Annotated in this window: 188 protein-coding genes, 1 tRNA gene and 1 pseudogene; 78 read left to right on the forward strand and 112 right to left on the reverse strand. The window is 74.5% G+C overall.

From position 1 onward, the window contains the following. The 4 genes from ACA511_RS34870 to ACA511_RS34885 form a co-directional block, all read right to left on the reverse strand. Positions 1-295: FGGY family carbohydrate kinase (locus ACA511_RS34870; protein WP_375028972.1), on the reverse strand; the 295-nt coding region annotated here is incomplete at its 3' end. Between the two features lie 34 nt (positions 296-329). Further along, a complete protein-coding gene (locus ACA511_RS34875; RefSeq protein ID WP_375028973.1) occupies positions 330-1,166 on the reverse strand; it encodes an MIP/aquaporin family protein in 837 nt (278 codons plus the stop codon). Positions 1,167-1,350: 184 nt separating this feature from the next. Next, positions 1,351-3,045 carry a thiamine pyrophosphate-binding protein gene (locus ACA511_RS34880; protein ID WP_375028974.1) on the reverse strand — a complete coding sequence of 565 codons (1,695 nt, stop codon included), beginning with the start codon at positions 3,043-3,045 and terminating at the stop codon, positions 1,351-1,353. Then, a complete protein-coding gene (locus ACA511_RS34885; RefSeq protein WP_375028975.1) occupies positions 3,042-3,815 on the reverse strand; it encodes a cyclase family protein in 774 nt (257 codons plus the stop codon). The genes ACA511_RS34880 and ACA511_RS34885 overlap by 4 nt, the downstream gene beginning before the upstream one ends. A 218-nt stretch (positions 3,816-4,033) precedes the next feature. On the opposite strand from ACA511_RS34885, the gene ACA511_RS34890 reads away from it, so the two are divergent. Together ACA511_RS34890 and ACA511_RS34895 are read left to right on the forward strand one after the other, a co-directional pair. After that, positions 4,034-5,161 carry a serine hydrolase domain-containing protein gene (locus ACA511_RS34890; RefSeq protein ID WP_375028976.1) on the forward strand — a complete coding sequence of 376 codons (1,128 nt, stop codon included), beginning with the start codon at positions 4,034-4,036 and terminating at the stop codon, positions 5,159-5,161. A gap of 117 nt (positions 5,162-5,278) precedes the next feature. Continuing rightward, positions 5,279-6,127 carry a siderophore-interacting protein gene (locus tag ACA511_RS34895; protein ID WP_375028977.1) on the forward strand — a complete coding sequence of 283 codons (849 nt, stop codon included), beginning with the start codon at positions 5,279-5,281 and terminating at the stop codon, positions 6,125-6,127. Here ACA511_RS34895 and ACA511_RS34900 read toward each other — a convergent pair. Then, positions 6,124-7,482, reverse strand: coding sequence for an ABC1 kinase family protein (locus ACA511_RS34900; RefSeq protein ID WP_375028978.1), 1,359 nt, complete (start codon positions 7,480-7,482; stop codon positions 6,124-6,126). The genes ACA511_RS34895 and ACA511_RS34900 overlap by 4 nt on opposite strands. A gap of 91 nt (positions 7,483-7,573) precedes the next feature. Further along, positions 7,574-8,212 carry a QsdR family transcriptional regulator gene (locus ACA511_RS34905; RefSeq protein WP_375028979.1) on the reverse strand — a complete coding sequence of 213 codons (639 nt, stop codon included), beginning with the start codon at positions 8,210-8,212 and terminating at the stop codon, positions 7,574-7,576. Between the two features lie 93 nt (positions 8,213-8,305). On the opposite strand from ACA511_RS34905, the gene ACA511_RS34910 reads away from it, so the two are divergent. Continuing rightward, the gene (locus tag ACA511_RS34910; protein ID WP_375028980.1) at positions 8,306-9,139 is read left to right on the forward strand and encodes a cyanophycinase; all 834 of its coding nucleotides are present in this window, start codon (positions 8,306-8,308) and stop codon (positions 9,137-9,139) included. 2 nt (positions 9,140-9,141) lie between these two features. Next, positions 9,142-11,781 (forward strand): cyanophycin synthetase, encoded by a 2,640-nt coding sequence (gene cphA, locus ACA511_RS34915; protein ID WP_375028981.1) that lies wholly within the window; start codon positions 9,142-9,144, stop codon positions 11,779-11,781. Here cphA and ACA511_RS34920 read toward each other — a convergent pair. The 12 genes from ACA511_RS34920 to ACA511_RS34975 form a co-directional block, all read right to left on the reverse strand. Next, the gene (locus tag ACA511_RS34920; protein WP_375028982.1) at positions 11,778-12,623 is read right to left on the reverse strand and encodes a phosphatase PAP2 family protein; all 846 of its coding nucleotides are present in this window, start codon (positions 12,621-12,623) and stop codon (positions 11,778-11,780) included. The genes cphA and ACA511_RS34920 overlap by 4 nt on opposite strands. Positions 12,624-12,685: 62 nt before the next feature. Then, positions 12,686-13,375: an MMPL family transporter gene (locus ACA511_RS34925; protein WP_375028983.1), complete on the reverse strand. Its 690-nt coding sequence runs from the start codon at positions 13,373-13,375 to the stop codon at positions 12,686-12,688. A 129-nt stretch (positions 13,376-13,504) separates the two neighbouring features. Further along, a complete protein-coding gene (locus ACA511_RS34930) occupies positions 13,505-14,662 on the reverse strand; it encodes a 4-hydroxybenzoate 3-monooxygenase (RefSeq protein WP_375028984.1) in 1,158 nt (385 codons plus the stop codon). A 52-nt stretch (positions 14,663-14,714) separates the two neighbouring features. Beyond that, positions 14,715-15,515, reverse strand: a complete 801-nt coding sequence (locus ACA511_RS34935; protein WP_375028985.1) for an IclR family transcriptional regulator — start codon at positions 15,513-15,515, stop codon at positions 14,715-14,717. Between the two features lie 15 nt (positions 15,516-15,530). Then, positions 15,531-15,950 (reverse strand): 4-carboxymuconolactone decarboxylase, encoded by a 420-nt coding sequence (pcaC, locus tag ACA511_RS34940; RefSeq protein WP_375028986.1) that lies wholly within the window; start codon positions 15,948-15,950, stop codon positions 15,531-15,533. Between the two features lie 41 nt (positions 15,951-15,991). Next, entirely contained in the window at positions 15,992-16,762 is a 771-nt protein-coding gene (pcaD, locus tag ACA511_RS34945; RefSeq protein WP_375028987.1) for a 3-oxoadipate enol-lactonase, read from the reverse strand. Beyond that, the gene (gene pcaB / locus ACA511_RS34950) at positions 16,759-17,946 is read right to left on the reverse strand and encodes a 3-carboxy-cis,cis-muconate cycloisomerase (protein WP_375028988.1); all 1,188 of its coding nucleotides are present in this window, start codon (positions 17,944-17,946) and stop codon (positions 16,759-16,761) included. The genes pcaD and pcaB overlap by 4 nt, the downstream gene beginning before the upstream one ends. Then, on the reverse strand, positions 17,936-18,499 hold the full coding sequence (gene pcaG / locus ACA511_RS34955) for a protocatechuate 3,4-dioxygenase subunit alpha (RefSeq protein ID WP_375028989.1): 564 nt from the start codon (positions 18,497-18,499) through the stop codon (positions 17,936-17,938). The genes pcaB and pcaG overlap by 11 nt, the downstream gene beginning before the upstream one ends. Continuing rightward, positions 18,499-19,164, reverse strand: a complete 666-nt coding sequence (pcaH, locus tag ACA511_RS34960; protein ID WP_375028990.1) for a protocatechuate 3,4-dioxygenase subunit beta — start codon at positions 19,162-19,164, stop codon at positions 18,499-18,501. The genes pcaG and pcaH overlap by 1 nt, the downstream gene beginning before the upstream one ends. 164 nt (positions 19,165-19,328) lie before the next feature. Then, positions 19,329-20,306: a sigma-70 family RNA polymerase sigma factor gene (locus tag ACA511_RS34965; RefSeq protein ID WP_375028991.1), complete on the reverse strand. Its 978-nt coding sequence runs from the start codon at positions 20,304-20,306 to the stop codon at positions 19,329-19,331. A 138-nt stretch (positions 20,307-20,444) separates the two neighbouring features. Then, positions 20,445-21,512, reverse strand: coding sequence for a zinc-dependent alcohol dehydrogenase family protein (locus tag ACA511_RS34970; protein WP_375028992.1), 1,068 nt, complete (start codon positions 21,510-21,512; stop codon positions 20,445-20,447). Between the two features lie 13 nt (positions 21,513-21,525). After that, entirely contained in the window at positions 21,526-22,023 is a 498-nt protein-coding gene (locus tag ACA511_RS34975; RefSeq protein ID WP_375028993.1) for an XdhC family protein, read from the reverse strand. A gap of 155 nt (positions 22,024-22,178) precedes the next feature. Here ACA511_RS34975 and ACA511_RS34980 point away from each other — a divergent pair, with 155 nt between their 5' ends. The 3 genes from ACA511_RS34980 to ACA511_RS34990 are packed head-to-tail and all read left to right on the forward strand — an operon-like array spanning position 22,179 to position 24,258. Next, on the forward strand, positions 22,179-22,733 hold the full coding sequence (locus ACA511_RS34980) for a universal stress protein (RefSeq protein WP_375028994.1): 555 nt from the start codon (positions 22,179-22,181) through the stop codon (positions 22,731-22,733). Positions 22,734-22,777: 44 nt separating this feature from the next. Then, complete coding sequence (locus ACA511_RS34985; protein WP_375028995.1) at positions 22,778-23,422, forward strand: adenylate kinase family protein; 645 nt, start codon at positions 22,778-22,780, stop codon at positions 23,420-23,422. Continuing rightward, positions 23,419-24,258, forward strand: a complete 840-nt coding sequence (locus tag ACA511_RS34990) for a 1-aminocyclopropane-1-carboxylate deaminase/D-cysteine desulfhydrase (RefSeq protein ID WP_375028996.1) — start codon at positions 23,419-23,421, stop codon at positions 24,256-24,258. Before ACA511_RS34985 ends, ACA511_RS34990 begins: the two co-directional genes overlap by 4 nt. 76 nt (positions 24,259-24,334) lie before the next feature. On the opposite strand, the gene ACA511_RS34995 is transcribed toward ACA511_RS34990, so the two are convergent. The 4 genes from ACA511_RS34995 to ACA511_RS35010 form a co-directional block, all read right to left on the reverse strand. Then, positions 24,335-25,408 carry an acyl-CoA dehydrogenase family protein gene (locus tag ACA511_RS34995; RefSeq protein WP_375028997.1) on the reverse strand — a complete coding sequence of 358 codons (1,074 nt, stop codon included), beginning with the start codon at positions 25,406-25,408 and terminating at the stop codon, positions 24,335-24,337. Further along, the gene (locus tag ACA511_RS35000) at positions 25,405-26,598 is read right to left on the reverse strand and encodes an acyl-CoA dehydrogenase family protein (RefSeq protein WP_375028998.1); all 1,194 of its coding nucleotides are present in this window, start codon (positions 26,596-26,598) and stop codon (positions 25,405-25,407) included. The genes ACA511_RS34995 and ACA511_RS35000 overlap by 4 nt, the downstream gene beginning before the upstream one ends. Before the next feature lie 108 nt (positions 26,599-26,706). Continuing rightward, the gene (locus tag ACA511_RS35005; protein WP_375028999.1) at positions 26,707-27,162 is read right to left on the reverse strand and encodes a nuclear transport factor 2 family protein; all 456 of its coding nucleotides are present in this window, start codon (positions 27,160-27,162) and stop codon (positions 26,707-26,709) included. After that, positions 27,159-27,557: a nuclear transport factor 2 family protein gene (locus tag ACA511_RS35010; RefSeq protein ID WP_375029000.1), complete on the reverse strand. Its 399-nt coding sequence runs from the start codon at positions 27,555-27,557 to the stop codon at positions 27,159-27,161. The genes ACA511_RS35005 and ACA511_RS35010 overlap by 4 nt, the downstream gene beginning before the upstream one ends. An 80-nt stretch (positions 27,558-27,637) precedes the next feature. Between ACA511_RS35010 and ACA511_RS35015 the strand changes: the two genes are divergently transcribed. Next, a complete protein-coding gene (locus ACA511_RS35015) occupies positions 27,638-28,231 on the forward strand; it encodes a TetR/AcrR family transcriptional regulator (protein ID WP_375029001.1) in 594 nt (197 codons plus the stop codon). 61 nt (positions 28,232-28,292) lie between these two features. On the opposite strand, the gene ACA511_RS35020 is transcribed toward ACA511_RS35015, so the two are convergent. Then, positions 28,293-30,323: a HelD family protein gene (locus ACA511_RS35020; protein ID WP_375029002.1), complete on the reverse strand. Its 2,031-nt coding sequence runs from the start codon at positions 30,321-30,323 to the stop codon at positions 28,293-28,295. A gap of 121 nt (positions 30,324-30,444) precedes the next feature. Between ACA511_RS35020 and ACA511_RS35025 the strand changes: the two genes are divergently transcribed. Beyond that, on the forward strand, positions 30,445-31,251 hold the full coding sequence (locus tag ACA511_RS35025) for an SDR family NAD(P)-dependent oxidoreductase (protein ID WP_375029003.1): 807 nt from the start codon (positions 30,445-30,447) through the stop codon (positions 31,249-31,251). 71 nt (positions 31,252-31,322) lie between these two features. Then, a complete protein-coding gene (locus ACA511_RS35030) occupies positions 31,323-32,195 on the forward strand; it encodes an ATP-binding cassette domain-containing protein (RefSeq protein WP_375029004.1) in 873 nt (290 codons plus the stop codon). Here ACA511_RS35030 and ACA511_RS35035 read toward each other — a convergent pair. Next, the gene (locus tag ACA511_RS35035) at positions 32,128-35,343 is read right to left on the reverse strand and encodes a carboxyl transferase domain-containing protein (protein ID WP_375029005.1); all 3,216 of its coding nucleotides are present in this window, start codon (positions 35,341-35,343) and stop codon (positions 32,128-32,130) included. The two genes, ACA511_RS35030 and ACA511_RS35035, sit on opposite strands and share 68 nt — an antisense overlap. Positions 35,344-35,502: 159 nt before the next feature. On the opposite strand from ACA511_RS35035, the gene ACA511_RS35040 reads away from it, so the two are divergent. Beyond that, the gene (locus tag ACA511_RS35040; protein ID WP_375029006.1) at positions 35,503-36,093 is read left to right on the forward strand and encodes a TetR family transcriptional regulator; all 591 of its coding nucleotides are present in this window, start codon (positions 35,503-35,505) and stop codon (positions 36,091-36,093) included. Positions 36,094-36,245: 152 nt separating this feature from the next. Then, a complete protein-coding gene (locus ACA511_RS35045) occupies positions 36,246-37,766 on the forward strand; it encodes an RtcB family protein (RefSeq protein WP_375029007.1) in 1,521 nt (506 codons plus the stop codon). A gap of 3 nt (positions 37,767-37,769) precedes the next feature. On the opposite strand, the gene ACA511_RS35050 is transcribed toward ACA511_RS35045, so the two are convergent. Then, positions 37,770-39,203 (reverse strand): aldehyde dehydrogenase family protein, encoded by a 1,434-nt coding sequence (locus ACA511_RS35050; protein WP_375029008.1) that lies wholly within the window; start codon positions 39,201-39,203, stop codon positions 37,770-37,772. Between the two features lie 133 nt (positions 39,204-39,336). Between ACA511_RS35050 and ACA511_RS35055 the strand changes: the two genes are divergently transcribed. Next, positions 39,337-40,518, forward strand: a complete 1,182-nt coding sequence (locus ACA511_RS35055; RefSeq protein WP_375029009.1) for an acyl-CoA dehydrogenase family protein — start codon at positions 39,337-39,339, stop codon at positions 40,516-40,518. A 112-nt stretch (positions 40,519-40,630) separates the two neighbouring features. Here ACA511_RS35055 and ACA511_RS35060 read toward each other — a convergent pair whose 3' ends face one another. From ACA511_RS35060 to ACA511_RS35070, 3 genes are read right to left on the reverse strand one after another with little or no spacing between them, the layout of a single operon-like run. Beyond that, positions 40,631-41,419 (reverse strand): enoyl-CoA hydratase/isomerase family protein, encoded by a 789-nt coding sequence (locus ACA511_RS35060; RefSeq protein ID WP_375029010.1) that lies wholly within the window; start codon positions 41,417-41,419, stop codon positions 40,631-40,633. Continuing rightward, on the reverse strand, positions 41,392-42,411 hold the full coding sequence (locus ACA511_RS35065) for an alpha/beta hydrolase (protein ID WP_375029011.1): 1,020 nt from the start codon (positions 42,409-42,411) through the stop codon (positions 41,392-41,394). The genes ACA511_RS35060 and ACA511_RS35065 overlap by 28 nt, the downstream gene beginning before the upstream one ends. A 40-nt stretch (positions 42,412-42,451) precedes the next feature. After that, entirely contained in the window at positions 42,452-43,201 is a 750-nt protein-coding gene (locus ACA511_RS35070) for a gamma-glutamyl-gamma-aminobutyrate hydrolase family protein (protein WP_375029012.1), read from the reverse strand. Between the two features lie 540 nt (positions 43,202-43,741). On the opposite strand from ACA511_RS35070, the gene ACA511_RS35075 reads away from it, so the two are divergent. Continuing rightward, on the forward strand, positions 43,742-44,944 hold the full coding sequence (locus ACA511_RS35075; RefSeq protein ID WP_375029013.1) for a globin domain-containing protein: 1,203 nt from the start codon (positions 43,742-43,744) through the stop codon (positions 44,942-44,944). Here the strand turns inward: ACA511_RS35075 and ACA511_RS35080 are convergent. After that, positions 44,859-45,638, reverse strand: a complete 780-nt coding sequence (locus ACA511_RS35080) for a helix-turn-helix domain-containing protein (protein WP_375029178.1) — start codon at positions 45,636-45,638, stop codon at positions 44,859-44,861. The two genes, ACA511_RS35075 and ACA511_RS35080, sit on opposite strands and share 86 nt — an antisense overlap. Positions 45,639-45,769: 131 nt before the next feature. Between ACA511_RS35080 and ACA511_RS35085 the strand changes: the two genes are divergently transcribed. Further along, entirely contained in the window at positions 45,770-46,174 is a 405-nt protein-coding gene (locus ACA511_RS35085; protein ID WP_375029014.1) for a PaaI family thioesterase, read from the forward strand. Positions 46,175-46,193: 19 nt separating this feature from the next. On the opposite strand, the gene ACA511_RS35090 is transcribed toward ACA511_RS35085, so the two are convergent. Together ACA511_RS35090 and thyX are read right to left on the reverse strand one after the other, a co-directional pair. Continuing rightward, complete coding sequence (locus tag ACA511_RS35090) at positions 46,194-46,916, reverse strand: dienelactone hydrolase family protein (protein WP_375029015.1); 723 nt, start codon at positions 46,914-46,916, stop codon at positions 46,194-46,196. Positions 46,917-46,973: 57 nt separating this feature from the next. Next, positions 46,974-47,771, reverse strand: coding sequence for an FAD-dependent thymidylate synthase (gene thyX / locus ACA511_RS35095; RefSeq protein WP_375029016.1), 798 nt, complete (start codon positions 47,769-47,771; stop codon positions 46,974-46,976). Positions 47,772-47,894: 123 nt separating this feature from the next. Between thyX and ACA511_RS35100 the strand changes: the two genes are divergently transcribed. Next, positions 47,895-49,142, forward strand: coding sequence for a DUF1266 domain-containing protein (locus ACA511_RS35100; RefSeq protein ID WP_375029017.1), 1,248 nt, complete (start codon positions 47,895-47,897; stop codon positions 49,140-49,142). 10 nt (positions 49,143-49,152) lie between these two features. Here ACA511_RS35100 and add read toward each other — a convergent pair whose 3' ends face one another. Further along, the gene (gene add, locus ACA511_RS35105; protein ID WP_375029018.1) at positions 49,153-50,178 is read right to left on the reverse strand and encodes an adenosine deaminase; all 1,026 of its coding nucleotides are present in this window, start codon (positions 50,176-50,178) and stop codon (positions 49,153-49,155) included. Between the two features lie 109 nt (positions 50,179-50,287). Between add and ACA511_RS35110 the strand changes: the two genes are divergently transcribed. Then, positions 50,288-51,262: a helix-turn-helix transcriptional regulator gene (locus ACA511_RS35110; protein ID WP_375029019.1), complete on the forward strand. Its 975-nt coding sequence runs from the start codon at positions 50,288-50,290 to the stop codon at positions 51,260-51,262. A gap of 30 nt (positions 51,263-51,292) precedes the next feature. On the opposite strand, the gene ACA511_RS35115 is transcribed toward ACA511_RS35110, so the two are convergent. The 5 genes and pseudogenes from ACA511_RS35115 to ACA511_RS35135 all read right to left on the reverse strand — a co-directional run bounded on the left by ACA511_RS35115 (position 51,293) and on the right by ACA511_RS35135 (position 54,878). After that, the gene (locus ACA511_RS35115) at positions 51,293-51,697 is read right to left on the reverse strand and encodes a ChaB family protein (protein ID WP_375029020.1); all 405 of its coding nucleotides are present in this window, start codon (positions 51,695-51,697) and stop codon (positions 51,293-51,295) included. Positions 51,698-51,766: 69 nt separating this feature from the next. Then, positions 51,767-51,962, reverse strand: a pseudogene (locus ACA511_RS35120) (short-chain dehydrogenase); the annotation flags it as partial. Positions 51,963-52,034: 72 nt separating this feature from the next. Next, positions 52,035-52,181 carry a GPGG-motif small membrane protein gene (locus tag ACA511_RS35125; RefSeq protein WP_165959128.1) on the reverse strand — a complete coding sequence of 49 codons (147 nt, stop codon included), beginning with the start codon at positions 52,179-52,181 and terminating at the stop codon, positions 52,035-52,037. Positions 52,182-52,278: 97 nt separating this feature from the next. Then, a complete protein-coding gene (locus tag ACA511_RS35130; protein WP_375029021.1) occupies positions 52,279-54,498 on the reverse strand; it encodes an anthranilate synthase component I in 2,220 nt (739 codons plus the stop codon). Positions 54,499-54,677: 179 nt separating this feature from the next. Then, the gene (locus ACA511_RS35135) at positions 54,678-54,878 is read right to left on the reverse strand and encodes a hypothetical protein (RefSeq protein WP_375029022.1); all 201 of its coding nucleotides are present in this window, start codon (positions 54,876-54,878) and stop codon (positions 54,678-54,680) included. Between the two features lie 182 nt (positions 54,879-55,060). Here ACA511_RS35135 and ACA511_RS35140 point away from each other — a divergent pair, with 182 nt between their 5' ends. From ACA511_RS35140 to ACA511_RS35150, 3 genes are all read left to right on the forward strand, one after another. After that, a complete protein-coding gene (locus ACA511_RS35140) occupies positions 55,061-55,306 on the forward strand; it encodes a DUF3311 domain-containing protein (protein WP_375029023.1) in 246 nt (81 codons plus the stop codon). A gap of 18 nt (positions 55,307-55,324) precedes the next feature. Next, positions 55,325-56,920 (forward strand): monocarboxylate uptake permease MctP, encoded by a 1,596-nt coding sequence (gene mctP / locus ACA511_RS35145; RefSeq protein ID WP_375029024.1) that lies wholly within the window; start codon positions 55,325-55,327, stop codon positions 56,918-56,920. Positions 56,921-57,066: 146 nt separating this feature from the next. Next, a complete protein-coding gene (locus tag ACA511_RS35150; RefSeq protein WP_375029025.1) occupies positions 57,067-58,260 on the forward strand; it encodes an acyl-CoA dehydrogenase family protein in 1,194 nt (397 codons plus the stop codon). A 39-nt stretch (positions 58,261-58,299) separates the two neighbouring features. Here the strand turns inward: ACA511_RS35150 and ACA511_RS35155 are convergent, their stop codons facing one another. The 4 genes from ACA511_RS35155 to ACA511_RS35170 all read right to left on the reverse strand — a co-directional run bounded on the left by ACA511_RS35155 (position 58,300) and on the right by ACA511_RS35170 (position 62,994). Then, positions 58,300-58,947 carry a TetR family transcriptional regulator gene (locus tag ACA511_RS35155; protein WP_375029026.1) on the reverse strand — a complete coding sequence of 216 codons (648 nt, stop codon included), beginning with the start codon at positions 58,945-58,947 and terminating at the stop codon, positions 58,300-58,302. A 155-nt stretch (positions 58,948-59,102) separates the two neighbouring features. Then, complete coding sequence (locus ACA511_RS35160) at positions 59,103-60,332, reverse strand: acyl-CoA dehydrogenase family protein (RefSeq protein WP_375029027.1); 1,230 nt, start codon at positions 60,330-60,332, stop codon at positions 59,103-59,105. A 102-nt stretch (positions 60,333-60,434) separates the two neighbouring features. Further along, entirely contained in the window at positions 60,435-61,418 is a 984-nt protein-coding gene (locus tag ACA511_RS35165) for a glucosyl-3-phosphoglycerate synthase (protein WP_375029028.1), read from the reverse strand. A 139-nt stretch (positions 61,419-61,557) separates the two neighbouring features. Then, positions 61,558-62,994 carry a helix-turn-helix domain-containing protein gene (locus ACA511_RS35170; RefSeq protein ID WP_375029029.1) on the reverse strand — a complete coding sequence of 479 codons (1,437 nt, stop codon included), beginning with the start codon at positions 62,992-62,994 and terminating at the stop codon, positions 61,558-61,560. Positions 62,995-63,143: 149 nt separating this feature from the next. Between ACA511_RS35170 and aceA the strand changes: the two genes are divergently transcribed. The 5 genes from aceA (at position 63,144) to ACA511_RS35195 (ending at position 68,853) form a co-directional block, all read left to right on the forward strand. Further along, on the forward strand, positions 63,144-64,427 hold the full coding sequence (gene aceA / locus ACA511_RS35175; protein WP_375029030.1) for an isocitrate lyase: 1,284 nt from the start codon (positions 63,144-63,146) through the stop codon (positions 64,425-64,427). A gap of 209 nt (positions 64,428-64,636) precedes the next feature. After that, positions 64,637-66,157, forward strand: a complete 1,521-nt coding sequence (locus tag ACA511_RS35180) for a M1 family metallopeptidase (RefSeq protein ID WP_375029031.1) — start codon at positions 64,637-64,639, stop codon at positions 66,155-66,157. 104 nt (positions 66,158-66,261) lie between these two features. Further along, on the forward strand, positions 66,262-67,050 hold the full coding sequence (locus ACA511_RS35185) for an ABC transporter permease (protein ID WP_375029032.1): 789 nt from the start codon (positions 66,262-66,264) through the stop codon (positions 67,048-67,050). Beyond that, positions 67,043-67,861 carry an ABC transporter permease gene (locus ACA511_RS35190; protein ID WP_375029033.1) on the forward strand — a complete coding sequence of 273 codons (819 nt, stop codon included), beginning with the start codon at positions 67,043-67,045 and terminating at the stop codon, positions 67,859-67,861. Before ACA511_RS35185 ends, ACA511_RS35190 begins: the two co-directional genes overlap by 8 nt. A gap of 11 nt (positions 67,862-67,872) precedes the next feature. Beyond that, entirely contained in the window at positions 67,873-68,853 is a 981-nt protein-coding gene (locus ACA511_RS35195; protein ID WP_375029179.1) for an ATP-binding cassette domain-containing protein, read from the forward strand. On the opposite strand, the gene ACA511_RS35200 is transcribed toward ACA511_RS35195, so the two are convergent. Together ACA511_RS35200 and ACA511_RS35205 are read right to left on the reverse strand one after the other, a co-directional pair. After that, a complete protein-coding gene (locus ACA511_RS35200; protein WP_375029034.1) occupies positions 68,802-69,497 on the reverse strand; it encodes a response regulator in 696 nt (231 codons plus the stop codon). The two genes, ACA511_RS35195 and ACA511_RS35200, sit on opposite strands and share 52 nt — an antisense overlap. A gap of 46 nt (positions 69,498-69,543) precedes the next feature. Further along, the gene (locus ACA511_RS35205) at positions 69,544-71,172 is read right to left on the reverse strand and encodes an ATP-binding protein (RefSeq protein ID WP_375029035.1); all 1,629 of its coding nucleotides are present in this window, start codon (positions 71,170-71,172) and stop codon (positions 69,544-69,546) included. Positions 71,173-71,329: 157 nt separating this feature from the next. On the opposite strand from ACA511_RS35205, the gene ACA511_RS35210 reads away from it, so the two are divergent. Genes ACA511_RS35210 through ACA511_RS35220 form a run of 3 tightly spaced genes read left to right on the forward strand, consistent with a single transcriptional unit; the run spans position 71,330 to position 74,208 of the window. Beyond that, the gene (locus ACA511_RS35210) at positions 71,330-72,223 is read left to right on the forward strand and encodes an ABC transporter ATP-binding protein (RefSeq protein WP_375029036.1); all 894 of its coding nucleotides are present in this window, start codon (positions 71,330-71,332) and stop codon (positions 72,221-72,223) included. Beyond that, positions 72,213-73,112, forward strand: a complete 900-nt coding sequence (locus ACA511_RS35215; RefSeq protein WP_375029037.1) for an ABC transporter permease — start codon at positions 72,213-72,215, stop codon at positions 73,110-73,112. Before ACA511_RS35210 ends, ACA511_RS35215 begins: the two co-directional genes overlap by 11 nt. A 22-nt stretch (positions 73,113-73,134) precedes the next feature. Continuing rightward, entirely contained in the window at positions 73,135-74,208 is a 1,074-nt protein-coding gene (locus tag ACA511_RS35220) for an ABC transporter substrate-binding protein (RefSeq protein WP_375029038.1), read from the forward strand. Positions 74,209-74,278: 70 nt separating this feature from the next. Here ACA511_RS35220 and ACA511_RS35225 read toward each other — a convergent pair whose 3' ends face one another. Next, on the reverse strand, positions 74,279-74,779 hold the full coding sequence (locus ACA511_RS35225; protein WP_375029039.1) for a hypothetical protein: 501 nt from the start codon (positions 74,777-74,779) through the stop codon (positions 74,279-74,281). Positions 74,780-75,063: 284 nt separating this feature from the next. Here ACA511_RS35225 and ACA511_RS35230 point away from each other — a divergent pair, with 284 nt between their 5' ends. From ACA511_RS35230 to ACA511_RS35240, 3 genes are all read left to right on the forward strand, one after another. Continuing rightward, entirely contained in the window at positions 75,064-77,103 is a 2,040-nt protein-coding gene (locus tag ACA511_RS35230) for a DUF6077 domain-containing protein (RefSeq protein WP_375029040.1), read from the forward strand. A gap of 112 nt (positions 77,104-77,215) precedes the next feature. After that, a complete protein-coding gene (locus tag ACA511_RS35235; RefSeq protein ID WP_375029041.1) occupies positions 77,216-77,923 on the forward strand; it encodes a hypothetical protein in 708 nt (235 codons plus the stop codon). A 5-nt stretch (positions 77,924-77,928) separates the two neighbouring features. Further along, positions 77,929-78,444, forward strand: coding sequence for a hypothetical protein (locus ACA511_RS35240; RefSeq protein ID WP_375029042.1), 516 nt, complete (start codon positions 77,929-77,931; stop codon positions 78,442-78,444). 61 nt (positions 78,445-78,505) lie between these two features. Here the strand turns inward: ACA511_RS35240 and ACA511_RS35245 are convergent, their stop codons facing one another. Beyond that, positions 78,506-79,924 carry an alpha/beta fold hydrolase gene (locus ACA511_RS35245; RefSeq protein WP_375029043.1) on the reverse strand — a complete coding sequence of 473 codons (1,419 nt, stop codon included), beginning with the start codon at positions 79,922-79,924 and terminating at the stop codon, positions 78,506-78,508. A 157-nt stretch (positions 79,925-80,081) separates the two neighbouring features. Between ACA511_RS35245 and ACA511_RS35250 the strand changes: the two genes are divergently transcribed. The 3 genes from ACA511_RS35250 (at position 80,082) to ACA511_RS35260 (ending at position 83,342) form a co-directional block, all read left to right on the forward strand. Continuing rightward, positions 80,082-81,491: an aldehyde dehydrogenase family protein gene (locus ACA511_RS35250; RefSeq protein ID WP_375029044.1), complete on the forward strand. Its 1,410-nt coding sequence runs from the start codon at positions 80,082-80,084 to the stop codon at positions 81,489-81,491. A 189-nt stretch (positions 81,492-81,680) separates the two neighbouring features. Beyond that, a complete protein-coding gene (locus tag ACA511_RS35255) occupies positions 81,681-82,430 on the forward strand; it encodes a hypothetical protein (protein ID WP_375029045.1) in 750 nt (249 codons plus the stop codon). 60 nt (positions 82,431-82,490) lie between these two features. Next, positions 82,491-83,342 (forward strand): helix-turn-helix domain-containing protein, encoded by an 852-nt coding sequence (locus tag ACA511_RS35260; RefSeq protein WP_375029046.1) that lies wholly within the window; start codon positions 82,491-82,493, stop codon positions 83,340-83,342. Positions 83,343-83,383: 41 nt separating this feature from the next. Here the strand turns inward: ACA511_RS35260 and ACA511_RS35265 are convergent, their stop codons facing one another. From ACA511_RS35265 to ACA511_RS35275, 3 genes are read right to left on the reverse strand one after another with little or no spacing between them, the layout of a single operon-like run. Continuing rightward, on the reverse strand, positions 83,384-83,713 hold the full coding sequence (locus ACA511_RS35265) for a DMT family transporter (protein WP_375029047.1): 330 nt from the start codon (positions 83,711-83,713) through the stop codon (positions 83,384-83,386). Next, entirely contained in the window at positions 83,713-84,582 is an 870-nt protein-coding gene (locus ACA511_RS35270; RefSeq protein ID WP_375029048.1) for an LLM class flavin-dependent oxidoreductase, read from the reverse strand. The genes ACA511_RS35265 and ACA511_RS35270 overlap by 1 nt, the downstream gene beginning before the upstream one ends. Positions 84,583-84,620: 38 nt before the next feature. Next, positions 84,621-85,769 carry a helix-turn-helix domain-containing protein gene (locus tag ACA511_RS35275; RefSeq protein ID WP_375029049.1) on the reverse strand — a complete coding sequence of 383 codons (1,149 nt, stop codon included), beginning with the start codon at positions 85,767-85,769 and terminating at the stop codon, positions 84,621-84,623. A gap of 128 nt (positions 85,770-85,897) precedes the next feature. Between ACA511_RS35275 and ACA511_RS35280 the strand changes: the two genes are divergently transcribed. Beyond that, positions 85,898-86,692: a class II aldolase/adducin family protein gene (locus ACA511_RS35280; protein WP_375029050.1), complete on the forward strand. Its 795-nt coding sequence runs from the start codon at positions 85,898-85,900 to the stop codon at positions 86,690-86,692. A 35-nt stretch (positions 86,693-86,727) separates the two neighbouring features. On the opposite strand, the gene ACA511_RS35285 is transcribed toward ACA511_RS35280, so the two are convergent. Further along, positions 86,728-88,167, reverse strand: a complete 1,440-nt coding sequence (locus ACA511_RS35285) for an ATP-binding protein (RefSeq protein ID WP_375029051.1) — start codon at positions 88,165-88,167, stop codon at positions 86,728-86,730. Between the two features lie 103 nt (positions 88,168-88,270). Next, complete coding sequence (locus ACA511_RS35290) at positions 88,271-89,917, reverse strand: FAD-dependent oxidoreductase (protein ID WP_375029052.1); 1,647 nt, start codon at positions 89,915-89,917, stop codon at positions 88,271-88,273. Between the two features lie 117 nt (positions 89,918-90,034). Here ACA511_RS35290 and ACA511_RS35295 point away from each other — a divergent pair, with 117 nt between their 5' ends. Next, on the forward strand, positions 90,035-91,090 hold the full coding sequence (locus ACA511_RS35295) for a Gfo/Idh/MocA family oxidoreductase (RefSeq protein ID WP_375029053.1): 1,056 nt from the start codon (positions 90,035-90,037) through the stop codon (positions 91,088-91,090). Here ACA511_RS35295 and ACA511_RS35300 read toward each other — a convergent pair. The 9 genes from ACA511_RS35300 to ACA511_RS35340 form a co-directional block, all read right to left on the reverse strand. Next, positions 91,084-91,920: an endonuclease/exonuclease/phosphatase family protein gene (locus ACA511_RS35300; RefSeq protein ID WP_375029054.1), complete on the reverse strand. Its 837-nt coding sequence runs from the start codon at positions 91,918-91,920 to the stop codon at positions 91,084-91,086. The two genes, ACA511_RS35295 and ACA511_RS35300, sit on opposite strands and share 7 nt — an antisense overlap. A gap of 8 nt (positions 91,921-91,928) precedes the next feature. Then, positions 91,929-92,948, reverse strand: coding sequence for a hypothetical protein (locus tag ACA511_RS35305; protein ID WP_375029055.1), 1,020 nt, complete (start codon positions 92,946-92,948; stop codon positions 91,929-91,931). Positions 92,949-93,184: 236 nt separating this feature from the next. Further along, complete coding sequence (locus tag ACA511_RS35310; RefSeq protein WP_375029056.1) at positions 93,185-93,625, reverse strand: HNH endonuclease; 441 nt, start codon at positions 93,623-93,625, stop codon at positions 93,185-93,187. A gap of 27 nt (positions 93,626-93,652) precedes the next feature. Continuing rightward, a tRNA-OTHER gene (locus ACA511_RS35315) sits at positions 93,653-93,767 on the reverse strand. 379 nt (positions 93,768-94,146) lie between these two features. Then, positions 94,147-95,064 carry a hypothetical protein gene (locus ACA511_RS35320; protein ID WP_375029057.1) on the reverse strand — a complete coding sequence of 306 codons (918 nt, stop codon included), beginning with the start codon at positions 95,062-95,064 and terminating at the stop codon, positions 94,147-94,149. A gap of 188 nt (positions 95,065-95,252) precedes the next feature. Then, positions 95,253-96,227 (reverse strand): GNAT family N-acetyltransferase, encoded by a 975-nt coding sequence (locus ACA511_RS35325; protein ID WP_375029058.1) that lies wholly within the window; start codon positions 96,225-96,227, stop codon positions 95,253-95,255. 56 nt (positions 96,228-96,283) lie between these two features. After that, positions 96,284-97,267: a methylmalonyl Co-A mutase-associated GTPase MeaB gene (gene meaB / locus ACA511_RS35330; RefSeq protein WP_375029059.1), complete on the reverse strand. Its 984-nt coding sequence runs from the start codon at positions 97,265-97,267 to the stop codon at positions 96,284-96,286. Further along, complete coding sequence (scpA, locus tag ACA511_RS35335; RefSeq protein WP_375029060.1) at positions 97,264-99,462, reverse strand: methylmalonyl-CoA mutase; 2,199 nt, start codon at positions 99,460-99,462, stop codon at positions 97,264-97,266. The genes meaB and scpA overlap by 4 nt, the downstream gene beginning before the upstream one ends. Then, positions 99,459-101,282 carry a methylmalonyl-CoA mutase family protein gene (locus tag ACA511_RS35340; RefSeq protein WP_375029061.1) on the reverse strand — a complete coding sequence of 608 codons (1,824 nt, stop codon included), beginning with the start codon at positions 101,280-101,282 and terminating at the stop codon, positions 99,459-99,461. Before ACA511_RS35340 ends, scpA begins: the two co-directional genes overlap by 4 nt. Before the next feature lie 113 nt (positions 101,283-101,395). Here ACA511_RS35340 and ACA511_RS35345 point away from each other — a divergent pair, with 113 nt between their 5' ends. The 10 genes from ACA511_RS35345 (at position 101,396) to ACA511_RS35390 (ending at position 110,907) form a co-directional block, all read left to right on the forward strand. Continuing rightward, the gene (locus ACA511_RS35345) at positions 101,396-102,574 is read left to right on the forward strand and encodes an acyl-CoA dehydrogenase family protein (protein WP_375029062.1); all 1,179 of its coding nucleotides are present in this window, start codon (positions 101,396-101,398) and stop codon (positions 102,572-102,574) included. A gap of 124 nt (positions 102,575-102,698) precedes the next feature. Further along, positions 102,699-102,908, forward strand: a complete 210-nt coding sequence (locus tag ACA511_RS35350) for an HGxxPAAW family protein (RefSeq protein ID WP_375029063.1) — start codon at positions 102,699-102,701, stop codon at positions 102,906-102,908. An 8-nt stretch (positions 102,909-102,916) separates the two neighbouring features. Continuing rightward, complete coding sequence (locus ACA511_RS35355) at positions 102,917-103,105, forward strand: hypothetical protein (protein ID WP_375029064.1); 189 nt, start codon at positions 102,917-102,919, stop codon at positions 103,103-103,105. A gap of 369 nt (positions 103,106-103,474) precedes the next feature. Next, positions 103,475-104,563, forward strand: coding sequence for a glutamate--cysteine ligase (locus ACA511_RS35360; RefSeq protein ID WP_375029065.1), 1,089 nt, complete (start codon positions 103,475-103,477; stop codon positions 104,561-104,563). 207 nt (positions 104,564-104,770) lie between these two features. Further along, the gene (locus tag ACA511_RS35365) at positions 104,771-105,721 is read left to right on the forward strand and encodes an anti-sigma factor RsbA family regulatory protein (RefSeq protein WP_375029066.1); all 951 of its coding nucleotides are present in this window, start codon (positions 104,771-104,773) and stop codon (positions 105,719-105,721) included. 104 nt (positions 105,722-105,825) lie between these two features. Next, positions 105,826-106,272, forward strand: coding sequence for a hypothetical protein (locus ACA511_RS35370; RefSeq protein ID WP_375029067.1), 447 nt, complete (start codon positions 105,826-105,828; stop codon positions 106,270-106,272). A gap of 91 nt (positions 106,273-106,363) precedes the next feature. After that, the gene (locus tag ACA511_RS35375) at positions 106,364-106,999 is read left to right on the forward strand and encodes a GNAT family N-acetyltransferase (protein ID WP_375029068.1); all 636 of its coding nucleotides are present in this window, start codon (positions 106,364-106,366) and stop codon (positions 106,997-106,999) included. A 319-nt stretch (positions 107,000-107,318) separates the two neighbouring features. Further along, complete coding sequence (locus ACA511_RS35380; RefSeq protein ID WP_375029069.1) at positions 107,319-108,107, forward strand: SAM-dependent methyltransferase; 789 nt, start codon at positions 107,319-107,321, stop codon at positions 108,105-108,107. Between the two features lie 212 nt (positions 108,108-108,319). After that, positions 108,320-109,624, forward strand: coding sequence for an acyltransferase family protein (locus tag ACA511_RS35385; protein ID WP_375029070.1), 1,305 nt, complete (start codon positions 108,320-108,322; stop codon positions 109,622-109,624). A 104-nt stretch (positions 109,625-109,728) separates the two neighbouring features. Then, positions 109,729-110,907, forward strand: a complete 1,179-nt coding sequence (locus tag ACA511_RS35390; protein WP_375029071.1) for a PucR family transcriptional regulator — start codon at positions 109,729-109,731, stop codon at positions 110,905-110,907. A 51-nt stretch (positions 110,908-110,958) separates the two neighbouring features. On the opposite strand, the gene ligA is transcribed toward ACA511_RS35390, so the two are convergent. The 8 genes from ligA to ACA511_RS35430 all read right to left on the reverse strand — a co-directional run bounded on the left by ligA (position 110,959) and on the right by ACA511_RS35430 (position 121,288). Further along, on the reverse strand, positions 110,959-113,043 hold the full coding sequence (ligA, locus tag ACA511_RS35395) for an NAD-dependent DNA ligase LigA (RefSeq protein WP_375029072.1): 2,085 nt from the start codon (positions 113,041-113,043) through the stop codon (positions 110,959-110,961). 181 nt (positions 113,044-113,224) lie between these two features. Beyond that, a complete protein-coding gene (locus ACA511_RS35400; RefSeq protein ID WP_375029073.1) occupies positions 113,225-114,112 on the reverse strand; it encodes a DMT family transporter in 888 nt (295 codons plus the stop codon). After that, the gene (locus ACA511_RS35405) at positions 114,112-116,238 is read right to left on the reverse strand and encodes a phosphatase PAP2 family protein (protein ID WP_375029074.1); all 2,127 of its coding nucleotides are present in this window, start codon (positions 116,236-116,238) and stop codon (positions 114,112-114,114) included. Before ACA511_RS35405 ends, ACA511_RS35400 begins: the two co-directional genes overlap by 1 nt. A gap of 269 nt (positions 116,239-116,507) precedes the next feature. Beyond that, on the reverse strand, positions 116,508-117,821 hold the full coding sequence (locus ACA511_RS35410) for an ABC transporter substrate-binding protein (protein WP_375029075.1): 1,314 nt from the start codon (positions 117,819-117,821) through the stop codon (positions 116,508-116,510). Beyond that, positions 117,742-118,926 (reverse strand): branched-chain amino acid ABC transporter permease, encoded by a 1,185-nt coding sequence (locus ACA511_RS35415; RefSeq protein ID WP_375029076.1) that lies wholly within the window; start codon positions 118,924-118,926, stop codon positions 117,742-117,744. Before ACA511_RS35415 ends, ACA511_RS35410 begins: the two co-directional genes overlap by 80 nt. Positions 118,927-118,930: 4 nt before the next feature. Beyond that, the gene (locus ACA511_RS35420) at positions 118,931-119,809 is read right to left on the reverse strand and encodes a branched-chain amino acid ABC transporter permease (protein ID WP_375029077.1); all 879 of its coding nucleotides are present in this window, start codon (positions 119,807-119,809) and stop codon (positions 118,931-118,933) included. Then, positions 119,809-120,516 carry an ABC transporter ATP-binding protein gene (locus ACA511_RS35425; RefSeq protein WP_375029078.1) on the reverse strand — a complete coding sequence of 236 codons (708 nt, stop codon included), beginning with the start codon at positions 120,514-120,516 and terminating at the stop codon, positions 119,809-119,811. The genes ACA511_RS35420 and ACA511_RS35425 overlap by 1 nt, the downstream gene beginning before the upstream one ends. Beyond that, on the reverse strand, positions 120,509-121,288 hold the full coding sequence (locus ACA511_RS35430) for an ABC transporter ATP-binding protein (protein ID WP_375029079.1): 780 nt from the start codon (positions 121,286-121,288) through the stop codon (positions 120,509-120,511). The genes ACA511_RS35425 and ACA511_RS35430 overlap by 8 nt, the downstream gene beginning before the upstream one ends. Positions 121,289-121,520: 232 nt before the next feature. Between ACA511_RS35430 and ACA511_RS35435 the strand changes: the two genes are divergently transcribed. Continuing rightward, the gene (locus ACA511_RS35435; protein WP_375029080.1) at positions 121,521-122,141 is read left to right on the forward strand and encodes a TetR/AcrR family transcriptional regulator; all 621 of its coding nucleotides are present in this window, start codon (positions 121,521-121,523) and stop codon (positions 122,139-122,141) included. 102 nt (positions 122,142-122,243) lie between these two features. On the opposite strand, the gene ACA511_RS35440 is transcribed toward ACA511_RS35435, so the two are convergent. Next, positions 122,244-123,893, reverse strand: coding sequence for a long-chain fatty acid--CoA ligase (locus tag ACA511_RS35440; RefSeq protein WP_375029081.1), 1,650 nt, complete (start codon positions 123,891-123,893; stop codon positions 122,244-122,246). Between the two features lie 376 nt (positions 123,894-124,269). After that, positions 124,270-125,301: a phosphotransferase family protein gene (locus ACA511_RS35445; protein WP_375029082.1), complete on the reverse strand. Its 1,032-nt coding sequence runs from the start codon at positions 125,299-125,301 to the stop codon at positions 124,270-124,272. Positions 125,302-125,590: 289 nt separating this feature from the next. Between ACA511_RS35445 and ACA511_RS35450 the strand changes: the two genes are divergently transcribed. From ACA511_RS35450 to ACA511_RS35465, 4 genes are all read left to right on the forward strand, one after another. Then, positions 125,591-127,273 carry an MFS transporter gene (locus ACA511_RS35450; RefSeq protein WP_375029083.1) on the forward strand — a complete coding sequence of 561 codons (1,683 nt, stop codon included), beginning with the start codon at positions 125,591-125,593 and terminating at the stop codon, positions 127,271-127,273. A gap of 133 nt (positions 127,274-127,406) precedes the next feature. Further along, positions 127,407-127,877, forward strand: a complete 471-nt coding sequence (locus ACA511_RS35455) for a MarR family winged helix-turn-helix transcriptional regulator (RefSeq protein ID WP_375029084.1) — start codon at positions 127,407-127,409, stop codon at positions 127,875-127,877. Further along, positions 127,874-129,151, forward strand: coding sequence for an MFS transporter (locus ACA511_RS35460; RefSeq protein ID WP_375029085.1), 1,278 nt, complete (start codon positions 127,874-127,876; stop codon positions 129,149-129,151). Before ACA511_RS35455 ends, ACA511_RS35460 begins: the two co-directional genes overlap by 4 nt. A 98-nt stretch (positions 129,152-129,249) precedes the next feature. After that, positions 129,250-130,113: an alpha/beta hydrolase family esterase gene (locus ACA511_RS35465; protein ID WP_375029086.1), complete on the forward strand. Its 864-nt coding sequence runs from the start codon at positions 129,250-129,252 to the stop codon at positions 130,111-130,113. A 45-nt stretch (positions 130,114-130,158) separates the two neighbouring features. On the opposite strand, the gene ACA511_RS35470 is transcribed toward ACA511_RS35465, so the two are convergent. From ACA511_RS35470 to ACA511_RS35485, 4 genes are all read right to left on the reverse strand, one after another. Further along, positions 130,159-130,356 carry an MbtH family protein gene (locus ACA511_RS35470; protein ID WP_375029087.1) on the reverse strand — a complete coding sequence of 66 codons (198 nt, stop codon included), beginning with the start codon at positions 130,354-130,356 and terminating at the stop codon, positions 130,159-130,161. A gap of 19 nt (positions 130,357-130,375) precedes the next feature. Then, positions 130,376-131,668, reverse strand: a complete 1,293-nt coding sequence (locus tag ACA511_RS35475; protein WP_375029088.1) for a lysine N(6)-hydroxylase/L-ornithine N(5)-oxygenase family protein — start codon at positions 131,666-131,668, stop codon at positions 130,376-130,378. Continuing rightward, positions 131,668-132,684 carry an iron-siderophore ABC transporter substrate-binding protein gene (locus ACA511_RS35480; RefSeq protein WP_375029089.1) on the reverse strand — a complete coding sequence of 339 codons (1,017 nt, stop codon included), beginning with the start codon at positions 132,682-132,684 and terminating at the stop codon, positions 131,668-131,670. Before ACA511_RS35480 ends, ACA511_RS35475 begins: the two co-directional genes overlap by 1 nt. Positions 132,685-132,791: 107 nt before the next feature. Next, positions 132,792-144,815, reverse strand: coding sequence for an amino acid adenylation domain-containing protein (locus tag ACA511_RS35485; protein ID WP_375029090.1), 12,024 nt, complete (start codon positions 144,813-144,815; stop codon positions 132,792-132,794). 117 nt (positions 144,816-144,932) lie between these two features. Here ACA511_RS35485 and ACA511_RS35490 point away from each other — a divergent pair, with 117 nt between their 5' ends. After that, on the forward strand, positions 144,933-146,228 hold the full coding sequence (locus tag ACA511_RS35490; RefSeq protein ID WP_375029091.1) for a salicylate synthase: 1,296 nt from the start codon (positions 144,933-144,935) through the stop codon (positions 146,226-146,228). Between the two features lie 111 nt (positions 146,229-146,339). Next, complete coding sequence (locus ACA511_RS35495) at positions 146,340-148,148, forward strand: alkyl/aryl-sulfatase (RefSeq protein WP_375029092.1); 1,809 nt, start codon at positions 146,340-146,342, stop codon at positions 148,146-148,148. Between the two features lie 289 nt (positions 148,149-148,437). On the opposite strand, the gene ACA511_RS35500 is transcribed toward ACA511_RS35495, so the two are convergent. Then, a complete protein-coding gene (locus tag ACA511_RS35500; protein ID WP_375029093.1) occupies positions 148,438-148,854 on the reverse strand; it encodes an SRPBCC domain-containing protein in 417 nt (138 codons plus the stop codon). Positions 148,855-149,367: 513 nt separating this feature from the next. On the opposite strand from ACA511_RS35500, the gene ACA511_RS35505 reads away from it, so the two are divergent. Then, positions 149,368-150,414 (forward strand): hypothetical protein, encoded by a 1,047-nt coding sequence (locus ACA511_RS35505; protein ID WP_375029094.1) that lies wholly within the window; start codon positions 149,368-149,370, stop codon positions 150,412-150,414. A gap of 63 nt (positions 150,415-150,477) precedes the next feature. Here the strand turns inward: ACA511_RS35505 and ACA511_RS35510 are convergent, their stop codons facing one another. Next, complete coding sequence (locus tag ACA511_RS35510) at positions 150,478-150,720, reverse strand: hypothetical protein (RefSeq protein WP_375029095.1); 243 nt, start codon at positions 150,718-150,720, stop codon at positions 150,478-150,480. Between the two features lie 24 nt (positions 150,721-150,744). Between ACA511_RS35510 and ACA511_RS35515 the strand changes: the two genes are divergently transcribed. After that, entirely contained in the window at positions 150,745-150,939 is a 195-nt protein-coding gene (locus ACA511_RS35515) for a DUF418 domain-containing protein (protein WP_375029096.1), read from the forward strand. 155 nt (positions 150,940-151,094) lie between these two features. Next, the gene (locus ACA511_RS35520; protein ID WP_375029097.1) at positions 151,095-152,291 is read left to right on the forward strand and encodes an RDD family protein; all 1,197 of its coding nucleotides are present in this window, start codon (positions 151,095-151,097) and stop codon (positions 152,289-152,291) included. Positions 152,292-152,473: 182 nt separating this feature from the next. Here the strand turns inward: ACA511_RS35520 and ACA511_RS35525 are convergent, their stop codons facing one another. Continuing rightward, the gene (locus ACA511_RS35525; RefSeq protein ID WP_375029098.1) at positions 152,474-154,063 is read right to left on the reverse strand and encodes a (2,3-dihydroxybenzoyl)adenylate synthase; all 1,590 of its coding nucleotides are present in this window, start codon (positions 154,061-154,063) and stop codon (positions 152,474-152,476) included. A gap of 7 nt (positions 154,064-154,070) precedes the next feature. Then, positions 154,071-154,472: an aspartate 1-decarboxylase gene (panD, locus tag ACA511_RS35530; protein ID WP_375029099.1), complete on the reverse strand. Its 402-nt coding sequence runs from the start codon at positions 154,470-154,472 to the stop codon at positions 154,071-154,073. A gap of 77 nt (positions 154,473-154,549) precedes the next feature. Between panD and entS the strand changes: the two genes are divergently transcribed. Continuing rightward, positions 154,550-155,809, forward strand: a complete 1,260-nt coding sequence (gene entS / locus ACA511_RS35535) for an enterobactin transporter EntS (protein WP_375029100.1) — start codon at positions 154,550-154,552, stop codon at positions 155,807-155,809. 20 nt (positions 155,810-155,829) lie between these two features. Here entS and ACA511_RS35540 read toward each other — a convergent pair whose 3' ends face one another. Genes ACA511_RS35540 through ACA511_RS35555 form a run of 4 tightly spaced genes read right to left on the reverse strand, consistent with a single transcriptional unit; the run spans position 155,830 to position 162,168 of the window. Further along, complete coding sequence (locus tag ACA511_RS35540; RefSeq protein WP_375029101.1) at positions 155,830-159,255, reverse strand: amino acid adenylation domain-containing protein; 3,426 nt, start codon at positions 159,253-159,255, stop codon at positions 155,830-155,832. Between the two features lie 35 nt (positions 159,256-159,290). After that, complete coding sequence (locus tag ACA511_RS35545; RefSeq protein ID WP_375029102.1) at positions 159,291-160,106, reverse strand: ABC transporter ATP-binding protein; 816 nt, start codon at positions 160,104-160,106, stop codon at positions 159,291-159,293. After that, positions 160,103-161,128: a FecCD family ABC transporter permease gene (locus ACA511_RS35550; RefSeq protein ID WP_375029103.1), complete on the reverse strand. Its 1,026-nt coding sequence runs from the start codon at positions 161,126-161,128 to the stop codon at positions 160,103-160,105. Before ACA511_RS35550 ends, ACA511_RS35545 begins: the two co-directional genes overlap by 4 nt. Continuing rightward, positions 161,125-162,168, reverse strand: coding sequence for a FecCD family ABC transporter permease (locus ACA511_RS35555; protein ID WP_375029104.1), 1,044 nt, complete (start codon positions 162,166-162,168; stop codon positions 161,125-161,127). Before ACA511_RS35555 ends, ACA511_RS35550 begins: the two co-directional genes overlap by 4 nt. 126 nt (positions 162,169-162,294) lie before the next feature. On the opposite strand from ACA511_RS35555, the gene ACA511_RS35560 reads away from it, so the two are divergent. From ACA511_RS35560 to ACA511_RS35570, 3 genes are read left to right on the forward strand one after another with little or no spacing between them, the layout of a single operon-like run. Further along, a complete protein-coding gene (locus ACA511_RS35560) occupies positions 162,295-162,963 on the forward strand; it encodes a TetR family transcriptional regulator (protein ID WP_375029105.1) in 669 nt (222 codons plus the stop codon). Continuing rightward, on the forward strand, positions 162,956-163,858 hold the full coding sequence (locus tag ACA511_RS35565; protein ID WP_375029106.1) for an ATP-binding cassette domain-containing protein: 903 nt from the start codon (positions 162,956-162,958) through the stop codon (positions 163,856-163,858). Before ACA511_RS35560 ends, ACA511_RS35565 begins: the two co-directional genes overlap by 8 nt. Then, positions 163,855-165,495: an ABC transporter permease gene (locus tag ACA511_RS35570; RefSeq protein ID WP_375029107.1), complete on the forward strand. Its 1,641-nt coding sequence runs from the start codon at positions 163,855-163,857 to the stop codon at positions 165,493-165,495. Before ACA511_RS35565 ends, ACA511_RS35570 begins: the two co-directional genes overlap by 4 nt. A 2-nt stretch (positions 165,496-165,497) precedes the next feature. On the opposite strand, the gene ACA511_RS35575 is transcribed toward ACA511_RS35570, so the two are convergent. The 9 genes from ACA511_RS35575 to ACA511_RS35615 all read right to left on the reverse strand — a co-directional run bounded on the left by ACA511_RS35575 (position 165,498) and on the right by ACA511_RS35615 (position 173,613). Then, entirely contained in the window at positions 165,498-165,650 is a 153-nt protein-coding gene (locus ACA511_RS35575; protein WP_375029108.1) for a hypothetical protein, read from the reverse strand. Next, positions 165,647-166,666, reverse strand: coding sequence for a Rieske 2Fe-2S domain-containing protein (locus tag ACA511_RS35580; RefSeq protein ID WP_375029109.1), 1,020 nt, complete (start codon positions 166,664-166,666; stop codon positions 165,647-165,649). The genes ACA511_RS35575 and ACA511_RS35580 overlap by 4 nt, the downstream gene beginning before the upstream one ends. A 92-nt stretch (positions 166,667-166,758) precedes the next feature. Continuing rightward, positions 166,759-167,565, reverse strand: a complete 807-nt coding sequence (locus ACA511_RS35585; RefSeq protein WP_375029110.1) for an IclR family transcriptional regulator — start codon at positions 167,563-167,565, stop codon at positions 166,759-166,761. After that, on the reverse strand, positions 167,562-169,067 hold the full coding sequence (locus ACA511_RS35590; RefSeq protein WP_375029111.1) for a long-chain fatty acid--CoA ligase: 1,506 nt from the start codon (positions 169,065-169,067) through the stop codon (positions 167,562-167,564). Before ACA511_RS35590 ends, ACA511_RS35585 begins: the two co-directional genes overlap by 4 nt. A gap of 5 nt (positions 169,068-169,072) precedes the next feature. After that, positions 169,073-170,113 carry a branched-chain amino acid ABC transporter permease gene (locus ACA511_RS35595; RefSeq protein ID WP_375029112.1) on the reverse strand — a complete coding sequence of 347 codons (1,041 nt, stop codon included), beginning with the start codon at positions 170,111-170,113 and terminating at the stop codon, positions 169,073-169,075. Continuing rightward, entirely contained in the window at positions 170,110-170,973 is an 864-nt protein-coding gene (locus ACA511_RS35600; protein WP_375029113.1) for a branched-chain amino acid ABC transporter permease, read from the reverse strand. The genes ACA511_RS35595 and ACA511_RS35600 overlap by 4 nt, the downstream gene beginning before the upstream one ends. After that, positions 170,970-171,668, reverse strand: a complete 699-nt coding sequence (locus ACA511_RS35605; RefSeq protein WP_375029114.1) for an ABC transporter ATP-binding protein — start codon at positions 171,666-171,668, stop codon at positions 170,970-170,972. Before ACA511_RS35605 ends, ACA511_RS35600 begins: the two co-directional genes overlap by 4 nt. Beyond that, positions 171,665-172,432 (reverse strand): ABC transporter ATP-binding protein, encoded by a 768-nt coding sequence (locus ACA511_RS35610; RefSeq protein WP_375029115.1) that lies wholly within the window; start codon positions 172,430-172,432, stop codon positions 171,665-171,667. Before ACA511_RS35610 ends, ACA511_RS35605 begins: the two co-directional genes overlap by 4 nt. Continuing rightward, positions 172,429-173,613: an ABC transporter substrate-binding protein gene (locus ACA511_RS35615; RefSeq protein ID WP_375029116.1), complete on the reverse strand. Its 1,185-nt coding sequence runs from the start codon at positions 173,611-173,613 to the stop codon at positions 172,429-172,431. The genes ACA511_RS35610 and ACA511_RS35615 overlap by 4 nt, the downstream gene beginning before the upstream one ends. A gap of 142 nt (positions 173,614-173,755) precedes the next feature. Between ACA511_RS35615 and ACA511_RS35620 the strand changes: the two genes are divergently transcribed. The 5 genes from ACA511_RS35620 (at position 173,756) to ACA511_RS35640 (ending at position 179,114) form a co-directional block, all read left to right on the forward strand. Then, the gene (locus ACA511_RS35620) at positions 173,756-174,628 is read left to right on the forward strand and encodes a PaaX family transcriptional regulator C-terminal domain-containing protein (RefSeq protein ID WP_375029117.1); all 873 of its coding nucleotides are present in this window, start codon (positions 173,756-173,758) and stop codon (positions 174,626-174,628) included. A gap of 55 nt (positions 174,629-174,683) precedes the next feature. Then, entirely contained in the window at positions 174,684-175,079 is a 396-nt protein-coding gene (locus ACA511_RS35625; protein ID WP_375029118.1) for an STAS domain-containing protein, read from the forward strand. Between the two features lie 66 nt (positions 175,080-175,145). Next, entirely contained in the window at positions 175,146-176,027 is an 882-nt protein-coding gene (locus ACA511_RS35630; RefSeq protein WP_375029119.1) for an oxygenase MpaB family protein, read from the forward strand. A 13-nt stretch (positions 176,028-176,040) separates the two neighbouring features. Next, positions 176,041-176,682, forward strand: coding sequence for a TetR/AcrR family transcriptional regulator (locus ACA511_RS35635; protein ID WP_375029120.1), 642 nt, complete (start codon positions 176,041-176,043; stop codon positions 176,680-176,682). 218 nt (positions 176,683-176,900) lie between these two features. Further along, positions 176,901-179,114, forward strand: a complete 2,214-nt coding sequence (locus ACA511_RS35640) for an NACHT domain-containing protein (RefSeq protein ID WP_375029121.1) — start codon at positions 176,901-176,903, stop codon at positions 179,112-179,114. Here ACA511_RS35640 and ACA511_RS35645 read toward each other — a convergent pair. Further along, complete coding sequence (locus tag ACA511_RS35645) at positions 179,056-179,871, reverse strand: inositol monophosphatase family protein (protein ID WP_375029122.1); 816 nt, start codon at positions 179,869-179,871, stop codon at positions 179,056-179,058. The two genes, ACA511_RS35640 and ACA511_RS35645, sit on opposite strands and share 59 nt — an antisense overlap. Before the next feature lie 67 nt (positions 179,872-179,938). Between ACA511_RS35645 and ACA511_RS35650 the strand changes: the two genes are divergently transcribed. Continuing rightward, entirely contained in the window at positions 179,939-180,532 is a 594-nt protein-coding gene (locus ACA511_RS35650; RefSeq protein WP_375029123.1) for a Maf family protein, read from the forward strand. A gap of 18 nt (positions 180,533-180,550) precedes the next feature. On the opposite strand, the gene ACA511_RS35655 is transcribed toward ACA511_RS35650, so the two are convergent. The 6 genes from ACA511_RS35655 to ACA511_RS35680 all read right to left on the reverse strand — a co-directional run bounded on the left by ACA511_RS35655 (position 180,551) and on the right by ACA511_RS35680 (position 190,333). Then, positions 180,551-182,317, reverse strand: a complete 1,767-nt coding sequence (locus tag ACA511_RS35655; RefSeq protein WP_375029124.1) for an ATP-binding protein — start codon at positions 182,315-182,317, stop codon at positions 180,551-180,553. A gap of 251 nt (positions 182,318-182,568) precedes the next feature. Continuing rightward, positions 182,569-183,243 (reverse strand): response regulator transcription factor, encoded by a 675-nt coding sequence (locus ACA511_RS35660; RefSeq protein ID WP_375029125.1) that lies wholly within the window; start codon positions 183,241-183,243, stop codon positions 182,569-182,571. Then, positions 183,234-185,036, reverse strand: a complete 1,803-nt coding sequence (locus tag ACA511_RS35665; RefSeq protein WP_375029126.1) for a sensor histidine kinase — start codon at positions 185,034-185,036, stop codon at positions 183,234-183,236. The genes ACA511_RS35660 and ACA511_RS35665 overlap by 10 nt, the downstream gene beginning before the upstream one ends. Before the next feature lie 223 nt (positions 185,037-185,259). After that, entirely contained in the window at positions 185,260-186,063 is an 804-nt protein-coding gene (locus tag ACA511_RS35670; protein ID WP_375029127.1) for an SAM-dependent methyltransferase, read from the reverse strand. Between the two features lie 192 nt (positions 186,064-186,255). Continuing rightward, the gene (locus ACA511_RS35675; protein ID WP_375029128.1) at positions 186,256-189,177 is read right to left on the reverse strand and encodes a glycoside hydrolase family 48 protein; all 2,922 of its coding nucleotides are present in this window, start codon (positions 189,175-189,177) and stop codon (positions 186,256-186,258) included. A gap of 118 nt (positions 189,178-189,295) precedes the next feature. Beyond that, positions 189,296-190,333: a LacI family DNA-binding transcriptional regulator gene (locus ACA511_RS35680; RefSeq protein ID WP_375029129.1), complete on the reverse strand. Its 1,038-nt coding sequence runs from the start codon at positions 190,331-190,333 to the stop codon at positions 189,296-189,298. Positions 190,334-190,624: 291 nt separating this feature from the next. Here ACA511_RS35680 and ACA511_RS35685 point away from each other — a divergent pair, with 291 nt between their 5' ends. Further along, the gene (locus ACA511_RS35685) at positions 190,625-192,127 is read left to right on the forward strand and encodes a cellulase family glycosylhydrolase (RefSeq protein ID WP_375029130.1); all 1,503 of its coding nucleotides are present in this window, start codon (positions 190,625-190,627) and stop codon (positions 192,125-192,127) included. Between the two features lie 44 nt (positions 192,128-192,171). Continuing rightward, a complete protein-coding gene (locus tag ACA511_RS35690) occupies positions 192,172-193,911 on the forward strand; it encodes a glycoside hydrolase family 6 protein (RefSeq protein WP_375029131.1) in 1,740 nt (579 codons plus the stop codon). A 184-nt stretch (positions 193,912-194,095) separates the two neighbouring features. Here the strand turns inward: ACA511_RS35690 and ACA511_RS35695 are convergent, their stop codons facing one another. The 4 genes from ACA511_RS35695 to ACA511_RS35710 all read right to left on the reverse strand — a co-directional run bounded on the left by ACA511_RS35695 (position 194,096) and on the right by ACA511_RS35710 (position 198,453). Then, positions 194,096-195,172 carry a lytic polysaccharide monooxygenase gene (locus tag ACA511_RS35695; RefSeq protein WP_375029132.1) on the reverse strand — a complete coding sequence of 359 codons (1,077 nt, stop codon included), beginning with the start codon at positions 195,170-195,172 and terminating at the stop codon, positions 194,096-194,098. Between the two features lie 172 nt (positions 195,173-195,344). Continuing rightward, a complete protein-coding gene (locus ACA511_RS35700) occupies positions 195,345-196,172 on the reverse strand; it encodes a carbohydrate ABC transporter permease (protein WP_375029133.1) in 828 nt (275 codons plus the stop codon). Continuing rightward, a complete protein-coding gene (locus ACA511_RS35705; protein WP_375029134.1) occupies positions 196,169-197,161 on the reverse strand; it encodes a carbohydrate ABC transporter permease in 993 nt (330 codons plus the stop codon). Before ACA511_RS35705 ends, ACA511_RS35700 begins: the two co-directional genes overlap by 4 nt. Then, positions 197,158-198,453 carry an extracellular solute-binding protein gene (locus ACA511_RS35710; protein WP_375029135.1) on the reverse strand — a complete coding sequence of 432 codons (1,296 nt, stop codon included), beginning with the start codon at positions 198,451-198,453 and terminating at the stop codon, positions 197,158-197,160. Before ACA511_RS35710 ends, ACA511_RS35705 begins: the two co-directional genes overlap by 4 nt. Before the next feature lie 270 nt (positions 198,454-198,723). On the opposite strand from ACA511_RS35710, the gene ACA511_RS35715 reads away from it, so the two are divergent. From ACA511_RS35715 to ACA511_RS35725, 3 genes are read left to right on the forward strand one after another with little or no spacing between them, the layout of a single operon-like run. Then, complete coding sequence (locus tag ACA511_RS35715) at positions 198,724-199,770, forward strand: LacI family DNA-binding transcriptional regulator (protein ID WP_375029180.1); 1,047 nt, start codon at positions 198,724-198,726, stop codon at positions 199,768-199,770. Next, a complete protein-coding gene (locus ACA511_RS35720; protein ID WP_375029136.1) occupies positions 199,767-202,100 on the forward strand; it encodes a glycoside hydrolase family 3 N-terminal domain-containing protein in 2,334 nt (777 codons plus the stop codon). The genes ACA511_RS35715 and ACA511_RS35720 overlap by 4 nt, the downstream gene beginning before the upstream one ends. Further along, positions 202,097-203,635 carry a glycoside hydrolase family 43 protein gene (locus tag ACA511_RS35725; RefSeq protein WP_375029137.1) on the forward strand — a complete coding sequence of 513 codons (1,539 nt, stop codon included), beginning with the start codon at positions 202,097-202,099 and terminating at the stop codon, positions 203,633-203,635. The genes ACA511_RS35720 and ACA511_RS35725 overlap by 4 nt, the downstream gene beginning before the upstream one ends. On the opposite strand, the gene ACA511_RS35730 is transcribed toward ACA511_RS35725, so the two are convergent. Continuing rightward, entirely contained in the window at positions 203,632-204,837 is a 1,206-nt protein-coding gene (locus tag ACA511_RS35730) for an ROK family protein (protein ID WP_375029138.1), read from the reverse strand. The genes ACA511_RS35725 and ACA511_RS35730 overlap by 4 nt on opposite strands. 88 nt (positions 204,838-204,925) lie before the next feature. On the opposite strand from ACA511_RS35730, the gene xylB reads away from it, so the two are divergent. From xylB to ACA511_RS35745, 3 genes are all read left to right on the forward strand, one after another. Then, positions 204,926-206,308: a xylulokinase gene (gene xylB / locus ACA511_RS35735; protein ID WP_375029139.1), complete on the forward strand. Its 1,383-nt coding sequence runs from the start codon at positions 204,926-204,928 to the stop codon at positions 206,306-206,308. Between the two features lie 10 nt (positions 206,309-206,318). After that, the gene (gene xylA / locus ACA511_RS35740) at positions 206,319-207,476 is read left to right on the forward strand and encodes a xylose isomerase (RefSeq protein WP_375029140.1); all 1,158 of its coding nucleotides are present in this window, start codon (positions 206,319-206,321) and stop codon (positions 207,474-207,476) included. A 284-nt stretch (positions 207,477-207,760) separates the two neighbouring features. Then, positions 207,761-207,961 carry a hypothetical protein gene (locus ACA511_RS35745; protein WP_375029141.1) on the forward strand — a complete coding sequence of 67 codons (201 nt, stop codon included), beginning with the start codon at positions 207,761-207,763 and terminating at the stop codon, positions 207,959-207,961. Here the strand turns inward: ACA511_RS35745 and ACA511_RS35750 are convergent, their stop codons facing one another. The 4 genes from ACA511_RS35750 to ACA511_RS35765 are packed head-to-tail and all read right to left on the reverse strand — an operon-like array spanning position 207,962 to position 211,486. Further along, positions 207,962-209,164 carry an ABC transporter permease gene (locus tag ACA511_RS35750; RefSeq protein WP_375029142.1) on the reverse strand — a complete coding sequence of 401 codons (1,203 nt, stop codon included), beginning with the start codon at positions 209,162-209,164 and terminating at the stop codon, positions 207,962-207,964. It lies immediately after the preceding gene. Then, positions 209,161-209,907, reverse strand: coding sequence for an ABC transporter ATP-binding protein (locus ACA511_RS35755; protein WP_375029143.1), 747 nt, complete (start codon positions 209,905-209,907; stop codon positions 209,161-209,163). The genes ACA511_RS35750 and ACA511_RS35755 overlap by 4 nt, the downstream gene beginning before the upstream one ends. After that, the gene (locus tag ACA511_RS35760) at positions 209,904-210,947 is read right to left on the reverse strand and encodes an efflux RND transporter periplasmic adaptor subunit (protein ID WP_375029144.1); all 1,044 of its coding nucleotides are present in this window, start codon (positions 210,945-210,947) and stop codon (positions 209,904-209,906) included. Before ACA511_RS35760 ends, ACA511_RS35755 begins: the two co-directional genes overlap by 4 nt. Beyond that, positions 210,947-211,486, reverse strand: a complete 540-nt coding sequence (locus tag ACA511_RS35765) for a hypothetical protein (RefSeq protein ID WP_375029145.1) — start codon at positions 211,484-211,486, stop codon at positions 210,947-210,949. The genes ACA511_RS35760 and ACA511_RS35765 overlap by 1 nt, the downstream gene beginning before the upstream one ends. 166 nt (positions 211,487-211,652) lie before the next feature. Here ACA511_RS35765 and ACA511_RS35770 point away from each other — a divergent pair, with 166 nt between their 5' ends. From ACA511_RS35770 to ACA511_RS35780, 3 genes are read left to right on the forward strand one after another with little or no spacing between them, the layout of a single operon-like run. Beyond that, the gene (locus tag ACA511_RS35770) at positions 211,653-212,309 is read left to right on the forward strand and encodes a response regulator transcription factor (RefSeq protein WP_375029146.1); all 657 of its coding nucleotides are present in this window, start codon (positions 211,653-211,655) and stop codon (positions 212,307-212,309) included. After that, positions 212,306-213,580: a sensor histidine kinase gene (locus ACA511_RS35775; protein WP_375029147.1), complete on the forward strand. Its 1,275-nt coding sequence runs from the start codon at positions 212,306-212,308 to the stop codon at positions 213,578-213,580. The genes ACA511_RS35770 and ACA511_RS35775 overlap by 4 nt, the downstream gene beginning before the upstream one ends. Positions 213,581-213,590: 10 nt before the next feature. After that, positions 213,591-214,100, forward strand: coding sequence for a DUF664 domain-containing protein (locus ACA511_RS35780; protein WP_375029148.1), 510 nt, complete (start codon positions 213,591-213,593; stop codon positions 214,098-214,100). Positions 214,101-214,157: 57 nt separating this feature from the next. On the opposite strand, the gene ACA511_RS35785 is transcribed toward ACA511_RS35780, so the two are convergent. The 6 genes from ACA511_RS35785 to ACA511_RS35810 all read right to left on the reverse strand — a co-directional run bounded on the left by ACA511_RS35785 (position 214,158) and on the right by ACA511_RS35810 (position 221,895). Further along, positions 214,158-215,876: a GAF domain-containing protein gene (locus ACA511_RS35785; RefSeq protein ID WP_375029149.1), complete on the reverse strand. Its 1,719-nt coding sequence runs from the start codon at positions 215,874-215,876 to the stop codon at positions 214,158-214,160. Positions 215,877-215,912: 36 nt separating this feature from the next. After that, entirely contained in the window at positions 215,913-217,223 is a 1,311-nt protein-coding gene (locus ACA511_RS35790; RefSeq protein ID WP_375029150.1) for a glycosyltransferase family 4 protein, read from the reverse strand. 77 nt (positions 217,224-217,300) lie between these two features. After that, on the reverse strand, positions 217,301-218,434 hold the full coding sequence (locus tag ACA511_RS35795) for an Ig-like domain-containing protein (protein ID WP_375029151.1): 1,134 nt from the start codon (positions 218,432-218,434) through the stop codon (positions 217,301-217,303). 209 nt (positions 218,435-218,643) lie between these two features. Continuing rightward, positions 218,644-219,810 carry an Ig-like domain-containing protein gene (locus tag ACA511_RS35800; protein ID WP_375029152.1) on the reverse strand — a complete coding sequence of 389 codons (1,167 nt, stop codon included), beginning with the start codon at positions 219,808-219,810 and terminating at the stop codon, positions 218,644-218,646. Positions 219,811-219,916: 106 nt separating this feature from the next. After that, positions 219,917-220,711 (reverse strand): VC0807 family protein, encoded by a 795-nt coding sequence (locus tag ACA511_RS35805; protein ID WP_375029153.1) that lies wholly within the window; start codon positions 220,709-220,711, stop codon positions 219,917-219,919. Positions 220,712-220,968: 257 nt separating this feature from the next. Further along, a complete protein-coding gene (locus ACA511_RS35810) occupies positions 220,969-221,895 on the reverse strand; it encodes a LysR family transcriptional regulator (protein ID WP_375029154.1) in 927 nt (308 codons plus the stop codon). Positions 221,896-222,050: 155 nt separating this feature from the next. On the opposite strand from ACA511_RS35810, the gene ACA511_RS35815 reads away from it, so the two are divergent. Beyond that, complete coding sequence (locus tag ACA511_RS35815; RefSeq protein WP_375029155.1) at positions 222,051-223,388, forward strand: pyridoxal phosphate-dependent aminotransferase; 1,338 nt, start codon at positions 222,051-222,053, stop codon at positions 223,386-223,388. Positions 223,389-223,415 lie beyond the last annotated feature (27 nt).

Here is a 223,415-nt window from a genome sequence, read left to right on the forward strand (position 1 = left end):
CGTTGTAGTACGGGCGGCCGGTCCGCCGGTTCCACACCACGGTCGTCTCACGCTGGTTGGTGACACCCAACGCGGCCAGATCCGAATGCCCCAGGTTCGCCTTGTTCAGCGTGCTCTGCACCACCGCGCGCGTCCGCTCCCAGATCTCGGTCGGGTTGTGCTCCACCCACCCCGCCCGCGGCAGGATCTGCTCGTGCTCCAACTGGTGACGGGCGATCTCGTTCCCGCCGTGATCGAAGACCATGAAACGGGTACTGGTCGTGCCCTGGTCGAGGGCTCCGACGAAGTCGGCCATGACTCTCCCTTTCTGCCGGCGGGGACGGGCCCCGTCAGGAAACGTCGTACTCCGGACTCGGCTCGGGGCCCTCCTCCTCGTCCGGGATGTTCCGCCCGATGAGCAGAATGTAGAGGCCCGCGCCGAGCACGCCGCCGATCAGGGGGGCGACGATGGGCACCCAGAAATAGAAGTCCCCGTACTGGTCCCGCCACGCCGTCCCGTATCCGGTGAGGTACTGGGCGAGCCGCGGGCCGAGGTCGCGGGCCGGGTTGATCGCGTACCCGGCGGCGGAGCCGAACGCCATCCCGATCGCCACCACCACGAGGCCGATGATGAGCGGCCCCATGTTGGCCAGCGGCGGCGCGTTGCGCAGGTCGGTGAGGGCGAGGACCAGGAAGAGCAGGATCGCGGTGCCGATGATCTGGTCGCGGAACGCGCCCCAGGTGTGGATCGGCAGCGACCCGTTGCCGGGCATGGTGGAGAAGACGAACTGCGTCTTGGTCGTCAGCCCCGGGTCGAACTTGTTCAGGATCTCGGTGTAGTTCCACCGGACGATCAGCGCCGCGACGAAGGCGCCGAGCGTCTGCGCGAAGCAGAACGGCAGCACCTTGCGCCAGGGGAACCCCTTGTACACGGCGAGCGCGACGGTCACGGCCGGGTTGATGTGCCCGCCGCTGATCCGCGCGGAGACGTAGACGCCCAGCGTCACCGCGATGCCCCACGCCCAGGCGATGGCGTCGTGGCCGCCGAGGCTCTGCGCCTCGCCGAGGCCGCTGCCCGCCACGACCTGGGCGACCACGCCGCAGCCGAACAGGATCAAGATCATGGTGCCGGCGAACTCCGCCGCCATCTCGCGGGCGAGTTCGGGGACCCGCGGCGGTCGCGTCATCGCTCCTCCTCCAGGACGTGTGACGTGAGGCACAACCGCCGCGAACGTAGATACGTCCAACAAGACCGGTCAACGGGTCCTTGCCGACATTGTCGGCATCACAGGCGCCCGGCGCCGTCCAGCCACGTGATCACAACGGCGGGATGGTTCCCACCGGAGGGCGGGCTACACGGCCGGACTCGGGTCAGTGGCCGCGGAACGCCTCCGCCAGCCACCAGGCGGGCCGGCCGCGGGTGACCTTGGCGTCCACGACCATCGGCCGGTCGCGCGGGCCCGCCAGCCAGTCGGCCACCGCGGCCAGGTCGTCCGGGCGCCGGACGGTCGCCGCCGCGCAGCCGAAGCCGCGGCCGATCGCGGCCAGGTCCGCCGGCGGGAACGTCACCGTGTCCAGCGGATGCCCGCCGGGCCCGAAATGGTGCACCTCCGCGCCGTACGCCTCGTCGTCGTAGACGACCACGAGCAGGCCCAGCCCGAGCCGGACGGCGGTCTCCAGCTCCGCGACCGACATCAGCGCGCCGCCGTCGCCGAGGGCGGCGACGGTGAGCCGGTCGGGGCGCGCCACCGCGGCGCCGATCGCGGTCGCGAGGCCGAGTCCGACCGCCTGGAACGCCTGGGTGAACACGAGGCCGTCGCCGTCCGGGACGTCCAGGAACATCGCGGGGTAGCCCATGAAGTTGCCCGAGTCGACGGCGACCGTGCGCTCGCGGGGCAGCATCGCGTCGAGGGCGATCGTCAGCGTACGCGGGTCGACGCGGGGACCGTCGGCGTCGTCCTTGCCGGGCGGGTGCTCCTCGTACGGGACGTCCTGCCAGCGGCCCTCGCGGGCGAGCCGCTCCGCCACCTCGGGCGTCCGGTACCCGGTGGCCGCGTGCCCGCGCGCCGCCAGTTCGGCGAGCACGGCCCGCGCGGTCTCGGCGGCGTCGCCGATCAGGCCGAGGTCGACCTGGCAGTGCGCGCCGAGGGCGCGGGCGTCCGCGTCGACCTGCACGACCGTCGCGTCCGGGCCGATGAGGGCGCCGTGCCGCGTCGTCCACATCGTCAGCGAGCAGCCCCAGCCCACGACCAGGTCGGCATGGCGGATCAGCTCCGCGGCGGCCGGGGTGGCGAACCCGCCGCTGACGTCCAGGGCGAACGGGTCGCCGGTGAACAGGCCGCGCGCGACGGCGGACGTCGCGGGCAGCGCGCCGCAGCGTCCGGCCAGCTCGCCGAGCGGCTCGCGCGCGCCGGACAGCCGGGCGCCGCGCCCGGCGATGAACACCGGCCGCCGGGCCGCCTGCAGGACGTCGGCGAACCGGGCGACCGCCGCCGGCGGCGGCACCGGCAGCGGCGGGATCCGGACCGGCAGCGGCCGGCGGCCGGCGGGGGCGGACCGGCGCTCGCCCGCGTCCGGGAGGGCGGCGCCCTGCACGTCCAGCGGCAGGCCGAGCAGCACCGTGCGGCGCTCGGCGACCGCCGTCCGGCAGGCGCGCGCCACGTCGTCGAGCGCGGTCTGCGGCGAGTGGACCCGCTCGGGGACGGCCCCGACCGCCGCGGCGACCGCCGCCTGGTCGATCCGGAAGTTGGAGCGGACCGCGGCGGCGGCCACCTCGCCCGCGACGACCAGCAGCGGAGTGCGGCTCTTGGCGGCCTCCGCCATGCCGGTGACCGCGTTGGTGAGGCCGGGCCCCTGGTGGACGCTGACGACGCCGAGGCCGCCGCCCACCCGCGCGTACGCGTCCGCCATCGTCACGGCGCCGCCCTCGTGCCGCGCGGCGACGTACCGGGCGCCGTTCGCGACGAGCGCGTTCGTCACGTGGAAGTTGCCGCTGCCGACCACCCCGAAGACGGTGCGGGCGCCGAGCCGCGCGAGAGCCTCCCCCACGGCCTCCGCGACGTTCATCGCTCGATCAGCGCGAGCACGCGGGCCGGGCTGCCCGAGCCGCCGACGATCGGCAGCGGCGAGGCGAGCAGCACGGCGCCGCGCGGGGGCAGCCGGTCGAGGTTCCGCAGCTGGGTGAGGCCGTACTTGCCCGCGCCGAGGAAGTAGGAGTGGCAGGGGAACGGCGGGTCGAACCCGTGGGCGCCGCCCGCGTCGGTGCCGACGGTCTCCACGCCGAGGCCGAGGACGGGGGTCTCCTCGGCGAGCCACCGGGCGCACTCGGCGGAGATGCCCGGCGTGTGCGGGCCGTTCCCGTCGGCGTTGAGGAAGGCTTCCTGGTCGCCGGAGTGCGCGTCCCAGCCCGTCCGGTAGAGCAGCCAGCCGCCGTCCGGGAGCGGGCCGTGCGCCTTCTCCCAGTCCCGGACGTGGTCGATCTCCAGCAGGAAGTCGGGGTCGTCCGCGACCCGCCCGGACACGTCCAGCACCACCGCGGGGGCGACGAGGCGGCCGGGCGGGACCTGCGAGACGTCCTCGCCGCCGCGGCCGGTGGCCCAGTGGACGGGCGCGTCGAAGTGGGTGCCGACGTGCTCGCCGGTCTCTATGTCGTTCCAGTACCACGCGGGACCGCGGTCGTCGTACCGGCTGATCTCCTTCAGCCGGAACGGGACGGTGTTGGCGAACGGCTCCGGCAGCTGGAGGATCGGCGTGCGCTCCGACAGCGGGGCGGTCAGGTCGACGATCTCGACCGAGCCGTCGGCGACGGCGGTGAGCAACTGGGCGAGCACGGACATCGTTCCTCCGGGCACGGGCGGCTGAGGGGGTCGCGCGGGGTCCCCCGAACGTATCGCAGATGGCCCTGTTCGGAGGGCCGCCCGGCCCGGGCCGCCGGACCGTTCGCCGATCCGCACGCCCGGCCGCGGATTTTCGTCGCCGACCGCATGGACGCGCGGCGCCGGCTCGATCACCATCGGGGGCGGAACCCCGGCCGCCCCGCCCCCACGGAGGTCCGATGCGCCGCAGACGCTGGACGCTCACCCTCGCACTCGCCACCGCCGCCGCCCTCGCCGCTCCCCCGGCGCTCGCCGCTCCCCGGGCGGCCCCGCCGCCCGCACCGCCCGCGCCGCCCGCCGCCGTCACCGGGTACGCGGCCGGATTCGACCCGCTGCTCCCCTCGTCCGACCCGGTCGAGCTGCGCGAGGCGCCCCGGGCGCTGTCGGTCGCCTACACCTACGAGGGGCGGGAGCACACGCTCGACGACTACCTCGCCCGGACGGGGACGCAGGGATTCGTCGTCCTCGACGGGCACGACATCGTCTTCGAGCGCTACGTCACGACCAACCGCGACACGCTCTTCCAATCGTGGTCGATGGCGAAGTCGTTCACCTCGGCGGCGGTCGGCGTCGCCCTCGGCGAGGGGTTCATCGACTCGATCGACGACCCCGTCACCGAGTACGTCCCCGAGCTCAAGGGCTCCGGATACGACGGCGTGTCCCTGCGGAACCTGCTGCGGATGTCGTCGGGCATCGAGTGGACGGAGACCTACGACGTCCCGTTCGTGCACGTCGCCGCCAGCCTCGGATACCCGCTGACCGAACTCGCCAAGCAGCGGAAGCGCGGCTGGGAGCCCGGGACGAGGTTCGAGTACACGAGCATGAACTCGTTCGTGCTCTCCTGGGTCGTGGCCAAGGCGACCGGGACGCCGTACCACTCCTACGTGCAGGAGAAGATCTGGGGCCCGGCGGGCATGGCGTCCACGGCCTACCTCGGCAACGACTCCAACGGCAACAGCATGGGGTACTGCTGCTACTACGCCACCGACCGCGACTTCGCGCGGTTCGGCCTCCTCTACCTGAACGGCGGGAAGGCGAACGGGCGCCAGGTCGTCCCCGCCTCGTGGGTGGCGGAGTCCACGCGCCCGTCCGCCCCCTTCAACCGCGGCTACGGCCTTCAGTGGTGGCTCGGCGACGACGGCGGCTTCTCCGCCAACGGGCTCGGCGGCCAGCTCATCTGGGTGTCGCCCCGCCACGACGTGGTCATCGTCAAGTCGACCCTCGCCACCCTCGTCGCCGGGGAGGAGACCGACGCCGCGTTCGAGGCGCTCGCGGCCGAGGTCGCCCGGACCCGCGGCGCGGGCTGACCGGGACGCCGCCGGAGCGCCGATCCGCCCCCGCCGGGCGGCGCGTCCGGAACAAAGCGGACCTCCGCGCAGGTTAGGTTTACCTAAGTACTGTGATCCGGATCATCGGAGGACCGCATGGCGACGGAACCGGCACGCAAGGGACGCGCGATCCACCGGGGGACGGTGCTGCGCACCGAGCGCCTCACACCGCACATGATCCGGGTGGTCCTCGGCGGTGCGGGGCTCTCGGAGTTCGGCGCGGGCGAATTCACCGACCACTACGTGAAGCTGCTGTTCCCGCGGCCGGGCGCCGCCTACCCCGAGCCGTTCGACATGGAGCGGGTGCGCGCCGAGCTGCCGCGCGAGCAGTGGCCGAGCACCCGCACCTACACCGTCCGCGCGTGGGACGCCGCGGCGCGCGAGCTGACGATCGACTTCGTCCACCACGGCGACAAGGGGCTCGCGGGCCCGTGGGCGGCGAACGCGCGGCCGGGCGACGAGATCCTGTTCAACGGGCCCGGCGGCGCCTACGCGCCCCGTCCCGACGCCGGCTGGCATCTGCTCGCCGGCGACGAGAGCGCCCTTCCCGCGATCGCGGCCGCCCTCGAACGCGTCCCCGGCGGCGCCGCGGCCCGCGTCTTCGTGGAGGTCGCCGGCCCCGAGGAGGAGCAGCGCCTCCCGGCGCCGGCCGGCGCCGAGATCGTCTGGCTGCACCGCGGCGCCGGGCAGGTCGGCGACCTGCTGGTCGAGGCCGTCCAGAAGCTGGACTTCCCGGACGGCGAGGTGCGCGCCTTCGTCCACGGGGAGGCGGGCTTCGTCAAGACGCTGCGCCGGCACCTCCGCGTCGAGCGCGGCATCCCGCTGGACCGGCTGTCGATCTCCGGCTACTGGCGGCGCGGCCGCGACGAGGACGGCTGGCAGTCGAGCAAGCGCGACTGGAACCGCCAGGTCGAGCAGGAGGAGGCCGCCGCGCTGCGGGGCTAGGCGGTGGCCTCGGTCTGGTCGTCCAGGGGCGGATCGTCGTCCTCGGCGAAGCCCGGCAGCCAGCGCTCGGCCTCGGCGCGGAAGGCGCCCTCGGCCTCCAGCTGGCAGAGGACGCCGCCGCAGCCGGACAGGGCGCGGCTGACGGCGAGGTACTGCGGCGGGAGGCGGAAGGCGCGGGCCAGGGCGCCGGGCCGCATGTCGGAGGCGAGGCCGAGGCCGCGGGCGGTCTGCTCGCGGAGCCATTCGCGGGAGTAGCGGAAGCGCTCCACCGCGAAGGGGGCGGCGTGCGGGGCGACGAGGGCGGCGATCTCCTCGGGGTCGACCTCGGCCTCGGGGACGAGGAAGCCCTCGTCGCAGAGGGCGTCGACGATCTCGTCGGGGTCGCCGAGGGTGCCGATGCGCAGCAGGCGGCCGATCGACCACTGGAGCTCGGCCGGGACGCGGGCGGCGCCGCCGAAGTCGAGGACGCCGAGGCGGCCGTCGTCCAGGAGGCGGAAGTTGCCCGGGTGCGGATCGATGTGGATCATCTCGCAGCGGGCCGGGCCGGAGAGCAGGAAGCGGAACAGCAGGAGCCCCGCGCGGTCGCGGGCGTCCTGGTCGCCCGCGGCGATGACCTTGGCGAGCGGGGTGCCGTCCAGCCACTCGGTGACCAGCACGTTGCCCGCCTGCGCGACGACGGCGGGGACGGCGAAGTCGGGGTCGTCCGCGTAGGCGTCGTGGAAGGCGGTCTGCGCGCGGGCCTCGTCGACGTAGTCGAGCTCCTTCTCCAGGCGGCGCTTGAGGTCGGCGATGACCGGCTTGACCTCGACGCCCGGGAACAGCGGGGTGAAGAGCCTGCTGAGCCGGGAGATCTGGTTGAAGTCGCTCATCAGCGCCCGCGCGGCGCCGGGGTACTGGACCTTGACCGCGACCGTGCGGCCGTCGTGCCAGACCGCCTTGTGGACCTGCCCGATGGACGCGGCGGCGGCCGGGCGGTCGTCGAACTCGGCGAAGTGGTCGCGCCAGTCCTCGCCGAGGCCCTCGGCGAGCACCTTGTGCGTGGTGGCGGCGGGCATCGGGGGCGCCGACTCCTGGAGCCGGGTCAGGCTGGCGCGGAACGGGCCGGCGATCTCCTCCGGCAGCCCGGCCTCGAAGATCGACAGCAGCTGGCCGACCTTCATGGCGCCGCCCTTCAGCTCGCCGAGCACGGCGAACAGCTGCTCGGCGGTGCGGCGCTGGACCTCCAGCGCGACGGCCTCGGCGGGGCGGCCGAGGGTCCGCTTGCCGAACCCGAGGGCGGTGCGCCCGGCGAACCCCAGCGGGAGGGTCGCCAGCTTGGCGGTGCGCGTCACCGCGCGGCGGGGGATGTCACTCACGGCCCGGCCGTCCCTCTTTCGACGATGCGTCCAATGGCTAAGCCTCTCATGGCGGGCGAATGCCACAAAGCAGTCATTCCTCGTCAAAGATTCAGCGTTCGGCCGGGCCGGAAGATTCCCGGCCGTTCGTCCCGGCGCCGGGCGCGCACGGGCGCAGCAGCAGCTCGACGACCACCAGGGCCTGGTCGATCTCGGGCCGGTTCCCGCCCAGGTAGTGGGCGTACATGAACGAGTCGGCGACCCGGACGATCGCCTGCGCGAGCGTCCGGGTCGGCAGCGGGACGCTCAGCGCGCCGCGGTCGATCTCCGCCTGCAGCTCACGGGTCAGCAGCTCGGTCGCGCGGTCCTCGATGGTGCCGGGCATGGTGGCCAGCCGGATGAACAGCCGCGGCTCGCGCTCGGTGAACGCCTTCAGCGGCGCCGCCTCCACGACCGCGCGCATGAAGCGCTCCAGGACGGCGAGGATCCGCGGCGCGCCGGTCCCGCCGACGCCGCGCACCGCGATGCGGTACGTCCGCTCGGTCATCTCCGCGAGGACCGTCCCGAGAAGCTGCTCGCGGCTGCCGACCCACCGGTACAGCGTGGCGCGGCCGACGCCCAGCTCGGCGGCCAGCGCCGACATGTCGATCGGCTCGCCCCGCAGGTAGTGGGCGGACGCGGCGGCGAGCGCGGCGGACGGCCCGGCCGGGGACCGGGCGGGGACGTCCGGGGGAACGGGGCTGCCGCTCATCCGCACAGCATGGCACAGCACCCGGGCCGGGTCCGGCCGCGGCTCCTCGCGATCGCGCGACTACCCGCTGTCATCAGGGGTAGTTGGCTGGATGTGAAGGACAAAAACGCGGGCGCCGGACGCAAGGGCCGGCTGCTGATCATCGGTGGGGCGGAGAACCGGACCTGCGGGTCGGGCCCGCTCGAGACGTTCGTCGAGCTGGCCGGCGCCGAGGACGCGCGGATCGTGGTCGTGACGACGGCGACGGAGGTGCCCGAGGAGGTCGCGGAGGAGTACACCGGGGTGTTCGGGCGGCTCGGCGTGCCGTCGGTGCGGGAGCTGCGGCTGCTCGGCCGGGCCGCGGCCGACGACGCGGCGACGCTGCGCGCGCTGGACGCGGCGACGGGCGTCCTGTTCAGCGGCGGCGACCAGTCGCGGATCCGGACCCTGGTCGGATCGAGGACCAACGAGCTGCTGAAACGCCGGCTGGACCAGGAGGGCCTGGTCATCGCCGGGACGAGCGCGGGAGCGACCGCCATGGGCCACTGGATGATCTTGGGCGGGCACGGCCACGAGGTCGCCGCCTCCAGCGTGAAGGTCGGGCCGGGCCTCGCCCTGCTCGACAACGTCCTGATCGACATGCACTTCAACGAGCGCGGGCGGCTGCCGCGATTGATGAGCGGCATCGCGCTGGACACCCGGCTGCTGGGCGTCGGGATAGACGAGGACACGGCGATCGTCGTGGGCGACGGCCAGTTCGAGGTCGTCGGGACGGGGGTGGTGACCGTCGTGGACGCCGGGCAGTCCACCATCGCCTACGCCGCCTCGGACGACGAGCCGATGGCGATGTTCGACGTGTCGCTGCACCTGCTGCCGGCCGGCTGCACCTTCCAGATGCACGACAAGCTGCCCGCGATCGGCAACATGCGCGGCCCGGAGGAGGAGTAGCGGTGCGGCTCGATCATGTGCGCCGCCTGAGCGGCCCGAACGTCTACCTGTCCCGTCCCGTCGCGATCGCGCGCCTCGACCTGCAGGGCCTGACCGGTCACGAGACGACCGACCATCCCGGCTTCGCCGAACGCCTGGTGGAGGCTCTGCCGGGCCTCGCCGGGCACCACTGCTCGGCGGGCCGCCCCGGCGGGCTGCTGGACGCGATGGCGCGCGGCACCTATTTCGGCCATGTCACCGAGCACGTCACGCTGGAGCTGTCCGGGCTGATCGGCCGGGAGGTGTTCTTCGGGCGCACCGTCCGCGCGGGCGGGCCCGCCGACTACGACGTGATCCTGGAGTGCCCCCGGGACGAGCCGCCCGGCGGCACGGTGGTGGAGCGGCTGATCACGCTGGCCCTGCGGACGGTGACCGGCGCACTCGCCGGGCAGGTGCCCGACGTGTCCGGCGACCTCGCCGAGGTCGCCGCCCAGCACGAGTGCGAGCGGCTCGGGGTGAGCACGGCGGCGCTCGCGCGGGCCGCGCGGGCGCGGGGCGTGCCCGTCCGCCGCGTGGACGACCTCAACCTGCTGCGGCTCGGCTACGGGCGGTACCGGCGGACGGTGTGGGCGGCGATGACCGACACCACCTCCGCGATCGGGATGGAGGTCGCGGGCGACAAGCGGCTCGCGCACCGGGTGCTCGCGGACGCTGGCCTCCCCGTCCCGGAGGGGCGGGTCGCGGCGTCGCCGGCGGCGGCCCTGGAGGCGCTGCGCGAGATCGGCGGGCCCGTCGTCGTCAAGCCGCTCGCGGGGCACCAGGGCGAGAACGTCCACATCGAGCTGACCGACCCGCCGGAGGTGGTGGCCGCGTTCGCGGCGGCGGCCGGCGACGAGGGCGAGGTCCTCGTCGAGTCCTACATCCCCGGCAACGACTACCGGGTCCTCGTGGTCGGCGGCCGGGTCGTGGCGGCGGCGGAGCTGACCGCCGCGTGCGTGACCGGCGACGGGACGGCCGCCGTCGCGGAACTGGTGGAGCGGGTCAACGCCGACCCGGCGCGCGGCGAGGGCCACGACCGGCCGCTGACCCGGCTGGTGCTCGGCCCGACGGAGCTGGCGCTGATGGCGCGGCAGGGCCACGCCCCCGACTCTGCGCCCGGCGACGGGGAGCGGGTGTGGCTGCGCCGCAACGCGAACCTGTCCACGGGCGGCACCAGCCGGGACGTGACCGGCGACGTGCACGCCGAGGTCGCCGCCATGTGCGTGCGGGCCGCCGCCGCCGTCGGCATGGACGTGTGCGGCATCGACCTGCGGCTGCCCGACATCGCCTCGCCGCCGCCCGCCGAGCGCGGCGCCGCCGGGATCCTGGAGGTCAACGCCGCGCCGGGCCTGCGGATGCACCTGGCGCCGCACGAGGGGACGGGACGGGACGTCGCCGGCGACGTCATCGACCTGATGTACCCGCCGGGGACGCCGTCGCGGATCCCGGTCGTGTCGGTGACGGGCACCAACGGCAAGACGACGACCGTCCGCATGATCGCGCACACGCTGGAGCTGGACGGCCGTCGCACCGGCATGACCAGCACCGAGGGCGTGCACGTGGGCGGGCGGCTCGTGCACGTGTCGGACGCGTCCGGCCCCCGCTCGGCGGAGATGGTGCTGGGCGACCGGTCCGTGGAGGCGGCCGTCCTGGAGACCGCGCGGGGCGGCATCGTCCGGCGCGGCCTCGGCTACGACCGGGCCGACGTCGCGATCGTCACCAACGTCACCCGCGACCACCTCGGCGTGGACGACACCGAGACCGTGGACGACCTCCTCGACATCAAGGCGCTGGTCGCCGAGGAGATCCGGCGCGGCGGGCACGTCGTCCTGAACGCCGAGGACGAGGCGTCGGCGAGCCTGGCCGCGCGTCCGGCCGTCCTGCGGCGCGAGCCGGTGCTGCGCTTCTTCGCGCTGTCGCCGGACGCGCCCGTCCTCGTGCGGCACCTGCGCGGCGGCGGCCTCGGCTACTGCGTGGCGGACGGCTGGCTGACCGAGGCGCGCGGCGACCGCCGGACCCCGATCCTGCCGGCCGCGGAGGTGGCGGGCGCGTTCGGCGGGCACGCCGCGCACGTCCTCGCGAACGCGCTGGCCGCGTCCGCCGCCGCCCGCGCCCTCGGCGTCCCCCTCGACGTGCTGGCGCGCGCGCTGCGCTCGTTCGACCCGCACACCCGCAATCCGGGCCGGGGCTGCGTGTACCAGGTCGGCGACAACCCGGTCCTGGTCGACTACGCGCACAACCCGGCGGCCGTCGCGGCGATGGGCGCGTTCGTCGAGCGGCGCTGGGGCTCCCGCGGCGTCGCCGCGGTCACGCTGCCGGGCGACCGGTCCGACGAGCTGGTCGGCGAGACGGCGCGGGCCCTCGCCGGGACGTTCGGCCGCGTCGTCGTCTACGAGGACGAGGACCTGCGCGGCCGCCGCTCCGGCGAGATGACCCGGCTGATCGTCCAGGGGCTGCGGGACGGCCGCCCGGAGGTGAGCCACCACCCGGCGGGCGACCTGAAGGGGGCGCTGGCGTCGGCGCTGGACCTCGCCGAGCCCGGCGAGCCCGTCCTGCTGCTGTACGAGAAGCTGCAGCCGGTGACCGAGCTGCTGGAGACGCTCGGCGCGGAGCCGGCCGGCTAGCCGGGCGCGGCGGGCGGCGCCCCGCCGCCGGACGCGGCGGCCGTGACGGACGCGGCGGGTGCGGCGGGCGGGCGGAGGAGCAGGGCGCTGACCGCCAGCATGGCGAGCACCACGATGCCGTCCAGCCAGTAGTGGTTGGCGGTGCCGACCACGACCGCGATCGTCACCGCCGGGTGCAGGAGCCAGAGCCAGCGCCACCGCGTCCGGGCCGTGACGATGAGGCCGAGCGCGATGACCGCCGCCCAGCCGATGTGCAGGGACGGCATGGCCGCGTACTGGTTGGCGACCGTGTCGGTCTGCGGCGGCCCGTACACCGCCGGGCCGAACCGCGCCGCGGTGTCGATGAGCCCGGTCGCGGGCAGCATCCGCGGCGGCGCCAGCGGGACGAGCAGGTGCAGGACGAGCGCGACGGCGGTCAGCGCGACCATGACCCGGCGGACCCACCGGTAGTGGACGGGCCGCCGCAGGTAGATCCAGAGCAGGAAGAGGATCGCCGCCGGGAAGTGCACGTACGCGTAGTAGCAGTTGGCCGCGCTCACCAGGAACTGGCTGTGCATCAGCCCCTGCTGGACGCCGGTCTCGGCGGGCAGGTCGAGGAGGCGCTCCAGCCGCCACACGCGGTGGGCGTTGTCGAACGCCTCCGCGACCCGCCCGCTCGCCAGCAGCCGGCCGAGCTTGTAGACGGTGAACAGCGCGATGATCAGCAGCAGCTCGCGGACGGCCCGGGGCCGGCCGCCCGGCCGGCCCGCGCCGTCCGCGTCCCGCCGCCCGGGGCGGCGGGGGAGCCGGCGCGGCCGTGCCGGTGCGCCGCCCGCCTGGGACGGTCGGTCGAGAAGGCTCACATCGCTGTCCTTCGGTTCGGGGCCGGGCGGGTCCGGTCCATGCGGGGGGCGGTCCGGGCGGGTCAGGTCCGGGCTGGAGCCGGCTCCCGCTCGCCGGCTCTCCCTTCGGCGTCGTCGAGCAGATGCCGAAGCCTCTCACCTTCCACGTCCACGTTGGGCACGGCACGCGCCAGCCACGTCGGCAGCCACCACGCGGCGCGGCCGGACAGCGCCATGACGGCGGGGACGATCGTCATGCGGACCACGAAGGCGTCGAAGGCGACCCCGGCGGCGAGCGCGAACCCCATCATCTTGATCATCGGCTCGGCGGCGGCGATGAACCCGGCGAACACCGCGATCATGATGACGGCGGCGGCGGCGACCACCCGCGCGCCGTGCCGGAACCCGGTGACGACGGCCTCGGTGGGGGACGCGCCGTGCACGTGCTCCTCGCGCATCCGGGTCACCAGGAAGACCTGGTAGTCCATGGCGAGCCCGAACACCACGCCGATCAGGAAGATCGGCATCATGCTCATGATCGGGCCGGTCTCCGCGACGCCGAGCAGCCCGGCGAGCCAGCCCCACTGGAAGACGGCGACGACCGCGCCGAACGTGGCCGCGACGGTGAGCAGGAACCCGAGCGTCGCCTTCAGCGGCACGAGCAGCGACCGGAACACCAGCAGGAGCAGGCAGCGCGACGAGCCGGCGCCTGCGGTAGGAGAACCGGCCCAGCCGGTACAGGAGCGTGGCCAAGGACTCCCCCAGTCGGTCATCGCGCAACGCGGACATCTCACCCGTGACCCGTCCACGCTAAACCGAACTTGCCCAAGCGGCAAAATTTCAGGCACTGCCAATTCGCGTGATGTGCATCTCACTGGCGCCGTCCGGGGGCCGGGGAGCCCCTAGAGGATGGGAAGGCCCGCGTAGTTCTCCGCCAGGGACGTCTTGGCCGCCTCCGACGAGGCCACATAGTCCAGGTGGGAGCGCTGGAGCCGCCGCTCGAAGTCGCTCGCGGCCGGGTCGACGTGCAGCAGCGCCGTCATCCAGTACGAGAAGTGCTCGGCGCGCCACACCCGCTTCAGGCACGCGTCGGAGTAGCCGTCCAGCAGCGTCTCCGACCCCGAGGCGTACCGCTCGGTGAGCGCCCGCGCCAGGACGATCACGTCCGACACCGCCAGGTTGAGCCCCTTCGCCCCGGTCGGCGGGACGATGTGCCCCGCGTCCCCCGCGAGGAACAGCCGGTCGTGCCGCAGCGGCTCGGCCACGAAGCTGCGCATCGGCGTGATCGACCTGTCGGTGATCGGGCCCTCGCGCAGCTTCCAGCCGTCGTCGGTGGCGAACCGCGCCGCCAGCTCGTCCCAGATCCGGGCGTCGGACCAGGCGGCGATGTCCTCGTCCGGCGGCACCTGGAGGTACAGCCGGCTGACCTGCGGCGACCGCAGGCTGTGCAGCGCGAAGCCGCGGTCGTGGTTGGCGTAGACCAGCTCCTCGGTGGACGGCGGGACGTCGGCGAGGATGCCGAGCCAGGCGAACGGGTACTCGCGCGAGAACGTCCGCAGGCCCGGCACCGCCGGGCGGCTGACGCCGTGGAACCCGTCGCAGCCCGCGATGTAGTCGCAGTCGAGGGTGCGCGTCTCGCCGCCGCTGCGGAAGGTCACGCTCGGCGCGGCGGCGTCCAGGCCCACGACCTCGGCCTCGAAGCGGACGTCGCCGCCGTCCGCGAGCCGCTTCGCGACGAGGTCCTTGACGATCTCGGTCTGCGCGTAGACGGTGACCGTCCGGCCGGTCAGCTCGGTCAGCGGGACGCGGTGCCCCGCGCCGCCGAACCGCAGCTCCAGCCCGTGGTGGACGAGGCCCTCCCGGTCGAGGCGCGCGCCCGCGCCGCTCTCGCGCAGCGCGTCGGTCGTGCCCTGCTCCAGCATCCCGGCCCGCTGCCGGTGCTCCACGTAGTCGCGGTCCCGGCGCTCCAGCACCACCGAGTCGATCCCCCGCAGGTGCAGCAGATGTGACAGCAGCAGTCCGGCGGGGCCGCCGCCGATGATCGCGACCTGGGTGCGCATCGAGCCTCCTCGTCATCGGTCACCAGCGATGCTGGCGTGCGTCGTCGCAGGTTCAGGCGCCGGCCTTCCGCTCACCGGAAAAGGCGTCGGGATCGCCGCGCCAGTGGGCGGCAACGTCCCGGGACAGGGCGCGCGCCGCCGTCGTCAGCGGCGGCAGCAGCCGGCGCAGGTCGGCGCCGCGCGTGTTCGCCACCAGCGACATGGCCGCGACCACGTCGCCCGCGCCGTCCCGCACCGGGGCGCCGACGGACGCGGCGCCGAGCGTCATCTCGTCCCGGGTGAGCGCGTAGCCGGAGCGGCGGACCTGCTCCAGGTTGCGGCGCAGCCTGGCCGGGTCGGTGATGGACCGCACCGCGTGCCGGGCCAGCCCGCCCTCCAGGACCTTCTCCCGCACCTCCGGCGGCGCGTACGCCAGCAGCACCTTGCCCACGCCGGTGGTGTGCAGCGGCAGCGTCGCGCCGACCTGCGTCACGACCGGCACCGAGCGGGTGCCGCGCAGCCGCTCGACGATCAGCACGCGGTCCTCGCGCAGGACGCCGAGCTGCACGTTGTCGTGCGTGGCCTCGTACAGGTCCTCCATGTGCGGCAGGGCCAGCTCGCGCAGCCCGGTGACGGCCGGGGCCTGGCTGCCGATCCGCCACAGCCGGGTGCCGATGCGGTACGTGCCGTCCGGCACCCGCTCCAGGAAGCCGCCGCCGACCAGCTCGCCGACGAGGCGGTGGCCGGTCGCCAGGGGCAGCCCGGAGCGGCGGCAGATCTCGCTCAGGTTCAGGCGGACGCCGCCCTGCGCGAAGGCGTTCAGGATGGCCATCACCTTGCCCGCCACGCTCACCGGCCGCGCGCGCTCCGCCATCTCACTCCAACCCGGTCACTCCGGCCCGCTCACTCCGGCCGGGTCGTCCGGCTCGTCGAGGACCCGCTGGGCGACGGCGAAGGCCGAGTTCGCGGCGGGCACCCCACAATAGATCGCCGTCTGCAGGAGCACCTCTTTGATCTCCTCGCGCGTCAGGCCGTTGCGGACCGCGGCGCGCACGTGCATCGCCAGCTCGTCCAGGTGGCCGCCGGCGACCATCGCGGTGAGCGTGATGCAGCTGCGGATCCGGCGGTCCAAGCCGGGGCGGCTCCAGATCTCGCCCCACGCGTACCGGGTGATCATGTCCTGGAAGTCGGCGGTGAAGTCGTTCTTGCGGGCCTCGGCGCGGTCGACGTGCGCGTCGCCGAGCACTTCGCGGCGCGCCCGCATGCCCTGCGCGTGCCGCTCCCCGTCGTTCATAGGCCCGTCGTTCACGGGCCCGTCGTTCACGGGCCCGTCGGTTCTGGGCTCCCCGCTCATCGGTCGTGTCCCTTCCAGGTGCGGTCGAGGTGCGCGGTGATCTCGCCGGTGACCGCGGCCGGCCGCTCCGCGTTCGCGAGGTGCCCGGCGCCCTCGATGACGGCGAGCCGGGCGCCGGGGATCCCGCCGGCCAGCCGGTCGGCGTGGCCGCGCGGCGGCGTCGGGCCGTCCTGCGCACCGGCGATCACCAGGGTCGGCGCGCGGACGCCGCCGAGCCGCCCGGTGGCGTCGAACCCGGCCAGGGCGTCGCAGCAGGCCGCGTAGCCCTCGGGGTCGGTCGCCCGGAGCATCGCCACGTACGGCTCCGCGTCCGCGAACGCGGGGGTGAACCAGCGCGCGGCCGCCGACCGGGCCACCGGGCCGACGCCCTCGCGGCGGACGAGGGCGGCCCGGTCCCGCCAGGGCCCCGGGTCGCCGAAGCGCGGGGACGTGCAGGCGAGGACCAGGCTGCCGACGCGGGCCGGGGCGCGCAGCGCGAGGGCCGTGCCGACCGCGCCGCCGAGCGACACTCCCGCGTAGGCGGCGCGCTCGATGCCGAGGCCGTCCAGCAGGGCGAGGATCCCGCCGGCGAGGTCGTCGACGGTGAACGGGCGGTCCGGCGCCGGGGCTCCGCCGTGGCCGGGCAGGTCGTAGCGCAGGACGCGCCACGAACGGGCCAGCGCGGGCAGCTGCGGCAGCCACAGGTCCATGGACGTGCCGAGCGAGGGGCCGAGGACGACGACCGGCGCGTCCCCGGGGCCGTCCAGGCGGTACTGCGGCGCCGTCATCCGCGGCTCCTGCGGTAGGCGTCGAGGGCCCGGCCGACGAGGACGGCGGCGGCGCCGGTGCCGGGGTCGCCGCCGAGCACGCCGAGCAGGTCGTCGAGGGCGGCCCGCATCCGCTCGGCGGACACCTCCAGGCCGTCCAGCAGCTCGGCGGCCGTCTCGGCGGCGCCGCCGGTGAGGCGCAGGCACTCGCGCAGCGGCTGCCACTCGGCGTGCCACTCCCCCGCCGGGCGCTCGTGCGGCGCCGCCTGCGCGGCGAGGATCACCTGGACCTGCGCCGGGACCTGCAGCGCGGCCGAGCGGACCAGGGCGGACAGCGCCGGGTTGCGCTTGTGCGGCATCGACGACGAGCCGCCCCGGCCGGCGCCCGCCGCCTCGGCGGCCTCGCCGACCTCGCTCTGCGCCAGCAGCCACACGTCGGTGGCGATCTTGCCGAGGGCGCCGGCGGTCACCGCGAGCGCCGCCGCGAGGCCGGCGACGGGCGTGCGGCGGGTGTGCCAGGGCAGCACCGGACGCGCCAGCCCGGTCTCCTCGGCGTAGGCGGCGACGAGGTCGAGGGCCCGGTCGCCGAAGGCGTCGAGGGTCCCGGCGGGGCCGCCGAGCTGGACGGGCAGCGGCACGGCGGCCAGCCCTTCCCGTGCCTCCAGGCAGCCCATCAGCCAGTTCGCGGCCTTCGCGCCGAACGTCGTCGGCAGCGCCTGCCGGCCGAGCGTGCGGGCCGCCGTCGGGGTGTCGCGGTACCGCGCGGCGAGCCCGGCCAGCGCGTCCGCCGCCCGGTCGAGATGGGCGAGGACGACGCGCCTGGTCCGGGCCGCGACGAGCATCGCGCCGGTGTCGGCGATGTCCTGGCTGGTGGCGCCCTTGTGCACGTGCTCGCCGGCGGCTCCGGCGAGGGCGCGCAGGTCGGCGGCCAGCGGCACGACGGGGTTGCCGGACCCGCGGGCCCGGCGGGCGATCGCGACGAGGTCGAACCGGCCGGCGTCGGCGGCCGCGGCCGTGATCGTCTCGGCCGCCTGCGCGGGGATGATCCCGAGGCGGGCCTGCGCGCGGGCGAGCGCCGCCTCGGCGTCCAGCATCGCGGTCAGGTACGCGAGGTCGCTCGTCGCGGCCTCCGCCTCCGTGCCCGCCCGGACCGGGGACAGCAGCCCCGCGTCCGGCGGCACCGGGTCGCGGTCGTCAGAAGGCAAGGAAGACCGTCTCCCCCTCCCCTTGCAGCCGGATGTCGAACCGGTACCCGCGCTCGCCCGCCCGCTCGGCGACGAGGGTCGCGCGGCGCTCGTCCGGGACCGCGGCGAGCAGCGGGTCGGCGGCGTGCGCGGCCGCGTCCTCGGGGAAGTAGAGCCGGGTGAGGACGGGCTTGAGCAGGCCGCGGGCGAAGACGAGCACCGCGATGTAGGGGGCGTTCTCGCCGGTCGCGCCGGGCTTGACGGTGCTGAACCAGTAGCCGCCGTCCGCGTCGGTCCCGCACCGGCCGAAGCCGGAGAAGCCGTGCCCGGCCCGGACGAGGCCGCCGGGGCCGCGCGCGGTCCGGCCGTCCGCGTCGGGCTGCCAGATCTCCAGCAGCGCGTCGGGCACGGGCTCGCCCGCGCCGTCGAGGACCCGCCCGCGCACCTGGATCGCGTCCGCCCGCCAGGGCGGCACGACCTCCGGGCCGCCGGCGTACGGCAGCGCGAAGCCGAAGAACGGGCCGACCGTCTGGGACGGCGTCGCCGCCGAGGCGGCCGGTGCGGGAGTGCTCATCAGGTCTCCGTCGGGGTGTCGCCGAGGACGATGTCCCACTCGAAGCCGAGCGCCCACTCCGGCTCGGTGAGGTCCATGTCGAACCGGGAGATCAGCTTCTCGCGGTCGCGCTCGTCCGGGATCGACTGGAAGATCGGGTCGAAGGCGAACAGCGGGTCGCCGGGGAAGTACATCTGGGTGACCAGCCGCTGGGTGAACGCGGTGCCGAACACCGAGAAGTGGATGTGCGCGGGCCGCCAGGCGTTGTGGTGGTTGCCCCAGGGGTAGGCGCCCGGCTTGATCGTGACGAACCGGTAGCGGCCGTCGCCGCCGGTGAGGCAGCGCCCGGCGCCGGTGAAGTTCGGGTCGAGCGGGGCCGGGTGGATGTCGCCGAGGTGGTCGTAGCGGCCGGCCGCGTTCGCCTGCCAGATCTCGACGAGCGCGCCGGGCACCGGCCGTCCCGCGCCGTCGAGGACCCGGCCGGTCACGGTGATCCGCTGGCCGAGGGGCTCCCCGGAGTGCTGGACGGTGAGGTCCTCGTCGAGCCGGCCGAGCTCCTGGTGGCCGAACACGGGCGAGGTCAGCTCGACGCTGTCCGGGCCGAGCTTCGGCATGACCAGCTCCTGCGACGGGGCGCGGAGCACGGTGCTCTTGTACCCCGGGTACAGGTACGGCGGGTGCGTCATGCCCGCTTCCCCCCTGCCGTCGCGCGCGGCCGCCCGGGCATCGCCGCCGAGGCCACGATCTTCTCCATACGCCTCCCCTTCCCACGTCGCGTCCCACCACCCTGGCAGGCCGCGCCGGGCGCGCCGGAGGGCGGTTTCCGTCCAGTGGAAGAGGGGGGCGCTGATCAGAGGTGTTCGGCCAGCCCGAAGAGCGGGAACAGGGTCGTGTCGAAGAACGCCGAGACGTGCGCGACGCCGTCGCCGGTGACGCTCAGCACCTGCAGCTGGTACGCGCGGTGCACGCCCTCGTCGTCGCGCATGTAGAGCCCGAACGCGGGCTGCGCGTTGGCGGCCGCCGGGACCATCCGGATGTCGCCCGGCGCGGGGCCGCACTGGGCGAGGATGAGCCGCACGACGACGTCGGCGCCGACGAACCACTCGGGGAACGGCGGCATCTCCCAGACGACGTCCTTCTTGAACAGCTCGATGAGGCCGGTGATGTCGGCGTCCTCGAACGCCTTGGCGTACCGCTCCAGCAGCTCGCGCTGGTCTGGGTCGGTCGGCTCGACGAGCTCGTCCCGCAGGGGCGTGTCCTCCTCCAGCTGGGCCCGCGCCCGCTGCAGCGCGCTGTTGACCGCGGCGGTGGAGGTGTCGAGGAGCTCGGCGACCTCGGCGGCCCGCCACTTCAGGACGTCCCGCAGGATGAGCACCACCCGCTGCTTGGCGGGCAGGTGCTGCAGCGCCGCGACGAACGCCAGCCGGGTGCTCTCCCTGGCCGCGACGATCGTGGCGGGGTCGGCGGCGTCGGCGCCGACGACGACGTCGGGCGCCGGTTCCAGCCACGGCACCTCCGGCGAGGCCACCACGGGCCGCTCCGGCTCGTCGCTCGGCGCGCCCAGCCCCGACGGCATCGGCCGCCTGCCGCGCTGGTCGATCGCGGTGAGGCACACGTTCGTGGCGATCCGGTACAGCCACGTCCGCAGCGACGAGCGCCCCTCGAAGTCGCCGTACGAGCGCCACGCGCGCAGGAAGGTCTCCTGGACCAGGTCCTCGGCGTCGTGGATCGAGCCGAGCATCCGGTAGCAGTGCGCCAGCAGCTCCCGGCGGTACGGGTCGGCGAGCTCCTGGAAGTCGCGGTCTGATTCGATGGTGCTGTTCGCCATGTGGGTCGTCACCTTCGTTCGGCGGCATCGCTCGGACGGCGCGGCCGGCCGACCGGCCTCGTCGGTCCGACCGTAGGCGACCCCACCGACAGAACGCGTGCACTCCGAATTTTACGCGCCCGCGCCCGCGTGGCGCCGCTACCTCCCGGCCGCCCGCTCCGCCCCGCGCCGCCGGTGGGGTTCGATCATGGTGATGCCGGGGCCGGTCGCCCCGGTGAGCGCGGCGGGGGCGTCGTCGAGGGTGAGGACGCGGCCGACCAGCAGGTCGGGGCGCAGCGTCCCGGCGCGGATCAGCCGCATCATCGGCGGGTAGGCGTGCGCGGCCATCCCGTGGCTGCCGGCGATCTCCAGCTCCCAGCCGATGACCCGGTCCATCGGGAGGTCGGCGCGCCCGGCGCCGGGCGGCAGCAGCCCGACCTGCACGTGCCGGCCGCGGCGGCGCAGCGACTCGATCGAGGCGCGGGCGGTCGCGGGGCTGCCGAGCGCGTCCAGGGACACGTCCGCGCCGCCGCCCGCGGCGTCGCGGACGGCCCCGGCGACGTCGTCGTGGCCGGACGCGTCGACGACGGCGGACGCCCCGCAGCGGCGCGCCAGCTCCAGGGCCTGCGGCGACACGTCGACCGCCACCACCCTGGCGCCCGCCGCCGCGGCGATCATCACGGCGGACAGGCCCAGCCCGCCGCAGCCGTGCACGGCGACCCGCTGGCCGGCGGTGACGCGGCCCCGCGCCGTGACGGCCCGGAACGCGGTGGCGAACCGGCAGCCGAGCCCGGCGGCGGTGGTGAACGACATCTCGTCCGGCAGGCCGACGAGGTTGGTGTCGGCGTTGTCGATGGCGGCGTAGTGCGCGAACGAGCCCCAGTGGGTGAAGCCCGGCTGGGTCTGGGACTCGCATACCTGCTGGTCTCCGGCGGCGCAGGACGGGCAGCGGCCGCAGGCGCAGACGAACGGCACGGTCACCCGGTCGCCGGGGCGGTGCCGGGTGACGCCGGCGCCGGTCGCCTCGATCGTCCCGGCCAGCTCGTGCCCGGGGACGTGCGGGAACGCGCGGATGCCGGGGTCGTGGCCCTGCCAGCCGTGCCAGTCGCTGCGGCAGACGCCGGTCGCCTCGACGCGGATCACCGCGCCGCCCGGCGGCACCCGCGGGTCGGGCAGGTCGCGGACGTCCATCGGAGCGGCGAAGGCGTCGTAGGCGACCGCCCGCACTAGGGCGCCCGCACTAGAACCCGAAGCCGCCGGGGCGGCCGTTGCGGTCGGCGATCAGGCCCGCGAGGGCGGCGATGGCGATCTCCGCCGGCGTCCGGGAGCCGATGTTCAGGCCGATCGGGCGGTGCACCCGGGCGATGTCGCTCGCGGGGACGCCGAGTTCGGTCAGCGCCGGGATGTGCGGGGCGGGGTGCCGCGGGTTGCCCATGACGCCGACCCACCGGACGGGCTGCGTCAGGACGTCGCGCAGGACGGGCCCGAGCTCGGGGCGGTGGTGGTCGGTGACGACGACGTCGGCGGCGCCGTCGAGGGGCGGCAGGTCGACGGCGCCCTCGCGGCCCTTGTCGGGGTCGACGAGGAACGTCCGGTACCCGAGGTCGGCGCCGTAGCGGAGCAGATGGTCGGCGACCGCGCCGGCGAACACCGCCACCAGCGTCCGCTGCTCCGCCTCGGGCGGAGCGTCGCCGTGCGCGACGGCGCAGGACGGGTCGGTCTCGTGCGGTGTGCCCATACCCGCAGTGTGCCGCGCGCGGCGGCGGCCGGTCCAGCGGCCACGCCTTTATCGCAAACCGGTCTTTCCCAAACGTGGCACTCCCCTCGCGGGGAGGGTATGCCTAAACTGCTGGCACCTGGCGGACAGCCGGCACCCGGCGCACAGGAGGGATCGTGATCGCGAGACCGGAGGGCGGCCCCCGCGTCGTCGTGGGGGTGGACGACTCCGCGGGCGCCCGCTGCGCGCTCTCCTGGGCGATCGGGGCGGCGCGGCTGCGGCGGCTGCCGCTGCTCGTCGCGCACGCGGCGCCGCTGCCGCCGCACGTGTCGGCGGCCGGGCAGCTCGGCTGCGGCATCACCGAGGCGCTGCGCGGCTCGGGCGCCGAGCTGATCGCGCGGCTGCTCGCCGAGGTGTCCGGCGGCCCGCCCGACGGGGTGGAGCTGACCGCGCTCGCGCTGGTCGGCGAGCCCGGCGCCACGCTGGTGCGGCTGGCGGGCGACGACGACATCCTGGTCGTCGGGCACGGGACGCGCGGCCTGTTCTCCCGGCTGCTGCGGCCGTCGGTGCGGCTGCACTGCGCCCGGCGGGCCCGCGCGACGCTGGTGTGCGTCCAGCAGCCCTCGTTCGAGACGCTGCTGGAGGGCCTGACCGCGCGGGACGAGTCGCCCGAGCACGCCGCGGGCTCGCGTTTCCGCAGGCTGGGCCGGCGGCTGCGGCTGCCGCTCTGATCCGGCGCGCCGCCGCCGGGCGGCGGCCCGCATAGGCTTGCCGCATGCGCAAGTACGTCATCATCGGCGCCATCGGCAGCGGCAAGGGCACGCAGTCCGGGCTGCTCGCGCGGGATCTGGACATCGTCCACATCAGCGTCGGGGACATCTTCCGCTGGCACGTCAAGAACCACACGAAGCTGGGCGCGCAGGTGCGGCGGACCATGGCGGCCGGTGAGCTGGTCGGCGACGACCTGGCCGAGAACGTCGTCCGGCAGCGCCTGGACCAGCACGACTGGAACTACGGGTTCATCGTCGACGGCTTCCCGCGCAGCCGGCGGCAGACCGAGTTCTTCCTGGAGAGCTACGACATCGACGGGGTGATCCACCTCGACCTGCCGGACGCGGAGGTCCGCCGCCGGGTGCTGGGCCGCCGGCTGTGCTCGCGGTGCGGGATGGACTACAACCTGATCGCGGACCGCCCCACCCAGGAGGGCCGCTGCGACGTGTGCGGCGGCGAGCTGGTGACCCGCGAGGACGACACCGAGGAGGCGCTCGCCGGGCGGCTGCGCGACTACCACGAGAAGACCGACCCGATCCTGGAGCTGTTCGGCCGCAAGGAGTACGTGGTCACCGTGGACGCGCGGCCGGGCATCGGGGAGGTGCAGCGGACGGTCCGCGAGCGGCTCGGGCTGCCGGCGCCGCGATGACGTCCCCGGTGGTGGAGCTGGCCGACGAGCGCGCGGCGCGGCGGGGGCTGCGGCTGTTCCTCAAGCGGGACGACCTGATCCATCCGGAGCTGCCCGGCAACAAATGGCGCAAGCTCCGGCACAACATCGGGCCGGCCCGCGCGCACGGGACGGTCCTCACCTTCGGCGGCGCCTACTCCAACCACGTCCGGGCCACCGCGGCGGCCGGGAAGATCTTCGGTTTCGCGACCATCGGGGTGATCCGCGGCGAGGAGCGTCTCCCGCTGAACGATTCGCTGGCCCGCGCCGAGCGGATGGGCATGCGCCTCGCCTACATGGACCGGACCACCTACCGGCGCAAGCACGAGCCGGACGTCGTGGACGCCTTGCGCGACCGGTGGGGCGACTTCTACCTGCTGCCGGAGGGCGGCAGCAACGCCCTGGCCGTCCAGGGCTGCGCGGAGCTCGGCGCCGAGGTGCCGGGGTTCGACGTGGTCTGCTGCCCCTGCGGGACGGGCGGGACGCTCGCCGGGCTGGCCGCGGGCCTCGCCCCGGACCAGCGGGCCCTCGGCTTCTCCGTGCTGAGGGGCGGCTTCATGGACGGCGAGGTCGAGCGGCTCCAGCGCGAGGCGTACGGCGAGCGGCGCGGGAACTGGCGCGTCGAGGACGGCTTCCATTTCGGCGGTTACGCCAGGGGGACCCCGGAGCTGGACGCGTTCGTCGAGGACTTCGCCGCCCGGCACGGGATCGTCCTCGACCGGATCTACACGGCGAAGATGATGTCCGGCGTCCTCGCGCTGGCCGAACGCGGCGCCTTCCCGGAGGGCTCGCGGATCCTCACGGTCATCACCGGCTAACGCACCGTCACCGGCCGACACGCCTTCGCAGACCGGCCGGGCGGCCCCGCCTGCGGAGGCGGGGCCGCCCGGAGGGTCAGGCCGGGGGCAGGCCGACCAGCGCCGCGAGCGCGGCCCGGTGGTGGCCGGGTGTGCCGAGCGCGATGGAGTCGGCCTTGGCGCGCTTCAGGTAGAGGTGCGCCGGGTGCTCCCAGGTGAACCCGATGCCGCCGTGCATCTGCACGCACTCCTCCGCGGCCTTGACGGCGACCGCCGAGCAGTGCGCCTGCGCGACGGCCACCGCGATCGGCGTGTCGGCGTCGCCGGCGGCCGCGCAGGAGGCGGCGTGCCGCGCCACGGCGCGGGCCTGGGTGATCGACGTCCACAGGTCTGCGAGCCGGTGCTTGAGGCCCTGGTAGGAGCCGACCGGACGGCCGAACTGGTAGCGCGTCCTCACGTAGGCGACGGTGTCGTCCAGGCAGCGTTCGGCGAGCCCGAGCTGTTCGGACGCCAGCATCGCCGCGCCGGTCAGCAGGCCGGCCCGGACGGCGTCCGCGCCCTCGGCGACCCGCCGGGCGGGCGCGCCGGACAGGGCGATGTCGGCGAGCCGCCGGGTCATGTCGAGCGAGGTCACCGGAGTGCGGCGGGCCTCGGCGGCGTCCACCGCGTACAGTCCGCCGTCCGCCGGGACGAGGAGCACGTCGGCGGCCATGCCGTCGGCGACGCTGGTGATCCCGCCCGTCAGCCTCCCGTCCGCGGCCCGCACGGCCGCCGCCGCCCCGCCGGGCGCGGTGCTGAACGGGACGGCGAGGACCGCGATCCGCTCCCCGGCGGCCAGCCCGGCGAGCAGCTCGCGCTCGCCCGCGGCCAGCAGCGCGGCGGTCACGACCACCGAGCTGGTCAGGAACGGGACGGGCGCGGCGCACCGGCCGAGCTCCTCCATCACCACGGCGGTCTCCCGCCAGGTGGCGCCCGCGCCGCCGAGGTCCTCGGGCACGGGCAGCCCCGCGCAGCCGAGCTGGACGGCGACGGCGCGCCACAGCGCCGCGTCGTAGGGCTCGTCCTGCTCCGTCCCGGCGAGGACGGACGCCCAGGGCGCCTTGTCGTCGAGCATCTCGCGGACGCCCGCCCGCAGGTCGGTCTCGATCTCGGAGTAGAGAAGGTCGCTCACTTGGGCAGGTCCTTCCACGGCACGTCCTTGTCGACGCGGATCTCGCCGGGCAGGCCGAGGACGCGCTCGGCGATGATGTTGCGCAGGATCTCGGAGGTGCCGCCCTCGATGGAGTTGCCCTTGGCGCGCAGGTAGCGGTAGCCGGGCGAGCGGCGGGTGAAGTCGACCTCGGTGGGGCGGCGCATCGTCCAGTCGTCGTAGCGCAGGCCGTCCTCGCCGAGCAGTTCCAGCTCCAGGCCGGAGACCTCCTGGTTGAGCCTGGCGAAGGCCAGCTTGGCGCCCGAGCCCTCGGGGCCGGGCTGCCCGGCGGTGAGCTGCTGGCGCAGCCGCGCGCCGGTGAGCCGGGCCGCCTCGGTCTCCACCCAGGCCCGCAGCACGGCGTCGTGCAGGCCGGGGGTGCGCAGCTCCGGCCGGTCGCGCCACAGCGCGGCGACGACGCCGATCATGCCGCTCTCGCGCGGCGCGGCGCCGCCGCCGATCGCGACCCGCTCGTTCATCAGCGTCGTGGTGGAGACCTGCCAGCCCTGGCCGACCTCGCCGAGCCGGTGCTCGTCGGGGATCCGCACGTCGGTGAGGAACACCTCGTTGAACTCGGCCTCGCCGGTGATCTGCCGCAGCGGCCGGACCTCGACGCCCGGCGCGGTCATGTCGCAGACGAAGTAGGTCATGCCGCGGTGCTTGGGGACGTCCGGGTCGGTGCGGGTGACGAGGATCGCCCAGCGCGCCTCGTGCGCCATGGACGTCCAGACCTTCTGGCCGTCGACCGTCCAGGCGTCGCCGTCGCGGACGGCGCGGGTGGCGAGCGCGGCGAGGTCGGACCCGGCGCCGGGCTCGCTGAACAGCTGGCACCACAGCTCCTCGCCGGTCCACAGGGGGCGCAGGAAGCGGCGCTTCTGCTCCATGGTGCCGAAGGCGAGGATCGTGGGCGCGGCCATGCCGAGGCCGATGCCGTTGCGCTCGGGGCGGTTGGTCGGCGCGCCGGCCTCGGCGAACGCCCGGTCCACGGCGGACTGCAGGTGCCGGGGGGCGCCGAGCCCGCCGAGCCCCTCGGGGTAGTGGACCCAGGCGAGCCCGGCGTCGAACCGGGCGCGCAGGAAGTCCAGGGGCGCCGTGGCCGAGGGGTCGTGTGCGGCGAGGAACTCGCCGACCCGCCTGCTCAGCTCGTCGGCGCCGGGCGGTGCTGTGCTCACAGGGCGAACCTCCGCGCGGGGCGGCGGGCGGCGGAGGCGCCGCCCGCACAGGGACATACCAACCGGTCGGTATGGTCCGTCCAGCCTAGGAACCGCCGGGACGGCGAGTCAACCGCCCACGCCCCGGCCCATCGCGCGGGCCAGGCCCGGATGGTCGTGGTAGTCGCGCGTCTCCACGATCAGGCCGTCCCGTATCCGCAGGACCTGGATGTTGGCGACGCGGAAGGCGCGCCCGGTCGTGGCGACGCGGCCGTCGTAGTCGAACTCGGCGACGATCACCTCCGGGTCGGCGGTGTCGTGCACCACCACGTTCCGGGCCCGCAGCGCGAGGGGGCCGCGGGCCGCGGCGCGGAAGTGCCGGTCGATCGCGGCGCGGCCGGCCAGCCGCGGCGGCGCGGGCGGGAGCGCGAACGGCTGGTCGACGACCGCGTCCTCGGCGTACAGGGCGGCGAGCTCGTGCCAGCGGCCCGCCGAGATGCCCGCGCCGAGCCGCGCGAACACCTCGCGCGGCGTCGCGCCGCCGGGGGCGGCTCCGGGACGGGGGGCGGCTCCGGGGCCCGTCACGCCATCGCCTCGTCGAACGCGCGATGGTGGGCGTAGTCGCGGGACTCGACGATGTGCCCGTCGCGGACGCGCAGGACGAAGATGTTGGGCACGACGAACTCGCGGCCCGTCTCGGTGTTGCGCCCCTCGTACTCGAACTCGGCGACGATGACCTCCGGGTCGGCGGTCTGGTGGACGACGACGTTGCGCGCCTTGATCTCCATGGGCAGGACCTCCAGTCGCGCGAAGTGCGCGCGGAGCGCCTCGCGGCCCTCCAGGCGGGAGGCGGGGTGGGCGAACGGGTGCACGACCACCGCGTCCTCCGCGTACAGGCGCGGCAGCCCCTCGGGCTGCAGCGCGGTGATCCCGTCGAGCAGCCGCTGGAAGACGGCCCGGGGGGTGGCGAACTCGGACATGGCTCTCCCCTACAATCGGAGTTCGTGCTCCGTATGAGAAAATACGGAGTAAAGACTCCACTTGTCAACGGAAGGCCGCGATGACATCACCCGCGTCCGGCAGGCCGCTGCGCGCCGACGCCCTGCGCAACCGCGCCAGGGTCCTCGCCGCGGCCGAGGAGGTCTTCGCGGTCCAGGGCACCTCGGCCTCCACCGAGGAGGTCGCGCGCAAGGCGGGCGTCGGGATCGGCACGGTGTTCCGGCACTTCCCGACCAAGGAGTCGCTGCTGGAGGCCGTGCTGGTCGCGCTGCTGGAGCGGCTGGCCCGCGACGCCGAGGACCTGCGGTCGGCCGCCGATCCGGGCGAGGCGTTCTTCGCGTTCTTCTCCCGGGTCGTGTCCCAGGCGGCGGCGAAGCAGGCCGTCACCGAGGCGCTGGCCGAGGCGGGCGTCGACGCTCGCGCGGCCACGGGAGAGGCCGGGCCCGGCCTGAAGGCGGCGCTCGGCGCCCTCCTCGAACGGGCGCAGGAGGCCGGGGCCGTCCGCGCGGACGTCGGCGCGGCCGAGGTCATGGCGCTGCTGGCCGGCATGTCGTACGCGGCCGGGCGCGCCGGAGCCCGCGAGGACGTCCTCCGCATCGCCTTCGACGGGCTGCGCCCGTGCACGTGCCCGGATCAGGCGGCGGCGCGCGGGTAGTGCGCCCGGTGGCCCTGCCGCGGCCCGGCGGTCTCGGTGAACACGCGGGCGCCCCGCCCGGCTACGACGCCACGAGTTCGGCCGGGAGATCGTCCCGGTGGAGGACGGTCAGGGACGTCACGGCGCGGGTCAGCGCCACGTACAGCCGGGCCAGGCCGCGCGCCTCGGCGGCGGCGATCGCGGCGGGCTCGGCGACGATCACATGGTCGTACTCCAGTCCCTTGGCGAGCGTCGCGGGGATGACGAGCAGCCGCGCGGCGCCGTCGGACTCGGGGCCGAGGACCTCGCTCTCCAGCCCGGCGTCCGCGAGGGCGGCCGCGTGCGCGGCCGCGGCGGCGTCCGGCACGATCAGGCCGACCGACCCCGGGCGGTCCAGCGCCGCGCGGGCGGCGGCGCAGGCGGCGGCGAGCACGTCGGGGACGCGCCGGACGTCCAGCGCGCCGGCGCCGGGGCGCAGCGAGCGCGGCCGCTCCAGGCCGGGCGCGACGTGCGGGAGCAGCCGGGCGGCGTAGTCGAGGACGGTGCCCGGGACGCGGAAGCCGAGGCTCAGCTCGGTGACCTCGCCGTCCTGCCCGAGGTGGGTGAGGACGTCCGCCCAGGAGCGGGCCGACCAGGCGGTCGTGCCCTGCGCGAGGTCGCCGAGGACGGTCGCCGAGCCCGTCCCGCAGCGGCGGCCGAGGGCCCGGAGCTGCATCGCGGAGAGGTCCTGCGCCTCGTCGACGACGAGGTGGCCGAGCGAGGCGGTCCGCTCGATGAGGCCGTTCAGCTCGTCCAGGAGGGCGCGGTCGGCGGCGGTCCACCTCGCCGAGCGGTGCGAGCGCGGCGGCCCGGGCCACCGGATCGCGGCCTGCTCGTCCTCGTCCAGGACGCCCTTGGCGGCCCGCCGCAGGAACTCGGCGTCCGACAGCAGCCGGTGCAGGACCTGCTCGGCGGTCACCTTCGGCCAGACCGCGTCGAGCACCTGCTTGACGGGCCGGCTCCGCGCGACCTGGTCCTGGACGCGGTCGTCGGGCGCCTCGCCCCGCTGCTCCATCAGCACCAGGATCCGGTGCGCGAGCCGCTGCGCGAACGCGGCGCGGCCGGCGCCGTAGCGGGTGGTCCCGCGCAGCTCAGCGGCGATCTCGCGGACCTCGTGGCCGGCGAGCCGGTAGCGGGCCGAGCCGCGGGTGACGACGAGCCCCTCCTCGGGCTTGCGGACGTGCAGCCACAGCGCCGCGCGGACGACGTCCGCCATCCGCGCGTCGCCCTTGGCGGCGGAGACCGCCGCCGGCTCCTCCCCGAGCGGCGCGCCGAGCAGGCCGTCGATCGTGGCCTGGTCGACCCGGACCTCGCCGAGCGCGGGCAGGACCGCCGAGATGTAGGCGAGGAACGCCCGGTTCGGCCCGACGATCAGCACGCCGGACCGCGACAGCCGTTCCCGGTGCGTGAACAGCAGGTAGGCGGCGCGGTGCAGGCCGACGGCCGTCTTGCCGGTGCCGGGCGCGCCCTGCACGCACACCGTGCGCGGCAGGTCCGCGCGGACGATCACGTCCTGCTCCGGCTGGATCGTGGCGACGATGTCGCGCATCGGCCCGGTGCGGGGGCGCTCGATCTCCTCGGTCAGGATGCGGGACGGCCCCTGCCCGCCGCCTCCGGGGCCGTCGAGCGGCTCGTCCTCGAACGCGGTCAGCTCGCCGGCCTGGAAGCCGAAGCGGCGCCGCAGCCGCCAGCCCATCGGGTCGGCGGGCCCGGCCTGGTAGAAGGCGCGGGACACGGGGGCGCGCCAGTCCAGCACGAGCGGGCGCCCCTCTTCGCCGTCGTGGACGTGCCGCCGCCCCACGTACATGACCGCGGGCAGGTCGGGGCCGCCCGCGGCGGCGCGGTCCATCCGGCCGAAGAACAGGGGCGTGCCGGGCCGGTCGGCGAGGGCGGCGACCCGCTGGTCGAGCAGCGACTCCAGGTACTGCTTCGACACCCAGTCGGCGGCGACGTCGGCCGACAGGTTCTCGGCGTGCTCGCGCATCCGGCGCAGCGCGGTGCGCGACTCGGCCAGGTGGGCGCGTTCGGCGGCGAGTATCTCCGTTTCGTCGGGTTCGGCGGGTGCGGCGGGCATGCGGGCAGACCTCCGGTGGCGAGAGGGCGGCAAGGGAAACCCACTACCTTACCGGCCGATGCGGGGGCCCGGCGGCGCTTCGCCTTGCCCGGCCGGGCGGGCGTGTGTGACGTTGGGCGGCATGGTGACTTTGACGGGACGGTCCGCGTTGGTCACGGGAGCCTCGTCCGGCATCGGCGCGGTCGTCGCGGAGGCGCTCGCCGCCGCCGGCGCCCGCGTCGGGCTGGTGGCGCGGCGCGGGGACAGGCTCGAACAGGTCCTCGCCCGGTGCCGCGAGCACTCCCCCGAGTCGGCGATGTGGACCGCCGACCTCGGCCGCCTCGACGCGGTGGGCGAGCTGGCCGCGGACGTGGAGCGCGCGTTCGGCGGCGTGGACGTGCTGGTCAACAACGCGGGGATGCCGAAGCGCCGCCGCGTCCAGGACCTGTCCCCCGCCGAGGCCGAGGACGTGATGCGGCTGAACTACGCCTCCCCGGTGCGGCTCACGCTGGCCCTGCTGCCGGGCATGATCGGGCGCGGGCACGGCCACCTGGTGGCGATCGGGTCGGTCGCGGCGCGGCTCGGCCCGCCGCACGAGGGCGCCTACGGCGCGTCCAAGGCGGCGCTGACCGCGTTCTGGGAGAGCATGGCGGTCGACCTGGACGGCACGGGGGTGCAGGCCCACGTGATCCAGCCGGCGCTCATCGCCGGCACCGAGCTGTTCGCGCTGCCCGGCAACGAGCCGCCGCTGAGCGACGTGTCCGACGCGCTGCCGCCGCGGCAGGTCGCCGACGCCGTCCTCGCCGTGCTGGAGAGCGGGAGGTTCGAGGAGTACGTGCCGGACTGGTTCACCGAGATGGCGTCCGGCAAGGCCGCCGACGTCGACGCGTTCGTCGCCGGGGTGAAGGAGTGGACCCGCGAGCGGCTGGCGCCGCCCGCCGCGCCCTGACGGCGGGCCGCGAACGCCGGCGGGAGGCGTTGCCGGGCGTCCGCGCGCGTCAGTAGGGTGTGGATCCGCCAGTGATCCGCATCACAGTGAGCCGCGAGGTGCCGATGGCCGCCGCAGGGGGACTCCGGGTCCGCGACGTGACCGTCCGGTTCGGCGGCCTGACGGCCGTGGACGGCGCACGGCTCACCGCTCCGCCCGGCGCGGTGACCGGGCTGATCGGCCCCGACGGCGCGGGCAAGACGACGCTGTACGACGTGATCATCGGGCTCCGGCGCCCGGCGGCGGGCACCGTCCACCTCGGCGACGCCGACCTGACGCGCAGCACCGCGCGCGAGCGGGCCCGCCGCGGCATCGCCCTCGCGTCGCGGCGGACGGGCGGCCGGGCGGCCTCCCGCACCGTCCGGGAGACCGTGCGGGCCGCCGCCGCGCGGCACGCGATGACGCGGCGGCACGCGGGGCGGACGGCGCGCGACCGCCGGCGGCGGCGCCTCGACGCGCGGCGCGACGCGGGCCTGCGCGCCGACGAGGTCCTCGCACGCGTCGGCATCGAGGAGCACGCGGACCGGTGCGCGCGGACGGCGCCGCCCGGCGTCGCGCTGCTGGCCGGCCTGGCGCGGGCCCTCGCCGCCGAACCCGCCGTGCTGCTGCTGGACGAGCCGTGGGACGGGCTGCCCGTGCGGTACGCGCGGTCGCTGGAGGTGCTGCTGCGCGACCTGGCCGCCGAGGGCCTCGCGGTGCTGGTGGCCGGGCGGGAGCTGGAGCCGGTGCTGGGCGTCTGCGACGTCCTGCACGTCCTGGACGGCGGCCGGGTCGTCGCGGCCGGTGCGCCCGCGGAGGTGCGGGCCGACCCGCTGGTGCGCGACGTCTACCCGGGCGTCACCATGTGTCGATCCACGGCCGGGGGCGTTCCTGTACCGGCGGGGCTCCGGCGAACACCGTGGTGATCCAGGCGCGCGTCCCTGCCGGGTCGATGACGTCGTCCAGCTCGAAGACCGTGGCCGCGTGGAGCGCCTTGCCGTACTCGTAGGCGGCGGCGACCATCCGCTCGAACAGGGCCCGCGGGTCCTCGGCGGCCTCCAGCTCCTTGCGGAACCCGAGCCGGACGGCGCCCTCCAGCCCCATGCCGCCGATCTCGCCGGTGGGCCACGCGACGGTCGCGAGCGGCGCCTTGAACCCGCCGCCCGCCATGGCCTGCGCGCCGAGCCCGTAGCCCTTGCGGAGCACGATCGTGATGACCGGGACGCGGAGGTTCGCGCCGATGACGAAGAGGCGGCTGAAGTGCCGGACGGTCGCGGTGCGCTCGGCGTCGGGGCCGACCATGAAGCCGGGGGTGTCGCACAGCGACACGACGGGCAGCCCGTGGGCGTCGCAGAGCTGCAGGAACCGGGCGGCCTTGTCGGCGGCGTCGCGGTCGATGGCGCCGCCGAGGTGCGCCGGGTTGCTGGCGATGAGGCCCATCGGGCGGCCCTCGATCCGCACCAGCGCGGTGATGATCCCGATCCCGAACGCGCGGCGCAGCTCCAGCACCGACCCGGTGTCGGCGAGGTGGGCGACGACGCGGCGGACGTCGTAGGCGCGCATCCGGTTCTCCGGGACGAGGTGCCGCAGGACGCGCTGGTCGCCGCACGCCCACTCGTCCCGCGGGCCCTGGAAGTAGGACAGGTAGCGGCGGGCGGCGCCGACGGCCTCCGCCTCGTCCTCGACGGCGATGTCGACGACGCCGTTGGGCTCCTGGTCGCCGATCGGGCCGATCTCCTCCGGGGCGAACACGCCGAGGCCGCCGCCCTCGATCATCGCGGGGCCGCCCATGCCGATGTTGGCGTCGCGGGTGGCGATGATGACATCGCAGCAGCCGAGCAGCGCCGCGTTCCCGGCGAAGCAGCGCCCGGAGGCGATCCCGACGGACGGGACGGCGCCGCTGAGCCGCCCCATGGCGTGGAAGGTCGTCACGTCCAGGCCGGAGACGGACGAGGTGTCGGTGTCGCCGGGCCGTCCACCGCCGCCCTCGGCGAACAGGACCAGCGGGAGCCGCCGGCGGCGGGCGATGTCGAGCATCCGGTCGGTCTTGCGGTGGTTCTGGTGGCCCTGCGTCCCGGCCAGGACCGTGTAGTCGTAGGACATGACGACGGCCTTCGCGCCGCCGACGTCGCCGATGCCGCACACCATGCCGTCGGCCGGGGTGCGCTCGATGAGGTCGTCCAGGGACCGGCGCTGCCGCTGCGCGGCGATCGCGAGGGCGCCGTACTCGACGAACGTGCCGGGGTCGCAGAGGTCGCCGATGTTCTCGCGGGCGGTGCGGCGGCCGCGCGCGCGCCGCTTGGCGACGGCCCCGGGGCGGGCCGCGTCGAGCCCCGCCTCGTGCCGGCGCAGCGTCTCGGCGAGGTCGGCGCGGATCGCGTCGAGGTCGGTCTCGTCCTCCTCGGCGGCGTGGCCGCCGTCCGCTTCGGCGGGCTCGGTGAACAGCAGCGGCGCGCCCTCGGCGACGGTGTCCCCGGGCGCGGCGGCCAGCGCCCGGACGACGCCCGGCGCGGCCGCGCGGACGACGTGCTCCATCTTCATCGCCTCGATGATCACCACCGGCGCCCCGGCCCTCACCAGGTCGCCCTCGGCCACCTCCACGCCGACGACCGTCCCCTGCACGGGCGCGGGGACGGCGACCGTGCCGGGCGGCGCCTCGGGGACGGCGACGGCCTCCGGCTCCCCTGCCCGCGCCGCGGTCTCGGGGTAGTAGCGGCGGTGCTCGCTCTCCAGCAGCTCGGCCAGGTGGTCGGCGACGAAGGACGTGTCCGCGCCGCCGGAGGTGAACTCCGGGCGCCGCAAGATCCCCTGGAGCAGCGGGATGCTCGTGGCCACGCCCGCGATCTCGAACTCGCCGAGCGCGCCGTGCGCCCGCGCGGCGGCGGACGGCAGGTCCTCCGCGCGGGCGACGACCTTGGCGAGCAGCGGGTCGTAGCGCAGGCTGGTGCGGTATCCGGCGTACCCGTAGGTGTCGACGCGGACGCCGGGGCCGGACGGCGGCGCGAACGCGGTCAGCGTCCCGGCTTGCGGACGGGGCGTGCCGTCCGCGTCGATCGTCTCGGTGTTGACCCGCACCTGGACGGCGCAGCCCGACGCGTCCGGCGGCCCGGCGAGGCCCACGCCCGCGAGGTCCCGCCCGAGCGCGAGCCGGATCTGCGTCTTCACGAGGTCGACGCCGGTGATCTCCTCGGTCACGGTGTGCTCGACCTGGAGCCGGGGGTTCGCCTCCAGGAACCAGAACTCCTCGCCCGCGACGAGGAACTCGAACGTGCCGAGGCCGTCGTAGCGGACGCGGGCGGCCAAGCGGAGCGCGGCTGCCAGCAGCGCGTCCCGGACCCCGGCCGGCAGCGCCGGCGCGGGCGCGATCTCGATCAGCTTCTGGTGGCGGCGCTGGACGCTGCAGTCGCGTTCCCACAGGTGGGTGACCGCGCCCGTCCCGTCCCCGGCGACCTGGACCTCGATGTGGCGGGCGCGCGGCACGTACTTCTCGGCGTACAGCTCGCCGCCGCCGAACGCGGCGAGCGCCTCCGACCGGCACCGCTCGTACGCGGCGGCCGTCTCCGCCGGGTCCGCGACGACGCGCATGCCGCGCCCGCCGCCGCCCGCGAGGGCCTTCAGCACCACGGTGCCGTGCTCGCGCGCGAACGCCTCGGCCCCGGCGAGGCTCACCGCGCCGTCCGTGCCGGGCGCGACGGGGACGCCGGACGCGCGCGCCAGCTCCCGCGACCGCGCCTTGTCGCCGAACAGCTCCAGCAGCTCCGGGCGCGGGCCGACGAACGTCAGCCCCGCGGCGGCGCACCGCGCGGCGAAGCCCGCGTTCTCGCTCAGGAAGCCGTAACCGGGGTGGACGGCGGCGGCGCCGGCGTCCTTCGCGGCGGCGAGCAGCGCGTCCGCGTCCAGGTAGCCCGCGACGCCCTCGCCGGGCAGGGCGCGCACGTCGTCGGCGCGGCGGGTGTGCGCCGACGCGGCGTCGTCGCGGGTGTGGACGGCGACCGTCCGCAGGCCCAGCTCGGCCGCGGCCCGCACGATCCGCAGCGCGATCTCGCCGCGGTTGGCCACCAGGATCCCGCCCACCGGGCCCTCCTCACGTCGCCTTGGCCGACACTCTAGAGAGCCCGGCGGCGGGCGGACCCGCCGGGACCGGCGCGGAGGCGGCGCTACGGCGTGATGGCCGCACCGCCGGATCACGGGCGATAATGGAGGTCCGACCAGTTTCCGGAGGAACGACGACACATGGGCACCGCCGGACGTCCCGTGCGCGAGTCCCTGCTCGACGCCGCCGCCGGCCTGCTCGTGGAGCGCGGCTACCGGGCCGTCCGCATGCGGGACGTCGCCGAGGCCGCGGGGGTCAGCCGGCAGACCGTCTACAACGAGTTCGGCGGCAAGTGGGGCCTGGCCCAGGCGGTCGTGGTCCGCGACAACGAGCGCTACCTCGACGGCATCGACACGGTGCTGTCCGAGCACGACGACGTGTACTCCGCGGTGGTCGCCGCGGTGACGTACACGCTGGAGACGTCCGCGGACGACCAGCTGAAGAAGGCGGTGCTGACCGGCGCGGGCGGCGACGAGATGCTCCCGCTGCTCACCACGCAGGCCGAGCCGGTGCTGTTCGCCGCCAGCGCCCGCATCGCCGAGCACGCGCTGCGGCAGTGGCCCCACCTGGACCGCGACGCCCTCACCGAGGTCGCCGACGCGGCGGTGCGGCTGACGATGAGCCACCTCATGCTGCCCTCCGGCCCCCCGGAGACCTTCGCCCACTTCGTCGCCCGCCTGGTGACCCGCTACCTGGCCGTCCCCGCGAAAACCCCTTTCCCCGGCGGCTGACCCCGCGCTAACGTCTGCACCGCCTCGCGGCTGCTGAACCCGAGGAATGAGCGGGCCCTTCCGCCCGCTCCCCCGCCGTCGCCCTCCGGGCGGACGGTTCTTCCCCGCGCGCCTCGACCGCGCGCTCTCCGGCAGCCCCGAAGGACTTCCCCATGCCCGCACGTCAAGACCACCGGCTCGCCCGCACGGACGAGCACTGGCTCACCCTCCCCAACCCGCACGGCGTCCCCGTCGAGATCTGCGCCGGCGGGGACGTCCCGCTGGAGCGCGCCGCCGTCACCGAGGCGCTGGCGCTCCTGGAGACCGCCGAAACCCTCGAACGGCTCGCCGAGGCCACGCCCGGCTACGACGGGCCCGCCCCGCGGATCACCCGCGCCGCCCTCACCCCCGACTTCCACAAGGGCTCCGGGATCCCGATCGGGACCGTCCTGGAGACCGAGCACGCGCTGCTCCCGCAGGCGGTCGGCAACGACGTCAACTGCGGGATGCGGCTGGAGGTCACCGCGCTGCGCGCCGACCGCGTCCGGGCCCGGCTGGACGCGCTGGAGCGGCGGCTGCGGCACCTGTTCTTCGAGGGCGGGCGCCGCATCGCGCTCACCCCCGTCCAGCGCGAGGCGCTCCTGCGGGACGGGCTGCCCGGGCTGCTGCTCGCGGGCCCCGCCCCGTGGCGGGGCGCCCGCCCCGACGACGCCGACGACGCCCTCGACCGCGCGCACGCCTCCGGCTTCCCGGCGGCGACGGCGGACGCGTTCGCCGACTGGGTCGGCAGCGCCGGCGGCGCGCCCGGCGCCGCCAGCCACGACAGCGTCATCGGCGGGATCGGCGGCGGCAACCACTTCGCCGAGCTCCAGTACGTGGCGGAGGTGCACGACGCCGCCGCCGCGCACGCCTGGGGCCTGACGCCCGGCACGGTCGTCACGATGGTGCACAGCGGCTCGCTGTCGCTGGGCCACCAGGCCAACGCGACGGCCCTGGACGGGCTCCGCGCGGGCTGGCCGGCGGGGCTGCCCCGCCCGCGCAACGGCGTCCTGCCCTTCCTGCTGGACGAGCGGTCCGAGCCCGCCCGCCGCCGGTACCTGGACGCGTTCGGCAACGCCGCCAACTTCGCCGCCGGCAACCGGTACTTCCTGTCGCTGACGATGCGGGCGGGCCTCGCCGCCGAGTTCGGGGACGCGGCGGCGCGGCTGCTGTACGACGCGCCGCACAACCTGTTCTGGCGGGACGGCGACCGGGTCGTGCACCGCAAGGGCGCCACCCCGGCGGGCGGCCACGCCGAGACGGCCGGCGGCCCCTACGCGATGTGGGGCGAGCCCGTCATCGTGCCCGGCTCCATGGGCGCGCCGAGCTTCGTCCTGCGCGGGCACGGCAGCCCGCGCACGCTGGCCAGCGCCTGCCACGGCGCCGGGCGGCGGATCCCGCGCGGCGCGTCCGCGCGGGGCGGCGACGCCGCGCTCGACGCGTTCCTGCGCGAGTTCCGGGTCGTGACGCCGCTGGACCACCGCGACCCGGCGACGGCGCGGCGGTCCGACGTCATGGCGGCGTGGCGGCGCGACCTGAAGCAGGAGGCGCCGTGGGCCTACAAGGACATCGGCCCGGTCGTGGCGAGCCTGCGGGGCGGCGGCGTGGCGGCGCCGGTCGCGGAACTGCGGCCGCTGCTGACGGTCAAGGGATGACGGTCAGGGGATGGCGGCCTGGACGTGGACGGCCTTCACGGCCGTCATCTCGTCCAGCAGCTCGGGGCCGTAGCCGAAGCCGTGGCCGCTGGCCCGGCGCGGCGTCGCCGCCCCGCCCGGGGCGCCGCCGAACACCGCGTTGATCTTCACGGTGCCGGTGTTCAGCGTGCGCCAGGCCGCCTGCGCGTGCGCCATGTCGCGGGTGAGGACGGTCGCGGCGAGGCCGTAGCGGGAGCGGCGCGCGGCGTCCAGGGCCTGGTCGAACGAGGCCACGGTGCGGACGGGCGCGACCGGGCCGAACACCTCCTCCGACATGATCGGCATGTGGTCGGCGCAGCCCGCGAGGACCGTCGCCGGGTAGAACGCGCCGGGGCCGTCCGGGATCCGCGCGCCGGTCAGCGGGCGCGCGCCGTCCGCGATCGCCTTCTCGACCTGCTGGTGGACGTGGGTGCGGTGGCGCTCGTCGACGAGCGGGCCGAGTTCGGTGGACACGTCGGCGCCCGGCCCCGTCCGCAGGCTCCGGGCGCGGTCGGCGAGCGCGTCGAGGAACGCCTCGGAGACGGCCTTGTGGACGTAGACGCGCTCGACCGAGGTGCAGATCTGGCCGGCGTTGGCGAAGCACCCGACCGCGGCCTGCTCGGCGGCCCACCCGGGGTCGACGTCCGCGTCCACGACCAGCGGGTCGGAGCCGCCGTTCTCCAGCAGGGTCTTGGCCCCGGTGCGGAGGGCGAGTTCGGCGACGCGGCGCCCGGCGGAGGTGGAGCCGACGTGCGCGACGACGTCGGCGCCGGCGTGGCCGGCCAGGGCCTCGCCCGTCTCCCCGTCGCCGACGACCATGTTCAGGACGCCGCCGGGCAGGCTTCCGGCGAGAAGTTCGACGAGCATCGCGCCGGTGTGCGGGGTCCGCTCGGACGGCTTGTGCACCACGGTGTTCCCGGTGACCAGCGCGGCGCCGATCAGGCCGCAGGCGATGGCGACCGGGTCGTTCCACGGCGTGATCACCGCGACGACGCCGCGCGGCTCGCGGACCGTGAAGTCGGCGGCGTCCCAGCCGCCCTGCAGGCTGCGCCCGCCGTGCAGCGGCCCCAGCTCGGCGTACTGGCGCAGCGTCGCGATCCCGGCCTCGACGCCGCCGAGCGCGTCCCCGGACGGCTTGCCCATCTCGGCGGTCACCAGCGCGGCCAGCTCGTCCATGCCGTCCTCGACCGCCCGCGCGGCGGCGCGCAGCGCCGCGCCCCGGTCGGCGGGCGGGGCGGCCGCCCAGCCGGGCGCGGCGTCGGACGCCGCGGCCATGGCCGCGTCGACGTCCGCCGGGGCGGACACGGCCACCACCCCCAGCGGCTCGCCGGTCGCCGGATCGGTCATCGTGAACACGTCCTGCCCGGTGCCCTGGCTCCACCGTCCGCCGGCCAGCATCCACCTGTCGCGCGGCCGCATGGCTCTCCCCTCCGTGTCGGTGCCCGTCCGTTCGCCTACCCGGTGGGGCGGCCTTCAATGACGCCGCCCCCGCGTCAGTGACCACTTACTGGAATCGGCTACCGTGGTGCGGACGCGAGATGAGGGAGGCGCGGTGGACTTCGACCTGCCGGAGAGCGCGGCGGCGGTGCGCGAGGGCGTGCTGGCGATCGCCGGGAAGTACGACCAGGACTACTGGGGCCGGTGCGACGCGGAGAAGCGCTGGCCGGAGGAGGTCTGGCGGGAGCTCGTCCAGGGCGGCTGGCACGCCCTGGCCGTCCCGGAGGAGTACGGCGGCGGAGGCCAGGGACTGCTGGAGCTGGCGGTCGCCCTGGAGGCGCTCGCCGAGGGCGGCGCGGGCGGCGCGGCCTCGTTCATGTACCTGCTGACGCCCGCGTTCGGCGGGCTCACCATCGCCCGGCACGGGACGGACGAGCAGAAGCGCGAACTCCTGCCGGAGATCGCCTCCGGCGGGATCGAGACCTGCTTCGCGATCACCGAGCCGGACGCGGGCAGCAACGCCATCAACATCACCACGCAGGCGCGGCGCGACGGCGACCACTTCGTCGTCAGCGGCCAGAAGATCTGGATCTCCGGCGTCGAGCGCGCCGACCACCTGGTGCTCGTCACCCGGACGATCCCGGCCGCCGAGGCGCGGCCGCGCACGTCCGGATTCACCGTCCTGCTGGTGGACGTCAAGCAGGCCGTCGCCGACGGGACGCTGACCTACCGGCCGATCCCCAAGCTCGGCACCAACACCGTCGCGTCCAGCATGGTGTTCCTTGACGAGGTGCGCGTGCCGGCGAGCCGCGTCCTCGGCGAGGTCGACCAGGGGTTCCTCGTCCTGTGGGACATCCTCAACCCCGAGCGCATCCTCGCCGCGGCAGGCGGCGTGGGCTCCGGCGAGCTCGTGCTGAAGCTCGCCTGCGAGTACGCCAACGAGCGGGCGCCGTTCGGCAAGCCGATCGGGTCGAACCAGGCCGTCGCGTTCCCGCTCGCCAAGGCCAAGGCGCAGCTGGAGCTGGCGCGGCTGATGACCTACAAGGCCGCCTGGCTGTGGGACCGCGGCCGCCCGTGCGGCTCGGAGGCCAACATCGCCAAGCTCACCGCGGCGGACGCGGCCTGGCAGGCCGCCGACCGCACGTTCCAGACCTACGGCGGCATGGCGTACTCGATGGAGTACCCGATCGCGCGGATGTTCCGCGATGCCCGCATCGCCAAGAACATCCCCGTCGCGGAGGAACTCGTCCTGGCGCACATCGCGCAGCACGAACTGGGCCTGCCCAAGTCGTACTGACGGCCAACCGCCGCGGACGCCGCCGGCGAGGAGGCGATGGCCGAGACCCTCACCCGCGGCGCCCGCGCACCCGGCCCGGACGCCCTCGCCGGGCGGTTCGCCGGAGACCCGCTCAGCCGAACCGGGGCGGGCGCTTCTCCCGGACCGCCGCGACGCCCTCCCGCACGTCCGGGCCGGTGAACCCGAAGAACTCCATGGCCAGGGACGCGTCGAACGTCGGGCCCGCGAGCCGCAGCCAGTTGTTCAGCGCGTGCTTGGTGAACGACAGCGCCTCGGCGGGGCCCGCGGCGAGCCGCCCGGCGATCTCCAGGGCGCGCTCGTGCACCTCGCCGTCGTCCACGCAGAGCGAGACCAGGCCGATCCGCTCGGCCTCCTCGCCGGTCAGGACGTCGTTGAGCAGCAGGTAGTACTTCGCCTTCGCCATCCCGCACAGCAGCGGCCACACGACCGCCGCGTGGTCGCCGGCCGCCACGCCGAGCCGCACATGCCCGTCGATGATCTTCGCGGTGCGGCCGGCGACCGAGATGTCGGCCAGCAGCGCCACCGCGAGCCCCGCGCCCACCGCCGGGCCCTGCACGGCGCTGACCACCGGCTTCGAGCAGTTGATCACGTTCATCACGATGTCCCGCGCCTCGCGCATGATCCGGCGGCGCGCGGCGTGGCCGGTCATCATCTCCTCGATCATGGCCAGGTCGCCGCCGGCGGAGAACGCCGTCCCCTCGCCGCGCACGAGGACGGCGCGGACCGCGTCGTCGGCGTCGGCGTCCCGCCAGATCTCCGCCAGTTCCCGGTGCCCGTCGGCGTCGACGGCGTTCAGCCTGCCGGGCGTGCTGATCGTGACCCGCAGCACCCCGTCCGCCGCCCAGTCGATCCTCAGCCGCTCGTACGCGTCGTACCGCATACCGCTTCGCCCTCCCGCTCACGATCACCGAATGCCGAGCGCAATCGTCGCACAGCGAACTCCATCGCCTCGGCGCCGGCGTCGAAGATCTCGGGCAGCAGGAAGAAGGAGTGCACGACGCCGTCGTAGCGGCGCAGCGCGACCGGCACGCCGGCGGCGGCGAGGCGGCGGGCGTACGCCTCGCCCTCGTCGCGCAGGATGTCGCACTCGGCGGTGATGACGGTGGCGGGCGCGGCGCCCGCGAGGTCGGGGGCCCGCAGCGGGGCGAGCCGGAAGTCGCGGGGATCGGCGCCGCCCCGGTACAGGTCCATGAAGCGGGCGAGGGTGCCCGCGTCCAGTCCGTACCCGGTCCCGTACTCCCGCCAGCTCGGGGTGTCCATCGCCGTGTCGGTCACCGGGTAGACGAGCAGCTGGTGGGCGAGCGGCAGCCCCCGGTCCCGGGCCAGCAGCGCCACGGCGGCGGCGATGTTCCCGCCCGCGCTGTCGCCGGCCACCGCCAGCGCGCCGGGGGCGGCGCCGTACCGGCCCGGCTCCCGCGCCGCGGACGCGACGACGGCCCACGCGTCGTCCACGGCCGCGGGGAACGGATGCTCGGGGGCCAGCCGGTACCCGACGTTCAGCACGACGCATCCGGCGGCGGACGCGAGGTCGCGGCACGCGGCGTCCACGTTGTCGACCCCGCCGAGCACCCAGCCGCCGCCGTGCAGGTAGACGACCGCGGGCAGCGGGCCCCGCTCGGGCGGCGCCGGCCGGTACAGCCGCACCGGCACCGGGCCGCCGGGGCCGCGCACCGCGGTGTCGCGCACCCGCGCGAGCTCCCGCCGCGCGACCGGGAACGCCGCGCCGATCCGCTCCCGCATCTCCGCGATCGTGGGCTCGGCCGCCTCGCGGGCCCCGGGCGGCGGCGCCGTCCAGGCGGCGAGCAGCTCCAGGAAGCGCGCGGTCTGCGGGTGGACGGGCATGCGGCCTCCGGACATGTCGCGTTCTGTCACCGGGGTCGCCTTTCCCCCGGAACGGACGGTCAATCCCGCGTCAGCGGCGCGCGGACTCCGCGACCAGCGCCTCGAACAGGCGCCTGTCGTCGCCCTCCTCGGGGTGCCACTGGACGGCGAGGCCGAAGCGGTGGCCCTGCAGCTCGACGGCCTCCACCACCTGGTCCTCGGCCCAGGCCACGGCAGTCAGCCCCTTGCCGAGCCGCCCGACCGCCTGATGGTGGTAGGTGGGGACGTCGGCCGCGTCGCCCAGGATCCCGCCGACGAGGCTGGTCGCGCTGATCTGCACGCGGTGCGAGCCGACGATGCCGGCCTCCGGCGCGTGCCCCTTGTGCCCGACGGCTTCCGGCAGGTGCTGGATCAGGGCGCCGCCGCGCGCGACGTTCAGCACCTGCATGCCCCGGCAGATCGCCAGGAACGGCAGGTCGGCGGCCACGATCGCGCGGACGAGCGCCAGCTCGAACCGGTCGCGCTGCGGCTGCGGCGGCCCCGTCTCGTGGTGCCGGGCGGCGCCGTACAGGTCGGGGCCGACGTCGCCGCCGCCGGCCAGGACGATGCCGTCGAGCCGCGCGACCAGGGCGTCGACCCCGCGCAGGGTCGCGGCCGGCGGCAGCAGCACCGGGATCCCCCCGGCCCGCTCGACCGAGCGCGCGTACGGCACGGGCAGCAGCGCGGCCTCGCGCACCCAGACCCCCCAGCGGGCCGGCTCCTGGTAGGTGGTGATGCCGATGAGCGGCGGCGCGCCGGCCTCGGCGGCGGGGCCGGGGGCCCCGCGGACGTCCTCGGACATGTGCGTCTCTCCCCCTGTGCTGAGCGCCGGCCGCGGGACTGCGCCCTCTTCGGGTGATCTGCCTGGTTCCGGCCGCACGTCATCGTGCCTCACCCGCCCCCTGGCGCCGTCCCGCCCCCGGCCTCTCTCCCGGCCAGCTTGCCGTACGTGACGGATCTTCGCAGTCCGAAGCGGCCAGATCGCCGTCCCACCGACCGCGCGCGGGGCGCCGGACGGGACGTTCCCGGCCGCGAACTGCGCAGAAACCCGAAATCTTCCACCGGGGAGTGGTTTCGTCCTCCACGCCCTGATCCGTCCGTCGGGCCGCCCGCCCCGCCCGGCCGATACCGATCAGTATGCGTTTCCTCTCCGGCGGCCGTCCGATCACTCACGAGGATCGGGCGGTCACACAGTGCGGCGATCGGTGATCGCCCGCGGCCGCGCGCTTGAGAACCCGCCCGCACCGGCGAGAGAATTTCACAAAGCCGGGCACCGACCCGCCGCGACCGCCGGTGCCGGACCCCGAGGGCCCAGGGCAGTGGGCCGGGAGCGAGCTCGGACATGTCACCGGAACCCCGCACCGTCAAGGAGTGCTTCGCCCGGCTCGAAGCCGACCCGGCGGGCGCCACCGGCTTCTTCTACGGCCGCCTCTTCGCCGCCGAGCCGCAGTTGCGCGCCCTCTTCCCGCCCGCCATGGGCCACCAGCACGACCGGTTCTTCCACGCGCTCCTCCGGATCGTGTGGAACCAGGACAACCCCGACGAACTCGTCGGCCACCTCGACCGGCTCGGCCGCCACCACCGCAAGTACGGCGTGCAGCGCGAGCACTACGCCGCCGTCGGCGCCGCGCTGACCGCCACGCTGCGCCTCTTCGCCGCCGACGTGTGGACGGCCGAGACCGGGGACGCCTGGACCGCGGCCTACCGGCACGCCGCCGACACCATGATCGCCGCCGCCGAGCGGGACGCCGCGCAGGCCCCGCCGTGGTGGGCCGCCGAGGTCACCGGGCACGACCGCCGCGCCCCCGACCTCGCGGTGCTCACGCTGCGGCCCGAACGGCCGCTCCCGTACGCCGCCGGGCAGCACGTCGGCGTGCAGACCGCCCGCTGGCCCCGGGAGTGGCGGCCCTACTCGATCGCGAACGCGCCCCGCCCGGACGGGACGCTGCGCCTGCACGTCCGGGCCCGCCCCGGCGGCTGGGTCAGCGGCGCGCTGGTCCGCCGCACCGCGCCCGGCGACACCGTGCTGCTCGGGCCCGCCGAGGGCGCGATGACCCTCGACCCGGACTCGCGCCGCGACCTCCTGCTGATCGGCGGCGGCACCGGGCTCTCCCCCATGAAGGCCCTGGCCGAGGAGGCCGCCGGGTCCGGCCGCGGCGTCCGCCTGCTGGTCGCCGCCCGCACCGCCGGCGACCTCTACGACCTGCCCGATCTGCGGCTGCTGGAGTCGGCCCGCCCGCGGCTGCGCGTCATCCCCGTCCTGTCGCGGTCACCGGGGGGCAGCGCGCTGAGCGGCCACGTGCCGGACGTCCTGCCCGGCCTCCTGGACGACGCCGGCGGCCTCTCCGCCTTTGTCGCCGGGCCCGCGCCGCTGGTCCGGGGGACCGTCGCCGCCCTGCAGCGGCTCGGCGTGCCGCTGCAGCACGTCCACCACGACCTGCTCGCGGCCGACGCCCCGGTCACCAGCCGGCGCGCTCCCGCAGGAACGCCGTCGTCGCCGCGTCCGCCGGATAGAACGACTCGATCGCCAGTTCCGCGACCGTGATGTCGACGGGCGTCCCGAACGTCGCGATCGTGCTGAAGAACGACAGCTCCCGGCCCTCCACCCGCATCCGCAGCGGGATGAAGACGTCGTGGTCGGCGGGCGGCGCCATGGCCTCCCCGACGTCGCCGGGGAAGCTCCGCAGCTCCCGGTAGAGCTGGATGAGCGACGCGTCCGCCGTCAGCGCCACATGCCGCCGCACCCGGTCGATCATGTGGGCGCGCCACTCGGCCAGGTTCAGGATGTTCTTCGCCATCCCGTCGGGATGCATGCTGAGCCGCAGCACGTTCAGCGGGGGCTCCAGCAGCTCCGGCGGCGCGCCCTCCATGAAGAACGCGGCGGCGCCGTTGGCGTCGACGAGGTTCCAGAACCGGTCCACCACGACCGCCGGATAGGGCTCGTGCCCGGCCAGCACCTGCTTCAGCGCCGCCCGCACCGCGTCCATCCGCGGCTCCTCGATCGGCGTCTCGCCGAACACCGGCGCGTACCCCGCCGACACCAGCAGCAGGTTGCGGTCGCGGAGCGGCACGTCCAGGTGCTCGGCGAGCCGCAGGACCATCTCCCGGCTCGGCGCCGACCGCCCCGTCTCCACGAAGCTGAGGTGCCGGGTCGACACGTCCGCCTCCGACGCCAGCTCCAGCTGGCTCAGCCTGCGCCGCTGCCGCCAGGCCCGCAGCTGGTCCCCGATGGGTCGCACATCGCTCAACGCCGTCGTCACCCCCCGGACGCTACCCGCCCGCCGATCATGCCCGCGATGACGTCCGGGGTAATGGACGCCGGGAGGCCCGGCCGCCAGGGTGGGCCCGAGACGACCGCCGAGGAGGCTCCATGACCACCGGGCTCACCCCCGACCAGCTGACCGACGCCATGCCGTTCGCCCGCGCGCTCGGCGTCCGCATCGACACGGCCGGACCGGACGAGGTCACCGGCCGGCTGGACTGGGCCCCCGACCGCTGCACCGCCGGCGGCGTCATGCACGGCGGCGCCCTCATGGCGCTCGCCGACACCCTCGGCGCCGCCTGCGCCTTCCTCAACCTCCCGCCGGACACGTCCACGACGACCCTGGAGTCCAAGACCAACTTCTTCCGCGGCGTCAGGGAGGGGTGCGCCGAGGGGGTCGCGCGCCCCCTGCACACCGGCCGGACGTCCATCGTCGTCCAGACCGACGTCTACGACGCCGCCGGCCGCCGGGTCGCCCAGGTGACCCAGACCCAGGCCGTGCTGCGCTCCTGATCCGGCCGGCCGGACACCTTTACGTTGTAGATTTCTTAGTGAGGTACTCGCCGAAGAAGGCGAAGATCCGGTCCCAGCCGTCGGCGGCGTTCTCGCGGCCCCGGCCCAGCCCGAAGACGATCTTCGCGACCGGGCCCAGCGGGGCCGGCGGGGCGAAGCCGGTGAGGAAGCCGTGCCCCGTGCCCGGGTACTCCTTCACGTCGTGCGCGACGTCGGCGGCGGCGAGGGCGCGCTCCAGCCTGCCCGCGGCCCCGCGCAGCGTCGGGTCGGCGGCACCGTAGCCGCCGACGATCGGGCACGCTCCGCGCAGCGACTCGGCCGGCCGCCGCGGCAGGATGCCGTAGTTGGCGGCGGCCGCTTTGAAGTCGTACTTCGCCGCCGCGACCAGCGCGAACCCGCCGCCCATGCAGAAACCGCAGACGCCCACGTCGCCGGTGCAGTCGTCGCGCCCCGCCAGCCACGCGCGGGTCGCCTCGATGTGGTCGTAGGTCGGGCCGCGCTGAGCGCGCATGTCGCGCATCGCCTTGGTCACGCACCGCACCCACGGGGCGCCGTCGTAGAGGTCCGGCAGGACGGCGAGGTACCCCTGCGCGGCGAACCGGTCGGCCTGGGCGCGCATGTCCGCGTTCGCGCCCATCGCCTCGAACACGATGACGACGCCGGGCCAGGGCCCCTCCCCCTCGGGAACGGCGAGGTACCCCGGCAGCTCCCGCGCGCCCGCGGGGATCGTGATGTCAGGCATAGCGTCGAATGATCCCGCAGACATACACCGTACGCCTAGACCCAATCCCGGCGGATGTCAGACCTTGCGCCACTCGGGGGTCCACGTGCCGTCCTCGACGACGTAGTCGCCGAACAGGTCGGGCGCCTCCGTGCGCATCACCTCGCCGATCTTGCCGAACAGCAGGCGGATCTCCTCCTCGGCGCCCGGCGCGGTGCGGTTCTCCAGGGTGTGGCGCAGCGTGCGGACGTTGGCCGTCCAGACCAGGCCGGTGCCGACGCCCTCGGGGGCGAACCGGCGCATGAACGAGGTCTTGTGCTTCTTCTCCTTGAACGGCACGCCCTCGTCGTCGAGGCCGAAGTGCGCCGCCATCCAGCCCTGGAACTCCTCCATCTGCTCCAGCATCGCGGAGGCCCGCTTCATCAGCTCGGCGTCCTCGCGCGCCCACTCGGGGAACCAGAACGGGATGTCCTGGAGGCGGACGAACCGCAGCGACTCCTGCGAGACGGCCACGCCGGGACGGTGCCGCACCAGCTCGTGCGTCAGCACGCGGCTCACGTTGTGCAGGACGAAGCTGAAGCTGACGTGCTCCAGCACCGAGCCGTGCAGGCTGCGCAGGATGTTCTGCAGGTACTGGCCCGAGTCGGTGCGGATCTTGGTCACGTTGGGGTTGAGGCCCGGCTCCCAGGAGCGGTAGCAGAGCCGGCCCGCGAACTCGGCGAGGTTCTGCGGGTCGTTCAGCTCGTCGTCGAGGTCGCCGCGGTCGAGCCGCTCCAGCCAGCCGTCCCCGCCCACGTCCCGCAGGTACCGGGCGACCTCGTCGTAGTCCAGTTCGGGCTTTGCGACGAGGAACACCTCGGGCTCGACGCTCTTCACTCTCGTATCCCCCTACGCATCGTTTCCGTCGTCCCTAGGAAACCACCCCGCCGCGACACCCGCGACCTGGGCACGGCCCCGCGGCGGTTCCCCGGACCGGTACGGTGCGGGATGGAGGACTCGATGACGGTTCAGGGGGATGCGGGCGCCCTGGTGGAGCGTGCCCGGAAGTACGAGCGGCAGGGGCGGGCCGGGGAGGCCGCGGCCGCGTTCGCGGAGGCCGCCGGCGCCATGGAGGCCCGCGGGGACCGGACGGCCGCCGCGGCGGCGCGCGCTCGGTACGCGCGGGCCCTCGCCGCGGCGGGGGACGTGGGGAAGGCGCAGCGCGCCCTCGACACGCTGGACCGGGGCGCCGCGTCGCTGCCGGCGGAGGTGCGGGCGGGGCTGGACGCGCAGGCGGCGCACGTCCTCGCCGCCGCGGGACGGTACGGCGAGGCGGCGCGGCGCGCCTGGGCGGCCATGTCCGCGTTCGGGGCGCTGGGCGATCCGAAGCGGTCGGGCGCCGCCGGGCTGCACGCGGCGCGGCTGATCGTCCGGGACGCGGGGCCGCGGGACGCGCCGCGGCCGCTGCGCGAGCTGCTCGCGCAGATGCCGCCGGGCGGCGCGGAGTACCGGCAGGTCGCCAAGCTGCTCGCGGACGCCGAGCGGCGGCCCGACCGCGACCACGACGTCCTCGTCACCGACCCGGACGGCGTCCCGTGGGGACGCCTCGCGGCTGCGCTCGCCGTCGGCGCGCACCTGGCCGTCGGGAACGGGACCGCCTGGAACGCGCTCGGCGGCGGCCGGGGCGACGGCAGGGCCCTGCTGGAGCGGGACTGGGGCGTCGCCGACGCCCGGGGCTGGCGGGAGCGGATGGACGCGCTGCTCGACGCCGGCGACAGCGACCCGGCGATCCAGATGGTGCTCGACCAGCGCGGGAGGGGCAGCGGCGAGCGGGAGTGGCGCGCCGCGATCGCCGCCTGGTGCGGCGAGCGCGACATCGCCGAGGAGACCGTCCGGGAGGTCGTCGGGCTGTCCGGCACGGTCCTGCGGTACGAGGCCCGGTTCCGGGCGGACGGCCTGCTCCCGCCCGACGGGCGGGTGGAGAGCGTCCACGGCTACGACCTCGGGCGCGCGGTGAACATGGCCCGGTGGGGGCTGGACGCCGGGTACTGCGACGCCGACGAGGCGGAGAAGTGCGTGCTCACGGCGGGGCGCCGCGCCCATCAGATCTACCCGTCGTGGGAGTCGTTCTCCGCCGGGTACGTCCTCGGCCGGATGCTGCGGTTCGACGAGGGCGAGTTCGGCGAATGGTACGAGCGCTCCCTCGCCGGCCACCGCGTCCTCGCCGACGACCCGGACAGCCCGTGGCGGCGCATGGCCTGGGGCTAGCGCCCCGCGGTCACGCCAGGGCGTCGATGTCGGCGATGATCGCCGTGCGGCCCGCCTCGTCGAGGGACGAGGCGGTCACCGCGTTGCGGGCCAGGTCGGCCAGCTCCGCGCGGCCCAGCCCGAACACCTCGGCCGCAACGCGGTACTCGCCGGTCAGCGTCGTGTCGAACATCGGCGGGTCGTCGCTGTTCAGCGTGACGAACAGGCCCTCCGCCAGCATCCGCGGCAGGGGATGGGAGGCCAGGTCGGCGACCTGGCCCGTGCACACGTTGGACGTGGGGCACACTTCGAGGGGCAGCTGCGTCTCGCGCAGGCGGGCGACGAGGCGCGGGTCGTCCAGGCAGCTGGTGCCGTGCCCGATGCGCTCGGCGCCGAGGCCCTCGACGGCCTCCCAGATCGTCTCCGGCCCGGTCATCTCGCCGGCGTGCGGGAGGCTGCGCAGCCCGGCGGCGCGGGCGGCGGCGAACGCGTCGCGGAACGCGTCCCGGTGCGGCGCGCGCATCTGCTCGATGCCGCCGATCCCGAACCCGACGAGCGCCTCGGGCGGGTGGGCGAGCGCGTGGTCGAGCGTGCCGCGCGCGCCCTCCGCACCGAACTCGCCGGGGATGTCGAAGACGTAGGCGACGCGGATGCCGAGCCGCTCGCGGGCCTCGCGCGCGGCGTGGTCGAGGGCCTCGGTGATCGCGGGCATCGGCATCCCGGCCCGCTGGTGGGTGTACGGGGTGACGGTCAGCTCGACGTAGCGGGCGTTCTGCGCGGCGAGGTCGCGGGCGACGCCGTGGACGAGCGTGCCGACGTCCTCCGGCGTCCGGACGAGGGAGGACACCGCCTCGTACACCTCGGCGAAGTGCGGGAAGTCGCGGAACGCGTACAAGGCGCGCAGCTCGCGCTCGTCCGCGGGGACGGGCCCGCCGGGGTGGCGGCGGGCGAGTTCGAGCACGGTGGGGACCGAGGCGGAGCCGACGAGGTGGACGTGCAGCTCGACCTTCGGGAGGGCGTCGATGAACGCCCCGATCGTTGTGGTTTCGGTAGGCACGTCCGCGAAGCTAACAGCCGCCCCGCCCCCGGTGACAGGCAAAGACGGCGAACCTGCCAGGAAACCGTCAGAAATGCCGCCGCGGCCCCCGCTGCGGCAGGATGGACCCGTGCGCGCGGCCCGGTTGATCTCCATGGTGCTGCTCCTGCAGGCGCGGGAGGCGATGACGGCGGGCGAGCTGGCGCGCGAGCTGGAGGTCTCGGAGCGCACCGTGTACCGGGACATGGAGGCGCTGTCGGCGGCCGGCGTCCCGGTCTACGCCGACCAGGGCCGCGGCGGCGGGTACCGGCTCGTCGGCGGCTACCGGACGCGGCTGACCGGGCTCACCCGCGAGGAGGCCGAGGCGCTGTTCCTGTCGGGGCTGCCCGGCCCCGCCGGGGACATGGGGCGCGCCGGCGCGCTGGCGGCGGCCGAGCTGAAGGTCCTCGCGGCGCTGCCCGCCGCGCTGCGGGACGCCCCCGCGCGGGCGAGCCAGCGGTTCCTGCTGGACGCGCCGGGCTGGTTCGGCGAGAGCGGGCCGCCGCCGCCGCTGCGCGACCTGGCCCGCGCGGTGTGGCAGGACGAGACCGTCGAGCTGCGCTACCGGCGCGGGGACGCCGAGGTCGTCCGGACGGCGGAGCCGTACGCGCTCGTCCTCAAGAACGGGACCTGGTACCTGGTCGCGCGCGTCGGCGGCGGCTTCCGCACCTACCGGGTGGACCGCGTCGCCGGCGTCCGGGCGACCGGGCCCGTCTTCGACCGGGACGAGGGCTTCGACCTCGCCGCGCACTGGCACGCGGAGGCGGCGGCGTTCGTGCGCTCGATGCTGCGCGAGGAGGCCACCGTGCGGCTCTCCCCCGCCGGGATGCGGCTGCTGCGGTACGCGGTCGAGCCGCACGCCGCCCGGCGCGCCGCCGAGGACGCCGGGGACCCCGACGAGCGGGGCTGGGTGGTGACCACGCTGCCGGTCGAGTCGGCGGCCGTCGCCGCGGCCGAGCTGCTGCGGCTCGGCGCGGAGGTCGAGGTCCTGGCCCCGCCGGGACTGCGGGCGCGGATGGCCGAGCAGGCCGCCCGGCTGGCCGGGCTGTACGGCCCGCCGGCCTGAGCGGCGGCCGGGCGGGCGCCCGGCGACCGCTCAGTCCTGCTTGCGCGCGATGGCCTCGGCCAGCTCCGCCTTGCTCATCTTCGAGCGGCCCTGGACGTCGAGGCCGGCGGCGCGGTCGTACAGCTCCTTCTTGCTGCTGCCCTCGACGTCCACGCCGCCGAAGCTCCTGCCCTTGCCCTTGCGGGCGTCGGGGTTCTTCGCCCGGGGGTCGGACGGGCCCTTGCGGCCCTTCGGCACCCACCGGTCGCCGCGCTTCTCGAACCTGTGCTTGAGCGCCGAGTACGCGGTGCGGTGGGCGCGCTCTCCCTCGCCGTAGGTCTCGACCGCGGAGTCGTGGGCCTTGGCGAACGTCTCCTGCGCCTCCTTCGGGGAGCGCTGGATCGTGCCCGGCAGCTCGTCCTGGATCGGCTTGCCGCTCTTGGTCGTCATCGGCATGGCCGGCTCCTCCTTTCGGCTGTCAGAACGCGATAACCGGTCGGGGCCCGCTCAAACCGGCCCCCGGCGGGTCCCGGCGGCAGCCGGTTCGGCGGTCTCGCCGACGGTCTCGGGACGGCCCATCTCCGATCGCTGCGACCGGGTGGGCCGTCCCGTGACGTACACGGTCGCGCCCGCGGCTCCGAGCTCGGCGGCGATGCCGCGGCCCGCGCCGCGGGGTGCCGCCCGCGACCAGTGCGGTCTTTCCTGTCAGTGCACGGCTCATGGGAACGCTGGCGGCACCGAGACCCGACGGTTCACGTCAGGGTTCACGTTCCCGCCGCGCGGGGGAAGGGGGTCAGGTGAAGATGCTCACCCCGCCGGGGCCGACCAGCAGGCCGACCACGATCAGGACGATGCCCCAGAGGAGGTCGCGCCGGGCGAGGATCACGTAGATACCGGCGATCACCAGGATCACGGCGATGAGCCAGAGGATTGTCATCATGACCCCCGGCGTCCCCCAGCAGGATGCCAAGAAACCGCAATCTTGTATCGGATGACCGAATTATCCGTTATGTACGGGGTAAGGGGGCGCGCCCGCCTCAGCCGTGCGGACGGCTCAGCCGGAGCACGTTGGCGACGATCCGGTGCCCGGCGGTGCCCGCCGCGGTGAGGATCGACTCCGGATGGAACTGGACCGCCCAGCGCCGCCGCTCCGGGTCCTCGATCGCCATCACGACGTCCCCGGTCAGCGCCGTCACCTGGAACCCCTTCACCCGGTCCGGCGTGGCGTGCAGCGAGTGGTAGCGGGCCGCGGTGAACTCGTCGGGGAGCCCCTCGAACAGCCCTCCCCCGGAGCCGGCCGCCGCGACCTTCACCCGGCCCGGCTTGCCGTGCGACGGCTCCGGCAGCAGCGCCAGCTCGCCGCCCGCGTGCTCCACCATCGCCTGCAGGCCGAGGCAGACGCCGAAGACGGGCAGGTCCCGCCCGGCGAGCGCGTCCAGGAGCGCGCGGGTGCCGAAGTCGTCCGGACGCCCCGGGCCGGGCGACAGCACCACCAGGTCGGGGGCGTGCTCGTCCAGCATCCGCAGCGGGAAGCCGTGCCGCAGCGTGACCACGTCCGCGCCGTGCTGGCGGAAGTAGTCGGCGAGCGTGTTGACGAACGAGTCCTCGTGGTCGACGAGCAGGACCTTCAGGCCGTCCCCCGGCGGCGCGGGGAGCGGCGCCGCCCCGTCCGCCGCCCCGGCGTCCGCCTGGGACGCGGCGAGCGCCCCCAGCAGCGCGCTGGCCTTGAGGTGCGTCTCGCGCTCCTCCTCGTCGGGGTCGGAGTCGTACAGCAGCGTCGCCCCGGCCCGGACGGTCGCGACGCCGTCGCGGATCTGCGCGGTCCGCAGCGTCAGGCCGGTGTTCATCGACCCGTCGAAGCCGACGCAGCCGACGGCGCCGCCGTACCAGCGGCGCGGCGAGTCCTCGTGGTCCTCGATGAACTGCATCGCCCACGCCTTCGGCGCGCCGGTGACGGTGACCGCCCACATGTGGGTGAGGAACGCGTCGAGCGCGTCGAATCCGGGGCGCAGCCGGCCCTCGATGTGGTCCACGGTGTGGATCAGCCGGGAGTACAGCTCGATCTGCCGCCGGCCGAGGACGCGCACGCTGCCGGGCACGCAGATCCGCGACTTGTCGTTGCGGTCGACGTCGGTGCACATCGTCAGCTCGGACTCGTCCTTGGCGGACGACAGGATCGTGCGGATCTGCTCGGCGTCCTCCAGCGCGTCCGCGCCGCGCTTGATCGTCCCGGCGATCGGGCACGTCTCGACCCGGTCGCCGGTGACGCGGACGAACATCTCGGGCGACGCGCCGACCAGGTACTCGCCCTCGCCCAGGTTGAACAGGAACTCGTACGGGGCGGGGTTGGACTCGCGCAGCCGCTCGAAGAACGCGGCGGGCGAGTCGCACCGCCCGTACATCGCGTGGCCGGGCGTGACCTCGAACAGGTCGCCGCGGACGAACTTCTCCTTGGCCTCCCGCACCATCCGCGCGTACACGCCGGGGACGGGCTGCGCAGGCAGCGCGTCCGCCGGGACCGGGGCGGGCGTCGGCTCGGTGCCGCGCGGCAGGCCGGCGGTGCTCGACCCGCCGCCCCGCGCCCCGCTCGCCCCGCTCGCCCCGCCCGCCCCGCCGATCTCGAAGTCGTAGGAGATCCGGTGCGAGGTCTCGCGCTTGCGGTCCACGACGACCATCTCGTCGGCCAGGTGCAGGACGAGGTCGCGCTGGTCGTCCGGCCGCTCCAGCCGGGTCCGCAGCGGCTCGAACTGAAGCGACAGGTCGTAGCCGAACGCCCCGTACAGGCCGAGGTGCGGGTCGTCGCAGCCGAACAGGCCGACGACGGCGCGCAGGGCGGTGAAGACGGTCGGCTGGCGGCTACGCTCCTCCTCGGGGAAGAATCCCTCCCCCGCTGGGACGAAGACCTCGAACAGGTCGGCCTCGTCCGCGCGGACCTCGCCGGCGCCGCGGAGCACCGCGGCCACGGCCGGCAGGACGACCCGGCCGCGGCCGTTGAGGGCGCGCACGGCGACCGCCCGGCCGCGCGCGACGATCTCCAGGCAGGGGTCGACGTAGGCCATGTGCCAGCGGCTGTAGCGGCCCGGATACTCCATGCCCGAGCTGAGCACGCCGCCGCGCCGCTCCCCCACGGCGGCGACGAGGGCGTTCAGCACGCCGGACTTGCGCTCGGAGTCGACCGGGACGGCCGTACGGGTCACCCGTACGCCCCCGGCCGTGACGAACTCGCTGGTCAGCGCCTGCTGTGGGACGGTCTCCACCGCGGTGGCCCCTCTATCGGGCCCCCACCGGACGGCGCACACGAGAAGACGACCGCCGGTGAGGGCGGTCGCCTGGTCTGCGCATGCACGAACCGGCGCCGCCTCAGCGGCGCCACCACCACCGGGAGGCTGCGGTTCGCATGCGGCGAGGTTACCACGGGGCCGGGCGCAGGACCTGCTCACAGCACCGGAGCGCTCCCCTGACCAGGACGAACGGCGAGTTCGAGCTGCGCGGGGTCGATTCGCCCCATCCACTTCACGGACCCCGACGGCGTCCTGGTGGAGTCCGCGGCGTGGACGCGGGAGCCGAACCCGCCGGACGACGTCCGGCACGGGCCGAAGACCGCCGCCGACCGGACCGTCTGACCACTTCCTGACATTTCGTCATACGGATCCTGACCTGCTCCTCTCCGAGGTGGAACGATCCATCCAAGTCGTGCCGTGACCGAGATCACACTGTGATCATCGGACGTGTACTCTCGCCCGGCCGCGCCACCGGGCACGGCCCCGTCCCGCGGTCCGGGCGGACCGCGCGCGCGACGCACGACGAGGAGGACTCCCCTTGGCTCCCGATGCTCCGAAGGAACCCGCGCCGGCGGAACCGCCGCCCGCCACCCGCTCCGACCGCAGCGCCTGGAACTGGCTGCTGGTCGTCCCCGTCGTGCTCCCGCTGCTGACGTTCCTGTTCAACAGCGACGGCCCGCGGCTGGCGGGGTTCCCCGCCTTCTACTGGGTCCAGCTCGCCTTCATCCCGCTGGGCGTCGCCTGCACGGTCGTCGTCTACCGGCTGACCAGGAAGCGGGGCTGAGCCGTGGCGAGCGACCACATGACCGAGATCGTCATCTTCACCGTGCTCTTCCTGCTGGTCAGCGGGATGGGCTTCGTCGCGGCCCGGTGGCGGCGGCCCGACACCATGCACAACCTGGACGAGTGGGGGCTCGGCGGCCGCAGCTTCGGCAGCTGGGTCACCTGGTTCCTGATCGGCGGCGACCTCTACACCGCCTACACCTTCGTGGCCGTCCCGGCCCTGGTGTTCGGCGCGGGCGCGGCGGGCTTCTTCGCCGTCCCGTACACGATCATCGTGTACCCGCTGGTGTTCCTGTTCCTGATCCGGCTCTGGTCGGTGTCGCACGTGCACGGCTTCGTGACGCCGGCCGACTTCGTCCGGGCCCGGTTCGGCTCGCCGACGCTGGCGCTGCTGATCGCGATCACCGGCATCGTCGCCACGATGCCCTACATCGCGCTGCAGCTCGTCGGCATCGAGGCCGTGCTGAAGACCATGGGCGTGAACGGCCACTGGCCGCTCATCATCGCGTTCGTGATCCTCGCGGCCTACACCTACCAGTCGGGGCTGCGGGCGCCCGCGCTGATCGCGTTCGTCAAGGACGTGCTGATCTACCTGGTCATCATCGTCGCGGTGCTGTACATCCCGTCCAAGCTCGGCGGCTGGGGCGGCATCTTCGACTCGGCGAAGGCCAAGTTCGACGCGACGCCGAAGGCGGGCGACGGCATCACCATCGCCGCCGGCGGCCAGCTGAACTACGCGATGCTCGCGCTCGGCTCGGCGATGGCGCTGTTCCTCTACCCGCACAGCGTCACCGGCGTGCTGGCCGGCAAGAACCGCAACGTGATCAAGCGCAACATGGCGGCGCTGCCCGCCTACAGCCTCGTGCTCGGCCTGATCGCGCTGCTCGGCTACATGGCCATCGCGGCGGGCGTGAAGCCGATCACCACCGACGGCAAGCCCGACACCAACACCGCCGTCCCGGTGCTGTTCGACCACATGTTCCCGGACTGGTTCGCGGGCGTGGCGTTCGCGGCCGTCGGCATCGGCGCGCTGGTCCCGGCGGCGATCATGTCGATCGCGGCGGCGAACCTGTTCACCCGCAACATCTACAAGGAGTACCTGAAGCGCGACGCGACGGCGAAGCAGGAGGCCACGGTCAGCAAGCTGGTGTCGCTGGTCGTCAAGGCCGGCGCGGTGGCGTGCATCCTGGCGCTGGACCCGCAGTTCTCCATCGACCTGCAGCTCATCGGCGGCGTCATCATCCTGCAGACGCTGCCGTCGGTCGGGCTCGGCCTGATGACGCGCTGGTTCCACCGCGGCGCGCTCATCGCGGGCTGGGCCGGCGGCATGGTCGCGGGTCTGTGGATGGTGTACCGGATCCCGAACCCGGACAAGGGCAAGGACCACTTCGGCGGCTCCGCGTACCCGCTGAGCGACCTCGGCCTCGACACCAAGCTGACGATCTACGCCGGGGTGCTGGCGCTCGCCGTCAACGTCGCGGTCGCGGTCGTCGGCACGGTGGTCTGCAGGGCGGCCAGGCTGGCGGACGGCGTGGACGCCACCCGCGCGGACGACTACTTCGCCGACGAGGGCGACCCCAAGGTCAAGGAGCTGGACCTCACCGGCGCCACCTGATCCGTCCCCGGCACCGTCCAGGCGGCCCGCGGCCGGCGCTCCCGAGCGTCCGACCGCGGGCCGTTCGTCCGCCCGGACCCGCGCGGGCCCTTGCGCACCCGGCCCCGTTCCGGGACAGAATGCGGTTCTAGTCACCTGGAGGGATCATGAGCTTCGACGTCCCCGCGTCCGTGCGCCCGGTGCGCGACGCCGTCCACGCCTTCCTGACCGAGCGCGTCGAGCCCGCCGAGCGGGTGCTGCGCGCGGGCGGGGACGAGGCGGCCGCGCTGATGGCGGGCCTCCAGCGGGAGGCCAAGGCCGAGGGGCTCTGGGCGCTCGGGCACCCGAAGGAGCTGGGCGGCGGCGGGCTGCCGTTCCTCGACTACGTCTACGTCAACGAGGTCCAGGGACGCAGCGAGTTCGGGCAGGTCGCGCTCGGCACCTACACGCTCCAGGACTCGCTGATGCTGCACCGCCACGCGAGCGGCGCGCAGCGCGAGCGCTTCCTGAAGCCCCTCGTCCAGGCGGAGATCAACCCGAGCTTCGCGATGACCGAACCGGGCGTCTCCAGCTCCGACCCGACGCAGCTGACCACGGCGGCGACGCTGGAGGACGGCGAGTGGGTCGTCCGCGGCCGCAAGTGGTTCACCACCCTCGCCGACACGGCCGCCTACACGACGGTGATGTGCCGGACGGAGCCCGAGGGCACCTCGCCGTACCTGTCGTTCAGCATGATCCTCGTGCCGACGGACACGCCGGGGTACACGATCGTCCGCGACACCCCCGTCCTCGGCCTGGACGGCGGGCACTGCGAGGTGCTGTACGACGAGGTGCGCGTCCCGGAGGCGAACCTGCTCGGGCCGCGCGGGCACGGGTTCGTGATCGCGCAGGAGCGGCTCGGCCCCGGCCGCATCTTCCACTGCATGCGCTTCCTCGGGCAGGCGCAGCGCGCGTTCGACCTGATGTGCGCGCGGATGCACGACCGGACGGCGTTCGGCGAGCCGCTGCACAAGAAGCAGCTCCTCCAGCAGCACGTGTTCGACTCCTACGCCGAGATCCAGGCGTCGCGGCTGCTCACCCTGCAGGCCGCGCACAAGATCGACTCCGGGGACCAGGCGCGGGTGGAGATCGGCGTCGTCAAGGTGGTGGCCGCGCGGATGCTGCACAACGTGATCGACCGGGCGATCCAGGTGCACGGCGCCGAGGGCCTCACCGACGACACGCCGCTCGGCCACATGTACCGGCACGCGCGCGCCGGCCGGATCTTCGACGGCCCGGACGAGGTGCACGTGACGACGACGGCCCGCCGCATCCTGAAGGAGTACGGCGAGGGCCGCACCTGGGAGTTCGGCCTGCGCTGACCCCTCCGGAGGGCGCGCGTCCGCGGCCCGGCCGCCTCCTCAGGGAAGGGCCGGGCCGCCAGGCGGCCGGGGTGCGCGGGCACCGGACGCCGCGGCCGGGAGGCCGCCGAGGACGAGGTCGACGAGCCCGTCCACGACGGCCTCGCGCGGCACCTCCTCGGCGTGGTCGAGCCACCAGTCGCCGGCGGTCTGCACCATGCCGACGATCGCGTGGCCCCACACGTAGGCGCGGGTGGGGTCCGGCACCTCGGCCTCGGCGATCATCACCTCGGCCAGCTCCCGGCTCACGTCGCGGATCATCGTGCTCATCGCGCTGTGCGTGGCCGTGTCCTCGGCGCTCGCCCGGTGCATCAGGAACCGGTACAGGTTGAGGTTCTTGGAGATCGTCGCCAGGTAGGTGTCGATGGTGGAGCGGGTGCGGTCGCGGATCGGGTCGCCGCGGGAGAACTCCTCCCTGATGCCCTCGATCAGCTTGCGCGTATGGCGCTCGGCGAGCGCCTGGTAGAGGCCGCTCTTGGCGCCGAAGTGGCGGTACAGGATCGGCTTGCTGATCCCCGCCTCGGCGGCGATCGCGGCCATGGACGCCTCCGGCCCCTCCCGCTGGATGACCCGGTCGGCGGCCTCCAGCAGCGCACGCCGGCGGCCGGGGTCGCGCCGTGCACCGGGCTTGCCGGCCGCAGTCGTCATGGACAGCACGCTACCGAGGGTGTTACCGGGCGACAACACCGACTGGCCTGCACGGGACTCCGCGCAGGCTGCGGCCGTCCCCCGCGGGCGGACGGCGTCCCGCCGCCGGTGCCGGAACGCCGGCCGCCGGGAAGCCGCCGCCGCCCGCGCGAGCGCTACCTGACCGGCAGGCCGGTGACGGTGCGGCCGATGACGAGGCGCTGGATCTCCGAGGTGCCCTCGAAGATCGTGAAGATCTTGGAGTCGCGGTGCATGCGCTCCACCGGGTACTCGCGGGTGTAGCCGTTGCCGCCGAGGATCTGGATGGCCTCCTCGGTGACGTGCACCGACATCTCGCTCGCGATGAGCTTGGCCATCGAGCCCTCGGCGTTCTCGAAGTCCTTGCCGGTGCGGGCCATCCAGGCGGCGCGCCACACCATGAGGCGCGCGGCGTCCAGCCGGGTCTTCATGTCGGCGAGCTTGAAGGCGACGGCCTGGAAGTCGCCGATCTTCTTGCCGAACTGCTCGCGCTCGCGCGCGTACTCCAGGGCGTAGTCGTAGGCGGCGCGGCCGACGCCGAGGGCCATCGCGCCGACGGACGGGCGGGTCGTCTCGAACGTCTTCAGCGCGGCCTGGCCCTTGGAGCGCTTGCCCTCGCGGGTGCGCGCGATGCGCTCGTCGAACCTCTCCTTGCCGCCGACGATCAGGTGCGACGGGATGCGCACGTCGTCGAGCACGACCTCGGCGGTGTGGGAGGCGCGGATGCCGTGCTTCTTGAACTTCTGGCCCTGCTTCAGGCCGGGCGTGTTCGGCGGGACGATGAAGCTGGCCTGGCCGCGGCTGCCGAACTCGGGGTAGACCGACGCCACGACCACGTGGACGTCGGCGATGCCGCCGTTGGTCGCCCACGTCTTGGTGCCGTTCAGCACCCACTCGTCCTTGGCCTCGTCGAAGACGGCGCGGGTGCGGATCGAGCCGACGTCGCTGCCGGCGTCGGGCTCGGAGGCGCAGAACGCGCCCAGCTTGATGTCGTCGGGGGTGCCGAACATCTGCGGCACCCACTCGGTGGCCTGCTCGGGGGTGCCCACGGCGGCGACGGACGCGGCGGCGAGGCCGGTGCCCACGATGGACAGCGCGATGCCCGCGTCGCCCCAGAACAGCTCCTCGAACGCCACCGGGATGCCGAGGCCGGTCGGCTCCAGCCACTGCGTCGCGAAGAAGTCCAGCGAGTAGATGCCGACCTTGGACGCCTCCTGGATCAGCGGCCAGGGGGTCTCCTCGCGTTCGTCCCATTCCGCGGCCGCGGGCCGGATGACGTCCTTGGCGAACTCGTGCACCCAGTCCCTGACCTCGCGAACGTCCTCACTGGGCTCCAGCGAGAACGGCGCCTGATCCGCGCTCGTCATGATTATTCAACCCTTTCTCCAATATCGCTGTTACCAACGGTAGCACCAATGGGCGTTACCGTGGGTAACACCGTGCGCGGAGTCACAGCCGGACCGGGCCTGCTACCTGCGCCCGGGGGAGAAGGAGCGCGCGGCGGCGTAGCCGGGGACCTCGATCATCGGCGGGCGCTCCCCCACGGCGACGTCCGTCGTGCGGGCGTCGTGCCCGTCGGCGGTGCGCCGGAACCGGGTGAGCGCGGTGGACGGCGCCTCCAGCGGGACCATCCGGCCGTGCCGCTCCAGCCGCGACCATGCGGTCAGCATGATCTGCCCGGACATCGCGCCGAGCGCCTCGGTCGACTGGTGCGCGTGCACCCGGCGGCCGAGGTCGACCTGGGCGATCGCGTCGAGCCCGGCGTCCTGGTAGACGTCCAGCAGCAGGCCGAGCTCCACGCCGTAGCCGGTGACGAACGGGAGCCGCTCCAGCAGCGCGCGCCGCCCCGCGTACTCGCCGCCGAGCGGCTGCATGACGCCGGCGAGCAGCGGCCAGTGCATGTTGATCAGCGGGCGGGCGACCAGCTCGGTGACCCGGCCGCCGCCGCCCTCGACGCGGTGCTCGCCGTCCACGAGCGGGCGGTCGTAGCAGCCCTTGACGTAGCCGACGGACGGGTCGGTCAGCAGCGGGCCGAGCAGCCCCGAGACGTAGGACGAGGCGAACTCGCGCAGGTCGGCGTCCACGAACACGAGCAGGTCGCCGGACGTCGCGTACAGCGACTTCCACAGCGCCTCGCCCTTGCCGGACATGCGGCCGTGCCCGGGCAGGACGGCGTCCTGCGCGACCACGGCGGCGCCCGCGGCGGCCGCGACGGCGGCGGTCCGGTCGGCGGAGCGGGAGTCGACCACGAGGATCTCGTCCACCAGCGGGATCCGCTCCATCAGGTCGGTCCGGATCGCGGCGACGATCGCGCCGACCGTGGCCTCCTCGTCCCGCGCGGGGAGCACGACGCTGATCCTGGCGCCGCCCTTGGCGGCGAGCAGGAGGCGCGGCGGCCAGTCCTCCGCCCTGCTCGTGCGGCGGCTCGACCACGACGCGACCTCGGGCAGCACGCGCTCTCCCTCCCCTCTGGGCCGTCCCGGACCGGACGTCCCTCGTCTACAGGGAACGCCAGATCCTCCCAGATCATTCACCCCGTGGACGGGCGCCGGCGAACCGACCCGAAGAGTTGACGCGGGCGCAACACACCGGTCATTCGGCGGCGTGCTTGTCCAGGAACGCGTAGACGTCGGCCTCGTCCACGCCGGGGAACGCGCCGGGCGGCAGCACCGACAGGACGTGCGAGTGCGCGCGCGCCGACGGCCAGGCCATGCCCTCCCAGCGGTCCGACAGCTCCTTCGGCGGACGCTGGCAGCAGTCGCCGTCCGGGCAGGCCGACTTGACCCGCCGGGTCGTCTCCCGGCCGCGGAACCAGCGCGAGTCCTCGAACCGGACGCCCAGCGTGATCGCGAAGTCGCGCTCGTGGCTGGGGTCGATGTGGGACAGGCACCAGTACGTCCCCTTGGGGGTGTCGGTGTACTGGTAGTAGACGGAGAAGCGGTCCGCGGCGGTGAACACGTGCCGCCCGGCCCACTCCCGGCACATCCGCTGGCCCTCGATCGCGCCGTCCTCGTCCTGGGGGAAGGCCAGGCCGTCGTTGGCGTACGCCTTGTAGATGGTGCCGTTCTCGTCGTTCTTGGTGAAGTGCAGCTGGAGGCCGAGATGGTGGGTCGCCATGTTGGTGAAGCGGTGGGCGGCCATCTCGTAGGAGACGGAGAAGACGTCCGCGAGGTCCTCGACCGACAGCTCGCGCGCCACCTTGGCCTCCTGGAGGAACGGGACGACGCTGCGCTCGGGCATCAGGATCGCCGCGCCGAAGTAGTTGGCCTCGACGCGCTGGCGCAGGAAGTCGGCGAAGTCGCGCGGCTGGTCGTGGTCGAGCGCGATGTGCCCGAGGGTCTGCAGCAGGATCGTCCGCGGCGTGTGCATGCCGAGCTGCTCGCGCTCCAGGTAGATCCGCCGGTTGCGCAGGTCGGTCACGGACCGGACGGAGCGCGGCAGGTCCTGGACGTACTGGAGGCTGAACCCGAAGTGGCCGACCAGCGTCATCAGCAGGCCCTGCGACACCGCGCCGCGCCGGTACCCGACGGAGTCGAGGGTCTGGGACGCGACGCGCTCGATGTCGGCGAAGTGGTTGCCGCGCTCGTGCATCTGGCGGCGCAGCTCGGCGTTGGCCTTGCGCGCCTCCTCGGGGCTCGCGGTCGGCTTGGTGCGGCTGCGTTTCAGCTCCCCGTAGAGGGCGAGAATGTGCTCGATGACCTCGTTCGGCATCCGCTTGCCGACTTTGAGGTACGACAGCCCGAGCGTCCCGTACAGCGGGTCGCGCTGGGCCTCCTCCAACTGGATCTCCAGCTGCGCGCGGCGGCTCGGCGGCTGGCGGCGCAGCAGCTCCTCGACCGGGCACTCCAGCGCGGCGGCGAGGGCCTGCAGCAGCGACAGCTTGGGCTCGCGGCGGCCGTTCTCCAGCAGGGAGAGCTGGGAGGGGGCGCGGCCGACGCGCTCGCCGAGCTCCGACAGCGTCAGGCCGCGGCCGCGGCGCAGATGACGGAGCCGCTGCCCGAAGGTGACGAGGTCTACATTGCTCGTCAAGTTGAGGGGTTCTTCTGGTCGCAAGGTCGTCACCGCTTCATGGTACCGGAAATTTCGCAGTTCTTTCGTTACTCGCGAGTTCATTTAGGGGTTGCGACCGGGGCATAGTCGTTGCAAGCACCCAGGGGACGACACGGAAGGGCGAGATCATGAGCGACAGTCGCCTCAAGGGCGCAGCCGAAGAGCTGCAGCGACAGTGGGACACCGACGAGCGCTGGAAGGGCGTCGAGCGGACCTACACGGCCGAGGACGTCGTGCGGATCCGCGGTTCGGTCCAGGAGGAGCACACCCTCGCGCGCCTCGGCGCCGAGCGCCTGTGGAACCTCCTGCACGAGGAGGACTACGTCCACTCCCTCGGCGCCCTGACCGGGCTGCAGGCCGTCCAGCAGGTCAAGGCCGGCCTCAAGGCCATCTACCTGTCCGGCTGGCAGGTCGCGGCCGACGCCAACCTGGCGGGCCAGACCTACCCGGACCAGAGCATCTACCCGGCGAACTCGGTCCCGGCCGTCGTCCGCCGCATCAACAACGCGCTGCTGCGCGCCGACCAGGTCCAGTGGGCCGAGGGCGAGGGCGACACGCACTTCCTCGCCCCGATCGTGGCCGACGCCGAGGCCGGCTTCGGCGGCGTGCTGAACGCCTTCGAGCTGATGAAGGGCATGATCGCCGCGGGCGCCGCGGGCGTGCACTGGGAGGACCAGCTGGCCTCCGAGAAGAAGTGCGGCCACCTCGGCGGCAAGGTCCTCATCCCGACCTCGCAGCACATCAAGACCCTCAACACCGCCCGCCTCGCGGCGGACATCTCCAATGTGCCGTCACTGATCATCGCGCGGACCGACGCCGAGGCCGCGACCCTGATCACGACGGACGTGGACGAGCGCGACCGCGAGTTCACCACCGGCGAGCGCACCGCCGAGGGCTTCTACCGGGTCCGCAACGGCATCGAGCCCTGCATCGCCCGCGCCAAGGCCTACGCGCCGCACTCCGACCTCATCTGGATGGAGACCGGCACCCCGGACCTGGAGCTGGCCCGCAAGTTCGCCGAGGCCGTCAAGGCCGAGTACCCGGACCAGATGCTGGCCTACAACTGCTCGCCGTCCTTCAACTGGAAGGCGCACCTGGACGACGCGACCATCGCCAAGTTCCAGCGCGAGCTCGGCCACATGGGCTTCAAGTTCCAGTTCATCACGCTGGCCGGCTTCCACGCGCTCAACTACGGCATGTTCGACCTGGCGCACGCCTACGCCCGCGAGGGCATGACGGCCTACGTCGACCTCCAGGAGCGCGAGTTCGCCGCGGCCGAGAAGGGCTTCACGGCGGTCAAGCACCAGCGCGAGGCCGGCACCGGCTACTTCGACATGGTGAGCACCGCGATCGCGCCCGACTCGTCCACCACGGCGCTCAAGGGCTCCACGGAAGAGGGCCAGTTCCACTGATCCGCCCCGGCCGGCCGCGCCGCCGGCCCGACCCTCCGGTCTGATCCCCCCTGGGCCCCGAAGGCCCCCGCGTCCCTACACCCGCGGGGGCCTTCCGGTTGCCCGGCGCCCGTCCCGCACCGGCCACATGCGGCAACGGACCTCGACAACGCCCGCCGATCGGGGCATCGTGAGCGCGCTAGTTGATCACTCCCCAGAGAGGATCCCTGATGGCGCGTCACCCCCGGTTCATCCGGTCCCGGGCGATCCCCGGCCGGATGCTCCCGATCGCCGTCGCCGCCGTGAGCGTCGTCGCGCTCGCGCCCGCCGCCGCCGCGGACGGGCACGGCGACGGACACGGCCGCTTCACCCCCGGCGCCCCCGGAGTCGGCGACCCCTACTTCCCGCTGGAGGGCAACGGCGGCTACGACGTCCGGCACTACTCGCTCGACCTCGGCTACGACCCCGAGCACGACCAGCTCGACGGCACCGTGACCATCACCGCGCGGGCCACGCAGAACCTCTCCCGGTTCGACCTGGACCTGTCCGGCATGGACGTGGAGCGGATCTGGGTCGACCGGCGCCGCGCCGACTACACGCGCAGCGGCCAGGAGCTGGTCATCACGCCGCGGCACGGGCTGCGGAAGGGGTCGGTCTTCACCGCGGTCGTCGAGTACGGCGGCGTGCCCCAGACCATCGTGGGCTCCCCGATCGTGTTCGGCTCCCCGTACGGGTTCCTGCACACGCCGGACGGCGCGTTCGTCGGCGGCGAGCCCAACGGCGCCAGCACCTGGTTCCCGGTCAACGACCACCCGAGCGACAAGGCCACCTACGACTACACCATCACGGTGCCGGAGGGCCTGACGGCCGTCGCCAACGGACGCTCCACCGGGCACCGCTCGGCCGTCGCCTCGTTCAGCCGGCGGCCGGGCAAGACCCGCGCCGAGGTGTTCCGGTGGCACGAGGACAGCCCGATGGCGAGCTACCTCACCACGATCGACATCGGCAAGTGGGACGTGAAGCAGGGCCGCACGCCCGGCGGCGTCCCCAACTACACCGCCGTCGACCCCGTCCTGCTGAAGGACCAGCCGGACGCCGTGGACTTCTTCTACGGCACCACCAGCGAGGTCACGGACCTGTGGTCGAAGACCTTCGGCCGGTACCCGTTCGCCAGTACCGGCGCCATCGCCGACGACGCGCGCTTCGACGACCAGCCGCTCGGGTTCTCGCTGGAGACGCAGAGCAAGCCCGTGTACTCCGCGGTGCGCAGCACCGGGACGATCGCCCACGAGCTGGCGCACCAGTGGTTCGGCGACGCGGTCTCGCCGGCGCAGTGGAAGGACGTCTGGCTGAACGAGAGCTTCGCCACCTGGGCCGCCTGGTACTACACCGAGCTCCACGGCGGACGGACCGTCCACGACGCGGCCCGCGCGACCTACGCCGCCCGCCCGTTCCCCGACCGCGAGGGCCGGCCCTTCTGGTCGGTGCTGACGGCCGACCCGCAGCGCGACACGATGTTCAACGACCGCGTCTACAACGGCGGCGGCATGATGCTGCAGTTCCTCCGGGAGAAGATGGGCGACGACGCCTTCCTCACCCTGCTGCGGACGTGGTACGCCACCCACAAGCACGGCAACGCCCGGACCGGCCAGTTCACCGCCCTCGCGCAGCGGATCGCCGGCCAGGACCTGAGCACGTTCTTCGACGACTGGCTCTACTCCCCCGTCAAGCCCGACATCCCGCAGGACTGAACCGCCCGGAACCGCGCGACCGGGCCGCGGCGCGATCCGCCGGGGCCCGGTTCTGTGGCGGATTACGTGGTGGGCAGCCCTCCGCCGCCCTAGGCTTTCGGCAAGTGGGCGCTCTTCCGTGGGTGTGGTGGTACGGCTTCCGGCGGCACACCGCGTATCCGCTCGGCTCGCTGACCGAGTCCGTGACCAACACCATGTTCGGCTTCATGCGCGCCTACGTCCTGCTGGCGCTGTGGGACGTCCGGCCGTCGCTCGGCGGGTACGACGCCGCCGACGCCGTCACCTTCTGCTTCATCACCCAGGCGCTGATCGGGCCGGTGCAGGTCTTCGGCGGGCTGGACCTCACCGAGCGCATCCGCAACGGCGACGTCGCGATCGACCTGTACCGCCCGGTCGGGCTGCAGGGCTGGTGGCTGGCCGACGACCTCGGCCGCGCGGCCGGCTCCCTGCTGCTGCGCGGGGGCCCGCCGCTGCTGGCCGGCGCCCTGGTCTTCCCGTTCCGCACGCCCGGCCCGGCGGGCCTCGCCGCCTTCGCGGCGGCGGCGGTCCTCGCGGTGACGGTGGGCTTCGGGCTGCGGTACCTGGTGGCGCTCGGGATGTTCTGGCTGCACGACGACCGCGGCCTCACCGCGGTCATGCTCGTGATGTCGCTGTTCTTCTCCGGGATGATCCTGCCGCTGGTCGTCTTCCCCGGGCGGCTCGGCGCCGTCGCGCACGCGCTGCCGTGGGCGGCGCAGATCCAGGTGCCGGCGGACGTGTTCCTCGGCCGGCACACCGGCGCCGGGCTCCTCGGCGCGCTGGGCTTCCAGGCGATGTGGGCGGTGCTCCTGCTCGGGGCCGGGGCGCTGCTGACCCGGGCGGCGCGCCGCAAGCTGGTGGTGCACGGTGGCTGAACCCGTGGTGACCGGCACCGTGCGCGTGTACGGCGTGCTCGCGTGGGCGTGGATCCGGGCGGCGGCGCAGTACCCGGTGTCGATGGTGCTGCTGGCGCTCGCCACGGCGATCGTCACGGGGCTGGACGTCGCCGCGATCGTGCTGCTGTTCGCGCACGCCCCGCGCATCGCCGGGTTCGCGGCGCCCGAGGTCCTGTTCCTGTACGGGACGTCCGCGCTGGCGTTCGGGATCTCCGACATCCTGCTCGGCACCACCGAGCGGCTCGGCCACCACGTCCGGCAGGGAACGCTGGACGCCATGCTGGTACGGCCGGTGAGCCCGCTGGTGCAGATCGCGACGGAGGAGTTCTCGCCCCGGCGGTTCGGCAAGCTCGTCCCCGCCGTGCTCGTCCTCGCGTACGCGCTGACGAGGGTGGACGTGGCGTGGACGCCGGGCCGGGCCGCGATGGTCCCGGCCATGGTCGCGTCCGGGACGGCGATCTTCGGCGGGCTGTGGGTGCTGACCGGCGCGGTGCAGTTCGTGCTCGTCGACAGCCACGGCGCGGGCAAGTCGATGACCTACGGCGGCGCGTTCCTCACCCAGTACCCGATGACCATGTTCGCCCGCGACTTCGTGCGCGGGGTGACGTTCGTCGTGCCGCTGGCGTTCGTCAACTGGCAGCCCGCGCTGTACGTCCTGGACCGTCCCGACCCGCTCGGGCTGCCGGAGCCGGCGCGGTTCGCGTCCCCGGCGGTCGCCGTGCTCGTGTGCGGGCTGGGCGCCGTCGCGTGGCGGGCGGGCCTGCGGCGCTACCGATCGACAGGGAGCTGAGGCCGGTGCCGATGATCGAGGCCGAGGACGTCGTCAAGTCGTTCACCGTCCGGGCGCGCTCGGGCGGCCTGCGGCGGTCCCGCACGGCCGTGCGCGCGGTGGACGGCGTGTCGTTCGCCGTCGAGCCGGGCGAGTTCGTCGGGTACCTCGGCCCGAACGGGGCCGGGAAGTCCACGACGATCAAGATGCTGACCGGGATCCTCACCGCGTCGTCCGGCACGCTGCGGGTCTGCGGGCTGGACCCGTCGCGGCGGCGCACCACGCTCGCGCGCAGGCTCGGCGTGGTGTTCGGGCAGCGGACCACCCTGTGGTGGGACCTGCCGCTGCGCGACAGCCTCGCCCTCGTCCGGCGCCTGTACCGGGTGGAGGCGGCGGCGCACCGGGCGCGGCTCGCGGAGCTGACGGCCCTGCTGGAGCTGGAGCCGTTCCTGGACACCCCGGTCCGGCAGCTCAGCCTCGGCCAGCGGATGCGCGGCGACCTCGCCGCCGCGCTGCTGCACGATCCGGAGCTGCTCGTCCTGGACGAGCCGACGATCGGCCTCGACGTGGTGAGCAAGGCGACCGTCCGCGACTTCCTGGAGCGCATCAACGCCGAGCGCGGCACCACGATCCTGCTCACCACGCACGACCTCGGCGACATCGAGCGGCTCTGCCGCCGCGTCATGATCATCGACCATGGGCGGCTCGCCTACGACGGCGGGCTGGACGAGCTGCGCCGCACCGTGGACGCCGACCGGCTGCTGGTCGTCGAGCTGGCCCGGCCTGGCCCGCCGATCACCGTGGACGGGATCGGGGCCGAGCGGGTGGAGGGGCCGCGGCAGTGGCTGCGGCTGCCGCGGTCGGCGAACGCGGCGGCGGTCATCGCCGAGCTGGCGCGCGCCCACGAGGTCCGCGACATCGCGCTCCGCGAGTCCGGGATCGAGGAGGTCCTCGCCGGGCTCTACCGGGGCGACCACGCGTACTGGTGCTCCGGGCGCCCGGTGGCGCCGTAGCGGAGCGTCACCACGACCCGGCCGGCCTGGGCGAGCGCGGCCAGGTAGCGCTGGGCGGTGGCGCGCGAGACGCCGACCTCGTCGGCGATCTCCGCGGCGGAGCGGGGCGCCTCCGCCCGCCGCAGCGCGTCGCCGACCAGCCGCGCCGTCACCGGCGACTGCCCCTTGGGCGGGGCCGGCCGGTCGTGCAGCGGCGCGTGCAGGGCGCGGACCGCGCCGTCCACCACGGCCTGCGACAGCTCGCCGCCGCCGGACAGCGCCGCCCGGTAGCGGGCGTAGGCGGCGAGCCGCGCGTTCAGCGCGGCGGCGGTGAACGGCTTGATCAGGTAGTGCAGGGCGCCGTGCCGCAGCGCCTCCCGCACGATGCCGGCGTCGGCCGCCGCCGTGGCCATGATGACGTCGGCGTCCAGTTCGGGCAGCAGGGACAGGCCCGAGGCGTCCGGCAGGTAGACGTCCAGCAGGACGAGGGCGGGCGCCAGCTCGGCGGCCATGGACCGGGCCTGCGCGGCGGTCTGCGCGACCCCGGCGACGGCGAAGCCGCGCAGCGCCGCCACGAACTTCGCGTGCACCTGCGCGACCCGGAAGTCGTCGTCCACCACGAGGACGTCGATCACCGCCCCGCCCCGCTCGTCCGCCCCGCTCATCGCACGGCCCCGTCCATCGCCCCGCCCCGTCGATCGTCCCGCCCGTTCATCGCACGGCCTCCGCGCCCAGCACGCCGGGGATGCGGGCGACCGCCACGGCCCCCGCCCCGCCCGGGCCGCACGACCCGGCGTCCACGAACGTCACGTCGCCGCCGCGGGCGCGGGCGGTGCGGCGCGCCAGGCCGAGGCCCAGCCCGCGCGACCGGCCGGCGAGGGTGTCGCGGGTGGAGACGCCGTCGTCGAACACGGCGTCGCCGAACCCGTCCGGCAGGCCGTCGCCGGAGTCGGTGACGGTGATGTGCAGGTCGCGCCCGTCGCCGAGCAGCTCGACCTCGACGCGGGCGGGCCGCCGGCGGCCGAGCCGCGCGGCCTCCACGGCGTTGTCGGCCAGGTTGCCGACGACGGTCGTCACGTCGAGGGGGTCGACGACGCGGCCCGGCACGAAGCTGCCCGGCCCGATGTCGAGCCGCACGCCCTTCTCCGCCGCGACGGCGGACTTGGCCGACAGGAACGCGCGCAGGTAGGGGTCCGACAGCGGGTCGGGCAGGGTGTCGGGCGCGGGGGCGCGGTGGGCGGCGTCCTCCATCAGCGTCCCGATGTAGTCGGCGGCCTCCTCGCTGTGCCCGAGCTGGAGCAGCCCGGACAGCGTGTGCAGCCGGTTGGCGTACTCGTGCCGCTGCGCGCGCAGCGCGTCGAAGAGCGTGCTGACCGAGTCCAGCTCGCGGGCGAGCGTCTCCAGGTCGGTGCGGTCGCGCAGCGTGATGACGGCGCCGAGGTCGCGGCGGTCGCGGCGCACCTCCCGCCGGTTGACGACGAGCACCCGCTCCCCCGCCGTGACGAACAGGTTCGCGGCCTCGCGCTCGCCGGTCAGGACGTCCCGCAGCGTCCCCGCGGGGGCGAGGTCGCCGGCGGGCGCGCCCCGCTCGGGCGTGACGGCGAGCAGCCGGGCCGCCTCGTCGTTGCACACCGCGATCCGCCCGGCGGAGTCGACGGCCACGACGCCCTCGCCGACGCCGTGCAGCACCGCCTCCCGCTCGTGGACCAGCTCGACCAGCTCGTACGGTTCGAGGCCGAGCGTCTGCCGCTTCAGCCGCCGCCCGATCGCCGCGGACGCCGCCACGCCGAGCAGGACGGCGCCGGCGACGAACAGCGACGTCTCGCGCAGCACGTGCCCGAGCTCCCGGTCGATCGCGCGGGCGTCGAACCCGACGCTGACCTCGCCGAGCACGCCCCCGTCCCGCCCGTAGAGGGGCACCTTGCCGCGCGCGGACAGGCCGAGCGTGCCCTGCTCCACCCGGACGACCTCCCGCCCGGCGAGCGCGTCGGACGGGTCGGTGCTCACCCGCTCGCCGAGGCGGTCCGGGTTGGGGTGGGACAGCCGCATGCCGCGGTTGTCGGTGACCACGACGAACAGCGCCCCCGTCCGCACGCGGATCCGCTCGGCCCGGTCCTGGACCAGGCGCCCGGGGTCGCCCGCCGCGACCGCGTCCCGGATCTCCGGGTCGACGGCGACGGCCCGCGCGACGCTGAGGGCCCGCTGGCCGTACTGGTCGCGCAGCCGGCCGTCCAGCATCCAGGCGACCAGCCCGTATCCGAGGACGGCCACCACGACGACCACGCCGACCTGGAGGATCAGGACCTGCCGGGCGAAGGAGATGCGGGGCCGGACGGACATGACGTGTCACCGTAATCGATGCCGTCCCGGCCGCCCAGCCCCCCGCGAGCACAACGAGCAGAAGCCCCGGTAACGCACGCAACGCGGGGATTCGCGGCTTGCGAGCACATCGCGGGCAAGGGTTCCGGTGACGTGCGCGGATTCGTACGTTGCGGCCGTGTCCGAACGAGCAGAGTCCGAACGAGCAGAGTCCGAACGAGCAGAGTCCGAACGAGCAGAGTCCGAAGAAGAGAGCCCCGAGCGGCCCCCCGGCGGGCCCGTCATCGAGCTGGACGGCGCCGCCAAGCGCTTCCGGTCGGCCGGCGGCGTGCACACGGCCGTCCGGGACCTGCACATGTGCGTGGGTCCCGGCGAGTTCGTCGCCGTGGTCGGCCCCACCGGCTGCGGCAAGTCGACCACCCTGTCCCTGGTGTCCGGCCTCGAACCGGCGTCCGAGGGGCGCGTCCTCGTCCACGGCAGGCCGGTGGACGGCATCCCCGAGGGCGTCGGCTACATGTTCCAGAACGACGCCGTCCTGCCGTGGCGGTCCGTCCTGGACAACGTCGCCGCCGGGCCCCGCTACCGGGGCGCGTCCCGCCGCGCGGCCCGCGACCGCGCCCGCGACTGGGTCGCGCGGGTCGGCCTCGCGGGCTTCGAGGGCTACTACCCGCATCAGCTGTCCGGCGGCATGCGCAAGCGCGTCGCGCTCGCGCAGACCCTGGTGAACGAGCCGTCGGTGCTGCTGATGGACGAGCCGTTCTCCGCGCTCGACGTCCAGACCCGCGGCCTCATGCAGGACGAGCTGCTGCGCCTGTGGTCGGGGTCGGGGGCCGCCGTCGTGTTCGTCACCCACGACCTGGAGGAGGCGCTCGTCCTGTCCGACCGCGTCGTGGTGATGACCGCGGGCCCCGCCACCGTCAAGGCCACGTTCGACGTGCCGCTCGACCGGCCGCGCGACGCCGAGGAGGTCCGCCTCACCGGCGCGTTCCTCGACATCTACCGCGAGGTGTGGGACTCGCTGCGCGAAGAGGTCCAGATCACCCGGGAGAGAGGGGCCGGCCATGCCGCGTGACGCGGGACTCGCCGAGAGGCCGCCGGCGGCGGGGACGGCGGCCGGGGCGGGCGACCACCGCGAGCTGGCCGCCATCGCGCGGGCGCGGACCGCCGGGCTGCGCCGCGCCCTCGGGATCAACGCCGTCCGGTTCGCGCTCGTCGCGGCGTGGCTCGGCTCGTGGGAGCTGGCCGCCCGGCACTGGATCGACCCGTTCTACTACTCGATGCCGTCGAAGATCTGGGAGCGGCTCGCCGGGTGGTTCACCGACGGCACCTCGCAGGGCTCGATCTGGGAGCAGATCTCCGTCACGCTGCAGGAGGCCGTCGCGGGCTTCGCGCTCGGCGCGGCCGGCGGCGTGGTCCTCGGCATCGTGCTCGGCCGCAGCCGGTTCCTGTCGGACGTGTGCGCGCCGTTCATCAAGGCCGTCAACGCGATCCCGCGCATCATCCTGGCCTCGCTGTTCATCATCTGGTTCGGCCTCGGCATGCAGTCCAAGATCGCGACGGCGTTCGTGCTGGTGTTCTTCGCGGTGTTCTTCAACGCCTTCCAGGGCGCCCGCGAGGTCGACCGGAACCTGGTGAACAACGCGCGGATCCTCGGCGCGGGCCGGCTCCAGGTGCTGTGGACGATCGTGGTGCCGAGCGCCACCTCGTGGATCCTCGCCTCCCTGCACTCGGCGTTCGGATTCGCCATCATCGGCGCGATCGTCGGCGAGTACACCGGCGCCGACAAGGGCCTCGGCCTGCTCATCAACCACTCCCAGGGCACCTTCGACTCGGCCGGGATCTACGCCGGGATGATCATCATCACGGTGCTGGCCCTGCTCGCCGAGTGGCTGCTCACGCTGCTGGAGGGCCGGCTGCTGCGCTGGCGCCCCGCCGTGTCCGGCCACGACGTCCAGATCTGAAACCCCCGTCAGGAGAACCGCCATGCCCATCAGCCGGCCCACCAGCAGGCCCAGCACCGCCGTCCGGGCGAGCGCCGCCGCGCTCGCCGCCCTCGCCGCCCTGGCGTCCCTGTCCGCCTGCCGCGACTCGCGGGGCGGCGGGGACGGCGGCTCCGGCGGCACCGTCAAGATCATGGTCGGCGGGATCGACAAGGTGATCTACCTGCCGGCCGAGCTGACCGAGCGGCTCGGCTACTTCAAGGAGCAGGGGCTCGACGTCCAGCTGCTCACCGAGCCCGCGGGCGCGCAGGCCGAGAACGTCCTCATCTCGGGGGACGTGCAGGGCGTCGTCGGGTTCTACGACCACTCGATCCACCTGCAGACCAAGGGCAAGTGCGTGGAGAGCGTGGTGCAGATGGCCGACGTCCCCGGCGAGGCCGAGATGGTGGCGGCGTCGAAGGCGGGCAGGCTGTCGTCTCCGGCCGGGTTCAAGGGCAAGAAGCTCGGCGTCACCAGCCCGGGGTCGTCCACCGACTTCCTCACCCGGGCGCTCGCCGTCCGGAACGGCGTGAAGACGTCCGACTACACGACGGTGAAGGCGGGCGCGGGCCAGACGTTCATCTCCACGCTGGACAACGGCGGCATCGACGCGGGCATGACGACCGACCCCACCATCGCCAAGCTGCTCAGCACCGGCAAGGCCGAGGTCATGGTCGAGATGCGGACGGAGGAGGGCACCCGCGCGGCCCTCGGCGGGCTCTACCCGTCCAGCTCGCTGTACATGGACTGCGCGTACGTGCGGTCGCACCCGGCGACCGTGCAGAAGCTCGCCAACGCGTTCGTGAAGACGCTCGGCTGGATCGAGCGGCACGAGCCCGCGGAGATCGCGGCGAAGATGCCGGCGGACTACGCGGGCGGCGACCCGAAGCTGTACGAGAAGGCGGTCGGCGACTCGATCAGCATGTTCAACGGGGACGGCGTCATGAAGCCGGACGCGGCGGAGAACGTCCTGAAGGTGCTGGCGCAGTTCTCCCCCGAGGTGGGCGAGCAGAAGGACCGGATCGACCTGTCGAAGACCTACACGACCCAGTTCGTGACCAAGGCGAAGCAGTCCTGACCTGGGTGGGGCGGTCCTGAGCGGCGCCGCCGGAGGGCGGGCCGGGTCCCTCGCGCGGAGGCCCGGCCCGTCAGCGCATCCGCCGGTCGGCGTGCCTGCCGTCGCGCTCCATGGCGGAGTAGAAGTCCATGTCGGGGGCGTCGTCGTCGCGCCGGGAGCTCCAGCGCCGCGGCGCCCACGCCGGCATCAGCAGGGCGAGGCCCATCATCGCGTACAGGCCGGTGCCGAGCAGCATGCGCAGCCCGGCGTCCATGTCGCCCGCCGGCGGCACCTTGCCGGGCAGGTCGAGGACGCGGCCGGGGTCGACCAGGAACCAGGCGGTGCAGCCGAGCAGCGCCAGCGCGGGCACCAGCGAGACCAGCGGCGAGGCCCACCGCGCGAGGATGATCACGCCCATCACCAGCCCGACCGCGGCGAGCAGGGCGAACGCGCCGTAGATGCGGGTCCGGTCGGTGATCTCCTGCCCGGTGCCGTCGAAGGACTGGCCGGCCTGCACGTACCCCCAGGCCGCGCCGTAGACCAGCGCGGGTGTCAGCAGGACGCCCAGGACGAAGCCGAACGCATGGCGCACCGCGCATCACATCCATTCGCACGCGCCCGCCACTGGGCGCGCATGATTCCGGTAGCGCCCCCATGACAGCATGCGAAACGGGTATAGCGCAGTAAATCTGCATTAATGACCCCGTTCAGCGATCTTCTCTGCCTCACCCGGGTTCGGCTGTCAACTCCTTGGCCGGTTGCGGCGTCGCATATAAACAAGATCGCCGCAGGGCTCCGCGCCCGGCCGCTCCCGGTCCCCCGCCGGCAGGGCGCATCCGCGGCAGGCGCGCGCATGCACGCACAAGGGGGAACCGGATGGTGCAGCTGCTGGACCGCTCGATCGTCTCGCGCGGCGGAGGCCCACCGGGCTCCACACGGACGACCCGGCTCGTGGACGGCGTCACCGACGGCATCGTCGTGTCGTTCGCGGCCTGGACCGTGATCTACCATCTCGGCCTGCTGATCCGGCCGCCCACCTCGGTCCTGCTCGCGATGTGGCTGCTCAGCGCCTGTGCGCTCGCCGCCCTGTGCGCCGCCCGGCGCGGCTGGTGGACCGGCCCGCCGCCCCCGGGCCCGCCGCGGACGCGGACCGCCCCGCGCGCCCTCGCCGCGGTGGCGATCGTCGCGGGCGTCGCGGCGGGCGCCTGCGCGGGCCTGCACGACTCGGGCGTCCCGTGGTGGTGCGCGTGGGCGCCGGGGATCGTGAGCGCCGCCGCGTCCGCCGCCTGGATCCTGCGCCGGACGGGGAGCGGTGCCCGGACCGCCGGCGACGGGCCGGGCGCGGCCGCGGCGGGCGCCGGCCGGGACGAGACCCGCTGGGGGACTCCGCTGGCGCTGCTGACCGGCGCCGGGTTCGCCGTCGCGTCGCTGTTCATCGTCAACTCCGACGGAGACGACGCCTACTTCGTCTCGCGCTCGGTGGCCGCGGCGGCGACCGGCCGGATCCCGCTGAAGGACGTCGTCTTCACTCCCGGGACGTCGGGCCCGATCGCGGGCGAGCCGCCGGTGGCCTCCATCGAGGTCCTCGCCGGGGCCGTCGCGCGCCTGCTCGGCGTCCCCGCCGCGTCGTTCGTCTGGTACGTGGTCCTGCCGCCGGCCTCGTTCCTGGCGATCTGGGCGCTGTGGCGGCTCGTCCGGGCCTGGGCGCCGCGCCGCGCCCCCCTCTGCTTCGCGGTGGCGGCGGTCTACCTGCTGTGGACGGGGACGAGCGCGGCGTCGTTCGGCTCCTTCCACCTCCCGCGCCTGTGGCAGGGCAAGGCCGTGCTGGTGTCGGTGCTGCTCCCGCTCCTCTTCGTCTACCTGACCCGGTGGGCCGAGCGGCGGTCCCGCGCGGACCTCGCGCTGCTCGCCGCGGCCGGAGTCGCCGCGGCGGGGCTCACCTCGTCCGCCGCGTTCGTCGTGCCGCTGGTCGCGGGCGCCGCGGCCGCCGCTTTCGCCGCCGCCGGGCGGTTCCGGGCGGCCGCGGGCGCGTGCGCGGCGGCGGCCTATCCGATCGCGTGCGGTCTCGTGGTCGTGCTGTTCCACGACGACACGAGCGTGGCCGGGAGGGTCCACGACGCGGCCGGCGGCTGGCGGTGGGTCCTGCTGCAGTCGGCGCCGGGCGTGCTCGCGGGCTGCGCGCTGTGGCTCGGGCCCTGGACGGCCCGCCGCGGCGTCCCCGCGCTGATCGTCGCGGGCGTCGCGGGGACGCTGACCGTCCTGCTGCTGCCCGGCGTCCTGGAGACGGCCGCCCGCCTGACGGGCGCCGGCCAGGTGCTCTGGCGGACGATGTGGCTCGTGCCCGCGCCCGTCCTGATCGGGCTGCTCGCCGCGGTGCGGATCCCGATGCCGGGCCGGGCGGGCCCCGTGCCCGCCCTCGCGGCCGCCGCGCCCGCCGCCGTCCTCGTCACGGCGATCGTGGCGGGCGGGACGCCGGTGTGGTCGAACGCCAACGGATCGATCGTCGCGTCCCGCCCGGCGTGGAAGGTGTCGGCGCAGGCCGTCGGGACGGCCCGCAACGTGGTGGGCTTCGCGGGGCCGGACTCCCTCGTCCTGATGCCGACCGGCTACATGCGGGTCGTGCCCCTGCTGACCGCCCGGACGCACGCGGTGAACCCGAACGGCCACTACCTGCACATGCTGCCCCTCCCCGCGCAGGCCGTCGACGACCGGCAGGTGCTCACCGACGCCGTCCGCCTGCGGTACGGCCCGAAGCCGGCGCAGGCCGCGGTCACCGCGGCGCTGCGGCGCACCGGCGTGGACGTGGCGTGCGCGTGGCGCCGCGACCCGCGTGGCCTGGCGCTGCTCAGGAACGCCGGTTTCGGCGACGACCGGCGGGTCGGGCGGCTGCTCTGCCTCCGCCCGCCGGGGGGCTGATCCCGCCCTCGCGCGCCGGACCCGGCGCTTGACCGTTTCGTAGTGGTTCGTTTTGAACGCCTTTGACCGGGCATCGCGGTCTCATTCGATCCGACGCACGTTGGAGGAGACAATGTCCACCGCGATATGGGTCGTCATCGCCGTAGTCGTTCTCGCCGCGCTCGCCGCGGCCGCGTACCTGCTGCGGAGCAGGTCCCGGACGCGGCGGCTCAAGCGGCGGTTCGGCCCCGAGTACGACCGGGCCGTGCGGAGCGAGGGCGGCCGTGCCGCCGCGGAGCGCGAGCTGCGCTCCCGCGAGGAGCGCCACGGCGAGCTGGAGCTGCGCGACCTCGACCCGCGCAAGCGCGAGCAGTACCGCGAGCAGTGGGTCCGCGTTCAGGAGCGTTTCGTCGACGCGCCGGAGGCGGCCGTCGAGCAGGCCGACGGGCTCGTCACGGTGGTGATGGGCGAGCGCGGCTACCCGACGCACGGGTTCGAGGACAAGGTCGCCCACCTCTCCGTGGAGCACGGCCGCACGATGGACCACTACCGGCGCGCCCACGCGATCAGCGGTCGGGCCGCGTCCAAGGAGGCGTCCACCGAGGACCTGCGGCAGGCGATGGTGCACTACCGCGCCCTGTTCGAGGAGCTGCTGTCCGCGCCCGCCGGGGAGCGGGCCGGCGCGGAGCAGCTCGGCACGGAGCAGGCCGGCCGGGGGCGGGTCGGCCGCCATGCCGCGGACGAGCCCGCCCGCGAGGTGCGCGCCGGCCAGGCGCCGCCCGCCCCGACGGCCGCCGGCCCGGCGGCCGGGCGCCGCGACGACGAGACCCCGAGGAGCTGACCCCCATGGAGCACAGGCGACGCGATGGGCGGGTGCCGGGCCCCGTCGCCGCCGGCGACACGCACGTCGCCGGTCCCGCGCCCGAACCCGCCGTGCTGGACGCGCCGGAGCCCGTCCCCGACACGTCCCCTGACCCGATGCCCGCCGCCGAGCCGATGCCCGCGGCGGACCCGGTCCCCGGCAACGCGGGCCGCGACGAGGCCGGTCTCCCCTCTCCGGCGCCCACCGGCGGCCCGGCCCCGGCCGCGGTCCCGGACGGGCTGTTCGACCCGGCCGAGACCGAGCGGTTCCGGGAGCGGTGGCGCGAGGTGCAGTCCGCGTTCATCGACGATCCGGGCGGCTCGGTGCGCAAGGCCGACGAGCTGGCCGCCGAGGCGGTCGAGGCGCTCGGGCGGGCGATCGCCGGGCACCGGCGGACGCTGTCGGACGCGGCGGAGGGCGGCGGCCGCGGCGACACCGAGCGGCTCCGCCTGGCGCTGCGCGGCTACCGGGACCTCCTGGACCGCATCTACGCCTCCTGACCGGACGCCTCCGGCCGTCCGGACCCGGGCGCCCCCGCGGCGGCGCGGGGGCGCCCGTCCGTCAGCCGTTCAGGAACCGGTAGACCGCTTCGCGGCCCTGCGTCCCGCGTTCCCGGTTCTGGATGGAGTGCGAGGCCCCTTTCACCACGACGAGCCGGCCGCGGGGCGCGTAGCGGAGTTCCTCCCGCGCCCATTCGAGCGGCGTGGACAGGTCGCGGTCGCCGTTCAGGAGCAGCACCGGCACGGAGATCTCCGTCCGGCGCGGCTCGGCGGTGTGCCGCGACCAGGGCCAGTTCAGGCATTCCTGGACGAACCCGTTGCCCACGGCCGTGTCGGCGGTGAACGGCCAGGTGGCCCGCGCGGGCAGGTGCGTGCGCGTCCGCTCCAGCGCGGCCCTGCGGCGGGCGACCGGGGTCTCGGACGTCCCCCAGGGGAAGTGGCCGTCCCCGCAGATCGTCGCGATGTGCAGGCCGGAGCTGTAGTGGGCGACGTCGTCGCCGCCGGAGTCCAGGATCCGGAGCAGCCCGTCGAGCCGCGCCGGGTCCCCGTGGCGGGCCTCGTGGATCGCCGCCACCGCGTCGCCCCGGCCGCCGGGCAGGGAGTCGTCGTTCCGGTAGGTCGGGTCGAGGAACTCGTAGGACACCAGCATGTCCCAGACGAGGACCGCGTCCGCGCGGTGCCGGGCGAGCCAGGCCAGGTCCTCGGCGGGGTCGAACCCGCAGGCGGGCGCGGCCTCGCAGGCGTCCCGCAGGACGCGCGCGGTGGCCCGCAGGCCCGTCAGGTAGAGCATCTCGTCGCGCTGCGGGTCGGCGTGCGGGAGCACCGAGTCGAGGACGAGCCGGCTCACCCGCTCCGGGTACCGGACGGCGTAGCCCGCGCCGGTCATGGTGCCGTAGGAGACGCCGTCGACCGTCATCGCCCGGACGCCGAGCGCCCGGCGCAGCAGGTCGAGGTCGCCGACGGTCTGCTCGGTGGTGAAGTAGTGCCGCCGGTCGCCGAGGACCGCCGCGCACTCCCCGACCGCCGCGGGCGGGGGCGGCTCGATGTCGCTGCTCCCCACCGCCGCCTGGAGCCCCGGGCAGTCGATCGCGCCGAACTCGCCGGTGCCGCGCTGGTCGATCATGACGAGCCGGTAGTTCTTCGTGAGCTCCGGCATCCGCGCGGAGATGCCGTCGATGAACGGGACCCCCGGCTGGCCCGGCCCGCCGGTCAGGAACAGCAGCACGCCCTTGGGCGCGCCGGCGTTGTCCGCCGCCGCCACCTGAAGCCTCAGGCTGCCTGCGCCGGGCCGCCGGTGGTCCAGCGGGACGGTCAGGAAGGAGCAGGTGAAACCCGGTTTGCCCGCGCAGGGGCGGGAGTCCGCGAGCCGCGGCGCGGACGGGCCGGGCGGGGACGCCGTGGGTGCCGCGGCCGCCGTCGCCCCGCCGGATACGGCGAGGGCGAGGGTGAGGGCGAACACCGTGATGGTACGTGGTCGCATGTGATGATCATCACTCGGATCGGCGGCTCCGTCGCGGACCCCGCCGCATCCGGCCACCGGCGCGCCGCGCGAGGTTCCGGGCTCCGGCGCTCGTCAAGACGGGCGGCGAGGGTGAATACTGAATCTCGTTCGGTAACCCCTGAGCGGAGGATCAACGGTGTCCGAGACCTTCTCGATGACCATCGACGGCGCGTCCGTCGACGCGCCCGGGACCTTCGGCGTGATCAACCCGGCGACCGGCGAGGTCGCCGAGCGGGCGCCGGACGCCTCCCGGGAGCAGCTCGACGCGGCGATGGCGTCGGCGCAGGCCGCCCTCGCCGAGTGGCGCCGCGACGAGGCCGTGCGCCGCAAGGCGCTGCTCGCCGCGGCCGACGTCATGTTCGCCCGCGCCGAGGAGATCGGCCGCATCCTCACCCTGGAGCAGGGCAAGCCGCTCGGCGACGCGACCATGGAGGTCGTCGGCGCCGGCGTGTGGCTGAAGTACTTCGCCGAGCTGGAGCTGCCCCGCGAGATCATCCAGGACGACGACCACGCGCTGGTCGAGGTCGTCCGCCGGCCGATGGGCGTGGTCGCCGCGATCACCCCGTGGAACTTCCCGCTGCTGCTCGGCGTGTGGAAGATCGCGCCGGCCCTGCTCGCGGGCAACACGATGGTCCTCAAGCCGTCCCCGTTCACCCCGCTGTCCAGCCTGAAGCTCGGCGAGGTGCTGCGGGACGTCCTGCCGCCCGGCGTGCTGAACGTCGTCTCCGGCGGCGACGAGCTCGGCGCCTGGATGACCGGGCACGACGTGCCCCGCAAGATCAGCTTCACCGGCAGCGTGGCGACCGGCAAGCGCGTCGCGGCCGCGGCGGCGCCCGACCTGAAGCGCGTCACGCTGGAGCTCGGCGGCAACGACCCGGCGATCCTGCTGGACGACGCCGACCCGGCCGCGGTCGCCGACCGGCTGTTCGGCGCGGCGTTCCAGAACAACGGCCAGGTCTGCTCGGCGATCAAGCGCGTGTACGTGCCCGCGGCGCTCTACGGCGACGTCGTCGACGCGCTCGCCGAGCGGGCGAAGGCCGCCAAGGTCGGCGACGGCATGGCGGAGGGCGTCCAGTACGGGCCGGTCAACAACAGGCCGCAGTACGAGCGGGTGGCGGAGCTGGTCGCGGACGCGCTCGCGGGCGGCGCCCGCGCGGCGGCGGGCGGCAAGCCGATCGACGGGCCCGGCTACTTCTTCGAGCCGACGATCCTCGCCGACATCGAGGACGGCGCGCGGATCGTGGACGAGGAGCAGTTCGGCCCCGCCCTGCCGATCGTGAAGTACACCGACCTCGAGGAGGCGCTCGCCCGCGCCAACGGCACCCACTTCGGGCTGTCCGGCTCGGTGTGGGGGGCCGACGCCGACCGGGCCGCCGAGGTGGCCGGGCGGCTGGAGTGCGGCACCGCCTGGGTCAACACCCACCTGGCGCTCTCCCCGAACCAGCCGTTCGGCGGGTTCAAGTGGAGCGGCGTCGGCGTCGAGAACGGCCCGTGGGGCCTGTACGGGTTCACCGAGCTCCAGGTGATCCACCGCTCGAAGCACTGAGCGCCCCGCGCGTGGCGGGCCCGGCCGGCGGCCGGGCCCCTACCCGTTCCGGCCCCGTATTGCATGAGCGGAAAGTCACGACTTCGAGTCCGGAAAGTGACATGGCCACTACTGGTGGTCCCGTCCTGGAATGGGACACTTTCTGAGCGGGGGCCGTGGAGACCGCACCGCGACCTGTGAAGGAGCCGCATGCAAACGTGGGACGTCATGCGCCGGGACGATCTCGGCAACACCTTCCATGTGGCCGCCCATGATTCACGGATATCGGCCTTGGCCCAGGTCATGGCCCTGGAGAGCGGCGTCCGGAACGAGCAGGACTACTGGGTGGACGGCCCGCCGGGGCCCGCCGTCCGCACCAACCGCGACCTCTACCTCGTCTTCCTGTACCTCGGCCAGGAGGCGCGGGCGGCGTCCTGGTCGCTGTCGGCGTTCCTGCGCTCCCTGTGGAAGATCAGCGCTCCGCTGAGTGACCAGACCCGCCTGGAGCCCGACGACGTGGCGGCGATGTTCGCCGCCGCGTCCACCGCCCCGCCCGCCGACTTCGACCCGGCGTGGAGCGGCAAGGACCTGTCGCTCCCCGGCGCCGAGCCCGGCGGGTACGCCGACTGGGAGCGGGTCCTGCTGTCCCAGATCGCCGACCTGGAGGACTTCCTCGCCCGTCCGCCGGGCCCGCAGGCGCGGTTCGGCGCGGACGCGCCCCGCCCGCCCGGGTCGGGCGCCCGCGCCACCCCGGCCCGCTGGTTCAACTTCGACCCGGCGACGTACCTGGAGTGCGCCGTCGCCGGCAGCCTCGGCGGCTGGGACGCCGCGGACGGCGCCCGCGTGCCGCTGCCCACCCGCCCGGGGGAGCCGCCCGCGCGCTCCTACGTCCGCACGATCACCACCATGACCTGGGGCGATCTCGCGCGCATCGCCGTGTGCGGGCAGGTGTACGAGTAGCCCGCCGGGCCCCGTCCCGCCGGCCCGGTCCTGTCGGGGCCGCGTGGTAGGACTGGGACCATGAGCGACAGACCGGTCGAGGTCGCCGACCGGGGCGGCTGGTGGCTGGCGCGGGGGCGCCCGCACCCCGCGCTGCGCCCGTTCCTGCGCTCCTACGACGGCTACTGGGAGACCGCCGCCGTCCCCACCCGGATGCGCACGCTGCCCACCCGCACCACCGTCGTGATCATCAACCTTGGCCCGCCGCTGTACCTGGCCGTCCCCGACCCCGGCGTCCGCGACCGCGCGTACGCCTCGTTCGTCGCCGGGATGCACGACGGCCACGGCATGTACGTGAGCCCCGGCGGGCAGCGCGGCATCCAGCTCGACGTGACGCCGCTCGGCGCCTACACGCTGCTCGGCGTCCCGATGGCCCGCCTCGCCAACGCCGCCGCCGACCTGGCCGACCTGCTCGGGGGCACGGCGCGCACGCTGGTGGAGCGGCTCGCCGACGCCCCGTCCTGGGCCGCGCGCTTCGACATCCTGGACGCCTTCCTGCTGCGCCGCCTCGACGCGGGGCCCGTCCCCGACCGGGAGGTGGCGCGGGCGTGGCGGCTGCTGGACGGCGGCCCCGGCGTCACGGTCGCGGGCCTCGCCGCCGACGTCGGCTGGAGCCGCAAGCACCTGACGCACCGGTTCCGCGAGCAGGTGGGGCTGCCGCCCAAGACGATGGCGCGGGTGCTGCGCTTCCGGCGCGCGGTCGAGATGCTGGCCGGCGGCGCCGGGTTCGCCGAGGCCGCGGCGGCCTGCGGCTACTACGACCAGGCCCACCTCAACCGCGAGTTCCGCGCCCTGTCCGGCTGCACGCCGACCGAGCTGATCGGCGGGCAGCTCGAACAGCAGCGCGTCAGCACGCTCGCCGAGCCCGCCTGACGCCGGACGCGCGGGCGCACGGGCGGCGGGCGGGCGGCGGGTCAGCCCTGGTGCACGCCGCCGCCGAGGTTCATCACGATGACCCCGGCCACGATGATCGCCGCGCCGGCGATCGCGACGGGCCTGACCGGCTCGCCGAACAGCAGGACGCCGCCGGCGAACGCGCCGACCGTCCCGAGCGCGGACCAGATCGCGTACACCGGGCCCACGTTCAGCGACGTCAGCGCCTTGGCCATGAAGACGAACGAGATCAGGTACCCCGCCACCACGATCAGGGACGGCCCCAGCTTGCTGAACCCCTCGGAGGCGCGCATCGCCAGCGTGGCGGTGACCTCGAAGGCGATCGCGAAGGCCAGCAGGACGAACGGCATCAGCGGGCCTCCCCGTACTCGGCGGCGATCGCCTCGAAGACCTTCATGTCGGCCGCGAACGGCGTGCCGGGACGCGGCCAGTGCAGCGCCACCTCCGTGATCCCCATCTCGGCGTAGCGTCCCGCGAGGTCGGCGAACGCCCCGGGCGACTCCAGCCACGGCTCGCCGGTGAAGCCCGTCAGGAGGATCAGGTCGTCGAGCTCGCGGCCCTCCGCCTCGCAGGCGCCCTTGAGCGCGGCCAGCCGGGAGCGCACGACGTCCTGCGGGGCGCCGCCCCCGCCCTCGCCGGTGGTCACCCATCCGGCGCCGTGCCGGGCGGCGACCCGCATCCCGCGCGGCCCGTTGCCCGCGATGACGAACGGGACGCGGGGGCGCTGGACGCAGCCCGGCTCCTCGACGACCTCCCGCGCGGTGTAGTACGTCCCCTCGAAGGACGTCTCCGGGTCGGTCAGCAGCCGGTCGAGCAGCTCCGTCCACTCGGCGAAGCGCGACGCGCGCTCGCCCGGTGTCCACTCCTCGCCGCCGAGGACGCCGGCGTCGCTGGTGCGCCTGGTGCCGCCCGCCCCGACGCCCACGGTCAGGCGCCCGCCGCTCACGTGGTCGATCGTCTTGACCGCGTGCGCGGTGGGCACGGGGTGCCGGAAGTTCGGCGAGGTCACCAGCGTGCCGATCCGCACCCGCGAGGTCACCGCGGCGGCCGCCGCGAGCGTCGTGTACGCGTCGTACCAGGGCGTCGTGCCGCGCCAGGCGAGATGGTCGTAGACCCAGGCGTGCCGGAACCCGAGTTCCTCGGCGCTCCGCCACAGCTCCCCCGCCTCCGGCCAGGACCGCATCGGCCACATGACGGTGCCGATCCTCGGTGTGCCCACCCGTTCCTCCGTCCCCGTCGCCCGGTGATCCCCTCCCATCATGTCGTGCCGTCCGCGAGCCAGTGGTGCAGGGCCCACCACCAGTTCGCCGTCCGCGACACGGCCGCCCCGCCCGCCGGGTCGTACAGCGGGCGGCCGGTCAGCTCCCGCAGCCGCCTCATCCGGTACTTGACGGTGTTCCCGTGGACGTGCAGCGCCGCGGCCGTCGGCCCGATCCGGCCGCCGTGGTCGAGGTAGGCGAGCCCCGTCTCCGCCAGCTCCCGGTGGAACGACTCGGCCGGGTCCAGCCCGGACAGCAACGCGGCGGCGAGCAGCCCGCCCAGCTCCGGCTCGGCCCCCGTGACGGTGAGCAGCGCGAGGTCGGCCAGTTCACGCAGGCCGGTGAGCCCCGCCGCGGCGCCCGCGCGCAGCGCCCGGCGGCTCGGCCCGTACATCGTCGCGACACCGGCGGGCCGGGCCGGCGGCGCGGCCACCAGCAGCGGGCCGCCGCCCCGCGCCGCACCGGGCGCCGGGTCCGGCAGCCGCGCGACCAGGGCGGCGAACCGGCCGTCCACCAGCCCGCACAGCCCCGGGCCCGCGGCGGTCAGCTCCGTCTCCAGCCGCGCCGCCACCGCCGGGTCGCTCACGTCGGACACCACGCAGTGGTACGGGACGGCCGCGTCGAGGGGCGCGGCGACCGGCACGGACTCGCCGTGCAGGAGCTGCCGGAGCATCTGGCCGCGCTCCTCCCGCGCGGTGCGCGTCGTCTCCAGCTCGGTGACCCGGTGCGCGTGCACCATCCGGTGGACGAGGGCGGTGGTGATCTCGTCGATGCGTGTCACGCCGTCCAGCAGCGCGGCGTCCGGCACGCCCCGGCGGCGGCCCTCGTCGACGAGCGTGCGGACGAGGTGGGCGCGGCCCGCCTGGAAGCCGTCCAGGAACGCCGCGACGGGGACGCCCTGCCGCGCCCGGTCCGAGCCGAGCCGCTCCGCCGCGGCGAGCACCTCCCCGCTCGGCCCGCCGTCCTCCAGCGCGGCGAGGACCCCGCCCACCAGGGCGCGGACGTGCCGCCGGGTCTCCTCCTCGGGCAGCGCCGCCACCAGCTCCGACCGGCTCCGGGCGGCGCGGACCGTCGCCTCCAGCAGCACCGCGTCCCCGCTGTGCTCGATCAGCAGCCGCAGGAACCGGTCGCTCGTCCCGGCCTCCATGCTCCCATTCTGCCGTCCCGTTGTCCCGTCCGGACAATCGGACGCGGGTCACTTGGACCGCTCCGGTCTAGCCGCAACCCCCGGCGATGGTGTTCGGTGGGGGCAGCCGAGCCCGAGGAGTGCGCCGAATGTCCGACGAGGACGAGTTCCTGGAGAAGCTGCCGACCGACCTGATCTTCCGGCTGCCGCCCGCGTTCGACGACGTCGCGGACGAGCGCCGGCACCGCAAGGAGCGGCTGACCGCCGCGCTCCGCATCTTCGGGAAGTTCGGCTTCGAGGAGGGCGTGGCGGGGCACATCACCGCCCGCGACCCCGAGCGGACCGACCACTTCTGGGTCAACCCGTTCGGCATGTCCTTCAAGCACATCAAGGTCAGCGACCTGATCCTGGTGAACCACGAGGGCAAGGTCGTCGAGGGCCGGTACCCCGTCAACGAGGCCGCGTTCGCGATCCACTCGCAGGTGCACCAGGCGCGCCCGGAGGTGGTCGCCGCCGCGCACAGCCACTCCACCCACGGCAGGGCGATCTCCGCGCTCGGCCAGAAGCTGGAGCCGATCACGCAGGACGTGTGCGCCTTCTACCAGGACCACGGCCTGTTCGACGACTACACCGGCGTCGTCACCGACCTGGAGGAGGGCAAGCGCATCGCCGCCGCCCTCGGCGGCCACAAGGCCGTCATCCTGCGCAACCACGGCCTGCTCACCGTCGGCGACACCGTGGACGCCGCCGCCTGGTGGTTCATCACGATGGAGCGCTCGTGCCAGGTGCAGCTCCTCGCCAAGGCCGCCGGCCAGGTCGTCCCCATCGAGCACGACAACGCCGTCCTCACCCACGAGCAGATCGGCAACGACCTGGTCGGCTGGATCAACTACCAGCCGCTCTACGACCAGATCACCAGGGAGCAGCCCGACCTGTTCGAGTAGGCCGGCCCTGACGGGCCGGTCCTAGTGGGCCGGCCTTAGTGGGCCGGGTCCTCGGCGGCGGCTTCGGTGAGCGGGAGCAGGACCTCGAACCGGGTGTCCCCCGGCAGGGACCGCACCCGGATGTCGCCGCCGTGCCTGCCGACGACGATGCGCCAGGAGATGTCGAGGCCGAGGCCGGTGCCCTGCCCGACCGGCTTGGTCGTGAAGAACGGCGTGAAGATCCGGTCGATGTTCTCCTCCGGGATGCCCATGCCGGTGTCGCCGATCTCCACGAGCGCGTGATCGTTCTCCCGCGCGGTGCGGACGGTGAGGGTGCCCGAGCCCTGCATCGCGTACAGCGCGTTGACGATCAGGTTCGTCCAGACCTGGTTCAGCTCAGCCGCGTAGACGGGGACGGGCGGCAGCGACTCGTCGTAGTCGACCTTCAGCGTCACGTCCGGGCCGAACTTGCGCTTCAGCATCGTGAGCGTGCTGTCCAGCAGCCCGCGCAGGTCGGTCCGCTGGTAGGCGGCGCGGTCGAGCTGGGAGTACTGGCGGGCGGAGTCCAGCAGCGCGGTGATGCGGCCCATCGCGTCGGAGATCTCCGCCTGCAGCTGCGCGACCTCCAGCACCTCGGCGAGCCACCGCATCGCCGCCGGCAGGTGCCCGCCCGCCGCGGCCTCGACCTCCTCGGCCTGCTCGATCCCGACCCCCGCGGCGACCAGGCCGGGGGCGAGGTCCCAGGCGTCGCCGACGCCGTGGTCCTCCAGCCAGTCGCCTAGCTCGTCCTCGCCGTCGCTGACCTCCAGGGGGCTGCGGCGGCCGCCGGGCGGCGCGGGCAGCGCGGGGCGCAGCGAGACCAGCGCGCTCAGATGCGTGCAGTCGACGCCGTGCGCGGCGAGGTCGGCGAGGCTCTGCTGCGCGGCGAGCAGCCGGTCGCCGAGCTCGGCGCTGGCCCGCGCGGCGGCCGCGGCCGGATTGTTCAGCTCGTGGGTGAGCCCCGCGGTGATCGTGCCGAGCGCGGTGAGCCGCTCGCGCTGGTCCACGATCCGCCGCGCGTTGGACATCCCGAAGAAGATGCCCTCCAGCAGGTGCGTCGCCATCGGGAACCACTTGCGGACGGCCTTGGCGAACTTGCGGGCCGGCAGCACGAACACCCGCGCCGGGCTCGTCGCCCGCAGCGAATGCTGGTACTTCTGCTCGATCTTGTCGCCCAGGTACGCCTGCACGGCCCCGCCGTAGGTGCCGGGACGGTCCGTCCGGCTGACCTCGACCGCGTGGCTCCGCACGGTCTGGGTCATCACCATCTCGCCGTCCAGCAGCACGTACAGGAACTCGGCGGGGTCGCCCTGCGCGCAGATCACGCCGTCGGCGGGATACTCCTCGACCGTCCCGCACAGCGACAGCCAGCCGAGCTGCTGCTCGTCGAGGGCCTCGAAGAGGAACAGCCCGCGCAGCTCCTCCGGTGACGCGCTGCCCGCATTCGCTTCGCTCATGCCCGCTCCCTGCGAGGAGACGACCCGCGCGCCCCCCGGTCCGCTCCGCTCATACGCGCCACCTGCGGGGGGACGACCCCCCGCACCCCCCGGTTCGCTTCGCTCATGCCTGCTCCAAATAGCGGTGGACGAGCGCGACCGCCATCGCGCCGTCGCCGACCGCCGAGGCGACGCGCTTCATCGACTCCGCGCGGACGTCGCCCGCGGCGAACACCCCGGGGACGCTGGTCTCCAGGTGGTAGGGCTGGCGGGCGAGCGGCCAGCCCGCCGGGCGGCGGCCGCCGGCGACGAGGTCCGGGCCGGTCAGCACGTAGCCGCGCGGGTCGCGCTCGACGAAGCCGTCCAGCCACGCGGTGCCGGGTTCGGCGCCGATGAACACGAACAGCCAGTGCGCGTCGATCGTCTTCTTGCCGGCCGGGGACGCGAAGGTGAGCCGCTCCAGCCGGGCGGCGCCGTCCGCGCCGCACACGGTCTTGCCGGTGTGGACCTCGATGTTGGGCGTCGCCGCGATCTGCTCGATCAGGTAGTGCGACATCGACCGCTCCAGGCCGTCCGCCCGGACGATGATGTGCACCTTCTTCGCGTACCGGGCGAGGTACACGGCGGCCTGCCCGGCCGAGTTGGCGCCGCCGACGACGGCGACCTCCTCGTCCTTGCACGCCGGGGCCTCGGTGAGCGCGGCGCCGTAGAACACGCCGCGCCCGACGAAGGCCTCCACGCCCTCGGCGTTGAGGCGCCGGTAGGACACGCCGGTGGCGATGATCGCGGCGTGCGCGGCGATCTCCGTGCCGTCCGACAGCCGCGCCACCCGGGCGGTGCCGCGCGACTCCAGCGCGATGACCTCCCCGGCCTGCAGCAGCTCGGCGCCGAACCGGTCGGCCTGCCGGCGGGCCCGGTCGGCGAGCTGCGCCCCCGTCACCCCGTCGGGGAACCCGAGGTAGTTCTCGATGCGGGAGCTCTGCCCCGCCTGCCCGCCGAGCGCGCGCCGCTCGACGACGACCGTCCGCAGCCCCTCGGACGCCCCGTACACCGCCGCGCCGAGCCCGGACGGCCCGCCGCCGACGACGATCAGGTCGTAGAACCCGGTGGACGGCGTGCTGGACAGCCCGATCGCGTCGGCCAGCTCGGCGTCGGACGGCGCGGCCAGCGCGGTGCCGTCCGCCTGCACCACGAGGGGCAGCTCCGGGGACCCGGCGGCCTCGACCAGCCCGGCGCCCTCGGTGTCGGTGTCCATCAGCCAGGTGTAGGGGACCTGGTGGCGGGCGAGGAAGTCGCGGACCTCGTAGGACCGGGACGACCAGCGGTGCCCGACGACCCGCAGCTGGCCGGGGGGCCGCCGGTCCTCCCGGGCCCACGCGTCCAGCAGCTCGTCGATCACCGGGTAGAACTTCTCCTCCGGCGGGTCCCACGGCTTCAGCAGGTAGTGGTCGAGGTCGACGTCGTTGATCGCGCGGATCGCCGCGTCGGTCTCGGCGTAGGCGGTGAGCAGGACGCGCCGCGCGAACGGGAACAGGTCCATGGCGTGCTCAAGGAACTCCACGCCGTCCATCTCGGGCATCCGGTGGTCGGCGAGGAGCACGGCGGTGTCCTCGCCGCGGAGCCGCAGCTCGCTCAGCGCGTCCAGGGCGTCCCGCCCCGAATCGGCGCGCACGATCCGGTACGACTCGGCGTAGCGGCGGCGCAGATCCCGTGCGACGGCCCGGGACACGCCCGGATCGTCGTCGACGGTCAGCAGCACTGGTTTCGGCAACGCGTCCCCCTCGTCCGGAATGCCCCGGGATAAAAGCCTACGTGGGCGGGGGGCCTCGCCGCACGCGCGGGCACCCCGCCGCCCCGCCGCGCCCGCGCCATCGGTCATGATCGGGGGATGGACCTGCGTGTTGCGCTGATCGGATTCGGCACCGGCGGCTCGGTGTTCCACGCCCCGCTGATCTCGTCCGTCCCCGGGCTTCGGCTGGCCGCGGTCGTCACCCGCGCGCCCGAGCGGCAGCGGGCCGCCCGGGAGCGGTACCCGGAGGCGGACGTCGTGGACCGGGCCGACCGGCTGTGGAGCGCGCCGGGCGCCTACGACCTCGTGGTCGTCGCCGCGCCGAACCGGCAGCACGTCCCGCTGGCCCGGACGGCGCTGACCGCGGGCGTCCCCGTCGTCGTGGACAAGCCGGTGGCGGCCTCGGCGGCGGACGCCCGCTCGCTCGCCGCGCTGAGCGCCGTCCGGGGGCTGCCGGTGTTCCCATACCACAACCGGCGCTGGGACGGCGACTACCTGACGGCGGCGCGCCTGATCGCCTCCGGGGCCCTGGGCGGCGTCCAGCGGTTCGAGTCCCGCTTCGAACGCTGGCGGCCGGAGGTGAAGGAGAGCTGGAAGGAGAGCACCGACCCCCGCGACGCGGGCGGCATCCTGTTCGACCTCGGCTCCCACCTCGTCGACCAGGCGATCGCCCTGTTCGGCCGGCCGAGCCGCGTCTACGCCGAACTCGACACCCGCCGCGGCGGCGCGACCGCCCCCGACGACGCGTTCGTCGCCCTCACCCACCCCGGCGGCGTCCGCTCCCACCTCTGGATGAGCGCGACCGCCGCCCAGCCGGGCCCGCGCCTCCGGGTGCTCGGCGGCCGCGCGTCCTACACGGTCTCCGGGATGGACCCGCAGGAGGACCAGCTGCGCGCGGGCCTCACCCCGAAGGACCCCGGCTACGGCATCGCCGCGCCCGAGTCGCACGGCGTTCTCGGCGTCCCCGGCGAAGCGGCCCCCGAGCCCACAGCGCCGGGCGCCTACCAGGAGTTCTACGCGGGCGTCGTGCGGACCCTCCGGGACGGCGCGCCGCCGCCCACCACCCTCTCGGACGCGATCACCGGCCTGGAGGTCATCGAGGCCGCCGCCCGGTCCGCCGGCGAGGGCGCCGTGGTCGGCCTCGACGCTCAGTAGCGCAGGTCGGCGAGCACGCCGTAGTGGTCGGACGCGACGACCCCGTCGACGGGCCGGTCGCCGAGCAGCTCGCAGCGGACGGGGTGGCCGGCGCCGCCCGCGCGCGGCCAGGCCGAGAAGACGTAGTCGATGCGCCGGTCCGGCCACAGCACGGGCCGCGTCCAGTGGTCGGCCCGGCTCCAGGTGTGCCCGGCGGTGCCGTCCCCCGCCGTCGCCCACGCGTCGTAGAACACCACGCCGGGCGCGGCGACGGCGGCGCGGCCGGTCAGCATGCGGATCTCGTCGGAGTCGGGGTCGGCGTTGAAGTCGCCCGCGACGACGACGGGCGCGTCCCGCCCGGTCGTCTCCCGCACGTAGCCGCCGAGGGCCCGGACCTGCTCCTGCCGCTGCGCGCTGTGCCCGAGTTTCCAGCCGAGGGCGGCGCCGAACAGGTGGAGGGCGCCGCGCGGCCCGTCCACCCTGGCGTGGACGGAGAGGCCGCCGTCCGCCCCCGCCCGGCCGCCGAGGCGCCGTTCGCCCACCTGGCCGAGCGGCCACCGCGACAGCACCGCGACCCCGGACCGGCCGCCGGGCGGCGCCCCCGACTCCCCGCCGCGGAACACGCTGTGCGGGAGGCCGAGCGCGCCGCCGAGCCGGCCGGCCTGCGTCTCGTCGTCGTCCTCCCATGCCTCGACCAGCACGAGGACGTCGGGGGCGGCCGCGCGGAGCACGCTGATGATCGCCGACTCGCGTTCGCGCCACGGGCCGTAGCGGTCCCAGACGTTCCAGGTCGCGACCCGGACCGTCGTCTCGATCGGCGGGCCGTAGGGCTGCTCGATGTCGTAGTTCACGCTCTCGATCAGAGCACGGAGACGTGGACGTGGTCGAAGTGGTTCTGGGTGACGCTGCCGCGGTCCTCCATCTGGCGCCAGCCGCCGCTGCCGCGCATGTCGTAGATGCGCTGCTTCCAGATGACGTACTTGATGCCGAGGCGGGAGGCGTTGTCGATGACGTACTGGGCTACGCGGTCGCCGTGCGCCTGGGCGGACGCGCTCGGCATCTGGCCGCCGGTGCTCTCCATGAAGTCGCAGGCGGTGCCGGAGCCGTGGTCCTGCGGGTCGCCGGGACGGGCGCAGCCGATGGTCGGGAACGGGCCGAACTTCCCGTCGATCTCCACCAGCGCCGTGCGCATGCGGGCGGTCATCGAGTTCCCGGCGATCGGGGACTTGGCGCCGCTGACGCCGTCGGGCCGGCCGCCGCCGCCGACGGGCGCCTTCGTCACCTCGGGCTTGTACTTGGCGAGCAGCTTCTTGACGCGGGAGCGCTGGCCCTCCAGGTCCTCGATCTCCTTCTTGACCGCGGCCAGCTTCTTCTTCGCCGTCTCGTCCGACCGCGCCGCCTCGGCGTCGAGCGCCCGGAGGTTCTGGATGCGGCGGCCGTTGTTGCGGCTGATGTGCTCGATGACGGCGGCGTCGTGGACGGCGGCGCCCGGCTCCGCCGCGGAGATCATCGGGATCACGTCGATCCGGCCGGTCATGTAGGTGCTGGACGCGAGCTGGGCGACGCCCTCGCGGGCGGCGTCGTACTCGCGGCCGACCTTCGCCGCGTCCGCGCCCGCGCGCACGGCGGCCTTCTTCGCCTCCTCCAGGGAGACGAGCTCGCCCCGGTACTCCTTCGACAGCTTCTCCGAGCGCGCCTTCAGCTCGGCGTACTCCTTCTTGAGATCCTTCGGCTCCTGCGGGAGGCCCGCGGCGCTCCCGGTCACCGGCGGCAGCGCCGCCGACAGCCCCGCCGCGAGGACGAGCGCGGTCAGCCGCCTCGCCGCCGTGCGCCCGCGCGCCGCACGGGCCGTCCTGCCGTCTGGATCGAGGGCCGCCACAGATCTCTCCTAGATAACAAAGCTCAGATTGGCGGCACGGTACCACAATCGCCCATTTAGTCTCAGACGCTTCAGAAACCACACAGGGTCACGCGCGGGCTACCGATCCGGGCACAAGCTACAGGGGCCGGACCGCCCCCGGCGATCCGGCCCCTGTGATCCACTTCTCCCCCGGGCACCGCGCCGTGCGCGAGGCGCCTCCCCGCGTCGGCGCCCCCGGAGGAGCGCGGGCCCCGTCACAGGTCCACGAGCTCCTCCCAGACGGGGATCCGCGGCCGCCAGAGCAGCCGCAGGCCGGCCTCGGAGACCGTCCGGTCCCCCTTGCGGTTGTTGCACTTGCCGCACGCGAGGACGGTGTTCTCCCAGGTGTCGCCGCCGCCGCGCGACTGCGGGTGGACGTGGTCGATCGTGTTCCCGCGCTTGCCGCAGTAGCAGCAGCGGCCCCGGTCGCGCAGGTAGACGCCGCGCTTGCTCCACGGCGGGCGCCTGCCGTGCCGCCAGCGCATCGCGACGTACCGGACGAGCCGCAGGACCCGCGGCACGGGGAAGCGGCCGAAGGTCAGGCCCTCCTCCGCCTCCTCGACGACCGCCACCTCGCGCACCAGCATGCGGATGGCGTGCCGCAGGTCCACCCTTTGTAAGGGCTCGTACGACGCGTTCAGGACGAGCACGTTCACCGGGTCACCTCCTCAGCCCGTGTGCCGCTCCCCCACCGGGATTCGAACCCGGACCACCCGCACCGGGCTTTCCCCCACCGAGGACCGCGGTCCCGGATGAAGAATGCTTCAGTGCGGCGTTCTTCCGTTGAACTACAGGGAAATACTCCGGCAATTCCACCTTCCGGGCTTTTCCCGGAAGGACCTCCCCAAGACTGCCGACGCACCGGCACCTCCGGCAACACATTTTCAAATGCCGCATCAGGCCGGATTCCCCACCATCGCCCCCCGTCCCCTCCGCCTGCCCCCCATGGAGCACAGGCGACGCGATGGGCGGGTGCCGGGCCCCGTCGCGGCCGGTGACACGCACGTCGCCGGTCCCGCGCAGCCGCCAAGCCCACCCGCACGCCCCGCATGCAACGCCCGGTGGCGTCAACCCGCGGCGACCGCCCCGGGCACCCCCTCCTCACACCGGCGGCCTTTCCTCTCCCGGAGGTCGGCTGGACGGTCCGGGGCCGCTCGGGCGGGCGTCGCGCGGGTCGTCAGGCCGCGGGACCGGAGGCGGCGCGGACCAGCCTCGGCATCGCGCGGCCGGCGGACTCGGCCCACCAGGCCTCCTTGTCGGCGCCTGCGGGCTCCGCCTCGATCGCCGCCCCGCAGCCGGGGCAGTCGGTGTCCGTCCAGCCGAGCCTGACGCGGGCGGCCCTGGCGGGCCTGGCTCGCGCCGGCCTCCGCTCGGCGCCCCAGAAGCGCATGACGTCGTCCTCGCTCACGGCCCGCTCGGCCGCGGTCTCGTGGGCGTCTCCGGCGCCGCCCCGCCCGAGCCAGGCCGCCCGGTCCGCGAACAGCTGCCATGCCAGGCCCCGGACCAGGTTCGCGGCGGTGAGCATGCTCGCGTAGGGCACGTGCCGCACCGCCACCTCGGGAAGCCCGAACCGGTGCAACCCCGCCGTCTCGGCTCGGGCCCGGGTCGCGTCCCCCGGTTCGAGGGTGATGTAGACGGGCGCCCAGTCGCGGCCGAGGACGAACTGCTCCGGTTCGGCGGGCGGACCGTCCTCCGGAGGCAGGACCCGGCCCGTGTCGAGGTCGGCGGCGGCCCCGCGCAGGGCGGCGGCGAGGGCCCGCGCGGCGAGCCGGGTCGCCTGCACGGCGCGGGGCCGGCCGGGCGGCGCCAGGACCGCCGTGACGGTGATGTGCCGGGCCGCGCCGAACACGTCCCGCAACCGCTCCGGGGACCCGCCGAGCCGGTGCAGCCGCTCCTTCAGCGGCCCGGTCATGCCGGTCACCGGCTCGATCGTCAGCCGCGACGACGCCAGCAGGCCCGCGGCGACGCGTCCCAGGCCGCGCTCGCCGACCGCGTCCCGCAAGTAGTCCGGCCCCGGGACGGCACGCGCGTCGGTCGCGACCAGAAACCGCGCGGTGGCCTCGTCCGGCACCTTCAAGACGAACCGCTCCCCCATGCCACGCCCCCCGATCCCGGCGAGACCCGTCCGGCCCGCCGACGCCCCCACCATGCCTGCCGCGGCACGGCCGCCGTCCCGGAACTCGAACCTGTGGATAACCAGGCGAAGCGCCAGGGCGAGGCCCTCCCTGGAGACTGCCCCTGCTCCAGCGGCGAGTCGCGGACGGGGAGGTGCGGGGGCGCCGATCAGGGGAGGGCGGTGGTCTGGGCCTGGAATTCCAGGGACTCGCGTTCGGTGCGGAAGCCCAGTTCCTCGTTGACGGCGATCATGTGCGCATTGTCGCCCGAATTGTCCGTTTCTATGTCCCGGACGTCGGGGCGCTCGTCCCGCAGCCAGGCGAGCATCGCCGCCTTCACCCAGATGCCTATCCGCCTGCCCCGGTGCTCGGGGACGACCGCCGTGTCGTACTGCGCGGCCCGGCCGGCCGAGTCGTGCGGGACGACGATCTCGGTGAAGCCGGCGATGGCGTCGCGGTGGAGGGCGGCGACGGTGTAGAGGGCGTCGCCGCGCTTGGCGACGACCTCGGCCATCTCGCGGACGCGGTGCGCGTCCCAGGGGGCGCCCTCGTACTCGGCGAAGTCGGCCATGGCGTGCTTCGCGCGGGCCAGCGCGGCCGCGTACCGGTCCGGGGCGGCGCCCCGCCAGCGGACGAGGTCGTACCCGGCGGGCGCCGCGGCCAGCAGCCGGGCGACGCGGTCCGGGGGGACGTCGTCGAGCCGCAGCAGCATGCCGCGCAGGGTGAGCACGCACTCGAAGCCCTGCGACTCCAGGAAGGGCACGGCCGGGGTCCCGGCGAGGACCTGCGCGATCACGCTGGAGCGCCCGTCGGCGCGCAGCCCTTCGGCGGCGGCGGCGAGGAGGCGGCGGCCCAGGCCGCGCCGCCGGTGCCCGGGGCGCACCTGGACGTCGATCTCGCCGGGACGGTCCGTGCCGGGCTCGCCGGAGAGCCGGAGCGCCGCCACCGCGGCCAGCCGCCCGCCGTCCGCCACCGCCCAGAGCCGCTGCCGCGATCCGGGCTCGGCGCCGAGCAGCCGCCGCGCCGTCCCGTCCGGGTCGGGGGCGGGGTCCCCCGCGGGGTCGGCGGCGTGGACGGCCGCGAGCACCTCGTGCCACGCGCGGATCTGCGCGTCCGTCGGAGCGTCGAGCGCGATGACGTCCATCCGACTTTTGTACCGGATCCCGGGCCGCCGCGACCCGGACCTTGGACAACCGGGCCTCAGGCGTCCCGCGTGAACGCCGCCAGGATGCGGTCGGCGGCGAGGGCGGGGGTGAGCGTCCCGTCCGCGACCTCGGTCTCCAGGCGGGGCGCCAGCCTCCGCACGTCCGGGTGCGCGTGCAGCTCGGTGAGCAGCCGGTCGCGGACCATCGCCCACGTCCAGCCGACCTGCTGGCGGCGGCGCCGCGCCTCCAGCTCGCCGGACTCGCGCAGCCGCTCCTGGTGCTCGACGATCCTGCCCCAGACCTCGTCCAGGCCGGTGCCCTCGCGGGCGCTGCACGTGAGGACGGGGGTGTCGCGGACGCGCTCGTCGCTGCGCAGCATCCGCAGCGCCCCCGACAGCTCGCGGGCGGCGCGCCGGGCCTCCATCGCGTGGTCGCCGTCGGCCTTGTTGACGGCGATGACGTCGGCCAGTTCCAGGACGCCCTTCTTGATGCCCTGGAGCTGGTCGCCGGTGCGGGCGAGGGTGAGGAACAGGAAGGAGTCGACCATGTCGGCGACGGTCGTCTCCGACTGGCCGACCCCCACGGTCTCGACGAGGACGACGTCGTAGCCGGCGGCCTCCATGACGACCATCGCCTCGCGGGTGGCCTTGGCGACGCCGCCGAGCGTGCCCGCGGTGGGCGAGGGCCGGATGAACGCGTCCGGGTCGACGGCGAGGCTCTGCATCCGGGTCTTGTCGCCGAGGATGCTGCCGCCCGTCCGGGTCGAGGACGGGTCCACGGCGAGGACCGCGACCTTGCGGCCCTCGCCGGTGAGGCGCGTGCCGAGCGCGTCGATGAACGTGGACTTGCCGACCCCGGGCACGCCGGTGATCCCGACGCGGCGGGCGTTCCCGGTGTGCGGTGTCAGCTCCACCAGGAGCTTCTGCGCGAGCTCCCGGTGGTCGGGACGGGTCGACTCCACGAGCGTGACCGCCCGCGCGATCCACGCCCGCGACCCGTCCAGCACCCCGGCGGCGTAGTCGTCGAGCCCCGGCCTCACGGGGAGACGTGCCCCAGCGCGGCGGTGAGCTCGTCGAGGAGGCCGATCGCCGCGTCCGCGAGGACGGTGCCGGGCGGGAAGATCGCGGCGGCGCCGGCGGCGCGCAGCTCGGCGAAGTCCCCGGGCGGGATGACCCCGCCGACGACGATCATGATGTCGTCGCGGCCGAGCGCGGCCAGCTCCTCGCGCAGCGCCGGCACCAGCGTGAGGTGGCCGGCGGCGAGGGAGTTGACGCCGACGATGTGCACGTCGGCCTCGACGGCCTGCCGGGCGACCTCGGCCGGGGTCTGGAACAGCGGGCCCACGTCGACGTCGAAGCCGAGGTCGGCGAAGCCCGTCGCGATCACCTTCTGGCCGCGGTCGTGGCCGTCCTGCCCCATCTTGGCGACGAGGATTCGGGGGCGGCGGCCCTCGGCGTCCTCGAACGCGGCGGTCGCGGCGCGCGCCTTCTCGATGGCGGTCACCTGGCCCGCCTCCTCCCGGTACACCCCGGAGATCGTACGGATCTGCGCCGCGTGCCGCCCGTACGCCTTCTCCAGGGCGTCGGAGATCTCGCCGACGGTGGCCTTGGCCCGGGCGGCGCCGATGGCGAGGGCGAGGAGGTTGTGGTCCGGCCCGGACGGGCGGCGGCCCTCCTCGGCGGCCCCGGCGGCGCGGGTCAGCGCGCCCAGGGCGGCCTGCGCCGCGGCCTCGTCGCGCTCCTCGCGCAGCCGGCGCAGCTTCTCGATCTGCTGCGCCCGGACGGACGCGTTGTCGACCTTGAGGACCTCGATCTCCTGCTCGACGTCCGGACGGTACTTGTTGACGCCGATGACCGGCTGCCGGCCGGAGTCGATCCGCGCCTGGGTGCGGGCCGCGGCCTCCTCGATGCGCAGCTTGGGCAGCCCTTCGTCGATCGCCTTCGCCATGCCGCCGGCCTGCTCGACCTCGGTGATGTGGCCCCAGGCGCGGCGGGCCAGGTCGTAGGTGAGGCGCTCGACGTAGGCGCTGCCGCCCCACGGGTCGATCGTCCGCGTCGTCCCGGACTCCTGCTGGAGCAGCAGCTGGGTGTTGCGGGCGATGCGGGCGGAGAAGTCGGTCGGCAGGGCGAGGGCCTCGTCCAGCGCGTTGGTGTGCAGCGACTGGGTGTGCCCCTGCGTGGCGGCCATGGCCTCCACGCAGGTGCGGGCGACGTTGTTGAAGGCGTCCTGCGCGGTGAGGGACCAGCCGGACGTCTGCGAGTGCGTCCGCAGGGACAGCGACTTCGGGTTCCCCGGGTCGAACTGCTTCACCAGCTTCGCCCACAGCAGCCGGGCGGCGCGGAGCTTGGCGACCTCCATGAAGAAGTTCATGCCGATCGCCCAGAAGAACGACAGGCGGGGCGCGAACGCGTCGATGTCCAGGCCGGCCTCGCGTCCGGCGCGGATGTACTCGACGCCGTCGGCGAGGGTGTAGGCCAGCTCCAGGTCGGCGGTGGCCCCGGCCTCCTGGATGTGGTAACCGGAGATCGAGATGGAGTTGTACTTCGGCATCCGCTGCGAGGTGAACGCGAAGATGTCGGAGATGATCCGCATCGACGGCTGCGGCGGGTAGATGTAGGTGTTGCGGACCATGAACTCCTTGAGGATGTCGTTCTGGATGGTCCCGGCGAGGGCCTCCGGCCGCACCCCCTGCTCCTCGGCGGCGGCGATGTACAGCGCCAGGACGGGCAGGACGGCGCCGTTCATGGTCATCGACACGCTCATCTTGTCCAGCGGGATGCCGTCGAACAGCCGGCGCATGTCGTAGATGGAGTCGATCGCCACCCCGGCCATGCCGACGTCGCCGGACACGCGCGGGTGGTCGGAGTCGTAGCCGCGGTGGGTGGCGAGGTCGAACGCGACCGACAGGCCCTTCTGCCCGGCGGCGAGGTTGCGCCGGTAGAAGGCGTTGGACTCCTCGGCGGTGGAGAACCCGGCGTACTGCCGGATCGTCCACGGCTGGGTGGCGTACATCGCCGGGTAGGGGCCGCGCAGGTACGGCGCGATGCCCGGCAGGGTGTCGAGGAAGTCGAGCCCGGCCAGGTCGTCGCCGGTGTAGAGGGACTTGACGCCGATGCCCTCCGGCGTGTCCCAGGTCTCGTCGGCGCCGTCGGCGACGGCGGCGCGCCACCGCTTGGCGGCCTCGTCCGCGGCGGGCGCCGCCCCGAGCTCGATCTCGGTGAAGTCGGGGATCATTCGTTCACTCCCAGATCGTGGAGGGTGGTCTCCAGGACCCCGATCGCGTCGCATCCCGCGTACACGTTGGAGTCGGCCCCCTCGTAGGTTCCCTTACCCGCGAGCCACACCTTCACCGCACCGGCCTCGCGCAGGACCCGCGCAGCGTCCGCGGCGCGCTCCCCGTAGAGCCGGTCGCTGGAGCAGAGGCACGCGACGGCGGCGCCGGACGCCGCGAACTCCTCCGGCGGCCCGGCGACCGTCTCGATCCCGCCCGCCTGGAAGAGGTTGGCGGCGAAGGACGCGCGCGCCGTGTGGACGGCGACGGGCCCGAGCGTCGCCAGGAACACCTTGGGACGCCCGCCCGTCGCGGCGAGATGCGCGTCCGAGCGGTCCCGGAGGGCCTCGAAGTCCTGCGCGTACGTGACGACCGGGAGGCCGCCGCCGGGCTGCGCCGGCGCCGGTTCCCGCTCGGGCAGCGTCTCGGCGAGGTGGGGGAACTCGCTGACGCCGGTGAGCGGGGCCGTGCGCCGGGCGATGTCCTCGCGGCGCCTCGCCCAGGTCGCGGCGAGCCGTCCGGCGACGAGCCCCGAGTCGAGGGCGGCGCCGAGGCCCCCGGCCCTCTCGATCTCGGTGAACCACGTCCAGGCGGACTGGGCGAGGCCCTCGGTGAGGCTCTCGGCGTACCAGGACCCGCCGGCCGGGTCGACGACGCGGGCGAGGCTCGACTCCTCCAGCAGCAGCGTCTGGGTGTTGCGGGCGATGCGGCGGGCGAAGCCGTCCGGGAGGCCGAGGCGGGCGTCGAACGGCTGGACGGTGACCGCGTCCGCGCCGCCCGTCCCGGCCGCGAACGCCGCGACAGTGGTGCGGAGCATGTTCACCCACGGGTCGCGGCGCGTCATCATCGCCGACGACGTGACGGCGTGGATCCGCGCGGCCGTCCCGTCGGCGGCGCCGCTGACCTCGGCGACCCGCGCCCACAGGCGGCGCATGGCGCGCAGCTTGGCGATCGAGGAGAACTGGTCGGCGCCGACGGCGAGCCGGAACTCCAGCTGCCCGAACGCCTCGCCGGCGCTCAGCCCGGCGCCGGTCAGGGCGCGCAGGTAGGCGACTCCGGCGGCGACGGCCGCGCCCAGCTCCTCGGCGTCGCTCCCGCCCGCGTCGTGGTACGGGGTGGCGTCCACGGTGATCGCGCGGAGCCGGGGGAACCCGCGGACGCACCGGACGGCCAGCGCGGCCGCCTCGTCGAGCGGCCCGGCGGCGCCGGTGCGGGCCTGGAGCCCGAGCGGGTCCGCGCCGAGGCTCCCGGACGCGGAGCCCGCGTTCCCCCGCTCCTCGGCCAGGGCGAGGAAGGCGTCCGCGGCCTCGGCCGTCGCGGCGCCCGCGTCCAGCGCGACGGGCGCGAGGTCGAGCAGCACCCCGCGCAGCGCGGCGGGGAGGCCGGCGACCGGCAGGCCGCCCTCGCCGAGCCGCAGCCAGACCGACGTGGCGCCGTTCTCCAGGTCGGCGAGGATCGCCTCGTTGGCGGCGGCGGGGTCGGGGTGCGCGTGCCGCTGCCGGACGTCCCATCCGGCGAGGCCCTCCCCGTCCGGCCGGACGTCGCGGACGTAGGGGGCCAGCCCGGGGCGTCCCGGCGGGGCGTCGTCGCGGGTGTAGAGCGCCGCGATGGGCACTCCGTCGTACGAGTCGCGGGTCAGCAGACCCTCGATCTCATCGAGGGGGGTGTCCTCTGTCGCCGCGCCGGACTTGCGCAGCACCCCCTTCACCATCTCCCGCCACCGGTCGCGCTCGGCCGGGGGGAAGGCGGCGGCCAGTTCGAGTTCCTCAGGCGGCACCGTCATGCCCTGGATCGTAGGCGAGCGACCGAATCCGGCTCTGAACCGGGTCCCGCTGACCAGAACCCGCCGCGCGGGGGCCGCCGGTTAGCGGTGCGCCCGCCGGGAAGGGGGTCGCCATGACCCTGGAAGCGCTCCCCGGTGACCTCTACCACATGCAGGAACTGCTCGACGAGCGGGAGAAGGAGATCCTCGGGCGGGTGCGCGGCTTCCTGGAGGCGAGGGTCGCGCCGATCGCGGACGACTGCTGGGGGCGGGCCGAGTTCCCGTTCGACCTGATCCCGCGGTACGGGGAGCTGGGGATCGCGGGCCTGGCGTACGACGAGTGCCCCGGCGAGAGGCCGAGCAGCCTGCTGACCGGGTTCCTCGCGATGGACATGGCGCGCGTGGACCCGTCCATGGCGACGTTCTTCGGCGTCCACGCGGGCCTCGCGATGGGCAGCATCGGCCGGTGCGGCTCTCCCGAGCAGCGCGAGCGGTGGCTGCCCGCGATGGGGCGGATGGAGAAGATCGGCGCGTTCGCGCTCACCGAGCCGGAGGGCGGCTCGGACGTGGCGCTCGGCCTGCGCACCACGGCGCGCCGCGACGGCGGCCACTGGGTGCTGAACGGCGCGAAGCGCTGGATCGGCAACGGCACGTTCGCCGACCACACCGTCGTGTGGGCGCGGGACGAGGCCGACGACCGGGTGAAGGGGTTCGTCGTCGGCAAGGGGACGCCGGGCTTCACCGCGACCCGGATCGAGAACAAGATCGCGCTGCGCACCGTCCAGAACGCCGACATCGTGCTGGAGGACTGCCGCGTCCCGGAGGCCGACCGGCTCGCCGGGGCGAACGGCTTCAGGGACACCGCCGCGATCCTGCGCCGGACCCGCAGCGGCGTCGCGTGGCAGGCCGCCGGCGTGATGCTCGCCGCCTACGAGATCGCCCGCGACTACGCGGTGGAGCGCGAGCAGTTCGGACGGCCGATCGCCAAGTTCCAGCTCGTCCAGGACCTGCTGGTCAAGATGCTGGGGAACGCGACCGCCTCGCTCGGCATGGTGGTGCGGCTGGCCCAGCTCCAGGACGAGGGCCTGTACCGGGACGAGCACTCGGCGCTCGCCAAGGCGTACTGCACCACCCGCATGCGGGAGGTCGTCGGGTGGGCGCGGGAGCTGATGGCGGGGAACGGGATCGTCCTCGACTACGGCATCGGGCGCTTCGTCGCCGACGCCGAGGCGCTGTACTCCTACGAGGGCACCCGGGAGATCAACACGCTGATCGTCGGCCGCGCGGCGACCGGAATGGGGGCCTTCGTCTGACTTCGACGTCCGCGGGGGACGCCGCGACGATCTAGGAGGCACCCCGGCAGGCCCTGTGGCTAGGGACGTTGCTAGAGTCGGCGCCGTATCGCCCCACCGATCCCCTCATGAGGTAGCGCAGCACATGTCGACTGGAAGCCACGCCGGGCGCCCGAAGTCCTGGGTCGCCGTGGCCATCATCTTCGTCGGTTTCGTCGTCGGCGGCGTCGGCCTCGTCATGGGCCCCGACTGGATCGTGTTCGGCGTGGGCGCGGCCGTGGCCGCCCTCGGCGGCATCGTCGCGCTGGCCGTGGACATCATGACCGACGTCATCGTCGACGACCCCCGGGCCTAGGGGCGGCCGTGTTCGGCCGTCCTCCCATCGAGGAGCGGATCGCCGCGCGGCAGCGCGAGCGGGGCGAGCTCAAGCCGGGGAGCGTCTTCCCGCACGGCCCCGCCAAGATGCTGTTCTTCGTCAGCATCGGCGTGGTCGTCGTCACGCACATCATCGCGCTGTGCATGTACTTCGTGGACGCCGGCCCCGCGCGCTAGCCCGGGACGCACCGGCACGGGACGTGCCGAGGGTCCGCCTGGACGGCCTCATCCGGAGCCGTTGGGCGGGCCCTTCCGCTTGTCCCCCAGGTAGAACAGCCCCACCAGGAGGAAGACGGCGACGGCGAGCAGCAGGGCCAGCACGCCGACGACGGTCGATCCGGTCAAGGCGACCACCTTCCCTCCGCGCCGGCGCAGCGGGCGCGTCGGCGCCTCTCCCCGGACACTGCCCGCTGGGCGGCGGGTCAAAAGAGGGTCAAGAAAGATCCCTTACCTCCGTTTACGGACCGACCGCCAGATGCGGGCCCGGCGGCGGCGACGTACCGTCGGGGGGAACGTGGCCGCGTCGCCCCCGAGCCGAGGTGGTGGATGGCCCTGCGGTTCGGCATCGAGGAAGAGTACTTCGTCGTCGATCCCGTCTCCCGGGAGGTCGTCCCCCGCGCCGCCGCGGTCGTGCGGCGCGCCCGCGCGGCGCTGGGCGAGCGCGCCTCCACGGAGCTGGTGGCGTTCCTCGCCGAGGCCAAGACCTCGCCGTGCGACGACCTCGGCAAGCTCCGCGAGCAGATCCGCGCGATGCGGACGGCGATGGCGGCGGCCGCCGCGGCGGAGGGCGTCCGGCTCGCCGCCACCGGGACGCCCGTGCTGGGCGAGCTGGTCCCCGCGCCGATCGGCGCGGGCCCCCGCTACGCCGAGAGCCTGGCCGTCTACCGGGGGCTCGACGACGAGCAGAGCATCTGCTCGTGCCACGTCCACGTCGAGATGCCCGACCGGGAGCGGGCCGTCCAGGTCAGCAACCACCTGCGGCCGTGGCTGCCGACGCTGCTCGCGCTCGCGGCGAACTCCCCGTACTGGGCGGGGCGCGACACCGGCCACGCCTGCTGGCGGGCGCTGGCGTGGGCGCGGTGGCCGGTCGCGGGCCCGCCGCCGTTCTTCGCCTCGGCCGCGCACTACGACGAGCTCGTCGGGACGCTGCTCGGCTGCGGCGCCCTGATGGACACCGGGACGGTCTTCTGGGACGTCCGGCCGTCGGCGCGGCTGCCCACGCTGGAGGTCCGGCTCGCCGACGTCGCCCCGACCGGCGCCGACGCCGCCGTGCTCGCCGCGCTGATCCGGGCGCTGGTGCGGGTGTCGTCGGACGCGGTGGACGCCGGGGAGCCGCCCCCCGACCCGCCGCCGGAGATGCTGCGCGCCGCGTACTGGCTGGCCGCGCGGGACGGCCTGGCGGGCCGGGGCCTGGACGTGTGCACCGGCCGTCCCGCCGGGTTCCGGGAGCTGGCGGGCGACCTGCTGGCCCACGCGCTGCCCGCGCTGGGCGAAGCCGGGGACCTCGCCTTCGTCACCCGCGGCGTCCGGCGCCTCCTCGCGGGCGGGACGGGGGCCGAGCGGCAGCGCGCCGCCTACCGCAGGCGCGGCAGGCTGGCCGACGTCGTCGACGCCGCGCTGCTGCCGGACCGGTGAGGCCCTCGCCACATCCCGGACCAAAAAGGCAGATTTTGCACATTTCACCCGTTTTCCCCGGTCGGCCGGGGGTACGGTCGGTCTGGACCGGATCACGCTCGACCTCGGGGGCCGCACGGATGAGTCCGCATCGCACGGCCGCGCGCCGCCGCGTACCCTCGATCCGATGCGGGTGACCACAGCGATCTCGGACGGAGCGACCGCGCGATGAGCCTCGGGCCCGGTACGCCGGGCGTGGCGCCACGGGGGCCCTTCGTCCACCCGGCGCTCTTCTACCGGACGGACGAGGAGTACCTCGCCGGCACGGTGCCGTTCGTCCGCGCGGGCCGCGCGGCGGGCGAGCCGGTCGCGGTGGCGGTCCCCGGCCCGCGCCTCGGTGTGCTGCGCGACGCGCTGGACGGAACCGCCGACGAGGTCACGTGGCTCGACATGACCGAGGCGGGGCGCAACCCGGGGCGCATCATCCCCGGCGTCCTCCGCGAGTTCGCCGACCGGCACGCCGGCGTGCGGGTCCGGATCATCGGCGAGCCGGTGTGGCCCGGCCGGACCGCGACCGAGTACCCCGCCTGCGCGCAGCACGAGGCGCTGATCAACCTCGCCTTCGCGGGCCGCGCCGTGTCGATCCTGTGCCCCTACGACGAGGCCGGGCTGGACGACGTCGCCCTCGCCGACGCCCGCGCCACCCACCCGGTCGTGATCGACCGGGACGGCGAGCGGACGAGCGGCGACTACGCCCCGCACCGCGTGATCCGCGCGTACAACCGGCCGCTGCCCGAACCGGCCGGCGGCGCGGCCTCGATGAGCTTCGACCTCGACGCGCTCCCCCTCGTCCGCGACTTCGCCTGCCGCTGGGCGTCCCGCCTCGGCCTGGACGCCCGCGCCGTGGGCGACATGGAGCTCGCGGTGAGCGAGCTGGCCGCGAACTCCTGCCTGCACGGCGGCGGGGCCGGCACCGCCCGGTTCTGGACCGAGGACGGCCAGGTCGTCTGCGAGGTCCGCGACGCCGGGACGATCACCGACCCGCTCGCCGGGCGCCGCCCCGTCGACATGAGCCCGCACGGCGGCCGCGGCATCCTGCTGGTCAACCACCTCGCCGACCTCGTCCGCGTCCACACCGGCCCCGGCGGCACCGCGATCCGCGTCTACCTGCGCCGTTAGGCGGCCGGGCGCGGCAGGCCGAGACTTGACCCGCCGGCAGGTGTACGGCGCGGGCGGCGGGAATGATGCCAGCGCCCGGACTCTCCCGATCGATGTGGGGAACGATGCGTCTTCTTGCTCGCGTCCACCAGATGCCGGTCCGCCTCGCCGTGGGGGCGTTCGTCCTGAACTCGGGCCTGTCGAAGCTCCAGGCCCTGGACGAATCGGCCGAACAGACCCACGGTATGGCGAAGGCCGCCTACCCGTTCCTCGGGTCGCAGGACCCCAGGACCTTCACCCAGGCCCTCGGCCGGGCCGAGATGGGGCTCGGCGCCGCGCTGATGGCGCCGTTCGTGCCCTCGCTGGTGGCGGGCGCGGCGCTCACCGCGTTCTCCGCCGGGCTGGCCGGCCTCTACCTGCGGCTGCCGGGCATGCGGGAGGAGGGCGGCGTACGCCCCACCCAGCAGGGCATCCCGCTCGCCAAGGACTTCTGGCTGGTGGGGGCGGGCGCGTCCCTCGTCCTGGAGGAGCTGACCCGCCCGCGCGCGGAGCGCCGGCGCCGCTGCGGCTGACCGCGCCCACGCCACGGGGATGTGATCCGGCTCCTTGACGCGGGGCCGGACGCGCGGTGAAGATCGGCGCGTCCCTCCAGGAGGCCGCGTCATGACATCCCCTTCCCAGCCGTCCCCGCTCGTCCGCACGGCCGCGGAGGCCGACGCCGCGCCGATCGCCGCGCTCCTCGGCCGCGCCTTCGACGACGACCCGGTCTGGCGCTGGCTGCTGCCGGACGACGCGTCCCGGGTGCGGCGGCTCACCGGCCTGTTCGAGGTGCTGCTGCGGCGGGTGCACCTGCGGCACGGCGCCACCGAGGCCACCGGCCGGGACGGCGCGACCGAGGCCGCCGCGCTGTGGGACCCGCCCGGCCGGTGGCGGGTGCCCGTCCGGCTGCAGGCGGCGCAGGCGGTGCCGCTGCTGCGGATCCTCGGCGCCCGGGTCCCGAGCACGCTGCGCGCGCTCGGGGAGATCGAGCGGCACCATCCGCGGGAGCCGCACTGGTACCTGTCGGTGCTCGGCGCCGATCCCCCGGCGCAGGGCCGCGGGCTCGGCGGCGCGCTGCTGCGGTCCCGGCTCGACCGCTGCGACGCCGAGGGCGTCCCCGCCTACCTCGAGAGCTCGAAGGAGAGCAACGTCCCCTACTACGAGCGGTTCGGGTTCCGGGTGACCCGCGAGCTGGCCCTGCCGGGCCGCGGCTGCCCGCCGGTCTGGCCCATGTGGCGGGATCCCGGCCAGGGCGGCTGAACGGGACGCCGAACGGATTTCCACCAAGGGTCGACCATTTCGGTCAAAGCCGAGTCATGGCCGGAAACGGCCACCCGCCGGCCGCGTCCGCGCGGCCGGGTGAGCGCGCGGCGACGGTCCGTTCGGCCGCCGCGTTCCTGATGCCCGTCGCCCGCGCCCTCCCCGCCCGGCGGAGAGCCGCCAAACGCGGTTGGCCCCATGCGGCCACCCGGGCGTCCGGTTCCCGGACCGCCCGCCGGGCCCGGTGACGCGCTCCCCCGCCGCGCCGCCTACCGTCGGAGGGGAGCCATTGCACTCCTCCTTCCGGTGAAGGCGATAGGTGGACGACGACATGACCACGGCCGGGACGCGGGCGGCGGAGACCCCGCTCGCCCTGCACAGGCCGGGCCAGGCGCGGGTCCAGGACTACCTCCTCGGCGGGAAGGACAACTACGCCTGCGACCGCCGGCTCGCGCACCGGATCCTCGACGTCCTCCCCCAGTCGGCGGAGGCCGCGCACGCCGCCCGCGGCTTCCTCGCCGCATCGGTCCGGCTGCTCGCCGAACGCGGCCTCCGGCAGTTCCTCGACCTCGGCTGCGGCCTGCCCCGGGCCGACAACCTGCACCAGATCGCCGCGCGCCACATCGCCGGGACCCGCGTCGTCTACGTCGACCACGACCCGCTCGTGATCGCGCACGCCCGCGCGCTGCTGGTCGACGCCGGCAACATCGGCGCGCTGCGGGCCGACCTCCGCGACCCCGCCTCGGTCATGGACGGCCCGGAGGTGCGCCGGCTGATCGACCCGTCCGAGCCGATGGCCCTGGTGCTCTCCTCAGTGCTGCACTTCCTGCCCGACGCCCGCGACCTCGTCGCCGCCCTGGCCGCGGCGGCCCCGCCGGGCAGCGCCCTGGTCGTCTCGCACCTCACGGCCGACTTCGCGCCGGCCGCCGTCGCCGAGGCCGCGCGGCGCTACCGGGAGGCGAGCGGCGCCGCCGTGCACCCGCGTAGCCGCGCCGAGGTGGCACGCGTCCTCGGACCGTTCCGCCCGCTGCCGCCCGGCGTGGCGCCGCTGGCCGGCGGGACGCGGCCCCGCGACCCGCTCATGTACGGGGTCGTGGGCGTCCGCTGAGCCGCGCCGCCGCGGTGTGGTGTTGGTCACAGTCGCCTCGTCCGGCGGGATCCTCCGTTTCCCCGGTCCGCGCCGCGCCGCGGCCCTGCTCCAGCCGGTCGTCCCGGCGTCCGGCCCTCGTCACGCTGAGTCAGGCAGAAGGGGCGGACGCTCAGAAAAATCTCATTCACTCATTAGAGTGGGTAACGGTTCGGCCCCTATGGTGGCGTCCGATGCCGACGAAGACCTTGATCCCATCGGACACGACGATCGGCGCTCCCCAGGAGCGGGCTCCCCGGATGGGGTGGCTGGACGCCTTGCGGGGCCTGGCCGCCATGGTGGTGGTGTTCGAGCACTCCCTGGACGTGCTGCTGCCCGAGGTGCGCAGCGCCGCCAGCCCCTGGTTCGACTTCGGCCGGTACGGGGTCTTCGTGTTCTTCCTCGTCAGCGGCTACGTCGTGCCGTTCTCGCTGCAGCGGCGCGGCAGCGTCCGGCACTTCTGGGCCGGGCGGTTCTTCCGCCTGTACCCGGCGTGGGCCGTGTCGCTCGGGCTGGCGCTGCTGCTCGGCGCGGCCGGCGTTTCCTACGGGCTGCCCGCCGCGCTCGGCGACCGGCCGTGGGCGTCCGGCCTCGCGCACCTGACGATGCTGCAGGACCTGCTGGGCGTCCCGAACGCCGTCAACGTCCTCTGGACGCTGTCCTACGAGATGGTCTTCTACCTGCTCATCACGGCGATGTTCGTCGCCGGGGTGCACCGCGCCAGCGACCGGGTCGCGCTCGGGTTCGGCGTGGGCGCGGCGATCCTCGGCGTGGCGCTGCCGTCCGGGCTGCTGGCCTCCCGGTGGCCGGGCGGGACGGTCGTCGCCGCCGCGCTGCTGCTCGCGGGCGGCATCGCCGCCATGCTCAGCCGCCGGCGGGCGGTGCGGCGGGCCGGGGTCGTCGTGGTGGCGGCGCTCGCCCTGACCCTGCTCGTGCTGAACAGCCGCATCGGCGCCATCGAGAGCCTGTGCATCATCGCCACGATGTTCGCCGGGACCGCGGTCCGCGGGATCCAGGAGGGGCGGCTCCGCCGCTGGCCCGCCGTGGCGATGGTCGCGGTCGTGCCCGCCCTCACGCTGGTGGCGGGCATGCGGACCCCGACGTCCTGGGCGCTGCACGCCAACCCGAACCCGCTCGGGCCCGACTGGTCCATCGCCGTGGCCGCCGCGTGGCTGACCTTCCTGGCCGGTCTCGCGCTCCGCCACCGCCGCATGCCCCGGTTCCTGGTGTGGTCGGGGATGGTCAGCTACTCGCTCTACCTGCTGCACCCGCTGGTCGTCCAGCTGGTCTGGTACGCGGCCGGCCGGGAGACCTGGGACCTGCCCGTCCCCGTCCGGGCGGGCTGGGGCGTCGTGCTGGTCGCGGCCGTGCTGGTGTCCGCGGCGCTGACGCACCGGTACGTCGAACGCCCGGCGCAGCGCCTCGGACGCCGCCTGACGGCCCGCCGCACCGCGCCGGAGCCCGCCCCGGGAGCGGCCCCGCAGCCCGCCGGGTCCTGACCGCGGTCCGGCGGCGGACCGGGGCCGGGTGATGACAGCCCTCCCGTTCTTGCCTAGGGTGAGGCCGATTCGTTCCCACCCCCGAACCGCCGAACGGACACCGGATGACACCAGGGCCCATGCCCGCCGAGCTGCCGGAACTCCTGCGGCAGCACCTTCAGGCCGCCGTCGACGAGATGGAGCGGGAGATCCGCGACCAGGTGCCGGAGTACGCGGGCGACGACAGCGGCGAGTACGCCAAGCGGGTGGAGCGGACGGTCAGCGACACCGTCGCGTTCTTCGTCGACTCCGTCGACCATCCGAACGCGGACGCGCGCACGCTGACCGAGCTGTACATGCGGCTCGGCGAGGAGGAGGCCCGGCAGGGCCGCAGCCTCGCCGCCCTGCAGAACGCGATGCGGGTGAGCAGCCAGGTCGCGTGCCGGCGGTTCATCAAGGACGCCTACCGGCTCGGCTGGTCGCGGGAGACGCTGAGCCGGCTGACCGACTCGCTGTTCATGCTGCTGGCCCGGGTCGCCGACGCCGCCGCCCAGGGGTACGCCCGCCAGCAGGGGCAGCTGGCGACCGAGCGGGAGCGCCGCCGCGAGCGGCTGCGGGACCTGCTGGTCTCCGAGCCGCCCCCCGCCGCCGAGACGATCTCCGAGCTGGCCGTCGCGGCCCGCTGGGAGCTGCCGAAGAGCATCGCCCTCATCGCGCTGCCCGCCGGGGCCCCCGCCGGGGCGCGGATCCTGCCGCCCGCCGTGCTGGCCGACTGGGACGCGCCCGTCCCGTTCCTCGTGGTGCCCGACCCGGAGGGCCCCGGCCAGGACCGGCTGTGGCCGGTGCTGCGCAGGCTCGGCACGGCCGCGATCGGCCCGGCCGTGCCGCTCGGCCAGGGCGCCGTCTCGCTGCGCTGGGCCCGGCACGCGCTGGCGCTCGCCGAGCGCGGCCTGCTGCCGTGCGACGGCCCCGTCCGCTGCGCGGACCACATCGCCTCCCTCGCCACGCTCGTCGCGGACGAACTGGTCGGCGCGACCGCCGAGGCCGTCCTCGGGCCGCTGCTGGAGCTGCCCCCGGCGCGCCGGCAGCCGCTCGCCGAGACGCTGCTGACCTACCTGGAGTGCGGCGACAACGCGGTGATCGCGGCGGAGCGGCTGCACATCCACGAGCAGACCGTCCGGTACCGGCTGCGCCGCATCGCCGAGCTGACCGGCGGGCGGTTCTCCGAGCTGGACGGCCGGCTCGACCTCATGCTGATGCTGAGCTGGCTGGTCCGCACCGGCCGCGCCGAGCGGACGGCCTGACCCCCGCCGCGCCGCCGCGCGGCGGTCAGACGCCGCGCCGCCGCGCGGCGGTCAGAGGTGGTCGGCGACGCGGGCGGCGAACTCCTCGGGCGTGACGACCTCGACGCCGAGCCTCTCCGCCTTGGCCCGCTTCGAGCCGGCCTTCTCCCCCGCGACGAGCAGCGACGTGCGGGCCGACACCGACGAGGACGCCTTGCCGCCGGCGCGCTCGATCAGCTCGTTCACCTGGTTGCGGGACAGGCCCTCCAGCGGCCCGGACATGGACCCGGTGGCGACGACGGACAGCCCGGCGAGCGGCAGGCCGGAGGTGTCGGGCCCCGCCGCCCCGGCCGGGTCGGCGGGGCGGGCGGGGCCGGTGGCGCCCGGCTCGGTCATGGTGACGCCCGCCGCGACGAGCTTGCCGATCAGCGGGGCCAGCTCGGCGATCTCGGCGACCAGGATCGCGGCGCGCTCCGGGCCGACGCCGTCGACCTCCTGGAACGCCTCGGCGTCGGCGGCGCGGATCGCGTCCATGGTGGCGAAGTGGCGGGCGATGCGCCGCGACATGGACCGGCCGGTGCCGCGCACGCCGAGCGCGCAGAACACCTTGTTCAGCGGCTTGGCCTTGGCCCCCTCGATCGCGGCGAGCAGGTTGGCGGTGCTGGTCTCGCCCATGCGGTCCAGCCCGACGATCTGGTCGTGGGCGAGGGCGAACAGGTCGGCGAAGTCGGTGATCAGCCCGGCGTCGACGAGCTGGTCGATGCGGTTCTCGCCGAGGCCCTCGATGTCGAGCTGGTCGCGGCCCACCGCGTACCGGACGGACGCGACGGCGTGGCAGGACCGCCCCCGCACGCACCGCCACCGCTGCTGCGAGGCGTCGATCGCGTCGCCGCAGCGCGGGCACGCCGCCGGCGCCTCGATCGGCCGCTCGTCACCGGTCCGCAGGTGCACGACCGGCGCCTCCACGCGCGGGATCACGTCGCCGGCCTTGTAGACGGTGACGTGGTCGCCGACCATCAGCCCGCGCCGCTCGATGTCGGCGGCGTTGTGCAGGGTCGCGTAGGTGACGGTCGAGCCGTCCAGCTCGACGGGCTCCAGGACGGCGCGCGGCGCGATCACGCCGGTGCGGCCGACGTTCCACTCCACGTCCAGCAGCCGGGTGATCTTCTCGACGGCGGGCAGCTTGTAGGCGATCGCCCAGCGGGGCGCGCGGGAGGAGACGCCCGCCTCGGCCTGGTCCGCCGCCGCGTCGGCCTTGACCACGATGCCGTCGATGCCGAAGTCGAGCCCGGCGCGGGCTGCGGCGATCTCCTCGATGCGCGCGCCGGCCTGCTCGATCGTCGCCACGGTGGCGGCGGGGACGGGCGTCGCGGCGGTGGTGCGCGCGCCGAGCCCGGCGACCAGCTCCATGATCCCGCTGTGCGGCAGGTCGCGCAGGCGGGCCGCGGTCTCCGCGTCGGTGCCGTCCAGCGGCAGGGCGCCGTAGGCGAAGAAGGTCATCTCGACCTGGTAGGCGCGGTCCTTGGCGCGCAGCGAGCCGGCCGCGGCGCTGCGCGGGTTGGCGAACGCCGTCCCTCCCGCGCCCGTGCGGGCGGCGTTGGCGGCCTCGAACTGCGCGTGCGTCATCAGCACCTCGCCGCGCAGCTCGACGGTGACCGGCTCGGCCAGCCGCCGCGGCAGCCCGGCGATCGCGCCGATGCCGTGCGAGACGTCCTCGCCGGCGGCGCCGTCGCCGCGGGTCACCAGCCGGACGAGCCGCCCGGCCGCGTAGCGCGCCGAGATCGCCAGGCCGTCGAGCTTCGGCTCGACGCTCCACACCGCGACCTCGCGGCCCAGCCTGCGGACGAGGCCCGCCGCCCACGCCTCCAGGCCCTCGGCCGAGAACACGTTGTCGAGGCTCAGCATCGGGACGGTGTGCGGGACGTCGCCGACCACCGCTCCCCCGGCGACCTTGCCGGTCGGGGAGTCGGGCAGCACCTCGCCGGGGTGCCCGGCCTCGTAGGCGGCGATGCCGCGCACCAGCCGGTCGAAGGCGTCGTCGTCGAGCGGCGAGTCGCCTTCGCCGTAGTAGGCGGCGGAGGCCGCGACGGCGGTCTGGACGGCGGCGGCATAGGCGGCCTGATCGCCGATCTCGGTGCGGGCCGGTGTCTCGGTCATGGGCACATCTTGCCTGGTGCCACCGACATTCCCGGGGTCTCGGCCGCCCCCCGGGCGGTGCCCGGGGATGGCTCTGGGCGCGTAGGCGGGACCGCCGGAACGCGCCGTCGTGGCGGCCGCCGTCCGCGCGGCGCCGAGCCCGCCGGACAGGAGCCCGCGCCGGTCGATCACGTCGAGTCCCTCACGGCGGGAGCGCAGAAGGGTCGTCGCGCCCCCCGGCGGCGTGCGCGGACCGGGAGAGCAGCGCCACCCCGCCCGTCAGCAGCAGGACGCTGAACGAGACGGCGGTGAACGCCGCGGCGGTGCGGGGCGGCAGCGTCTCGAAGGCGAGGGCGGCCACCAGGTAGGAGGCGATCGGGTTGGTCATCGTCATCGCGGTCATCGCGGCGGGCAGCGATCCCGCGGCGAACGCCCGCTGCTCCAGCACCAGCCCGAGCAGGGTGCTGCCGGCGAGCGCGTAGCCGGGCCAGTCGGCCGCGGTGGCCGCGACGCCCCGGTCGACGAGGTCGGCGGTGGTCAGCTTGATCAGCACCGCGGTGGCGGCGAAGCAGAGGCCCGCGCAGACGCCGAGCAGCGTGGCCCGCACCGGCCCCGCGCGCAGCCACGCCGCCCGCGACAGCACCACGACGGCCGGCGCCGCGATCAGGCCGGCGAGCAGGATCCGCGGCCGGGACGGCTCGCCCTCCGGCGGGATCGCCCCCGGCACCGTGAACAGCACGGCGAGGCCCGCCGACACGGCGACGCCGCCGAGCAGGTCCATCCGCGCGGGACGGCGGCCGGTGCCGACCGCGCCGAGCATGATCGTGAAGACGAGCTGGGTGACCAGCAGCGGCTGGACGATGGCGGTCGAGCCGAAGTGCAGCGCGATCGCCTGGGCGCAGAAGCCGGCCAGGTTCACCCCCCACCCGGTCAGCCACACCGGGTCCCGGATCAGCCTGCGGATCAGCCCGTGCGCGGCGCCGGCGTCCGAGCGGCCGTGCACCGCCCGCCGCGCGGCCCGGTACTGGATCGCGGCGGCCGCGGCGAACAGGAACGCCGCGACCATGCTGAAGCAGACCGCCCACGCCATCAGGACGTCCCGCTCTGCGCCCCGCTGCCCGCCCCGCTGCCCGCGCCGACGGCGGCGGCGAGCCGCTCGAACGCCCGCACGAGGCCGTCCGGGAACGCGGCCCCCTCGGGCAGCACCCGCGGCTCGGCGGTCACCGAGACGTGCAGGTCTCCGTTCCAGCTGAGCGCGCCCACGGCGAACGGCGCGCCCGCGGCGAGCGGCAGGACCGGGTGGACGCCGCCGAGCCGCGCGCCCGCGAGCGACGTCGGCGACTGCGGTCCCGGCATGTGGGAGACGATCCCACCGATGGCCCCGGCCCGGTAGACGCCGCGCGCCGCGCGGGCGTGCAGGGGCGGCGGCAGCGCGCCCATCAGCCGCAGCGCGGCCCCGCCCGCGACCGCCCGGCCGGACGCGCGGCGCCGCTCGGCCGCCTCGCGCACGGCCGCCAGCCGGTCGCGGACGGGCATCGGGTCCACCGGGACGTCCAGCGGCAGCACGGCGGCCATGTTGCCGGGGACGGCGGTGCGGCCCCGGCCGGGCCGCGCCGGGGCGCGCGGCGGCATCGGGACGGCGGCGCGCAGCGGCCGGCCGTCCGCCCGCTCGCCGCGGCGCTCCAGCACGTCCGCGACGACCTCGCCGACCAGGGCGAGGAGCACCTCGGTGACGCCGGCGCCGGCCGCGGACGCGACCGCCCGGACCCGGTCGAGCGGCAGCGTGGCGGTGCCGAAGACGCGTTCCGGCCCGAGGGTCTCGCGGACGGACACGGTCCGGGCGGCGACGCCGAGGCCGGGCAGGGCCAGGCCCTGCAGGACGGCGGCGGCGCGCGCGAGCCGGCCGGGGCCGCGCGGGCCCTCGGCCTTCAGGGGCACGGCGTCCGGAATCGCGGGCTCCAGGGGCGCGGGCTCCAGGATCGCGCGCAGGATGCCGACGGCGCCGTGCCCGTCGGCGACGGCGTGGTGGAAGAGGAACACGGCGGCGTCCGGGCCGCCCGGCCCGCGGCGGACGAGCCAGCAGCGCCACAGCGGGCGCCCGCGGTCCAGCGGCTCGGCGGCGAGGCGGGCGACGAGGCCGTCCAGGGCGCGGCGGCCCGGTACCGGCAGGTCCACCTCCCGGACGTGCAGGCTCAGGTCGACGGCGCCGGTCCGCGCCCAGCGCGGCCGCCGGAACGCGCCGCCGGGGCGGACCCGCAGGGTGAGGCGCGGCAGCCGGGGCAGCCGCTCGGCGAGCGCGGCGCGCACCCGCTCGGCCGGCGGCGCGGGCCCGGCGAACTCGACGACCCCGCCCACCGCCTGCGGGAGGTCCCGGGTCTCGACGTGCAGGAAGAAGGAGTCGGCGGCGGCCATCCGCTGCCCGCGGCCGGACGCGGGCGGCGCCCCGTCCGGCGGCCGGAGCCTCCCGGCCAGCCCGGCGCGCGCCCGCTCGGCGGCCGCCGCGGCCGGGACGAGCAGCAGCCCGCCCGGGATGTCCACGACGTAGTGGGCCGACGTCGCGACGATCACCAGGCCCGTCACCGCCAGGTGCAGGGCGCAGAGCCAGGTGAAGAACGGCCCGCACCGGGCGCGGACGGCCGCCACCCCGATCCAGGCGACCCAGCCGATGTGCAGGCTCGGCATGGCCGCGTACGGGTTGGCGCCCGCGGACACGACCCCGGTGCCCCAGGTGGCCGGCGGGTGGTGCAGCGCGATGACGTCGGTGTAGCCCTCGCCCGGCAGCAGCCTCGGCGGCGTGGCGGGCCACAGCGCGAAGCAGCAGATCGCGATCAGCGTCACCAGGATCAGCGTGTTGCGCGCCCACGCGTAGACCGGGTTCCGGCGCCACCACAGCCAGGCGAGGAACCCGAAGGTGCCGATCACGTACGTGGTCGCGTACTCCCAGGCGGCGAGCGCCCCCAGCCGGCCGTGCCGGACGAGCAGCTCGTTCAGCGGGCGCTCGGCGTCCAGGTGCGCCCACCGCTCGAACTCCAGCAGCGCGCGCCCGTGCGCGTCGCTGGTCGCGCGGTCCCCGCTGAACGCGTGGGTGAACACCAGGTACACGACCAGTACGGCGAGCGCGGCGACGATCTCGCGCGCGGCCGACGCGGCCCGTCCCCCGTCCGCGTCCTGCTCCCCCGGGCGCGTCCCGGACGCGGCGGTCCCGTCCCGGGTCACGACGCCCCTCCCGCCTCGTGCATCGCGCCACCCCCCTCCCGGTCATCCTCCCCACGATCGGACAAGACGACCATGAAGCGCGGCCCGCACTTTCCCTCCCTTCTCTCCCGCGAGAACCGCGGGCCGCCCCTTGGCTTCGACGCCTAACGACATGAATAGGAGAGAAACCAAGCCAAACGGAAGGGAAGCGACCTGCGGCGGGGCGGACACGGGCGGGGCCGCCGTCCCGCACCTCTGGGGCGGTCGTCGCGGGACGGCGGCGGTACCCGTCAGCCGGCGGCGGGGACGCCGTTCGCGGGCGCCTGCGGCTGCTGCGCCGTGTACGGCTGGATCGGCCCGTCACCGTCGTCGGTCGTCAGCGGCTGCCCCTCGGGCACGACGTTCTCGCCCTCGATCCTGCCGATCTGCGCGCCGGTGTACCCGGCGTGCGACCCGGCGCTGAACGCGAACGGGACGACGCCCGGCCCGGTGAAGTGCGACTTCTCCAGCGCCTCGACGAGGCTCTTGCGCGTCGGGTTCTTCCCGGCCGCCTGCAGCGTCTGGACGAAGGTGTAGGCGGCCGACATCCCGTAGACGATGTTGCCGTTGAACGGCAGCTTCGGGATGTACTGGGCGTGCACCTTCTTGAACAGCTGCGTCCAGCTGTTGGAGGCGTCGCCGGGCGCGGCCAGGTAGCCGTCGGTGATCATGCCCTGGATGAGCGGGCTGCCCTTGACCTCGCTGCCGCCCTTCTTGGCGAAGCTCTCCAGCAGCCCGGTCAGGGTGATCGGGTCGGAGCCGACGTTGCTGACGGCGAACGTCGGCTTGTAGTTCAGCTTCAGCGCGGCGAGCCGGAACAGCGCGGTGTAGGTGGGGATGCTGAACAGCACGACGACGTCCGCCTTGGACTGGGCGATCGCCTGGGCCTGCGCGCCGATGTCGGTGCTGCCCGGCTGGTAGGACTGCCGGGACACCACGTCGGCCTTCGGGATGTACTTGTCGAGGCCCTTCACGCCGTCCTGGCCGAAGTCGTCGTTCTGGAAGAAGTACGCGACCTTCTTCCCGGCGAACGTCTTCTTGACGTGGTCGCCGAGGATCTTGCCCTCGCGGATGTAGTCGACCTGCCAGCCGAACGTCTGCGGGTGCTTGTCCGGCTGGTCCCAGCAGCCGCAGCCGGACGCGACGAACAGGTCCGGGACGCGCTGGGCGTTCAGGTAGTCGACCACCTTGGAGTGCGTGGGGGTGCCCAGCCCGTTGAAGATCGCGAAGACCTTGTCCTGGAGGACGAGCTTCTGCGTCACGCTGACCGTCTGGGTCGGGTTGTAGGCGTCGTCCACGTACTTGTAGACGATCTTGCGGCCGTGCACGCCGCCGTTGGCGTTGACGTAGTCGAAGAACGCCTTCGAGGCGGCCGAGTTCGCGCTGTAGCCGGGCGCGGCCGGGCCGGTCAGCGGCTGGTGGCTGCCGATGGTGACGGTGGTCGCGGTGACGCCGGGCGTGCCCGACCCGCCGTCGTCCCCGCCGTCACCGCCGCAGCCGCTCGCCGCGGCCGCCAGCGTCGCCGCGGTCATCAGGGCGAGTGCCCTGGTCCGCATTCGCTTCATCTGCTCCTCCTGGGTGCGTGGTGGTTGGCCCCGATGTGGCTGTCGATGCGGAACCGCGCGGCCCGGGAGCCCGGTCGCGCCTCATGGCGGCGCGGCGCCGGACGGCGCCGCCGATGCCGCGCAGTCCGCCCTGGAGACCGCGCGGGAAGGCCAGCGTCACCACGATGAGGACGAGGCCGTAGATGGCGAGGGGCAGGTTCGAGGCGATGTTGTGCGACAGGCCGGACGAGGACGTCAGGTCGGACGCCCACGTCGGCACGTACACCAGGATCAGCGCGCCCCACACGGCGCCCGGCAGGCTGCCGAGCCCGCCGATGATGATCGCGGCGATGAGCTGGAGGGAGAGGGTGAGCGGGAACGCGCCCGGCGCGGCGAGCGTGGCGACCACGGCGAGCAGCCCGCCGCCGAGGCCGGCGCAGGCCGCCGACACGACGGTCGCGGCGATCCGCAGCCGGGCGACGCGGACCCCGCTGAGCGCCGCGGCGATCTCGTCGTCGCGGCTGGCCCGCAGCGTCCGGCCGAACCGGCCGCGGACGAGGTTGGCGAGCAGGAACAGCGTGGCGACGGCGCCGAGGCAGGAGATCCACGCCTGCCAGCGCTCCAGCGGGAACGCCGCGCCGAGCGACTCGGGCGGGATCGGCGGGACGAGCGTCAGCCCGTTCTGGCCGCCGAGCAGGTCGGTGAGCGGCGCGTAGTTGGCGAGGCCGGGCAGGCCCACGGCGAAGGCGAGGGTGGCGCCGGCGAGGTAGGGGCCGTGCAGCCGGGCGGCGACCGCGCCGACCAGCACGCCCGCGACGGCGGTGACGCCGGCCGCCGCCGCGAGGACGGCCGCGAGCGGCCACCCCCAGTGCCCGATGACGAGCGCGGCGGTGTAGGCGCCGACCGCCATGAACGCGCCGTGCCCGAGGGAGATCTGCCCGCCGAGCCCGGTCAGCACGGTCAGCCCGGCGACCGCGCAGGTGAGGTAGGCGGCCTGCGCGATCTGCAGGTCCCGGTAGGGGCCGACCGCGGTCGTCAGGAAGTACAGCGCGGCGATCGCGGCCAGCGCGCCGGCGGTGTGCCGCGTCAGCGTGGAGCGGCGCAGGACGTTCAGGACGGTGTCCACCGCGCTACACCCGCCGTCCCGTGCTCGCGGCGAACAGGCCGTTGGGTCTGATCATGAGGACGGTGATGAGCGCGGCGAGCGCGCCGAACGTGACCAGGTCGGAACTGACGTAGCCGGACACGTAGCTGAGCGCGCAGCCGAGCACCAGCCCGCCGATGACGGCGCCGGCCGGGCTGTCCAGCCCGCCGATCACCGCCGCGGTGAAGCCGAACACGAGCATCGCGTCGAACTGGGCGGGTCCGACGAACACCGACGGGGCGATCAGCACCCCGGCGAGCGACCCGACGAGCGCGGCGAGCGCCCACCCGAGCGTCAGCATCCGGCCGACGCGGACGCCCTGCAGCCGGGCGATCTCGGGGGCGAACGCCGCCGCCCGCAGCCGCAGCCCGAGGTCGGTGCGGACGAACAGCAGCGTCAGCAGCACCATGACCGCCGCGACGGCGCCGATGACGAAGAGGTCGAACGGGGACAGCAGCAGCCGCGTCCCGCCCACCGACAGCCCCTTGATGGTGAACGCGGGCGGGTAGGAGTGCGGCGTGTCGCCCCAGATCATGCCCGCGCCCGCCTGCAGCAGCACGTAGAGGCCGAGCGTGACGATGACGGCGTTCAGCGGCGGCTTGCTCTCCACCGGCCGGACCACCACCCGCTCGATCACCGCGCCGAGCACCAGCCCGGACGCCAGCGCGACGCCGAGCGCGAGCCAGTAGGAGCCGCCGTGGTCGATGACGCTCCAGGCGAGGAACGTCGTGAACATCAGCATCCCGCCCTGCGCGAAGTTCACGATGCGGGTGGCCCGCCAGATCAGCACCAGCGCGAGCGCGACCGCCGCGAACACCACGCCGGAGGTGATGCCGGCGAGCGTGAGATTGATGAAGCGCACCATCAGAACCCCAGGTAGGCGTGGCGGAGGCGGTCGTCGGCGGCGATGGTCGCGGCGGCCTCGGCCGCCACCACCGCGCCGAGGTCGAGGACGACCGCGCGGTCGGCGACCGACAGGGCGCTGCGGGCGTTCTGTTCGACGAGCAGGACGGTGCGGCCGTCCTCGTCGCACAGCCGCCGCAGCACGGCCATGAGCTGGGCGACCACGCGCGGCGCCAGGCCGAGGGACGGCTCGTCCACCAGCAGCAGCCGCGGCGCGCCGGTGAGGGCGCGGGCCAGCGCGAGCATCTGCCGCTCCCCGCCGGACAGGGTGGCCGCGGCGAGCGATCGCCGCTCGGCGAGCGGCGGGAACAGCTCGTACATCTCGGCGACCCGCCGCGCGAGCGCCGCCCGGTCGCGCCGCCACAGCCCGCCGAGCCGCAGGTTGTCCTCGACGGTCAGCTCGGTGATGACGCCGCCGCTCTGCGGGACGTGCGCGACGCCGAGCCGGACGATGTCCTCGACCGGCAGCCGGGTGATGTCCCTGCCGTCCAGCTCCACGCGTCCCGACTTCGGCCGCAGCAGGCCGGAGACGGTGCGCAGCAGCGTGGTCTTCCCGGCCCCGTTCGCGCCGAGCACGGCGGTCACGGAGCCCTCGTCCACCGAGAGGTCCACGCCGCCGATCGCCCGGACGGCCCCGTAGTGGACGGTGAGGTCCCTCACCTCAAGCACCGGCGACCTCCTCGCCCAGGTAGGCGTCGAGCACGGCCGGATCGTCGCGCACGTCCGCGGGCGTCCCGCTCGCGATGACCTTGCCGAAGTCCAGCACCACGACCTGGTCGCAGACGTTCATCACGAGGTCCATGTGGTGCTCGACGAGGACGACCGCCGGGCCGCCCCGCAGGCCGCGGATCAGCTCTGCCAGCTCGTCCATCTCGGCCGCCGAGAGGCCCGCCGCGGGCTCGTCCAGCAGGAGCAGGTCGGGCTCGGCGACCAGCGCGCGGGCCAGCGCGACGCGCTTCTGCACGCCGTAGGGCAGCTGACCGGGCAGCCGCCCGGCCTCCCCCGCCACGCCCAGCTCCGCGAGCCGGGCCGTGGCCCGCTCCCGCAGCGCGGCCTCGTCGCGGTCGGCGCGCGGCAGCGCGAGCAGCCCGGACCAGAACCCGGTCTTCGCCTGCCTGTCGGCCCCGACCATCACGTTCTCCAGGACGGTGAGCCCGGGAAAGAGCCCCAGGCCCTGCAAGGTACGGGCGATGCCGAGCCGCGTCAGGTCGTGCGGCCGATGCCGGCCAAGCGCCTTCCCGCGCCAGCGCACCTCGCCGGACCGCGGCCGGACGAACCCGCACACGACGTTGAAGAGCGTGGTCTTGCCGGCGCCGTTCGGGCCGATCACGCCGGTGACCCGGCCCTGCGGCGCGGACAGCGACACACCGTCCAGGGCGACCAGCCCGGCGAAGCGGACGGTCACCCCTCGTAGTTCCAAGTTCGCGGAGGAGCCGGACACAAAGCCTCACCTCACCGCTATATCAGCGTGAATCCCCGAGGCCGAAATACACATACCGACCGGTCGGATTCCATGAAGATAGAATCACCGGGCACTCCCGGTCAACAGCCGATCCGCCGGGTCCCGACACGCGCCTCGCCGGCACCGCCGGTAGGCTGTCGGCGATCTACGGGCGGCCGTTGCCGGGACGGCGCGAGACCCCCGGGGGCAATCCCGGAACGGAGGTGGAGTGATGACGCAGGCGCCCGTAGGCCGGATCCCCGGCAACCTGCCGCTGCCCGACCGGCTGCTCGCCGTGGCGACCCGCATGTTCGCCGAGAAGGGGTTCGAGAACACCTCGGTGCAGGAGATCGTGAACGCCGCCGGCGTCACCAAGGGGGCCATGTACCACTACTTCGGCTCCAAGGACGACCTCCTCTACGAGATCTACCACCGGCTCCTCGGCCTGCAGATGGCGCACCTGGAGCAGATCGCGGGCGGCCCCGGAACCGCCGAGGAGCGCCTGCGCGCCGCCGCCGTCGACGTCCTCAACACCTCGTTCCTCTACCTGGACGACTTCACGGTCTTCTTCCGCTCGACGCACCTGCTCCCCCGCGACCGCCGCGAGGCCGTCCGCGCCGAGCGGCGCCGCTACCACGAGCGCTTCCGCGCCCTGGTCGAGGAGGGCCAGCGCGCGGGCACCTTCCGCACCGCCACCCCCGCCGACGTCGCCGTCCACTTCTTCTTCGGCACCGTCCACCAGATCGGCGTCTGGTACCGCCCCGGCGGCACCCTGAAGACCGAGGCCATCAGCGACCACTACGTGGACCTGTTCCTCAACGGCCTCAAGAACCAGCCCGGCCTCCAGAACTAGCCGGGCCCCAGAACCAGCCCGGCCTCCGGAACCAGGACGGCCCCCGGAACCGGGACGGCCCCCGGAGCCGCCGGGCGGCGGCGCCGAGGGCATCGCCGCCGGTCAGGGCTTCTCGACGTGCTCGATCTTCAGTTCCGCGTTCCTGTGGTGCGCGCGGAGCGGCTTCTTGTCGAACTTGCCGACGGTGGTCTTCGGGATCTCGTCCATGAAGGTCCAGTACTCGGGGACCTGCCAGCGGGCGACCTTGCCGGCGAGGAAGCCGGCGAGCTCGGCGGCGGTGGCGGCGGCGTCCGGGCGCAGGACGACGCAGGCGAGCGGCCGCTCGTCCCAGCGCGGGTCGGGGATGCCGATGACGGCGGCCTCGGCGACGGCGGGGTGCGCCATCAGGTGGTTCTCCAGCTCCACGGAGGAGATCCACTCGCCGCCCGACTTGATGACGTCCTTCGCCCGGTCGGTGATCTGGAAGAAGCCGCGGTCGTCGACGGTGCCGATGTCGCCGGTGCGGAGCCAGCCGCCGTCGAACTTCGCGGGCGCCGGGTCGCGGTGGTAGGCGCCGGTGATCCACGGTCCGCGGACCTCGATCTCGCCGACGGACTCGCCGTCCCACGGCAGTTCGGCGCCCGAGTCGCCGACGATGCGCAGTTCGACGCCGGCGGCGACGCGGCCGGACTTGAGGCGCCACCGCATGTCCTCGTCCGTGCCGGGCTCGACGCCGGGCGGCGGGAACGCCATGCCGCCGAGCGGGCTGGTCTCGGTCATGCCCCAGCCCTGGATGATGCGCAGCCCGTAGCGCTGCTCGAAGCGCTCCAGCAGGACGCGGGGCGCGGCGGCGCCGCCCGAGGTGCCGGAGCGGAGGGACGACAGGTCGATCTCGTGCCGCTCCCCGTGGGCGAGGATCCCGTTCCAGATCGTGGGGACGGCGGACGCCAGGGTGCTGCGCTCCTCCGCGATGAACTTCGTGAGGTGCTCGGGCTGCATGAACGGGCCGGGCATGTGCAGCGTCGCCCCGGACAGGAACGCGCCGTAGGGCAGGCCCCACGCGTTGACGTGGAACATCGGGACGATCGTCAGGACGCGGTCGGCCTCGGTGATGCCGACCATGGACGCCGACTGCACGGCCATCGCGTGCAGGAACGTGGAGCGGTGCGAGTAGACGACGCCCTTGGGGTCGCCCGTGGTGCCGCTGGTGTAGCACATGGACGCGGCGGAGCGTTCGTCCACGTCGGGCCACGCGTAGCCGGGCTCCTCGGCGGCCAGCAGGTCGCGGTAGCGCAGGACGGGCGCGCCGTTGCCGTTGGCCTCGAGCGGCGCGGCGTCGCCGTCGCCGACCACCACGAACGCCTCGACGGCCGGAAGGTCGCGCACGACCCGCGCCAGCAGCGGGACGAGGCTGTCGTCCACGATGACGACCTGGTCGTCGGCGTGGTTGATGATGTGCGCGAGCTGCTCGGGGAACAGCCGGATGTTCAGCGTGTGCAGCACCGCCCCCATCGCCGGCACCGCGAAGTACGCCTCCAGGTGCTCCTGGGAGTTCCAGCAGAACGTCGCCACCCGGTCGCCGCGGCGGACTCCCAGCCGCGCCAGCGCGGCGGCGAGCCGTTCGGCGTCGCGGGCGACCTGCGCGAAGGTCGTCCGCCGGGGCGGGCCGCCGCCCGTCCAGGTCACGCACTCGCTGCGGGCGTAGACGCGCGCCCCGTGCCGCAGGATCGCGGCGACGGACAGCGGGAAGTCCTGCATCGTGCTGGGGATCATGGCAATTCTCCAGGAAGGACGCACGAGGGGAAAAGGTCGGGGACGGCATGGAATTCAGCACATACCGACCGGTCGGTGCACCATATTTTCAACGTCCCGTTCCCGTCAATCGGGCGCCCGCGGCTCCCGCGCGGCGGAGTGGAGGAGGGCCGGCGGGCTGGACGGCGCCGCGGCGCCGCGGCGGGCGCCGCGGAACCGTCCGGCGGGCCGCCGGTGCGGGGCGGATGACGCGCGGGCCCCCCTCTCTGCCCGCCGGCACCGCCGCTCCCCGGCTCCATCATGCACAGCGCGCACAGTCCGTGATGTGTCACACACGATGGCGGTACCGTGGTCTACCAGGGCCGAAGAGCCGGGACGGTTTCGTTGGACCAGTTCCTCAGGGACGGTCCCGCAGGGCGGCGAGCCCCGATCGCAGCAGCGGCCCGACGGCCGCGCCGACCGTGCCGAACCCCTCCCCCACGGTCTGGCCGCGGAGGTACCGGTAGTGGATGCCCTCGGAGATCACGGCCAGCTTGAAGCAGGCCAGCGCCACGTAGAAGCCGATCGACGCCACGTCCCGGCCGCTCCGCGCGGCGTAGCGGGCCACCACCTCGTCCGGCGACGGAAAGCCCGGGGCGCTCGACGCGTCCCGCCCGCCGGGCGCCGGGGCCCCGCGCCCCATGTAGACCAGGAGCAGCGCCAGGTCCGTCAGCGGGTCGCCGAGCGTCGCCATCTCCCAGTCGAGGACGGCGGCGATCCGGTCGTCGGAGCCGACCAGGAGGTTGTCGAGCCGGTAGTCGCCGTGCACGATCGCGGGCGCCGACCCGGCCGGGAGGCTCGCCTCCAGGAGCGCGTGCAGCTCGTCCGCGGCCGGCAGGTCGCGGCTGCGGGAGGCGTCGAGCTGCTTCTTCCAGCGCCGCACCTGGCGGGCGAGGAACCCCTCGGGGCGGCCGAACCCGGCCAGGCCGGCCCCCGCCGGGTCGACGCCGTGCAGCGCGACGAGCGTGTCGATCATCCGGTCGGCGATCCGCGCCACGCGCTCGGGGCCGAGCGGCTCCAGTTCGGCCGCGCTCCGGTACGGGGTGCCCTCGACCATCTCCATGACGTAGAACGGCGCGCCGATCACGTCCGGGTCCTCGCACAGGGCGTAGGTCTCCGGGACGGGCACGGGGGTGCCGGCCAGCGCGGTCATCACCCGGTACTCGCGCGCCATGTCGTGGGCGGTCGCGAGGACGTGCCCGAGCGGCGGCCGCCGGACGATCCAGGAGGCGCGCCCGTCGGTCACCTCGTAGGTGAGGTTGGACCGGCCGCCGTCGACGATCCGCGCGCGCAGCGGCCCGGCGGCCGCGCCGGGCGCGACCCGCGCGAAGAACTCTCCGAACCGGTCGAGCGCCAGCCCGGGAACGTCCGCGTCCTCGAATACCCGCAATGTGTCTCCCGCGTCGATCAGAGCCTCGTACCGTCCGGTCGGTATGGCGCAGGGACGCCGGAGCGGCACACTCGTGAGCGCGCATGGCGGGCTCCGGCCGCACGCCGCCCCCGGGCAGGTATCCGCACGTAGATGAGACCATACCGACTGGTCGGTTTTCAACGGCAGAAATTATTGCCATTCATGCCGCACAGCATTACGGTGACCGCACGACGGACGGCGAAGGCGCACTTCGCCGCCTCGTCAGGACCGGTTCTCGGGGGAGAACAGCGCCCGGAGGAGTTCCTGCATGCCCGTTTCCTCGTCCACCGACGCCGGCGCCGCCGAGGGCGCCGCCGCACCGGGTCTCGCCGCCCGGCTGTGGCGCCGCGACCTTCCGCACTATCCCGAGACGGGGCGCCGCTACGGCTATCTCGCGATCGTCGTCGTCACCACGATCGTCCTGTACTACCTGCTCTACATCCAGTACGCCGTCGCGACGTCGATCATGTCGCACTACTCGATGTCGTTCGCCTACTTCATCCTGCTGTCGGTGATCGGCAACGCCATCGGCGCGTTCGCCTCGCTGCTCGCCGGCCTGGCCGACCGGTGGGGCCGCGCGAACCTCGTCGTGTACGGACTGCTGATCGCCGGGCTGCTGGTGCTGGCGCTGCCGCACTCGCCGGGCAAGCACACCTTCCTGGTGCTGTTCGCCGCGCTCAGCTTCATCGAGGGCGTCGTCCTCGTCGCGACCCCGGCGCTGATCCGCGACTTCTCGCCGCAGCTCGGCCGGGCCACCGCGATGGGCTTCTGGACGATGGGCCCGGTGCTCGGCAGCCTCGTCGTCACGACCGTGACCAGCGCGACGCTCGACACCTCCAGCTGGCAGGACGAGCTGCGCTACTCCGGCTACGCCGCCCTGGCGGTGTTCGTCATCGCGCTGCTCGGGCTGCGCGAGCTGTCCCCGGCGCTGCGCGACCAGATCATGGTCAGCATGCGGGACCGCGCGCTGGTCGAGGCGCGGGCCAAGGGCATCGACCCCGACCAGCAGCTGTCCGGGCACTGGCGGCAGATGATGCGGCTGGACGTCGTCGGCTCCGCCTTCGCGATCAGCGTCTACCTGCTGCTCTACTACGCGGCCGTCGGCAACTTCGTCATCTACTTCTCCGCCACGTTCGGGTACAGCGAGCAGCGCACCAACGGGCTCGCCAACTGGTACTGGGCGGCCAACGCGATCGCGCTGGTGGTGGCGGGGCTGCTGTCGGACCGGCTCGGCGTCCGCAAGCCGCTCATGCTGGTGGGCGGCATCGGCTCGGTCGCCGCCACGGCGTACTTCGCGCAGCTGGCCGTCCACCCCGACACCGGCTACTACGAGTTCGCCTGGCTGTTCATCGCCATCGGCGTGTTCGGCGGCCTGGCGTACGCGCCGTGGATGGCGGGCTTCACCGAGACCGTCGAGAAGCACAACCCGGCCGCCACCGCGACCGGCCTCGCGGTGTGGGGCTGGATCCTGCGGCTCGTCGTCGCGGGCTCGGCGGCGTTCGTCCCGCTGGTCGTGACGTCGGTGACGCCGCTCGTGGAGCACGGGCACGAGGTGCAGGTCGCCTCGAAGGAGGCCGCGCCGGCGCTCGCCATCGTGGAGCAGCACCCGCAGGTGTTCGCCGAGCTGGGCGAGTACCCGCCCGGCCAGGCCCCGCCCGAACTCCAGGCCCGCGCCGCGAAGGAGGTCGGCCTGCCCGGTCTCGCGACGGTGCAGAAGGCGCAGCCGCAGCTGGCGGTGCTCAAGGAGCACGGCGCCGAGGTGCAGAAGGCGTCGGAGGAGGGGCCCGGCCAGTGGCGGACGTGGTGGTACGTCTGCCTGGGCGGCCAGGTCCTCTTCCTGCCCTTCATCTTCATCATGACGGGGCGGTGGAGCCCGAAGCGCGCCCGCGAGGACGCCGAGGCGCACCAGCGCGCGATCGACGCGGAGCTGGCGGCGCTCGCCAAGGACTGACCACCCCGCGCGGACCATCGCGGATCACGAGCCCCCGGCCGGGCCCCTCCCCCCGGCCGGGGGCTCGCCCCGTCCCGCGGCCCGCGAGATACTTAGCTTGGCAAACATATAAGTCCGTGATACACCGGAGTGCATGGATTCGCCGTCCCCCGCCGACGAGCTGGAGCTGGCCGCGGGCCTCGGGCGCGTGTACTCGCTGATGCGCTCGCTGTCCCAGCCGCGCGACCTGTCGATGACGACCGTGTCGACGCTCGCCACGCTGGAGCGCTTCGGCCCCCGCCGGGTGACCGAGCTGGCCGCGTTCGAGGGCGTCACCCAGCCCGCGATGACGCAGCTGGTGTCGCGGCTCGAGCGGGAGGGGATGGCGGAGCGCCGCGCGCTGCCCGGCGACCGCCGGGTCGTCGCGGTGCACCTCACCGAAGCGGGACGCGCCGAGCTGGCGCGGCGGCGGTCGGCGCAGGCCGAGCGGCTGGCCGGGCTGCTCGCCGGGCTGCCCGCCGCCGACCGGGCGGCGATCGCCGCCGCGCTGCCGGCGCTCGACCGGCTGGCCGGCGCCGCCCTCGGCGTCCCCGAAACCCCGAACCGCAGCAGAGGGCACGGATGAAACCAGTTACCGGGGAGCGGGCGGCGACGCCGAGCCCGTTCCGCCAGCCGAAGGCCGTCTGGGCCGTCGCGTTCGCCTGCGTCATCTCGTTCATGGGCATCGGGCTCGTCGACCCGATCCTGCCCGCGATCTCCGCGGACCTCGACGCGTCCCCCAGCCAGGTCACGCTGCTGTTCACCAGCTACCTCGTGGTGACGGCGGTCGCGATGCTGGTGACGGGCTTCGTGTCCAGCCGCATCGGCGCGAAGCGCACCCTGGTCGCGGGCCTCGCGCTGATCGTGGTGTTCAGCGCCCTCGCCGGGACGTCCGGCAGCATCTCCGGGATCATCGGCTACCGGGCCGGCTGGGGACTCGGCAACGCGCTGTTCATCGCCACCTCCCTCGCCGTCATCGTGTCGTCGGCGAGCGGCGGGCTCAGCGGCGCCATCATCGCCTACGAGTCCGCGCTCGGCCTCGGCATCGCCGTCGGGCCGCTGCTCGGCGGGGTGCTGGGCGACATCAGCTGGCGCGGCCCGTTCTACGGCGTCTCCGCGCTGATGGCCCTCGCGCTGCTGGCCACCGTCGTCCTCGTCAAGCCGCAGCCGAGACCGGTGCGCAAGACCTCCATCGCCGACCCGATCAGGGCGCTGCGGCACCGCGGCCTGCTGATCATGAGCCTGACCGCGCTCTGCTACAACTGGGGCTTCTTCACCGTCCTCGGCTACGCGCCGTTCCCCATGGAGCTGAGCGCGATGAGGCTGGGCCTGGTGTTCACCGGGTGGGGGCTGCTGGTCGCGGTGTTCGCGGTGTTCGGCGCGCCCCGGCTGCAGCGCAGGTTCGGCCTCGCCCGCACCCTCTACGGCAACCTGGCGCTGTTCGCGGTGAACGTGCTGGTGATCGCGATCTTCGTGGACTCGCGGCCGGTGCTGATCGTCGCGGTGATCGTCGCGGGGGTCTTCATCGGCGTCAACAACACGGTGACCACGCAGGCCGTGATGATGGTCGCGCCGGTGGAGCGTCCGGTGGCGTCGGCCGCGTACGGGTTCGTCCGGTTCATCGGCGGCGGCCTCGCCCCCTACGCGGCGGGACGGCTCGTCGAGCACACGAACATCCACGTCCCGTTCGCCATCGGCGCCGGCGTGATCGTCCTCGGCATCGCGATCCTGACCGCGGGACACCGCGACCTCGCGAACGCGGAGCGTGCGCAGGCCGAGGCGGACGCGGGGGCCGGCCGGGGCGAGCCGGGCGCGGAGCTCACCGAGGCCGCGGAGACGGGGTCCGGATCCGGCTCGTAGGGCGTCCGCCGACTACGCACCCGGCCGCCAAAGAACGCTGATCTTTTCCGCACGGGAATGCCTAGCGCGGACGGCTCCGCGGGCGTTAGATCAGCCTCATGAAGATCGCCGCGCGGGCGGCGATGCTCGTGGCCGTGCTCGCCGCGCTCATCGCCCACCCCCTGCCCGCCGGGGCCTCCTTGGACGCCCCAGGAACGACGAAGCACACCATCGCCATGGGCGGCTGGGACCGCCCCTACCTCCTGCACGTCCCACCCGGCTCCGCCGCCGGGAAGCCGCTGCCGCTGATCGTGACCCTGCACGGCGGCCTCAACGACCCCGAGTACGTCCGGAAGCAGAGCGGCCTCGACGAGGTCGCCGACCGGCAGGGCTACGCCGTCGCCTACCCGGAGGGGTTCCTCGGCACGTGGAACGCCGGAGCCTGCTGCTCGTTCGCCCGGTGGGCCGGCATCGACGACATGTCCTTCCTCGACAAGCTGATCGACACGCTGGTGGCGCAGGGCGTCGCCGACCGGCGCCGGGTGTTCCTGACCGGCTTCTCCAACGGCGGCGGGATGGCCTACCGGTACGCGTGCCAGCGCGCCGAGCGGCTCGCCGGGATCGCCGTCGTGTCGGGCGCGCTCGCCATCGGCTGCACCCCGGGGAAGCCGGTGTCGGTCCTGGCGTTCCACGGGACGCTGGACCCGTCCGTCCCCTACACGGGCGGCGGGAACATGGACGCGGACGTCCACTTCCCGTTCTTCGCCGTCCAGGTCGTCATGGAGTTCTGGCGCTGGGTGGACCAGCTGCCCGCCCTGTCGTGGCCGGTGCCGGGCGGTCCCGACGGCTGCGTCGGGACGGGGCCGGGGCCGCAGGTGGTCGCGCTGTGCACCGAGCAGGGCGGCGGGCACGAGTGGCCGTCCTACGCGAGCGGGATGATCGGCCGGTTCTTCGCGGAGCGGCCGTCGCTGCCCGCGAGCTGACGGGCCGGAGGGGCGGGCGGCGCGGGGGACGCCGCCCGCCGCCGGTCAGCCGGCCAGGCTCCGCGGGCGGATGTCCTTCCAGTTGGCCGTGACGTAGCCGATGCAGTCGGACCTCGACTCGGGTCCGAAGACCGTCGTCCATCCGGCGGGGACGTCGGCGAACGCCGGCCACAGCGAGTGCTGCCCCTCGGCGTTGGCGAGGACGCGGAACGCCGCGTCGGCGTCGTCGAACGGGTTGGTCATCGGGCGTGCCTGCTCTCTCTCAAACGGCCGGGGTGACGCGGGCGGAGCGCCGCGCGATCGACCGGACGATCTCCCCGGTGCGGACGGCGGTCATGGACAGCAGCGACGAAGCGATCCCGTGGCTGTGCTCGGTCGCGCCCTGGAGGTAGACGCCCCAGGCGCGGCCCGAGGCGGTGGCGAGGCGGTAGTCGCGCTCGACGACGGGGCGCCCGTCCGGGCCGGCGAGGCAGTCGCCGCCCGCCTCGCCGAGCAGGTCGAACGGGTCGCGCTCGCGGTAGCCGGTGGCGTAGACGACGGCGTCGGCGTCCAGGCCGGCGGCCTCGCCGGTGGGCAGGAACGCCACCGTGACCCGCGCTCCCCCGGCGTCGCCGCGCACGTCCAGGACGCGGGAGGCGTTGAGGATGCGCAGCCGCTCCGCGCCCGCGACCTTCTCGGCGTAGGACCGCCGGTACAGCTCGTCGATGAGGTCGAGGTCGACCACGGAGTAGTTGGTGTTGCGCGAGTAGTCCAGCAGCATCCGCTTGACGTCGCCGGGGGCCGCGTAGAAGTGGTCGACGGCCTCCGGGTCGAAGATGCGGTTGGCGAACGCGCTGTCGTCGGCGGGCGAGTACCCGTACCGGGCGAAGACCGCGCAGACCTCGGTCTCGGGGAAGGTGCGGTGCAGGTACTCGACCGCCTCGGCGGCGCTCTGGCCCGCGCCGACCACGACGAGCCGGCGCGGGTTCCAGTCCTTGTTCTCCTCCAGCCGGGTCAGCAGGTCCTCGGTGTGCCAGATCCGCTCGCCCGCCTGGACGCCCTCGGGCAGGACGGGTTCGAGCCCGACGCCGATGACGACGTTGCGCGCGAGGTGCGTCTCCAGCCGGTCGTCCCGCCGCGCGACGACTTCGAGGGTCTCGTCGTCGTGCGGGCGGAGCGCGACGACCTCCGTCCCGTAGCGGACGCGGTCGGCGAACGCCGCGGCCGTCCATTCGAGGTAGTCGTGGAACTCCACCCGCGTCGGGAACATCGTCTTGTGGTTGACGAAGTCGACGAGCCGGCCGCGGTCGTGCAGGTAGGCGAGGAACGAGTACCGGCTGGCGGGGTTGCGCAGCGACACCAGGTCCTTGAGGAAGTGGACCTGCATGGTGGCGCCGTCGATCAGCATGCCCCGGTGCCAGCCGAACTCCGGCTGCTTCTCGAAGAACACCGCGTCCACGCCGGCGCCGTGCTCCTCGCGCTCCTCGGCGAGGGCGACGGCGAGCGCGAGGTTGGACGGGCCGAAGCCGATCCCGACCACGTCGTGGACGCGGGGCCCCCTCCGCTCCGCCGGCATCAGGCGGGCTTCGCCGCGCTCGCGGCCTCGGCGATCCGCGGGACGACCTGGTCGACGACGTACGGGACGGCGAGCGGGGTGGGGGTGCGCAGCGGCCAGAACGACTTCAGGTCGAGCGCCACGTAGGAGCCGCGCTCCACGACGGCGAGCCCGGCGAACAGCTTGTTGCCCTCGATCTTCTTCTGCGTCGCCGCGTCGTCGTTGTAGTGGCTGATCAGGACGTCCACGTCGAGGACGGAGATCTTCTCCATGCTCAGCTCGGCGGCGAACCCGTCACCGGGCAGCTTCGCGACCGGCTCGGGCAGCTTCATGCCGAACTGCTCCAGCAGCTTCACGCTGGTGTCGTCCTCGGACTTCATCACGCCGATGTTCCCGTTGGGGAAGACGCTGGTGAACGCGAAGCCCTTGCCGGCGAGCTCCGGGTGCCGGGTCTTCACTCCGGCGATCTTCGCGTCGACGGCGCCGACGAGCTCGCGCCCGTCGGCCTCCCTGCCGACGGCCTTGGCGGTCTGCGCGGCGATCTGCTGCCAGGTGTCCTCGGCGGGGCCGGTCTGGTACGCGACCGTGGGCGCCAGCTTGGTGAGCTTGTCGTACTCCTTGTCGATGGAGAAGTCGCCGCCGGCGAGGATGAGGTCGGGCCGCAGCGCGGCGATCTCCTCCAGGTTGAACCCGGCCTCACCGGCCTTGAGCAGCTTCGGCTTCTCGCCGGTCAGCTTGGGCGCGGTCCAGGGGGCCAGGCCGTCGGGCTGGACGCCGGTCAGCTCCGCCATGCCGACGGGGGTGATGCCGAGCGCGAGCAGGGTGTCCTGGTCGACCTCGCCGAGCGCGACGATCCGCTTCGGCGCGGACTCGATCTTCGCGGTGCCGAGCTTGTGGGTGATCGTGACCGGGAACGCCCCGGCGGCCGCGCCGCCGGAGGAGCCGCCGGCGGGCTCGTCGCCGCCGCACGCCGCGACCGTGCCGAGGCTCAGGACGAGCGCGGCGGTGACGGACAGGCGCCGCATCATGGTGCGCATAGGGGACCGGTGTCCTTCCGAGTTCCGCGGAGTTCCGCAGGGGGTTGATCAAGGATCTTAGGTTAGCCTCACCTAACCATGCAATGGGCCGGCCGGTATGAGCCGCCTCACCCCGCCCGGACCGGGCCGAGCCGGGCGAGGAGCCCCGCCACGGTCGGCGCGCCCATCAGCGTCGCGATCTTCAGCGCCTCGCATCCGGGCTCCCGCCGGATCCGCCGGACGAGCTTCATCGCGAGCAGCGAATGGCCGCCGAGGTCGAAGAAGTCGTCGTCCGGGCCGACGTCCGGGACGCCCAGCTCCTCGGCGAAGATCCGGCAGAGCACGGCCTCCCGCCCGTCGTCCCGGCGGGCCGCCTCCGGGACCGCCTCCGGTGTCACGGCGCGGGCAGTGAGCACGGCGGGCAGTGCGCCGACCCGCACGCCCGGATCGTCCGCGACGGCCTCCAGCAGCCGGATCAGCCCGTCCGCCAGCGCGGCGGCCGTGTCCCGGTCGAACAGGTCGGCGGAGTAGTCGACGATCAGCCGGAGCCCGCCGGGGCCCTCGCGGAAGATGAAGTCCAGGTCGAACTTCGCCGCGCCCGGCCCGAACAGCGCCTCCCGCTGCTCCAGGCCGGGGAACCGGACGTCCCCCGCGCCCTGGTTCTCGTAGCCGACCATCACCTGGAACAGCGGGTTGCGTCCGGGCGCCCGGCGCGGCCGGAGCGCCTCGACGACCGCCTCGAACGGCAGGTCCTGGTTGGCGAGGCCGGCGAGTGCCGCCTCCCGGACGCGGGCGAGCAGCTCCGCGAACACCGGGTCGCCGGACACGTCGGCGCGCAGGACGAGCGTGTTGACGAAGAAGCCGACGAGGTCGCGCGCGGCCTCCTCGGTGCGCCCGGCGACGGGGGCGCCGAGCGGGACGTCGTCGCCGGCGCCCGTCCGGTGCAGCAGCGCGGCCACGGCGGCCTGGCAGACCATGAACATGCTGGCGTTCCCGTCGCGCGCCACGCGGCGCAGCCTCGGCGCCAGGCCGGGCGGCAGGTCGGCGGCCAGCGTCCCGCCGCGCTGCCCGGCGGTGCCGGGGCGCGGCCGGTCCACCGGGAGCGGGATCTCCTCGGGGAGGTCCGCGAGGGCGCGGGCCCAGTGGTCGAGCTGCCGGGCGTGGACGCTGCCGGGGTCGAGGGGGTCGCCGAGCAGCTCGCGCTGCCAGAGCGCGTGGTCGGCGTACTGGACGGGCGGCGGCTCCCACGCCGGGGCCGCCCCGCCGAGCCGCGCCGCGTACGCCTCGGCGACGTCGCGGGCGAACGGCCCGAACGACCATTCGTCGAACGCGATGTGGTGGAACACGGCGAGCAGCAGGTGCTCGCGGTCGCCCTCCGGGAAGACCGCGACCCGCAGCGGGACGTCCTCGGCCAGGTCGAACGGCCTGGCGATGACGTCCTCGGGCGCGCACGCGGCGACCTCCAGGACGGGACGCGCCTCGTCCGGGCCGAGGATCCGCTGGTAGGGGACGCCGTCGTGCTCGGCGAAGACCGTGCGGAGGCTCTCGTGCCGGGCGGTGACGTCGCCGATCGCCGCTTCGAGCGCGGCGAGGTCGAGGTCGCCGCGGAGGCGCACCGCGAGCGGCAGGTGGTACGCGCCGCGCGGCCCGTCGTCCTCGCGGAGCAGCTGGTCGAGCAGCCACAGGCGGCGCTGCGCGGACGACAGCGGGACGCGCTCGGGCCGCGGCCTCGGCTCCAGCGCCGGCCGGGCCGCCGCGTCCGCGCCGCGGTGCAGGCGGCCCGCCAGCTCCGCGACGGTCGGCGCCTCGAACAGGTCGCGGATCGCCAGCTCGGCGCCCAGCACCGCGCGGGCCCTCCCGACGAGCCGCGTCGCGAGCAGGGAGTGCCCGCCGAGGTCGAAGAAGTCGTCGTCGACGCCGGCGCCGGGGGCGTCCAGCACCTCGGCGAACAGCGTGCACAGCAGGCGTTCGACGGGGGTCCGCGGGGCGCGGCCGGCCTTGCGCGGGCCGTCCTGCCCCGGGTCGGGGAGGGCGCGCCGGTCGAGCTTGCCGTTGACGGTGAGCGGCAGCGCGGTCAGCGTCATGATCGCGCTCGGCACCATGTAGCCGGGCAGGCGCGCCTTGAGGCCCTCCCGGACCCGCGCGGCCAGCACCCCGTGGTCGCGCGCGGCGACCGGGTCGTTCGCATAGGACGCGGGCGCGCGCCCCGGCTCCGCCGGGAGGCACGCCGCTCCCCCGCCGAACACGGCGTCATAGCACCCGGGCCGCTCCGACGGGGTGAGCACGACGCCCGGGAACAGCGCGTAGAGCGTCTCCGGCTCGACCCCTTCGGCGGCGCCGAGCGCCTCCCGCGCCTCGTCCGCCGATCCGCCGTCGCGCAGCACGCGCAGCGCGGCGACCTCGCCCGACGACCTCGGGTCGGGAATCCCCCGCACCCGCAACCGCCCGCCCTCCTCCGTCGACCTGCGGCGTGTCGTTGTTATCGGGGCCTCCATAACAACGACACGCCGCAGGTCAACGAAGCCGTCTAGCGTCGTCCAGTCGATGGCCGGGGGGTGCGGGGGTTGTTCGGTGCTCTTGCGGAGGACTGCGTCGTAGCGGTGGCGGGTCAGTTCGTTGTGGCGGGTGCCGCGTTTGGTGAGGACGTCCACGCGGGAGTCCCCGGCCAGGGCGGTGAAGAAGGCGGGGTCGAGGAGGAGTTCCTTCTCCATCCGGACGGCGCGTTCGACGGCGTCCAGGTCGCCGGCGCCGCGGCCGAGCTGGATCGCGGTGTGCAGACAGCGGACGGTGCGCAGGTCGCGGACGTCGCCGATGAACAGTGCCCCGCCCGGGACGAGGAGGCGCATCGCCTTGGCGATGACGTCCTGGAGGTAGGCGGCGCCCGGGAAGTACTGGACGACCGAGTTGATGACGATCGTGTCGAAGTGCTCCTCGGGCAGGCCGGCGGTGTCGTGGGCCGGCCGGCAGCTCAGCCGGACGGGCGAATCCGCGCCGAGGTCCTGGCGGAGCTTGGCGATGACGGGTTCGGAGAAGTCGGTGCCCCAGTACTCCTCGCTCCCGGGGGCGAGGCGGGTGAGGAGGAGGCCGGTGCCTACGCCTATCTCCAGGACGCGGCGGGGCCGCAGGGCCTGGATGCGCTCGACCGTCGTCTCGCGCCATTCGCGCATGTCGTCCAGCGGGATGGGGGCGCCGTCGTAGCTGCTGTCCCAGCCGGCGAACTCCTCGGCGTGGACGACCGTGCCGACCTCGGTGTACTCGGCGTCGTAGATCTGCCGCCACTCGGCGAGCTGCTCGTCGGCGGCGCCCTCGCGGGAGCCGTCCGGGACGATGTAGCCGACGAGGCGCTGCACGCCGGGGACGCCGGTGCCGGCGGCGACGACCGCGGCCTGCCCGACGCCGGGCTCGGCGGCGAGCGCGGTCTCGATCTCCGCCGGTTCGACGCGGTAGCCGCGGATCTTCACCTGGTCGTCGGTGCGGCCGAGGAAGTCGATGTTGCCGTCCTCGCGGACGCGGACCAGGTCGCCCGTCCGGTACATGCGCCCGCCGGAGAACGGGTCGGCGACGAAGCGCTCGGCGGTCAGGTCGGCGCGGCCGAGGTAGCCGCGCGCCAGCCCGGCGCCCGCGATGTACAGCTCGCCGGGCGCGCCCGGCGGGACGGGGCGCAGCCAGCCGTCGAGGACGTGGCCGCGGGTGTTCCAGATCGGCCTGCCGACGGTCGGGGTCGCGCTGTCCCCGGTGCCGCCGCCGAGCGTGTTGATCGTGTACTCGGTCGGCCCGTACAGGTTGTAGCCGAGGACGCCGTCGGCCCGCGCGAGCCGGTCCCAGACGGAGGCCGGGACGGCCTCGCCGCCGAGGAGGACGAGCGGCGGCCGGTGCTCGCCGTCCAGGAGCCCCTCGTCGAGGAGCTGCTGGGCGTAGGTGGGCGTCACGTTGATGACGTCGATGCGGTGCCGCCGCAGGTAGGCGGTGAGCGCTTCGGCGTCGCGGCGCAGGTCCTCGTCGCAGACGTGCACCTCGTGGCCCTCGATGAGCCAGAGGAGCTCCTCCCACGACATGTCGAAGGAGAAGGAGACGGTGTGGGCGATCCGGAGGCGGCGTCCGGCGGACGCGACGACCGGGTCGAAGATGTTGGCGCGGTGGTTGAACTGCATGTTGGTGAGGCCCCGGTACGGCGTCACCACGCCCTTGGGACGTCCCGTCGACCCGGACGTGTAGATCACGTAGGCGGGGTGGTCGAGCCGGCCGGGGACGCCGGGGGCGAATCGGCCCAGTTCGTCCGGGGTCAGGTCGGTGCCGGGCAGGTCGGAGAGGATGCGGGCGGTCTCCGGATCGTCCAGCGCGAGGGTCGTGCCGCCGAAGGCGAGGCCGGCGGCGATGTCGCGGTGCGAGAGGAGGCAGACCGGGTCGGCGTCCCGGAGCATGTAGTCGAGCCGGTCGGCGGGGTAGTCGAGTTCGAGCGGCAGGTAGGCGGCGCCGGTGCGCAGGACGGCGAACAGCGCGGCGACCGTCCGCGCGGAGCGGGGCAGCGCGAGCGCGACGACCTTCTCGGGGCCCGCGCCGTTCGCGAGCAGGAGGCGGGCGAGGCGGTTGACCTCGGCGTTCAGCTCCCCGTAGGTGAGGCGGACGCCGGGCAGGGAGACGAGCGCGAGGTCGCCGGGCTGGTCCGCCGCGCGTTCGGCGAGCAGTTCCGCGACGGTCAGCTCGGGGACGGGATGCCGCGCCCCGTCCCAGTCGCGGCGCAGCCGGTCGTGCTCCTCGGGGAGGAGGAGGTCGAGGCGGTGGCAGGGGCTCTCGGGGTCGTCGGCGAGCTGCCGGAGGACCTGGAGGTAGCGGTCGGCGACGCGTTCGGCCTCGGGGCCGGTGAAGGCGTCCCCCCGGTACATGACGCGGAGGCCCGCGCCGGGTTCGACGACCATGGTGATCGGATAGTGGGTGGCGTCGCGGACCTCGCGGCCGATGACGCGGAGGTCGCCGTCCGGCCCGAAGCCGCGGCCGGTCGGCATGCCGGGGAAGTTCTGGAAGACGAACAGCGTGTCGAACAGGGTGCCGAGCCCGGTGGCGCGCTGCACGTCGGCGAGCGCGGCGGACGCGTGGTCGAACAGCTCGGACCGGGCGGCCTGAACGCGGTCGAGCACCGCCGCCGCCGTGTCGGCCGCGCCCGCCCGCACCCTCACGGGGACGGTGTTGAACAGCAGGCCGACCATGGACTCGACGCCGTCCACGTCCGGATGGCGTCCGGAGACGGAGGCGCCGAAGACGACGTCGTCCCGCCCGGTGAGGCCCATCAGGACGAGGCCCCACGCGGTCTCGAAGAGGGTGCCCGGGGTGACGCCCCGGTCGCGGGCGACGGCGTCCAGGCGCTCGGCGAGCCCGGGCGGGAGCGGCCGGTGCAGCTCACCGGCGGTCGCGGGGTCGGCGGGCGCGCCGACCAGGGCGGGCCGCAGCAGGGCCGGCTCGTCGAAGCCGTCCAGCGCGCGGCGCCACGCGTCCGCGGCGGCGGCCCTGTCGCGGGTGGCGACCCAGTCCAGGAACGCGCGGAACGGCGGGACGGGGCGGGCCGCCTCCGCGGCCGCGTCGGTGTAGGAGTCGAGCAGCGAGGTGACCAGGAGGCCGCCGGACCAGCCGTCCAGGAGGATCAGCTCGGACGTCAGGATCAGGCGGTGGTCGCCGCCGCCGAGACCGGCGAGCGCGAACCGGATCAGCGGCGGCTCGCCGGGGTCGAACGGCTCGGCGCGCTGGGCGGCGATGAACGCTTCGAGGCCGTCCGGGGAGACGTCGGCGTGCGTCCAGGGCACGTCGAACGCGTCGGGGACGAACTGGACGGCGCGGTCGCCGTCCGTCCGGAACCCGGCGCGGAGGTTCGGGAACTTCGTCAGGACGGCGCGGGCCGCCTCCGCCATCCGTGCCGGGTCGACCGGCCCGGACAGCTTCACCACGGCCTGCTGGACGTAGACGTCGCGGCCCGCCCCCGCGAGCATCAGGTGGAAGAGCAGCCCTTCCTGGAGCGGGGAGAGCGGCAGCTCGCCCGGCGGATCGGCCGCCGGGGCGGGGGCCGGGCCCGCGGCGGCCGATCCGCCGGGCGCGGCCGTCCCGGCGAGGGCCTCGACCGTCCGGAGGCGGAAGACGTCGCGGACGGTGAACCCCAGCCCGGCGCGGCGGGCGCGGGCGACGAGGAGCGCGGCGCTGATGCTGTCGCCGCCCGTCCGGAAGAAGTCGTCGTCGGCGCCCACGGCGTCGCGTCCGAGGACGCTCGCGGCCAGCCGGGCGAGGACGCGTTCCGGTTCGGTCGAGGGCGCCCGCCCCCCGGTCGGCCGGCCCGGTTCGGGGAGCGCGCGCCGGTCGACCTTGCCGTTCGGGGTGAGCGGCAGCTCGTCCAGGACGACCAGCTCGGCGGGGACGAGGTAGTCCGGGAGCGAAGCCCGCAGCGACTCGTGCAGGGCCCCGGCGTCGGCGTCGCCCACGACGTAGCCGACGAGGCGGGAGCCGTGCGCGGCGACGGCGGCGCGGCGGACGCCGGGCAGGGCGGCGAGCGCGGCCTCGACCTCGCCCGGCTCGATCCGGAACCCGCGGATCTTGAGCTGCCCGTCGGTGCGGCCGAGGAAGTCGAGCCGCCCGTCCGGGCGGCGCCGGACGCGGTCGCCGGTCCGGTAGAGGCGGGAGCCGGGCGGGCCGAACGGGTTCGCGACGAACCGCTCGGCGGTGCGGACCGGGTCGCCGAGGTAGCCGCGCGCCAGCCCGTCGCCCGCCAGGTACAGCTCGCCGACCGGGACCTCGCGGAGCGCGGCGTCGAGCACGTACGCGCGGGTGTTGGCGATCGGCGCCAGTCCCCCGGCCCCTTCGCCGGGCAGGGCGATGAGGCTGTCGCCGGCGGCCTCCGAGCACCCGTACAGGTTGATCAGCCGGGCCGGGACCCGGGCGGCGAGCGCGGGAGGCAGCGCCTCCCCGCTGCTGATCCAAGTGGTGACGGACGGCGGCAGCCCGTTCTCCGCGAACGCGGCGAGCAGGCTGGGGACGAGCGTGACGAGCCGGGCGCCGTGCCGTTCGATGAAGGCGGCGAGGGCGACGGCGTCGGACGCGGTGGCGTCGTCGGCGATGACGACCGTGTCGCCGGCGGCGAGGCCGCCGAGCAGTTCGGTGGTGCCGTCGATGAACGCGGGCGAGGACTTCGCGACGCGGACGCCGGGCGCGGCGAGGTCCGCGCCCCAGGCGAGGCGGTTGGCGAGGGCGCGCTGAGTGCCGGCGACGGCCTTCGGCGTCCCGGTCGACCCGGACGTGAAGACGACGTAGGACGGGTGGTCTGGGTGGACGTCCGGCCGGGCGCGGCGCGGCGCGTCCGGGGGCGGCTCGTCGCGGCCGAGGACGAGCAGCGGCCGGACCGCGTCCAGCGTCGCCTCGACGCGGGCGGGCGGGTGCGACAGGTCGACCGGCAGGTAGGCCGCGCCCGTCTTGAGCACGGCGAGCAGCGCGACGGCGAACGCGTCCGAGCGCGGCAGGGCGAGCGCGACGACCTCTTCGGGGCCGGCGCCCGCGGCGGCGAGCCGGTCGGCGAGCGCCTCGGCGCGGCGGTCGAGTTCGGCGTAGCCGAGGGCGGCGCCGCCGAAGACGACGGCGGTCGCCTCGGGGGTCCGGGCCGCCTGCGCCTCGATGAGCGCGGCGGCCGTGCGGATCGGGAACTCGCGTTCGGTGCCGGGGTGCTCGACGGGGGCGCCGAGGGAGGAGAGCCGCCGCCCGGGGTCGGCGGTGACCTGGGCGATCAGGTCTACCAGGCCGTCCAGGAGCCCCTGGACCGTGGCGGCGTCGAAGAGGTCGGCGGCGAACGCGGCGAACCCCTCGATCTCGTCGCCGCCCTCGGCGAAGTAGAGGTCGAGGTCGAACTTCACGCCGCCGGTCTCGGGGAGGAACGGCTCGGCGCGGACGCCCGGCAGCGCGAGCCGCACGTCGTCCGGCCGCTGATGGACGATCATCACCTGGAACAGCGGGCTGCGGGCCAGCGAGCGCTCGGGGGCGAGCCTGTCCACGACCCGCTCGAACGGGACGTCGGCGCGGGAGAACGCGGCGAGGTCGGCGGCGCGCACCCGGTCGAGCAGCTCGCCGAACGCCGGGTCGCCGGACAGGTCGGTGCGCAGGACGAGGAGGTTGACGAAGACCCCGACGAGGCCGGCGAGGTCCTCGTCGGCGCGTCCCGCGATCGGCGAGCCGAGCGCGATGTCGTCGCCCGCGCCGGACCGCTGGAGCAGCGCGGCGACGGCGGCGTGCAGCACCATGAAGACGCTGGTCCCGGTGTCGCGGGCCAGCTTCCGCACCCCCGCGGCGGGGAGCCGGAACGGGACGAGGCCGCCCCGGTGGCTCGCCTCCGGCGGCCGCGGCCGGTCGAACGGGAGGACCGTCTCCGCGGGCAGCCCCGCGAGCGCCTCCGCCCAGAAGCCCAGCTGCGGCGCCGGGTCGGGCGCGGCCTCGCGCTGCCAGGCCGCGTAGTCGGCGTACTGGACGGGCAGCGGCTCCCAGGCGGGGGCGCGCCCGTCCCGGCGGTCCGCGTAGGCGCGCGCCAGGTCGGCCAGCAGCGGCGTGAACGACCATTCGTCGGCGGCGGCGTGGTGCAGGAGGAGGATCAGCGACCAGTCGTCGTCGCCCGTCCGGACGAGGGTGCCGCGGACGGGCAGGTCGCGTCCGACGTCGAAGGCGTGCGCGGCGGCGTCCCGCTCGATGGCCGCACGGCGTTCCGGGGTCTCGCCGCGCGCGTCGACCACGGTGAGGCGGACGGGGGCGTCCGGTTCGCGGACGTCCAGGACGGGGAGGCCGTCCGGCCCCTCGACCAGCAGTGTGCGCAGCGCCTCGTGGCGTTCGGCGACGTCGCCGAACGCGGCGTCGAGCGCGTCCTCGTCCACCGGGCCGCGGAGGCGGAGGCCCAGCGGGAGCGCGTAGGACGCCGACGGGCCGCGCAGCCGCTCCTCCAGCCAGAGCCCGCGCTGCGCCGCCGACGCCGGGACGACCTCGGGACGCTCCACGTCGCGGACGCGCACCAGGTCGCTCCGCACCAGCCTCGGCGCGAGCGCGGCGACGGTCCGGGCCTCGAACACGTCCGCGATGGACAGCGTCCCGCCCAGCTCGGCGCGGGCCCTGGCGGCGACGCGGGTCGCGAGCAGCGAGTGCCCGCCGAGCGCGAAGAAGTCGTCGTCGACGCCGACGCCCTCGACGCCGAGCAGCTCGGCGAAGATGGCGCAGAGGGCGGCCTCGCGGGCGTCGCGCGGGGCGCGGCCGGAGACCCCGGCCCCGGGGGCGGGCAGCGCGGCCCGGTCGAGCTTGCCGTTGACGGTGCGGGGCAGCGCGTCCAGGGCGATGAGCGCGGACGGCACCATGTACTCGGGCAGGGCCCTGGCGAGGGCGTCCCGGATCGCCGTCTCGTCCGCGCCGCCCGCCGGGACGTAGTAGCCGGCGAGCCGGGGTTCGCCGGGCCTGTCCTCGCGGACCACGACCGCGGCCTGCGCGACGCCCGCCTGCGCCGCGAGGACCGCCTGCGTCTCGGCCGGCTCGATCCGGAAGCCGCGGATCTTCACCTGGTCGTCGGTGCGGCCGAGGTACTCGATCGACCCGTCGCGGGCCCGGCGGGCCAGGTCGCCCGTCCGGTACATGCGGGAGCCGGGCGGTCCGGACGGGTCGGCGACGAACCGCTCCGCCGTGAGGCCGGGGCGGCCGGCGTAGCCGCGGGCCAGCTGCGCGCCCGCCAGGTACAGCTCGCCGGGCACGCCCGGCGGCACGGGCCGCAGGCGCGCGTCGAGGATGTGGGCGCGGGTGTTCCAGAACGGGCGGCCGACGCCGGACGCGGGGAGGTCCGCGGACGTCGCCCAGATCGTCGCCTCGGTCGGCCCGTACATGTTGGTCGCGAGCGCCGCCGTCTCCGCCAGCGAGGCGGCGAGCGCCGCGGGCAGCGCCTCGCCGCCGACCAGCACCCGCAGGCCCTTCAGCGCGTCCGGCGGGAGCGTGCCGAGCAGCGACGGGGTGCCCTGGACGATCGTGGCGTCCGCCAGCAGCCCGGCGAGCGCGGCGGGGTCGCGGACGTCCGCGCGGTCGGCGAGGACGACCGTCGCGCCGCTGGTCAGGGGCACGAACAGCTCCAGCGCGGCGATGTCGAACGCGATCGTCGTCACCGCGACCAGCCGGTCCCCCGGCCCGAGGCGCAGTCGCGCGCGCGTCGCGAGGAGGAAGTTCGCCAGCGCGCCGTGCGGGATCGCCACGCCCTTGGGGCGCCCGGTCGAACCCGAGGTGTAGATGACGTAGGCGAGCTGGTCCGCGCCGGGCTGGGCGGCCGGCGCCGTGGCCGGCCGGGCGGCCGGCTCCGGCGGGCCGTCGAGGACGAGGACGCTCGTCGCGCCCGGCAGGACCCGCGCGGTCTCCGGTGCGGCGATCGCGCACAGCGGGCCGGCGTCGTCCAGCATGTAGGCGAGCCGGTCGGCGGGATGGTCGAGGTCGAGCGGCAGGTACGCGGCGCCCGCCTTGAGGACGCCGAGCAGCGCGACGACGAGGTCCGGCGTGCGGGGCAGCGCGAGCGCGACGACGCTCTCGGCGGTCGCGCCGCGGGCCCGCAGGTCGGCGGCGAGGGCCGACGACCGCTCGTCCAGGTCGGCGTAGGTGAGCCGCTCCGCCCCGGCCTGCACGGCCGTCGCGCCGGGGGTGCGGGCGGCCTGCTCCGCGAACAGCGCGACGACGTTCGTGCCGGGCGCCGGGCGCTCGGTGGCGTTGGCGGCCGCGATCAGGGCGCGCTCGTCCGCGCCCATGATCTCGAGGGCGCCGATGGGGCGGTCGGGGTCGGCCAGCGCGCCGGCGAGCAGCGTCTCCAGGTGGCCGAGCAGCGCGTCGACGCGCTCGTCGTCGAACAGCTCGCGGCGGAACGTGGCCTCCACCGTCATGCCCCGCGGCCGGACGAACGCCTCCAGCGACAGGTCGAAATGCGCGGCGCCGTTGTGGACGTGCGTCCAGGTCGAGGTGACGCCGGGCAGGTCCAGTTCGCCGATCTCCTGGGCGAGGAAGAGGAGCATCGTGTCGAAGAACGCCGACCGGCCCCGTCCGCGGGCGGGGCGGAGCTCCTGGACGAGGCGGTCGTACGGCAGCGCCTGGTGCGCGAAGCCGTCGGCGACCGTCCGGCCGGTGCGGCGCAGCGCCTCCCGGAACGTCGGCGAGCCCGACAGGTCGGTGCGCAGCACGAGCGTGTTGCCGAAGTTGCCGGCGAGCCGCTCGACCTCGGCGTGCTCCCGGTTCATGACCGCCGACCCGACCGCCACGTCGTCCGCGCCGGTGTAGCGGTGCAGCAGCACGGCGTACGCGGCGAGCATCACCGTGAACGGGGTGAGGTCCTCCTCGGCGGCGAGCCCCCGCATCCCCTCGGTGACCGCGTCGCCGAAGCGCCGCGCCCGCCGCCCGCCCCGCTCGCTCGCGGCGGCGCCGCGCGGGCGGTCGGCGGGCAGGTCGAGCGGCGCGGGCGGCGGGTCGAGGCGTCCCCGCCAGTAGGCCAGGTCCTCCTCGCCGGCGGGCCGCCGCTGCTCCCACTCCGCGTAGTCGGCGTACTGGACGGCCAGCGCCGGCAGCCCGTCCGGCTCTCCGGTGACGGCCGCGCGGTAGAGGGCGGACAGGTCGCGCGACAGCGAGCCCCACGTCATCCCGTCCCACGCGATGTGGTGGACGACCAGGACCAGCGCGTGCTCGTCCTCGCCGAGCCCGAGCAGCTCCAGCCGGATCGGCCGCTCGCCGCGCAGGTCGAAGGGCTCGGCGGCCAGCTCGGCGGCCCGCGCGTCGGCGTCCGCGCAGGCGAGGGGCGCGAGGTCCAGCGAGTCGTCCGCCGTGACGACCTGCACCGCCCCGTCCCCGGCGGTGTCGGCGTAGGTGGTGCGGAGGACGGCGTGGCGCCGGATCAGGCCGCGCAGCGCCTCGCGGAGCGCACCGGTGTCGAGGGGCCCCGACATGCGGACGAGAAGGCAGACGTTGTAGGCGGCACTGTCGGGGAAGGCGCGGTGGTGCAGCCACATGCTCTGCTGCGCGGAGGACAGGGGCGCCGGTCCGTCCGAGCCGCGGGGGGTGATCCCCGCGGTGCCGGGACCGAGCCCGGCCTCGGCCATCATCCGCCGCATCAGTTCGCGTCGCCGCTCCGTCGTCGTCTGCACGCCCGCTCTTTCGTCCGGCTCCATGATCGCGAGTTAGGTTAGCCTTGCCTATGGTGAGCGCACAAGGTTAGCCTTACCTAACTTGATCTTCCCGGTCGTGAGAGGGAGTTGGCTGCCTTGTCCATCGGTCTGCGCACTGATGCGGAACCCGCGGAAGTCGTCCTCGAATGCGCCGCGGAGCCGCTCGACGCCATGGCCCGGCTGGCCGGTTCCGGCCTGTTCGGCGACTACGTCGTGTACGAGCGCCCCGGCTCCTGGACGTTCGCGGGCGGAGTGCTCGGCGAGATCGTCCTCGACGGCGGCACCGTCCGCGCCCGCTGGCCGGGGCTTCCCCCGTCCGCCCGCCCGTGGGCGGGCCGTCCGGCCGACGCGCTCCGGGACGCGTTCGCGGACGCGCCGATGCCCGCCTGGAACGCCTACGGCTGGATCGCGTTCGAGTTCGCCGCGCCCCGCCCCGCCGGCCGCCTCGCGCACCTGATCGTCCCGCGCACCGAGGTCCGGATCGCGGACGGCCGCGCCCACGTCACCGGCCCCGGCGCCGCACGGGTCGCCGGGCTGCTCGCGGGCCCCGCCCCCGCCGCCGGCGCCCCCTCCCCCGTCGACGTCCGGGTCGGCGGCGACGCCTACCGCGCCAAGGTCGCCGAGGCCGTCGCCGAGATCCGCGCGGGCCGCTACCAGAAGGTCATCGTGTCCCGCCGCCTGGACATCCCGCACCCCGTCGACGTCGTCGCGACCTACGCGCGCGGGCGCGAGGCCAACACCCCCGCGCGCTCGTTCCTCCTGGACCTGGGCGGCTTCCAGGCGACCGGCTTCAGCCCCGAGGTCCTCGCCACCGTGGACCCGGACGGCCGCGTCATGACCCAGCCGCTCGCGGGCACCCGCGCGCTCGGGGCCGGCGCCGAGACCGACGCCCGCACCCGCCGCGAGCTGGAGAACGACCCGAAGGAGGTCTTCGAGCACGCCGTCTCCGTCCGCACCTCGCTGGAGGAGCTGCACCGCGTCTGCGAGCCGGGCACCGTCCAGGTCACCGACTTCATGACCGTCAAGGAGCGGGGCAGCGTCCAGCACCTGGGCTCCCGCGCCGCCGGCGTCCTCGCCCCGGGCCGCTCGCCGTGGGACGCCCTGGACGCGCTGTTCCCCGGCGTGACCGCGTCCGGCATCCCGAAGCCCGACGCGATCGAGGCCATCACCCGCCTGGAGGACCGCCGGGGCATGTACTCCGGCGCCGTGGTGGCCGTCTCCCACGACGGCGCCCTCGACTCGGCCCTCGTCCTGCGCGCCCTCTACAGCGAGAGCGGCCGCGCCTGGCTCCGCGCCGGCGCCGGCGTCGTCAGCGCCTCGACCCCCGACCGCGAGTACGAGGAGACCTGCGAGAAGCTCGCCAGCATCGCCCCCCACATCGTCCTCCGCTAACGGCCCCGCGGCGGCCCGTCCATCAGCTCTTGACCGTCCCGTGGCGATGGGCTGGGCGGAAGAAGGGAAGTGTCCGGGCACCTGACGGGGAACGTGATCCGAGGAGAAGCCGTGAGCACTCTGCCGCCGTTCGAGGACCGGACCGATTTCGAGAACGCGGACAGGGGCTTTCTCGGCTCCGCGCCGCAGGCGGAGATCAAGGACGCCTCCGGCCGGGTCGTGTGGGACCTGGACGCCTACGCGTTCCTCGATGCGGCGTGCCCGGAGACGGCGAACCCGAGCCTGTGGCGGCAGTCGCAGCTCACCGCCAAGCACGGCCTCTTCCAGGTGACCGACGGCGTCTACCAGGTCCGCGGCTTCGACCTCTCGAACGTCTCCTTCATCGAAGGCCGCGAGGGCGTCGTCGTGGTGGACCCGCTGCTGTCCACCGAGTGCGCGGCGGCCGCGCTGGCGCTCTACCGGGAGCACCGCGGGGACCGCCCCGTGAGCGCGGTCGTCCACACCCACTCCCATGCCGACCACTTCGGCGGCGTCCGAGGGGTCGTCCCCGACGGCGCGGACATCCCCGTCATCGCTCCGGCGGGGTTCCTGGAGAGCGCCGTGGCGGAGAACGTCTACGCCGGCGCGGCGATGAACCGGCGGGCCGTGTTCATGTACGGGGCGGAGCTGCCCAGGGACGCCGGCGGGCAGATCGGCGCCGGCCTCGGCCCGACGACGTCCACCGGCACCGTCTCGCTGATCGAGCCGACGCTGTCCATCACCGAGACCGGCCAGGAGGAGGTGATCGACGGCGTCCGGTTCGTCTTCCAGCTCACGCCGGGTACCGAGGCGCCCGCGGAGATGAACTTCCTCCTCCCGGACAGGCGCACGCTGTGCATGGCCGAGAACGCCACCCGCAACCTCCACAACGTGCTGACGCTGCGCGGCGCGCTCGTCCGCGACCCGCGCGTGTGGGCTCGCTACCTCACCGAGGCGATCGAGAGGTTCGCCGCCCGTTCCGACGTGCTGTTCGCCTCGCACCACTGGCCGACCTGGGGCACCCGGGAGCTGACCGCCTTCCTGTCCGAGCAGCGGGACCTGTACGCCTACCTGCACGACCAGACGCTGCGGATGCTCAACCAGGGCCGCACCGGCGCCGAGATCGCCGAGATGATCGAGCTTCCGCCCGCGCTGGACCGGGCGTGGCACGCGCGCGGCTACTACGGCTCGGTCTCCCACAACGTCAAGGCCGTCTACCAGCGCTACATGGGCTGGTTCGACGGCAATCCCGCCCATCTGTGGGAACTGCCGCCCGAGGAGTCGGCGAAGAAGCACGTCGAATTCATGGGCGGCGCGCAGAGCGTCCTCCCCAAGGCCAGGGCCGCCTTCGAAGCCGGGGAGACGCGATGGGCCGCGCAGGTCCTCAATTACGTCGTCTTCGCCGATCCGGACCACACCGAGGCCCGCGAACTGCTCGCCCGGGTCTACGACGCGCTCGGGCACGGCAGCGAGAACGGCACCTGGCGCAACTTCTACCTGCAGGGCGCCGCCGAGCTGCGCGGCGGCAGGCGCGCCAACGTCCTCGACAGCTCCTCACCGGACGTCACCATGGCCCTCAGCGTCGAGCAGGTCTTCGACTCCCTCGCCATCCGCGTCAACGGCCCGCGCGCCTGGGACGCCCGCCTGACCATCGACTGGAACTTCACCGACCTCAAGGAAGAAGTCAGGCTCAGCCTCGCCAACGGCGTCCTCACCCAGACCCGCGCCCACGACGGCGCCCCCGCCGACCTCGCCCTGACCCTGACGAAACCGCAGCTGCTCCGCATGATCGCCACGCGGAGCCTCGGCGACGTCCAGGCCGACGGCGACCGCCAGGCGCTCACCCTCCTGCTCGGACTCCTCGACGACGTCGACCGCGACTTCGCCATCGTCACCCCGTGACACCCGGTGCTGACGCGGGTGCGGGACCTGCTGGTCCCCACGGCGCGGCGGCGGCCCCCGGAGGAACTCGCCGCCGTCGGATACCGGGAGGTCCCGGACACCGGCAGGAGGCGTCCCCGCGCCGCACTGGTCGTCAGCGGGCTCAGCCTCCTCGTCGTCGTGCCTGATGACCCGGCTGCACGGGGTCGTCCCCGACGGTTCACCTGTGGTCGCGGAGACGACACAGGGCCGCACGGTCAATGCCGGAGAGGTGAGGCCCCGACCTCCGCGGGGGCGTTCAGGTGCGGGTTCAGGCGGCGCCCAGGAAGGCGGTCAGGCCGTCCAGGAGCATGTTGCTGCCCTGCTCGGACTGGTCGCGCTCCTCGGCGCTGTCGAACGTCTGCGAAAGGGTGACCTTGGTGCGGTCGCCGTCGGCCGCCAGGGCGAGGGTCATCAGGACGGGCTCGTCGCGGCCGGGGACGTCCATCCCCATGACCAGGCGCTCGTTCGGCACGACCTCGGTGTAGGCGCCGGTCAGGGGGACGCGGGCGCCGCCCGGGATGACCATGACCGAACTCCAGGCGCCGCCGGGGCGGACGTCCAGGGCGACGTCCTCGGCACTGGCCCACTTGCCGTAGTTGTCGGCGTTGGTCCAGGCGTCCCAGACCTTCCCGACCGGGGCGTCCAGCGTGCGGGTGATGGCGTAGTCGAAACCGGTGCCGCTCATGACATGCCTCCTCGTCCGATCCCGCGAGTGCGGGATCAACTGGGATCCAACATATAGTAACGATCCATGACAGTCAAGAAGCGTGACTATCTTGGACTCTCGTCCGGCCGGCCCGAGTCGACGCCCGGACGGCGCGCCCGTCGGGCGACGCCCGCGAAAGGCGGCGATTGGCTCTGATTCACCGCGTCATCACGAGCGCGGCACCACCGACGCGGAAACAGAAGTGCGGTTGTCCTGTGGCCCTATGATGTAGATCACAAAAATGGCGCGCCAAGACGACTTCCCGCTCATTGATCATCGCCTTATCTTTAGCGGACTTTATCTTGCGAAGTCGAAGCGCGTGGTCCGATCAGCGTGGACCGTCGTTCCGTCGTCGGCCGCTGACGGAAAGTGTCGGTGCACCAGGAATCCTGGAGTAACGGCCCTGGCGGTCGGCCGGAACCGCCACCCACGGCACAGGGCGCTCGCGCGGGACGTCGCAATAATCGAGACAGATGAGGTTGGTCTCCGGATATGAAGAATGCGGTGTCCGTCGTCGCGTGCGGTGGAATGCTGGCCGCGGCGTTGGCCGCGTCCCCCGTTCAGGCGGAAGAGGTGCAGATTCCGCAGCGGATCGTGGTCGATCCGGTGGCGGTGGAGAACTGGGACGCCGACGTCACGGTGAGCGGGCAGGTGCAGCAGGACCGGGGCACCGGATGGGTGGCGGCACCGGCGGGCCTGGTCGTGCATTTCGACAGCCCGGACGGGCAACTCCAGGTGACGGCCACGGTGCAGTCCGGCGGCCGGTTCAGCGCGACGTTCTACCCGGGGCCGGGGAACATCATCGCGCGGGTGGCGGGATACGGGCAGGTCGTCGAGACGTCGGCGCGCGTGCTCGGCTGGATCAGCCGGCTGTACATCGACCACGCGCTGGGCGACCGGGAGACCAACCCGGTCTACCCGCTGCGCGGCAAGACCTTCGAGGTCCGGCGGACGCTGAAGGCGGTGCACGGCGAGACCCTCCCCGGGCGGAAGGTGACGCTGTGGTGGGCGCCCAAGGGCACCTCCGGCTACCCGAAGACGGGCTGGAAGCAGGTCGGCTCGGCCTACACCGACGCCGGCGGTCGGGTGAAGATCCGGGCCACCGCGTGGACGAAGGGATGGCTGCGCACCAGCTACGCCGGTGACGCCACCTACACCGAGGTCGACTCGGGCTACCCGTTCTACGTCTACCACCCGACGGCGATCACGAGTTTCAACGCGTCCCCGGAGCCGGCGCGCAAGGGCCAGTATCTGACGGTCAAGGGCCGCCTGACGCGCTGGACGTCGTCGAGCGGCTGGCAGCCGGTCAAGGACAAGTGGATCTTCGCCCAGTACCGGCTCAAGGGGCAGAGCAACTGGCGGACGCCGTCCTGCACCAACGGCGGCGACGCGACCAGTTCGACCGGCTGGTTCCAGATGAAGTGCAAGACCCCGGCTGACGCCACCTGGATGGCCTACTACCTCAACCCCTACGCCTCCCCCGAGTCGGGCAAGACCGACTTCCCGGCCCGGGCCACCGACTACGTCGACGTCCGGTAGCCGGCAAGAGCACCGGCGGGGCCCGGCGAGGTGTCAAATGCCCCACGCTGAGAGGAGCTCCGCTCAATAGGCCGGCATGGAGAATCGGTGCGGCTCGGCGAGCACCTGCGCGGCGTGGTCGAGGTCGGCGAGACGGGCAGCCAAGGTCGCCTCGGCCAGATGGCGGGGCAGGGCCGCGGAGAACTTGAGCCCGTGCACGGCGCGGTCGTCCACCGCGGGTAGGACGAGTCGGTCCGCCAGCGCGTCGACGGCAGAGCGCCAGCCGCCGCCACGCTGCTGATCCTGGCGGCCGATCACGTGCTGCATATCGGGAGCGAAACCGATTACAGAATGGCCCTCTCCGTCGGTGCCGGAGTCTTCGCCATCGAAATGGCCTTCAGCCTGCTGTGGCTACGCCGAGCCCGATACGGCCCCCTGGAATGGCTCTGGCGCTGCCTGACCTGGTGGAGGCTGGTACCGAACTGGTCACACCAGGGCCAGCGTTCCCGCACCGTGCGTGTTCGTGAGTTCGTTTTGGTCCAATGAGAAGTGTGGCGGGTGGTCGGTGGTTCCGCGATCTGGTCTCGGGGGCGACTGACCTCGTCGGCCCGGGCGGGGGCGCTGGCCGATTCCTGCCTTGCGGGATGTGATCCGCCGTCCGTCGGACCGGCGAGGGGGTCGCTGTGCTTGCATATGCCGTTATGACGGCTCCCGTGTATGTCCCCGCAGGTACTCCTGCGGAGCAGCAGGTCTCCGGCGATGGTGACGTCGTGCGCGTGTTGGCGAGTACGAGGCAGCGTGTTGCGGCTCGCGCCGTCGACTTCCTTGCGGCCTTCCTGGTGGTCATGGGGGCCGTGTCACCGATCTACGGCTTCGTCCTGCTGTCCGAGGGCTCCTCCTCTGCTTCGGCGGTCCCCTGGGTGACGGTTGCGGCCCTGCTCTTCGGCGTGGCCGGTCCGGTGCTGCTGCGGGTGGGGACGATCGCGCGGTGGAGGTGCACTGCCGGGCAGCGGGTCGCCGGGATCCGGGTGGTGCGCGAGGAGGACGGGATCCGGCCGCCGGGCTGGCGCCGGTCCTTCCGGCGGTACACGGTGCCCCAGTCGACCTCGTCGTTCGCGCTGATCACCGACCCTTCGGAGCACAGGAAGGACGAGCGGCTGGGGCAATGCCAGCACGACCGCCGCGCCAGGACGGTGGTCGTCCAGGCTCAGGCGCCGGCGGCCGCGGAGACCGGCGGGCTGGCGGTGCTTGGATCTTCCGGTTCCGCGTCGTCCGCGCACGTGCGGCGCTGGGAGGCGCGTGAGCGCAGGCGGCGCATCGTGCTGGGCTCCGTCCTGGGGGTTCTCGGGGCGGCCGTTCTGGTCGCGCCGACCACTCTGGCGCTCCTGGCCGCGGAACCGTCCTCGGCCGGGGAGCCGGCGTTCGAGGTCAACACCTTCTACGACGACGATGTCCACTTCGAGAACGCCTTCGGGGGACGTTCGGAGATCTACGAGCGCACGGCGGCCAAGGTCCTGGACGGCGAGGCGGGCTGCCTCGCGGGCGCGACCACCGAGGTGGCCCGCAGCGCCCTGCACCAGGCCGGGTGCGAGGGCCGGATCGAGATCGCGTTCAAGACCGCGGACGGCGTGCTGGTGAGCAGCCACGTCCTCGAATTCCCCGACGCGGTTTCCGCGAAGAACGCGGAGCGGCATGTGCGGGCCGGCGATCTGCGTTTCGTTCCGGGCGGCCCGATCGATCCTCCAGGAGGGGCCCGGGTCGGAGATGACGGCAGCCAGGACCGCTACCTGGTCGTCACGACCGCGGTCTCCCCGGCTCAGCCGGATGCCGCCGCGAGGGCGAAGAACGCCTTCCGCTTCATCCACGTCCCGACCCTCAACGTCATCCTCTGGCTCTGACGGACGGCCCGGCGGACGGGGCGACGGGCGCGAGGAAGCGGTCGAGGTCGGAGGCGCTTGAGATCATCGCGCCCGCGGCTCCGGCGCGCGACCGTGTCGTGCAGCCCGAGCGGGACGATGACGCGTCGGCGGACCTCACGGGGAGCGGATAGGCGGATAGTGCCGGATACCGAACGGGTCGGTCAGTGGACGCGGGCGGCGAGGGCCTTTTTGCTGACCTTGCCCACGGGGGTCCTGGGGAAGGTGTCTGCGGTCTCCAGGCGGTCGGGGAATTTGTAGGCGGCCACGCCTCGGATGCGCAGGAACTCCTTGATTTCGCGCAGGCCGGGGGTCTTCTCGCCTTCTCTGATGATGAGGAACGCGCAGGTCCGCTCGCCCATCATCGCGTCGGGGATCCCCACCACGGCGGCGTCGTGGACGGCGGGGTGCGCCAGGAGGTGGTTCTCCAGTTCCTCGGCGGAGATCTTGTCGCCGCCTCGGTTGATCTGGTCCTTCGCGCGGCCTTCGACGATCAGGTGGCCGGACGGGAGGCGGCGGACGAGGTCGCCCGTGCGGTAGAAGCCGTCCGGGGTGAAGGAGCGGGCGTTGTGCTCCGGGGCGCGGTAGTAGCCGCGCAGGGTGTACGGGCCCCGGGTCAGGAGTTCGCCGACTTCGCCGGGGCCCGCCTGCCCGCCGTCCTCGTCGACGACGCGTATCTCGTCGGACGGGGAGAGGGGGCGGCCCTGGGTCTGCTCGATGAGGTGGGCGGGGTCGTCCAGGCGGGTGTAGTTGAGGAGGCCCTCGGCCATGCCGAAGACCTGCTGGACCTGGCAGCCGAGCACGCCCGGGACCTCGGCGGCGCGTTCGGCGGCGAACTTGGCGCCGCCCACCTGGAGGAGTTCGAGGGAGGAGATGTCCTCGTCCTGCCAGGTCACGGCGTCCAGCCAGAGGAGGGCGATCGGGGGGACCACCGCGCAGACGGTCGCGCGTTCGCGTTCGATGAGGGGGAACGCCTCGTCCGGCGAGCCGGAGGGGGCCAGGACGACCGTGCCGCCGGTCGCGAAGACGCCCAGGATCCCCGGGCAGGCGAGGGCGAAGTTGTGCGCGGCGGGCAGGACGACCAGGTAGACGGTCGAGGACGTGAAGCCGCAGACCTCGGCGCTGGCCTCCAGGTTGTAGACGTAGTCGCGGTGCGTCCGGGGGATGAGCTTCGGCAGGCCCGTCGTCCCGCCGGAGAGAAGGAAGACCCCGATGTCGGACGGGCTCGGGGCCGGCGCCTCGACGGGGTCGGCGCCGACGGACGCCAGGGCCGTGAACTCCTCCGCGTCGCCGTCCACGATCACGTGGTCCACCGGGAGGGTGCGGGCCATCGCGCGGTAGTCGAAGTCGCCGTCGCGGTCGGCGCAGATGTAGGCGCGGGCCCCGGACAGCTCGCACAGGTAGCGGATCTCGCTCTCGCGGTGCGCGGGGAGGGCGAGGACGGGGGCGGCGCCGATGCGGACGAGGGCGAGGAACGCGACGACGAAGGCCGCGGTGTTGGGGAGCTGGACGACCGCGCGGTCGCCGCGCCGGACGCCGAGGTCCAGGAGGCCGGCGGCCATGCGGGCGGCGCGGATGTCCAGCTCGGCGTAGGTGAGGCGGTCGGCGCCGGCGATCAGGGCGGTCCGGGAGGGGGCGCCGCGCAGGACGTCGCCCAGGAGGCGGTCGGTCCAGTGGCCCGCGGCCTTGTAGCGGGCTTCGAGGTCGTCCGGCCAGGGGGTGAAGCCGTCCATGCTCAGGGGGCGGGTGCTCATCGAGCGGTCACCGCCCGGCCAGCTGGGCCGGAGCGCCCGGGACGGGCTCCGACAAGTCGGAGCCGAGCGCGACGATGCGGTTGGCAGCGTCCACGTGCACCACGCGGGGCTCGTGCCGGGACGGGTCGTCCACCAGCGCGTAGGTGATGACGATGACCATGTCGCCGGGCTGCACCTGGCGGGCGGCGGCGCCGTTGACGCCGATGACTCCGGTGCCGGCCTCGCCGGTGATGGCGTAGGTGACGAGGCGGGCGCCGTTGGTGATGTCGACGACGTGGACCTGCTCGCCCTCGACGATGTCGGCCGCGGCCATGAGGTCCGCGTCGATCGTCAGGGAGCCCACGTAGTGCAGATCCGCCTGGGTGACGGTCGCGCGGTGGATCTTTCCGTTCATCAGCGTCCGCTGCACGGGTTCGTCCTCTTCTCCACGATCAACTAAGGCTAGGCTAACCTTAACTATTCGACCGGCAGAGGAGAACCCCGAGGATGCTCCGGCGACTGGCGATCCGGCGGCTCGCGATGGACATCGGCCCCCTCCGCGACAGCAGGCCGTTCCGCGACGTGTTCATCGCCCGGACCGTGTCGGTCTTCGGGATCGGGATGCTGGCGGTCGCCCTCCCCGTGCAGGTCTACGACCTGACGGGGTCGACCGCGCAGGTCGGCGGGGTCGCGGCGGCGGAGGGGTTCGCGCTGCTCGCCGGGTTCCTGTGGGGCGGCGTGCTCGCCGACCGGCACGACCGGCGGCGGCTCATGCTGCGGGCGCGGGCGGTGGCGGGCGCCGGGTTCGCGCTGCTGGCGCTGAACGCGTTCCTGCCGTCCCCGTCGCTCGCCGCGCTGTACGTGCTGGCGGCGTGGGACGGGCTGGCGACCGGCGTCAGCGTCACCGCCCTGCTGGCCGCGACCCCCGCCCTCGTGCAGCCGGACAAGCTGGTCGCGGCCGGGGCGCTGAACGCGCTGACCGTCCGGCTCGGGTCGATGGCGTCGCCCGCGCTCGGCGGGCTCGTCGTGTCGGCGTTCGGCGTCGGCTGGAACTACGCGGCGGCGGCGGCCGGGACGATCGGCACGATCGGGCTGCTGACGCGCCTGCCGCCCCTCAGGCCCGCCGGGGAGGAGCCCGAGGCGAACCCGCTGAGGGCCGTCGGGGACGGGTTCCGGTTCGTCGCGTCCCACCGGGTCGTCGGGTCGCTGATGCTCCTCGGGCTGCTGTTCATGGTCGCGGGCGGCATCCCCGTGCTGATGCCCGCGTTCGCGACCCGGAGCCTGGACGGCGGCGCCGCCACGGTCGGGCTGCTGTTCGCGGCGCCGGCGTGCGGGGCGGTGCTCGCGTCCGTCACGAGCGGCTGGGCCGGGACGGCGCGGGCCCCCGGGCTGGCGCTGCTCGTCGCGTCCGTCACCGGGTTCGCGGCGCTCGCCTGCCTGGGATTGGCCCGCCATCCGGCGCTCGCGGTGGGGATCCTGTTCGTGTACGGGTTCGTCGAGTCGGTCGAGGAGATCCTCCGGTACGGGCTGATCCAGTCGCATACGCCCGACTCGCATCTGGGGCGCGTCAACGCGCTCTGGGCCGCGCAGGAGACGGGAGGCGGCGCGATCGGATCGCTGGGGGCCGGGGCCCTCGGCCGGTATCTCGCGCCGGGCGCCGCCATCGTCGTCTACGGGACGGTCAGCGCCGTCCTCGCGCTCGCCCTCGCGCTGACCCTCACCGGGCTCCGGACGGCCACGATGCGCCCGGAGCCCGAACCCGGCTGACCGGGTCCGAACCCGGGCGATCAACCCAGCCGGGCGGTGAGCTCCTCCTCGGTCATCGCCTCGACCTGGAGCCGGATGGCGGCGACGGCCTCCAGGCGTCCCGGCGTCTCCTCCAGTTCGGTGAAGCGGCGGCAGACGCGCGCGACGGTCCGCTCGGCGAACAGCACCCGGACGGGCAGCGCGGTCGTGTCGAGCGCCTCGCGCAGCCGCGCGATCACCGTTGTCGCGAGGACGGAGTCGCCGCCGAGGGCGAAGAAGTCGGCGTCCGCGCCGACGCGGTCCTCCCCCAGCACCTCGGCGACGATCCGGGCCAGCACCCTCTCCAGCGACGTCGACGGCTCGGCGTGGGACTCCTCGCCCTTCTCCGCGGCGGCGAGGGCCGTGAGGGCCTTGCGGTCGACCTTGCCGTTCGCGGTGAGGGGCAGCTCGTCCACGCGGACGAGCAGCTCCGGGACCATGTGCGGCGGCAGCAGGTCGCGGGCGTGGGCCGAGACCGCGTCGAGGTCGCCGGACGCCACGACGGCTGCGGCCAGGCGCCCCCCGGCCAGCAGCGCGACGGCGCGTCCCACGGCGGGATGGTCCTGCAGCGCGGCCTCGACCTCGCCCAGCTCGATCCGGAAACCGCGCACCTTGACCTGGTGGTCGCGGCGGCCGAGGAATTCGAGGGCGCCGTCCGGGCGGTAGCGGGCCAGGTCGCCCGTCCGGTACCAGCGGACGCCCTCGTGCACGACGAACCGGTCCGCGGTGCGCGCCGGGTCGCCCGCGTAGCCGTCGGCGACCCCGGCGCCGCCGATCCACAGCTCGCCCGTCACCCAGTCGGGACGGTCGCGGCCCAGCTCGTCCACGACCCGGCACGCGACCCCGCGCAGCGGCACCCCGTACGGGACGGCGTGCCAGTCGGGCGGCGCCTCGCCCGCGACCTCCTGCACCGTGGAGTGGATCGCCGTCTCCGTCGTCCCGCCCAGCGCGGCGAACCGGCATCCGGGCGCGCGCTCCGCCAGCAGCGCGGGCAGGTGGGCACCCACCCAGTCGCCGCCCACCAGGACGAGCCGCAAGCCCTCCGGGCGGCCGGCGCGCAGCAGCATCTCCAGCACGGACGGGACGCAGTTCAGGACGGTCACCGACCGGCGGCGCACCAGCTCGGCCCAGCGCGCGGCGTCGCGCCGCTCGTCCTCGTCCGGCAGGACGACCGCGCCGCCCGCCGTCCAGGGCGCGAACAGGTCGAACACCGACAGGTCGAAGTCGAGCGCCGACACCGCGAGCGTGGCGTCGTCCGCCCCGATCGAGAACCGCTCGACCAGGTCCCCGATGGTGTTCATCGCCGCGCCGTGCGACACCTCGACGCCCTTCGGCTCGCCGGTCGACCCCGACGTGAACAGCACGTACGCCACCTGGTCCGGGCGGACGGCCACCGGTTCCGGCAGCGGCTCGGCATCGGCCGGGCCGCCGGCGGGCACCGCGCCCGCGACGCCGATGCCGATGCCGATCGCGAGTTCACCGGCGCCCGGCCGGGTCCCGGCCGCGTCGGGGACCAGGGACGCGGCGACGCCGGCGCTCGCGCGGATCCTGGCGCGGCGGGCGTCCGGTTGCTCGGGGCCGATCGGGACATACGCGGCGCCGGCCGCGAGCACGCCGAGGGCGGCGGTGACCTGCGCGGGGCTCTTCGGCAGCTCGACCGAGACGCGGTCGCCCGGACGCACACCGCGGGCCGCGAGCGCGGACGCGACGCGCAGGGCGCGGGCGGCCAGCTCGCCGTAGCCGAGGGCGCCGTCGTCGCCCCACCGCAGGGCGGGGGCGTCCGGGCGGCGGCGGGCGTGCACGAAGAACCCCTCGGTCAGCGTGCGCGGCGGCGGTGCGGGGGTCGCGTTCAGCCCGTGCCGGACGCGCAGCTGGGACGCCGGAGCCGCGACGCCGAGCGGCGCCGACCAGTCGGCCCCGGCCGCGCCGAGGCGGGTGACCGCGGACGTGCAGGCGTCGAACATCGCGGCGGCGACGCCGTCCGGGAACGCCGGCACCCGCACGTCCCAGTTCAGCAGCAGTCCGCCGGACACCTCGGTCACCTGCGCGTCCAGCAGCACCTGCGGGCCCTGCGAGATGATCCACTCCGGTTCGCCGAAGTGCTCGCGGACGCGCTCGCCGAACAGCTCCCCCAGGTTCAGCGCGCTCGTGTAGACGATCGGCGCGAGGACCTGCTCACCACGCAGCCGGGACAGGTCTCGCAGCACCTCCAGGCCCGAGTAGTCGCCGTGCGCGCCCGCCGTGTGCAGGTTCGCCTGGACCGCGCGCGCCCGCTCGGCGAACGGGAGGTCCGTCCCGAGGTCGGCCTCCAGCATGATCGAGCCGGTGAAGTCGCCGACGACCGCGTCCACGTCCGGGTGGACGGGCTCGCGGTGGAACAGCGGCAGGTTCAGCAGGAAGCGCGGCGTCGCCGACCAGGCGCCGACGACCTCGGCGAACACCGCCGCGAGCGCCATGGCCGGGGTGACGCCCTCGGCGTGGGCGCGGGCGATGAAGCGGTCCTTGTCCTCGGGCGCGAGCCAGTGGTGCAGGCGCTCGACGCGGTCGCCCGGCTCGGGGACGACGGGCAGCTCGGGCGGGCCCGGCAGGCCGGCGAGGCGTTCGGCCCACCACCGCCGGTCCTGTTCGCGCGCGGAGGCGCGCGGGTCGTCGGCGAGGTAGCGGGCGTAGCCGTACCGGATCGGCGCGAGGGCCTCGCCCTCGTACAGCGCGGCGAGGTCGGCGAGCATGACGCGGTAGCTCATCGCGTCGGCGGCGACCATGTCGACGTCCAGGTGGAGGCGGGCGGTTCCGCCGGGGAGCAGGCTGAGGCGGGCGTCGAAGACGCGGCCGTCCTCGATGGGGAGCCGCTGCTCGGACATCTCGCCCCGGATCCGCGCCAGCTCGGGCCCGGCGTCGTCCAGCGGGCGCAGGTCGTGGACGGTCACGGCCGGTCCGGGACGCTCCGCCAGGATCCGCTGCGTGCCGTCGTCCGACACGGCGACCCGCAGCATGGGGTGCCGCCGGACCAGCCCGCGGACGGCCTCCTCGAACCGGGCCGGGTCGATCGCGCGGCCGTCCAGCTCGACGTACAGGTGCGCGGCGACCGAGCCGAGCGACTGGCCGGAGTCGCGGCCGATCCAGTACGCGTGCTGCATCAGGGCGAGCGGGAACGGCCCGTCGGGCTCGGCGCCGGCCGGTTCCGGCGCGGGCGGCCCGGCCGCCGCCTCCACCTGGCCCTTGCCGGCGAGCAGGTCCCACCATTCGGCCAGCGTCGGGCGCTCGGCCAGCTCGGCGAAGCGGATCTCGATGCCGCGGCGGCGCAGCCGGCCGGTCAGCCGCATGAGCCGGATCGAGTCCATCCCGAGTTCGATGAGGTTGTCGTCGGCCTCCGCGCGCTCGCCCAGCACCTCGGCCAGCGCGGTGTGCAGCTCATCCCAGGTCAGCACGGAACCCCTCTCAAATTAGGTAAGCCTAACCTAATTCAGAGGGTTTTCGCCGTCAACGTCCGGCGCCCGGCCGGGATGATCAGCGGCGTCTCGGTCTCCGGATCCGGGATGACGCGGCACGGCAGCCCGAACACGCGCTCCACCAGGTCGGCCGTCACGATGTCGGCGGGCGCGCCCTCGGCGACCACCTCGCCGCCGCGCATCGCGATCAGGTGCGTGGCGTACCGGCAGGCGTGGTTCAGGTCGTGCAGGACGGCGACGAGCGTGCGCCCCTCCTCGTGCAGCCGCGCGCACAGGTCGAGCACCTCGATCTGGTGCGCGATGTCGAGGAACGTCGTCGGCTCGTCGAGCAGCAGGATGCCGGTCCGCTGCGCCAGGACGAGCGCGAGCCACACCCGCTGGCGCTGCCCGCCGGACAGCTCGTCCACCACCCGGTCCGCGAGGTCGGTGACGCCGACCGCGGCCATCGCCTCCGCGACGGCCGCCTCGTCCTCCCGCGACCACTGGCGCAGCAGGCTCTGGTGCGGGTACCGGCCGCGCGCCACGAGGTCGCCTGCCGTGATGCCCTCCGGGGTGAGCGGCGACTGCGGCAGCAGCCCGAGCCGCCGCGCGAGCCGCTTCGGCGCGAGCGCCGCGATCGGCTCGCCGTCCAGGTGGACGGCGCCCTCGCGGGGGCGCAGCAGCCGGGCGAGGGCGCGCAGCAGCGTCGACTTCCCGCACGCGTTCGGCCCGACGATGACGGTGAACGAGCCGTCCGGTATCTCGACGCCGAGGCCCTCGGCGACGACGCGCTTGTCGTAGGCGAGTGTGAGGTCCTCCGCGCGCAGCCGCGCCGCCCGCAAGTCGGTCACGTCGTCCCCTTCCGTCCCGTGGTGGACAGCAGCCAGGCCAGGTACACGCCGCCGAGGACCCCGGTGACGACGCCCACCGGCACCGCGACCGGCAGGTGGAGCGAGATCAGGTCGCTGCAGGCGAGCAGCGCGGCGCCGGTCAGCGCGGCGGGCAGCAGCTGCGCGCCGGGACGGCGGGTCAGCCGGCGGGCGAGCTGCGGCGCGGCGAGCGCGACGAACGGGACGGGCCCGGCCGCCGCGGTCGCCGCCGCGACGAGGCCCACCCCCGCGGCGGTGAGCAGCGCGCGGGTCCGCTGGACGGGCACGCCGAGCGCGTGCGCGGCGTCGTCGCCCAGCTCGCCCATGCCGAGCGGGCGGGCGAGCAGCAGAGCCGCCGGGACGAGCACGGCCAGCGCGAGCGCGAGCGGGACGGCCTGGTCCCAGTCGCGCCCGTTGAGGCTGCCGGTCAGCCAGAACGCGGCCTCGTAGCCCTCCCGCAGCTCGGCGCGGGTGATGAGGTAGGAGTTCAGCGCCTCCAGCATGGCCGCCGCCGCGACGCCGATCAGCACCAGCCGGACGCCGTGCACGCCGCCGCCGCGCCGGTAGGCGACCAGGTAGACGGCGAGGGCGGTGAGCACCGCGCCCGCCACCGAGCTGACCGTGATCGCGACGGCGCCGCCGCCGAACACGAGGATCTGCAGCAGCGCGCCGGACGCCGAGCCGGTGGTGAAGCCGATCAGGTCGGGGCTGCCGAGCGGGTTGCGGGAGATGCTCTGGAAGATCGCGCCGCTCAGCCCGAGCGCGAGCCCGGCGAGCAGCCCGGTGACGGCGCGCGGCAGCCGCAGCGTCTGGACGATGAACTCGGTGGCGCGGTCGCCCTGCCCGGCGGCGGCGCGCACCACGTCCGGCGGGGAGATCGGGAACTCGCCCGAGCCGACGACGAGGACGGCGGCGCAGGCGGCGACCGCGGCCAGCGCCCCGCACACCGCCGCGGCCCGCGGCTCCCAGCGGAGCGAGACCCCGCCCGCGCGCAGCACCCTCATAGGTCGCGCGTCCTTCCCCGCCGGACCATCACGGCGAACAGCGGCGCCCCGAGGAACGCGGTGACGATGCCGGTCTCCAGCTCGCCGGGCGCGACGACGCGGCCGACGACGTCCGCGCCGAGCAGCAGGACGGGCGCGAGGAGCAGCGAGCACGGCAGGACGATCCGCTGGTCGGGGCCGACGGCCGTCCGGACGATGAAGGGGACGGCGAGCCCGAGGAACCAGATCGGCCCGGCCGCCGCCGTCGCCGACCCGCACAGCAGCACCACCGCGAGCGCGCCGAGCGCCCGCGTCCGGCCGGGGCTGGAGCCGAGGGCGCGGCCCGCGTCGTCGCCCATGGCGAGGGCGTTCAGCGGACGGGCGAGCAGCAGCGCCAGGACCGCCCCCGCGACGACGAACGGGAGGACGCGGTAGAAGACGGCCGTGTCCCGGCCGCCGAGCGAGCCGACCTGCCAGAACCGGAAGCCGTTGAAGGCGCCCGGCGTGAGCAGCATGACGCCGGCCGTCAGCGAGCTGAAGACGGCGTTCAGCGCGGCGCCGGCGAGGACCAGCCGCGCCGGCGACGCGCCGCCCCGTCCCCGCGCGCCGATCAGGTAGACGAGGGCGGCGGCGCCCGCCGCGCCGCCGAACGCCGCCCAGACGTAGCCGAGCACGTCGTCCACGCGGACCGCGGCGAGCACGGCGACGACCGCGAGGGCCGCGCCGCCGTTCACGCCGAGGAGCCCCGGTTCGGCGAGCGGGTTGCGGGTGAGGGCCTGCATCACCGCGCCGGCGAGGCCGAGCGCCACGCCGACGGCGATGCCGAGGAGGGTGCGCGGCAGCCGCAGCTCGTGGACGATCAGGTCCGGCCGGGACGCGCCGTCCGGGGAGAACACGCCGGGCAGCACCCGCCCGAGCGGGACGTCCCCGGCCCCGATCGCGAGGCTCGCCGCGACCGCCAGCAGCAGGGCCGCCGCGAGCCCGCCGAGCAGGAGCGGGCGTGCGGCCCGTCCCCCTTTCACCGAGGGGCGCGGCGGGGCGGTTCGCGCGGGGGACAGCACAAGGTGAGGCTAGCCTAAGCTAACTCGCCGGTTCAAGGTCGCGCATTCGCTCGCGCCATTGACAATACAAGTGTATGGTATACATTCATATTGGAAGTTGAACGCTTGTATTGGAGAGAGGTGGCCGTGACGGCGGACGGGGACCCCGCGGCGGACGATCTGACGGCCCGCGCCCGGATCCGGGACGCGGCGCTGCTGCTGTTCGCCGAGCGCGGCATGAAGGGCGCGACGTTCCGCGGGATCGCGGAGGCCGCCGGAGTCTCGGTGGGGCTCGTCCAGCACCACTTCGGCTCGAAGGACGCGCTGCGCGAGGCGTGCGACGCCTACACGATCGACACGGTCCGCCGGCTCAGCGCCGCCACCCCCGGCGTCGGCGATCCCGGCTTCCAGGCCATGGCGGAGCGGCTCGGCCTGCCGGTGCGGCGCTACCTCGCCCGCGCGCTCGTCGACGGCTCCCCCGCCGCGGCCCGGCTGTTCGACGACCTGGTCGGCACGACCGAGCGGTACTTCGCCGCCCCGCCGCCCGGGTTCAACGCCCCCCGCACCCGCGACCCGCACGCCTACGCCGCGGCGGTCGTCGCGATGGCCGCGGGCGTCGAGGTGCTGCACGAGCACCTGTCGCGGGTGCTGGGCGCCGACACCTTCACCACCGGGGGGTCGCTGCGGCTGCGGCGCGCCCTCCTCGAGGTCTTCGCCGACCAGCTGCTCGGCGCGGAGACCGTGCGCAAGGGCCATGCGGCACTCGACGCCTACGAGGCGGAACTCGCCGAGGACGAGGAGCGGAACGATGGATGACGCGGTACGGGCCGAGGGCCTGGTCAAGACGTTCGGCCGGACGCGCGCCCTGGACGGGCTCGACCTGGCCGTCCGGGCCGGCGAGGTGCACGGCTTCCTCGGCCCGAACGGCGCCGGGAAGTCGACCGCGGTCCGCGTCCTGCTGGGGCTGATGCGCGCCGACACCGGGACCGCCCGGCTGCTCGGCGGCGACCCGTGGCGCGACGCCACCGCCCTGCACCGCCGCATCGCCTACGTCCCCGGGGACGTGACGCTGTGGCCGAACCTGTCCGGCGGCGAGGTCGTCGACCTGCTCGGGCGGCTGCGCGGCGGCCTCGACGCGCGGCGCCGCGCCGAGCTGCTCGACCGCTTCGAACTCGACCCGAAGAAGAAGGGCCGCGCCTACTCCAAGGGCAACCGGCAGAAGGTCGCCCTCGTCGCCGCGCTCGCGTCCGACGCGGAGCTGCTGATCCTGGACGAGCCCACGTCCGGCCTCGACCCTCTCATGGAGGAGATCTTCCAGGAGTGCGTGCGGGAGGAGAAGCGCAAGGGCCGGACCGTGCTCCTGTCGAGCCACATCCTCAGCGAGGTCGAGGCGCTCTGCGACCGCGTCACGATCATCCGCAGGGGCCGGGCGGTCGAGACCGGCACGCTCGCCGAGCTGCGGCACCTGACCCGCACGTCCGTCCGCGCCGAACTCGCCGGCCCGCCCGACGGCGTCCCGCTGCCCGGCGCCCACGACGTCCGGATCGACGGCAACACCATCAAGTTCGAGGTCGACACCCCCGAGCTGGACGCCGCGCTCCAGCAGCTCACGCGGATCGGCGTCCGCGCCCTGACGAGCCGTCCGCCGACCCTCGAAGAGCTCTTCCTGCGCCACTACGAGGACGACCTCGCCGCGGAGGCGGCCTCATGACCGCCACGACCCTGCACCCGCCGGCCCGCGCCGCCCGCCGCGAGGGCGCCCTGTCCGGCACGGGCCTGCTGCTGAGGATGTGGCTGCGCCGCGACCGGATCATGATGCCGGCGTGGATCTACGGCCTGACCGCGTACGTCTCCAGCAACGCCTACAGCTTCGAGCACGAGTACGGCACTCCGGAGGCCCTCGCGAGCTTCACGCGCGGCATCAACGGCAACCCGTCCACGCGGGCGCTGTACGGGCCCGTCCTGGACGGCGGCACGGCCGGCGGGCTCGCCGTGTGGCGCGTCGGCGCGACCGGCGCCGCGTTCACCGCCGTCATGTGCGTGCTGCTCGTCGTCCGGCACACGCGGGCCGAGGAGGAGACCGGGCGGCTGGAGCTCGTCGGCGCCGCCGCCGTCGGCCGCCGCGCGCCGCTGACCGCCGCGCTGCTGACCGCGGTGACGGCCGCGGCCGCGCTGGCGGCGGTGGCCACCGCCGTGCTGATCCTCTTCGGGCTGCCCGCCGCCGGGTCGGCCGCGCTCGGCCTGTCCTGGTTCGGCGCCGGGCTGGTGTTCTCCGGCGTGGCGGCGCTCACGGCGCAGCTGGCCGAGACGTCCCGGCTCGCCAACGGCCTCGCGTTCACCGTCCTCGGTGCGGCGTACCTGGTCCGCGGCGTGGCCGACGCCGGCTCGGCGCACTGGCTCTCGTGGCTGTCGCCGATTGGCTGGGCGCAGCACGTGCGCCCGTGCGCGGGCGAGCGGTGGGCCGTCCTGCTCCTCCCGCTCGCGGCGGCCGCGCTGCTGACCGCCGCCGCGTACGCGCTCACCGGACGCCGCGACCTCGGCGCCGGGATCCTGGCCCCGTCGGCCGGCCCGGCCGGCGCGGCGCCGTGGCTGCGGAGCCCGCTCGCGCTCTCGTGGCGGATGCAGCGCGGCACGCTCCTCGGCTGGTCCGCCGCGTTCCTGGTGTACGGGCTCGCGGTCGGCGGCGTCGCGGCCGGGGCGGGCGACCTGGCCGGCGACAACGCGGCGATCGCCGACCACATCCGCGAGCTGGGCGGCCAGCGGAACCTCACCGACGCGCTCCTCGCCACCTCCATGGGCCTGATGGGCCTGTTCACGGCCGCCTACGCGGTGCAGAGCGTCCTGCGGCTGCGCGCCGAGGAGGCGGGCGGGCGCCTCGAACCGGTCCTCGCCACCGCCGTCGGCCGCGTCCGCTGGGCCGTCGCGAACCTCGCCGTCACGGTCGCGGGCACGGCCGTCCTGCTGGCGCTGACCGGCCTCGCCGTCGGCCTCGTCCACGGCGCCCGCACGCACGACCTCGGCGGTCAGCTCCCCCGCCAGCTCGGCGCGGCCCTCGCGCAGCTGCCCTCGGTCTGGGTCGTCGCCGCCGCGGCGTTCCTGGTCTTCGGCCTCCTCCCCCGCGCCGCGGCCGCCGGGTGGGGCGTCCTGACCGTCTGCCTGCTGCTGGGCCAGATGGGGCCGCTCCTCGACCTGCCGCAGGCCGTCCTGGACGTCTCGCCCTTCACCCACACCCCGAAGCTCCCCGGCGCGGACTTCACCCCGCTCCCCCTCATCGCCCTCACGGCCGCGGCGGCCGCGCTGGCGGCGGCGGGCCTGCTGGCCTTCCGCCGCCGCGACATCGCGGCGTGAGCTCACGCGGGGTGGTCGGGGTGGTCGGGGTGGGCCAGGAGCCAGGCCCAGATCTCCGCCGGATCCTCGGCGGTGTGCCGGGCGCCGCAGTGGCAGATGCCGGTGAGGGTGTCCGATCCCGGGGACCATTCGACCCGCAGGCGGCCCGTGCTCATCGGGACGTCAGCCGCTGGAGGAGGCGGCGCGCGGCGAGGCCGCCGGTGTCGATGTTGATGGACAGCTCCTGGTAGCCGTCCGGCTCGGACGCGATGACCTTCTCCAGGATGTTCAGCGCCTCCACGTCCTGGAGGACGACCGTGCGGTTGCTCTCGGCGAGGAACGCCGACACCTTCGCGTCGTCCAGGGCGAAGTCGCGGGCGACGAGCCAGAAGTCGTGCGTGGTCGTCTCGGTCTCCGGGGTGATGGCGTAGCCGACCTCGACGTGGAACGCGGACGAGTCGTCGCCGTCCGGGCCGGGCTCCACGCCGGTGGGGGCGATGCGGCTGTGCAGGAGGTAGAGGCACGGCGGGTGGTACTCGATGTCCTGCCAGCGGTCGATGCGGCCCTCGACGCCGGTGGACTCGGAGTAGAAGGACGGGCACTCCACGTCCTTCATGCGGCGGCTCACGTAGACGACGCCCGCCTCCTCGTCCACCTCCGTGTTGATCGGGGTCTGCGCCACCTCCGGCGTCCCGATGTAGCCGGCGTGCAGGTAGGTCTCGTGGGACAGGTCGAGGAGGTTGTCGACGAGCAGGTCGTAGCGGGCGGCGAGCGGCTCCATGCCCCGGACGGTCGTGTAGTCCGGCGAGCCGAACCACGCCGCGCGCGGGACGGCGGCGGGGTCCCCCCGCCCGTCGCCGATCCACACCCAGACGAAGGAGTCCCGCTCGACCACCTGGTACGCGCGGACGCGGGCGGTGCGCGGGACGCGGGCCTGCCCCGGCACGGCGACGCACGCGCCGTCGGGCGCGTAGGTGAAGCCGTGGTAGCCGCAGACGATCCGGTCGCCGTCCCGGTTGCTCTCCGAGAGGGGGAAGCGGCGGTGCACGCAGCGGTCGGCGAGCGCGACGGCCTCCCCGCCCCGGGTCCGGTACATGACGAGGGGCTCGCCGCAGATCGTCCGGGCGAGCAGGCCGTCGCCGACCTCCTGGCCGTAGGCGGCCACGTACCACTGGTTGCGGGCGAAGACCATGGGTCGCTCCTCCGTCGGTGCCGGGGTCACGACGACCATCGCGTCGGGACGGTGACCCGGGCCACACCCATTCCGTCCAGCGGAAGACCGGGTCAGCGCCCGTGCCGCGCCGTCTCCGGGGAGCGCAGGGCGCGGGGCGCGCCGAGGGCGCGGGAGATGCCCCGGGCGCTGGCGCGGACGGCGGGGACCAGCGCCCGCGCGTCCCAGCCGTCGGACGGGACGACGATCGCGACGGCCGCGACGACCGTGTCGTCCGGGCCGTGGACGGGGGCGCCGACCGACAGGGCGAACGTCTCCACCTGGCCGTCGCTGATCGCCACGCCGGTGCGGCGGACCTCGGCGAGGACGCGCCGCAGCTCCGCCCCGCCCGCGATCGTCCGGTCGGTGAAGCGGCGCAGCGGCGCGGCGATCGCGCGCTCCTGCACCTCCACGTCGGCGTGCGCGAGCATCGCGAGGCCGACGCCCGTCGCGTGCGCGGGCCACCGGCCGCCGACGCGGGAGAAGACGTGCACGGCGTCGCGGGCGGAGATCCGCTCGATGTAGACGACGTCGAGCCCGTCCAGGACGGCGAGGTGCACGTTCTCGTGCGTCGCCTCGTACAGGTCCTCCAGGAACGGCATCGCGGCGGCGCGCAGCGCGGGGCCGCGCGGCGCGAGCGCGGCGACCTCGAACAGCCGCAGCCCGATCCGGTAGCGGCCGTCCGCGTCGCGTTCGAGCGCGCCCCAGCAGGCCAGCTCGCCGACGAGGCGGTGCGCGGTGGACAGCGGCAGGCCCGCGCGGCGGCCGATCTGCGTGATGGTCAGCGCGGCGCGGTCGGCGGAGAACGCCTCCAGGATGTCCAGGACGCGGCTGGTGACCGTGGGCCGCCGCGTCCCGGCGCTCCTGCCGGTGGCCGTCATGGGTCGCCGTACTCCTCCCGGAGCCGCACCTTGAGGATCTTCCCGGCGGCGTTGCGGGGAATCTCCGCGGCGAGCACGGCCGACTTGGGGATCTTGTACCGGGCCAGTCTGCCGGACAGGGCGGCGAGCACCTCCGCCGGCTCCACCTGCGCGCCGGGGCACGGGACGACGACGGCGCGCCCGACCTCGCCCCACGTGTCGTCGGGGACGCCGATGACCGCGCACTCCGCGACGCCGGGCGCGGCGGCGAGGATCGCGTGCTCGACCTCGGCCGGGTACACGTTCTCGCCGCCGGAGATGATGACGTCCTTGATGCGGTCGACGATGAACGCGTAGCCGTCCTCGTCGAGGCGGGCGGCGTCGCCGCTGCGGAGCCAGCCGTCGCTGAGCACCGCGGCCGTGTCGGCGGGCCGCCCCCAGTAGCCGCGCATGACGTGCGGGCCGCGCACGACGACCTCGCCGGCCTCGCCGGGCGCCACGTCCGCCATGCCGGGGCCGACGACGCGCACGTCGCTGAAGAAGTGCGGCACGCCGGCCGAGCCCGCCTTGGACACCGCGTGGTCGGCGTCGAGGAAGAGCGTGCCGGGGGCGGCCTCGGTCATTCCGTAGCCCTGCAGGAACGTGAGGCCGCGCCGCTGGTAGGTCTCGATGAGGGACGGCGGCACCGGGGCGCCGCCGCAGGTCAGGATGCGCAGCGACGACAGGTCGGCGCCGGCCCAGCCCGGCTCCCCGGCGACCCGCTGGAACATCGTCGGCACCCCGAACATGAAGGTGATCCGGTGCTCCGCGATCAGGGAGAGGGTCGCGGCGGGGTCGAACGCGGCGACGAGCACGCAGGTCCCGCCCTTGAGCAGCACCGGCAGCGTGAGCATGTTGAGCCCGGCGGTGTGGAACAGCGGCGCCGACACCAGCGCCACCTCGTCCGCGACAAGGTCGTGGTCGATCAGGACGTTGATCGCGTTCCAGGTGATGTTGCCGTGCGTGAGCGTCGCGCCCTTGGGCGGCCCGGTCGTCCCCGAGGTGTACATGATCATGCAGGGGTCGTCGAGCGCGACGGGCAGGTCGAGGGGGCCGCCGTCCGCGGCGGCGACGAGGTCCTCGTAGCCGCCGCCGAGCGCGACGTGCTCCCGGACGGGGGCGGCGCCTCGGACGCCGTCCACCAGTCCGGCGTGCGACGGCCCGTGGACGAGGACGGACGCCCCGGAGTCGTTCAGCTGGTAGGCGATCTCGGGCCCGGCGAGGCGGGTGTTGAGCGGGACGAAGACGCCGCCCAGCACGCCGGTCGCGAACAGCGTCTCCAGGAAGGACGGATGGTTGGGGCCGAGGTAGGCGACCCGGTCGCCGTGCCGGACCCCGAGGCCGCGCAGCGCGCGGGCGAGGCGCGCGACGCGGTCGTGCAGGCCGGCGTAGGTGAGCGTCGTCCCCTCGTGGACGAGCGCGGCCGCCCGCGGGGTCTTGCGGGCGCGGCGCGCGGGCCACGACCCGAGTCCCTCGTTGCGCATGCGCGTCACCCCTCCATCGGTTTCGAGGCCCTGCGGCGATCCCACCACGCGGCGGCGGACGGCACGAGCCCCTTCGGCAGGAACAGCACGACCGCGACGAGCAGCAGCCCGTAGACCGCGTAGGACAGGACGGCGGGCGCCGACGCGGGCATCCCCTCCCGCGTGCCGACGTCGTTCAGCAGCTGGAGGAGCAGCGTGATCGCGGTGGCGCCGGCGAGCGCGCCCCAGATCGTCCCGGCGCCGCCGACGACGACCATCACGACGTACTCGAACGACAGCAGGACGGGGAACGAGCCGGGCGCGACGTAGCCGATGTAGAAGGCGTAGACGCCGCCCGCCAGCCCGGCGAACCCGGCGGACAGGCTGAACACGGCCTGCTTGTAGACGGCGACCGGCACCCCCGACGACGCGGCGGCGACCTCGCTGGTCGCGAGCGCCCGCAGCCCCCGCCCGGGGCGGGACGCCACGATGTTCCGGGTGAGCAGCACGACCAGGCCGAGCGCGCCGAGGGCGAGGTAGGCGTAGGAGATCTCGCTCGCGAACTCGTACCCGGCGACCTCCAGGCGCGGGACGCCCTGCAGGCCGATGTCGCCGCCCGTCCACTCCTGCCGTCCGACGAGGCTGAGCAGGATGAGCTGGATCGCGAGGGTCGCGAACGCGAGCTGGTGGCCGCGCAGCCGCAGCAGCGGCACGCCGACGAGCGCGGCGCACGCCGCCGCGGCGACCGGCGCGAGCAGCAGGCCGAGCCAGGTCGGCAGGCCGTGCACGGCGGTGAGCGCCGCCGTGTAGCCGCCGATCATGGTGAAGGACGCCTGGCCGAGCGAGACCTGCCCGGCGTACCCCATCAGCATGGACAGCCCGACGACGACGGTCGCGGCCAGCAGGAGCAGCACGTACACCGACACCTGCGTCTCGGGGAGCAGCAGCGGCGCGAGCAGCGCCGCGCCGGCGGCGGCCGCCGCGGCGAGCGTGCCGGGGGCGGGCCGGCGCCGGGGCGCCGGTCCCGCCGCGGCCGCCGGCCGGTTCTTGCGGACGGACACGCTCATCGGGCGGCCTCCTCCTGCAGCGCGGTCCTCCGCGAGGCCCGCACCATCATGATCGCCAGCATCAGCGCCAGCGCGACGACGGTCTGGTAGGACGCCTCGCCGTAGCCCGCGACCATCGCCTCGGCGACGCCCAGCGTCAGCGCGCCGGCGAGGGCGACGACCGGGCGGTTCAGCCCGCCGAGCACGGCCGCCGCGAACCCGTTGGTGATCAGCAGGACGTCGCTGTTGTAGGAGATGGGCTGCAGCGGGGTGAGCAGCACCCCGGCGAGGCCGCCCAGCGCCCCGCCGATCGCGAACGCGACCAGGCCCATCCGCAGCGGGTCGATGCCCATGGCGCGCGCCGCGTACGGGTTGGACGCGCACGCGCTGAGCGCCTTGCCCGCGTAGGTGCGGCCGAAGAACAGGGCGAGCAGCGCGAACACGACGGCCGTGACCGCGATGACGAGGAACGACTGCTTCTGGACGTGCGCGCCGAACACGGTCGCGGCGCCGCGCAGCCCGGTGTGCGAGCGCGGGTTGTCGCCCCAGATCATGATCTCCACCGCGTAGGCGAGGAAGCCGGCGCCGAGCGTGACGATCAGCGCCGACTGCGGGGAGGCGCCCCGCTTCCCGGTGGCGGCGATCCCGACCGCGAGGCCGGCCGCGCCCGCGACGGCGACGGCCGCCGCCTCGGCGGCGCCGTGCGGCAGCCCGGCCGCCAGCGCGGACCCGGCCGTCATCCCGCCGACGACGGCGAACATGCCCTGCGCGAAGTTCACCACCCGGGTCACCCGGTGGATCGCGACGAGGCCGCTCGCCAGCAGCGCGAAGCCGCAGCCGACGGCGATCCCCGAGATGAGGTACTGCAGGAAGGCGCTCATGTCTCCTTCTCGGTGCCCGGCCGTCCGCCGAGGTAGGCGTCGGCCACGTCGGGGCCCGCCGCGAGGTCGGCGGCGGAGCCCTCCGCGCGGATGCGGCCCGCCTCCAGCACGTAGCCGCGCCCGCACAGGTCGAGCGCCAGCCGGGCGTTCTGCTCGATCAGCAGGACGGCGAGGCCGTGCTCGGCGTTCAGCGTCCGCAGGTGCTCGGCGAGGCCGGCGGTGACGAGCGGGGCGAGGCCGAGCGACAGCTCGTCGACGACGAGCGCGTCGGGCCGGGCCATCAGCGCGCGCCCGAACGCGACCATCTGCTGCTGCCCGCCCGACAGCGACCCGGCCCGGCGCCCGCGCAGGTCGGCGAGCTGCGGCAGCACCTCGTACACGTGCGCGGTGTCGCGCGCCCCCCTCACGCGGCGGCGGCGCCAGGCGCCGAGGGCGAGGTTGTCCTCGACGGTCAGGTCGTCGAACATCTGCCGCCCCTCGGGGACGAGCGCGACCCGCCCGCGCAGGTCCACCCGTCCCGCGGCGGGGCGCAGCACTCCGGCGATCGCGTTGACGAGCGAGGTCTTGCCCGCCCCGTTCGGGCCGATGAGCGCGACCAGCTCCCCGGCGCGGACGGTCAGGCCGACATGGTCGAGCGCGGTCGCCGTCCCGTACCGGACGACGAGGTCGTCCACCTCGATGACGGGAGGACTCATGCGGCCTCCTCCCCCAGGTAGGCGGCGATGACGGCGGGGTCGGCGCGGATCTCGTCCGGGGTGCCCTCGGCGATGAGGCGGCCGAGGTCCAGGACGCCGACCCGGTCGGCGAGGCGGGCGACGAACGCGACGTCGTGCTCGACGAGCATCATCGTCAGGCCCTCCGCGCGCAGGCCCTCGACGAGCTGGGCGAGGGCCTCGCGCTCGGCGGCGCGCAGCCCGGACGCCGGCTCGTCCAGCAGCAGGAGCCGGGGACGGGCGCACAGGGCGCGCGCCACCTGCAGCGACCGCTGCTGGCCGAGCGGCAGGACGTCCGCCGAGCGGTGCGCCCAGTCGCGCAGGCCGACCCGGTCGAGCGCGGCCAGGGCGTCCGCCCGGATCTCGGCCTCCTCGCGGCGGTGCGCGGGCAGCCGCAGCGCGGCGGACAGGAAGCCGCGCCGGGTGCGGGCGTGCGCGCCGACCATGACGTTCTCCAGCGCCGTCATGCCGTGGAAGAGCCGGGCGCCCTGGAACACGATCGCGATCCCGAGCCGGGCGCGCGCGTGCGGGGGCAGCCGGTCGATCCGCCGCCCCCCGTAGGCCAGGGTGCCGTGGTCCGCGGCGAGGTGGCCGCTGATCAGGTTGAACAGGGTGGACTTGCCCGCGCCGTTGGGGCCGATCACGGCGCGGGTCTCGCCCTCGGCGACCGTCATCGCGACGTCGCGGACGGCGTACACGCCGCCGAACGCGCGCCCGACGGCGCCGATCTCCAGCAGGGTCGTCATCCGGCGGCCTTCGCGGTCTCGGCGAGCTGCTTCACCGACCATTCGGTGGGGACGAGCTTGCCGTCCTCGACCTGGTTCATGGAGATGTCGGTGGGCTTCAGGCCGGAGTGGTCGGTCTTGGAGTAGGCGTACTTGCCGCAGGGCGTGACGAGGGTGAGGCCCTCCAGCGCGTCCCGGATCTTCTCCCGGTCGGCGCCCGCCTCGTCGATCGCGGCGGCGAGCAGCTTGACGCCCGCGTAGCCGTCCATCGCGAACTGCGGCGGCTCGTACCCGTACTTCTGCTTGAACGGCCCCGACATCTCCTGGACGGACTGCTTCAGCTTGCCGTCCGGCAGGTGCTCGCCCACGACGCCGATCGCGGACTGGACGTACACGCCCTCGGCCGCCTTCCCGACCGGGTCGAGCCACAGCTTGCTGGCCTGCGATCCGGTCATGTAGAGCGGCAGCTTCACCCCGGACGACGGGTACTGCTTGGCGAGCGTCACGCCGGGCGCGCCGCTCGCCCACGCGACGAGGGCCTGCGCGCCGGAGTCGCGGACGTGCGTGAACAGCGGGCTGAAGTCGGACGCGGTCGTCTCGTAGGTCTCCTCCTTGACGATCTGGACGCCGTACCGGCTGGCGTGCTCCTTCATGCCCGCGAAACCGGCCTTGGCGTAGGCGCTCTTGGTGTCGTACGCGACCGCGACCTTCGTGATCGCGTGCTCCTTGAAGTACGACAGCATCGCCTGCGCGTAGGTCGAGGAGACCGCCGGGACCACGAACGTGTACTTCCGGATCGGGTCGACCTGCTCGTCGGCGGGGGCGAGCGAGATGTAGGGGATCTTCTCCCGCTCGGCGAGCGGCTCCACCGCGAGGCCGACGTTGGAGAACGTCGAGCCGATGATCGCGGTGACCTTCTCGGACTTGAGCTTGTTGAAGTGCAGCACCCCCTGGTCGGGGGCCGTCCGGTCGTCGAGGGTGATCAGCTTGATCTTGCGGCCGTCGATGCCGCCGGCGGTGTTGATCTGGTCGACGGCGAGCTCCACGGTCTTCTTCGCCTCGCCGCCGAGCGGCGCGTAGTTGCCGGTCAGCGACTCGATGAAGCCGATCTTGAGGGCGGAGCCGCCGCCGGATCCGCCGGATCCGCCGCACGCGGCGGCGGCCAGGGCGGTTGCGGCGAGCAGCGGGACGATGGTGCGCATCTGGGGGCCTCCGGGGTGGGCGTAGCCCGAAGTTAGGCGTATATTTCACGGCAGTCAATGATTTGCCCAACATCAGCGTGACGGCGGTCCGGGGGAGCCCCGGCGCCGTCGTTACGCTGGCGGGATGACGGGAGCCGAACGGGTGAGTGCACAGAGCGCGGGCGGGGCCCCGCCGCCGGACGAGCCGTCCCCGAGGCTCCGGCCGCAGTCGCTGATGCTGACCTACCTCGGCAACTACGTGCTGGGCCGCGGCGTCGCGGTGTTCTCCGGCAGCTTCATCGACACCTTCGCCCGGCTCGGCGTGGGCGAGCACGCCGTCCGGTCGACGCTGACCCGCATGGTCGGCCGGGGGCTGCTGGCGCGGCACCGCGAGGGGCGCCGCATGCACTTCGGGCTCACCCCCCGCTCGGAGGGCATCCTGCACGACGGCGAGGACCGCGTCTGGCGGCGCGGCGTGCTCAACACCGACTGGGACGGCAGCTGGACCGTCCTCGCGTTCTCCATGCCCGAGTCGTGGCAGCGCGTCCGGCACGACCTGCGCGCCCGGCTGACCTGGGCCGGCTTCGGGTCGCTCGGCAACGGCACGTGGATCGCGCCGTCCCGGGTGGACGTCCGCCCGATCGTCGCGGGGCTCGACCTGAACGGGCACCTGAAGGTGTTCGCGGGCCCGGCCGAGGAGCCGACGGACGTCCCGCACATGCTGCGCGAGGCGTTCGACCTCGACGGGCTGGCCGCCGGCTACCGGGCGTTCCTCGACCGCTGGGACCGCCCGGACCCGCTCCCCCGCGCCCCCGACGACCTCGCCCGCTACCTGTGGATGACGACCGAGTGGCTGCAGCTCGTCCGCACCGACCCGCGGCTGCCCGTCGAGCACCTGCCCGCCGGGTGGCCCGCCGTGCGCGGCCAGCAGGTCCTGCTGGAGCTGCGGGACCGCTACGAGGCCACCGCCCGGCGGCTCGCCGACGACGCGATCGAATGCGTCCGGGTGGCCCGGCCGGGCGGCGCGCCTGCATGACCTCCCCCTTTCGCGGGTACGCCGGGTGCCCGGCGACCAACGGAAGGTGATCACCATGCCTCTCGGATCCGGCGACCCGGCGGACCCCTCCGCCGCCGACGCCCTGCACGTCAGCAGCGAGGTCCGCGGACCCTGCCTGCTCGTGGAGGCGGACGGGGAGCTCACCATCCTCACGGCCGACCTGCTGCGCGAGCACGTCCTCGCGGACATGCGCGACGCGGCGCGGCCGCCGCTGGTCGTCCTGGACGTCGGCGACGTCGGGTTCTGCGACTCCTCCGGCCTGAACGCGCTCATCATCCTCTGGAAGGCCGCGCACCGGGCCGGGGGCGAGTTCGTCCTGGCCCGCCTGGACCGGCGGTTCCGCACGATCATCGAGCGCAGCGGCCTGGACCGGCACCTCGTCTCCCACCCGACCGCCGAGCAGGCCCTCGACTCGCTGGCCGCGCACTAGCGCGTCCGCCCGCACTGGCATACGGTGATACGAAATTCGTATTGTCGTCTCACGAGGGCGAGGGCCATGCCAGACCTCGACACCCCCGCCGCCGCGCCGGCCCGGCCGGCGGGCGCCATCCCCGGGCCGTCCTCGCTCACCTGGCGGTACGCGGGCGACTGGCGCGGCGTGTTCGCCGGCCGGTCCACGCTGCTCCTGCAGGTCGCGCACCCCGTCGTCGGCGCGGGCGTCGCCGACCACTCCGACTTCCTCCACGACCGCTGGGGACGGCTGCGCCGCACCCTGGAGTCCACCTTCGACTTCCTCGGGTACCGGGGCGAGGACCGCGGCCGCGCCGAGGCGTCCCGGCTCCGCGAGATCCACAAGGACATCAAGGGCGTGGACGCCGACGGGCGCCGCTACCACGCGCTGAACCCCGAGGCGTACCTGTGGGTCCACGCGACGCTCTACCACGGCATGGTCGAGACCCAGCGGGTCTTCGGCCGGGCCCTGAGCCCGGTCAAGGAGGCGGCCCTCTTCGGCGAATGGCGCGACCTCGCCCTCGCCCTCGGCATCACCGAGCGCCACCTGCCCGGCGGCCCGGCCGCGTTCCGCGCCTACTTCGACGGCATGGTCGAGGACCGGCTGGAGCGCAACGAGACCGTCGACCTGCTCATCCGGCTCGACCGCGAGCCGCTGCCGCCGCCCCCGAACTGGCCGCTGCCGAGAGCGGCCTGGACCGGTCTCGCCCTCCCGCCCGGCCGCGTGCTCCGCGCGACGGGCATCGCCACGCTCCCGCCCGTCCTGCGGGACCGGTTCGGCCTCCGCTGGACGCCCGCCGACCAGCGCCGCTTCGACGTCCTCGCGCGGAGCGTGCGGCTCGCCGGCGCGCTGACGCCCGAACCGCTGCGCCACTCCCCCGTCGCGGCCCGCGCCATGCACCGGGCCCGGCGGGCGCGCGGCGGCTAGAGTCGGCCGCACGATGACGAGCGACCGACCGGACGACGACGAACTCCTGCGCAGCCTCCTGACCGGCGGCCCGGAGAGCGAGCCGCAGACCGACCGCATCCTGGACGCGGCCCTGCGCTCCTTCGAGACCTACGGGCCGCGCCGCACCACGATGGACGACGTCGCCCGCGAGTCCGGGCTCGGCCGCGCCACCATCTACCGGCGCTTCCCCACCAAGGGCGACCTGGTCACGGGCGTCCTGCTGCGCGAGGCGCGGCGCTTCTTCGCCGAACTGGACGAGGCCGTCGCCGCGCTCCCCACCCTGGAGGAGCGCCTCGTCGAGGGCTTCGCCGTCACCCTGCGGATCAGCCGCGAGCAGCGGCTGCTGTCCCGCCTCATGGTCGTCGAGCCCGAGCTGTTCCTCCCGCACTCCACGGTCAAGGCGGGGCCGCTGCTCGCCGCCGCGCGCGGCTACCTCGCCGGCCGCCTGCGCACCGCCCAGCGCCTCGGCGCCGCTCCCGCCGGCGTCGACCCCGAGGTCGTCGCCGAGATCCTCGTCCGCCTCACCCACTCCCTCGTCCTCACCCCCGAAGGCCACATCCCCCTCGACGACGAGGGCGCCCGCGCCTTCGCCCGCCACTACCTCCTCCCCATCATCCGCACCTCGGCCACGTGACCCCGCCCGTCCCGCACGGCGTCTCCCGCTACGTGCATAAATCAACAGTCGCGGAGATGTACGCACCGCTAATCCGTGTGATGCACTGGTAAACGCGAGCAAAAATCCAATACGGGACGGCCGATCGGGCGATTGCCTCACCACGCGCGGCAGGGGGTCAGCTCCTCATGAACCGACCGGTCAGATCCTCCCCCGGACAGGCGCCCGCGATACGGCACATGAAGACCGTCCGGGAACTGCTGGACTGGAGCAGCGCACTCGCCGCCGTCCCCGCCTTCCTCCTGCTCTTCCTCGCCTCCCACTGGCTGACGGCCGTCGCCGCCGCCGTCGTGCTCGCCGCCCTCGGCGCGCGGTTCCTCAGACTCCGCCGCCGGCTCGGACTCCTGGAACGCCGCAGGCTCCGCGCCTATCACCGGGCGGAGGTCGACGCGCTCGCCGCGCGCCTCCCCGTCGACGGGAACGCGGCCCTGCGTACGCACGAGGAACGGCTGCGGGCCGGTTTCGGATTCGTCGACCCGTCCTTCACCGGATCCGGCGCCCTTCGGAACGGCCGGCCGATCGTCGACGTCATCACCGGCATTCTCCGCGACGGGGAGAAGGTCATGCTGATGGGCGAACCCGGATCGGGGAAATCGCTCATCGCCGGGCTCGTCTTCGCCCGCCTCGCCGACGAGTTCGCGGCCTCCCCGCGCAAGGCCCGCTGCCCCGTCTTCCTCCACCTCAACGCCATGAGGCCGCAGACCCGGCCACCGGACGCGGGACTGACGCGCGCGCAGGAGCAGGCGCTCTGGCTCAAGGACCAACTGGCGGCCGAGGTCACCCTCCCCGAGGCGGCCAAACTCGCCAGGCTGCTGGACGAGGACCGGATCGTCCTCGTCTGCGACGGCCTCGACGAGGCCCCGGTGATGCGCTCCCCGCATCTGCTCACCAGCATCGTCCCCGACAGCCTGTTCGGTCTCCTCCGCGTCCCCTCCCTGCTGACGTCGCGGACGGCGTTCTACAGCATCTACGTCGACGCCACCGAGCTCATGACCGGGTTCACCAGCGCGGGACGGCTGCTGCCGCTGCGGTTCGAGGAGCAGGGGGCGGTGTTCCTCCGCTGGTACGCCGCCGCGCGGGGCCGTCCGGAACTGGCCGGCGAGCTCATCAGGATCATCGGCGGGAACCCCTCCCTGCGGGAGGCCGTCGCCAGGCCGCTCATCCTGCGGATGACGGCCGAGGTGCTCCTCGACCTCGTCCTGCAGGACCACGCCGCCGACGTCTTCCTGTCCATCGGCCACGGCGGCGAGACCTCCGCCATCTACAGCCGGTACGTCGACAAGTGGCTGCAGCGCGAGCAGGCGAAGGAGCCCTCGAAGCTGACCTGGTGGCAGAAGGGCGAGCTGATCGAGTGCGTGGCCTGGGAGATCTTCTCCAAGTCCCTGGCGTCGGGCCGGGGCTGGGGCCACTTCGAGCTCAAGGACCTGCTCGTCGAGGCGGACGAGCTGCGCCGCATCGCCGGACGCTGGCTGGAGTCCAGCATCCTCGTGGACGGCACCGTCGACGAGCTCTGCCGCGAGCTGGTCCACCGGTCCTTCCTGATCATCTCCAACGACCGGCGGCGCTACCGGTTCGTGCACAAGTCGTTCTTCGAGTTCTGCGTGGCGCGCCATGTCGTCAAGTGCCTCGACGAGCGGCGCGCGGAGAACCGCGCGGACCGCACCGAGCTGCTGCTGCACCCCCTCCCGGACGAGGTCATCGACTTCGTCCGCGAGTTGCTGCTCACCATCTCCGCCGACCCCGAGAAGCGCGCCGCGACCGAGGCCACGTTCCTCGCCGTGCTCAACAAGGTGGACATCGACGCGGGCACCGGGTACCTGATGGCCGCGCAGCAGGCCGCCAACCTGCTGCCGATCGTCGCCGATCCGCACACGATGGACCTCCTGCGCTCCGGGGACCTCTTTCCCGAGCACCCCTTCCTCCAGCGGGCGGTCGCCGTGGCCGACGCCCTCCACCACGATCGGCACGGCCTCCTCGACGAGTTCGTCGAGCGGATGGAGGCCGACCACGAGGCCGTGTCCTTCCACATGGGGTACAACCGCATCTACTACGGCGACCAGGCGTTCGGGGACGGGCAGTGGGTGGACGACAACCATCCGGAATGCGGGCGCTTCTTCCGGGCCACCGTCCGGCACGTGAAGTCCCCGGCCTACCGGCGCATCCGGGTCATGGACCTGTACACGGTGCGGGCCATGCTGCGCAATCCCGACCGGCGGCGCTACCTGCTCGAACGGGAGGAGGCCGCGCTGCGGCAACTGGCGGCGCTGATCGCCGAACCCGACCCGGGCCTCGGCCCCGGGTACGACCGGCAGCGCGTGCTGCTCCGCTCCGAGCTCACGGGGCTGCTGCCGGAGCCCCTGCCCGAACCAGAGCGTCGACCAGCGGAAGAGTGACCGCCGGGAGCCCGGCGAAGCTGAGCTCGGGCAGGTCGGCGAGGTGCCGCACGCGGGCCCCGTCCGCCCCCGTCACCCCGGCTCCGGCCTCCCGGAGGATCAGCAGCGAGCCGAGGAGCTCGGTTCCCGTGCACTGGTAGACGGTGATCGCGTCGAGCCCGCCGCGCAGGTAGAGGAAGACGTCGGCGGTCGGCGCCCAGGTGGAGAACAGGCGCCGGCTCCGCGCGTGCAGCAGCGACGTGAGGGCGCCGAGGCGGCCGTCGCCGTGGGTGTGGTACCCGACCCAGAGCGCGGTGGCGGGCAGGCCCGCGCGCGGCGGGCTCGCCCGCTCGAACGGCTCGCCGTTGACGGTCACGCCCCGGCCCCGCACGGCGCAGGCGATGTCGCCCGTGTGCGCCTCGCCGATGGCCGCCACGACCGGCTCGCCCCGGTGGCACAAGGTCACGGCCGCGCCGTACACGGGCAGCCCGTAGGCGTAGTTGTTGGTGCCGTCCAGAGGGTCGACGAGCCACACGTGCTCGGACCCGGGGAAGAGCGTGCCCGACTCCTCGGCCTCGATCGTGTGGTCCGGGAAGCGCTCGTGCAGGATGTCGACGATGAGCCGCTCGGCCTCCCGGTCGACCTCCGTCACGACGTCGCCGCGCGGGCCCTTGACCTCGACGTCCAGCGTCCGGCCGAAGTTGGCGCGGGCCACCTCGAGCGCCGCCGCCACCGCCTGGCGGGCCACGTCCGCATGGAGGCCGGGATCATCGCGCATCTGCCCAGACTAAGCCTCCGCGACCGTCCGCGCCGTGCCCGCGGGCACCACACTTTAGGGTGATCCGATGCGAAGCATCGTGCTGGCGTCGGCTTCTCCCGCCCGGCTGCGGATCCTGCGGCGGGCCGGCCTGGACCCCCGCGTCGCCGTCAGCGGCGTGGACGAGGACGCGGTCCCGGCCGGCTCCGTCCCGTCGCTGGTCGCGCGACTCGCCCGCGCCAAGGCGCTCGCGGTGGCGGCCGGCACGGCGGACGCCCTGGTCGTCGGCTGCGACTCCCTGCTGGAACTCGACGGCAGGCCGTACGGCAAACCGCGCTCGGCCGAGGAGGCCGCCGCCTGGTGGCGGGCCAGGCGCGGCCGGACGGGCGCACTCCACACCGGCCACTGCGTGGTCGACACGGCCACGGGGGCCGTCGCGGCGGAGACGGCGGGCACCGAGGTGCGCTTCGGCTCCCCCACCGACGATGAGATCACCCGCTACGTCGGGACCGGTGAGCCCCTGCGGGTCGCCGGCGCGTTCACCCTCGAAGGGCTGGGGGCCTGGTTCGTCGACGGGATCGACGGGGATCACGGGAACGTGATGGGCCTGTCCCTGCCGGTCCTGCACCGGCTGTTCCTGGCGGTCGGCGTGCCGCTGACCGAGGTCTGGCCCGCCGCCTGACGCGGGCGCCGCACCGGCTCACTCGCCGGGACGGCCTCCGTCCCCCGCGCCGGGGATCGTCATCGTCAGGGTCGTGCCCTCGCCGGGCGGGCTCTGGATCGTCACGCGGCCGCGCAGCGCGCGGACCCGGTCGGTCAGCCCGGCCAGGCCGCCGCGGGGGCTCGGGGCCGCGCCGCCCACGCCGTCGTCGCGGACCTCGGCCACGACCCCGCCCGGACCGGAGCGGACGGTCACCTCGACGGAGCCGGCCCGGGCGTGCTTCACCGCGTTGGTGAGGGCCTCGCAGAGCGCGAAGTAGAGGGTCGACTCGACCTCGGTCGGGAAGCGGCGGGCGGGCAGGTCGAGCCGGACGGGCACGGCGGCGCGGGCCGCGACCATCTCCATGGCCGGGGCCAGGCCGGCGTCGGCAAGGATCGCCGGGTGCACGCCGCGGGCGAGGTCGTCCAGTTCGGCGACGGCCTCGGCGAGTTCGCGGCGGCACGTCCGGGCCTGCTCGCGGGCCGCCGGGTCGGCGGCGGCGTCCTCCAGGCGGGCGAGGGTCTCCGCCAGCGCGCGGAGGCGGGCGCGGGCGCTGCGCTTCAGGTCCGCGGCGAGCCGCTCGCGCTCGGCGGCCTGGACGCGGACGAGGCGCTCCTGCGCGTCGCGGGCGCGTTCGAGGTTCGCCTGCGCGGCGGCCTGCAGCCGGACGGTCTCCAGCGCCCGGCCGCCCGCGGTCAGCGCCGCCTCGACGAGCGGCCCGTGGTCGCGCAGCGCGGCGGCGACGTCGACGACGGCGAGGGGCTCGCCGGCGGACGAGCGGACCTCGTGCCGCCAGCGCCCCGGCGCGTCCCCCATGGGGCGGCCGTCCGCGCCGACGTAGCGGCCGTCCGCCCAGAGCCACAGGTCGAGGGCGCCGTCGCCGAGGACGCTGCGCAGGGCGTCGCGGACCTTCGCCGCGGAGACGGGGGCGCTGAGGCGGTGCATCCGCTCGACCACGGTCAGCTCGGACAGGCGGGCGCGCAGCGCGGTGAAGAGGAAGACGATCGGCAGCGTCGTGGCGCAGAAGCCCTGGACGAAGTAGACGCCCAGGACGTCGTCGAGGGTGACGGCGGTGCCGAGGAGGGTGCCCTGTACCGCCAGGGCGATGCTGACGCCGACCGTCACGGCGGCCGCGACGGGGACGGTGAACGCGCGGTCCAGCCGGCCGGTCCGGGGCAGCCGCGCCAGCAGCAGGACCACCAGCGCGCCGGCGAGCGCCACCATCGCGGCCGTCACCCCGCGCTGGACGCAGTGGAAGACGTCCTCGTCGGGACGGACGGACGGCCAGGCCGCCGAGGCGGCGAAACCGTTCCAGCGGGGCCGCGACACCGCGCACAGCAGCGCCTGCCCGCCGACCATGACCAGCACGGCGGCGGCGGTCCACAGCCGGGCGGCGGCGCCGTCCAGCCGGCCGCCCGGGTACAGCACGACGCCGACGCCGATCGCGACGAAGAACACCGACTGGGCGAACACCGACACGAGCGGCGCCGCGCCGCTGTTCCAGGCCGCCGACCAGGTGACGGCCCACGCCGCGGCGGCGGCGACGAACGCCGCGCCCGTCCGCCGCCCGAGCCGCCCGGCGGCGAGCACGCCGCCCGCCGCCGCGAAACCGCCGCAGCACGCCAGCGTGACGACGGCGGCGACGGGGTGCCCGCGCCAGAACGGCCAGCCGGCCGCCAGCGCGGCCGCCGCGACGGCGGCGCCCGTGCCGAGCGCGCGGCGGACCCGCGCGCCGAGCCACAGCGGCCACCGGGGGACGGCGCTCACCGCGTTCCTTCCGTGTCGTCCCGGGAAACCACCGTCCGGGAATGCGGGATTCCCGGATGTGCGCGGCACGCGGCACCGGGAGCATGGGAGCGTGCCGGACGCATGGCCCGGCGCGGGACCGCGGCGCGTCCCGGTGGCGTGCGGGGGCCACCACCGGGCCGACCATGCGGCCCGACTCCGGCGGCCAGTTTCCCGCACCCCGGGCGGCGGGCGGGAGGGCCCGTTACCCGATTGATGCGCGGAACGCGACGTCAGCGGGTCTCGGCGGCGCGCAGCCACGTGAGGACGGCGAGCACCCGCTTGTTGGTGTCCTGCGGGCCCGGCGGCCCGCCCACCGAGGCGATCTTCAGCTTGGTGAAGATGGCGCGCACGTGGTCCTCGACCGTCCGGGCGGACAGGTGCAGCCGCCTGCCGATCCCCGCGTTGGAGTGCCCCTCGGCCATCAGCGCGAGGACCTCCCGCTCGCGTCCGGACAGCCGGGACAGCTCCTGCTCGCGGTGCCGGGCCTCGACGAGCCGGCTCACCACGTCCGGGTCGATGACGACCTCGCCGCGCATGACCCGCTCCAGCGCGGAGCGCAGGCTGTCCACGTCGGTGACGTGGTCCTTCAGCAGGTAGCCGACGCCGCGCGGCCGGTCGCGGAACAGCTCCATCGCCTGCGGGGTCTCGTTGAAGGCGGACAGGACGAGGACGCCGAGCCCCGGGTGGCGCTCCAGCAGCCGGCGGGCGGCGACGACCCCCTCGTTGGTGAACGTCGGCGGCATGTGCAGGTCGATGATCGCCACGTCGGGCGGGTCGCCGGCGACGCGGGCGAGCAGCTCCTCGCCGGAGCCCGCGGACGCCACGACCTCGATGCCGACCGTGGTGAGCAGGGTGACCAGCGCCTGCCGGAAGATCCCGCTGTCCTCCGCCACGGCTACTCGCATGGAAGGTCCATCCTCACCGTCGTCCCCTCGCCGTGACCGCCGGCGACCGCCAGCCGGCCGCGCAGCGCCCGGGCCCGGCCGGTCAGCCCGGCGAGATCGGCGGCGGGGTCGCAGAGACCGGCGCCGTCACAGGTCAGCTCCGCGGCCACCCGGTCGTCCTCGTGGCCGATCCGGACGTGCACCAAGGTCGCGTGCGCGCGCTCGACAGCGTACGACAGGGATTCGCACAGCACCGCGTAAAGCGTGGACTCGATCTCGCGGGAGAACCGGCGCGGCGCGACGTCGAGCTTGACGCGGACGCCGACCCGCTCGGCGAGGACCTCCAGCGCCGGTCCGAGGCCGTCCTGGAGGAGCAGCGCCGGCTGCACCTCGCGGGCGAGGGCGCGCAGCTCGGCGAGGGCCTCCATCAGCTCCGCGCGGCAGGTCCGGACGTGCTCCTTCACCGCCGGGTCGGCCGACACGGCCTCCAGCGTGGCGAGCATCGCGCCGAGCGCGAGCAGCCGCTGCTGCGCGCCGTCGTGCAGGTCGCGGGCGAGGCGCTCGCGCTCGACGGTCTCGGCCCGCACGAGCCTCCGGTAGGCGGACCGGACCTGCTCCAGGCCGGCGTGCACACTGGCCTGGAGCCGCGCGGTCTCCAGTGCCCGGCCGCCCGCGGCGAGCGCCGCCTCGACGAGGGAGCCGTGGTCGCGGAGCGCGCCGCCCAGCTCCACGACGGCGAGCGGGTCCCCGGCGGCGCCGCGGACCCGGCGCCGCCACCGTCCGCCGTCGCCGGCGTCCGGGCCCTGCGGCTCTCCGCCGTCCGGGCCGCCGGGGCCGAGGTCGACGGGCCGTCCGGCGGTGTCGACGTAGGTCCGCTCCACCGGCGCCCAGAACCACAGCTCCAGCGTCGGGTCGTGCAGGACGTCGCGCAGCGCGTCCCGGACCCGTTCGACCGACACCGGCGCGGTCAGCCGGAGCATCCGGCCGGCGACGGTCAGCTCGCTGATCCGGACCCGCAGCCCGGACGCCAGCAGGGTGAGCGGGACCAGCACGACGACCGCGCCCTGCACCGCGTACACGCGCAGGAGGTCGTCCAGCGGGATCGAGTCCTCCATGATCGGCTTCTGCGTCAGCGCGGCGGAGATGCCGACGAACCCGACGGCGACCGTCACCGGGAGGGTGAGCAGGCGCCGCATCCGGCCCATCCGCGGCAGCCGCAGCATCAGCACGACGGCGAGCGAGACGGCGAGCAGGATGTACAGCGCGCCGGAGACGCGCAGCACGGCCCGGAAGACCTCCAGGTCCGGGAAGGGCGCGGGCCACCACACCGACTCGCCGCGGAACGCCGCCCACTCCGGCTCGGAGGTGGCCCACAGCGCGGTCGGGCAGATCCAGAGGACCGCGCAGGCGACGGCCGTCCAGATGCGGTCGGCCGTGTACTCCAGCCGTCCGGACGGGTAGAGCAGGACGCCGACGCTCAGCGCGAGGTAGAAGTTCGCCTGCGCGTACGGCGACATGATGGGTCCGATGGCGGCGTCCCAGCTGGCCGCCCAGTTGACCGCCCAGCAGACCGACGCGGCGGTGAACAGCAGGCCGGTGCGGCGCGTCCGCCCCCCGGTCCCGAGGAGCACGCCCACCACGGCGATGGCCGCGCAGCTGACGAGCGTGATCGCGGCGGCGGCCGGATGGTGCCGCCAGTACGGCCAGCCGGACAGCAGCGCCAGCCCCGCCACCGCCAGCCCGGCGACGAGGGCGCGCCTCGACTCCGCGCCGAACCACGGTGGCGACCTGCGCCGCCGCGGTGCGGAAATCACCACGACCACCCTTTCCATGCTCGGACCTCGGGGGACGTCCTGCCACCGGAAACCCACGGGGCGCCGGTCCGTGCTTTCCCGGACCGGCGGCGGGCGCACCGGAAGTCTCTCCGACCCTGGCGCGGGTCTCACAGCGGCGTTATCCGATCGATGCGCACGCCGTTCCGGCTGGGCGCCGCCCTGGCGCCCGTCCACCCGTGGACCGGCCCGCGCGCCCTCGCGGTCAGCGGCGGCCCACGCCCGCCAGGGTGAAGGTGCGCTCCGGGTCGGCGATCCGCGGGGCGGACGCGTCGGGCCGCCACTGCGGCGTGTAGGCCAGCCCCGGTTCCACGAGCTCGAAGGACCCGACGATGCCGAGGATCTCGGCCCGGCTCCGGCCCCAGAAGTGGCCGCTCGTGGGCTTGAACACGTGGCCGACGTCGCCGCCGGACTCCGGCTCGGGCTCCTGGGTGATGTGGGTGAACACCAGGTGGCTGCCCGGCGCGAGGACGCCGTGCAGCCGCCGCAGCGTGGCGGCGGCCTCGGCGGCGTCCTCGATGAAGTGCAGGACGCGGTCGAGCACCACCGCCACGGGCCGCTCGAAGTCGATGAGCGCGCGGACCTCCGGGTCCTCGGCGACGAGTTCGGGCCGCCGGGGGTCGCAGCGGACGAACGCGGCCCGCCGCGTCCGGGCGAGGAGGGCGCGGGCGTGCGCGAGCACGACGGGGTCGCCGTCGGCGAACACGACGGTCGCGTCGGGCGCGACCTCGGCGGCGACCTCGTGGACGTTCCCGCGCGCGGGCAGCTTGCTGCCGATGTCGATGAACTGCCGGACGCCCTCGCGGGCGAGGAACCGGACGGCGCGCCCGATGAACGCCTGGTTCTCCCGCGCCGCCGTCCGCGCCTCGGGGATGACGGCGAGCAGCTGCTCGGCGACCTCCCGGTCCGCCGCGTAGTGGTCCTTGCCGCCGAGCAGGTAGTCGTAGATCCGGGCGGTGTTGGGCGTCACCAGATCCACGTCGGCGGGAGTCAGCCTCTCATCGGTCATCGCAAAGCTCCGCTCGTCCCCGGTCACGTGATCGTCTCACGGAACGCGGAGTGCCCTAGCCGGAACCGACCGTGATGCGCCGGGCCGGCCCGTACCTGCCTGGAGGACCCGCCGCTGCTGGCCGAGGCGCTGTTCGCGTTCGCGGATTGAGGGGACCCGCGGCGGCGGGGCGCCGCCGCGGGTCCGGCCGGATCACTCGTCGAAGAAGCGGCCGTAGTCGGCCATGGCGAGGGCGACGTCGGCCTGCGCCCAGAACCGGTGGTAGTTGAACACCGGCGCCGTCGGGCTCGAGCCGTTGGCGTAGGCGATGACGCGCTGGTAGTCGGGGTCGCTCTTGTAGAAGGAGCGGATGGAGAGGAACGTCGAGCCGGAGTCGATCGGGTCGCCGTTCGGCATCTCCCCGCTCCAGCCGGACGGGACGTAGACCGGGTCCGTGAGCCGCTTGTAGTCGGACTTGGTCTCCTGCACCGACACGCCCTTGGCGTCGGTGTGCTTCCAGATGGCGTCGAGCAGGTCCTTGGCCGTCTGCCTGGCGTCGGCGTCGCCGGACTTCGCCGCGTAGTACGTCAGGGTCTTGGCGTACGCGGCGGCCACGCCGACGTCGTCGGTGTAGTCCTGCACGGACACGTGGAGGTCGTCGTTGGCGGGCGGCATGCCGCTCGCCGAGGACCAGTTGGCGTCCGGCTGCCCCGTCCACTTGAGCGTGGACGGGATCTGCATGCCGCCCGTGGACGGGTCGACCGTCGTGTTCGCCAGCGCCCAGCCGACCCACTCGTCGAGGATCGCCTTGGCGTTCGCGTCACCGGTGACCTGGTAGTACTCGGCGACGCGCTCCATCGACCACGCCTGGAACCCGAACCACTGGTTGCTGGGCGGGTCGTGGTAGACGGGCTGCCAGTCGTAGGCCATGCCGAAGAACTCGGTGAGGCCGGTCGGCGGGGTGCTGTAGCTGCCCTCCCAGCTGTTGGTGACGCCGCCGGCGATGCCGCCCTCGGCGGACTGCAGCCACTTGTAGAGCTGCAACTGCCGGGTGAGGCTCTTCTCCCAGTCGGCCTTGGCCGTAGCGCCCTTGGGGGCGAGCGCGGCGTCGTTCACCAGCGCGTAGGCGGCCAGGGGGTTCTGGTAGCCGAAGTGCGAGGCGCCGTCGCCGATGCGCCACGCCCAGCCGGCGCTCGTGTCGGTCGCGCCGCCCCAGGCGTAGTACCAGGACAGCAGGTAGTGCTCGCTGTCCTTGCCCGACCCGGCCGGGCAGGACGTGGGCGAGTCGCAGTCGCCGATCCTCTTGAAGTACTTGTCGAAGAACGAGTACCGCAGGTAGTCGCCCATCTTGCCGGCCTTCGCCACGGTGGCGGACACGTCGCCGCCCTTGCCCTGGCCGCCGGCCCACACGTTCGCCCAGTACGCGGCCTGGATGGCGCGCGCGTCGGCGTCGGGGGCGGCGGTGAACTTCCACTGCTCGGCGTAGGACGAGTCGCCGATGAACAGGTCGAGGTAGCCGTTCGGGCCGCCGTAGGCGAACTTGTCGCACGTCGGCTGCGGGACGGTCTCGAACACCGACTCCTGGGAGCCGCGCTGGTAGGTGTTGATGTAGGACGGGCCGGTGGCGCTCGGCCCCTCCTCGCAGCCGCCGCCCGGCGTGTTGCCGTAGCCGTAGACGTTGTCCACGTCCTGCAGCCAGTGCATGCCGTAGACGTCGTCGGTGCCGTAGGCGGACTTCAGCTCGCCCGCGATCGGGTCCTGGCCGACCGGGACACTGCCGTCGATCGCCGAAGGGTAGTCGCTCGGCAGCGGGTGCTCGGCGGCGTAGGTGGCGGGCTTGGACGCGTTGTAGAAGGAGTTCGTCGGCTGGTCCGCGTGCGTGGGGATCATGTACTTCTCCATCAGCGCCCAGGAGGCGTTGAAGGGGGCCCAGTTCTGCGTGACCTTGCCGTACATGGCCTCCAGCCAGATGAGGTAGCTGTACGCCTCGGACGTCGTCTCGTGCCCGTGGTCGGGGGCCTCGACCATGAACGTCTCGACCGAGTGGTACGGGATGCCCTCCGGGCTGAAGTACCCGCTCGCGGGGTCCTTGATCTTGTTGTACTGGTCCAGGAACCGCTGGGTGTAGGAGTCGCCGCCGGTCGCCGCCTCGGTCGCGGTGACCTCGGCCGCCGCGAACCCGGTCGCGGACGAGGTGAAGGTCGCCTGGCCCGTCCCGGAGTCGTCCGCGGTGATCGTCACGTTCTGCCCGGCGGACCAGTTCTGCGGCGTGAAGGTCAGCGTCCCGCCGCCGGTCACCGACAGGCCGCTGTTGCCCGCGGTCCGCGCCGTCGTCACGGTGACGTTCGAGGACGGCGCCTCGGAGAGCTTCACCGCGTACGTGGCCGTGGAGCCCTGCGCGACGGTCAGCGCGGCGGGGTTCGCCACGACGCTCGCCTCGGCCGCGACCGTGATGCCGACGGGGGCGGACTCGGACGTCCCGCCCGCGCTGTCGGTCACCTTGGCGTAGAGCGAGTGGTCGCCCGCCGCCGACGGTGTCCAGTTCAGGCCGTAGGGGGCGCTGGTGTCGGCCGCGCCGAGCGGGCCGTCCTGGTCGAAGAACTCGACCTTGGACACCGTCGCGCCGGTCCCGGCCGTCGCGGTCGCCGCGAGCGGCACCGACGCGCCGACCGAGTACGTCGCCCCGGCGGACGGGCTGGTCAGCGACACCGTCGGAGCGGACGTGCTCCCGTTGCACGCCGTGCCGTTCAGCGTGAACGCCGTCGGGTCGGCGTTCGTCCCGCTGTAGGTGAACTGCCCGCCGACGCTCACGGTCGCGCCGGACGCCAGGGAGCCGTTCCAGCTCTCGTTCTGGACGGTGACGTCCTGGCCGGACTGCGCCCACCTGCCCGACCAGCCGCTGGTCAGCTTCTGGTTCCCCGAGTAGGAGTACGCCAGCTTCCAGCTCGTCAGCGCGTCGCCCTTGTTGGTGATGTCGATGGTGGTCGTGAAGCCGCCGCCCCAGTCGTTCTTCTTGTAGACGACCTGGCACGCGGCCGCCGCGGCGTGCGCCGGCGCCAGGGCGCCGAGGCCGCCGCAGAGCAGGGTCAGCGTCGCGCCCACCGCGGTGAGCGCGCGCCATCGTTGTCTTCTCACTCTCGATCCTTCCTGATGCGCCCGCCGCGCGGGCATGCCGGGCTCCGCCGCCGGCGGGATCCGGCGGCGTCCCTTGGAGGGGCGCGTCCGGGTGCGGACGCGCGTCAGGCCGGGGCCGTCAGCCGGACTCCCGGATGATCAACTTGGTGCGCAGCACGACGCCGCGCTCGGTGTTCGGCCTGCCGCCGGTGCAGGCGCGCAGTTCGCGGGCGAGCCGGGCGCCGAGGTCCTCGGCCGGCTGCCGGACGGTCGTCAGCCGGGGCCGCACCTGCCGGGCGACGGGGGCGTCGTCGAACCCGACGACGGCGACGTCGTCGGGGACGCGGCGGCCCGCCCGGCGCAGCGCGCCGAGCGCGCCGACCGCCATCTGGTCGGACGCGGCGAGCACGGCGTCGACGTCCGGGCGGCGCTCCAGCAGCCGGCGCATCGCCCGCTCGCCGGACAGCCGCCCGAAGTCGCCCTGGCAGACCAGCCCGTTGACGCCCATCCCGGCCTCCCGGGCGGCGAGCCGGTAGCCGGCCAGCCGGTCGACGGCCGCGCCCGTGTCGGCGGGCCCGGCGATGGTGCCGATGCGGCGGCGGCCGGTGGTGAGCAGGTGCCGGACGGCGGCGTGCGCGCCGCCGCGGTTGTCGACGTCGACGTACGGCAGCGCCACCTCGTCGAGGGGGCGCCCGGCCAGCACCACCGGGGCGCCGGCCGCGGCCTGCACGAGCGGCGCGACCTGGTCGCGGCGGGCGCCGACGAGCAGCACGCCCTCGGCCCGGCCGCCGCGCAGGTAGCCGGTGGTGGCGCGCCACTCGTCCGGCCGGCCGGCCATGAGCACGACGAGCGGCGCGCGGCCGTCCAGCTCGCGCCGCACGCCCCACAGCAGGCGCGCGAAGTACGGGTCGCCGAGGACGCGGCAGGCGTCCTCGCACACGACCGCCGCGACCGTGCCGGACGACTCCCGGTCGGGGGAGCCGCCGCGCCGGCGGACGTAGCCGAGCCGTTCGACGGCCGCCTCGACCTGGAGGCGGGCCGTCCTGCTGACCCTGGCCGAGCCGTTGAGGACGCGGGACGCGGTCGCGGGCGACACGCCGGCGAGCTCGGCGACGTGGGCGAGGGTCGGGGGGCGGTCGGGAAGGGCGGGGTCTTCGGGGGGGTGGGTGATGGTCACGCTTCGGCACTCCCTTCGGGGGTTCCCGGGCCATTGCGGGGACGGACCGGGTCGGGAGTAGTGGGAGCGCTCCCAAGAATCTGATCGGAGGCCGATCGTGTCAAGGGTCACCGGCCGAACGAAATAACGGAATGTCCTTCGGTCCCGCACCGTGCGCGGGAAACTCCATGAAATTTCGTGAAAGGAATGGAACAGGGGTTCCATGTCGTGTCCGGCCCGTTCTACGTTCGCCGCAGTCCAGGAGTGGGAGCGCTCCCAAGCTGAAAGACCCGACGTGAAAGCGGAGATCCCATGAGATCGCCTTCCCCGCGCTCCGCCGCGGTGACCGCGCTGGCCGGCGCCGTCTGCGCGGCCGCCTCGCTGGTCGCCGCCACCGGGGCCGTGTTCGGCGCGCCGGCCGCCGGCGCCGCCGTCGCCTGCCAGGTCGGCTACACCGCCGCCGACTGGGGCACGGGCTTCACGGCCGCCGTCACGATCACCAACCGCGGCCCCGCGGTCGGCGGCTGGACCCTGACGTACTCCTACACCGGGAACCAGCGGCTGGCCAACGGCTGGAACGGCCGGTGGTCGCAGTCCGGCACGACCGTGACCGTCGTCAACGAGAGCTGGAACGGCTCCCTCGCGACGGGCGCCGCGGTCCAGGCCGGAGCCCGGTTCGCCTACAGCGGCGCGAACGCCGACCCGACCGGCTTCACGCTGAACGGGACGGCGTGCAACGGCGGCACGGAGCCGACCGAGACCCCGACGACCCCGCCGACCACTCCCCCGTCCGACGGGACGGCGCCGAAGCTGAAGGTCTCCGGCAACACGTTCGTCGACGCGGCCGGCGCGGCCGTGCGGCTGCGCGGGGTGAACCGGTCCGGCGGCGAGTTCGCCTGCGTCCAGGGCAACGGCGTCTGGGACGGCCCGATGGACGCGGCGTCGGTCGCGGCGATCAAGGACTGGAACGCCAACGCCGTCCGGGTGCCGCTCAATTCCGACTGCTGGCTGGGGCTGGACAACGTCGATCCGGCCTATCGCGGCGCCGCGTACCAGAACGCGGTGAAGAACTACGTGGGCCTGCTCGAGGAGAACGGCATCACGCCCATTGTGGAACTGCACTGGAGCCACGGCCTGTGGACCGGCAATGACAACCATTGCGATACGGCCGCCGCCGAATGCCAGAAGCCGATGCCGGACGCCGAATACGCGCCCGAGTTCTGGTCGCAGGTGGCCGCCGCGTACAAGGACGACACCGCCGTCGTGTTCGACCTGTTCAACGAGCCGTACCCGAACAACCTCCAGGTCATGGACTACGGCCAGTCGTGGAAGTGCTGGCGCGACGGCGGCCCGGACTGCCCCGGTCTCACCTACGAGGCCGCCGGGATGCAGGACCTCCTCGACGCCGTCCGCGCCACCGGCGCCCAGAACGTCGTGCTGGCGGCCGGCAACAGCTACTCCAACGACCTCGGCCAGTGGCTCGCGCAGCGGCCCGCCGACCCGGCCGGGAACCTCGCGGCCGCCTGGCACTCCTACAACTTCAACTTCTGCGAGGACGCCGCCTGCTGGGACCGGCAGCTCGCTCCCGTCGCCGCGGAGGTGCCGCTCGTCGCCGGCGAGATCGGCGAGAACACCTGCGGCCACTCCTACGTCGACACGCTGATGTCCTGGCTGGACGGGCACGGCGCGTCCTACCTCGGCTGGACCTGGAACACCTGGGACTGCGCCGGCGGCCCCTCCCTGATCAGCTCCTACGACGGCACACCGACCGCGTACGGAGCGGGGCTCCGTGACCACCTGCGGTCCGCCCCCTGACCACCACCGGCACCACGTCCGCCCCCACCAGAGAGGAAACCCGCATGAAGCACCCCCCTGCGCGCAGGAGGCCCGGCGCCCGGCGCCGCGGCGCGGCCGCCGGCGCGGCGGCCGTCCTGCTCGCCTCAGGCGCGGTCGCGCTGGCCCAGGCCCAGGCCAGCGCGGCCGCCGGCTGCACCGTCGAGTACACCGCCAACGACTGGGGCACCGGCTTCACCGCCGACGTGAAGGTCACCAACCTGGGCGACGCCCTGAGCTCCTGGACGCTGGAGTGGGACTTCGCCGGCGACCAGCAGGTGACCAACGGCTGGAACGGCACGTTCGCCCAGTCCGGGAAGCACGTCACCGTGAAGAACCCCGGCTGGGGCGGGACGCTCGCCGCGAACGCGTCGGTCACCCCCGGTTTCCAGGGCACCTACTCCGGAAGCAACCAGGCCCCGTCCCGGTTCACGCTGAACGGCACCGTGTGCGACGGGTCGACCGGAGAGCCGACCGACCCGCCCACCGACCCGACCGACCCGCCGACGGACCCGCCGGCCGGTGACCGCGTCGACAACCCCTACGCCGGGGCCGAGGTCTACGTGAACCCCGAATGGTCGGCCAAGGCCGCCGCCGAGCCCGGCGGCGGCGCGGTCGCGAACCAGCCGACCGGCGTGTGGCTGGACCGGATCGCCGCGATCGAGGGCGTGAACGGCGGGATGGGCCTGCGCGACCACCTCGACGAGGCGCTCGGCCAGGGCGCCGGGGTGATCCAGCTCGTCGTCTACGACCTGCCCGGACGCGACTGCTCCGCGCTGGCGTCCAACGGCGAGCTCGGCCCGACGGAGCTCGACCGGTACAAGTCGGAGTTCATCGACCCGATCGCCGAGATCGCCGGCGACCCGAAGTACGCCGGCCTGCGCATCGTGACGGTCGTCGAGATCGACTCGCTGCCGAACCTCATCACCAACGCGGGCGGCCGGCCGACCGCCACCGCGAACTGCGACGTCATGAAGGCGAACGGCAACTACGAGAAGGGCGTCGCCTACGCGCTGCAGAAGCTCGGCGCCCTGTCGAACGTCTACAACTACATCGACATCGGCCACCACGGCTGGCTCGGCTGGGACGACAACCTCGGCCCGTCCGCGCAGCTGCTCGCCGACACCGCCGACATGTCCGGCTCGAAGAGCAACGTCGCGGGCTTCATCACCAACACGGCCAACTACGGGGCGCTGAAGGAGCCCTACTTCGCCATCGGCGACTCGGTGAACGGGACGTCCGTCCGCCAGTCCTCGTGGGTGGACTGGAACCGCTACGTGGACGAGCAGTCCTACGCCCAGGCGTTCCGCCAGGAGCTCATCGGCGACGGCTTCGACGCGGGCATCGGCATGCTCATCGACACGAGCCGCAACGGCTGGGGCGGCTCCGGGCGGCCGACCGGGCCCGGCCCGCAGACGGACGTGAACGCCTACGTCGACGGCGGCCGCACCGACCGCCGCATCCACCTCGGCAACTGGTGCAACCAGGCCGGCGCCGGGCTCGGCGAGCGCCCGAAGGCCGCGCCCGCGACGGGCATCGACGCCTACGTCTGGATCAAGCCTCCGGGCGAGTCGGACGGGGCGAGCTCGGAGATCCCCAACGACGAGGGCAAGGGCTTCGACCGGATGTGCGACCCCACGTACACCGGCAACCCGCGCAACAACAACCACATGAGCGGCGCCCTGGCCGACGCGCCGCTGTCCGGGCACTGGTTCTCCGCGCAGTTCCAGGAACTGCTGCGCAACGCCAACCCGCCCGTCCAGTAACCCCCCACAAGGAAAGGCCCCGTGACCCGCTCCCGGTCACGGGGCCTCTCCCGTCCCGTCGACCTGCGGCGTGTTGTTGTTATGAGCCGCCGGATAACAACAACACGCCGCAGGTCAACGGGAACGGGAAGGGGGCGGCCCGCGGCGTGCCCTGTCGGACGCCGCGGGCCGTGTCCTTGTCTTTTCAGGAGGTCATGCAGTGCGGGTCCAGGTCGGTCGCCGTGCCGGGCGCGTTCGCCGTGAACCCGAAGGTGGTCGAGGCGCCGACGGCCAGCGCGCCGTTCCAGCTCGCGTTCCCGACCGTGACGTCCGGCCCGGACTGCGTGTAGACGCCGTTCCAGAGGCTGCCGACCGTCTCGCCGTTGGCGAAGGTGAAGTGGGCCGTCCAGCCGGCGAGGGGGAGCGTCCCGGTGTTGGTGACCTCGACCTCGCCCTGGTAGCCGCCGCCCCAGCTGTTGGTGGAGTGGTATTCGGCGGTGCAGACCTTGCCGGGCGTCCCGGGCGGGTCCGTGGGGTCGGTGGGCGGATCGGTCGGGTCCCCGCCGCCCTCGCCCACGCCCGTCACCTCGCCGTCGCCGCCGTCGAACACGACGTCGGAGCAGCCGTAGAACGTCTCGTTGCTGTCCGAGCGCTGCCACACGGTGTAGATGATGTGGCGGCCGCTCTTGCCGGACGGGAGCGCGGCGTTCCAGTGGTAGTAGGCGTCCTCGTTGCCGGGGGACCCGACGCTCGGCGGGTCGGTGACGCTGTAGAACGGCTCGTCCTCCAGGTCGTCCCAGCTGAGCGGGCGGGTCGGGCTCCAGGTGTCCTTGGTGACGTAGGTGCGGAACGTGCCCGGGTGGGCCGCCCACTTGTTGTACCGGAACTCGATCTGGCCGCCGGACGTCAGGTGCGTGACCGGCCAGTCGTCGCGGGCCAGGTCGTAGCCGCCGAAGTCGTACACGACCGCGCCGCCGCTGCACAGCTCCCCGTCGGGGATGAAGCCGCGGGTGCGGCCCGCGCCGTCCGAGCGGAGCACGGCGAACCAGTTGTAGAGCGAGTTCGCGCCGCTCTGCGCCACCGCCGCCGCGCACGCCGGGTTGTGCGGGACGATCTGCCCGTTCGGGGCCAGCCCGTCCTTCCAGCACAGGTACGTGCGGCTGCCCGGCACCATCATCGCGCCGTGCGCCGACGCCGGCGCCGCCGTCAGCAGCGCGCCGGCCAGCATGGCGGGGCCGAGCACCGCGCCCGCCATCAGCGCCCTTCGTCTTCGCCTTCCCATCGTCCTCCCGTCCACGAGCCGAGGAGAGTCCTGTCAAAGCGGACGCTAGCTCCGCATCGGCGGGCCCGGGAACGGTGCTTTCACCCTTTCACCGGCGCTCCGGGGCCGGGGTGGACGGGACGGGGCGGCACGGCCCGGACGGGGTCGTCCGGGCCGTCCTCGCGGCGGGTGCTCAGCCCTTCGTGGCGCCGGCCGTGAGACCTCCGATCAGCTGGCGCTCGGCGACGGCGTAGAAGGCGATCGCGGGCACCATCGCCAGCACGATGTAGGCGATGACGAGCGCGTAGTTCGTCGAGTACTGCCCCTGGAACTGCTGGATGCCGACGGGGATCGTCTGCCATTTGGGGTCGGCGAGCACCAGCAGCGGCAGGAAGAAGTTGTTCCAGCTCGTCACGATGGCGAGGACCGACACGGTGCCGAGGGCGGGCCGCGCCATCGGCAGCAGGATGCGCCAGAAGAACCCGAGCCGGGTGCAGCCGTCCATGATGGCGGCCTCCTCCAGCTCCGCGGGGATCGTCCGGAAGAACGACCGCAGGATGATGATCGTGATGGGCAGCGCGAACGCGGCCTGCGGCAGGACGATGCCGAGCGGGTTGTCCAGCAGCCCGAACGAGCGCAGCAGGACGAACAGCGGCAGCACCGCCACCGCGGGCGGGAACATCAGCCCCGCCGCGAACAGCGTGAAGAAGAACTCGCGGCCGCGGAACGCGTAGCGGGCGAACGCGAACGCCGCCAGCGCCGACACCGCGACGGTGATCAGCGTGGTGGCGACAGCGATCATCACGCTGTTGAGGATCTGCCGCCAGAAGTCGCCGGACGACAGGATGCCGGTGTAGTTGGAGACCTTCCACGGGCTCGGCAGCCCCAGCGGGTCCGTGGTGAGGTCGCCGGTGGTCTTGAAGCCGGACACGACCGCGTACAGCAGCGGGACGACGATGAAGGAGCCGAGCACCCACACGAGCGTGTGCCGGGACAGGCTCCGCGCGGCGGCCGCCCTCATCGGCGGCCTCCCGCGGAGGTGACCGCGCCCTGCAGGTCGCGGCGCAGCGCGTAGCGCTGGTAGAGGAGGGAGAAGACCATGCTGATGAGGAACATGGCCACGCTGATCGCGCCCGCGTAGCCCATCTGGTAGCGCTTGAAGCCGAACTGGAACATGGTGACGGCCATCGTCTCCGTGGAATGCGTCGGCCCGCCCGTCGTGGTGACCCACACGAGGTCGAACAGCTGGATCGAGCCGATGACGGACAGGAACACGCTGATCCGCAGGGTGGGGCCGAGCAGCGGCAGCGTGACGCTGCGGAACCGCCGCCACGGGCCGGCCCCGTCGATCGAGGCGGCCTCCAGCACCTCCGACGGGATGCCCTGCAGCCCGGCGAGGTAGATCATCATGTGGAAGCCGAAGTACTTCCACGTCATGACGGCGAACAGGGTGGGCAGCGCGGTGCCGGGGTCGGAGAACCACTTGCCGGCGAGGCCGCCGATCAGCGGCAGGTCCCCGACGAGGCTGTCGGCGAGCCCGCTGCCCGGCAGGAAGATGATCCCGAACAGGACGCCGGCGATCACCTCGGACAGGATGTAGGGCGCGAAGAAGATCGCCCGGTACACCGCCCGGCCGCGCATCTTCTGGTTCAGCAGCACGGCGGTGCCGAGCGCCACCGGCAGCTGGACGGCGACGGAGAACACGACAAGCAGCAGGCCGCGCCACAGGTCGCCGCGGAACACCGGGTCGTCGGCGAGCTTGCGGTAGTTGCCGAGGCCGACGAAGTCCTCGGGCGCGCCGAAGCCGCCCCAGCGGAAGAAGCTGGTGTAGAACGCGACGAAGATCGGGATCAGGACGAAGAAGAAGAACAGCAGCAGCGCCGGGAGCATGAACCAGGTGGTGGACGTCCAGCCGCGCAGCCGCGCCCAGACCGGCGCCTTGGGGCCCCGCCCGCGCGGGGCCCCTGCGGCGTGCCGCGGCCGGTCATCGGTCGTGGCGGAGAGCGTCATTGGCTCTTGGCCACCTTGGTGACCGACTCCGTGACCTGCTGGGGCGTCTTCTTGCCCCCGATGAGCGACGCGACGCCGTCGTTGACCTCCTGGCCGACGGCGGGCGGGAACGCCTGGTCGAGGTAGAGCTGGAACCCGGTGGAGGCGTTCAGCGCGTCGGCGACCAGCTTGCGGTTCGGGTCGAGTTCGCTCTCGGCGCCCTTGACGACCGGCATGAACGCGCCCGAGGACACGAGCTTCCTCTCGTTCTCCTGGTTCATCAGGAAGGCGAGGAAGTCGGCGGCCTCCTTGGGCGCGTCCTTGCTGAGCGCGTGCCCGTTGCCGCCGCCGAACACGTCGGTCGCCTGGCCCTGGCCGCCCTCCACGCTCGGGAAGGGGAACCAGCCGAGGTCGTCGCCGAGGTCCTTGCCGGAGGCGTCCTTCTGCACGGCGGGCGCCCACTGCCCCATCAGCGACATGCCGGCCTTGCCGGCGCCCATGGTGGCGGCCTGCCCGCCGGGGGTGTCGAATCCGGCGTTCTGGAAGCCCTGCTGGAAGGGCTGCAGGTCGGCGAGCTCCTTGAGCTTCTCGCCCGCGCCGACGAAGCCGGCCCCGCCGAAGTCGTTGCTCTTCTGCGCCTGCTCCATCGCGGGCATGCCGCCGATGCGCATCGCGAGGTAGGCCCAGTAGTAGTGGCCGGGCCACTTGTCCTTGCCGGCGAGCGCGATCGGGGTGACCCCGGCGGACTTGAGCTTGCGGACGGCGTCGAGGTACTCCGTCCAGGTCTTGGGGGTGTCCTTGATCCCGGCCTTCTCGAAGAGCGCCTTGTTGTACCAGAAGCCCACGCCGCCCATGTCGTACGGGACGGCGTAGGTCTTGCCGTCGAACTGGTACGGCTTCTGGGAGACGGGGGTCATGGTCCCCAGCACCCCGGAGGCGTCGGAGGTGACGTCCTTGACCAGGCCCGCGTCGATCTGCTGCTTGAGGACGCCGCCGCCCCAGGTGACGAAGACGTCCGGCAGCTTGCCGGAGGCGGTGAGCGCCGTCATCTTCGACTTGAACGCCTCGTTCTCCAGGTTGGTGAGCTTGACCTGGACGTTCGGGTGCGCGGCCTCGTACGCCTTCGCGATCTGCGGATAGAGCGTCTTGGACGGCTCGGTGGTCGCGATGTCCATCCACTCGATGGTGACCTTGCCGCCGCCCCCCGAGTCGCCGTCGCCGCAGGCGGCGAGGAGGGGTGCGGCGGTGACCACCACGGCGCCCGCGGAGACTGCGGTCAGGAACGAACGGCGCGACAGGTGTGGGATGCCCATGATGGCCTCCTGGATCGGGGGTGGGCTTGGCCGGGGAGGGACGGAACCGGGACCGCCCCGCTTCGAAAGCTTTTCGAAACTCTTCGAGCTTGCCGTTGCCGTGGAACTCTAAGAAAGGGCCACTCCAGGGTCAACCCTTCGAGGGCTGTTGACCTAAATGAAATGTTGAGAAGGCAAACTCGGGGCTAGGAGCGAGCGAAACATTGCGATACTGTTCGCAATCGTTTCCTCGGGGAGGAGTGAAGCGTGCCCGTGCGCACCACCGACGAGATGCCGGATCCGCCGTCCAAGCCGACCCTGGCACTGATCGCGTCCGAGGCCGGGGTGTCCCCCGCCACGGTGTCCAAGGTCCTCAACGGCCGGACCGACGTGGCGGCCGCGACCCGCGAGCGCGTGGAGGCGCTGCTGCGCACCCACAACTACCCGGGTCCGGGCGGCTCCCGCAGGGCCCGCAGGTCCGGCCTGATCGACCTGGTCCTGGCCGGCCTGGACAGCCCGTGGGCGGTCGAGATCCTGCGCGGCGTGGAGGCCGAGTGCGCCGAGCACGGCACCGGCGTCGTCGTCTCGCTCGTGCGCGAGGACGACGCCCGGCCGCCCAGCTGGCAGAACCTGCCCGCCCTGCACCACAGCGACGGCGTCATCCTGGTGACGTCCCGGATGACGCGCCGCCAGCGCGAGCAGCTGGAGCGGGCCGGCGTCGCGCTCGTCCTGGTCGACCCGGTGAACCTGCCGGACGCCGAGATCGCCAGCGTCGGCGCCACCAACTGGGCCGGCGGGATGGCCGCCACCGAGCACCTGATCGGGCTCGGCCACCGCCGCATCGCGATGGTCGGCGGCCCGGCCGACATGCTCTGCACCCAGGCCCGGGTGGACGGCTACCGGACGGCGCTGGAGCGCGCCGGGATCGAGGTCGACAAGGACCTCGTCCGGTACGGCGACTTCCACCACCGGGGCGGGTTCGCCCGCACCCGCGAGCTGCTGGAGCTGCCCGAGCCGCCGACCGCGGTCTTCGCCGGCAGCGACGAGCAGGCCATGGGCGCCTACCAGGCGGCACGGCTCGCCGGGCTGCGCATCCCCGAGGACCTCAGCGTCGTCGGCTTCGACGACCTGCCCACCTGCGAGTGGCTCTCGCCACCGCTGACGACCGTCCGGCAGCCGCTGGAGGAGATGGGCCGCGTCGCGGCCCGCACCCTGCTGCAGCTGCTCGACGGCCGGCCGCCGCTGACCCCGCGCGTGGAACTGGCCACCGACCTGCGTGTCCGCGCGTCCACCGCACCCCCGCCCCCCATCCCGTCGGCCCACCCGGAGGAACGATGACCGAAGCCGCCCCGGCCGAGAGCGCGACCCGCGAGCCCTGGCGGGACCGCGGGTCCCCGGTCGCCGAGCGGGTCGCCGATCTGCTGGCCCGGATGACACCGGAGGAGAAGGCGGGGCAGCTCGCCGGGTTCTGGGCGATGCCCGCCGAACCGGGCGAGCCCGTGGCCCCGATGGAGGACGACTCGCACGAGAGCGCGCCGTCCCTGGACGAGGTCCTCGGCCGGGGCCTCGGCCAGCTCACCCGCGTGTTCGGGACCGCTCCCGTCCCGGCCGCCGAGGGCGCCGCCCGGCTCCGCGAGCTGCAGCGCCGGGTCGCCGCCGGGAACCGGTTCGGCATCCCGGCGATCGCGCACGAGGAGTGCCTCAACGGCTTCATGACGTGGGGCGCCACCGTGTTCCCCAGCCCGCCCGCGTGGGGCGCCACCTTCGATCCCGGGCTCGTCGCCGAGATGGCGTCCGCGATCGGGGCGAGCATGCGGGCGGCGGGCGTCCACCAGGGCCTCGCGCCCGTGCTGGACGTCGTCCGCGACGCGCGCTGGGGCCGGACGGAGGAGTGCATCGGCGAGGACCCGTACCTCGTCGGGGTCCTCGGCACGGCCTACGTCGGGGCGATGGAGCGGGCCGGGATCGTCACGACGCTGAAGCACTTCGCCGGCTACTCCGCCTCCCGCGCCGGCCGCAACATGGCGCCCACCCCGATCGGGCCGCGCGAGTTCGCCGACGTCATCGCCGAACCGTTCGTCATGGCGCTGCGCGAGGGCGGCGCCCGCTCGGTCATGCACTCCTACACCGACGTGGACGGGATGCCCGCCGCGGCCGACGAGCGGCTGCTGACCGGGCTGCTGCGCGACGAGCTGGGCTTCACCGGCACCGTCGTCGCCGACTACTTCGGCATCTCGTTCCTGGAGACCCGGCACCGGGTCGCCGGGTCGCGGGGCGAGGCGGGCGCCCTCGCGCTGCGCGCCGGGGTCGACGTGGAGCTGCCGACCGTCCGCTGCTACGGCGAGCCGCTGCTGGAGCTGGTCCGGTCGGGCGCCGTCTCGGAGGAGCTGCTGGACCGGGCCGCCGGCCGGGTGCTGGCGATGAAGGCCGAGCTCGGCCTCCTGGACGGCGCGCCCGGCGGCGCGCCCGGCGGCGGGGACGGCGCGGCGCTCGACTTCGACCCGCCCGGGCACCGCGCGCTCGCGCGGCGGCTGGCCGAGGAGTCGGTCGTCCTGCTGTCCAACGACGGGGTGCTGCCGCTGCGCTCCGGCGACGGGGTCGTCGTGGCGGGGCCGCTCGCCGAGGACCCGTTCGCGATGATGGGCTGCTACACGTTCCCGAGCCACGTCGGCCGCCAGCATCCCGGGCTGCCGCTCGGCGTGGAGATCCCGGCGGTGGCGGACGCGCTGCGCGCGGAGCTGCCCGGCGTCCGGGTCGCGGGCTCGGAGGACGTGCTCGTCGCCGACGACGCCGACATCGAGGCCGCCGCCGCGGCCGCCCGGGACGCCGAGGTGTGCGTGCTGGTGCTCGGCGACCGGGCCGGGCTGTTCGGCCGCGGCACGTCCGGGGAGGGCTGCGACACCGAGACGCTCGCGCTGCCGGGCCGGCAGGCCGAGCTGGCCCGCGCCGTCCTGGACACCGGCACGCCGACGGTCGTCGTGATGCTGACCGGGCGCCCCTACGCGATCGAGGGCATCGCCGACCGGGCCGCCGCCGTGGTGCAGGCGTTCTTCCCCGGCGAGGAGGGCGGCCCCGCGGTCGCCGGCGTCCTGGCCGGGCGGGTGGACCCGTCCGGGCGGATGCCGATCAGCGTGCCGCGCCGCGCGTCCGGCCCGCCCACCACCTACCTGCGGTCGCCGATGGACGGCGGGCACGACTGGAGCACCGTCGACCCCGTCCCGCTGTACCCGTTCGGGCACGGCCTGACCTGGACGACGTTCGAGTACGAGGCCCTGGACGCCGGCGGGCGCGCCGCCACCGACGGGGCGGTCACGGTCAGCGCCGTCGTCCGCAACACCGGGGACCGCGCGGGCACGGAGGTCGCGCAGCTGTACCTGTCCGACCCGGTCGCGTCGGTGGTGCGGCCCGCCCGCTGGCTCGCCGGCTGGGCCCGGGTCCGGCTGGAGCCCGGCGAGGCGGCCCGCATCGATTTCGAGGTGCACGCCGACCGGACCTCGTTCACCGGGCCCGGCCTGCGCCGCGTCGTCGAGCCCGGCGTGGTCGAGGTCGCGGTGGGGCGGTCGAGCGCCGACCTGCCCCTGCACGGCTCGTTCACGCTGGACGGCCCCGTCCGGGAGCCGGGCCCGGACCGGGTCCTGACCGTGCCCGTGGAGGTGACCCCGCTATGACGCGGTTCCGGAATCCGGTGCTGCCGGGCTTCCACCCCGACCCGTCGGTCTGCCGGGTCGCGGACGACTACTACCTGGTGACGTCCACGTTCGAGTGGTTCCCCGGGCTGCCGGTGTTCCACAGCCGCGACCTCGTGCACTGGCGGCCGCTCGGGCACGCGCTCGACCGGCCGGACCAGCTGCCGCTGGACGGGGCGCCCGCGTCGGGCGGCCTGTACGCGCCGACCCTGCGCCACCGCGACGGCGCCTTCTACCTCGTGTGCACGCTCGTGGACGGGACGGACTGGTCGGGCCATTTCGTGATGACCGCGTCCGATCCGGCCGGGCCGTGGTCGGACGCGCACCGGCTGGACGGCGACGGAATCGACCCGTCCCTGTTCTTCGACGACGACGGCCGCGCCTGGTGCACCGGCACCCGGCTGACCGGGCGCTACGAGGGGCACACCGAGATCTGGCTCCGCGAGTTCGACGCGGCGGCCCTGGCGCTGACCGGGCCGGAGCACGTGATCTGGGACGGCGCGGTCAAGGGCGCGATCTGGTCGGAGGGCTCCCACCTCTACAAGATCGGCGGGCGGTACCACCTGCTGACCGCCGAGGGCGGCACGGCGCTCGACCACGCCGTCATGATCGCGCGGGCCGACGCCGTGACCGGCCCGTACGAGGGGAGCCCGCGCAATCCCGTGCTGACCCACCGCACCTTCGGGTCCGGCCACCCCATCGTCGGGACCGGGCACGCCGACCTGGTGGAGACGCCGGACGGCGAATGGTGGATGGTGCTGCTCGCGATGCGCCCGCACCGCGGCGACCGCTGCGTCCTCGGGCGGGAGACGTTCCTGACCCCGCTCGCCTGGGAGGACGGCTGGCCGGTCACCGGCGGGCGGGTGGAGCCGAGCCATCCGGTTCCGTCGCTCCCGCCGCATCCCTGGCCCGCCGTGCCGGCCCGCGAGTCCTTCGACGGGCCCGAGCTGGGCCCGGTGTGGAACATGCTGCGGCCTCCCCGGGAGCGCTGGTGGAGCCTGGACGAGCGCCCCGGGCACCTGCGGCTGCGCGTCCGCCCGGAGAGCCTCGCGGACGTGGCCAACCCGTCGTTCGTGGGGCGGCGCCAGCAGCACCACGACTTCGCCGCCTTCACCGCGCTGGACTTCACGCCCGTGGACGAGGAGTGGGCGGGGCTCGCGCTCGTCCAGAACAACGACTTCCACGTCCTGCTGGTGTCGACGAGCCGGGGCGTGCTCCTCGTCAAGCGCGAGCAGGGCGTCGAGACGGTGCTCGCCGAGGCGCCGCCCGTCCCCGGGCGCGTCGGTCTCGGCTTCGAGGCGCACGGGCGCTGGTACCAGGCGTCCTGCGCGGCGGAGCCGGGGACGTGGGCGCCGCTCGGCGACCCCGTGGACGGCGACCTCCTCACCAGCCAGGTCGCGGGCGGCTTCACCGGCGTCTACATCGGCCCGTACGCCACGTCCGGCGGGCGGACGAGCACGAACCACGCCGACTTCGCCTGGTTCGAGTACACCCCCCTCGAAGCGGCGGGCCCCTAGAGCAGGAGGGCGGGGTCGGCGATCACGCGCTCCACGACGAGCCCGGCCGCGCCGAGCACGGCGGCGCCCTCGGCGAGGCCGGAGACCTCCACCGGCGGCGCGCCGCACCGGAGCGAGCCGGAGCCGGCGGCGAGAACGGCCTCCAGCGGGGGCCGGATCCAGGCGGCCAGCGGGGAGAAGACCCCGCCGAGCACGATGGCGTCCGGGTCGATCAGGTTGACGACCGAGGCGAGGGCGGCGCCGAGGGCCCGGCCCGCGCGGTCCACCGCGTCCAGGGCGGCCGGGTCGCCGGCGGCGAGCCGCTCGGTGAGCCGGCCGACCGAGCCCTCCGGCCCGCCGGCCGGGCGCGTCGCCGACAGCCCGGCCGCGCGCAGGATCGCCTCCTGGCCGGCGATCTGCTCCAGGCAGCCGCGCCCGCCGCAGGAGCAGGCCGGGCCGGACGGCTCGGCGGTGAGATGCCCGAGCTCCCCGGCGAAGCCGTGCGCGCCGCGGAACACGCGGCCGTCGACGACGATGCCGGCGCCGATCCCGATCTCGCCCGACACGTGCACGAAGTCGCCGAGGCGCGCGCCGCCGCCGAACCACAGCTCGCCGAGCGCGGCGAGGTTGGCCTCGTTGTCGTACTCGGCGGGCAGCGCTGCCGCGACGCCGGGCGCGCCGGTGACGGGCACGTCGGTCCAGCCGAGGTTCGGGGCGTGCCGCACCACGCCGTCCTCGCGGTCGAGCAGGCCGGGCAGGGCGACCGCGGCGCCGGCGACGGCGAGGCCCTGCCCGGTCGCGGCCGCGACCGCCTCGGCCGCGAGCGCGGAGAGGGCGGCAAGGACGGCGCCCGGCTCCCGCCCCCGGTTGTCCGAGCTGATCACGTGCCGGTAGCGGACCTGGCGGGCGAGGTCGACGACGCAGGCGGCGAGGTAGTCGACGTTGACCTCCAGGCCGAGCCCCGCGGCGCCGTCGCCGCGGACGGACACGCCCACGCCGGGACGTCCGCGCTCCCCCTCGTGGACGGGCGCGCCGTCCCGGACGAGCCCGGCCCCTTCCAGCAGGGCGACGAGGTTGGAGACGGTGGTCTTGGTGAAGCCGGTCAGCTCGGCGAGCCGCGCCCTGGTCACGGGCTGGTGCCGGGCCACGTGCTCCAGGACGACGGCGAGGTTCCGCTCGCGCATCGTCGCGTGCCGGACGGGGGCGTTCGCGGACTTTGTCATGAATGAACCCTAAATGAAGCGCGGCTATAGGCAGGGCGGAAGCCCTCTGCTACGTTAATTAGTCCAAGCTCTTTACGAAAGGGGCGAGATGGCCGGGAACCTGGTCGCGGGCGTCGACTCCTCCACGCAGTCGACGAAGGTCGTACTGTGCCGCGCCGAGGACGGCGCCGTGGTCGCCGAGGCGTCCGCGCCGCATCCGGGCGGCACCGAATGCCACCCCGGCCACTGGTGGGACGCGCTCTCCCAGGCCCGCGAACTGCTGGAGCGCGCCGACGCCGTCGCCGTCGCCGCCCAGCAGCACGGCATGATCGCGCTCGACGGCGCGGGCGACGTCGTCCGGCCCGCCCTGCTGTGGAACGACACGCGCTCGGCGCCGCAGGCCCGCGCGCTCGTCGACGAACTCGGCGGCGCCACGGCGTGGGCCGAACGGACCGGCAGCGTGCCCGTCGCCTCCTTCACCGTCGCCAAACTGCGCTGGATGGCCGAGAACGAACCCGGCAACGCCCGGCGCACCGAACGCGTGCTGCTGCCGCACGACTGGCTGACGACGCGGCTCGGCGCACCGGAACCGGTCACCGACCGGGGCGACGCGTCCGGCACCGGCTACTGGTCCCCCGCGTCCGGCGCCTACCTGCCCGACCTGCTGCGCGCCGCGCTCGGCCACGACGCCGAGACCCCGCGCGTCGCCGCCCCCGGCGAGCGCGTCGGCGAGACGGCCTGGGGCGCGGCGCTCGGCCCCGGCACCGGCGACAACATGGGCGCCGCCCTCGGCCTCGGGCTGCGGCCCGGCGACGTGGTCGTCTCGATCGGCACGTCCGGCACCGCGTTCGCGGTCTCCGGCGAGCCCGCCGCCGACGCCTCCGGGCTGGTCGCCGGATTCGCCGACGCGACCGGCCGGTTCCTGCCGCTCGTCTGCACCCTGAACGCCGCGCGCGTCCTGTCGGCCGCCGCCGCGATGACCGGCGCCACGCTGGACGAGCTGTCCGCGCTCGCGCTCGCCGCCGCCCCCGGCGCCGGCGGCGTGGCGCTGCTCCCCTACCTCGACGGCGAACGCACCCCCGACCGTCCGCGCGCGACCGGCGTCCTCGCGGGGCTGACCACCGCGAACGCGACCCGGGAGAACATCGCGCGGGCGGCGGTGGAGGCGCTGCTGTGCTCGCTCGCCGACGCCGTCGACCACCTCGCCGCGCAGGGCGCCCGGCCGCGCCGCACCCTCCTGATCGGCGGCGGCGCGCGCTCCGCGGCCGTCCGCGCCCTCGCCCCCGCGATCTTCGGGACGCCGGTGACCGTGCCCGAACCCGCCGAGTACGTCGCGCTCGGCGCCGCCCGCCAGGCGGCCTGGGCGCTCGCCGGAACGCCCGAGCCGCCCGCGTGGCCGGCGCCGCCCGCCACCGAGCACACCAGCGACCGCACCGCGGCGGACGTCCGCGAACGCTACGCGGCACTGCGCGACTCCGCACCGGAGATCTGAGGAGGAACCCATGAGCGACTACACGCCCACGCCCGAGGACCGGTTCTCGTTCGGCATCTGGACGGTCGGCTGGCAGGGCGTCGACGTGTTCGGCCCCGGCACCCGGCCGCCGATGCCCGCCGACCGCGCCGTCCGCGAACTCGCCGGGATCGGCGCCTACGGCGTGAACTTCCACGACAACGACGTGTTCGACTTCGACGCCACGCCCGCCGAGCGGCAGGAGAAGATAGGCGCGTTCCGCAAGGCCCTCGACGAGACGGGCCTCGCCGTCACCACCGCCACCACCAACCTGTTCGGCCACCCCGTCTTCAAGGACGGCGCGTTCACCGCCAACGACCGCGACGTCCGCCGGTTCGCCCTCCGCAAGGTCATGGACAACCTCGACCTCGCCGCCGAGCTCGGCGCGCAGACCTACGTGTGCTGGGGCGGCCGGGAGGGCGCCGAGTCCGGCGCCGCCAAGGACGTCCGCGCCGCCCTGGACCGCTACAAGGAGGCGTTCGACGTCCTCGGCGCCTACGTCGCCGACCAAGGCTACGACCTGCGCTTCGCCATCGAGCCGAAGCCGAACGAGCCGCGCGGCGACATCCTGCTCCCCACCATCGGGCACGCCCTCGCCTTCATCCAGACCCTGGAGTACGCCGACAACGTCGGCCTCAACCCCGAGGTCGGGCACGAGGAGATGGCCGGACTGAACTACGCGCACGGCCTCGCCCAGGCCCTGTGGCAGGGCAAGCTCTTCCACATCGACCTGAACGGCCAGCACGGCCCCCGCTACGACCAGGACCTCCGCTTCGGCGCCGGCAACGCGCGCGGCGCGTTCTGGGTCGTCGACCTCATCGAGAACAGCGACTACAGCGGCCCGATCCACTTCGACTTCAAGCCCCCGCGCACCGAGGACGACAAGGGCGTGTGGGAATCGGCGGCGGCGTGCATGCGCAACTGGCTGATCCTGCGCGAGAAGGTCCGCGCCTTCCGCGCCGACCCCGACGTCCAGGACGCCCTCCGCCAGGCCAAGGTCGCCGAACTCGCCCAGCCCACCCTCGCCGACGGCGAGGACTGGCGCTCCGTCCGCGACGCCACCGCCGACGCCGAGACCCTCGGCGCCCGCCGCACCGCCTTCGAACACCTCGACCAGCTCGCCCTGGAACACCTCTACGGCGTGAGATAGGAGTGTTTACCCAGGGGGGCGTGTTGCCCAGGGGGGCGTGTTGCCCAGGGGGGCGTGTTGCCCAGGGGGGCGACCCCCTGGAACCCCCGTTGCGACGCAGGCGATCCTCACGCCGCTGTTGCGGTCTGTCCTGCCCGTGCGGGCGTGCGTGGCGTCGCTGCGGTCGCCTGCGTCGGCGGGCAGGCCCGCTGCGCTCGCTTGCGCTCGCTCCGCGTGCCTGCCCGTGTGTGATGGCTGAGGTCCTGTCCCGGGATCGATGTGTTCAGAGGGTGGCGCCGTAGAGGGTGATCAGCGGTCGGGCCTGCTTCCGGGGCGGGGGGCCGGCGGCGGCCGCGGCCCTGCTGGAGGGCACCGGCGCCCCGGTCGACGTCCTGGAGCAGTGGCGCCAGGACGTCGACCGGTTCCCCTCGTTCGTCGCCCGCCTCGTCCCGCCGACCGGCGCCTACCGCACCCGCCGGCTGCGGCGGATCGGCGACTTCCGCTGACTACGGCGCGGCCAGCGCCTCGGTCGGGGCGAGGCGCGCCGCGCGGACGGCCGGGTAGAGTCCCGCGACGCCGCCGATGAGGAGGGTCGCGGCGATCCCGCCGCCCATCGCCCACACCGGGACGACCGTCGGCCAGCCCTGCGTCACCGCGAACACCGCGGTCACGACGATGCCGATTGCCACGCCGCCGACGCCGCCGAGCGCGGCCAGCAGCTGCGACTCGGTGAGGAACTGGAGCCTGATCTGGCCGCGGGTGGCGCCGAGGGAGCGGCGCAGCCCGATCTCGGCGCGGCGCTCCAGAACCGAGATCACCATCGTGTTGGCGACGCCGACGCCGCCGACCAGCAGCGCGACCCCGCCGAGCCCGAGGAGCAGGCCGGTGAACGCCTCGTCCGTGGCGTTCTGCGCGGCCAGCGCGTCGGACGGGCGGCTGACCTCCACCCCCGTCGGGGCCTGCGGATTCGCGGTCGCGGCGAGCAGGTTCGCCGCCCTCTCCACCGCGTCCTTGCGGGCGCGGGCGTAGACGGTGGTGGGGTGGCCGTCGAAGCCCAGGTGGGCGACGGCGGCGTCCCAGCCGACGAGGGCGCTGGAGTCCACCTCGGGAACCAGCTCGTTCGGTTCGAGGACGCCGACGACGGTGAACCACTGCGCGCCCAGCCACACCTGGACGTCCGGCGCCGCGACGCCGAGCCGGTCGGCCGTGTCCGACCCGAGGACCACGGCCGGGTACTTCGCCGTGCCCGCGTTCAGCCACGATCCGGCGGCCATCCTGAGGCCCACCGTCTTCGGCAGGTCGAGGCGGGCGGCGAGGACGGCGATGCCGCCGTTCTCCCCCTCCGGGATGCGGTCGTTGCGGTAGACGTTGGCGTCCTCCAGCTTCCCGGTCGCCGACGCCGACTCGACGTCCGCCATCCGCGCCACCATGCCGACCGACTCCTCCGGCAGCTTCGCGTCCTCGCCGAAGAAGTCCTTGCCGGGCCCGACCGTGAGGAGGTTGGTGCCGAGCCGGTCCAGGGTGGCCTGGAGCTGGGCACGGCTGGACGTCGAGATGCCGACCACGCCGATCATCGCGGCGATGCCGATCGCGATGCCGAGGGCCGACAGGAACACCCGCATCGGGCGGGACCGCAGTCCGGCCGCGCCGACGCGGAACACGTCGCGGGGGCCGAGCCGGGCCGGCGCTCCACCGGTGGTCGGGGTCATGTCGCGGCCTCCGCCCGCGCGCCGTCGTGGACGACCCGGCCGTCGCGCATCCGCACCTGGCGGGGCAGCAGCGCGGCGATGTCCCGGTCGTGCGTGATCAGCACGACGGTCGTGCCGCCGCCGGACAGCTCCCGCAGCAGATCCAGGACGGCCGCGCCCGACGCCGAGTCCAGCGCGCCGGTCGGCTCGTCCGCGAGCAGCAGCGCGGGCTCGCCGACCACCGCGCGGGCGATCGCCACCCGCTGCCGCTCCCCGCCGGACAGCTGGTGCGGCCGGTGCCCGAGGCGGTGCCCGAGCCCGACGCGCTCCAGGGCGCGGCGGGCCCGGCGGCGCCGCTGCGCGAGCGGCACGCCCCCGTACAGGAGCCCGTCCGCGACGTTGTCGAGCGCGCTCACGCCCGCGGCCAGGTGGAACTGCTGGAAGACGAAGCCGATCCGGCGGGCGCGCAGCGCCGACAGCCGCCGGTCCGGCAGCCGCGACACGTCCGTGCCCTGCACGAGCACGGTGCCGGCGCTCGGCCGGTCGAGCGTGCCGAGCAGGTGCAGCATCGTCGACTTCCCGGACCCGGACGGCCCGACGATCGCGACCAGCTCACGCTGCTCCACCGTCAGCGACACCCCGTCCAGCGCGGTCACCCCGCCCGGATAGGTCTTGGTGACGTCGCGCAGTTCCACGACGGCCGTCCCCGCCCTCTGCTGTTGGGGGTCGGCCCCCGGCACCCCTCTGGGCGCTTCGCCGCTCATGTTGGCACCCCGACCTTCATGCCTTCGCTCAGGCCGGATCCAGAGATCTCGACCTTGCCCTCGGTGAACACGCCGGTCTCCACCGGGACCGTGCGGACCCGCCCGTTCTCGACGACCTGGACGGCGTAGCCGCCGTCGCCCTGGGCGAGCAGCGCGCCGATCGGCACGGCCAAGACGTCGGAGTGCCGGTTCGCGGTGAGGCTCACCGTGACGGGCGCCTTGTCATAGGAGCCGAGCGACTTGCGCGGCGTGACCGAGATCTCGACCTCGACGGTCGCCGGCTCCCCCTCCCTGCCCTCTTCGGCGACCTTCCCGACCGAGGCGACCCGGCCCTTGACGGTGTCGCCGGACGGCAGCTCGACCTCCACCCCGGCCCCCTTCCGGACGAGCCGCTGGTACTGCACGTCCAGATCGACGGTCACGACGCGGGTCGTGCCGGTGCAGGTGAGGACGGCGCCGCCGATCCGGTCGCCGACGTGGGCCTTGCGCTCTGCCACCCTGATCCGGCCGGACGCGACGACGGCCGCGCCCGGCTCGATCCGGCCGGTCTCCTCGACGCCGAGGTCGTCCTGCCAGCGCTTCACTGCCGCGGCGGTGGCGGCGCCGTAGGTCTCGTCCACGGTGAACCCGGTGTAGCCCAGGGCGCGGAGGTTGCGTTCGAGCTGCTCGACGTCGGCGCCCTCCTTCCCCGCGGAGAGGGTCCGGTACAGCGGCAGCCTCCCGTACAGCAGCGGCACCGGCCTGTCGTCGACCCGGTACACCGGCCGGCCTCTGGAGACCACGGCGCCGGGCCCGGCCAGCCAGGTGACGGTGCCGCGGCCCGCGCCGGCGACGGTGTGCGTGCGGCCGTAGCCGAGCGTCCCGTCGACGTCCTGGGTCTCGACGAGGGCGGTCCGCTCGATCGCCGCCGTCGCCGGGGGGAGCGTGCTGTGCGCGGCGGCGGGGTCGCCGCCGCCGCCGAGGCCGGCGGTCGCGAGCCCCGCGCCGCCGACCACGACCGCCCCGGCCGCGCCGAGGACGATGGTGCGCGTCCTCGCCACTAGTCCTTGCCCTTCGTGGTGGACGGGCCCTTCCCGCCGCCCGGCGCGAGCTTGTCGCACGCCTTCTGCGCGGCCTTGAACTCCGCGCTCTCCGGGTTCAGCCCGGTGCCGGGACCGGCCTTGAGCAGCATCCTGCCGTCGGGCTTCGGGTCGGGGAACTTGGCGACGCCGTGGTCGCGCATGCACTTGGAGAACGCGCGCATCTGGGCCAGCTCCTCCTGTTTGGGCTTCTCCGGCCTGCCCCCGTTCGGCATCAGGTGGGCGCACTTCTTCTGGGCCGCCTCGATCTCGCCGCCGCCCTTCGGGCCGGCGCCCTCGCCCGGCTTGCCGGACGCCCGGATCTCGACCTTGCCGTCCTTCGGGTCCGGCATGTCCACCCCGTTCTTGCGCATGCACTGGGCGAACTGGCGCATCTTCTCGTCGTCGCCGGCCGCCTTGGCGGTGGCCCCCGCCTTGGCGCCGCCGGCGCCCCCGCAGGCCGCCGCCCCGAAGGCGAGGCACGGGACGAGCGCCAGCGCCGCGAGCGTCTGTCGTCGCATCGGTCGTTCTCCTTGGTCGCTTCCGCCGGACGGAGCGCCGGCGGCGACGGCAAGTACAGCGGCGGGCCGGTAACCCCGGCGTAACCGGATCGCGTTATGCCGGCGTTACGCCCGCTCCCCCAAGCTGGGGCGGCAGCAGAGTCGGGGCGGACGGGGGACGGCAGACGTGCGGGTACTGATCGCCGAGGACGAGCGGATGCTCGCCGATTCGATCGCCGAGGGGCTCCGGGCCGAGGCCCTCGCCGTGGACGTCGTCTACGACGGGGACGCCGCGCTGGAGCGCCTCGGCGTGAACGACTACGACGTGCTCGTCCTGGACCGGGACCTGCCCGTCGTGCACGGCGACGACGTGTGCCGCGCGGTCGTGGAGTCCGGCGCGCTCGTCCGGGTGCTGATGCTCACCGCCGCCGTCGCCGTCCCGGCCAGGGTCGCCGGGCTGCGCCTCGGCGCGGACGACTACCTGACCAAGCCGTTCGCGTTCGAGGAGCTGGTGGCGCGGATCCAGGCGCTCGGCCGGCGGGCCCGCCCGGCGGCGCCGCCCGCGCTGGAGCGCGCCGGGATCCGGCTCGACGCGTCCCGCGGGGAGGTGTACCGGGACGGCCGGTACGTGCGGCTGGCGCGCAAGGAGTTCGGGCTGCTCGCCGAGCTGCTGCGCGCGGAGGGGACGATCGTGTCCGCCGAGCGGCTGCTGGAGAAGGTGTGGGACGAGCACACCGACCCGTTCACCAACACCGTCCGGGTGACGCTGATGAAGCTGCGCCGCAAGCTCGGCGACCCCCCGGTCATCGAGACCGTCCCGGGAGTGGGGTACCGGATTCCATGACGCACTTCGCCGAGCGGCTGCGGCCGACGATCCGGATGCGGCTCACGCTGCTCTACACCGGCCTGTTCGTGTGCGCGGGCATCGTCCTGCTGGGCCTGACGTACCTGCTGGTGCAGAACAACCTGCAGCGGCAGGCGGACCCGCCCGCCGGGGACCGGGTGTTCAGCTCCAAGTTCGAGCTCCCGCCGGGCACCGCGCCGACCACCGCGCCGGGCCCCGCGCCGAGCACCGTGATCGGCGGCGGGCCCGCGCAGGTCGACGTCCAGAAGGTGCTGGTCGCGGGCCGGCGGGACTACCAGCGGGAGACGCTGAACGCCCTGCTCACCCAGGGCGGCGTCGCGCTCGGGCTGGTGGCCGCGGCCGGGCTCGGCTTCGGCTGGCTGCTCGCCGACCGGGCGCTGCGTCCCGTCCACGCCATCACCGAGACGGCGCGGCGGGTGGCGCGCGGCCAGGATCTCACCGAGCGGATCGCCTACGAGGGGCCGCGCGACGACGTCAAGGAGCTGGCCGACACCTTCGACACCATGCTCGGCCGGCTGGCGCGGGCGTTCGACGGGCAGCAGCGGTTCGTCGCGAACGCCTCGCACGAGCTGCGCACCCCGCTCGCCATCAACCGGACGCTCGTCGACGTGGCGGTGCGCCGCCCGGACGCCACCGACGACGTCAAGCGGCTCGGCGAGTCGCTGCTGGTGGTGAACGGGCGGCACGAGCGGCTCATCGACGGCCTGCTCACCCTCGCGGGCACCGAGAACGTCGTCGTGGACGCGGCGCCGCTCGACCTCGCGGAGGTCGCGGGCCACGTCCTGGAGCAGTCCGCGCCCGAGGTCCGGGCCCGCGGCGTCCGCACCGACCGGCGGCTCGGCCCGGCGCTCACCTCCGGCGACCCCGTGCTCGTCGAGCGGCTGGTGCAGAACCTCGTCGAGAACGCGATCCGGCACAACCACGACGGCGGCGACCTGGCGGTCGCCACCCGCGGCCGGGACGGCTGGGCGGAGATCGCCGTCACCAACACCGGGCCGGTCGTCCCCGGCTACGAGGTCGAGACGATCTTCGAGCCGTTCCGGCGGCTCGGCAACGACCGGGTGCGGTCCGACCGGGGCGCCGGGCTGGGCCTGTCGATCGTCCGGGCGACGGCGACCGCGCACGGCGGCACGGTGACGGCGGCCCCGCGTCCGGGCGGCGGCCTCACCGTGACGGTCCGGCTGCCCTCCCGCGTGCCCGGCGGCGGACACGCCCCGGCCGGGCTGAGAGATCCGGCCCGATCGGGGTAGCGTCCGTCCAATGACCAGTGCGCAACTGCTCACCGACGGGTTCGGCAGGATCCAGGAGGTCGTCCACGCGGCGGCCGGCGGCCTCACCGCGCGGCGGCTCGCCCACCGGCCCGCCGCGGGGGGCAACTCGATCGCATGGCTCGTCTGGCACCTCACCCGCGTGCAGGACGACCACGTCGCCGACGCCGCGGGCACCGGCCAGGTGTGGATCGAGGACGGCTGGGCCGACCGGTTCGCCCTGCCCCTGGACCCGTCCGACACCGGGTACGGGCACGGCTACGACGAGGTCGCGGCGGTCCGGGTGGAGTCGGCGGACCTGCTGACCGGCTACCACGACGCCGTGCACGACCGGACGGTCGAGTACGTGTCCGCGCTGACCGACGCCGACCTGGAGCGCGTCGTGGACCGCACGTGGGATCCGCCGGTCACGCTCGCCGTCCGGCTGGTCAGCGTGCTCTCCGACGACCTCCAGCACGCCGGTCAGGCCGCCTACGTCCGCGGCCTGGTCGACCGGGACTGAACCCGTCACACGGGCCCGTCACACGGGCCCGTCACACGGGCCCGTCACACGGGCCCGTCACGCGTCGTTGAGCGGGACGCGCCAGACCAGGACGGTGCCGCCGCCGGGCCGGGCGCGGACGCCGAAGGAGCCGCCGTGGTCCTCGGCGCGCTCGCGCAGGTTGCGCAGGCCGCTGCGGCGGCCGCCCTCGGGGACGCCGACGCCGTCGTCCTCGACCCGCAGGGTGAGGTCGTCGCCGACGTCGATGACCACGGCGGCCTCCGACGCGCGGGCGTGCCGGGCCACGTTCGACAGCGCCTCCTGGACGACCGCGAGGAGCTCCTCGCCGACCGCGTCGCCGACCGCGGTGTCCAGCAGCCCGGCGAGCCGCACGGACGGCGCGAACCCGAGCCGCTCGGCGGCGGCGTCGACCAGCGCGTGCACCCGGCTGCGCAGCGACTCCTCGTCGGGCGGGGCCTGCAGCGCGAAGATGGTGGAGCGGATCTGCCGGATGGTGTCGTCCAGGTCGTCCACGGCGCGCTGCACCCGCGTCGCGACCTCCCGCTTCTGGGTGATCTTGATGGCGGCCATCAGCGTCATCGCGGTCGCGAACAGCCGCTGGATGACGGTGTCGTGCAGGTCCTTGGCGATCCGGTCGCGGTCCTCCAGCAGCGCCAACCGCTCGGTGTCGCGGCGCCGGTCGGCCAGCTCCAGGGCGACCGCCGCCTGCCCCGCGAACGCCTCCAGCAGCCGCCGGGTCCCGTCGCTGAACACCGCGCCGTCCGGCGGGTTCATCACGGTGATCGCCCCGCGCGCGGACGCGCCGGTGCCGAGCGGCACCACCAGCAGCGGCCCGACGGGCACCTCCGCCGGCGCGCCGCCCTCCCGCACCGCCGCCGCGCCGTCGGCCAGCCGCAGCGCCGCGCCCTCGGCGAAGACCTTCCCCGCCACCGAGCGCTCCAGCGGGAGCCGCGTCCCGCGCAGGCGGTCGGCGCCCTCGCCGTCGGCCGCCGCCAGCACGGCCTCCCGGCCCGTCTCGTCCACCAGCGTCACGCTGCTCAGCCGGGCGTCGGCGATCTGCCCGGCGCGCCGCGCGACGAGATCGAGGACCTCGCCGGTGCCGGTGCCCGACAGCAGCGCGGTGGAGATCTCCGCGGACGCCTCCAGCCACCGCTCCCGGCGCCGCGTCTCCTCGTACAGCCGGGCGTTCTCGATGGCGACGCCCGCCGCGGTGGCGAGCGCGGTCACCACGACCTCGTCCTCCTCCTCGAACGGGCCGCCGCCGGCCTTCTCGGTCAGGTAGAGGTTGCCGAACACCTCGTCCCGCACCCGGATCGGCACCCCGAGGAACGTCCGCATCGGCGGGTGGTTCGCCGGGAACCCGAACGAGTCGGGGTGCGCGGTGAGATCCGGCAGCCGCAGCGGGCGCGGCTCGCGGATCAGCAGCCCGAGGATCCCGTGCCCGTGCGGCCAGTGCCCGATCGCCTCGATCTCCTCCTCGCCCACCCCGGTCGTGACGAACCGGACGAGCCGCTCGCCCTCCTCGCCGATGACGCCGAGGGCGGCGTACCGCGCGTCGACCAGGGTGGCGGCGGCCTCGGCGATGCGCCGCAGGACCGTCTCCAGCTCCAGCTCGCCGCCGATCGAGACGACGGCCTCCAGCAGCGCGTGGACGCGGTCGCGGGTGGCGCGGGCGGTCTCCAGCCGCGACTGGAGCTCGGCCAGCAGGTCGTCCAGCTTCAGCTCCGGCAGGACGAGCCGCGCGCGATCCGCCCCGGAGCCAGACTCCTCACTCACACCGCCAGTATTCCCATCATGTCGCCGAGGTCAGAATCAGGGTCGCCGCAGCGGCCCCGGCCGCCCGCCCGGAACGCCGCCGCTCCCGGCCTCGGCGACGAGGCGCGACCAGCGCGGGCCGATGTGGTCCAGACCGTGCCGGCGCGCGGACCGCAGCGCCCGGTCGCCCAGGCGGTCGCGCAGGCCGGGGTCGCCGATCAGCTTGCGGAGCGCCGCGGTGAGCGCGTCGACGTCGCCGGCGGGGACGAGCAGCCCGTCCTCGCCGGAGGTGATCAGCTCGGCGGGGCCGTGCGGGCAGTCGAACGCCACGACCGGCAGGCCCATGCCCATGGCCTCGATGACGACCATCGGCATGCCCTCGCGGCGCGACGACAGGACGTAGACCGACGCGCGGCGCATCTCGGCCGGCAGGTCGGGGGTCCTGCCGCGCAGCTCGACCCGGCCGGTGAGGCCGAGGTCGCCGATCAGCGCGCGGAGCCGGTCCCGCCGCGCCCCGGAGCCGAAGATGCGCAGGGTCCAGCCGGGGTGCTCGGCGGCGATCGGCGCATAGGCGCGCAGGAGGAGGTCGAAGCCCTTGGTGCGGACGAGCCGCCCGGCGGCGAGCACCACCGCGTGCTCGCGGCCGGACGGCGGCCCCGGGAGCGGCGGCGCCGCGTTCGGGATGGCGACGACGCGGACGCCGGAGCCGGCGAGCACCCGCTCGTAGTCGGCGCGGGCGGCCTCGGTGAGCGTCGCGAGGACGGTGAGCCGCCGGTACGCGCGGGCGATCCGCCGCCGGAGGGCCGGCGTGTAGGAGCCGAAGCTCATGTGGTCCTGCCCGATCGTGGCGACGCCGCGCGGGGCGAGCTCCGCGGCCAGCAGGACGAGGGACGGCCGCGTCGCGATGAGGACGTCGGCCGGCGCCCCGTACAGGGCGCGCAGGAGGCGGACGTCCGTCCAGAGGCTCATGTGCCGGAACGACGCCTCGTCGGCCGGGACCAGGAGGCTCGGCAGCCGGGCCAGGAGGCGGGCCGGCCGGCCCTTGGGCGCGAAGCGGTCGTCCGCGTAGGTCACCGTGACGCCGGGCGGCACCGGGAAGAACGGCTTCCTGCTCCGCCTCAGCGCGCTGACGACCTCGACGTCGTGGTCGCGGGCCAGATGCCCGCACAGGTTGAGCACCGTGCGGATCGTGCCGCCGGTCCCGTGCGCGTTCTGCAGGAGGATCCGGACGCGGAGCCGGTCGCCCCCCGGCCGGACCCGCCGCGGACGCAGCGGGCGCAGCGTCCAGAGGGCCGCGCGGCGCAGGGCACGGTGCGCCCCGCGCCGGACGCGGCGGCGCAGTCGCAGCGGACGTGCTGGCTCGTTCACCGGGTCCCCGATCGCAGGCGGCCGTGTCCCGCCACCTTCCCGACCGGGGCCCGGTCAATGCCAACCGGCGGTCAGCGTCACCCCGTGGAAACGGTGCGGTCGAGGGCGCCGCCCTTGACCCACCGGCTCCACGACATCTCGTAGTAGCTCCAGCCGTTGCTCCAGTCGAGCCCCCGCTTGCTGCCGGTGATGATCACCGGGTCGCCGCGGTAGGAGAAGTTGTAGAACCACTGGGCGTCCTTGGGCGGGGAGTTGACGCAGCCGTGGCTGACGTTCTGCCGCCCCTGCGCCCACACGGTGCCGGCCATCGAGTGGACGTACTCGCCGCTGTTGGAGATCCGCACCGCGAACGGGATGACCTCCTTGTAGCCGCCGTTCTTCTTGTCCTTCGGGTCGACGCCCATCCACTCCGACGTCATGATCGCCGGATTCTCCTTGCCCATCGTCAGGTGGACGCCGCTGGTGGTGAGGAAGGTGTCGACGCCGTTGACGACGCGGCCGCCGCGGCCCGCGCTGATGGGCCAGGACCGGACCGTCTTGCCGTTCCGCTTGACGACGGCCTTCTTCGTCTTGGTGCTGATGCGCGTGATGTGGGAGTCGCCGATGCGGAAGGTGCGCGTGAAGTCGGCCATGCCGTAGGTCCGCTTGCCGGACTTCACCCCGGCCAGATTGGCCCTGAGGGAGACCCTCTGGTTCGGCTGCCAGTAGTCGCCGTTCTTGGTGCGGAAGACGACGGTGGTGTCGTTCATCCAGTACCAGGCGCCGGTGGCGGGCTTGGTGGACTTGACCTCCAGGGCCTTCTCCACGGCCTTCTTGTCGCCGACCGCGCGGTTGAAGACGACCTGGATCGGCATGCCGACCCCGACCTTCTCGTTCTTGCTCGGCGTGACGTCGGCGATCTCCAGCTGGTTCGCCGCCTTCAGCGTCGCGAACGTCGCGTTGACCGTGGCCGACTTCCCCTGGGGGCTCTTGGCGACCGCGGTGACCTGGTACTTGGTACCGGGCCGCAGCGTGCGCGACTTCCAGGTGGTCTTGTCGGCCCCCATCTCGCCGGTCACCGGCTTGCCCTTGAGCGTGACCGTGACCTGCTCGAGCGTGCCGCCCGCCGCCGTGACGACGACGCCGTCCTCCGGCTTGGCCTTGGTGTTGCCGTTGCCCGGGTTGATCGTCACCTGCGGGACGCTCGCGTCCCCCTTCTCCCCGACGGTCACGCCGGCGTCCTTCTCGCCCCCGCTGCATGCGGTCGTGAGGAGGAGCACGGCTCCCGCCATCCCCGCGCCTGCCCGGACTCCTGCGGAAACCCTCCGCTGCACCACTGCCTCCAGTACCCCGCCGTCTATCAGAGAGACATTAGCGACAAAAGCTGGCGATCATGCCATGACCCGGGGTTTCGGCGGGCGTCCGAGATCAAAGCGTTGCATCAGCGGAGGGCGCTGCCCTGGCTCCACTTCTCGAAGGACAGCTGCCAGAAGCTCCAGCCGTTGTCGTACTCGACGTCCCGGTCGCTGCCGGTCAGCTCGATGACGTCGCCGCGCTGCATGGTGTCGTAGTACCACTTGGCGTTGGCGGGGCTGACGTTCAGGCAGCCGTGGCTGACGTTCGCCGACCCCTGCGACCCGACCGACCAGGGCGCCGAGTGGACGTACTCGCCGCTGTTGGAGAAGCGGACCGCGTAGTTGACGACCGTCTTGTAGTAGCCGGGGTCGCCCTCCTGCCGGCCGGGGGACGTCATCGTGACGGGGTTGCCCTTCTCCATCAGCAGGTGCACGCCGCTGGTGGTGGTGAACTCGCGGGTCTGCCCGTTGCCGGCGCTGAAGGGGATCGTCCGGAGCTTCTTGCCGTCCCGCGTCACGGTCATGTCGTGCCCGCCGATGTCGCCGGTGGTGATCTGCGCGGCGCCGATGGTCAGGGTCGCCTGCGCGTCCTTGGCCCCGTACGCGCCGCCGCCCGCGTTCACCCCGGCGAGCGCGGCCTGGAAGCGGACCTTCTGGTGCGGCTGCCAGTACGTCTTCGTCCGGTAGACGACCTGGTCGGGCGCCAGCCACCGCCACGCGCCCTCGACCGGCTTCTCCGGCGTCACCCGCAGCGTCCGCTCCACGGCCGCCTTGTCGGTGACCGGGCGGTCGAACCGCACGAAGATCGGCATGCCGACGCCGACCTTCTCCCCCTTCAGGCTGGGGGTGACGTCCACGATGCTCAGCGTCTTGGCCGGCTTCAGCGTGGTGAACGAGCTCGTGACCGTGCGGGTCTTGCCGTCGTCGCGGGCGTGCGCGGTGACGGTGTAGGACGTTCCGGGCGTCAGGGTGCGGGCGGAGCGCCACATCTTGCGCCCGTCGCCGAACTTCCCGGTGACGGCGGCGCCCTCGCCCTGGACGGTGACGTCCTGCAGCTCTCCTCCGGTGGCCTTCACCTCGATGGCGCCGTCCGGCTTCACCTGGGCGGTCCCGTTGGCCGGGGTGATCGTCACCGTGGTGTCCGACCCGCCCGAGGCGAGCTTGCCCGCACCGCCGATCGAGCAGCCGGTCGCGAGCACCGCCACCGCGCCACCGCCGGCCAGCACGAGCCCCACACGACCCTTGATCGCCACAAATCCCCCAAAGCCGTCGAATTCACCCCGTGGCAGTGAATCTACCTACATATAAAGACGCCCCGAACCGTGCGGAAGTTCGGGGCGTTCGACGGGGAGCCGCTGCTCAGGCGGCCGTCCCGGACGGGGCCGGCTCGCGGTTGATGCGCGCCAGCAGGCGCTTGAAGCCCCAGACCGAGACGGCGATGCCGATCGCGCCCAGCCCGGCGACGATGCCGGTGCGGATCCACAGGTACATGCCGATCGACTCGTTGAACAGCATCCAGAGGCTGACGCCGACGTTCACCAGCAGGACGCCCGACCACAGCAGCGAGATCCGCAGGAAGAACCGGTGGACCCTGTCGTGCTTGTAGAAGGCGTCGGGGATCGGCGCCATGTCCTTGGCGAGCTTCATGGCGAGGGGCCTGCCGAGCGGCACCGAGGCGAGGAAGGCCATGCTCACGCAGAGCGTGCCGAGGGTCGGCTGCAGGAAGTAGACGACCGCGCTGTGCGTGGCGGCCGCCAGGCCCGCGCGGACGGTCACGCCGACCGCGGCCAGCAGCAGCATCCCCGACACCGGGTGGCCGCGCACGTAGCGGAAGACGATCCCGCCGTACACCCAGACGACGGCCGCGACGAGGGCGCCGTTCAGGCCGAGCAGCATGAGCGCGGCGTAGAACACCGCCACCGGGGCGATCACGCCCTCCACGAACCGCGGCAGCGCGTGCATGAGCAGCGCGGTCACCCGCGGCAGCTCGAACACGTGGTGCCCGCCGTCGTCCTCTCGGGGGGCCCGGGTCAGACCGCCCTGCGCCTCGGGCGCGGACGCCTCCGCCGCGGGCGGGTCCGCGGGCGCGGCCGCCGTTCGTTCCATCGAGCGCTGCGCTCCCAGATCGGTGTGCATGGACTCGGATGTGCTCACGATTCGCACCACCGTACGTGATGTTCCGCGCCCGTCCGTCCGTTTTCGAACGATCCGGGCCGTGCGGCTGTTCCCTCGTTAGTTCGGCTCCCGGACCCGCCTGGTGCGGGCCGCGGCCGGATGCGGCCAGAGTCGAACCGAATGCTCCGGGGCTTATTTCCGACTTTAAGCCTCCCTCACCTCCCCGCTCATCTGGGGGGCGGGCGGCCCCCAGATGAGCGGGGCCGAGGGGCATCCGCGCTCCGCTGCGGTGCCCCTCACCCCTCGGGCGGCGTCGGCTGGACGTCCCGGGCGGCGGCGTAGATGGCCCGCAGGGTCACCGCCACCGACGGCCTCCGCACGCTCGCGGTGCGGGTGACGGCGTACACCTCGCGGGCCAGCGTGCACTCGGGGATGCGCCGCACCGCGACGCCCCGGTCGCCGGCGGCGAGCGCCAGCGCGGGCACCGCGGTGATGCCGATCCCCCGCGCCACCAGGCTCAGGATCGTGTGCAGCCCCTCGAACTCCCACGGCACCGGGCGGGCGCCGCCGACGGTGTCCAGCAGGCGCTCGACGGCCTGCCGGGACGGCTCGCCGGGCGGCGCGGCCATCCACGGCTCCTCGCGGAGCCGCTCCAGGTCGACGGGCCGGGCCGGGTCCGACATCGGGTGCGCCTCCGGCACGACCAGGACCAGCGGGTCGCGGCGCAGGTGGAAGAACTCCAGCGCGGCGGGCGCCTGGTCGGGGACCTTGCCCGTCCAGTCGTCGATGAGCGCGATGTCGACCTCGCCGCTCTGCACCTGGCGGATGCCGGTGCCGGGCGCGGTCTGCCGCAGCACGAACGTCAGCCCGGGGTGCTCCCCCAGGCTGCGCGCCAGCGCGGGCGCGAAGGCGACGGCGGCGGTCGGGAACGCGGTCACCACGATCCGCCCGGAGGGGGCGCCGGCCTGCGCCGACAGCTCCGCCTCGGCCGTCTCGACCAGCCCGAGGATCTCCTCGGCCCGCTCGGCGAGGCGGCGCCCGGCGTCGGTCAGCTCCGCGCTGCGGGCCGTCCGGTCCAGCAGCGGGACGCGGGCCGCCCGTTCGAGCGCGGCGAGCTGCTGGGAGACCGCGGACGGGGTGTAGCCGAGGGCGGCGGCGGTCGCCGCGATGCTGCCGCGGCGGGCGAATTCGGCGAGCAACCGCAGCCGGCGCAGTTCGAGCATAAGTCCACCTTATGGTCAGCATCGATGAGACTCGCTTGTAATGATGCTTGCAGCGGGCAAGAGTGAGTCGAGCCCGGCCGGGCCGCACACACGGGGACGCACACGGGGATTCCACGGTCACCCACCGTCTATTTCGCATGCCCTTTGGAGAATTGATGCCTGCCCAGAACCAGTCCGCACCCGTCCGGCCGCTGCCCTTCGCACCGCGCCCGGTTCCGCTGTCGGCGACGCTCGCGGTCAACGAGGCGATCGCCCGCAAGCGCAGGGAGGGCGAGCGTGTGCTCCCCCTCGGCTTCGGGGAGGCCGGGATCCCCATACATCCCGCGCTGACCCGTGAGCTGGAGTCGGCCGCCGGCCGCGGCGCCTACGGCCCGGTCGCCGGTTCGCCCGCGCTGCGCGCCGCCGCGGCGGGGTACTGGGCCCGGCGGGGGCTGCCCACCGACCCGGCGGCCGTCGTCGCCGGGCCCGGGAGCAAGCCCCTGCTGTTCGCGCTGCTGACCTCGCTGAGCGGCGACGTGGTGGTGGCGGCGCCGAGCTGGGTGAGCTACGCGGCGCAGGCGTCGCTGGCCGGCGCGGAGCCGATCCGCGTCGCCACACCGCCGGGCGAGGGCGGCGTGCCGAGCCCGGCGCTGCTCGCCGACGCCGTGGTGCGGGCCCGCGCGCGGGGGCGCGACGTCCGGGCGGTCGTGGTGACGCTGCCCGACAACCCGACGGGGACGATCGCCTCCGCGGAGACCGTCCGGCGGCTGTGCGCGGTCGCGCGCGAGCACGACCTGGTCATCGTCTCGGACGAGATCTACCGCGACCTGGTGCACGCGCCGGGGCGGCCGGTGCCGAGCCCGGCCCTGTACGCGCCGGAGCGGACCGTGGTCACGACCGCGCTGAGCAAGAGCCTCGCCGCGGGCGGCTGGCGGCTCGGCGTCGCGCGGCTGCCGGACGGGCCGTTCGGCCGCGCGCTGCGCGACAGTCTCCTCGGGGTGGCGAGCGAGATCTGGTCGAGCGCCCCCGCCCCGATGCAGCACGCCGCCGCCTACGCGTTCGCCGAGCCGCCCGAGCTGGTCGAGCACGTCGACCGCAGCCGGCGGCTGCACGCCGCGGTCACCGGCGCGGTCGCCGACCGGTTCGCCGCCGCCGGCGCGCGGGTCCGCCGGCCGGAGGCGGCCTTCTACGTCTACCCCGACTTCGGGCCGCTGCGGGACGTGCTGGGCGAGAACCACGGCGTCCGCACGGCCGCCGACCTCACGCACCTGCTGCTGGAGCGGTACGGGATCGGCGTCCTGCCCGGCAGCTCGTTCGGGGACGCGCCCTCGGCGCTGACCATGCGGGTGGCGCCGAGCCTGCTCTACGGCGAGGACGACGAGCACCGCCGCGCGGCCCTGGCGTCCCCCGCGCCCGCGGCCCTGCCGTGGATCGCGAGCGCCCTGGACCGGCTCGGCGAGGTCCTCGGCGACCTGACCGCGAGCGTGACCGCCGGGGAGCCCGCGCTCGCCTGAAAACCGGCCGCGCGGGGCGCGGGACCG

This window comes from Actinomadura sp. GTD37 (assembly GCF_041951365.1).
In the GTDB taxonomy this organism is placed as follows: Bacteria; Actinomycetota; Actinomycetes; order Streptosporangiales; family Streptosporangiaceae; genus Spirillospora.

Bases quoted from the DNA above. Each gene is read 5' to 3' on its own strand.
- ACA511_RS35750 (WP_375029142.1), bottom strand. From the start codon at position 209,164: ATGACCCCGACCACCGGTGGAGCGCCGGCCCGGCTCGGCCCCCGCGAC.
- ACA511_RS34990 (WP_375028996.1), top strand. From the start codon at position 23,419: ATGACGTCCCCGGTGGTGGAGCTGGCCGACGAGCGCGCGGCGCGGCGG.
- xylA (WP_375029140.1), top strand. From the start codon at position 206,319: ATGAGCGACTACACGCCCACGCCCGAGGACCGGTTCTCGTTCGGCATC.
- ACA511_RS35815 (WP_375029155.1), top strand. From the start codon at position 222,051: ATGCCTGCCCAGAACCAGTCCGCACCCGTCCGGCCGCTGCCCTTCGCA.
- ACA511_RS35715 (WP_375029180.1), top strand. From the start codon at position 198,724: ATGCCGGATCCGCCGTCCAAGCCGACCCTGGCACTGATCGCGTCCGAG.
- ACA511_RS35150 (WP_375029025.1), top strand. From the start codon at position 57,067: ATGAGCTTCGACGTCCCCGCGTCCGTGCGCCCGGTGCGCGACGCCGTC.
- ACA511_RS35725 (WP_375029137.1), top strand. From the start codon at position 202,097: ATGACGCGGTTCCGGAATCCGGTGCTGCCGGGCTTCCACCCCGACCCG.
- ACA511_RS35100 (WP_375029017.1), top strand. From the start codon at position 47,895: ATGACGGTTCAGGGGGATGCGGGCGCCCTGGTGGAGCGTGCCCGGAAG.
- ACA511_RS34975 (WP_375028993.1), bottom strand. From the start codon at position 22,023: ATGGGCACACCGCACGAGACCGACCCGTCCTGCGCCGTCGCGCACGGC.
- ACA511_RS35265 (WP_375029047.1), bottom strand. From the start codon at position 83,713: ATGCCGTTCGTCCTGCTGGCCTTCGCGATCGCCTTCGAGGTCACCGCC.
- ACA511_RS35220 (WP_375029038.1), top strand. From the start codon at position 73,135: ATGCCCATCAGCCGGCCCACCAGCAGGCCCAGCACCGCCGTCCGGGCG.
- ACA511_RS35550 (WP_375029103.1), bottom strand. From the start codon at position 161,128: ATGAGGGTGCTGCGCGCGGGCGGGGTCTCGCTCCGCTGGGAGCCGCGG.
- ACA511_RS35085 (WP_375029014.1), top strand. From the start codon at position 45,770: ATGACCACCGGGCTCACCCCCGACCAGCTGACCGACGCCATGCCGTTC.
- ACA511_RS34925 (WP_375028983.1), bottom strand. From the start codon at position 13,375: ATGACCGACTGGGGGAGTCCTTGGCCACGCTCCTGTACCGGCTGGGCC.
- ACA511_RS35670 (WP_375029127.1), bottom strand. From the start codon at position 186,063: ATGACCGATGAGAGGCTGACTCCCGCCGACGTGGATCTGGTGACGCCC.
- pcaG (WP_375028989.1), bottom strand. From the start codon at position 18,499: ATGAGCACTCCCGCACCGGCCGCCTCGGCGGCGACGCCGTCCCAGACG.
- ACA511_RS35215 (WP_375029037.1), top strand. From the start codon at position 72,213: ATGCCGCGTGACGCGGGACTCGCCGAGAGGCCGCCGGCGGCGGGGACG.
- ACA511_RS35070 (WP_375029012.1), bottom strand. From the start codon at position 43,201: ATGTCCGAGGACGTCCGCGGGGCCCCCGGCCCCGCCGCCGAGGCCGGC.
- ACA511_RS34890 (WP_375028976.1), top strand. From the start codon at position 4,034: ATGCGCCGCAGACGCTGGACGCTCACCCTCGCACTCGCCACCGCCGCC.
- ACA511_RS34875 (WP_375028973.1), bottom strand. From the start codon at position 1,166: ATGACGCGACCGCCGCGGGTCCCCGAACTCGCCCGCGAGATGGCGGCG.
- ACA511_RS35525 (WP_375029098.1), bottom strand. From the start codon at position 154,063: ATGAGCACCCGCCCCCTGAGCATGGACGGCTTCACCCCCTGGCCGGAC.
- ACA511_RS35465 (WP_375029086.1), top strand. From the start codon at position 129,250: ATGAAGATCGCCGCGCGGGCGGCGATGCTCGTGGCCGTGCTCGCCGCG.
- ACA511_RS35700 (WP_375029133.1), bottom strand. From the start codon at position 196,172: ATGAGGGCGGCCGCCGCGCGGAGCCTGTCCCGGCACACGCTCGTGTGG.
- ACA511_RS35570 (WP_375029107.1), top strand. From the start codon at position 163,855: ATGACCGCCACGACCCTGCACCCGCCGGCCCGCGCCGCCCGCCGCGAG.
- ACA511_RS35260 (WP_375029046.1), top strand. From the start codon at position 82,491: ATGAGCGACAGACCGGTCGAGGTCGCCGACCGGGGCGGCTGGTGGCTG.
- ACA511_RS35450 (WP_375029083.1), top strand. From the start codon at position 125,591: ATGCCCGTTTCCTCGTCCACCGACGCCGGCGCCGCCGAGGGCGCCGCC.
- ACA511_RS35045 (WP_375029007.1), top strand. From the start codon at position 36,246: ATGCCCGCACGTCAAGACCACCGGCTCGCCCGCACGGACGAGCACTGG.
- ACA511_RS35480 (WP_375029089.1), bottom strand. From the start codon at position 132,684: ATGCGCACCATGATGCGGCGCCTGTCCGTCACCGCCGCGCTCGTCCTG.
- ACA511_RS35475 (WP_375029088.1), bottom strand. From the start codon at position 131,668: ATGCCGGCGGAGCGGAGGGGGCCCCGCGTCCACGACGTGGTCGGGATC.
- ACA511_RS35295 (WP_375029053.1), top strand. From the start codon at position 90,035: ATGGACCTGCGTGTTGCGCTGATCGGATTCGGCACCGGCGGCTCGGTG.
- ACA511_RS35810 (WP_375029154.1), bottom strand. From the start codon at position 221,895: ATGCTCGAACTGCGCCGGCTGCGGTTGCTCGCCGAATTCGCCCGCCGC.
- ACA511_RS35660 (WP_375029125.1), bottom strand. From the start codon at position 183,243: ATGCGAGTAGCCGTGGCGGAGGACAGCGGGATCTTCCGGCAGGCGCTG.
- ACA511_RS35385 (WP_375029070.1), top strand. From the start codon at position 108,320: ATGCCGACGAAGACCTTGATCCCATCGGACACGACGATCGGCGCTCCC.
- ACA511_RS35765 (WP_375029145.1), bottom strand. From the start codon at position 211,486: ATGCGACGACAGACGCTCGCGGCGCTGGCGCTCGTCCCGTGCCTCGCC.
- ACA511_RS35595 (WP_375029112.1), bottom strand. From the start codon at position 170,113: ATGAGCGTGTCCGTCCGCAAGAACCGGCCGGCGGCCGCGGCGGGACCG.
- ACA511_RS35345 (WP_375029062.1), top strand. From the start codon at position 101,396: ATGACCCTGGAAGCGCTCCCCGGTGACCTCTACCACATGCAGGAACTG.
- ligA (WP_375029072.1), bottom strand. From the start codon at position 113,043: ATGACCGAGACACCGGCCCGCACCGAGATCGGCGATCAGGCCGCCTAT.
- ACA511_RS35615 (WP_375029116.1), bottom strand. From the start codon at position 173,613: ATGCGCACCATCGTCCCGCTGCTCGCCGCAACCGCCCTGGCCGCCGCC.
- ACA511_RS34930 (WP_375028984.1), bottom strand. From the start codon at position 14,662: ATGCGCACCCAGGTCGCGATCATCGGCGGCGGCCCCGCCGGACTGCTG.
- ACA511_RS35580 (WP_375029109.1), bottom strand. From the start codon at position 166,666: ATGGTCTTCGCCCGCAACCAGTGGTACGTGGCCGCCTACGGCCAGGAG.
- ACA511_RS35075 (WP_375029013.1), top strand. From the start codon at position 43,742: ATGTCACCGGAACCCCGCACCGTCAAGGAGTGCTTCGCCCGGCTCGAA.
- ACA511_RS35590 (WP_375029111.1), bottom strand. From the start codon at position 169,067: ATGCGCAACGAGGGACTCGGGTCGTGGCCCGCGCGCCGCGCCCGCAAG.
- pcaD (WP_375028987.1), bottom strand. From the start codon at position 16,762: ATGACGGCGCCGCAGTACCGCCTGGACGGCCCCGGGGACGCGCCGGTC.
- ACA511_RS35360 (WP_375029065.1), top strand. From the start codon at position 103,475: ATGGCCCTGCGGTTCGGCATCGAGGAAGAGTACTTCGTCGTCGATCCC.
- ACA511_RS35515 (WP_375029096.1), top strand. From the start codon at position 150,745: ATGGCCCTCTCCGTCGGTGCCGGAGTCTTCGCCATCGAAATGGCCTTC.
- ACA511_RS35010 (WP_375029000.1), bottom strand. From the start codon at position 27,557: ATGTCCGAGTTCGCCACCCCCCGGGCCGTCTTCCAGCGGCTGCTCGAC.
- ACA511_RS35195 (WP_375029179.1), top strand. From the start codon at position 67,873: ATGATCGAGGCCGAGGACGTCGTCAAGTCGTTCACCGTCCGGGCGCGC.
- ACA511_RS34895 (WP_375028977.1), top strand. From the start codon at position 5,279: ATGGCGACGGAACCGGCACGCAAGGGACGCGCGATCCACCGGGGGACG.
- ACA511_RS35755 (WP_375029143.1), bottom strand. From the start codon at position 209,907: ATGAGCGGCGAAGCGCCCAGAGGGGTGCCGGGGGCCGACCCCCAACAG.
- ACA511_RS35255 (WP_375029045.1), top strand. From the start codon at position 81,681: ATGCAAACGTGGGACGTCATGCGCCGGGACGATCTCGGCAACACCTTC.
- xylB (WP_375029139.1), top strand. From the start codon at position 204,926: ATGGCCGGGAACCTGGTCGCGGGCGTCGACTCCTCCACGCAGTCGACG.
- ACA511_RS35015 (WP_375029001.1), top strand. From the start codon at position 27,638: ATGACATCACCCGCGTCCGGCAGGCCGCTGCGCGCCGACGCCCTGCGC.
- ACA511_RS35160 (WP_375029027.1), bottom strand. From the start codon at position 60,332: ATGACGAGCGCGGATCAGGCGCCGTTCTCGCTGGAGCCCAGTGAGGAC.
- ACA511_RS35365 (WP_375029066.1), top strand. From the start codon at position 104,771: ATGAGCCTCGGGCCCGGTACGCCGGGCGTGGCGCCACGGGGGCCCTTC.
- ACA511_RS35505 (WP_375029094.1), top strand. From the start codon at position 149,368: ATGAAGAATGCGGTGTCCGTCGTCGCGTGCGGTGGAATGCTGGCCGCG.
- ACA511_RS35645 (WP_375029122.1), bottom strand. From the start codon at position 179,871: ATGCGCGATGATCCCGGCCTCCATGCGGACGTGGCCCGCCAGGCGGTG.
- ACA511_RS34985 (WP_375028995.1), top strand. From the start codon at position 22,778: ATGCGCAAGTACGTCATCATCGGCGCCATCGGCAGCGGCAAGGGCACG.
- ACA511_RS35575 (WP_375029108.1), bottom strand. From the start codon at position 165,650: ATGAGCACGGGCCGCCTGCGGGTCGAATGGTCCCCGGGATCGGACACC.
- ACA511_RS35375 (WP_375029068.1), top strand. From the start codon at position 106,364: ATGACATCCCCTTCCCAGCCGTCCCCGCTCGTCCGCACGGCCGCGGAG.
- ACA511_RS35040 (WP_375029006.1), top strand. From the start codon at position 35,503: ATGGGCACCGCCGGACGTCCCGTGCGCGAGTCCCTGCTCGACGCCGCC.
- ACA511_RS35710 (WP_375029135.1), bottom strand. From the start codon at position 198,453: ATGGGCATCCCACACCTGTCGCGCCGTTCGTTCCTGACCGCAGTCTCC.
- ACA511_RS35320 (WP_375029057.1), bottom strand. From the start codon at position 95,064: ATGGGGGAGCGGTTCGTCTTGAAGGTGCCGGACGAGGCCACCGCGCGG.
- ACA511_RS35775 (WP_375029147.1), top strand. From the start codon at position 212,306: ATGACGCACTTCGCCGAGCGGCTGCGGCCGACGATCCGGATGCGGCTC.
- ACA511_RS35720 (WP_375029136.1), top strand. From the start codon at position 199,767: ATGACCGAAGCCGCCCCGGCCGAGAGCGCGACCCGCGAGCCCTGGCGG.
- ACA511_RS34935 (WP_375028985.1), bottom strand. From the start codon at position 15,515: ATGGCGGAGCGCGCGCGGCCGGTGAGCGTGGCGGGCAAGGTGATGGCC.
- ACA511_RS35230 (WP_375029040.1), top strand. From the start codon at position 75,064: ATGGTGCAGCTGCTGGACCGCTCGATCGTCTCGCGCGGCGGAGGCCCA.
- ACA511_RS35325 (WP_375029058.1), bottom strand. From the start codon at position 96,227: ATGGACGTCATCGCGCTCGACGCTCCGACGGACGCGCAGATCCGCGCG.
- ACA511_RS35440 (WP_375029081.1), bottom strand. From the start codon at position 123,893: ATGATCCCCAGCACGATGCAGGACTTCCCGCTGTCCGTCGCCGCGATC.
- ACA511_RS35500 (WP_375029093.1), bottom strand. From the start codon at position 148,854: ATGAGCGGCACCGGTTTCGACTACGCCATCACCCGCACGCTGGACGCC.
- ACA511_RS35180 (WP_375029031.1), top strand. From the start codon at position 64,637: ATGGCGCGTCACCCCCGGTTCATCCGGTCCCGGGCGATCCCCGGCCGG.
- pcaH (WP_375028990.1), bottom strand. From the start codon at position 19,164: ATGACGCACCCGCCGTACCTGTACCCGGGGTACAAGAGCACCGTGCTC.
- ACA511_RS35640 (WP_375029121.1), top strand. From the start codon at position 176,901: ATGAAGACCGTCCGGGAACTGCTGGACTGGAGCAGCGCACTCGCCGCC.
- ACA511_RS35240 (WP_375029042.1), top strand. From the start codon at position 77,929: ATGGAGCACAGGCGACGCGATGGGCGGGTGCCGGGCCCCGTCGCCGCC.
- ACA511_RS35610 (WP_375029115.1), bottom strand. From the start codon at position 172,432: ATGACGACCCTGCTGGAGATCGGCGCCGTCGGGCGCGCGTTCGGCGGC.
- ACA511_RS35460 (WP_375029085.1), top strand. From the start codon at position 127,874: ATGAAACCAGTTACCGGGGAGCGGGCGGCGACGCCGAGCCCGTTCCGC.
- ACA511_RS35690 (WP_375029131.1), top strand. From the start codon at position 192,172: ATGAAGCACCCCCCTGCGCGCAGGAGGCCCGGCGCCCGGCGCCGCGGC.
- ACA511_RS35780 (WP_375029148.1), top strand. From the start codon at position 213,591: ATGACCAGTGCGCAACTGCTCACCGACGGGTTCGGCAGGATCCAGGAG.
- ACA511_RS35695 (WP_375029132.1), bottom strand. From the start codon at position 195,172: ATGGGAAGGCGAAGACGAAGGGCGCTGATGGCGGGCGCGGTGCTCGGC.
- ACA511_RS35510 (WP_375029095.1), bottom strand. From the start codon at position 150,720: ATGCAGCACGTGATCGGCCGCCAGGATCAGCAGCGTGGCGGCGGCTGG.
- ACA511_RS35630 (WP_375029119.1), top strand. From the start codon at position 175,146: ATGCCAGACCTCGACACCCCCGCCGCCGCGCCGGCCCGGCCGGCGGGC.
- ACA511_RS35685 (WP_375029130.1), top strand. From the start codon at position 190,625: ATGAGATCGCCTTCCCCGCGCTCCGCCGCGGTGACCGCGCTGGCCGGC.
- ACA511_RS35155 (WP_375029026.1), bottom strand. From the start codon at position 58,947: ATGACGACTGCGGCCGGCAAGCCCGGTGCACGGCGCGACCCCGGCCGC.
- ACA511_RS35410 (WP_375029075.1), bottom strand. From the start codon at position 117,821: ATGAAGCGAATGCGGACCAGGGCACTCGCCCTGATGACCGCGGCGACG.
- ACA511_RS34905 (WP_375028979.1), bottom strand. From the start codon at position 8,212: ATGAGCGGCAGCCCCGTTCCCCCGGACGTCCCCGCCCGGTCCCCGGCC.
- ACA511_RS35435 (WP_375029080.1), top strand. From the start codon at position 121,521: ATGACGCAGGCGCCCGTAGGCCGGATCCCCGGCAACCTGCCGCTGCCC.
- ACA511_RS35060 (WP_375029010.1), bottom strand. From the start codon at position 41,419: ATGCGGTACGACGCGTACGAGCGGCTGAGGATCGACTGGGCGGCGGAC.
- ACA511_RS35245 (WP_375029043.1), bottom strand. From the start codon at position 79,924: ATGCGACCACGTACCATCACGGTGTTCGCCCTCACCCTCGCCCTCGCC.
- ACA511_RS35125 (WP_165959128.1), bottom strand. From the start codon at position 52,181: ATGATGACAATCCTCTGGCTCATCGCCGTGATCCTGGTGATCGCCGGT.
- aceA (WP_375029030.1), top strand. From the start codon at position 63,144: ATGAGCGACAGTCGCCTCAAGGGCGCAGCCGAAGAGCTGCAGCGACAG.
- ACA511_RS35705 (WP_375029134.1), bottom strand. From the start codon at position 197,161: ATGACGCTCTCCGCCACGACCGATGACCGGCCGCGGCACGCCGCAGGG.
- ACA511_RS35585 (WP_375029110.1), bottom strand. From the start codon at position 167,565: ATGACGGCCACCGGCAGGAGCGCCGGGACGCGGCGGCCCACGGTCACC.
- ACA511_RS34965 (WP_375028991.1), bottom strand. From the start codon at position 20,306: ATGGCGAACAGCACCATCGAATCAGACCGCGACTTCCAGGAGCTCGCC.
- ACA511_RS35565 (WP_375029106.1), top strand. From the start codon at position 162,956: ATGGATGACGCGGTACGGGCCGAGGGCCTGGTCAAGACGTTCGGCCGG.
- ACA511_RS35600 (WP_375029113.1), bottom strand. From the start codon at position 170,973: ATGAGCGCCTTCCTGCAGTACCTCATCTCGGGGATCGCCGTCGGCTGC.
- ACA511_RS35400 (WP_375029073.1), bottom strand. From the start codon at position 114,112: ATGGCGTGGGCGGTCTGCTTCAGCATGGTCGCGGCGTTCCTGTTCGCC.
- ACA511_RS35605 (WP_375029114.1), bottom strand. From the start codon at position 171,668: ATGAGTCCTCCCGTCATCGAGGTGGACGACCTCGTCGTCCGGTACGGG.
- ACA511_RS35650 (WP_375029123.1), top strand. From the start codon at position 179,939: ATGCGAAGCATCGTGCTGGCGTCGGCTTCTCCCGCCCGGCTGCGGATC.
- ACA511_RS35205 (WP_375029035.1), bottom strand. From the start codon at position 71,172: ATGTCCGTCCGGCCCCGCATCTCCTTCGCCCGGCAGGTCCTGATCCTC.
- ACA511_RS35730 (WP_375029138.1), bottom strand. From the start codon at position 204,837: ATGACAAAGTCCGCGAACGCCCCCGTCCGGCACGCGACGATGCGCGAG.
- ACA511_RS35235 (WP_375029041.1), top strand. From the start codon at position 77,216: ATGTCCACCGCGATATGGGTCGTCATCGCCGTAGTCGTTCTCGCCGCG.
- ACA511_RS35390 (WP_375029071.1), top strand. From the start codon at position 109,729: ATGACACCAGGGCCCATGCCCGCCGAGCTGCCGGAACTCCTGCGGCAG.
- ACA511_RS35455 (WP_375029084.1), top strand. From the start codon at position 127,407: ATGGATTCGCCGTCCCCCGCCGACGAGCTGGAGCTGGCCGCGGGCCTC.
- ACA511_RS35115 (WP_375029020.1), bottom strand. From the start codon at position 51,697: ATGCCGATGACGACCAAGAGCGGCAAGCCGATCCAGGACGAGCTGCCG.
- ACA511_RS35020 (WP_375029002.1), bottom strand. From the start codon at position 30,323: ATGCCCGCCGCACCCGCCGAACCCGACGAAACGGAGATACTCGCCGCC.
- ACA511_RS35350 (WP_375029063.1), top strand. From the start codon at position 102,699: ATGTCGACTGGAAGCCACGCCGGGCGCCCGAAGTCCTGGGTCGCCGTG.
- ACA511_RS35280 (WP_375029050.1), top strand. From the start codon at position 85,898: ATGTCCGACGAGGACGAGTTCCTGGAGAAGCTGCCGACCGACCTGATC.
- ACA511_RS35470 (WP_375029087.1), bottom strand. From the start codon at position 130,356: ATGACCAACCCGTTCGACGACGCCGACGCGGCGTTCCGCGTCCTCGCC.
- ACA511_RS35635 (WP_375029120.1), top strand. From the start codon at position 176,041: ATGACGAGCGACCGACCGGACGACGACGAACTCCTGCGCAGCCTCCTG.
- ACA511_RS35050 (WP_375029008.1), bottom strand. From the start codon at position 39,203: ATGCGGCCGCGCGACAGGTGGATGCTGGCCGGCGGACGGTGGAGCCAG.
- ACA511_RS35275 (WP_375029049.1), bottom strand. From the start codon at position 85,769: ATGGAGGCCGGGACGAGCGACCGGTTCCTGCGGCTGCTGATCGAGCAC.
- mctP (WP_375029024.1), top strand. From the start codon at position 55,325: ATGACCGAGATCGTCATCTTCACCGTGCTCTTCCTGCTGGTCAGCGGG.
- ACA511_RS35420 (WP_375029077.1), bottom strand. From the start codon at position 119,809: ATGGTGCGCTTCATCAATCTCACGCTCGCCGGCATCACCTCCGGCGTG.
- ACA511_RS35025 (WP_375029003.1), top strand. From the start codon at position 30,445: ATGGTGACTTTGACGGGACGGTCCGCGTTGGTCACGGGAGCCTCGTCC.
- ACA511_RS35340 (WP_375029061.1), bottom strand. From the start codon at position 101,282: ATGACGGTGCCGCCTGAGGAACTCGAACTGGCCGCCGCCTTCCCCCCG.
- ACA511_RS35135 (WP_375029022.1), bottom strand. From the start codon at position 54,878: ATGTCAGGAAGTGGTCAGACGGTCCGGTCGGCGGCGGTCTTCGGCCCG.
- ACA511_RS35370 (WP_375029067.1), top strand. From the start codon at position 105,826: ATGCGTCTTCTTGCTCGCGTCCACCAGATGCCGGTCCGCCTCGCCGTG.
- ACA511_RS35285 (WP_375029051.1), bottom strand. From the start codon at position 88,167: ATGAGCGAAGCGAATGCGGGCAGCGCGTCACCGGAGGAGCTGCGCGGG.
- ACA511_RS34885 (WP_375028975.1), bottom strand. From the start codon at position 3,815: ATGTCCGTGCTCGCCCAGTTGCTCACCGCCGTCGCCGACGGCTCGGTC.
- ACA511_RS35520 (WP_375029097.1), top strand. From the start codon at position 151,095: ATGACGGCTCCCGTGTATGTCCCCGCAGGTACTCCTGCGGAGCAGCAG.
- scpA (WP_375029060.1), bottom strand. From the start codon at position 99,462: ATGATCCCCGACTTCACCGAGATCGAGCTCGGGGCGGCGCCCGCCGCG.
- ACA511_RS34880 (WP_375028974.1), bottom strand. From the start codon at position 3,045: ATGAACGTCGCGGAGGCCGTGGGGGAGGCTCTCGCGCGGCTCGGCGCC.
- ACA511_RS35200 (WP_375029034.1), bottom strand. From the start codon at position 69,497: ATGAGCGGGGCGGACGAGCGGGGCGGGGCGGTGATCGACGTCCTCGTG.
- ACA511_RS35090 (WP_375029015.1), bottom strand. From the start codon at position 46,916: ATGCCTGACATCACGATCCCCGCGGGCGCGCGGGAGCTGCCGGGGTAC.
- entS (WP_375029100.1), top strand. From the start codon at position 154,550: ATGCTCCGGCGACTGGCGATCCGGCGGCTCGCGATGGACATCGGCCCC.
- ACA511_RS35625 (WP_375029118.1), top strand. From the start codon at position 174,684: ATGCCTCTCGGATCCGGCGACCCGGCGGACCCCTCCGCCGCCGACGCC.